This is a genomic window from Qipengyuania psychrotolerans (assembly GCF_019711355.1).
GTDB classification, from domain to species: Bacteria; Pseudomonadota; Alphaproteobacteria; order Sphingomonadales; family Sphingomonadaceae; genus Qipengyuania; species Qipengyuania psychrotolerans.
This window is the reverse complement of sequence record NZ_CP081297.1, coordinates 112286-342971: the sequence shown is the minus strand read 5'-3', so window position 1 is coordinate 342971 and position 230686 is coordinate 112286. Positions and strand designations below refer to the sequence as shown.

Here is a 230686-nt window from a genome sequence, read left to right as displayed (position 1 = left end):
ATGATGAAGGCACAGATGGCCGTGGGAATTGCCCAGACCGACAGTTGCAGGGGCGTGAGCGGATAGCCCGCGCTTTCAAACACCCCCTGAATGAGCAGGATCGAGGCAATGGCGAAGAAGATGTCCTCGCCGAAGAACAGGCCGACATTGTCGGTTGCAGCAGCCATCGCGAGGACTTTTTCCCGGTCACCCTCTGCCAAGGTGCCATGCGATTTCTCGGCTGCGGCCTCTGCCATGGGAGCGACCAATGGGCGCACTGCTTGGGGGTGGCCGCCAATGTCTTTCATGCCCAGCGCCGCCGTGATTTGGCGGAATCCAAGGTAGATGACGAGCAGTTTGCCCATCGTGGCACCTCGGACCCCTTCGATCACTGCGCGGGCGCGTTGCTGGAGGCCGTACCGTTCGAGCAAACCGATAACCGGGAGGATAATCCAGGTAACACTGATGTAGCGGTTGTCATTGAACGCCTTGCCCAGCGCCTCGATCACTGCGGTCAGGTCAAGCCCAGCGAGTACGCCGGTCGCCAATGCTGCGCTGACCACCACCAGTAATGGATTGAACCGCAGCGCAAAGCCCGCCACTACGATGGCGATGCCCAGCAGGGGCCAGTAGTTCATTCGCCTTTCTCCCCATTCCCGTCGCCGCCATAACCGCCCCCGCCAGGTGTCAGGATGACGAACGCGTCGCCCGGCTCCATCTGGGCCGATCCGGTCGCGCCCAAATCCTCGCGGCTGCCATCGGCGCGCTCCACCCAGTTGCGGCCTGGCAGTGCATCGCCGCCGCCGCAGATACCCTTGGGCGCAATTTTCCGGCGATTCGCCAGCATGTTGGCCCGCATTGGCTGGAGGAAGGTCAATTGCCGTTCCACCCCGTCCCCTCCGGCATGGCGCCCCTTGCCGCCCGATCCACGCCGAATGGCAAAACGGTCGAGCCTTACCGGCAGGCGCGTTTCAAGGATCTCGGGATCGGTCAGCCGTGAGTTTGTCATATGCGTTTGCACCGCGCTGGTGCCGTCATGATCATGCCCCGCCCCGGACCCACCTGCGATGGTTTCGTAATACTGGTGTTCGGAATTGCCGAAGGTGAAATTGTTCATCGTCCCCTGGCTCGGCGCGAGCTTGCCCGTCGCTGCAAACAGCGCATCAGTCACAACCTGGCTCGTTTCGACATTCCCTGCGACGACTGCCGCCCCCGGTTGCGGGTCCAACATGGAACCATGCGGCACGATCAATTCAACCGGCCTCAAGCAGCCATCATTCATGGGAATCGCATCGTCGATCAGCGTGCGCAGGACATAGAGAGCGGCAGCGCGCGTGATCGAGCGCGGAGCGTTGAAATTGTCCGGAAGCTGGTCGCTTGTGCCTGTGAAATCAAACACGGCAGAGCGCGCCTTGTGATCGATACGAATGGCGACACTCACGGCAGCGGCATTGTCCATCGCATAGGTAAACTCGCCATCCTCCAGCTGGCCCAGCAGGCGGCGAACGCTTTCTTCTGCATTGGCGAGTACGTGATCCATATAGCCAGTCACTACCGCTTCGCCCTGTTCGCGCGCGGACTGGACGAGCAACTCGGACCCGCGCGTGCAGGCCGCCAGCTGGGCGCGCAAATCCGACAGATTGCGATCCGGATTACGGGCAGGATAGCGCGCCGATGCAAGGACCGTGCGCATAGCGTCCTCGCGAAAATGTCCCTCGTCGACCATCAGGACATTGTCGATGAGGACCCCCTCCTCCTCGATCGTCCGGCTTTCGGGAGGCATCGATCCGGGCGCTATTCCGCCGATATCTGCATGGTGGCCGCGCGCTGCAACAAAAGCATCGGGTTCTGCGCCGTCTTCGCCATAAAAGACCGGCACGATCACGGTAATGTCGGGCAGATGCGTGCCGCCGCGATACGGATCGTTGAGGACATAGGCATCGCCTCGCCGGAAGCCGCGCCCGTCACGCGCCCCGCCACGCGCTTCGATCACCCGGGCGATGCTGTCGCCCATCGATCCCAGATGAACAGGGATATGCGGAGCATTCGCGATCAGGCTGCCCGATGCATCGAACAGTGCACAGGAGAAATCGAGGCGCTCCTTGATGTTGACCGAAGTGGCAGTCGATTGGAGGACCACGCCCATTTCTTCGGCAATCGCCATGAACAGATTGTTGAATATCTCGAGCCGGACGGGATCGACGCTGGTTCCTGCAGCACGGTCGCGCTGGATCGCCCGTGTGCGGGTCAGGACCAGACTGCCATCGTCTGCCAGCCTGCCTTGCCAGTCCTGTTCGATGACCGTGGTCGAGCCGGGATCGATGACCAGAGCCGGTCCCGGAACGATCTCACCAATTTGCAGCTTGCTGCGCTCGACCGTGTGCCAATGGCCGGTTGCCTTGCCCTTGGCCGATTGCGGTTCGGCCCCCGCCTCGCCCAGCCCGCCTGAAGAACCGCTGGCCTCGACGCTTAGAGCCTCGACCACGATGGGCGCGCTCTCATCGGAGTAGCCAAAGCGCTGGCGATGAAGCTTGCGGAACCTAGCGTCCATCTCCGCCGTATCGCCGCATGGAACCGATAGCATGGAATCGCTGCCTTCAAAGCGCAGTCTCGCGCTCGCGTCGATCTCGACTTCCTCGACGCCTTGGTCTTCCAGCACAGCGCGCGCTTCTGCTTCGAGATTATCCAATTCGTCAGAAAATGCCTCGCCCAATGGCCGCACAAGGCTGACCTCGCGAATGGTCTTTACCGGGGCCAAGCCAATCCCATAAGCTGAAAGCATGCCCGCTAGCGGATGCACCAGGACCGTCTCGATACCAAGTTCATCGGCCACCCTGCAGGCGTGTTGTCCGCCCGCCCCGCCAAAGCAGGCCAGTGCGTAGGCAGTGACGTCGTGGCCCCGTGCCACCGAGATTTTGCGGATCGCATTGGCCATGGAATCGACGGCGATGGCCAAGAAGCCATCGGCAATTTCCTCCAACGATTTTGCTAAAGGAAGGCTCGCCGCCACTTCTTCCAGGCGCATCTTGGCAGCCGCCGGATCGAGCGGCTCGTCACCCCCCGGTCCGAAAACGCTTGGGAAGTATGCCGGGTCGATGCGGCTTAGGTACAGGTTGCAATCGGTGACCGTAAGCGGGCCGCCCTTGCGATAGCATGCAGGCCCGGGGTTCGCCCCGGCGCTTTCCGGTCCGACGCGGAAACGCGAGCCGTCGAAGCGGCAGATTGACCCGCCTCCAGCAGCCACGGTGTGAATTTGCATCATCGGCGCGGCCACCCGCACGCCAGCGACCACGCTGTCGCCGGTCAATTCACACTCGCCTGCGTAATGCACGACATCGGTGCTGGTCCCGCCCATGTCGAAACCGATCAGCTTTGAATGGCCGAGCGGCTTTCCAGCAGCAACCATTCCTACCACACCGCCAGCAGGCCCGGACAGGATCGCGTCCTTCCCGCGAAACGCACCGACCTCGGCCAGTCCGCCATTAGATTGCATGAAGCGCAGCCTCCGCGCATCCGGTAGTTCTGCTTGCAAGCCGTCTGTGTAGCGCCGCAGAACCGGCGACAGATAGGCGTCCACCACGGTTGTATCGCCGCGGGGTACGAGCTTTATCAGCGGTGACACTTCGTGACTTACGCTGACCTGCGCAAATCCGGCATCGCGGGCAATGCGGGCCACCGTTTCTTCATGGTCGCGGAATTTCCATCCGTGCATGAGGACGATTGCGACCGCATCGAAACCCTCGGCACGCAGCGCTTCCAGATTGTTACGGGTCTTCGCCTCATCGAGAGGCTGGAGGATTTCACCCGAGGCACTGACGCGCTCGGCAATTTCGACCACTCGTGCGGGCAGCTGCTCGGGGAGAACGATGTGCCGGGCAAAGATTTCCGGCCGCGCCTGCGTGCCGATCCTCAGCGCATCGCCGAAGCCGCGCGTGATTAGCAGCGCAAGCCTTTCGCCCTTTCGTTCGAGCAAGGCATTGGTCGCCACCGTCGTCCCGATACGCAGCTCTGCAATCGGGCCTTCACCGTGCCGGGCCATCAGGCGGCGCACAGCCTCGCTCGCGGCATCGCCGTAATGACCGGGATTTTCTGACAAAAGCTTGTCGGTCACCAGCCGCCCCTGCGGCGTGGTGGCCACGACATCAGTGAATGTGCCTCCGCGATCAATCGCGAAGCGCCATGCGGCTTCCCGGTCCCTCATCGCGCGCACACTAGGCACGCGCGATGGAGAGGCAAGGTCTGATCAGACTGCAGCGTCGCGCTTGACGGTGATCACCTGGGGATTGGTGAATTCCTTCAGGCCATCGAGACCGTATTCCGCACCGATACCCGACTGCTTGTGACCGCCGAACGGAGTGAACGGGGAAAGCTGCATGAATTCGTTGATCCATACGGTCCCGGTTTCGAGCTGTTCGGCAATTTCGACACCCTTCTCGGTGTCCTTGGTCCATACCGCACCGGCAAGGCCGTAGTCCGAATTGTTCGCCCGCTCGATGGCTTCATCAACCGTCGCAAACTTCATCAGGGGCATGACCGGGCCGAACTGTTCCTCGGCAACGATCCGCGCGTCTTCCGGCGGGTTGTCGAGGATCGTGATCGGCACGTAATAACCGGTGCCCGAGGGATCATTGTCGCCGCCGGTCAGGAACTTGTAGCCATTGTCCTTGGCATCCTGGATCAGCTCGCAAACGCGCTCGAACTGCTTCTTGTTCTGGATCGGACCGACCCCCGTGCCCTGCTGCGAGCCATCGCCCACCACGACGGTCTTGGCATAATCGGCAATCGCCTTGCTCAGATCGTCATAGATGTCTTCGTGAATGTAGATGCGCTTGGCTGCGATGCAGACCTGTCCGGCATTGGAGAAGCTGGACCAGAACAGCTGTTCGGCAACTTTCTCGACATCGGCATCGGGCAGCACGATCGAGGCGTCGTTTCCGCCGAGTTCCAGCGTGATACGCTTGAGGTCGCGCGATGCGTCTTCCATGATCTTCTTGCCGGTCGCGGTCGATCCGGTGAAGGTGATCTTGTCGATATCGGGATGTTCGGTGATGAGCGGGCCGAGTTCGTCGGGCCCGGTAATGATGTTGACGGTACCGGCAGGCACCACGTCCTTGATCAGTTCGGCAATCCGCAACGTCGTCAGCGGCGTGAACGGAGAAGGCTTCAGCACGATCGTGCACCCTGCCACCAGTGCGGGGACGATCTTCTGGATCGCCATCATGATCGGGAAATTCCACGGCACGATGCCGCCGACCACACCCACCGGAACGCGGCGGGTGCGCGACAGGCGCTGCTCGTCGTCCTGATTGATCACATCATCCAGCGTCAAGGTGGACTGTGCAGCAGCAAGCCCTGCAGCGCCGTAGATTTCCTGCTGGGCCTGCGCGTGCGGCTTGCCCTGTTCGGATGTCAGCAGGCGGAACAGTTCATCGGCATTGTCCTTGATCGCGGCGGCGATGCCCTGAACGACTTTCTGGCGTTCTTCGGCGCTGGTTTTTTTCCAGGTTTTGAAGGCGCGGCGCGCGGCGGCAACGGCGCGGTCGAGCTCTTCCTTGCCGCACGACGGGACGGCGCCAATAACCTGTTCGTTGGCAGGGTTCAGCACTTCGATAGTATCGGAGGTGGTGACCATCTCCCCGTCGATCAGGTTCGCATATGCCTTGGTCATCTTCTCTCTCCTCAAACTCAAGAATCGGTTGCTTATCGAGACCCTATAGGCCCGAGGGCCGCGGGACAATCCGCATCAGACGAGTCGGACTTCGCCCGCGTTGTAATCGAACTCGAAAACGGCGGTGCCGCGTGTCCGGCGCCGGATGCCCTCGGGCAGCGGCTCGGAGCCAAAACCTGCATCGACAGCTGCATGCTGGATCAGTGCTTCGAGGAAACGGCCCTGAGGCCAGGCACAGCACAGCCTGACGCGTCCGTGGTGGTAGCCGGTGATCTCGCCCGACCTGGCGACGAATTCAGGCTTTGCGCTTCCCTCATAATGGTCCAGCCAGCCGCTGGTCTCCCATCCATCGCCTTCCATGACCAGCCTGTCGGACAGGCTTTCACTGCGCACGATCTTGCCGCCGATCAGCTCTTGCAATGCGGAGTGGTTCAGGCTGTCGGGTATCGCAAAATCATCGTCGCGGGTGCCGGTACGGGGACCGATCACGATTTGCGCATCGCTGGCCGCCAGCTCGTCCATCAGAGCATCGGTGACAATCGGCAGGCACGGCACGATAACGAGCATGTACCCATCAAGAGAGACGCCAGGGGCAACGATATCAACATTAAGGCCAAGCCTGCGCAGCGCTGAATAGCATGAAAATGCAGCCCAGAGGGCAGAACGCCCCTCACCCTGCGGCTGGATTTGCGTCATCCATTCGCTGTCATAGGAAAATATCAGCGCTGCATGTTTTGGCGCCTTGCCGGCATCGCCCAGCCGCGCCAGCTCCGCCGAAGCTTCCCGGGCTTCCGACAGGGCGGGCGCCGGTTCTCCGTCCGGACGCAGCAGTCCGGCGTGCATCTGTTCCTGCGCCTTGGGAAACTGCCGCCAGCGGAAATAGCTGACCAGTTCCGCGCCGTGGGCGAAAGCTTCCAGGGTCCACAGCTTGACCATGCCCGGAAGCGGCGCGGGATTATACCGCGCCCAGTTTACCGGTCCGGGCTGCTGTTCAAGGACAGACCACCTGCCACCGCGCGCACAGCCGCGATAAAGATCGTGATGAAACGCCGCGATATCGGGATGCCCTTGCCGGGCGTATCGGCGCTTCTCCCCTTCCGAGAAGCGGAACATCTCCAGGAACCCGAGCGGATAGCTATCCCAGCCCAGCACATCGAGATCGGCGGCGAGATCGTGATGGTCGTAGCCTGTATAAAAGCCCATCGCATTGTGCGTGATATCGCGCCCGGGCGAATGCTCGCGCAGGATTTCGACCTGTGCGCGGTTGAAGCTGACGACCTGGCCGGAGGAAAACCTCCGGAACGCCAACCAATGAGCCGGATTGGCCTCTGTCACTGTCAGGTTCGGCAATTCGATCTCGCCAAAGCTTCGGTATTCCATGCTCCAGAAGACATTGCCCCAGGCTTCGTTCAAAGCTTGCACGCTCTTATATCGGCGTTCCAGCCAGACCCGAAAGGCGTCGCGCGCCGATGCGGAGAAGCTCTGCACGGTATCATGACAGCCATATTCATTGTCGGTTTGCCACGCGGCAACACCGGGGTGCTCCCCATAGCGTTCAGCCACGGCGCGCGTGATCCGGGCCGCCTCTTCGCGGTATCCCTGGTGGCTGAAACAATAGTGGCGGCGCGATCCGAAACCGCGCGGCCTGCCATCGCGGGTCAGCGCGAACATGTCCGGCATCCGGTCGCTAAGCCACTTTGGCGGCGTGGCGGTGGGCGTGCCCATGATGACGCCAAGCCCCGCCCCGTGCAGCACGTCGAGAGCGCGGTCGAGCCAGCCCCAATCGAACACGCCCGGCTCGGGCTCGATGCGGCTCCAGGCAAATTCGCCGATGCGTACGCGGGTCAGACCGGTTTCGCGCATGAGGCGTGCATCTTCCGGCCAGCGATCTTCGGGCCAATGCTCGGGGTAATAGCAAACGCCAAGGTGCATGGCTGGCTCTGTGGTGCTCATCTGCCGCACATCCGCCAATTGTCTCGGGCGGTCAATCGCCTGAGAAGGCGTAAAACTTCGCCGCGCGCCCTATCCACGGCCAGAGGCGCGCGTTAAGCAGCCGACCAGGGAGGACTACTGGATGTACGGCGATACGGCGCAATTCGGGAGCGTGCTGCAGCTCGCAGTGTTCGTCGCGCTGCTTTCCTTGGTCGCCGCGCTGACCTGGTGGAAAGTCCGCAGCGCCAAACACGATGGGTCCGAAAAGGACGTCTTCCTTGCAGGCAAGGGCCTGAGCTGGATTTTCGTCGCCGGCGCGATCACGCTGACCAACCTGTCTACCGACCAGCTGGTCGGCATGAACGGCAATCAGATGCTGCTTCTCGCTTGGTGGGAGATTGCCGGCTTTGTCGGCTTGATGGCGCTCGCCTTCGTCTTCGTGCCGCTTTACTACAGGTACAATTGCACAACCGTGACCGAGCTGCTCGAGCGCCGCTATGACGGCCGCTCTATCCGGACGCTGATTTCTGCAATCTTCATTGCCGGCAATTTGCTGATCTATCTGCCCGCAGCGCTTTATTCGGGCGGCCTGTTCCTGCAATCCCTGTTCGGTGCAGCGATCCCGCTGATCGTGTTCTCGATCGGGCTCGCGCTGATCAGCGCGGCCTATACCGTGTTTGGCGGCCTGCGCGCCGTCGCCGTGATGGACACGTTTTCCGGCATTGGCATCCTCGCGCTGGCCTTGCTGATCGTGTTCCTCGCCCTGGCGGCAGTGGATTTCGACATCGTAACCGATGTTCCTGCCGAACGGCTGAGCATGGTCGGCGCTGCAGATAGCCCGATCCCGTTCCACACGCTGTTCACGGGCATGGCTTTCATCCAGATCTTTTACTGGTCGACCAACCAGAACATCACGCAAAAGGCGATGGCAGCCCCCACGGTCAAAGAGGCGCAGAAAGGCGTTTTCGCTGCGGCGGCAGTGCGCATTCTGGTGGTGCCCCCGATCGTGGTCATTCCGGGCGTGGTCGCCTTCAAGCTGTTCGGGGATGTTGGCGATGCGGCTTACGGGCGGCTCGTCGCAGAAGTCCTGCCAACATGGCTGTCAGGGGCATTTGCCGCGATGGTGGCGGCGGCAGTCATCACGACTTTCAGCGCGGTGCTGAACTCGACCGTCGCGCTCTATTCTGTCGATTTCCACGAGCAATTCGTGGGCGAAGTCAAGAACCACTGGAAACTGGGCGCAGTGATGAGCGTGGTTGCGACAATCACGGCAATTGCGCTGGTGCCGATGTATCAGAATGCGGAAAGCATCATCAACCTGCTGCAACAGCTCAATGGGCTGTCCTCTATGCCTATCTTGTCGGCCTTCATCGTCGGATTGTTGTTCAGGGATATCGCGGCGCGTTCGGCCATTGCAGGCGTTGTTTGCGGGATCGCCCTTTACGCCGCCTATACGTTTATCGAAGGTTTCTCGGCAGCAGTCGGCTTACATTACATCGACTTCATGGTCGTGACGCTGGCTGCCTCGATCCTGTCGGCATTGCTGTTCAATCGCTTCGTTCTGGGCCGGCGTGCCAAGTGGATTGGCCTCGAGCTGTTCCGCGGCAAAGGGCCGATCACAGGCCACGGCGAGAATGCTGCTTAGGAAGCGCCGATGAGCCGCGAAGTGACGCACGCACGGTTGATTGCCCTCCATTCCGATCAGGCGAGCCTGGTTTGGGAGGAAAGCGGTTCTTCGCCGCCGATCTGGCGTCACGCTGGCGCGCGGGTCGATCCGGCAAACCTTCCTCCGCTTTCAGATCTACGGGCGCCGGCCACTTACTCGATGGATCGGGACAATCCGGCAGATGTATTCCCGGTGGGCGATCTGGGGTCCTTTGCACCGCCTGCACTGCAACTACGCCAGTCTTCCGGCGAGAATATCGCGCTGCATTTTTCGGATTGCGATGTTCGCTCCAGCCAAGCCGGCACGCGTTTCGAACTGGTGGATCCATCTGCGAAGATCGCCGTCAGAATCGAAATGACTGCGGAATTATCAGGCACCTTCCTGATCGAGACGGCGATCGAGAACCGGTCCGGTTCACCGGTCGAGATAGTCCGGATAGCCAGCGCCGCGCTGCCGCTTCCCGCCGATGCAGACCGAGTCTTGTCGTGGCGGGGCAGGCACAATGCCGAGTTTTCCGAATGCGCCGAGCAGATGCCCCAGCACGGATGGTACCGCGAAACGCGCCGCGGCCTAACAGGCCATGGCGGACCGCCCGGAGCGTATGTTCTTACCAGGGACGCCTGCTTCGATGCCGGCCTCGTCTACGCACTACAACTGGCGTGGTCTGGCGATACCCGCCTGTCGATCGAGCGCGATGACGAGGGCTTCTGGACCATGCAGGCTGAAGCAGTGTTGCAGCCCGGCGAAGCTTTCGTAGAGCCCGGCGCAAGCTTCAAGGCGCCGCCAGCGCTGCTTGCTGTTTCCATGCACGGCCGGAACGGGGCGATGGCGCAGATGCATGGGGCGGCGCGTAGCCGGATCAATTGGCCGGACGGGGAAATGCGCCCTCGCCCGGTACATCTCAACAGCTGGGAAGCCTGCTATTTCGCCCATGACGAGGCGAGGATTGCGAAGCTGGCCGAGGATGCGGCCGCAATCGGTGTCGAGCGGTTCGTTCTCGATGACGGCTGGTTCAGGGGACGCGGCTCGGACAATGCCGGCCTTGGGGACTGGACCCCCGACCCGAAGAAGTATCCGCAAGGCCTTGCACCCATTGCCGAGAAAGTGCGCAGCCTGGGAATGGAGTTCGGTCTTTGGGTCGAGCCTGAAATGGTCAATCCGGACAGCGATCTTTACCGCGCCCACCCGGACTGGGCGCTCGCCCTGTCGGGACGCGACAATCCGACCGCCCGCAACCAGCTTGTGCTTGATATGCGGCAGCGCGAGGTTCGCGATTACCTGTTCGATTGCCTCGATACCCTGCTTACCAATGCTCCGATCTCTTACCTGAAATGGGACCACAATCGCGATCACTCGCCATCCGGCGGCGCGGCGCAGGTGCGCGGAAGCTACGACCTTTTCCACCGGGTCCGCGCAGCCCATCCCCATGTCGAGATCGAGAGCTGTGCGGGCGGCGGCGGCCGGATAGATGCAGGGATCTTGCCGTTCGTCCACCGCTTCTGGGCAAGCGACAATATCGATGCCCTTGCCCGTATTCCGGTGCAACGCAGCTTCCTTGCCTGGACCCCGCCCGAAACGATGGGTGCGCATGTTGGCGCAAGTCCCAGTCATGCGACCGGACGCACACAATCGCTGGGCTTTCGGGCGGCAATTGCCTGCCAAGGACATTTCGGGGTCGAACTCGATCCGGCGGCAATGGCCGAAACGGACCGCGGAGAACTGGCCGGATGGATCGAATTCTACAAACAATGGCGGCCAGTCATTCACGGCGGATCGACATGGCTGGGCGAAGCGAATGACGGAATTCTATGGCAGGCTCAGGGGAACGGCGAGGAAGCCATTTTATGGATCATTCGCAGCGACCACGCCCAAGATCGACGTGCGCAGCCAATACCGCTGCCTTTTGCCGCTGACCGAAACTGGAACATCCAATTGCTCAAGTCCGCTGTATCCAGCGGCGTGCTGACGCCCCGCAGTGCCCCGGCTTTCCGCGCAATGCGCGAGGCGCCCATGGAGTTTACGGGCAGCTGGCTCGCGAATGCCGGCCTGCCGATCCCGGCATTACCTGCCGAAAGCGCGCTGATCTTTCACCTTAAGGCTACGTCATGAGCCAGAACGAATTGCCCCATCGCCGGTTGAACCGCCTCACCGGAGAGTGGGTCCTCGTCAGTCCGCAGCGGATGAAACGTCCTTGGCAAGGCGAGCGCAAGCCCGCGCAGGTGTCCGCGCAGCAAAGCCATGATCCCGATTGCTACCTTTGCCCGGGTAACCAGCGGATGGGAGGCGCAGCCAACCCCCAATTTAACGGCACGCACATCTTCGCGAATGACTTCCCGGCTCTTCTGGAAACCGAAACAGGTGATCGGCGCGGCGGATTGCTGCGGGAAGAACCCGCCTGCGGTGAAGCGCAGGTGATTTGTTATTCGCCCGACCATTCCGCCACCCTTGCCCGGATGGATGATGCGGGACGCAGGCACGTGGTCGAAAGCTGGTGTGCCCTGTCAGCCCAGCTTGGCGCGCGCTGGGACCATGTCGAGATATTCGAGAACAAGGGCGCCATGATGGGCGCATCTTCGCCCCATCCGCACGGACAGGTCTGGGCAGGCGATTTCATTCCGACGATCGTGGAGACCGAGGACAGGAAACAGCGTTCCTATGCAGCTGAACACGGCAGTGCGCTGCTGAGCGATATCCTCGATGCAGAACTTGCCGCCAAGGAGCGGGTAGTCGCCCGCAACGACCACTGGCTCGCAATCGTCCCCCACTGGGCCGCCTGGCCGTTCGAAACGCTTCTGATAGCCCGCGACGATGTCCGGCGGCTCGAAGATCTGGAGGCAGCTGCCCGCGATGGGCTGGCACAAATTCTGGGCGAGTTGCTCGCCGCTTACGACGCGCTATTCGACACCGACTTTCCTTATTCGATGGGCTGGCATGGGGCGCCTCACGGCCTTGGCGATGATACCGCCCATTGGCGCCTTCACGCGCATTTCTATCCGCCGCTGCTACGCTCGGCAGAAATTCGCAAGCACATGGTCGGTTTCGAATTGCTCGCCGAAACGCAGCGGGATCTGACACCCGAAGCCGCTGCGCAGCGATTGCGGGAGTGTATGGGATGAGCGCTAATCTGAAAGCCCGCGCCGAGGCTCTCTTCACGGAACGCTTTGGTGCAAGACCCGATGGCACCGCCTTTGCTCCGGGAAGGGTCAATCTGATCGGCGAGCATGTCGACTACAACGATGGCCTTGTGCTGCCCATGCCGATTGCGCAAGGGACAGCGGTGGCCTGGGCCATCACGTCGGGGTCGCAGGTCGAGGCGTTTGCAGCCGACCTTGATAAATATGACGAGTTTCCGGCCTCCTCGCCCGAAGCACCAGCAGATCCGGACTGGCGATCCTATGTCCGCGGGATGGCCGCACAGTGGGAGGGGCGGCTTCCGGGACTGCGCATTGCAATCACGGGCGACTTGCCGCGCGGATCAGGACTGTCGTCGTCAGCCTCTCTTTGCGTCGCGCTTGGGCGCGCTTTTTCCGCCGCTTTGAGCGAAAGCATCGATCCCGTTACCTTGGCAAAAAAGGCCCAGCGCACGGAGCATGAATATGCCCACGTCGCCTGCGGCATCATGGACCAGATGGCGATTGCCGCTGGCGAGGCGGGCCATGCAATGTTGCTGGATTGCCGAACGCTCGACTACTCGCTCACCCCAATTCCCGGCGATTGGGCGGTGTTGGTCGTGAACTCCGGCGTAACGCGCGGCTTGGTCGATGGCGAATATAACGCCCGGCGGGAGCAGTGCGAGGCGGCGGCAAAGGCGCTCGGCGTCTCAACCCTTCGCGATGCCGATATCGCACAGCTGGAGGCTGCATCGCTGCCTCCGCTTGCCGAGCGCCGCGCCCGCCATGTCATCACGGAAATCAGCCGCGTATCTTCGGCATTGCGCGCATTGGCTGCGAACGATCTCGCCAGTTTCGGCGAAATCCTCAAGGCAGGACACGCATCCCTGCGCGACCTGTTCGAGGTGTCCGTGCCCCAGGTCGATCGGCTGACCGAAAGATTGCAGGAACTGATCGGCGAGGTTGGCGGCGCGAGAATGACTGGCGCAGGCTTCGGCGGTTCGGTCGTGGCTGTCATGCCCAGCGAACGTGCAGAAGCAATCGCCGCAGAGTTTGGCGATAGGGCCTTCCGTGTTGTCTAGAGGCTGAATGCCCTGAGCGACATCGAGACCGACCATTTCTCATCCGGGGCCAGCACCCGCAGCCCGCTCTCGGCAGGGTCGCGGTTGAATGCATCTGTCATGTGACTGACCGGCTCGGCGCAGAAGAAGTCTTCATGCTCGGGTACGTAGATGGTGGTGAAGGGCAAGCTGGGTGATGGCGTGATCTCGATGCCGAACCCGCGGTCCGGCCATTCGATCTTCAGCGGCCCAGCCCTATTGGTGTAAACAGTATCGACCAGCCGGGTCCCAACGGGACTTCCATCCCACCAATCCTTGGCGGCTTGGTGCTCAGTGAGGACGACCGGGATGCATCCGGTATCGTTGTGCCATTCGCCGGCATGCAGTCCGCGATAGACCGTCTGATCACTGCGCGGAAAATAGGGATGAAAGCCCAATCCCGCTGGCATCGGCCGTTTGTCGCGGTTTTCAAGCGATAGCTGCAACTCAAACCCGTCTCCGCTCAGGCTGATCGACTGCGCCGCTGTAAAGTGCCACGGCCAGTCTCCTGCCTCGTGATCGTAGACCAGCACTGCCGACGTGCCTGTTGCTTCGGCTACCCTCCAGGCCTCCAGCCAACCGAACCCGTGAATTACCGGACTTGAGGCATCCCCTGGATGGTTAGGCAGCAATTTCACAGATGCCCCGTCCCAATCGAACCTGGAGTGTGCGATGCGGTTGGAAAATGGGACCAGCGGGAAACAGGCGGAACCAAGCACACTGCTGCCTTGCTGCGGCCTCAGAATGTCGAGGCCCCGCCATTTGGCGGATCTGACCGATCCGCCGATCTCAGGGTCGAGGCAAATGCTGAGGTCGCGGTTTTCTAGATGGATCATCGGAATTTTCTGAAAGCACATTTCTGATGGTTCACGGGTCGCCAAACCTTCGCTCCATTCAGGAAAATCCACAAGGCGCTCTGCCAACCTTCCAGCTCCCCATACCGGAAGGACGAGACCGCCAGCAGGGCCGTACCTTTCCGCGGAGCCAGAGTTCCGGCATGCATCCAGTAACTAATTACGTAGCATGCTGAAATTCACGAGAGCGACCTTGCAAGTAAGAGGCTCAGACAATGGCGATCTTGAAAAACGGCAGTTTTAATGACAAAATCTGCCTTTTACTGCCGCCTCATGGGATAGTTTTAGCGATCGAAGGAAGTATTATGCGTAAGATTCGTAAGCCGGGACGCATTGCCATTGCGTTGGTAACTATTGCGACAGCCTTCGTTCCGGTCACAGCATTTGGTCAATCCAGTCCGGAGGCGCGATCGTCGGCTAATCCGAGTTATCACCTCAAGCAATTGTCGGTTGCAACAGCAGGAATTCCGTTGGAAGAATTCAAGACAAAGACTGAAGCGATCCGCTCGTGTCTTGACGCGAACAAGCTTGCAAAAGAGCTGGACGCGGACGTCAAGACTGACCGCTTCGTGCCTTCCTGGGATCTGTCCGACGACCTTCGAGATGCTCTCCGCGATGTGCCGACGGGACATGCAACCGAAGTGTTTAGCAACGATCCATCAGTCATGCGCGTTCTGGTGATCTGCCACCGTTTATGAGCCAATACGGCCGCAACCTTCTTAAAGGGCCAAGTGTGAAAGGTTCGGTGGGCCGCCCTCTGGTGGAAAGCGGCCCAAGGCTTCAAGTCAGAACCGCCAGGCCGCCCCTGCGCTCAGCACCCAGGGGTCAAGCTTGTGCTCGGTTTCGATCGCAAGCGTATCGCCTGCGAACCAGCGCGCCGTCGTGTCGACGAAATACCGCTTCGCATCAAGGCTGAGCCAAAGCCCGCGATCGCCGAGTGGGACGTCGACACCCGCCTGCAGCACGAAGCCAAGCTCATTCGACAGATCGGTGTCAGTGACGCCTAGCGGGAGAGTGGCTGCACCCGGATCGTCGGCCACCCACAGGAAGTAGGCGCCGCCGACGCCCACGTAGGGTTTCGCCGCTCCGGCATCGAAGTGATATTTGGCGGTCAGCGTGGCCGGGATCAGCTTGGCATTGGAAACCAGTTCAGCGTCAGGAAGGCCGGATACTGCGTCGACATCATGCTGGGTCACGCAGCAGATCGTCTCGAATGACACCTGCGGGGTCACGAAATACTCGATGGCCAGGGTCGGCACGAAATTGTCATTCGCCTCTGTCTGAGTGCCTGCGGGAAGACCCACGATGTCGGTATTGAAGCTCGTGATTTTGCCGTCGGGCAACACTGCGGTGCCCATCAGCTTGACCTGCACGGATCCGGTATCGTCCTGAGCCTGAGCGGGCGAGGCGAGCATTGCCGCGCCTGCGACTGCGCCAGCTAGCAACTTCTTCATCTTGCGTTCCTTCGACGCTGCAGCGGCCGTCCCATACAGCCCAGGTTCTTGCAGCGTTCGCTGGCCTGATGCGGGAAGCGGAATCGCATTTCCTTGATTTGCATCAATGCAGCAGGCGTCCGCATTGTTGATACGTTCGCCATGCTCAGCTGTATCGACACATTCGACAAATTCGCACTACGCGTTCTGCCCGCCAGCTTGCCTGAGGATATGCGATGCGCGGTGCGCGCGCTTTCGCGAAAAACGGTACTGGCTGCAGGAAAGCAGCTGGAATGCGGTCAGAAAAACGCCACGCTGGTCTATGTATGTGGGGGCGCGACGAAACTGGTCGCTCACGCCTCCGAGCACCGCGAACAGGTTGTCGCATTTCACTTCGCCGGCGATTTGCTGACCCTGCCTGCCTGCGGTCCGCACTCCTATTCCCTTGAAGCTCTGGTCGAAAGCGAACTCCTGACGCTCGAATACGAACCCTTCCTCGAGATTACAGGGGAAAGGGCCGACATCCTTGGTCAATTGCTCGAGCGTACGACGATCTCTCTTCAGCGAAGCCGGGAAAAGACGCTCGCGCTGGGCCGCAAGTCCGCCATCGAACGGGTTTGCAGTTTTCTCCTGATGATGGCCGAGCGGATTGGGAAGCCGGGCTGCGGCGGCGTCGAGCTCGATTTGCCCATGTCCCGCCGCGACATTGCGGACAGCCTGGGGCTGACCATAGAAACCATCAGTCGGCAATTTACCCATCTGCGCGAACAAGGCCTGATCACGACCCGCGGGCGATCGGCGGTCCTGCTTCTCCGCATGGACGAACTCGAGAAGCGATCGGGCCATCTATCGGCCGCCGCGTAAATTTTCATTCAAATTTGATCCACATCAATGCTGTCTCCCAGGGCGCGCGATAGGCGCCATGAGATTGCACGGGAGGTAGTATGCACGCAGAAACCGCACTGGGACGCACGATGTTGTGGTTCGTCCTGCTCTTGGTCTCACTGGGAGTAGTCGCCACGGCTGCGGACAGCGGCTTTGCCGCGCACGCGGGTATTGTCGCCGTGGTGTGTTTCGTCCTGATGTGGATGAGTGCCGCCCGTTTCGATCCCGGCACCAGGCTCAACAGCTTTTTCAAGATGCCGGACAGTCCATCGAAATATGATGACGATCCGGTGCGCTGGGGCGTGATCGCGACGATGTTCTGGGGTCTGGCAGGGCTAGCCGCCGGTCTTTTCATCGCCTTGCAGCTCGCATTCCCGCAGCTGAATTTCGAACCGCACTTCAACTTTGGCCGCATGCGTCCGCTGCATACCAGCGCCGTCATTTTCGCGTTCGGCGGCAACGCGCTGATCGCAACCAGCTTCTATGTCGTCCAGCGCACCTGCCGTACGCAGCTGGCATTCCCCGGCCTCGCCCGGTTTGTCTTCTGGGGCTACCAATTGTTCATTGTGCTGGCTGCAACCGGCTATTTGCTGGGGATCACCCAGTCGAAAGAATATGCCGAGCCGGAATGGTATGTCGACCTGTGGCTGACCGTGGTCTGGGTATCGTACCTGATCGTCTTCGTCGCCACGTTGGCCAAGCGCCGCGAACCGCACATCTACGTCGCCAACTGGTTCTACCTCGCCTTCATCATTACCGTGGCGATGCTGCACCTGGTCAACAATCTGGCCATGCCGGTGAGTCTGGTGGGTGCGAAAAGCTATTCCGCCTATGCGGGTGTGCAGGATGCGCTGATCCAGTGGTGGTACGGGCACAATGCCGTCGGTTTCTTCCTGACGGCGGGCTTCCTGGCGATGATGTATTACTTCGTGCCCAAGCAGGCCGAACGCCCGGTTTACAGTTACCGTCTTTCGATCATCCACTTCTGGTCGCTGATCTTCCTCTATATCTGGGCCGGACCCCACCACCTCCACTATACTGCCCTGCCCGACTGGGCGCAGACGCTGGGCATGGTCTTCTCGATCATGCTGTGGATGCCGAGCTGGGGCGGCATGATCAACGGCCTGATGACCCTCAACGGGGCATGGGACAAGATCCGCACCGACCCGATCATTCGCATGATGGTGATGGCGCTGGCCTTTTATGGCATGAGCACCTTCGAAGGGCCGATGCTGTCGATCAAGAGCGTCAACAGCCTGTCGCATTACACCGACTGGACCATCGGCCACGTCCATTCCGGCGCGCTGGGATGGAACGGCATGATCACCTTCGCTTGCGTGTATTTCCTCGTGCCCCGATTGTGGAAGCGGGAGCGGATGTATTCGCTGCGCATGATCAACTGGCACTTCTGGCTCGCGACGCTGGGCATCGTTTTCTACGCCGCGACCATGTGGGTGGCCGGCATCCAGCAGGGCCTGATGTGGCGCGAATACGGCCCCGATGGCTATCTCGTGTGGTCGTTTGCCGACAGCGTTGCAGCGATGTTCCCGATGTACGTGCTGCGCGCATTTGGCGGCCTGCTCTATCTCTCGGGCGCCCTCGTGATGTCCTACAACATCTGGATGACGCTGGCCGGCAAGCAGCGCGAAGAAGCGCCGATGCGCGGCGCCTCCTACGACCAAGATAAAGACCGTCCGATCGTCGATCCCACTCCCAGCGCCGTTCCGGCTGAATAGGGGCTGCCTGCCATGAGCATGACCGAACGCCACAAGAAACTCGAACGCAACATCACACTGCTGGCGGTGTGCACCTTCATCGCGGTCGCCATCGGCGGTCTGGTGCAGATCACTCCGCTCTTCTACCTCGATAACACGATCGAGAAAGTCGACGGAATGCGGCCCTATACGCCGCTGGAGCAGGCCGGACGCGACATTTACATCCGCGAAGGGTGTTACGTCTGCCACAGCCAGATGATCCGCCCCTTCCGCGACGAGGTTGAGCGCTACGGCGCCTACAGTCTCGCGGCCGAAAGTATGTATGACCACCCCTTCCAGTGGGGCTCCAAGCGGACGGGTCCCGACCTTGCGCGCGTCGGAGGCCGCTACTCCGACGAATGGCACGTACAACACTTGATCAATCCGCAAAGCGTGGTGCCGGAAAGCGTCATGCCGCAGTACGGGTTCCTCGCGGAAACCGAGCTTGCGATGGGTGATCCATCTGCAACGCTGACCGCACTTAGCCGGGTCGGGGTCCCCTATTCGGATGAGGACATCGACAAGGCCCTGATGGACATGTTCCTCCAGGCCGACCCCGATGCCAGCGGCGATCTCGAAGATTTCCAGCGCCGCTATCCCAAGGCACAGGTACGCGATTTCGACGGCGATCCCAGCCGGATTACCGAAATGGATGCGCTTGTCGCTTACCTCCAGATGCTCGGCACGCTGGTCGATGTGAACAGCGCCGCTGCCCAGCAGGAACTTGCACAGGAGAAAGGCCGGTGAGTTTCTACGAAAGCCTGCGCCACCTTGCCGACAGCTACGCTCTGATCGTTACCTTTGCGCTGTTCCTGCTCCTTTGCCTGTGGCCGTTCCGTCCGGGCGCCAAGGAGCGCAACCGCGATGCGGCCACCTCGATTTTTGAAGGACACGAAGATGGTGAATAAGCGCATCGACGAACCCACGGGCACCGAAACCGTCGGGCATGAGTGGGACGGGATCGAGGAGCTGGACACGCCGATGCCGCGCTGGTGGCTGTGGACTTTCTATCTCTGCATCCTGTTTTCTGCCGGCTATGTCATTGCCTATCCTGCATGGCCGATGATCGACCGGGCTACCGCCGGCATCCTGGGCTGGACCAGCCGGGGCGATCTGGCCGAAGACATGAGCGCCGCCGACATGGCGCGGCAAAGCTTCCGCGAGCAATTGGCGGCGATTGATGTCGTCAAACTGCGCGACAATCCGGATCTGATGCAGCGTGCCGTTGCCGGGGGTGCAGCGGCATTCAAGGTCAACTGTTCACAGTGTCACGGCTCGGGCGCGGGAGGCAGTCAGACGCTTGGCTATCCAAATCTCAACGACGATGATTGGCTGTGGGGCGGTGATCTGGCGGCGATCCATTATTCTATCGATCGCGGCATACGCAGGCCGGGCGGCAGCGAAGAGCGCCAAAGCGTGATGCCGCCATTCGACGGGGCCTTCGACAACGCTCAGCTCGATGCCCTGACGGCCCACGTCCTGTCGCTGAGCGGAAAAGCCAAATCCAATCCGGTGGGCGCGCAGCTTTATGCCGACAATTGCCTGGCTTGCCACGGGGCGAGCGGAGAAGGCGATCGTGCCCAGGGCGCGCCGCGTCTCAACGATGCGATCTGGCTGCGCGGAGGAACCGCGGCAGACATCAAGCGCCAGATCCTGAACCCGAAGATGGGTGCCATGCCCGCATGGGGAGAAAGGCTCGATCCGGTAACCGTGAAGATGCTCACGGGATATGTCTATTCGCTCGGGGGAGGCGAAGAAACGCAGCCGGAAACATCCGGCGATCCCGAACCCGAGGCGGACGGTGATGACGACGGGCAATCCTGACGCATCCGGCCATGACAGGCCCGGCAAGGCCAAGCGCGATTGGGCGGTGACCGTTCAGGACAACGCCGCCAAGCCGAACGAGCCGGTGTCCAGCGCGGTTGCCGATCCGCAAGCGGCGACAAGCCGCCACGAACCGCATGAACCACCGCACCAGCGGCTGCCCGAAAAGCTCTATGAAGCGCGCCAATCGGTGCACAACAAGCGCATCGATGGCCCCTTCCGGCGGTTCAAATGGCTGATCATGATCGTCACCCTGGCGATCTATTACGTCACGCCGTGGCTGCGCTGGGACCGCGGGCCCTACGCCCCGGACCAGGCCGTGCTGGTCGATCTGGCCAATCGGCGCTTCTACATGTTCGGCATCGAGATCTGGCCTCACGAATTCTACTTCGTGGCAGGCTTGCTGATCATGGCCGGCATCGGCCTGTTCGTGGTTACCAGCGCAGTTGGCCGCGCATGGTGCGGTTATGCCTGCCCACAGACCGTCTGGACCGACCTGTTCCAGCACATCGACCGTCTCGTGGACGGTGATCGCAATGCCCGCATTCGGCTGGAGAATGCACCGTGGACTTGGGGTAAGGTCATGCGGCGCGGTTTCAAATGGTCGATCTACGCCGCAATCGGTTTTCTGACCGGCGGCGCGTGGATCCTCTACTTCGCCGATGCGCCTACCCTGTTCCGGGATTTCTTCACCCTCGAGGCGGCCCCTGTTGCTTATATTACGGTTGCGATCCTATCGCTGACAACGGTCACACTGGGCGGCTTCATGCGCGAACAGGTGTGCATCTACATGTGCCCCTGGCCGCGCATCCAGACGGCCATGATGGACGAAAAATCGCTCATGGTGACGTACAAGGACTGGCGCGGCGAACCCCGCGGCAGCGTGAAGAAGCATGCCAGGAACCCTGACAAATTCGGCGATTGCATCGACTGTACCCAGTGCGTGCAGGTATGTCCGACCGGGATCGACATCCGCGAAGGTCCGCAAATCGGCTGCATCACTTGCGCGTTGTGCATCGATGCCTGCGACCGGGTGATGAAGGACATCGGTCGCCCGCGCGGACTGATCGATTATGCAACGCTCGAAGATTGCGAGCGCGAGGCCGCCGGAGAAACGCCGCGCTCGCCGTGGCGCTCTCTCGTGAGGCCGCGCACGATCATCTATTTCACGATCTGGGCAGGAATTGGCCTCGCTATGCTCTTCGCGCTCGGGGTGCGGTCACATACGGACCTATCCGTAGCGCCTGATCGCAACCCGCCCTTTATGCTGATGAGCGACGGCGCAGTGCGCAATTCCTTCACACTGAAGCTGCGCAACATGGAAAGCCGTCCGCGAGACATGGAGATCACGATGCAGGGTCTTCCCGGAGCGGTGTTCTGGACCGACGCGATCGGACGCAGTCTTGCCGCGCCTACCCAGACCGTCACCGTTGCTGCAGATCAGGTCCGCACTGTCAGGGCCTATGTGATGGCTCCGAGCGACACCGTGACACAGGAGTTTGCGTTCACTGTTACCTCGCTCGACGAGCAGCGCGAAAGTGACCGCGTCGAAACCCGCTTCGATGCACCGGAGGTATCGCGATGAGCAAGGAATTCACCGGCAGGAAAATGGCCGCCATTCTCGTGGCCGGATTTGGCGTGGTGATCGCCGTCAATTTCACCATGGCGGCCGTCGCATCCGGCAGCTTCAGCGGCGTGGTGGTCGAAAATTCCTATGTCGCCAGCCAGAAATTCAACGGATGGCTGGAGAAGGCTGAAAAGCAAAAGGCGCTGGGATGGACGGCCCAGCCGGCGCGTGACGGGGACCGGCTCACCCTGGCTACTGCAAATGTGCCTGAATACGCCAGAATATCCGCTGAAATCAGGCGGCCACTGGGCCAGCCCGACACTCGTACTCTCAGCTTTTTGAATGCCGCCGATGGCCGGCTCGTTTCGCAGGAAGAACTGCCCGCTGGCCGCTGGATCGTACGGGTCTTCATCGAGGCCGGACAAGACAGCTGGTCGACCGAGGACCGGATCGGGTGACCGCCCCAGTTCGCCTCGACGCTTCCACTGCATCCGCACTGGTCGATACCAGGCTGATTGCGCCCGGCATTCACTGCGCGGGGTGTATATCCAAGATCGAGCGCGGCCTTGCCGAAATCGAGGGTGTCGAGACGGTTCGCGTGAACTTTTCCACCAAGCATGTAGCCGTGCGCCATGTTGCTGAGCTTCCCGAAAGCACCTTGATAGATGCTCTGGAAAAGCTCGGTTTCGAGGCGCAAACATTAGCCGACAATCCGCTGGCCATCGACGACAAGGAAAGCCGGTCACTGCTGCGTGCGCTTGCAGTTGCCGGGTTCGGCATGATGAACATCATGCTGCTTTCGGTCAGCGTCTGGTCCGGCGCGGGCGGCGTCACGCGTGAGCTGTTCCACTGGCTATCCGCGCTGATCGCCATTCCCGTGATCGCTTATTCGGGCAGGCCATTCTTTTCTTCCGCGTGGATGGCGCTGAAATATCGGCGCACGAACATGGACGTGCCGATTTCCATCGGGGTCTTGTTGGCAACAGCGTTGAGCCTGTACGAGACCTTTGCTGGTAGCGGACATGCTTATTTCGACAGTGCAGTGATGTTGCTGTTCTTCCTGCTCGCTGGACGCGCACTGGACGCGATGATGCGCAAGAAGACCCGGTCCGGGATCGGAGCGCTTTTATCGCGAATGGGCAAGACTGCACAGGTCATCCAGAGCACCGGCGGCACGACCTCAGTCAATGCACAAGACCTGGAGCCGGGAATGCTGATGCTGGTGGCTGCCGGGGAATCGCTGGCAGCCGATGGAGTGATCGAGAAAGGCGAAGGGGCGGTCGATAACGCCATGCTGACAGGCGAAAGCGTGCCAGAGGCTGTCGGAACAGGATCCCAAGTCCACGCCGGAGCGGTGGCCCTGGAAGGCCCGTTCGAGGTTCGCATCACCGCCGCGGCCGCCGACACTGTGCTGGCCGAAATTGCGCGGTTGATGGACGATGCTGGCCAAGGCCGCAGCCGCTATGTGCGGATCGCCGACCGCGCGGCCCGGCTTTACGCTCCGGCAGTCCATTCGCTCGCCCTGCTGGCCTTTGCCGGGTGGATGCTGGCAGGGGCAGGCTGGCATCAATCGCTTGTCATCGCCATCGCAGTGCTGATCATCACATGCCCATGTGCGATGGGGCTAGCTGTCCCAGCCGCGCAAGTGGTCGCCTCAGGCGCGCTGATCAAACGCGGATTGCTGGTAAAGGACGGCAGCGCTCTAGAGCGTCTGGCCGAGGTGGACATTGCCCTGTTCGACAAGACTGGCACGCTGACACTTGGCGAACCCCGGGCCGATATCTCGGCTCTTGGCGAGCAGGAGCGCGCCATCGCGCTAGCCCTGGCCCAAAGCAGCCGCCATCCGCTGAGCCGCGGATTGGCCGCCACGCTTCGCGAAGGCAGAGTGACCCCGGCTGACGTGGTCTCGGTCGAGGAAATCGAAGGGCGCGGCCTGAGCGGTCTGTGGCAAGGCCAACCCGTAGCGCTGACCAAACCAAAACGGGACCAAAGCATGATGGCAACCAGCCTTTCGGTCGGCTCACGCGATTACGTAATCCATTTCACCGACGCCCTGAGAGCCGATGCGGCCGCAACTATCGGCGCGCTCGAGCAGCTTGGCATAGAAAGCCAGATCGTATCGGGAGACAAGGCCGGAGCCGTGGATGAGATAGCCTCAACCCTGGGGATCAAGGCGCGCGCCCAAGCAAGGCCCCAGGACAAACTCGAATTGCTGGATGACCTACGAAAGAGCGGACACAGGGCTCTGATGGTTGGCGACGGGATGAACGATGGCCCTGCCCTCGCCGCAGCCCATGCCTCGATTGCGCCGGGCACTGCCAGTGATGTGAGCCAGCAGGCAGCCGATGCTGTTTTCACCGGCCATAACCTGATGCCGGTCGCATTCGCCGTCCGTCATGCGCGCCGCTGCATGACAATCGTGCGGCAGAACTTTGGCTTTGCGGTGATTTACAATGCTTGCGCGGTGCCGCTTGCCTTGGCCGGACTGGTCACACCGCTGATCGCAGCCATTGCCATGTCGGGCAGTTCTCTCGTGGTCGTCGGAAATTCATTGAGGCTCGCAAGGCTTCAGGAATGAGCGGTCTTCTTCTCCTCATTCCTGTTGCGCTCGGTCTCGGACTGCTGGGACTGGCCACCTTCTTCTGGGCCATGCGCGATGGTCAGTTCGAAGATCTCGACGGGTCAGCACAGCGCATCCTGATCGACGAAGAGGACGATGAGCAATGAATGGGCCGGTGCTGGGCGTTTTGTCGCTGATCCCCGCAATTGTCGGGCCGCTGCCCGATGCGCCGCGTTCGCTCGCTGCGCAAATTTGCAGCGGAGCAGGCAACACGGTCCTCGAAATTCCGCTGCCGAAGCGAAAATCGCCCCTTACAGCCCCGTGTCATGCAAAAGGCTGCAATGGTTCACCGAAACGTCGGCAATTGATCTAACGCAAAGACTGGTCCGCGCAGGCAGGCGACAGGGGCCTCATGTGGCCATATCATCCAGAACTGCTCGCCTCGCCGGTCCCGCGTTACACCAGCTATCACAATGCCGCCGATTTCGGTGAATTGCCGGACAGCCTCTAGACCTTTACTAGTTATATTCGAAACCTGCCTCCCCTTTATTGCCACGGCATCTTCATTCGGTGGAGGTTCGAAGGCGGCCGGGTGCTTTCAGGTCAACCGCAGCGCGGCCCCCAATTTCCTTTGGACGGAAGGAAATAGGCTGTTAGGGGCGCGCGCATGCTTACCATCGACGGTGTCACAGTGCGGCTTGGCGGCCGAGCTATTCTCGAACGCGCCAGCGCGACAGTGCCGGTGGGCGCTCGCGTGGGCCTTATCGGGCGTAATGGCGCGGGCAAGTCGACTCTCATGAAGGCGTTGATCGGCGAGATCGAACCCGATGCGGGCGAGATCACCAAGCCGTCGCGCGCGCGGATCGGGTACATCGCACAGGAAGCGCCAAGCGGGACGAAGACGCCGGAGGAGGTCGTGCTGGCCTCTGCCACCGAGCGGGCGGAATTGCTCGAAGAACTGGAGACCTGCACCGACATGGACCGGCTGGGCGATGTCCACGACCGGTTGCTGGCAATTGATGCATACAGCGCTCCGGCGCGCGCGGCCAAGATCCTGAACGGCCTTGGCTTCGACGAAGAGATGCAGCAGCGCCCGGTGGAAAGCTTTTCTGGCGGCTGGAAGATGCGCATCGCCCTGGGCGCGCTATTGTTTTCCGAGCCCGATATCCTGCTGCTGGATGAGCCCTCGAACCACCTCGACCTGGAAGCGACTCTCTGGCTCGAGAACTTCCTCAAATCCTATCCCGCCACGCTACTGGTCATCAGCCACGAACGCGACCTTCTGAATAAGGTCGTCGATCACATCCTGCACCTGCAGGGGGGCCAGCTTACGCTGTATCCGGGCGGATACGACGCATTCGAGAAGCAGCGGGCCGAACGCGCATCGCAATTGGCAGCAGCGAAGGCTTCGCAGGATGCACAGCGTGCAAGGCTGCAAGACTATGTCGCCCGTAACAGCGCGCGGGCCTCAACGGCCAAGCAGGCGCAGTCGCGGGCCAAGATGCTCGCGCGGATGCAGCCCATCGCTGCGCTCATGGAAGATCCGACGCTCAGCTTCGATTTTCCCGATCCAGAAGAACTGCGCTCGCCGATGATCACCCTCGATCAGGCGGCTGTTGGCTATGGTGACGCGCCGCCGATCCTGCGCCGACTGAACTTCCGGATCGAAGCCGACGATCGGATCGCGCTGCTGGGCCGCAACGGCAACGGCAAGACGACCCTCGCGCGGCTTCTCGCCTCCCAGCTCGCCGCAGCGGAGGGCGAGGTAAACGCGCCCGGCCGGCTCAAAGTGGGCTATTTCACGCAGTACCAGGTTGAAGAACTGGCGGGTGAAGACACGCCGCTGGACCTGATGAACCGCGCGATGGATGGCGCGGCGCAAGGCGCGGTGCGCGCACAATTGGGGCGGTTCGGATTTTCAGGCTCACGTGCCCAGACGCGGGTGGACATGCTATCCGGAGGCGAGCGCGCGCGGCTGGCGTTGGCGCTGATCACGCGCGATGCCCCGCATCTGCTGATTCTCGACGAGCCGACCAACCATCTCGACGTCGACGTGCGCGAGGCGCTTATCCAGGCGCTGAACGATTATTCGGGCGCCGTCATACTCATCAGCCATGATCGCCACATGGTCGAGTTGACTGCGGATCGGCTGATCCTGGTCGATGGTGGAACGGCACGCGAGTACGCCGGGAGCATGCAGGATTACATCGATTTCATCCTTGGCCGGAAACAGCCAAAGGACGACCGTCGCGGCGGCGGCGGAAAGTCGCGGGGGTCTCGCGGGAAAACGAGCGAAAATCAGGCTCGCGCTGCAAAATCCGATGTGACTAACGCAGAAAAAGCGATTGAGCGCCTGACAGCCGACGTGGAAAAGCTCGACAAGTTGATCCTCGAACATGGCGGAATGAAAGCCGGGCAGACGGGCAGGTCAATGCAGGACCTCCTCAAGGAACGAGCCGAAGCCGCGAACACCCTGGCTGAGGCTGAGGAAACCTGGCTCGCCGCATGCACTGCGCTCGAAGCATTCGAGCAGGTCTAGAACGCTTTTCGCCGCCAATCCTCGACGATATTGCTCGGTACGCGCAGCCTTCCCTTTCGCGGGTTCAGCTCAGACCAAGGGGCTGGAAGTGCCTGCGTAGGTTTCCTGATGTCGGCCAGCTTGCCACAATTTTATGCATGATGTTCCCGACCGAAAGGCAGCCAACATGCACGACGCACCGGTTATTTTTGCTCTCAATGGCAGTCGCGAGCTTGGAAAGAGTATTGCGATCGACCTTGGCATCGCGTTGTCCGAGCATGAAGAGCGCGATTTCGAACACGGTGAACACAAGACACGCCCGCTTACCGAAGTCGGCAACCGCGACGTCTATGTGGTGCACAGCCTTCAAGGCGAAGAGGGGGCGAGTGCGAACGACAAGCTCGTCCGATTGCTGTTCTTTATCGGCGCGCTGAAAGATGCCGGCGCCCGACGGGTCACTGCGATCACGCCCTATCTCGCCTATAGCCGCAAGGACCGCCGAACCAAGCCGCGCGACCCGGTGAATTCACGCTATACCGCGTGCTTGTTCGAGGCTGTGCAGACCGATCGGCTCGTAACGATCGAAGTGCACAATATCAGTGCTTTCGAAAATGCTTTTCGCACTTGCCGACCCGAGCACGTTTCGCTCGTTCGCCTGTTTGCAGAGGCGCTCGTTTCCGACCTCAGCGAGGGTGCGGTTTCCGTGGTTTCGCCCGATGCGGGCGGCAACAAACGTGCGGAGTTGTTCCGCCATGAGCTGGAGCGCAGCCTGGGTCAGCCGGTCGGCAAGGCAATCATGGACAAACACCGCAGCGCGGGTGTGGTTTCGGGCGAGACATTCGCAGGAGGCGTGGCCGGCAGCACTTCAATAATTCTCGACGATCTGATCAGCAGTGGCGGAACCATAGTCAGGGCTTGCAAGGCCGCCCGGGAAGCAGGCGCAACCAGCGTGATCGCGGTCGCGGCACACGCGATGTTTGATGCAGACAGCCTGCTATTCGGGCCGGACGGACCGGACCAAATCGTCGTTTCCGACACGGTATCATTACCGGTCGATCTGCCTCCAGCTGCCCGAGAAAAAATAGGCGTCATAGAGGTCGGACCCCTGATCGCAGCCGTCGTCGCACGTCTGAACTCCGGCGAACCGGTAAGCGAGCTGCTGCCCTACGACTGATCCCCCGGTGACAACGCCTCAATTGCGAATTTCAGATAAAGCCGCGCTTTGCGGGGCCATTCTTCGGGCGTCCGCGGGGCTTCATCGCGCAGGTGTTCGATCATAAGCCGGGCGCGCATGCAGGCTCGATAGGTGCGGTAAAATCGCAGTAGCTCCTCGGGTGGCCGTTCTCCCAACAATTGGGCCATCTGGTCGACGAGGCGGGGGGCGATCCATGGTGCCCCCAACCGCCTGCACTCGAGGCCGAGAAAAACGATTTCATCGAAGGGATCCTCCCACCGCAGGCGCTCATCGAACTCAAGACAATCAATGATGAGCACTTGTTCGCCGATATAAACGTGCTCCGGTTTGAGATCTCCGTGACCATCGACAATCCGGCCTTGCGCAAGGCGCGTGGTCATAAGGCCGGACGAACGCGCCAGGAACTGCTCTATCGCCTGAAGAGGCGCTTGGTACTCATCTTCGGGCAGGCCGAAGGAAGGATCGGAAAGACTGGTCCGGACAATCGCGACCTTCTCCTTCCACAATGCAATCCAGCCAACTGGACTGGTCATGATCGGCGGCTGCGAAAGATAGAATTGCGCCAGAGTGCGGCACACCCGGTCGACATCGGAAATGCTGACCAAGCCTGCCGCGATCCTCTGGTCGAGCGCATTAGCCTGGTCGAGGCGGCGCATGACGACCAGCCAATCCACCGGTGTTCCCGAGCCGGAGATTGCAAGGGTTCCATCAGCCTCGCGCGTTACCGGGACGTTTCCGAGATATACCCCGGGGGCCAAGCGGTGATTGGCCGCGAATTCGCTCTGGCAATTGCGGCGCCGCGCCTCGAGCGAACGGCAGTCGAGAAAGTCGAGCGCAATTGGCCGCTTCAACTTGTAGACATACTCGCCCGCCATAAAGACGAGCGCCGTGTGCGTTTCGACAACCCTCACTTCGTCTGGATGATGCGGATAGGAGGCGGGGCAAGACAGGAACGCCGCGACTTCGGCGTGGGTTTCGGCCTCGGATTTCGATACCAACTCAGCTCGGTTCAGGAAGCTGTCTACGGGCTTCACGGTTCATAGGCTGAAACGAGCTTCGCGATTTCATCCGACGGCTGGTTCACCACGTCACGGTCGATCTGCGCCAGAATATGATCTTTCACGCGCTCGCTCAGATGCTTGCGCATCGTGCCCATTACAGTTGGCGCGGCGACGAGTATTACCTCCGCTGCGAGATCCTTCTGCACCGTGTCGAGAGTTTGGGCAGCCTCGATGACAAATCGCCCTTCGGCCTGGGTGTGCCAATCGGTATCCCCAAGTCCGCTTCGGCGTCCATCCGAACTGGAGAAGCTTCTGCCGGGCCGGTCCGATCCCTGTTCGGCCGTCTGAAGGTTGTGGACGCGCTCATGCGCAACAGCTTTGAGGACAGGTTTCCGAACATCGCCCTCGTTCCGCAAGATCAGCATCTTACTGCCGTCCACAGCCATGATCAGTGTTCCGTTTGCAATCTTCATCAGCGCTGGCTCCACGAGGTTGTTTGATGATTGCTCAGGCGAACCATCGGATCACCGATCACGCTAGTCTGTCGCCCTGCCCATCTCACTACGTGAACCTACGGATGAGGTCGCCACCAACGCCAATTTGCCCATGCTTACGGATGATTGCGTAGTTACAGCGCCGCCGCCAATCCCGGACAAGCTGACAGGACGTCTGCCCAACGACCGGGAGAAACTGCGTGGCTTTTGCCCCCATCAGCAAGTCTGCCGCGACCAGGCAGGGGGCAATCATGCACGATTACGATACGGCCAGCAGGACGCTGAGCTGGGAGACGTACAGAGCATGGCTCGACGCCGAACCCGGCGGTTGGATTAACATCGGCCACGAAGCGGTCGACCGGCACGTTCTGGAGGGTGCCGGCAGCAAGGAGGCGCTCAGGTGGCTCGGCAAGAATGGCGAGCGTCGAAGCTTCACCTACGCCGACCTGGAGCGTGAAAGCGATCGCTTTGCGCGCATGCTGGCAGATCGCGGTTTTGGACAGGGGTCGCGCGTTTTCTCGCTGCTTGGCCGCGTCCCTGAACTCTATTTTGCAATTCTGGGCACGCTGAAACTGGGCGGCGTCTTCTGCCCACTTTATTCAGCATTCGGACCGGAGCCGATCCGGTCACGCGTTGAGATCGGGCATGCGAACGTAGTTCTCGTCAGCGCCCGCGACTATCGAAAGAAGATCGCCGGTGTTCGCGAAGAATTGCCTGATCTGAAACTCGTCCTGCTTACGCCGCACAGTGAAACCCCACCCCCCGGCACGGTCGATCTGGGGCAGGCGCTCGAACGCACCACCGCCCGCTTCGAATGCCTGCAAACCTCCCCGGACGACATGGCATTGCTGCACTTTACCAGCGGGACGACAGGCAAGCCCAAGGGCGTCGTCCATGTCCACGAAGCGGTCGTGGCCCACAATGCAACCGGCCGGATCGCGCTGGATCTGCGAGACCGGGATATCTTCTGGTGTACGGCCGATCCGGGCTGGGTGACGGGCACATCTTATGGGATCATCGCCCCGCTTTGCGCCGGCGCAACTCTGATCGTTGACGAAGCAGAATTCGACGCCCGCCGCTGGTACTCCATTCTGGAGAGCGAGAAGGTCACGATCTGGTATACCGCACCGACGGCCATCCGCCTGCTGATGAAGGCGGGGGCCTACCTTGCGCGCGAATATGATCTTTCGCACCTGCACTTTCTCGCCAGCGTCGGCGAACCGCTCAATCCCGAAGCTGTCGTGTGGAGCAACGAGGTCTTTGGCCGTCCCTTCCACGATAATTGGTGGCAGAGCGAAACGGGCGGCATAATGATTGCCAATTACGCTTCAATGGACGTGAAACCGGGGTCGATGGGCAAGCCGCTGCCCGGTGTTGAGGCTGCCATCCTTGAAGTGACGGACGCTGGAGTGCGGCCCATCGATACTCCCATGACGCCTGGACACCTCGCCTTGCGGCCGGGTTGGGCATCGATGTTTCGCGGCTATCTCGATCAGCAGGAACGCTATGAAAAGTGCTTTCGGGATGGCTGGTATCTGAGCGGCGATCTGGCGATGCGCGATGCCGATGGATATTTCTGGTTTGTCGGGCGGGCGGACGATGTGATCAAATCCGCCGGGCACCTGATCGGGCCGTTCGAGGTGGAGAGCGCCCTGGTCGAGTATCCGGCGGTCGCTGAAGCTGCCGTCATCGGGGTGCCGGACGAACGCGCCGGTGAAATCGTAAAGGCCTTCGTCACGCTGCATCATGGTTTCGAGCCAAGCGAACAGCTCCGCAAAGAGTTGATGGCCCATGCCCGCAAACGACTGGGCGCAGCGATTGCGCCGCGGCAGATCCAGTTCTGCGAGGACCTGCCACGAACCCGGTCGGGCAAGATCATGCGCCGACTGCTTAAAGCGCGCGAACTCGGCCTTCCGGAAGGCGATATCTCGACGCTGGAAACCACAGCATGACAAGCGCACTGCCCAAGGTCCGGCTAACGCGCGAACATTGCCGTACATTGCTGCATCAGATGTTGCGCATCCGCCGGTTCGAGGAAAAATGCGCCGAGCTTTACACGCAAGAGAAAATCCGCGGGTTCCTCCATCTCTATATTGGCGAGGAAGCGGTGGCGGTTGGGGTTATGCAAGCGCTCGTCCCTGACGATGCTGTCGTGGCGACCTACCGCGAACATGGCCATGCCCTGCTCAAGGGTGTCTCTGCAAATAGCATAATGGCCGAGATGTACGGCAAGCAGGAAGGCTGCAGTCGCGGCCGCGGCGGTTCGATGCATCTGTTTGATGCCAAGGCGCGGTTCTATGGCGGCAATGCGATCGTTGCCGGCGGGCTGCCAATCGCAGTCGGCCTGGCGCTCGCCGACAAGCTCGCCGGGCGGAAGTGCATAACGGTCTGTTTCTTTGGAGAGGGTGCGGCTGCCGAGGGCGAGTTTCATGAAAGCCTCAATCTTGCCGCTCTATGGCAACTGCCTGTGCTCTTCGTGTGCGAGAATAACCGGTACGCCATGGGTACAGCGCTGGAACTGTCGGAATCGGAAACCGACATCAGCGTGAAAGCCTCCTGTTACAAGCTGGCATCAGAGTGGGCCGACGGGATGGACGTGGTCGCGGTGGAAGTCGCGGCTCGGCGCGCCGTTGCCGCGATCCGGGAAGATGGCGGGCCTCGTTTCCTCGAATGCCGCACATACAGGTTCCGCGCGCATTCGATGTACGACCCCCAGCTTTACCGGGCCAAGGAGGAAGTCGAGGAATGGAAAGAACGCGGACCGATCTTGCGGTTTCAAAAGTGGGCGCTTGAGGCTGGAGAACTTCGCGAAGACGACGTCAGAGAGATCGAAGCTGAAGTAGCGCGCGAGGTGTCAGGCGCGGTCGCATTTGCCGAAACGGGAACCTGGGAACCGGTCGAAGATCTGATGCGCGACGTCGGAGCGGAGCGCCGCACATGACCCAGCTCAGTTACCGCGAGGCAATGCGCTCGGCGATCCGCAAGGCAATGCTTGAGGACGAACGCGTTTTCCTGATGGGCGAGGATGTCGGCCGCTACGGAGGATGTTACGCGGTCTCGCAGGGGTTGCTTGAAGAGTTCGGGCCGGACCGTATCCGCGATACCCCGCTTTCCGAAAGCGCCTTTACCGGAGCCGGGTTCGGTGCAGCCATGAACGGTATGCGCCCGATCGTAGAGGTAATGACCTGCAATTTCTCACTGCTCTCGCTTGACCAGATCATGAATAATGCAGCCACTGTCAGGCACATGTCGGGCGGCCAGATCGCTGTGCCGGTGGTCATCCGCATGGCGACCGGAGGTGGACGCCAGCTTGCCGCGCAGCATTCGCACAGCCTCGAAGGATGGTATGCGCACATCCCCGGAATCCGCGTTCTGGCTCCGGCAACAGTCGAGGATGCAGGCGGGATGCTCGGGCCTGCTCTCGAGGACCCCGACCCGGTCCTGATCTTCGAAAACGCGCTGCTCTACAACGACACTGCCGGAGTTCACCAACCGATCGCAGTCGACATCGATCATGCTGCGATCCGGCGCGAGGGCCGCGACATAAGCCTCATCACTTACGGCGGATCGCTGGGCAAGACCCTCGCGGCAGCAGAGGAACTGGCCGGCGAAGGAGTTGATGCCGAAGTCCTTGATCTGCGAGTCCTTCGGCCGCTCGACGAAGATGCGATCCTTGCCACGCTGGCCAAGACCAGGCGCTGCGTGATCATCGACGAGGGCTGGCGTTCCGGCAGTATTTCGGCAGAAATCATGGCGCGGATCGTCGAAAAGGGATTCTGGACGCTTGATGCCCCTCCCGCGCGGGTATGCAGCGAAGAGGTGCCGATACCCTATGCCAAACACCTGGAAGAAGCTGCCCTGCCAAGCACCGCCAAGGTTGTAGCTGCAGCCCGCGCAGTACTTGGCCGCTGACGGTGGGCGTCTTTGTAATGCCATCGCTCGGCGCGGACATGGCGGCAGGAACGCTGGTCGAATGGTTGAAAACGCCGGGTGACCGCGTCGAGCACGGCGACATCATTGCGGTGGTCGAAACTGACAAGGGGGCGATCGAAGTCGAAGTCTTCGAAGACGGCATCATTGAACAGCTTCTGGTCAGTAAGGGACAAAGCGTGCCCGTAGGAACCGCGCTCGCAAGGATTGGCGGGACCGAAAACATCCCCTCCGCCGCACCTGCCCAAACGCAGGCCGCGCCTCTCAAGCCCGCAACCGAGCCCCCCCTTTCTCAGCCGCTCGCCACAGTGGCCCCGCCTCCAATCGAGGCGTCGAGTTTGCGCGCTTCCCCCGCCGCACGCAGGCTCGCCGCCGAACGCGGTGTCGACCTCGCCTCGATTGCCGGCAGTGGTCCGGATGGCGCCATCCAGCTTGCCGATGTCGAGACCGCCTCCATTGGCCCGGCCAAAACCGGCCCCGGCCTCGACTTAACCGCGATGCGCCGGGCAATTGCTGCTGCGATGGCACGTTCGAAGCGCGAGATTCCGCACTACTATCTAATGCATCGCATCGAGCTGTCGCGAGCGCTTGAGTGGCTCGATCGCTACAATGCAGACCGTCCGCCTCCTGACAGGCTGTTGCTGTCAGCCATCATCCTGAAGGCCTCGGCGCTCGCCCTCGGCGAATTTCACGAATTCAACGGGTTCTACGAAAGCGATCATTTCGTGCCCAGCAAGCCAGTCCACCTGGGCAACGCCATCGCAATCCGCGGCGGCGGGCTTGCTGCCCCATGCATCAGGGATGCCGCGAACCTGCCGCTTGCTGAACTGATGGCAAGGCTTCGCGACCTTGTTGCTCGCACGAAGCGGGGGCAATTTCGCTCGTCCGAGGTCGCTGACGCCACGGCGACCGTTTCCAGCCTCGGTGATCGCGGAGTGGAGGGCCTCTTGCCCGTGATTTACCCTCCGCAGGTTGCGATCATCGGTTTCGGAAGTGTCGAGCGGCGTCCATGGGCCGATGAAGAATCGCTGGTCGTCCGCCCGGTGATGACCGTCACCCTTGCCGGCGATCACCGCGCGAACGACGGGCATCGCGGATCGCTGCTCTTGAGACGGATCGAGCAATTGCTGATGCATCCGGAGGACCTATGAACCAGCCGGATGCCCGCACAATTGTAGTCGAGGAAATCGAGAATATTGCCCCCGACGTCGCGCCGGTTTCAATCCGCGATGATGAAGACATGCGCGAGGCGCTCGACCTCGATTCAATGGACATCTTCAATCTGATCGCCGCACTCCACCAGCGGCTCGGGATCGACATTCCGGACGCCGAAGCTGCGAGGTTCGTGACGATCGGCGGTGCGGCGCGATGGCTCGCCGCAAATTTACCGGCTGAACCGGGCTGATTTTTCCGGAGTATTGATGGGAAGGACGCAGTCTTTCGGGGCTCAGGCTTCCTCGTGCAAGGGCAGCACCTGGCCCGCCATTGCACCTCCATCCACCAGGAATTCGCTGCCAGTGGAGAAACTTGCTTCGCTGAACAGGAAGCCGACCATGCGAGCGACTTCGTCGGCTTCGCCAAATCGGGAAATGGGCTGAGCGGCAACCACATCGTCTCCCATCCCTTCGGTCATGGGCGTCCGGATTGGCCCCGGGTGGAGCGACACGACCCTGATCTTGTCTGCAGCAAGATCGAGAGCTGCGGCTTTCGTAAGGCCTCGGATACCCCACTTACTGGCCACATAGGCGGCCAGTCCACCATAGCCCTGCATTCCCGCAGTCGACGACGTGTTGACTATCACACCGCCTCCGGCGCGCTTCAAAGCCGGTGCGACAGCGCGGATTCCAAGGAATATTCCGGTCAGATTGATATCGATTACGCGGCGGAATTCATCCGGTTCGCAATCCGCCACCGTATCGAGTGAAAGAACGCCCGCGTTGTTGAACAGCGCGTTGACCTGGCCAAATGCGTCTTGCGCTTCGGCAACCGCTGCCTCCCAGTCATGTTCACTGGTCACATCGAGCCGTCTGTACTGCACATGCTGGCCAAGTTCCTCCGCGAGTGCCGCCCCCTCTTCGTCAAGAACGTCGGTCACCATGACCCTCGCCCCGGCAGCGGCTAGCAGACGAGCGGTGGAACCGCCGATACCCCGCGCGCCGCCGGTGATGATTACGCGCAATTCATTCTTTGGGATGGCAGTCATTGCAAGTCTCTCCGGCTCGGTGGATTGGACTTCACTACGCCCCGGAGAATGCCGAAAGGATACGTAAAGCTCCGGATTATGGAGCCGCGTACCCATGGAACGGTCTGCAAGTACTCATCCCCGGTAGCCCGATTGGTTCTAGGTCCCGGTCAAGCTGCGCAGCAAATATCCGGTGAAGTAAGCCAGGACTGCGGCGGCCCCGCCAATGACAAGGGTTCGCACCCCGGAACTAAAGCTGGGGGTGCCCAGAACTCTTCCCTTCCCCATTCCGAAGAGGAAGAAAGTGAGAACTCCGAGCAGCGAGCTGGCGAGAAACATCGATTTGAATTCGCCCACGCCGAGCAGGAATGGGATCAGGGGAACCAGACCGCAGATCGAGAAGGCGACATAGGTCGTGAACGCAGCTTTCATCGGACGGGCCGTCTCTTCCGTCAGGCGAAGCTCTTCGGCCATCATCGTGTCGACCCATACCCGTCGATCTGCCGTGATGACTTCGACAACCTTCTCCAGATCGCTTCCCGCCAAACCCTTGCGGGCAAATATTTCCTTTATCTCGCCCCGTTCACCCTCAGGGTAGAGGCTTATGTGCCTCTCCTCGTTTCGGCGGCCTTGCCTGACTTCGTCCTGGCGCGCCCGGGTGCCGAGGTAATTGCTGACAGACATACTGAAGCCGTCTGCGATGAGATTGGCTAAACCGAGAATGATCACGGTCGAGGAAGGCAATTGCCCCCCTGCACTCCCTGCGACAACGGCAAAAGTCGTGATCACGCCATCGACACCGCCAAGCATGAAGTCGCCAAGCGGACTGAGGCCGCGTGGATTGGCCAAACGGCTGCGTATTCGAGCGGGGGAATGGTCCTTGATATGGTCTTCAAGCTCGCGCGACATGAAAGCTACTCGCGCACGATCAGAACCGAGCATTTCGCATGACGCGCGACCCGGGCTGCATTTGCGCCCAACAGCCAGTCTTTCATTTCGGGCCGATGCGACGACAGGGCGATAAGATCGGCCCCCACGTCACCTGCGATCGCCAGGATACCGCCCGCTATATTGCCACACCCGACTTCTCTGCCAAAGCTTTCCACGCCGAGTTCTCGGGAAAGCGAATGGAGCCTCGTCGTCGTTTTATCCATCAGCGCCCCTAGCGAAACGCTTGTCCAAGGCGCTTCGACTACCGCAAGCTTGTCCGGCACGATTGTGCAAAGCGTTACGCCCGCGTCGAATGATTGCGCCAGCGCCTGTGCGACAGGCACGGCCTTGGCCCATGAGCTGGGCTCATCCAGGTCGACTGGCACCAATATGTGTGAAAACATTGCTGATCTCCGCTCCAATTTCCCGCGGATGGTTCAGCACTTGTCCCGGTCCAGCTATACGTAAGTTTCCGCCGGCACCGCGGCTGATCTCAAGCGACGAATTGAAACACCGAGATGGGCTTGCCGAATGCTTGTTGCGTGGCATCCAGCCGCCTCGACCGATAAACGCTCAGCAGAAGGTGCATTCGCCCAGAGGCGCCCCACAAACGGAGCCCATCTAACAGGGCTATTTCGGGGACAGCACGCTGAGTATCTGGTCGCGCAGCTCGTTTCCGGCAGTCGGCTTGAAAACAAGCGAAATGCCCCTGCTGCGCAGCGATGCAGCATCAAGCGCAGTGTCACCCGATATCAGGATCGCGGGAATTTCCTTGCCCAGGCGCTTTCGCGTTTCGGTGATAATATCCAGGCCGTTCTTCTTGTCGCCGAGGTGATAGTCAGTAACGATCACATCGGGTTCCTTCGGTGCCATTGAATCAAGAGCGTTCGCTACGTCCTTGGGCGATGAAGCGATGTGGATTTCGAGGCCCTTGTGCAGGGACAGCCGGAAGCGCGTGGAATTTAGCACAGCGGGATCATCATCCACCAAGAGGATGATGCCTTCCCCGTCAGGTTTGCTTTGAACTTCCGCTTTATCCGTCCGGGGCGGTGCAAGCAAAACTTCGCTCAGCGGAAGTTTGAAGGAGAACGTAGTGCCTTTTCCAACCTTGGATTTCACCTCGATCTCGAAGCCCAGCGTGGCAGCGATACGCTGGGAAATCGCAAGGCCAAGGCCCAACCCGGCATTGGCCTGCTGCGGATCGCGGCCGATCTGATAAAATTCGTCGAATATCTTGCCCAGTTGGTCCTTCGGTATCCCAACACCTGTATCCCGTACCTCTATGCCGAGATCAGAACCGACCAGCGAAGTGGCGACCGTTACGCTGCCCTCTTTCGTGAAATTGATCGCATTGCTGATCAGGTTCATCAGGATTTGACGGAGCAAGTCAGGGTCGGACCGGACGATTCGGTCATGGACCTCGACAATCAGTTCCAGACCTTTGGTCTTCGCATGCGGCTCGCAGCTCGCACACACTTCTTCGACTGCTTTGAGCAGGTCGACATCACCAATCTTCGGCTTCACTGCGTCAGCATCCAGCTTGGAGATATCAAGCAGGGAATTGAGCAGATTTCGCATATTCTCGAGAGAGGCACCTTGTTTGCCGATCAGATCGAGAAGCTCGGGATCGTCTGCTTTCAGCTCAAGTGCTTCGGTCAGCATGGCAAGCGATTGCAGCGGCTGGCGCAGATCGTGGCTCGCCGTGGCGAGAAATCTCGATTTCGCCGCGAGAGCAGATTCGGCCCTCTCCTGCGCTTCCTCAACAGCATGCATGGCACGCAGATGGTCGCGAATATCCCGGATCGAGGCGCAAATCATTTCGCCGCTTTCCAGCGACACCGGGCTCAGGCTGATTTCGATCGGCACTTCCTCGCCGTTCTTCAGCAATGCACGCAGTTCCAGGCCCGTACCCATCGGACGGACCTTGGCGTCTTTCATATATTCCTTGCGATGAGCCTGATGCCGCTTGCGAAGCGATTGAGGCAGCAATTGCTCCACATTCATGCCGACAAATTCGGCCCGATCATATCCGAAGAAGTGAAGCGCCTCTGAATTGGCTAGGAAGATTTCTCCAGCGCCATCCACCATGATCAGTGGATCAGGAGCGTTCTCGACCAGCATACGAAACCGGGTTTCACTTTCCCGCAGTTGCTGTTCGCCCAACAGGCGCTGGCTAATATCGACAAACGTCACCACCACGCCGCCGGACCGTTGTTTATCGGCCCTGTAGGGGGCTATTCGCATCAGGTAGATCGCGCCATCTTCTGCGCGGACTTCGCGTTCAATCGGCGTGAAGCTCTGGAAAACCTTGTCGACATCCTCCAGAAATTTGTCGTCATCGAATTTCTGCCTGATATCGCCGATAGGCCGGCCCAGATCAGAATCGATCAGATTGAACAGACGCTTTGCCGCTGGGGTAAAGCGGGCAATTGTGTGATGCGCATTGAGCAGCAGCGTCGCAATCCCAGTGCTCGAAACAAAATTGGCCAGGTCGTCACTCAGCTCGGCAAGCTGCTCTACCTTGTCCTTCAGCTGGTTGTTTACCGTCGAGAGCTCTTCATTCATCGCCTGGAGCTCTTCCTTGGAAGTTTCCAGCTCCTCATTGGCGGATTGAAGCTCTTCGTTGACGGACATCATCTCTTCATTGGATGCCTGAAGTTCCTCGTTCGTTGATTCCAGCTCCTCCAGGTTTATCTGGAGGTCTTCCTGTGCATCACGAAGCTTGTGTTCCAGCTCGCCGATTGTCGATTGTTCACTCGCAGGTTCGGTCGCCTCTGGGAGCTGGGCGGTGTCCGGTGGAGTTATGTCTTCAAAGGTTACGATCAGCAGCTTTTCAGTTTGGTCAGTGGCAGCGAGCGGCCGGATCGATATTTTTGTGTCCTGGCGCGGTGGCCCGCGCTTGATGGAAACTTCATTGATCGTCACCACTTCGTGCGATTCCGCCGCCTTTTTGATGCCGCTGCGCAGGCCTTTGCGAAGTTCGGGATGGGCCAGGGTGAGCAAGTCCTGCGTCGGCAATCCCGATGGCTGCTCGAGATAGCGCGCGGTCGGGCCCATGAAATAAAGCACCTGGTGCCTGGCATTGGTCAGGACTGCCGCAGGAGCGTAGCTGCGCAGCAATTGCTGCTGCATCAGTTCGCGCAAGCGAACGGTTTCTTTGGTCCGATGAGGGGGCAGCGGGCCAGTCACGGGGGCGCGTGCGAGTACGCCGGTGACGGGAAAACTCGCCACGTGGTTCGTGGTATTCTCAAGTCGGCGATAGAGGCGCGAATTCTTGTCGATCGTTTCGAACATGCCGTGAAGCTGGCCCATGCTTTCTGATCGTCCGAGGAACAGATAGCCGCCTTTGCGCAATGCGAAGTGAAAATAACCGAGTATCCGATCCTGCAGTTTAGCAGTCAGATAGATCAACAGATTTCGGCAACTGATCAGGTCGAGCCGCGAAAATGGCGGGTCGGAAATGACATTCTGCATTGCGAAGGTAACTGTTTCGCGCAGTTCCTTGCTAATCTGGTAATCCTTGCCGTGCTGGATGAAAAATCGCTGCAGTCTGTCCGGTGGGATATCGGCGACCAGGCTGGCTGAATAGATACCCTGCCGTCCCGCGGCGAGCGCGGCCTCGTCCAGGTCAGTAGCGAAAATCTGGATTGGACAGCTTTTCTTGGTCCGTTCGAGCTCTTCAATCAGCAACATTGCGATCGAATACGCTTCCTCGCCGGTTGCGCAGCCGGGGACCCAGACCCGGATCTCCTCATCAGATGCCTTGTCCCGGACAAGATTTACGATCGCGCTATCGCGCAGCGTGTCAAAAGCCTCCGGATCGCGAAAGAAAGAGGTCACGCTGATCAGCAGGTCTTTATAGAGTTTCTTTGCCTCGTCCGGCTGCTCGCGCAGATAGGTGAGATAGTCGGAAACCTTGGCGATATTGTGCAGGCCCATACGCCGCGCAATCCGGCGTCCCAATGTGCCTGTCTTGTAGCCGCGTAAATCATTCCCGAGCTGTGCCTGCAGGACCGCAATGACGGAATTGATCCCGCTCTCATCTCCGATAAGATCTGCTGCGTCCTCCGCGTCCTCAGAAATCCGAACATAATCATGGCTGAGATAATCGCGGATTTTCGGTAGCATGTCCGGAACCGGGCAAACCACATCTACCTGCCCGGTTGCGATTGCAGCGCGCGGCATCCCATCGAATTGGGCCGTTTCCGGAGATTGGGCGAGAACTATGCCCCCCGCTGCCTTCAGCTCGCGCAATCCTAGGCTTCCGTCGCTGCCGGTGCCTGAAAGGATAATGCCGACTGCACGGTGATGTTGCTGCGCAGCCAGCGAACAGAAGAAACGGTCGATCGGCAACCGCAAACCATGATGAGGCACTGCCTCGCCCAACTCGAACGACTGGTCGTTCAGTGCGGCATAGTAATTCGGCGGGATCACATAAACATGATCAGGCTCCACCCGCATACCATGCTCGATCTGCCTCACTGGCATATCGGTGTGGCGTGACAGGATTTCGGCAATCATGCTGGAATGTTTGGGGTCGAGATGCTGGATGACGACAAATGCCGCACCCAGATCGGGAACCGCCGTTTCGAAGAAAGCTTCGAGTGCAGCAAGCCCGCCAGCGGAAGCGCCAATGCCGATAATTGGGAAACTGCTTGTCATGGCAAAGAACTTTGCACCCCTTGGTGATTTTCGGCAATCCCCTGCTATCCCTCGGCCCACCCGATATGCTCGGCTCTGTCAGCCTGAATGCGGCTTTTGCAGGTCACACCAAGCTGGCGCCACCATTCCATTCGCGCAGAAGAGTTAGGCCCTGTAAACCCAGCTAGCTGACGGTGGCGACATCACCTCATTCTTGGCTCTAAAAGCGGGTATGCAGGTCTTCTTGCATATCGACGTCGAAGAGCATGACTGGATCATCAGGCTGGAGGATCGAAGCATTCTCAGGGATCGCTACGCGAGCGCCCTCATCTCCGGTCAGCCTGCGCAGAGCGGCGAAATTTTCTCGACCAAAGCCTGCGGGACAACCAGCCTTACCGTCCTGCTGGCGCGTAAAAACCGCGCCCGTGCCGTGCGCAAGCGCGCGCAAGTGATCCGAGGTTACCAGCGGCATGTCGGCCAAGGCGATGACCACGCGTTCATGGGCATCTGCTGCAGCCACCCCCGCGGCAATAGAAGTCCCCATGCCCTTAGCCGCGTCCGGATTGATAACTTTCCTCCACCTATCTGAAGCCGCAATCGAAGTGTGCTCTCCGGTCACGAGGTAGAGGTTCTGGAAGCCCGAATTTTCCGCCGCCTCGGCAGCCCATTCCCACAAGGGTTTCCCCCTGAATGGAGTGACCAGCTTTTCGCCGCCAAACCGCTCGCTGCGCCCGGCGGCGAGCAGTATTAAAGCGATTGCAGGATCAAACCTGGTCACGAAGTCGTTCGTAATGCGCTACGACTTCAGCGAGCGCGGACAAGGCCAGCGCAGCTGGCGTCTTGCAGGTCGGTATGAGCCCGACGGGACTGCGTACCCGCGCGATTTGCTCTTCGGGAAGGCCCTGCCTGGCAAGCTCGAGAGCGCGCGATATACGGGCATTCTCTCCGCCCTGCGCTCCTACGAAGAAAACCTCACTGGCAAGCACTTGGGCGATGAGTGGCATTTCCCACTCGTGATCGTGGAACAGGAACAGTGCCGCCGTCCACCGGTCGAGCGGACAATCTGCTGCCTGCTGGCCAAGCGACAACCGCGATTTGTCGTAAATCTCGACATCGATCCCCATTGCCTGCGCAAGGTCACCAAGAAAGCCGAGTTCAGGCCCTTCACCAAAAGCCGCAATGCGGAGGGCAGGTAGGTAAACACGCTCTGTCAGAATTGACCTGTGAGGCAATGCGAGGCGGGCAGGCTTGCGGTCCGCCAGCTCCCCGATAACCCGGCGGCAGGCCACGCGGTCGGGAGCGGGGTCGAGCAGGATGTCGAGCCCGCCACCGCATGGGAGCCGGAAATCGATTGTACTGGCTCCCGCGCCGTAACGGATGACTTCGGCTTCTGTCAGATTGCGGATATCCGACGCCAGTTGCGCCTCGAGGCAGCCGTCAGCCAAGCTGCCAACAGTTGACCCGTCAGCCAATACTGCCAACTGCGCGCCGATACGCCGCGAAAAGCTGCCTTCGATACCGACGATTGTGCATAGCCCGACACCGACCTCGCAGGCCGCTGCCAGCGCCTCGTGATCCTCGGTGTGGGCCGTTATATCGGCTACCCGCTGGAGCATCAGTCCGGCATCGCTTGAAGCACCCGATCAGGCGTCATGGGATAATCGAAGATGCGCGCACCGCAGGCATTGTAAATGGCATTGGCAATCGCCGCCGCCCCGCCGCACATGCCGAGTTCGCCGATACCCTTGGCCTGAATGGGGCTGGCCGCCGGATCGCGCTCCTCGACCAGGACCACTTCCAGATCGGGCACGTCACGATGCACGGGCACATGGTATTCGGCGAGATCGCTATTGACCAGATGCCCGTCGCGAGGGTCGAACTCCAGCGCCTCTGTGAGTGCGACGCCGATGCTCCACGTTATACCGCCCAGGCACTGCGAACGCGCAGTTTTGTGGTTCAGAACCCTGCCAAAACCAAACGCGCCGAGCATACGGTCGACGCGCGTTTCCCCGGTGAAGCGATTGACGCGCACCTGCGCGAAAAATGCCCCGAAGCCCGATGCCGTGTAATCATCTTCGATGTCGCCGGGCTCGTAATGCCCTTCGTGCGCGATGTTCTCGCCGCCGAGCAGGTCGACAAGTGTGTCACCCGACGAGGTCTTGCCATCAGACAATTCCAGAGCGGTTTCCTCCACCCCGATCCGAGTGGCAATATCTTCGCGGATGGCCTTGCAGGCGACATAGACCGCTGAACCGATTGAAGCTGCACCCCAGCTTCCTCCCGATCCGGGCCCGCGAGGATGGCTGGTATCGCCCAGTTCCACCAGTACCTTGTCCGTTGCGAGGCCGAGCATTTCACCGGCAAGCTGAGCAAGGATGGTGTAGGTGCCGGTGCCGATATCGGTCATGTCGGTTTCGACGAGCGCGCTTCCGTCAGCATTCAGCGTAACCCGCGCCCGCGCTTCGGAAACATTATGGACGCGAGCAGCGCTGGCCATGCCGGTGCCGACCCACCATTCGCCATCCTGAGACTGTCGGGGCTTGCGCGGACCACTGTCCCAGCCAAACGCCTCGGCGCCCTGCTTCAGGCATTCTGCCAGCTTGTGCGAGGAGAATGGCAGGCCCTCCTCGGGATCTTTCTCAGGGATATTCTTCAGGCGTAATTCGACGGGGTCGATGCCCACTTTTTCCGCCAGCACATCCATGGCACCTTCCAGCGCGGGCATGCCGACAGCTTCACCGGGTGCGCGCACCGAGCCTGCGGTCATGCGGTGTATGCGCGCCACTTCGAGCATCAGTTCGCGGTTTTCGCCTGCGTAGAGAAAGTGCGAGGATTGCAGGACCGGCTCGGCGAAGGTTTCGCCCGGCAGATTGGACACCAGCGCATGGTGACCAAATCCGGTGATCGCCCCGTTTTCATCGGCAGCAAGCCGCAGGCGCTGCGTCGTCTCGGAGCGGCGCATGATGCATTGGAAGACCTGCTGGCGCGTCAGGACGACCCTGACCGGCCTATTGAGTTCTTTCGCCGCAATCGCCGCCGCGACCACTTCTTCGCTGATGCCTAGCTTAGAGCCGAACCCGCCGCCCACGAAGCGCGAGATCAGGCGGATACTGTCTTCTTCCATATCCAGCGCATCGGCCAATTCGCTGATGTTGTAATTCAGCATCTGCAGCGATGCGTGGACAGTCAGCTTGTCGCCATCCCATTGCGCGATTGCAGCATGAGGCTCCATCGCAGCCGATGCGTGGCCCTTGGTCGTGTAAATCACATCGACCGAATGAGCCGCCTCGGCCATGGCCCGGGCAAGATCGCCCTGCCGGACCGTTTCGTCTTCCTGCTCTTCGCCCTGGACTGCCTGCGGGTCGATCGGTGCGCCCTCGTCCTCACGATATTCGACGGCAAGATGCTTTGCCGCATCGCGTGCCTGTTCGAAGGTTTCCGCCACGACCAGCGCGATTGGCTGGCCCCAATAGCAGACAGTTTTCGGGCCTTGCTTGGGCGCTTCGTCGGCCGTGCCTTGTGCCGCGCGGGTGGTGAGCTTGGGATCGTCGACCAGTGCAAGCACTCCGGGCATGGCGAGCACCGCGTCCCGGTCCATTCCCGTGACTTCACCGCGTGTGATCGTCGATGTCACCAGCACGCCTTCGGCGCAGCCCTCGATCGGATATTCGGCAGCATAGGGCGCGGTGCCAGTCACCTTCGCTAGGCCTTCGACGCGCGAGATGCCCTTGCCGAGCACGCCTTGCTTCATGCCATCGAGCCGATTGCTCTTGTCCGGCTCGTCCTGTTTGAAATGGACGGTCATGCTGCGTCCTCCGCTGCCTGTTCAAGCACCGCGTGTAACGTGCGCCGCGCGAGAGGGATCTTGAAATCGTTTTCGCCGTAGCCAATCGCGTTTTCGAGCAGGATGTCAGCCGCGCGGTCAAATGTTTCGGCCGTCGGCGGTTGGCCGATGATGGCTTCACCAATGCGCGGGTCGTGCCAGGGCTTGTGCGCCAGGCCTCCGAAAGCGAGATCCGCGCGCGAGAACAGGCCTTCGTCAAACTCGATGATTGCGGCGATCGATACCAAGGCGAACGCATAAGAGGATCGCTCGCGCACCTTGCGGTAAATCTGGGTGCCGCCCACAGGAGGCGGAAGAGTGACTGCGGTGATGATCTCGCCGTCTTCAAGGACGTTCTCTCGCCACGGCGTTTCGCCGGGCAGGCAATGGAAATCGCGCACCGGCACTGTCCGCTCGCCGCCAGCCGCTTTCGCAATGTGAACCTTCGCGTCCAGTGCGCTTAGCGCCACCGCCATGTCGCCGGGATAGGTCGCGATACACTGATCGCTGGTTCCGAGAACCGCATGCAGTTTCGCGATCCCATCGATCGCCCCGCACCCGCTGCCCGGCTCGCGTTTGTTGCAGGGCTGGTCGATGTTGGTGAAGTAAAAACACCGCGTTCGCTGGCACAGGTTGCCGCCGGTCGTCGCCTTGTTGCGCAGTTGCTGAGTGGCTCCTGCAAGGATTGCGCGGGCGAGCAAGGGATAATCCGAGCTGACCCGCGGGTGCACGGCTGCTGCGGTATTGGTCGCGAGCGCGCCGATCAGAAGCCCGCCATCGGGCGTATCCTCAATTTCGCCGAAACCGATGCGATTGATATCAGCAAGTTGCCCCGGGGTTTCGACCTGCAGCTTCATCAGGTCGAGCAAATTGGTGCCGCCGGCAATCACGATCGAGCCTTCATCTGCGGTGATCTTGCCCGCGTCTTCGATCGTGCGCGCTTTGGTATATTCAAAAGGCCTCATGCGCTTTTCTCCGCCACGTCGCGGATGGCGGCTACGATATTTGCGTAAGCCCCGCAGCGGCACAAATTGCCGCTCATGCGCTCGCGAATTTCTTCGCCAGTAATGGTCATTTGGCCGTCGAGGCTCTCGCTGGCATCGCTCGGCCAGTTATTGGCAATTTCCTGAAGCATGGCGGTGGCCGAACAGATCTGGCCGGGTGTGCAATATCCGCATTGGAAGCCATCATGCTCGAGAAAAGCTTTCTGCAGTTCGGACGGTTTATCGGGCGTTCCCAAACCCTCGATCGTGGTGACTTCATCGCCATCATGCATTGCCGCAAGCGTCAGGCAGCTGTTGATCCTGATGCCGTTGACGATGACGGTGCAGGCGCCGCACTGGCCATGGTCGCACCCCTTCTTGGTGCCGGTCAGACCAAGGTCATGCCGGAGGAAATCAAGCAAGGATGTGCGGGGATCTTCGGGCAGCGGTTGCTGGGTGCCGTTAACGGAAATGGTGTTGGACAAGAACGCCTCCTCTGCATCCTGAACCAACAGAACGCGGAAGGTGTCCGAAAATGGAAAATAATCGCAGCCGAGGCCGGCTTTAACTCAGCTCACGCGGTCAGGTTCGAGGCGTATCTGGACCGCGCCTCTCTGAATGTGACCAGCGTGCGTCGTTCCTCATCCCACAGGGCCAGCACGGTCGCTCGGAAGGTCTGGAGAGCGGTGAAGCGATTGAGATTGCGGATCTCCGGGAATGCATTGAGAACCTCGGTAAGCCGGTAAAATGGGATCCGGCTCGCCAGATGGTGCACATTGTGCACCCCGATGTTCCCGGTAAACCAGCGCAAGGGTTGCGGAAGGTCCAGGTGGGAACTTCCGAACAAAGCCGCTTCGTGGAAGGACCAGTTGGAAGCCTTGTCCCAGTGCGCTTCTTCAAACTGGTGCTGGATATAGAACAGCCAGACACCGGCGGAGGCAGCGATCAACAGCGGCGGCAACACGGCCCACAAGGTCGTGGCAATCCCGAAAAAATAGACCAGGACGGCCAGCACCGAGGCTGTGACCAGATTGGTGACCATCGCGCTTACCCAGTATTTCGGGCCTTGCTTCATCAGGCCAATCGGCAATCGGTGTCGTAAGAGAAAAAGATAGGCAGGACCGATACCGAACAGGACAACCGGGTGGCGATACAGCCGATAGAAGAAGCGCGTGACGAAACCGCGCGAGTGAAACTCTCCCACGGTCCAGGTGTCTATGTCGCCAAATCCCCGTGCATCCAGATTTCCCGTAGTTGCATGGTGCAAGGCGTGTGAGCGCTTCCAGCAATCATAGGGAGTGAAAGTCAGCGCACCCAGCCCCCTTCCGATCCAGTCATTGGCAGACCGAGAGCGAAGGAATGAGCCGTGACCGCAATCGTGCTGGATGATAAACAGCCTGAGCAACAGCAGCCCTGCAACCGGTGCCATGGCCAGCGCAAGGAAATAGCCGGCATCGATCGCAAACAACAAACCAAGGATCACGCAGAAAAATGGCACCAGCGTATTGCTGAGTTCCCACAGGCTGCGGCCAGTGCGCGGGGCCGCGAATGCCTTCAGATCGGCCGTCAGTTTACGCGCATCCAGCGAAGCCGAATATGCACGGGACGACCATCCCTGATCAGGCGAATGTCTGTTTTTCAAAATTCCGAACTCTCGATTTCAAATAATTTACGTCAGCGAAGCCGATGCTGCGTTGGCTTAAGGAGCCAATACAGAACTTCGTGGCAGGAGAAAGGGTGGGTGAACGTTTCACCACTAAGAAGGCAGGGATTAATCTTCCATGTAGGGAACCGCCCGCCGTCTACCATAAATCGGATGCGCGCAGGCAGCGTAGGGGAACCCAATCCCGCGCCGTACGCTTCGGCAAGATGAGCAGAAACAATCTTATGTGGCTCGTCATCAACAGCACCAGTGGAAGTTACGATGAAGCGGCCATAGCGGATCTTCGCGAAATACTGGCGCAGGGCGAGTTCGCTCCCGCGAAAGTGATTGATTGCCAGCAAGACCAATTGCCGGGCCGGAAAGAATTGGAAGCGGCAAAGGTCACGCAATTGGCGGTCTTCGCTGGAGACGGGACCTTGTCTGCATATCTTGGCCAGCTTGAACGTGAAGGTTGGCAAGGTGAGGCCTTGCCCCTGCCCGGCGGCACGCAGAATCTACTCTGCCGAGCCGTTTTCGGGGAGCGCGATGCCCCAACCATCGCGGAAATGTTGGCAAAGGGAAGGCTGCAGAAAACTCAACGAAGCTGCCTGCGGTGCGGCGAGCACACTGCTATCGCCGAAGTCCTGGTCGGGCCCGGCGCGCGGTGGGCACTGGCGCGTGAGGATCTGCGCGACCGCGAGATCGGCAAGCTCCTGAACAAGACGCTGGAAATCACCGAAGAAGCCGCGACTGGCCCCCTCGTGCGGCTTGTCGAACCATCAAGTGGCCGCGAAGAAGGATATCCAGGCTTGCATTTTTCCGTCCTGGACGGGGCGCTCGCCGCCCGGGGGTACCATATGGACACTGTGACCGAGTGGATAAAACAAGGGTTCGCAATCACCGCAGGCGATTTCCGTGAAGGCCCGTATGACGACTTGGGGAATATGAGCCATGCCCGTTGTCAGCCAACAAGTGGCGAGACGATTGATGTGATGATCGATGGCGAGCACGATACCGTGACGGGAGAGTTGAGCATCAGCTTGGACCAGTTTGCGCTCGCAATTCTGGGGTTGCCGGAGGAACTCCAGCAAAAATCGTAATTAACCCTGCTCAGGCGCGCTCACAAACATCCGAGAACTGTACGGCGCCAATCCCGTAATTTTCGTCACCGCTACGCCCGAAGCGTACATAGCTTACAATCCGCCAGAGAAAGGTTCCGCAAGCCGATGGACCGGCACGGGTCATCGGGTCTTCATTTCGCAGCATGGCCCTTAGCGATTGAGGTCCTACGGTTCGGCGGTCTCAAGCGGCATCGTGAAGGCAAAACGGGTCACGTTCTCGTCAGACGTCACTTCCAAGTTTCCCCCATGCGCCTTGGCAATTTCGGACGCAATGTGCAGCCCCAGCCCCAACCCGGATTGATTAGGGCGAATTTCCTCACGGAAGAACGGCTGGAATAGCTTGCGCCGTGCCGCTTCGTCGATCGGCTGACCGCCATTGGCGACCGATATCGTCAACTCGCCGTCTACCGCGGTGACGCGCACCGCAATGGGTTGATCCTTCGCTCCGTGGGTCACCGCGTTACCGAGCAGGTTCGACAGTAGCTGGCCAAGCCGCACCCCGTCGCAATCGACCGGTTCTTGGACTTCGAAATGGGTCTCGATGTCATGATCAGGATTGACCGAGACGATTTCGGCAACAACCTGCTCGAACACCGGGCCAAGCGGCGCGCTGGCATCGCGGCTTAGGGTCATCCCTCCACCTAGCCGCCCCCGCGCAAAATCAAGAACGTTATCGACCAGTTCCGACGCACGCAGAATGCTGCCCTGCATAAGCGACATGACCTGCAGTTCCTTTTCGTTCGACGTCTCGCGCCGCGCGAGCAGGCGGATACCGCTGCTGATCGAGGCGAGCGGACTGCGCAGATCATGCCCAAGTACGGCGATGAATTGTTCGCGAAGCCGGGAAGTTTCCTTTTCGGCGGCGATCGCGCGGTCCGCTTGCTAAGATGGGCGGTCCCCATTTTCTAGTAACGGTCAGGTACCGCCCCCGCCCTGCGCGTGCTCAACGTTCACGTTGGCGGGACAGCGCCGCCGTCTTGCAGCCACTGGGCATAGTCGGCTGGCAGTTGGTTCATCGCATTTTCGTAGAGCATCAGGTCGTCCTCATCGAAGACGTCGACCCAGCGGCCATTCGTACCCTTGTGGATGAATGTATCGGCACCGCCTTCAAACGCGAACGCGATGTTTTCGCCAACCACCTTGGATGGATCTTTCTTTACCTCCGCAAAGGTACAGCGCTTCACAACGTCGGGCCAAAGTGCTTCTGGAATCTCAATCTCCAGATATTCGGCAATGTCGCGCATTTGCCCATCCAGGTCAGCGATGAGATCGTTGAAATGGACGAGTTTGATATTGGGCAAATGCCTGAATTTCCAGAAGGTTAGTGCATAGCTGAGGTGTGACCAATAAGGGTAACCGCCAACTTCCCATTCGAACCAGCTCCGCGTCATCCAATCCCGCCAGATTTGCTTAACGTCGCCCCCAAATCTCGGAAACTCGTCTCCCACCCGGCCGGGGATGCCGTTCGCCATGAGATAAAATTCATCGGTGTGGCTGCCCCAGTGATTGAGTAGCGACATGAACACATCCCGCGGGTCGCGGCTCACACAGAGATATTTCGCCTGTGAATAATACGGCAAGCCATCGAGCGGAGTGTGGGTCTTGATATAACGGCGGTGCTCCTGCGCCTCCAATTGGCCGAGCACCATCTCAAGCGGTATCGGCCGGAAGTCCAGCCATGGCGAAATGAATGACGCCGGACCGGGCAGATCGCCGGCCGGGAATAACAAATTGCCTACGATGGTCTGCATCAGCGTGGTGCCAGCCTTGTAAGACGTGGCGATCACGATGTCGTCTTCGCGCGGCGCGAACCAATTCCACCGCGTCGAATCCAGATGATGGTTCTGATAGATGCGCGTTTGCGTCGGTAGTGCGGGCATAGGTCGTCCTCGTCAGTCCACGCTACCCTGCCAAAGATTGCTAAACTATCCGATGCCATCTCTCAATAAGAGGCAGCCAGGAAATTGATTTCGCCCCAACACAGCGGTGTGGTGTTCGCGTCCGAATCTTAGACTGGCGATGAAACCTCGTCGGTTCGCTTCTGCTTGCCGAAAGAGCAGCCACGCCTGCTGAGAAATTTTTTTCAACATAGAACCACCGCAGGGAGCCCCTATCGGTGAGCACGCTTTGAAGCATCGTATGGTGATACGGCCTTCAAGCTGCGCTGTTGCGTTAGTGACTGGCGGAGAGGGTGGGATTCGAACCCACGGTACTGTTGCCAGTACACCGCATTTCGAGTGCGGCGCATTCGACCTCTCTGCCACCTCTCCGCATGTCGGGTGCGCTTGCGGGTCGATGACCCTGGTCGAAGCGAGCGCGCCCGTTAGCCCACAGCAGACGTATTGCCAAGCCCTTTCGCACGCGAAATCGGGGGACTTTCCAGCGCTGCGCCTTGTGCTGCCCCGGTTCCTTCCCATATCCTTCGGTGACATGGACAGGGCATCGTTTTTCTCCGCGCAGGCCGGCCGCACTCTTGAGGCGCCCCGCCGCATCCGTACACGCTTTGCAATCGGAGACGTGGTCAAACACCGGGCCTTCGATTTTCGCGGCGTTATTTTTGATGTCGACCCAGTCTTCGCCAATAGCGAAGAATGGTACGCTTCGATCCCGGAAGAGATTCGGCCGGATCGCAACCAGCCCTTTTACCACCTCCTAGCCGAAAGCGACGAAAGCGATTACGTCGCTTACGTCAGCCAGCAGAACCTTATCGGTGATGCACTGTCGGGGCCCGTCTCACATCCAGACGTACACCAATATTTCGAGCAGTTTGAGCATGGACGCTACCGAATGCGCCGGAAGCTTACTCACTGACCATTGGGTCGCCATCTCCTGTATAATTTGAGGTGAAAGCCCGATTGCCGTGCGTCCGGCTTTCCCGGCCCGGTGTTTGGGATGACACGTAGCTTGCACAGCCCCGACAAGCCCGCTAGAGGCGCGCCCTTGCCTTAGCCGGCATGCGGAGCAGTGGCCGAGTGGTCGAAGGCGCACGCCTGGAAAGTGTGTATACGGTAACCCCGTATCGAGGGTTCGAATCCCTCCTGCTCCGCCACCTACCCTCATCTTCTGGCCGCGTGATCGCACAGTCTGATCCTTGCGATACTGCAAAGGCAGCAATTTGCGCCGCGCAGCGCTGGAATCGAGCCGGGAGGCCAATCGTAAAAAGCTGTAAAATCGGGGCGTTTTCAGCCTTCTAAGGATGGCGCTGCGGACATCATTCCTATAGTTATTTGCAACACACATTGCATCCTGTGCCCTTTGGGTCGCGCCGAGAGGGACGAACAAGCAGGATCGGACGTGCGCTTGGGGTGGGCGAGGCAGACTGGGGGCAAACGGCCAAAACCGTAACTCCTGCCTCGTCCTTCCAATCACGGAATACGCGATCGGCCCGGACCGGCGCGTCTTTCAATAGCCAACCCAAGATAAGATGGGGGACTAATGAGGATCGCTCTGGCCGACGACGAGAAAGATATTCTCGATCAGATTTCCCATATCGTGAAAGCCGCCGGTCATAACGTGGACTGTTTCACGAATGGTCTGGACGTGCTCAACGCCCTCCAGCGCGAAACCTTCGACGTCGTTCTCCTGGACTGGAACATGCCGGGCAAGACCGGTGTGGAGGTGCTCAAGTGGGCACGAGAAAATCTCGAGGCGCCCCCGCCCTTCATCCTGATCACCAGCCGCCAGGACAAGGGTGACGTCGTCATCGGACTTGAAACAGGCGCGGTGGATTACATCGTGAAGCCCGAATCCGACGAAGTCATCCGCGCGCGGATCGAGGCTGCCGGACGACGACTGGCAGGGCCTGAAACAAAGCGCCATGAGGAGTTTGGACCGTACCGGATCGACCGTCTCGAGAAAAACTTCAGCCGCGATGGCGAGAAGGTACAATTGACCGCGAAGGAATTTGCGCTCGCCGACCTGCTGTTCCAGAACTTGGATCGACCTTTGTCGCGCGGCTATCTGTTTTCGCGCGTATGGGGCGGCCAGTCGGAACTGGAAACCCGGACAATCGACATGCACGTTTCGCGGCTGCGCTCGAAGCTCAAGCTCACCCCGGAAAACGGCTTCGCTATCCGCACGGTATTCGGCTTCGGGTATCGCATGGATCAGTATAGTACGGTAGATCGCCAGATCCTCGATCCGGAAGGGTAGCATGCGTGATTAAGAAAAGAAGGCCGGGTGTGCTGCTCGGCGCTGCAGCCATGGCTCTATCAGCATGCGCAGTAGACCGCGCCCCGACGTTGAGCCACGCACAGCCTTATGACGGCGCGTTTGGCCAAGTCGAGCTGATCAGCGAAAAAGACGAAACGGCATTGCGGCAAGAGTTTTCATCAGCCTTGAACCGTGCCCTATTCGATCACTCTGTAGAAGTTGAAAGCGGTAGCAGCCTCGTCGCTGATTTTGCGGTGTCGGCCACCAGTATTGAAACCGGTCTTGATCCTGTATCGCGCGAGAGCGAAGCTACAAAGCCCAAGGCACCGGAAAATCGCCGCCCGCGCTGGTACAATCGGTGCGCACCCGACAGGGTAAGGGGAAGCCTCGCGATTTTCGACCGCGCATCAAATACGTTGGTCGCAAAGTCGGAAGGTCACTTCATCGCCTGCCCCGGCGACCGCGATCAGCTGAACGGACTGGCGAACCTGCTGGTAAAAAGCGTTATGAACCAGGGCGCACTAGCCAAGCGGGAATAATGCCGGTCAGGAGTAGGGCAGGACGAATTCGATGCGCGTGCCTGACGCTGCATCTGATCGAACTGCGATGCTGCCGCCGTGCTTGTCCACCACCTGCTTTACAAATGCGAGGCCAAGACCCGAACTGGGACCGCCTTCATCGGATTTGGCACCGAAGCGCGCGTAGGGATCATTCTGGCGCTCTGCGGGAAGGCCCGGCCCCTGATCAGCTACCGAGAATGCAAACTGCCCTTCCCGCGAGGTGTCCAGCGCGATCTCGACTTTGGCACCCTCGGGTGAAAACTTGATCGCATTGCTCAGCAGGTTGTCCAGCGCGCGGCCGATTGCAGAAGGGTCGACATCGGCAAAGACGGGCTCTTCGTTTTCTTGCGTCACGATCTGGATATTCTTGCGATGCGCGAGCGCGAATGCCCGGTCCGATGCTTCGTGGAGGATGGAATTCAGCTCAGCCTCTTGTTTCGTGACGCCCTCGGTCTCGAGGCGCGCAATCTGGACGAAATCGTCGGTCAATTTGAGTGTGCGCCGGGCCTGATCCTCGATCCGGCCAAGCCTTGCCGCAGGGTCGAGCGAACTGCCGGCGATGCCAGAGAGCCCGATAATCGCCACCTGCGGTGACCGCATATCGTGCGACAGGAATTCCAGGGTCTCGCGCCGTTGGCGCTCGTCGTCCTTGATCCTGGTGATATCGCGCAGGACCAGAACTTCGCTTCCGATAGAAGGATCAATCGGGGCCTTGGCCAGGAGGAAACTGCTGCCATCGGCGCACGAGAGTTCGTGCGAAATTTCATCGTATTCGGCGCCAATGTCGACAACCAGGCCGAGAAAATCTCGGCGCAGTTCCTCATCTGCAAAATCGAACAGAACCTCTGCGCGGGAATTCGCCATGACGATCTGCCCATCTCCGCCGGTGACCAGCATGGCATCGGGCGAAGCATCGAGAACGTCCTGTACCAATTGCAAATTGCGGCTCACTTCGCTGGTCAGGTTCTTGAGCAGCGAGACCTGACGCGCGACCACGTCGAAACCTTCGCCCGCCGGGCGCCGGGACGTGGCCCCGTCAACGCTGAGAGCGCGCGCTTCGGTTTCGAGGAAGCGGCTGACCGATGCCAGACGACGCCAACCCCAGAGGGGATAGGCAATCACAATGGCCAGAAGCGCAGGCCCGGTAGCGAACCAGACACACCCAATGCGCAGCATCATGAATGAAATTACGACCAGCGCGGCCATCAGGCCTATTGAAGCGATCAAGGCCGCGCGTGGGCGAAGCTTCCAGAACGCGATGAAAAGCAGCACCAGCGCACTGAACTGGATCGCGAGCGCCCAGAAGGCCGGCAGTTTGCGGATCAGTTTGTGGTCGTAAATCGCGCTGAGCAAATTTGCCTGGTTCTCGACCCCGCTCATCAGCCGGCCAGCATAGTCGGGGACTGAATAACGATCGCCAAGGCCCTGCGCCGTTGCACCGATCAACACGATCTTGTCGCGGAAAAACTCCCCTGGCACCTCGCCCGCAACAACGTCCGATGCGGAAGCCGAGGGGAAACTACCCGCACGGTTATAGGGAATAATTGCCGGGGCATTGGTCGGTAAAGGAAAGCTCGTTCCAGCCTCGCCGCCGATCTCGACGACAGAAGCCGCAAAGTGCGGGAATTTAGTGCCAGAGATATCGCGGGACAGATCGAACCGCCGGATCACGCCATCCGCATCCGGCTCAACAGCGACATGGCCCACACCTTGAGCGGCTTGCAGCAAGGGGTCGATCGGCATCACCGCGGTCACCGATGAGCTCGTACCGATTAGCGGACCGAAGGTATGCGGCAAGACAACATTGCCTGCTGATCGAATCGATTGCGCAAGCGCCTGATCATGGTTCGGATCGGCAGGATCGAGAAAGAGGATATCGGCTGCGATAACCCTCGGGCCTGCACGCGAGAGTTGGTCGATCAGTTCAGCGTGGGCATCGCGCTGCCACGGCCAATTGCCGATTCTGGCAAGACTTCGGTCGTCAATCTCGACAATGACGATGTCGGGATTTGGCTCTGCCGCCTTCCCCCATGACGCCATATCGAGCAGCCAAAGGTCGAGGCGTTCAACAAGGCCGCGCTGCTGGGCGGCGAATACCAGCGCCGCCGCAGCCAGCAAAAGCAGTGCCCATTCGGCGACAAGGCGAAGCTTGGTCATTTTCAGATCACTAGAAGGCCGTGCTTACTCGGTGACCTTGAATTCCTGCACCGGGCCCCAGACCTTGATAACCTCGCCCTCGTCGATCTGGAAAGTGGCGACGCGCCAGCGATAGTCTGCCGGTTCGACATTGCTGACATAAAAGCCTTGGAACTCGACCCCGATTTCGTCGACCAGCAGCGTATCCGGCTTTTTCGCATCCCACAGCTGAAAACCGGCGTAGGATTTCCCCTCACCTTCGGGCAGCCAGATGAACTTGTATGCGTCATCAAACGGCGATGCCTCGACACTTACAGCGGCGCCCAAGCGCTTGCGGCGAAACGAATAGACTTCTGTGAGACCTTCCAGCTCGCTCTCGGCGATAGCGCGTGACCGGACAAACAGACGGCCATCCGCAATGTCATCGAATGCAACGACTTCGTCCGACGAAATCTGCTCTGCGATAACTTCGACAAAACCGGCATCACGCGCCAGTTGCGTGCGATACCCTTCCGCTTTGCCAAGCTCCTCGACAGTGAACGTGACATCTTCGCCGGTTTGAATACTGCCGGCATCGACCAAGGCGGGGGCAGGCAAGAGCGGTTCCGCCGCGCCGATGGCCAATGCATTCGCCGCGACGCCCGATCCGGCTGCTGCCGCGACGCTTTCTTCGCCGACCACAACCTCGACATTTCCCTCGACAACTTCGGTCAGAGAACGTTCTGCGGCCTCCTTGTAGGCGACGCGGAATTTCGTCCCGCGAACGGCGGTCACAGCCTGAGGTGTGCCGACACGAAACCGCTCTTGGTCTTTAAGCTTGGGAGCAACGATTTCGCTCCTGCCCTTGAGGACGCGAATGTCGAAATCGATGGCATCGTTGATCAGGTAGCGGCGCGCTCCGTCGACCCTCACACGCGAATTGGACGGAAGCGAAAGCCGGGAATTCCCCGTTCCGCCAAGGGAGATGAAGCCTCTTGCTCCGGTTTCGACAATGGCCCCTTCCGCGACCTGAACGCCGAGCCTGGGCTCCAGCTTTGATCCGGAATGGGAAATCGTGACTGGTCCAGAAAATGTCAGAACTCGAAGCGGCTGCGGCTCGTACCGCAGCAGGCGGCGCGGCAGGCTGAGAACACCGCCGACAGGCAGACGGCGCGCGTTGCGAATGCGGTTGATGCGCATGACGTCTGCAATTGCGCCCTCATTGACGAAAAAGCTTTTCGACAGATCGTATAGCGTATCGCCCTGCTTGATACGGTATTCAACCGCTTGATCACTCTGCGCTGCGGCAGGAACCTGCCCGCCGAACAGCGCCGCTGTGGCAAGGATGATCCAAGCGGAAAGCTTCATCGTAGGTATTCCAATCGTATGCAGAGCTCATTCGATCAAATCCTAGGCCATGATGATGTGACCTCCAAGTTTTGCAGGCCATCCTCACACGAATTTACAAAATCGCTACTTCCCAAATGGCTGACGCCATTGAACTTTCGCCGACTTGATCGATTTTCGGCATTGAATTTGGTTGAATGGCGGGAACCCGGCGCGGGCAACCTCGTTTCAATTTCACCACCCCCCAAGTCGCGATGGTGCGCGGAATAGCATTCCCTGCGACCATCGCTTCAAAGCCCCTTTTCGCCCATTAAAACGTGCGAAAAGGGGCTTTTTGTTTGGGCCGTTCGGTGGCAGTCTCCGCATAATGATCAAACCACTGATTTCGCTCGCCGCGATGCTCGCCCTCGCCCTTCCCGCCGCCGCGCAGGAAGAGCCCCAAGGTGCGCCTTCCCCGAACGAGATCGTAGGGCAAGCCGCACCGGAAGAGTGGATCGCAATCGCGCCAGAAGATTTGCTGGTGATGACCTTGGCCCCGGCAGACGATGGGACGGAGCGCAAGGTCGTTATCCAGCTGATGCCCGCACCCTTCAGCCAAGGCTGGGTGGAGAACATCCGCACCCTCGCCCGCACCAGATGGTACGACGATATCACCGTCAACCGCGTGCAGGATAATTACGTCGTCCAGTGGGGCGACATCAATTACGACAATCCGGAAGCTGAGGGAGAGGCCAAGCTCTTGCCCGACGGTCTGCGGGTGATGGAAGTAAAGGACTATGCGCCCGATGTTCCGCTGCGTTCATTCTCAAGCACTGGCGGGCCGTTAAAATCTGACGACTATGCCGAGCGGGTAGGTTTTGTCGGCAGCATCCCGGTCGGCTATCGCATCTATTCGCCGCCGCCTGGTGCGAGATTAGCCGACTTTCTCACGCAGGCATGGCCGATCCACTGCTATGGCATGGTAGGCGTAGGCCGAGGCTACTCGCCCGATACCGGCTCCGGGGCCGAACTTTATACCGTGATCGGCCATGCACCGAGGCATCTTGACCGCAATATCGCTCTCGTGGGCCGGATTGTAGACGGGATGGAGCACCTCTCCAGCCTGCCTCGCGGCAACGGTGCGCTGGGCTTCTATACTGCCGACGAAGCAGATAAGCGCACCCCAATCCTTTCGGTCCGCATTGCCAGCGACCTGCCGGAAGGTGACCGACCTTCCTTTGAATATCTCTCAACTGGAGGAGAGACCTTCGCCCGCTATGCGGAAGCCCGCGCAAATCGCCGCGATCCTTTCTTCATCGTCCCTGCAGGCGGCGCGGATATCTGCAATATTCCCGTTCCCATCCGCCGCGCAGGCGAGTGAGCGAATCGGTCACTTGCACCCTCCCCCTGCGCCAATGGCGAGGGGAGCGTGGGACATATCATCTCGTTACCATTACCGGCGATGGTGCCGCACAGATTGCCATGCACGAACGCCTCACCCGGCTCGAGCTCGGCAGCAGGCGCGGCTTCGGTTCGGTCAAAGTGGTTGCCCAAATCGGCGATACGAGGTGGAAGTCTTCGGTCTTTCCGCAGAACGCCCGGTCGGAATGGGTGCTGCTGGTATCGAAGAAAGTAATGAAGGCAGAAGACCTCGCCGTGGACGATGAACTCGCCGTCGATATCGAGCTGCTCTAGAGCTTTTCCATCAATTCGATGCGGTTACCGAAGGGATCCTCAATGTCGCCGCGCCGGTAGCCCTCGAGCGCCTTGCCCGGTTTGAACTTGATGCCTGCTGCCTGAAGCTTGGCTGCCATTGCACCCAGGTTTTCGACGAGCAATGCAGGATGCGCACGCCTTGCGGGCATGAATGCTTCTTCCACCCCGCAATGGATTGCGATGCCCTCCCCCTCGAACCAGCAGCCGCCGTTGACCGCGAGATGCCCCGGCTTGGCCACTTCTTCGAGGCCCATCAGCTCGGACCAGAATTTGCGGGCATGAACCTCCCCGCCATGCGGCATGGCGAGTTGCACATGGTCGATGCCGGTAAGCAAGCTCATGCGCGTTCTGCCTGTGCAACAGAATCGCTGGCCCTCAACGCGCTGAGGATGCGTGTCACATGGGCAAGGTCCTGAACTTCGAGATCTACCTCGTAGGTCGTGAATGGATGGTCCAGCTGCACCTGCTCGAGGCTTTTCACATTGACCACGTTCTTCGCAAAGATCCCTGCCATGTCTGCCAGCGTACCCGGCCGGTCATATAGCGTGACCCGAAGCCGTCCGACTGCGCCGCGCGAACGCTTGCCCCAGCTCAGATCCAGCCAGTCGTGATCGATCCCGCTGGCAAGCTGGTGACAATCGATAGTGTGGACTTCCACGCCTTCGTTGGGTTTGCGCAATCCGACGATGCGGTCTCCCGGAACCGGGTGACAGCATTCGGCCAGCTGGAACCCTACCCCTGCAGTCAGGCCGCGGATCGAGATCGACTTCCCACTGCGCAGCCATTCGGCATCATCTTCACCCAGGCTTTCGGTACAGCCCGGAACCAGCGCCTCCATAACATCACGGTCACCGATGTTGGCCGAACCGATGGCATAGAAGAGCTCTTCGTCATCTTCCATTTCAAGCCGCTTCACCGCTTCGCGAAGGGCCTTCTTGCCTATCTTGGCGGGTACGCGGGTCGCGATTTCATCATACAGTTTCTGTCCGATTTCCGCGATTTCAGCGCGTTCTTTCAGACGCACGGCGCGCCGGATCGCGGCGCGCGCCTTACCGGTCACGACAAACCCCAGCCAGCTCATCTGCGGCTCGGTATTCTTGCCCTTCAAAATTTCGACCACGTCGCCATTATTGAGCTGGGTGCGAAGCGGCATATGCCGCCCGTTGATCTTTGCACCGACGGTCGCGCCGCCCAGATCGGTGTGAACAGCAAAAGCAAAGTCGACCGCAGTCGAGCCCTTGGGCAGCTGGAAGAGCGCGCCCTTGGGGGTGAACGCGAAGATACGATCCTGGTAGATCGCCATGCGCGTATGCTCGAGCAATTCCTCGGGATCATGACTGGCGTCGACAATTTCGATCAGGTCGCGCAGCCAGCCGACTTGCCCATCCGGCTTGTCTGCCTGCTTGTATGCCCAATGCGCAGCCAGCCCGAATTCGTTGGTCTGGTGCATATCGCGCGTGCGGATCTGCACCTCCACGCGCATCGATTTGCCGTAGATGAGCGAGGTGTGGAGGCTTCGGTACCCGTTGGTCTTGGGCGTCGAGATATAATCCTTGAACCGTCCGGGCAGGAATTGCCAAGTCGTGTGAAGGATACCCAGAGCGCGGTAACAATCGGCCTCGTTTTCGGTAATGATCCGGAACGCCATGATGTCGGTCACCTGCTCGAACGAGACGTGGCGTTCGGCCATCTTGCGCCAGATTGAATAGGGGTGCTTTTCGCGTCCCGATACCTCGACCTGCAATCCGGCCTCGGCCAGCGCGTGCTTCATATCCAGTGCGATGGCATCGACCTGGCCTCCGTCTTCTTGGCGGATATGGTCAAGGCGCTGATTGATCGTCTCGAAGGCCTCTGGCTCGAGCTGTTCAAAAGCCAGCATCTGCATTTCGCGCATGTATTCGTACATGCCGACCCGTTCTGCCAGCGGAGCGTAGATATCCATCGTTTCGCGCGCGATGCGCTGGCGCTTTTCGGGGTTCTTGATGAAGTTCAGCGTGCGCATGTTGTGCAAGCGGTCACCCAGCTTGACCAGCAACACGCGAATATCCTCGCTCATGGCGAGAAGGAACTTACGCAGATTTTCCGCCGCGCGCTCGTTTTCAGGCATCTGCTCGATCTTGGAGAGCTTGGTCACGCCGTCCACCAGGCGCGCAACATCGCTTCCGAAGTTCTTTTCGATATCCTCGATCGTCGCGAGAGTATCTTCGACGGTATCGTGCAGCAGGGCGGTTGCGATGGTTTCCTGATCGAGTTTCAGGTCGGTCATCAATCCGGCGACTTCGACCGGATGGCTGAAATAGGGATCCCCGCTAGCCCGGGTCTGTGTGCCGTGTTTCTGTACGGTATAAACGTAGGCGCGGTTAAGCATGGCCTCGTCGGCGTCAGGGTCGTATTCCTTGACCCGCTCTACAAGTTCGTACTGGCGCAGCATGCTTGAACACGATGTGGGCAAACCGTGCTGCAATGCAACGCAAAAATCCTACAATCGGGCTTCAAGTGCTTCGATAAAGGGCGCAGGCTGGTCGAGGCGAAAGGCGATACGCCCAATATTTCGCGTTTTTCCGAACAGGCCCGTGTGCGGGATGGGCGAGCGAAGGCGCAGGATCACATTGGGGTGGGACAGGATCGCGGCATTCAGGACCTCCGCCCGATCGGTCTCGGCCTTGGTGATGGACGGCTCCAGCGCCTCGATGGCATCGATCGGAACGCGCAGATTGATCAGGAGTCCGGCGCGCACTCGCACGAATTCCCGGCCGAGCAGGATGGGATAAAGCCGGAAGCCTTTCATCAGCGCGATCAGAAACAGCGCTCCCCAGATACCGAGGGCCAGAAGGACGATTGCCGCAGGCCGGCTCCAATGGCTGACAAGCAGGTCCACCACCACGATTTCGATCATCTGGAGGACGAGGAAGACCGCGATCATCGGGTTGATTACGCGGTGATAGGCGAAAGCCTGCGTGCCTGCGGGTACCAGCGGCTTCGCCCCCCACTTGAAGAGCGCCAAACGCATCATGCCGCTTTCGAATGCCGCAAAGCGCACCAATTTGGCAGGCAGCACCTCGCTTGCCGCCTTTTCGAAAGACCTGGTGCGGCGGTAGGTGTGCCATGCTTCGATAGCACTCCAGCCGGCATAGGCGATTACGGTCAGCGCCATTGCGATCACCACCGACCGCATGTCGAGCAGGGCTTCGCGCACCGGGCTCGCAGCGGCAAGCGTCGCCACGATACAGCCCGCTGCGATCGTGCCCAGCAGAACACGAAGGCCGGGGCGGTGCTTTGGGGCCTTGGCAATCGCGGCCAAGGTCAGGGCATCGGCGGCGATCCAGAGGAACAGCAGGGCTGCGGTGCGCGGGTGGCGCGCCGCAAGATCGCTATGCGTGGCAAGGCGGGCAGCGATAATGGCTAGCAGCGGGACCAGCAAGATCGCAGCCGGGGCAAAACGGGCGGAAAGGCTTGCTTTCAATGCATTTCTCCCTGCTCCTGCTGTCTAACCGACTCTCAGAAACCGTTCAATGGCAATGGGTGCACCAGCACGTGCAACCCACGCAATCATTCTGCCGCCAATATCCGATCCACTCCTGCACGTGTCACCGAATGATAGTTGTCACGGGTCTTGGCATAGATGCGCTGCGCGACAGGTCGGCCCCAGTCGCCCTGGTCCCACAGGACCTGGAATAGCGGACGGACGAATTTGGCCCGACCGACGCGGGCGAGGAACTCTTCGGCCTGGGGAACGGCGGGCTCGTACCGGTTTTCCAGCGCCATCTCGAGCCAGAGGAAAAGGATCTCGTTATTCCCAGTGTCCGAAAGGCCCAGTGCAGTATCGAGCGCGGCAAGCTGGCTGGCTGGAAGCTCGGCGGGCACGCTGTCGAGGAACCGCATCTGCTCAGCCGCAGTCCAGCCCGGATATGCGGCAGGGATAGTCTGCATTCGCGCATAATCGCTCACCGCTGCATCGACCTCGGAGAAAGCCGACGGATCTGGTTTCGCGACATTCGACGGGAGGCCCGGTTCAAAAATCCACTCGCGGAGCATCAGCGCCTTCGCCTCGCGTTCGGAGGCGACGAGGTTCTCCATCATGTCTTCGTAGAACATCTCGCTGGTGGCAGGTTCGAACGCGTGGTTGTCGAACCACTGGCGCAGCCACGCATCGAACCGCTCGCGGCCCACGATATTCTCGACCGTCAGGAGGAAGAATGCGCCCTTGTCATAGGCGATCGCGCTGCCAAGTTCATACTCACCCTCGGTGCTGAGCGCCGTGCCCGGAGCATCTGCACCGACCTCGCCCAACACCTCCTCGATATTGGCGAACATCAGCGCCGCTTCCTGCTGTGCACGCTTCTTTCCGTAGACCGCTTCGACGATGCGATTTTCGAAATAGGTCGTGACACCCTCGTTGAGCCAACTGTCGCCCCACACGGCGTTGGTGACCAGATTGCCCGACCAGCTATGGGCAAGTTCGTGCGCAACGAGGCCGTTATTCGAACGGTCGCCAGCGATGAAAGTTGGCGTGAGGAAGGTCATCACAGGGTTTTCCATGCCCCCGTACGGAAATGCCGGGGGCAGGACGATCATGTCATAGCGTCCCCAGCGATATTCGCCGTAGAGCGCTTCGGCTGCGACCACCATTTCCTCGGTATCGGCAACCTCCTGATAGGCATTCTCCAGTACGGAAGGCTCTGCCCAGACGCCGGTCCGCGGACCGATTGCCTTGAAGTCGATATCGCCTGCCGCGATCGCGATGAGATAAGGCGGAACCGGCTTGTCCATCAGGAACCGGAACGCGCGGCGGCCATCACCCAGATCTTCCGGTTCGCCCTGCTGAACCCCGCTCATGACCACGTCGAGCGGTTTGGGAGCCGTTATGCGCGCCTCCCATGTCTGGCGAATTCCGGGGCTGTCCTGAGTCGGTATCCACGTGCGGTTGAGGATCGCCTGACCTTGGCTGAACAGGTACGGATGCTCTCCGCCGGAAGTCTGCTGCGGTGTGAGCCATTGCAGAGCACTCGCATCCTGCGGTGCGCGGTAATCAATGCGGATGCTGCGAGCATCGCCGATGGCGATCGAAAGCGGTGCTCCCTTGCCGCCCTCGACTTCAGTTTCGCCCACGGTGAAGGCGAGATCGCGTCCGGCACTGTCGGTAATCCGTTCGATCAGCAGGCCGTTGGAATCGAGAATCAGCTCGTCCGCATCCTTGGCTGCGAGCACGCTCAGCTGCGCCGAACCGGCGACGCGCCTGGCCGCAAAATCGAGATCGAGATCGAGCGCGACGTGGGTTACCCGTGCGATTTGGGGTTTAGCATAGGTCAGCGTGTCGACTGCTTCCGGCGAGGTCAGGATCGGAGCAGCAAGAGTAGCGCCTTCCGCCGCCGAGGTGCCGGATTGAGGCATCGTCTGGCAGGCGGTGGTAGCCAGAAGGATGGTCAGGGTTGCGGCAATGCGGCGCATGATTGTCTCCGGAAAAGTCGGGTTCTTGATTGAAATATGGGGCACCTATTACGCATTCCCTGCCGCCAGACCAGAGCCAACCATGCAAACGTACCCGCGGCACTGGAAATGCTGCATAAATTAGGGCATGAGAACGTTAACAAACCGGAGGGCTACCCCATGAAGACGATCTTGCCGCTAATCGCCGCAACGCTTGCGCTCACTCCATTCAGCGCCGCGGCGCAGGAACCGGCCGAGCGCGAACTGCTGTTCGCAGATGAGTTTAATTCGGGCGAACTCGACCGCGAGAAGTGGATTACGATCGGTCTCGATTTCTGGGTCAATAACGAACAACAGATGTATGTCGACGACCCGGCCGTGATTGGCTTTATCGACGGCATTTCAGGTGCTGAAGGTGGCGTCTTGATGTTGCGCCCCGTTTTCAGCCCCGGCGTTGATCCGAACAAGGATCGCAATGCCCCGTTCGTATCCGGAAGGATCGAAACTCAGGGCAAGTTCGACTTCACTTATGGCCGCGCCGAAGCGCGCATCAAAATGCCTGCCAATGTCGGCGTGTGGCCCGCTTTTTGGCTGCTCGGCAACGGCAAATGGCCGGAAACCGGCGAAATCGACATCATGGAATACGTCGGAGAGAAAGACTGGATCGGCGTGGCACTTCACGGCCCCGGCTATTCCGGCGAAACCCCGCTGGTGAACAAGTTCTTCTTCCCTGAAGGCCTCGATGTGACCGAATGGCACAACTACGCCGTCGAGTGGAGCGAGGACAAGATCGAGTTCCTGGTGGATGACCATGTCACCTACCGCGTCACCCGTCCGATGGTAGAAAACTACGGCAAATGGCGGTTCGACAACGAGAAGTACCTGATCCTGAATTTCGCCATGGGCGGCGCTTATCCCTTCAAAACCAACCGGATTGAAGAACCTTATTCCGGCGTTCCCGCTGACACGGTAGAAGCCGTTCAGTCCGGTAAAGTTGCGATGCTGGTGGATTGGGTCCGCGTTTGGGGTCCGGCTGAGTGATCAGGGGAGCACGGTCCTAGCCGGGACTCGTGACCAAGAGCCTGCCGTCATCATCCTGCGCAAGCCTCGCAAGTTTGAGAGAGGGGCATCTCGCTTCGGCCTCGCGCCCGTCGCTCAGCGAAAAGCGATAGCCATGCCAGGGACAAACGAGACTGCCGCCCTCGACTTCAACGTTGTTTAGAGGACCCAGCATATGCGGACACTTCGCCTGATGAGCGATCCATCCGCCACCGTGCCAGCGAACAACGACGTCGCCGTTTTCACTCTTCACCAGGTTCGGCGCTTCGCGGTCCATCGTAATGGCGAGTCCGAGATCGCGGCCATGCTCAAGCAGACTTGTGGTCTTGCCGCGATGCATATCCAACGCGTTCTGACGCGCCGTCATTAGCGCCTCGTCTTCGTCATACAGCTTCGCATACTGCATTCGAAGTGCTGCGAGGATCATCAAGCCTTGCTGCTCGCTCTCCGGGGGGTGCGGCAGGTAGAAGCGCACTTCGATCGCGATGCCCGCCCGGCCTCGGTTGGCCGCCGCCTGCGTATGGATCTGCACACCCTCGCCAAAGCCGCGCACAACGGTTGTTGCCCAATAGTGCTTCTGCTTGTCGACCAGCAGTTCGACCGCCTGCTCGCCCCCGCCTCCCGGTAGGGCGGCCATGCAGCGCCAGCCCCATGCCCCCTGCTCCACCAATGCGATATCCGCGAAGGAAGACGGGTGGACGAAGGGCAGGTGTTCCCAGTCGTATGCATTTTCCATCATGCGCGTCAGGCTGACTGGCAAGTCGCGGCGATAGTCTCCCAGAAAGTGCAGTTGCGGCACTGCGGCATAGTTGATTTGCCTGGCACGCCCCTCAAAGGCGGTCAGATCGCCAGCGCCTAGCTCCACGTCGCCTCGGGCGGGAGGCTCATCAGGATGGCGTCGATATTGCCGCCGGTCTTGAGGCCGAACAATGTGCCCCGGTCGTATACGAGATTGAATTCGGCATAGCGTCCGCGCCATTCGAGCTGCTGCTGCTTGTCAGCTTCGGTGAATTCACTTTCCATCCGTCGGCGGACAAGCTTCGGGAAGATGTCGAGGAACGCCTCGCCAACGTCTTTCGTGAAGGCGAGATTGCGTTCGAACGCGGCCTCGTCCTCGCATTCGAGATGATCGTAGAAGATTCCCCCCACCCCGCGGTGCACACCCCGGTGCGGGATGTAGAAATATTCATCCGCCCACTTCTTGAACCGGTCGTAATAGGTCGGGTTATGACCTGCACAGGCAGCGCGGAAGCGTGCGTGGAAGTCAGCGGTGTCTTCCTCGTAAGGAATTGGCGGGTTGAGATCCGCCCCGCCTCCGAACCATGATTTGCTGGTGGTCAGGAACCGTGTGTTCATATGGACCGCTGGCACATGAGGGTTCGCCATGTGGGCCACCAGGCTGATGCCGGTCGCGGAAAAGCCGGGGTTTTCGGCAGTGGCACCGTTGATGGAACCAGCGAACTCGGGCGCGAACTTGCCGCGAACCGTCGATACATTGACGCCGACCTTCTCGAAAACCTTGCCTTTCATCAAGCCGCGTGTCCCGCCGCCGGGATCGGGATTGCCCTCTTCCTCGCGGTCCCATTTGTCGTACTGGAAACTGGCGTCCGATCCGGCTTCGCGCTCGATGCTTTCGAATTCGGCGCAGATACGGTCGCGAAGGGTTTCGAACCAGCTACGCGCCTCTTCGGTTTTCTGGGTCCAATCGGTCATGAAAGGAGCCTTGCCATTCACCGGCGGCTACGGCAATAGCGGCGCATGGTTCCCCTTTCGTTCGCTGGCGAGGAATGGCTCCTCACTGAAGGCCGCGCCCTTTACTGGCCGCGCGAACGCGCGTTGCTGGTCGCCGACCTGCATCTGGAAAAGGGCAGCTATTTCGCAGGTCATGGCCAGATGATCCCGCCATACGACAGCCGCGAAACGCTGGAGCGGGTTGCTCTCGCCATTCGTGAAACAGGCGCGAGGCGGGTCATCACACTGGGCGACAATTTTCACGATTCGGCTGGATCGACGCGGCTCGAACCCCATGCATGCGGAATGCTGGAAGCGCTCACCAAGGCGGTCGACTGGGTCTGGATCACCGGCAATCACGATCCCGACATGGATGCACGATGCGGCGGCACGCTGGCGGAAGAACTGGAAATTGGCGGCACGATCTTGAGACACCGCGCCAAGCCGGGGGAACTGCGCCCCGAACTGTCCGGCCACTACCATCCGCGCATTCAGCTGACCGTGCACCGCCGGCACATTCGCCGCCCCTGTGCGGTAGTGAGCGCGAACGACGGCGCCGACGGCAAGCCTTCCGGCCGCATGATCTTGCCCGCGTTCGGCGCTTATACCGGCGGGATGAACGCGGCAGACCCGGCCATCCTCAAAGCGCTCCAACCGGCAGACCGGATTGACGCAGTCGTGCCCGCGAAAGGCCAGCTGGCGCGGTTCAATTTGTGGAATAGCGCAGCCTGAATTGACTGCGTTGTCGGTTTTTAGGGCTACTCGGCGGCAAACCCCTTCCGAATCTGCGGAACTACGCCTACATGGACCGCATATTAGAGGCACACAAAGGAGATTGCCCCATAGCCCGTCCTCCCCGGCGCAGCATGCAAATGCCCGTGAAAAGCGGCCCGCGCTACGATAACATGATCAATGTCCCCAAGGTCCGCGTGATCGATCACGAAGGCGAAAACCTTGGGGTGATGTTCACCCGCGAAGCGACCGAACAGGCCAATGAGCTCGGCCTCAACCTCGTCGAGGTATCACCCAGCGCAGACCCGCCTGTGTGCAAGTTCCTCGACGTCGGCAAATATCGCTACGAGGCGCAGAAGAAGGCAAACCTCGCGCGGAAAACGCAGAAGACCCAGGATATCAAAGAGGTCAAGATGCGCCCGAACATCGACACCCACGACTATGACGTGAAGATGCGCAACGTCGTGAAGTTCATCGAAAACGGGGACAAGGTGAAGTGCACCCTGCGCTTCCGCGGCCGTGAAATGGCGCACCAGCAGCTGGGGATGGACCTCCTCAACCGCGTGCGTGACGACGTGGAAGAAATCGCCAAGGTCGAAAGCTTTCCGCGGCTCGAAGGCCGCCAGATGCTGATGGTACTTGCGCCGAAATAGGCGTGTGATCGTCTGACAACGAAATAATACGGGGCGGCGCCAAGGCGTGCGCCCCGTTTTCGTTTTCAGGTTTGAGACTGTTTGGGGCGACGAACGACATTTGTCGATTATATCAATCGACGAAATGCTTGGCTTCATCGTCGAGTCACGTTGCCTCGCTATGCAAATAGACAGTATTATAGAAAAATATTGGGGCGAAGTTCGTGAATGCCTCTGTACCGACAATGTTTGACAGGGACTGACCCGTGAAAAAGCACCTTATTGCATCCGCAGCCATTGCAGCCGTACTTGCGGGCACCTCAAACGCTTCCGCTCAGGAAACGCTGAACCCGATGCTTGCTCAGGCTAGTGTCAGTCAGGTCGATTTTGCTCGTTTCACTCCCCGCCCCGAGAAGCAGGCCGCGCTGGATTATTCGATCTGGGAAGATGCGCTCCAGTACATGGTCTTGCGCATGGGCCCCTCGACGCGAGATGGCGAGCGCCGGCCTGATGCCGGCTTGGGTACACGCCAGGTTTACGGACACGATTCGCGGGTGCGTTTGGAAGGCAACCGCATCCCGTTTTCGATCATGGACGACGTTGCGATCACCACGCTTACCGAATACCGGCAGGATTTGGAGGCGATTGGCAGCGATGTCGACATTGCAACCCTGCCCAGAAACGAGCAGCTCGCTTACTGGATCAATCTCCACAACGTGGCCGTGATCGAACAGATAGCGCTCAACTATCCCCTTATCTCGCCATCGCGGATGAAGCTGGGTGCGAACCAGACCCCCCTGGATGAAACACAATTCATCACGGTTGCTGGCGTTTCGATGAGCCCGAAGGATATCCGCACGCGGATCGTGTTCCCGAACTGGAAAGACGCCAAGGTTATCTACGGATTTTTCCGCGGCGAAGTGGGTGGACCTTCAGTCCTGCGTGAAGCGCACACCGGCAAGAACGTCGAACGGCTACTCCTGGAAGGCGGCAACGAATTTGTGAATTCGCTGCGCGGTGTAGAGGGATACGGGAAGACGTTGCTCGTATCTGCGATCTATGAAGAAGCAGCTCCATTTTATTTCCCGAGCTTGGGTGATGATTTTCGCGCCCATTTGAACTCTTTGGCGGAAGACGAGGTTAAGAACTTGATCGCCTCCAAGAGTGAAGTGAAATTCAACCAGTATGTTGACCGGGTCGCAGACCTTGCCGGCGGCGAACGAGCGCCCACCTACAACGAAATCGTCTCCGATGATCGCGTTCAGGGCTTCCGTATCTCACCGTCCGTTGCCCGCCTCCTGACCGAGCGCCAGAAGAAATATGAAAAGCTCCGCAAGGAAGGCCGCACCGGACGTGTAATCGTCCTCCCCAATCCAGGCGAAACTATTGGCGAGCCTCGAGCCGAGGTGGATTAACACGTCCACCGATATGGCGGCAGCCACGATTGGCTTGATCGATCCGGCTTGCTAACCCTCGCCCGATGGGTGGAGGGTAATCAGTGACGGCCAAGAATATCGGGCTTGCAGCGGGGCTTGCGGCCCTTGTCCTTTCCATCTTTGCGCCGCTTCCATCCGGGATGGACCGGCAGGCGCTTATCGTCGCCGGCCTCGTCATACTGATGGCCGCCTGGTGGATGACCGAAGCCCTTCCCCTTACGGCGACGGCGCTGATGCCATTTCTCGTGTTACCTTTCGCGGGCGTAATGGACGCCCGAACGACTGCGAGCGCATACTATTCTCCGATCCTCTTCCTGATCCTCGGCGGCGCTTTTATTGCCCTGGCGATCGAGCGGACAGGTCTGCACCGGCGACTTGCGCTCGCATTGCTGAGCATGGTCGGAGCCAAGGGCGGACAGACAGGTGTGCTGCTCGCCTTCATGATCACGGCAGCGGTTCTGTCCATGCTGATCTCGAACACGTCGACTGCGCTCATCATGATGCCCATGGCAATCGCGGTTTTGCGCGGCGGAGGGTCCCCCGATGCCGAACAGGATGGCCTTGCCGGCGCCCTGCCCATGGGAATTGCCTTTGCCGCCAGTATAGGCGGGCTCGGTACGCTTGTCGGCTCGCCGACAAACGCGATTGCTGTCGGGCTGCTCGACACCCTGACGGGCACCCGGATTACCTTTGCGCAGTGGGCCTATTACGGTCTTCCAGTAGTCATCATCGGCATTCCTATTGCCGCGTGGCTGATCGCCAAGGTCCAGCGCGTTTCGGATATCCCCTTCGACACCGCCACCGCACGCAAGGCTATCGACAGCCATACTGCCTGGTCCAGTGCGGAACGGCGATTGGTGCCGATCATTGCGGTGACCTTCATGCTCTGGATGGGTCAGCGATGGATTGCGCCGTTCCTGCCTGACGGATCGCTGACCGACGGTACTATCGCAATTGCGATGGGCCTTGCGCTCTTCCTTCTGCCAGACGGTACGGGCCGCCCACTCCTCGTCTGGGAAGAGGCTGACCGCGCGCCCTGGGGCGTGATCATGATGTTTGGCGGCGGGCTTGCGCTTGCAGCGGGCATGTCTGCCAGCGGGCTGGCCGACTGGCTTGGCAACGCCTTGTTGCCGCTCGAGACGTGGCCGCTGATCCTCGTCGCAATTGCTATTGTGGCCATGGTAGTTCTGATCACCGAGTTTGCCAGCAATGTGGCCACGGCCAGCGGGATTATCCCCGTGGTCGCCAGCCTGGTGGTTGCTCTTGGTGCCGATCCGATCCTCCTAGCCATGCCGGCCGCGCTGGCTGCGAGCTGGGGCTTCATGCTTCCAGCTGGAACCGGTCCCAATGCGATTGCATGGGCTACGGGCCGGATAAAGATCGATAGAATGGTAAAAGCGGGGTTCCTGCTCGATCTGGTCGGTATCGTAATGATCGTTCTGGTCGTTTGGGGAATGGCACAGATTACTGGTTGATCAGCCCCGGCATTGTCGGACTTCATCCTGCTCGGTAACGGCTCGAAGCAATCGCGATCAATTAGCTTCCTTCGCTTGATCTGACGGTCATGGGAGCTTATCCGCGCAAGCGTCATTGCTGTGCGCGGAGAAGCGTTCCTGCGGAGGTTAGGAACGGGTGCCGCGCGCCCGCCAACTAGCTCCCGCCTTCCTGGGAGCGTTCGACTACAGGAAGGATGCTCCTACTCATGAGCGACCACGATATCGACCCGACCAGCCCGCGAATGGCCCCGAAACCCGAAGCGACGAAAATCGCCGGGCGCGAGCTAAAGCCCAGCACACTGATGATGGGTCATGGCTATGATCCGGTGCTGTCCGAGGGCAGCCTGAAACCGCCGATCTTCCTGACATCGACCTTCGCATTCCCCAGCGCGGCAGAAGGCAAGCGTCACTTCGAAGGCATCACCGGCAAACGGCCCGGCGGCGCGGACGGCCTCGTCTATTCGCGTTTCAACGCTCCGAACCAGGAAATTCTCGAAGATCGCCTTTCGATCTGGGACGGCGCAGAAGACGCGCTCAGCTTCTCCAGCGGCATGACCGCGATTTGCGTGCTGCTGCTGGCCTATGCGAGCCAGGGCGACGTTATCGTCCACTCCGGGCCGCTCTATGCCGCATCCGAAGGCTTCATCGCCAAGGTGCTGGCGAAGTTCGGCGTCACCTACATCGATTTCCCGGCCGGTGCCACGCGCGAGGAAATCGACGCTGTGCTTGAAAAGGCCAAGGTCCAGGCAAGCGATCAGGGCGGCAAGGTCTGCATGATCTACCTCGAAAGCCCGGGCAATCCGACCAACGCACTGGTCGACATCGAAGCGGTCAAGGCAGCCCGCGATGCGGCGCTTGATTGGGACTGCCCCATCGCGATCGACAACACGTTTCTCGGCCCGCTGTGGCAGCGCCCGCTCGATCACGGAGCAGACATCGTGGTCTACTCGCTCACGAAGTATGTCGGCGGCCATTCGGACCTTGTTGCCGGCAGCATCGCAGGCGCGAAGAAATGGATGGATCCCGTCCGCGCCCTGCGCAACACCATGGGCGGTATTTGCGATCCGAACACGGCATGGATGCTGCTGCGTTCGCTCGAAACGGTCGAACTACGGATGCAGCGCGCCGGCGAGAATGCGATCAAGGTCTGCGATTACCTGTCTAAGCACCCCAAGGTCGAAGGCCTCGGCTACCTCGGCATGATCAAGGACGAGCGCCAGCAGGATATCTACGACCGCCATTGCCTGGGCGCAGGATCGACCTTCTCGCTCCTTCTCAAGGGCGGCGAGGCTGAATGCTTCCGGTTCCTCGACAGCCTGAAGATTGCCAAGCTCGCAGTCAGCCTGGGCGGCACGGAAACGCTTGCCAGCCATCCGGCCAGCATGACCCACCTTTCGGTGGCAGAAGGCCGCCGGGCGGAATTGGGTATATCCGATAATCTCGTGCGTATTTCGATCGGAATCGAGGATGCAGATGACCTTATCGCCGATTTCGAGCAGGCACTCGAGACCGTCTGAAGTGACGACCCGCATCGGCTTCCTTGCATGCAAGGATACCTTGCCCGGTGACGGGGAACGACGCGGCGACGCGTTCGAGCACGATCTGGAAGTCAAAGCATTGCGCCCGGCATTCGCCGATGCCGGGCTGGAACTGGTGGAGCTGGACTGGCGCTCACCACTGGATCAGTTTGCCGGCATGGCGATGGTGTTGCTGGGTACGGCCTGGGACTATCAGGACCATCCCCGCGAATTCATCGCCAAGCTGGCTGCCTTGCAAGAGCACGGCATCACGGTCCAGAATTCGCCAGACATCGTGCGGTGGAATTCCGACAAGAGCTATTTGAAGGATCTCGAGCAGCGCGGCGCTACCACCGTGCCGACGCTGTGGCTGGAGGACGCAGACAGGCAAGCTGTGACTGGGGCGATGGACCACTTCGGCACCGACCGCGTGGTGGTAAAGCGTCAGGTCGGCGCCGGAGGGATCGGGCAATACAGCTTCACCCGCGCCAGCTTGCCGGAAGCAGACTGGTCCATGGGGCGGCCCTGCATGATCCAGCCATTCCTCCCCAGTATTGTGGAGGAAGGTGAATACACCTTTGTCTTCATCGACGGCGAATATTCCCACGGCGTCCAGAAACGGGCGGCGCAGGACGAATACCGCATCCAGTCCCTCTATGGCGGATATGAATGCGACTATGCGCCCCCACCTGGTGACCTTGAGTGCGCCAGAACTATTGAACGCGCATTGCCATTCGCAGATGCGCTCTATTGCCGCATCGACATGGCGCGGCTGGCCACCGGCGAGCTTGCGGTCATGGAGGCAGAAATGATCGAGCCTTATCTCTACCCGCAGCAAGGCAGCCAATTGGGAATGCGGCTTGCCGAGGCGATCTGCAAACGGCTCGGTTAATCCAGATCCAGCGCGGTGAGTATTTTCGGCAGCAGCGGACGACTGAAGCGCACGCCGGCTTCAACGCCCCGCACCCACACGACCTCGCCAGCAAAGCCCAGCTTTTCATCGACCTCGAAGATGATGGTCGATCCCAGCTCTACGGCAGCGTCGAACAGCTCGATCCGGCAACCGGTTGGTGACACGTCACACAGGATCGCCTGCTCGCGCTGTTTGCGTACGATGCAGTCGAGGACGATGTTCGTCGACTTCCTGTCTGAGCTGCGTTGTTGCATTGTCATCTTGGGTTCCAAGACGCTTTTTTCGCAGAAAACCAGCAACAATTCGTAAATTCGCGCTTCACCATCGGAAGCCGCAGGAATTCAATATCTTGCGAAGATCAGCCCTTCCACTCGCGCCGCTCTTCGGCTGATTTGAGCACTTCATATGCGAGAGAATACTTCTGGAATTCGGCTGCCGCATCTGCATCGCCGGGCTTCACGTCCGGATGAACTTCCTTGGCCTTGCTCCGAAACGCCTTCTTCACCGCAGCGAATTCGGCATCCGCATCGAGCTCCAGCACTTCGAGCGCCCGCATCTCGTCGCCAGAGCGCGATCCGTCGCCGCTCCCGCCCCAACCGTAATGCTGGGCTTCTGCATAGCCCGCATTTTCGGTCTGCTCGGTCTTTGTGCGCGCTTCCTTCTCGGCCTTATCAAGGCCTTCGAAATAGTCCCACTTGCGGTTGTATTCTGCCGCATGGGTTTGACAGAACATCCACCTTTCCGGGCTGTTCGGAGCCTTTGGCGCAGGACAATTACCCACTTCTTCGCAGCCGTGGCGATCGCACAACCGGACCGTGGCGGCATCGCGCGTAGCCTCGTACCCGCGCCAGCGGGGGAAGCCCCAGTCGTTCGAACGACGCGGCTTAGGCATGAGAGGTCTGTGCTGAAGTCATTTGTCGGAAAATCATGGCGCTCAATCTAAGGCGGCTGGCATCAGAAGCAACCATGGTGGAACCCGTTTCAATTAGAAATGTTGCATTGCAACGTATGATTCATGTTTCCTGCCTAGAGGTTCGTCCATGAGCAAGCAGCTAACATTCTCGGCAATGACAGCCGTCCTGACAATGGCCCTGTTCGCTGCATCGGCAGATGCTGGCCAATTCGGCCCGCCCAAGAGCGGCCAGTTTGCCGGACACGCCCCACTTCTCGATCTCAACGCACGCTTCTGATCCGAGCGGGAGCGGGCCCCGGCAGCCTGCCGGAGCCCACCCTTCGTTATCAATTAATCGTTATGGTCGCTGCGCGTCGGTTCTGCGCCCATGCGGATTCGTTCGAACCCAGCGCGACCGGACGTTCCTTGCCATAGCTGACCGTGCGGATACGGTTGGTCGGAATGCCAATGCTGACGAGATAATTCTTCGCCGCGTTTGCACGGCGTTCGCCGAGCGCCAGGTTGTAATCACGCGTCCCGCGTTCATCGGTGTGTCCTTCAATGGTGAAGTTCACACTCGAATACTGGCTGAAGTACTGCGCCTGCGTCTGAAGCTTGGCCGCGTCTTCTGAATCGATATTATAACGATCGGTGTCGAAATAGACGACCGTGTTCGCTTGGCCGACAGCAGCAATGAAATGCTGCATGCTGCCAACCGCTGGGCCAGTCGGTGCAGTCGGCGTCGGTGCCGGCGTCGCGACATCCTGGGGCGGCGGCGGCAGTTCTTCGGGAGCTTTTTTCTGGCAGGCGGAAAGCGCCAAAACAGATGTCAGCATCGCGGTAGTAGCAATACGTGTATTCATTAGCTGTCCCCTTATATAAAACAGCGGTTGCAATCGGTTTGCCCCCGATTGATATTCGCCCCCACGACTATTCTAATGATCCTACGGCAGGATCGGTCCCCACGCCGGATCGGATGCGTCGACCGGAGTAGGCAGACGCCGCTCGTTTTCACCGGTCAGGTCAACCTGCCAGAGCGATGTGCGGCCACTATTTCGCTCGGTACGGAAGAACTGGATGATGCGGCCATTGGGTGCCCAAGTCGGCGCCTCGTCCTGCCAGCCCTTGGTCAGCTTGCGAAAGCCGCGGCCATTGGGGTTCATCACCGCCACGTTGAAATCGCCGGCGATATGCGTGAACGCGATCTGGTCGCCGCGCGGGCTCCACTCGGGCGTGGCCGACCGGCCGCCGAAAAACGACAGGCGGCGCTGGTTCGATCCATCGACGTTCATGACATAGACTTGCTGACTGCCGGACCGGTCGCTTTCGAACACGATCTTGCTGCCGTCTGGAGAGAACGAACCGCCGATATCGATGCCTGGCGCGTCTGTCAGGCGTTCGCTGCGGCCGCCGCGAGCCGAGACGCGGTAAATGTCGGTATTGCCGCCCACCGCCATCGAATAGAGAATGAACCGCCCGTCCGGGCTCCACCGAGGCGCAAAGGTCGGATTTTCGCTCTGCGTCACCAGGGTCTGCTGTCCGGTGCCGATGTCGTAAACATAGATGCGCGGATTGCCGTCGACATAGCTTAGGTAGACCAGCTGGCGGTAATCGGGCGAATAACGCGGCGTAAGCGCGGTAGAGCGGCCCGTCGTAATGAACCGGTGATTGGCGCCGTCGCTGTCCATGATGGCCAGCCGCTTGGTGCGGTTATCTTTCGGACCGGTTTCAGCGATATACGCGATGCGGCTGTCGAAGAACGGGCTTTCGCCGCTCAGCCGCGAATAGATGAGGTCGGCGCATTTGTGGGCAGCCCGGCGCCAGTCGGCCGGCGCGACGACCCAGCCTTCGGAAACCAGACGGTCCTGCAAGGCCATGTCGTAGAGGTAGCAGCCAACCGTCAGCCGGTCATCGCTGCGGGCGCGGACATAGCCGTGAACCAGCATTTCAGCACCGCGATTGGACCAGGTGGCCCAGCTGGGCGAATTGATGTTCGCGAATGTCGGCCTGGGCAACGCATCGGGTCCAGTCGGCTTGAACAAACCGTTGTTGCGCAGATCGGCTGTGATGACACGGGCGAGTTCGACCCCGAGCGCAGCGGTACCTTCGGCATTGGCCGGAGTGGCGACATTGCGGTCGGTCGCAAAGGCAGGGATGGCAATGCCGAGATCATCGAGATTGCCCTCGAACGAAACCGAGCCGGTCAGGCCGCCCTCTTCCTCGATCGTCTCGACCGCCTGACCTTCGGGCAGGGGTTCGCCGAGATCCTGATCCTGTGCAGCCAGCGGAGTGGCCACCAGCGCTAGCGATGCGATCAACAGATATTTCATTGGGCAAGTCTCCAATCGAAGCCGAAGGGTCCAACCACCTTCCAAGCCTCGTAATATTCTTCGGGCAAATCAAACGGGGCAGCCAGTTGCACGGCCCGGATGGCCTGTTCGCCGTGACGTCCGGCTTGCGCGCGGTTGGTATCGTTCACGCCGATCTGATTCACGATTGTGGGCCGGCCGTTCAAGCTGCCATCCGGGTTCAGGCGAAAGCGCAGGAAAGTCGTGATCTTTTCGACTTCTGGACCGCTCGGGGGCTGCCAATGCGGTTTGATCTCTCGCGATATGCGCTGCACCAGCGACGCCTTGGCGCTCGCGCCGATTTGGGAAGCGGGGACGCGGGTTTCCTCAGTAGCCGTGCTATCACCCGCTCCGGCCAGGAAATTGTCGCCCACGCGCGAGCCGCCGCTACGTTCGGAAGCGCGTGGCTGAGCTTGCTCACGCGGTTGTTCGCGGCGAGCCTGTGTGCGGGTTTCGCGGGCGGGTGCGGGAACAGGCTCGGCGCGCGCAATGGGCCGGTCCACCTGCGGCTGTGAAGGGGCTTCGAGTATCTCGGGTGACGGAGCCGCCGTGTCGGCAAGTTCCGGTGCAATTGCCGCCCGGCTTTCCGGCACCGGATCAGGCGCAGTAGCTTCCAGGCCGACATCCTCTGCCAGGCTTACGGTCATTCGCTCGGTCTGCGGGATTTGCGGAGCAGGCAGAAATGCCTGGATAACCATCGCGGCGACCAGAAACAGGTGCAGCGTCACCGCGACAATCAGTCCGGTGCGCTCCTCAGCCCTGATGCCAACTCTCTCCATTGCCTCTGGCTATTCCTCGTCCGATGAACCGGAATTGACCGGAGCAGCGGACTGACCGCCATTGGTCACCAGAGAAATACGATTGAGCCCTGCCCGGTTAAGCTCGCCCATGACTGCCATGACCCGCCCGTAATCGAGGCTGCGGTCGGCGCGCAGGGTGATATCCGGGCCGCCGCCCTCCCGCGGGATGCTTTCGAGCGCTGCAGGAAGACCGCACACTGCGACCTGCTGATCGTCGATATAGACATAACCCTGGCTATCAATGCTGAGCGATACCTGCTGCGCTTCCTGCGGCAGGGCATTTGCGCGGCTGTCGGGCAATTCAATCGGGACGCCCGCTGTCAGGAGCGGCGCGGTCACCATGAAAATGATGAGCAGCACCAGCATCACGTCGACGAATGGCGTAACGTTGATTTCGGACATTGGGCGCCGCGCACGCCCCCTGCCGCGCCGCCGTCCTTTTGAAGAAGCGAGGCTCATCGCCATGTCAGCGCTGCTCCAGCTGGCGGCTGAACGTGGCGTAGAGACGGTCGGAGAAGCGGTGCAATCCCGCCTCGTAACGCTCAACCGTGTGGCTGAAGCGGTTGTAGGCGATAACGGCCGGAATGGCAGCAAACAGGCCGATTGCCGTTGCAAACAGTGCCTCGGAGATACCGGGTGCGACCACGGCGAGTGACGAGCTTTCCTGCGCGCCAATCTGGAAGAAGCTGTTCATGATGCCCCAGACGGTACCGAACAGTCCCACGAACGGGGCGACGGCGCCAACGGTGGCAAGGAAGTTCAGTCGCTCGGCGATATCGTCTGCTTCCAACGCGACCTGGCTTTCCATTGCGGTCGCGATCCGGCTGCGCAGCCCTTCGCGGTCGCGTATTTCACCCTTGCTGGATTTGCGCCACTCGCTCACCGCGGCCTGTGCCACGCGGGCCGAAGGGATATCCTTGTTTCCGCGTTCGGACATGAAGCGGTCGAAATTTTCCGCCTGCCAGAACTCGCCCTCATAGGCACGGGTCCGCTTGCGCAATCCGTTCATGCGCAGCGAAAACGAAACGATGATCGTCCACACCCAGATACTGGCGAGGATAAGGCCCAGCATCACGAGCTGGACGACGATGTCCGCATCGAGGAATAGCTGAACGGGGTCGAGCCGGGTAGGTGCGCCTGCGGCGAGCATATCGAGTGTAATCATCGATCCTCTGTCGAGTTGACGAAGCGCGCGAAAGCCGCGCGCCATTTTTCGGGTTGCCGTTTCGGCCGCCCTTCAAGTGAAATGAACCCGACGCGCAATTGTGCCTCGGCAAGCAATTCGTCGCCCCGGAACGCCTTCTGACGCATCCGGCATGACGCGGCCTTCAGTTCTGTGCAGCGCGTCTCGATCAGGATGTCATCATCCAGCTTTGCCGGCCGCAGATACTTCAGATTGACCTCGGACAGCGCGTAGGCGCCCTCGCCGGATTCAATCGCGGCGCGCTGGTCGATTTCCAGTCGGCGCAGCAAATCCGAGCGTGCACGCTCGAACCAGCGCAGGTAATTCGCGTGATAGACAATGCCGGAAAGATCAGTGTCTTCGTAATAGGCGCGCACGGCATAAAGATGCCGGTCGCCATCGAGCACACCGTCGGGAAAGTTTGGCAGGACCATCAGTGCGGCGCTCTAGCGCAGCGGTGATTCGCTGCAAAGCTCCGTTTGGCTTCAAATAGATGAACGGCGGTGAAATGCCCTCAGCGCGCGATCATTGGTCCAAGGAATTGCCCGCCAAAGATATGGACGTGGAGATGCGGGACTTCTTGTCCGCCGTGCGCGCCGATATTGGCCATCATGCGGTATCCCGGCTCCACCAGCCCCTTGTCACGGGCTACCTTGCCCACGGCCCGGACGAAACCGGCGATTTCCTCTGCGCTCGCCTTGGTGCTGAAATCGTCCCAGCTGACGTAACGCCCCTTGGGGATCACGAGTGTATGGATTTCGGCCTGAGGATTGATGTCCTCGAAGGCGTAGGCCCAGTCGTCTTCATAGACCTTCGTGGACGGGATCTCGCCGCGCAAAATTTTCGCAAAGAGATTGTTGTCATCGTAAGGCAAAGTCGGATCGATCGGCATTATTCTGCCCTGCTCGCTTTTTCGTCCAGTCCCGAAATCCCCTCGCGCCGGTCGAGTTCGGCGAGGACCTCCGCCAGCGGAATCTCCTTTGCGCCCAGCAGGACAATGAGGTGGAACAGCACGTCAGCTGCCTCGCCTACCAGTTCTTCGCGGCTGCCCGCCAAGGCTGCCGTGATTGTTTCGACCGCTTCTTCGCCAAGCTTGCGCGCCATTACGGGCAGGCCGCGATGGTTGAGCTGTGCCACATAGCTGCTGGAGGGGTCGGCGCTGCGCCGGGCAGCAACTGTTTGTTCAAGGCGCGAGAGCGTATCCATGCGCGCGCTATGCACCGCAGAACCCAGCGGCGCAATCAGTCCTGTTTGCGATCGAGCACGAACCGCCCGATGACGATGCCGCCCAAGGCAACACCCATGAGCAGTATGCCGTGCGGTTCAGCCAAGAGGGTGCCGTGCATTTCCATGGCCCAGGCCCTAGACCCGATTCCGTCACAGCGATGTAAATAGCTGCAAAATTGGCGAACTGCGCGGGCTCAGCCGCGAGCGGGCAATCCGGCTGCGCGCAAGGCTGTATGGGCTTCGGCCACGGTGTGCTGTCCAAAGTGGAAGATGGATGCGGCAAGCACCGCACTCGCATGACCTTTGGTCACGCCTTCGACCAAATGATCGAGTGTGCCGACACCGCCGCTGGCGATCACGGGAATGGAGACGCTGTCGGCAATCGCTCGCGTCAACTCGAGGTCGTAGCCCTGTTTCGTGCCATCGCCATCCATTGAGGTCACGAGCAATTCGCCCGCTCCCAGTTCAGCAAGCCGATGGGCGTGTTCCACCGCATCGATGCCAGTGGGTTTTCGCCCGCCGTGGGTATAGATTTCCCAGCCGCGAAAGCCTTCGCCTTCGGTCTTCGCCCGCGCGTCCACGCTGGCAACGACGCACTGGCTGCCGAATTTCTCTGCAATCTCGCTGACCAGTTCGGGGCGCGAGACAGCGGCAGAGTTGATCGCCACCTTGTCGGCGCCGGCCAGCAGCAGTGCCCGTGCATCTTCAACGCTCCGCACCCCGCCTCCAACAGTCAGCGGCATAAAGCATACCGCGGCCGTTCGGCGCACAATATCGAGCAGCGTCCCGCGCCCTTCGTGCGTGGCGGAGATGTCGAGGAAACACAGCTCGTCAGCGCCCGCCCGGTCATAGGCCTGCGCCTGTTCGACTGGGTCGCCAGCATCCTTGAGGTCGACGAAATTGACACCCTTGACCACGCGCCCATCGGCAACGTCGAGACAGGGGATGACACGGATACGGACGGTCATAGCAGGGCAATATCCATCGCTGGTCCGGCGAAATAGCTGAGCCCGATCATGCTCGGGTCGCCATCGCCAATGCAGCGGCAAGATCCAGCCTTCCGTCATACAATGCGCGGCCTGTTATCACGCCTTCGATACCCTCATGCGCATGCAGTTTCAGCACATGGACATCATCGATCCCTTTCAAGCCGCCGCTCGCGATCACCGGGATATCGACCTGGCGCGCAAGTTCGACGGTCGCATCGATATTCACGCCTTTCAGCAGCCCGTCGCGGCCGATGTCGGTGAACAGGAGCGCAGCTACACCGGCATCTTCGAACCGCCGGGCGAGGTCCACGACCGCTACATCCGACACCTCGGCCCAGCCTTCAGTCGCGACCATGCCGTCCTTGGCATCTACCGCTACTACGATCCCGCCAATGAATTCGCGCGCCATATCCTTGACGAACTCCGGGTCCTTCAGCGCTGCAGAGCCCATAACGATGCGCGAGACACCGGCATCGAACCAGCCTTCAACGTCTTGGCGCGTGCGAATGCCGCCGCCAAGTTGAACATGGCCCGGAAAGGCTTCAACGATCCGCTCGACAGCCTCGCGGTTTTGCGCCGACCCTGCGAACGAGCCGTCCAGATCGACCACGTGGAGATGCTCTGCGCCCGCATCGGCAAACAATTGCGCCTGTGCTGCGGGATTGTCGCCGTAGACGGTTGCACGCTCCATATCGCCTTCGGCAAGCCGGACAACCTGGCCAGCCTTGAGGTCGATTGCGGGGAATACGATCATGGGTTCCACTCAAGAAAACGCGATAGAAGGCCAAGTCCGTAGGATTGGCTTTTCTCAGGATGAAATTGCACGCCTAACAGATTGTCGCGGCCCACGGCAGCGACAAGACCGCCGCCATGGTCGGTCATCGCCAGAACGTCGCGGCCCTTGGCAGCATGAAAGTGGTAGGAGTGAAGGAAGTACGCCTCGCCTTCGCTGATGACATCGTGATCTTCCGCATGATGGGTCAGCGCGACGTCGTTCCACCCCATGTGCGGGACCTTCACGGTTTCGTCACGCGGCTTGATCAACCGCACTTCACCCTCAATCCAGCCAAGACCGGGTGTCTCACCGTATTCCAGGCCCCGCGTGGCAAGCAGCTGCATCCCAACGCAAATGCCCAGGAATGGCGCGCCGCCGACGAACACACGCTCGTGCATCGCCTCGATCACGCCAGCTTCAGCGCGAAGGCCAGCGGCACATGCGCCGAAGCTGCCCACACCGGGCAGGACTATGCGATCAGCTGCACGCAGCACATCGGGATTGGCAGTAACCGTCACATCGGCGCCAACCTTGCGTAGCGCGTTCTCGACCGAATGAAGATTGCCCGCACCATAGTCGACGAGGGCGATAACCTCAGCCACCGAGCTGCCCCTTCGTGCTCGGAATGGCCCCGCCCTTGCGCGGATCTACTTCGACCGCAGCGCGCATTGCGCGGGCAAAACCCTTGTAGGCGGCTTCGCAGATGTGGTGGTTATTCGTGCCGTAGAGCAGCTCGACGTGCAGCGTCAGGCCGCAGGTCTGCGATACCGAATGGAACCAGTGTTCGATCAGTTCGGTGTCCCATTCGCCAAGCTTTTCTTGGCTGAAACCGGCCTTCCAGACGAAATAGGGCCGGCCCGAAATGTCGAGTGCGACGCGGACCAGCGTTTCGTCCATCGGCGAATAAGCGCTGCCGTAGCGCGCGATACCACCCTTGTCGCCCAGCGCCTGCGACAACGCCTGGCCCAGCGCCAGCGCGCTGTCTTCGGTAGTGTGATGCTGATCGACATGGAGGTCGCCTTCGACCTTCATCGTGACATCGATCAGCGAGTGCTTGGAAAACTGTTCGACCATGTGGTCGAGAAAGCCAATTCCCGTTGAGATGTCATAGGTGCCGGTCCCGTCGAGATTGACCTCGACCAGGATCTTGGTTTCAGCGGTGTTTCTTTCGATACGGCCTGTACGCATGGCTGCGCGCTATAGGCGAGCAGACGCCCTAAGCAAGAAAATGCGGCTATTGGCGCGGTAAAGACTGGCTTAAAGCGCTTGACCCGGGACACTTGGAGTATCACCTAGGGCCCCATGAGCGACGATACTCCCGACAGCCTTATTCCGTACGATTCAATCGTACAGGAAGCCCTGCGCGCCGTGGTTGGCCGAGTGCTGAGCGAAATCGAGGCCGGGGGCAGTGAACTGCCCGGAGCGCATCACTTCTACATCACCTTCAAAACCCATGCGCCGGGTGTATTGGTTCCCGACAGCCTGCGCGAACGTTTTCCTGACGAAATGACCATCGTCCTGCAGAACAAGTTCTGGGATTTGAACGTTCGCGAGGACGGTTTCAGCGTCGGCCTGTCCTTCAACCAGATCCCGGCCGCGCTCGATATTCCGTATTCCGCAATTACCCAATTCGTCGATCCGGCGGTAGATTTCGGCCTGCAATTCCAGGCAACTGTTGCCGACATGGCGCCTGCTGCAACCGATCCTGCCGGAAATGACGAGGAACAGGGCGGTGCAGAACCCGTTGAAGGTGCTGAAGACGGCTCAAACGTCGTCACGGTCGATTTCGGCCGAAAGAAATAACAGCGCGGCCATATTCCCGCGCCGACAAGGGGCAGGACATGGGCTTTTCCAGGAAAAACAAACCGAACCACATCACCGACCGCGCAGCAGACGCGCTCGAAACGATGACGGACAGCAACCCAGCGCATGACGATCCCGTGCCGGGGCCCAGCACGAATCCCGCGACCAATGTCATCATCCATGACATCCTCTTGCGCAGCGTGGGCCGCATGTCCCGTCTTACTGTCGAAAAACTAGTGTTGGGCCGCCAGTATGGCCCGCAATTTGCCAAGGACGCGGTGGAAAACCGATCGCTGGTGCAAACGCTCGCCGCTTACGGCGTAACCAAAGTCGCGACAAAGTCGGTGCCGGGCGCGCTTGTCGTGGGGACCGGCCTCGCGATTAAGGTCTTGTTCGACCGCAGTCAGTCACGCCGGAAATCTCGGCGGGCGGGCCAAAAGAGCCTTCGCAAGCAGGCCGATCCGGACAGCTAGGAAGGAATCGGGCCTCGCGGGCTTGATCAACTGCCACTTGATGCGCCAACAGCGCGCATGGCCGAATCCACTTCTTCACAAAACGCGCTGGCCCGTCGGGGCCTCATGTTCATCCTTTCCTCGCCCAGCGGAGCCGGAAAGACGACTATCTCGCGGATGCTCCTGGAAGCTGACAGCGAGATCAAACTTTCGGTCAGCGTAACCACTCGCCCACCGCGCCCGGGGGAAGTGGATGGTGTCCATTACTACTTCGTGGACGATGCCGATTTTGACCGTATGGTCGAAGAAGACGATTTTTATGAGTGGGCGCCTGTCTTCGGTTATCGTTACGGCACTCCAAAAGGCCGGATTCGTAGCGCGTTGAAAGAAGGGCAGGATTTCCTGTTCGACATCGACTGGCAGGGTACACAGCAGCTGTATCAGAAGGATCAGCAGGACGTGGTCCGGGTGTTCATCCTCCCGCCAAGCATCGCTGAACTGGAGCGCCGCCTGCGCAGCCGCGGCACCGATGCGCAGGACGTGGTCGATGCCCGGATGGAGCGTGCCCGCGCTGAAATCAGCCATTGGGACGCTTATGATTATGTGGTCATCAACGAGGATGTCGACGCGTGCTTTGCAAAAGTTCGCGAAATTCTCGATGCCGAGCGCATGAAGCGCCAGCGGCAGACCGGACTGATCCCTTTCGTTCGCGAATTGATGAGCTGACGCGAACCGGTTGGTCTGCTCGCAAGCAGATCGCCCAACACGTGGTCGCCTCGCGGCAGTCCTACGGGGAGTTTGCTGCGGCCCTTTCTTTCATAATACGCTTGTTGCGGGCTTCGACCAGCCGGAAGGCTTTCATGACCGAGAATTGATCGTCGGTCCTGCCTTCATGGCCTAGCAGCCAGAGCTGCTGATAGAACCAGTAGATCCCGGCAAACCCGCTCACGGCTTTCACCATCTGGAAGCGCTTCAAAAAGCCGAGCCATCCAGGCAATAGGTCGAGATCATCCTCATACCGCGGCACTTCCTGCGCGCCTTTCAACAAACGCGCCGGTGCGTCGGTCTGGACACACATCGGGCGGCCCAGACCGATAACATCAGCGGCGCCAATTTCGAGCGCCTGCTCCATTGCAGCGCGGGTGCGGAAACCGCCGGTGACCATCAGAGGGACCGAAACAGCGTCTTGCATCGCCTTGGCGAAATCGACGAAATATGCCTCGCGGGCGGCAGTCGAAGGGGCTACATTTTGCTGCTCCTCTTCTTCCATCCCTTCGATGCCCATCAACTTTGGCTGTTCATAGGTACCGCCTGATATCTCGATCAGGTCAACGCTGGCCGCTTCCAGCCATTGGACGACTTGCAGGCTGTCCTGAAAGTCGAAGCCGCCCTTCTGGAAATCGGCACTGTTGAGCTTCACCGAAATTGGGAAATCAGGCCCGACCGCCTCGCGCGTTGCCGCAACGATTTCCAGCAAAAAGCGGGCCCGGTTTTCGAGAGTGCCGCCATACCCATCCGTCCTGAGATTTACCCGGGGACTGAGAAATTGCGACACCAGATAGCCATGTGCAGCGTGGACCTGGACGCCGGTAAACCCGGCATCCTTGCAGGCCTTTGCGGCAACCGCCCAGCGCTTCGCCAGGTCGGCGATCTCGCTCGTAGTGAGCGGAACAGGCTTGCCAAACTGCCCGCCGGGAAGTGCCAGCGGCACGTCGGAGGACGACTTGGGTGCCGGATTGACCAGTTTCGGCGTCTGACGCCCACCGTGACTGATTTGCGCCCACAGATGAGTGCCGTTGCGCGTTCCGGCCTTTGCCCAGCTGGCCAGCCTCGACGCCATGTCGGCATCGGGCTCGCGCTCGATCACGACATTGCCGGGCCGTTCCAGATGGTCCCGGTCGACAATGATGTTCCCGGTCAGCAGCATCCCTGCACCGCCATCGGCCCAGATGCCGTAGAGCCGCTCCAGCTCGGGAGTTGGCCTCCCGTCAGGGGTAGCCAATCCTTCGGTCATCGCGCCCTTGGCGATACGGTTCGGCAATATGGCGCCGCAGGGAAGGACAAGGGGGTCGGACAATTCTTGCATGGCCATGATCCCCCCGCCCCTACTCTTTATCGTCCGCCTGCCGGGTCAGCGAAGTGCGTCGGCAGGTGCGCATTCACGATGCCGCCATCGACCGCAATGGTTTCGCCGACGGTGTAGTTTCCGGCCCGGCTGGCGAGATAGACGCAGCTTCCGCCCATATCGAACTTGTCGCCGACACGCCTGTTGGGAATGCCCGCAGCGCTGGCTTCGGCGTGGTCGCGGGCGACCTTGTTCATGCTGGACGGGAATGCGCCCGGCGCGATCCCGGTGACATAGACATGATCCTTCACCAACCGCGCAGCCATGCGGCGCGTGAGGTGAATAAGCGCCGCTTTGGATGCCTGATAGGAATACGTCTCCCACGGATTGATCCTGAGGCCGTCGATGCTGGCGATATTGATCACCTTGCCCGGCTTTTCCTGGCTGGCATTGGCGGTGAGCAAATGATGCAGCTTCTGTGTCAGGAAGAAGGGGGTCTTCACGTTGAGATCCATCACCTTGTCCCAGCCCTCTTCGGGAAAGTCGAGATAATCGGCTCCCCATGCGGCACCGGCATTGTTCACCAGGATATCGAGGTGGTCTTCACGGTCCGAAAGTTCGCGGACCAGTTCTTCAATGCCTTCCATGGTCGAGATGTCGCCCTGGATTGGTACGACGCGCTCGCCAAGTTCACTGGCGGTTTCGTGCAATTCTCCGCCCTTGCGCGCGGTGATGTAAACCCGCTCGCATCCAGCGGCGAGAAAGCCTTCCACGATCATTCGGCCAATTCCGCGGCTTCCGCCTGTGACGAGCGCATTGCAGCCCTTGAGGCTGAACATATCTTCGAGGTTCATGCTGTCTCTCCTGATCAGTAGCCGCTCATTTCGGCCACCCGGCCGGCGTGGTAATACATATCGCCAAGGAACTCCTGCAGCGCGCGGTCACGCTTCATGTAGAGCCCGATGTCGTATTCGTCGGTCATCCCGATGCCGCCGTGCATCTGCACGCCTTCCTTGACCGCCAGACCTGCCGCCTTGGCAACCTTTGCCTTGGCGACAGAAGCCATCAGATCGGCTTTCTCGCTTCCGCCGTCGAGCATCTGGGCAGCTTTCATCGTGACCGCGCGAGCGATCTCGACTTCGGAATAGAGATGCGCCGCACGGTGCTGGAGCGATTGAAACTCGCCGATCAGCTTGCCGAACTGCTTGCGCTGCTTGAGGTAATCGACGGTCATATCCATTGCGCCGCTGGCAACGCCGACACCCTCGGCAGCAGCGCCGATGCGACCAGCGATAAGCATGGCGTTAAGGACTTCGCGTCCGCCATCGACTTCGCCGATCACGGCATCGCCGTCCAGCTCGACGCCGTCGAACTTCGTATGGGTCGCCATCGAGCTGTCCACTAGGCGGACCGCGTCATGGCTCATGTTGCTGGCATCCTTGGGCACGGCAAACAGTGTGATGCCGTCATTGTCGTCATCGCTGCCCGAGGTGCGCGCTGCAACAACCAGCATATCGGCGCTGGCACCGTGGAGGACATAATCCTTCTGGCCGGTCAGCCTGAAGCCGTTGCCGGACTTTTCCGCCTTGGTGGTTATGCGTTCGGGGCGATGCTTGGCGCCCTCGTCAATCGCCACCGTATAGACATGTTCGCCGGAAATGAGGCCGGGCAGCCACCGCCCGCGCGCATTGCTGTCGGCATGCTTAAGTGCGGTAGCAGTCAGCACCGAACTGGCGAGGAATGGTGACGGAGTAAGATTGCGTCCGATTTCCTCGAGCACGATCCCGGCTTCATAGCTGCCCATTCCAAGGCCGCCATCGTCTTCATCCACCAGCATTCCGGTGAAACCCATTTCGGCAAACTGCTTCCACAGACCGTGGCCAAAGCCGTCCTTGCAATCGCGGTCACGCCAATGGCGCAGTTGTTTCGCGATCGAGCCTTCTTCGGCCATGAACTGACTTGCGGTTTCGGCCAGCATGGCCTGATCGTCATCGTGATAAAGAGGCATGGGTCAGGCTCCCGGCAGGTCGAGGATACGTTTGGCGACGACGTTGAGCATGACTTCGCTCGTGCCGCCTTCGATCGAATTGGCTTTTGTACGAAGCCAGTTGCGCGACGGCTTGCCGCGGCCGGTGTCTTCGCTCTCCCATTCCAAAGCTCGGCTGCCGCCAGCCGCCATCATCAGTTCGTGACGGGTCTTGTTCAGTTCCGTACCGACGTATTTCATCATGTTGGGCTGCGCAGGGTGGCCCTTGCCGGCCTTCATTTCGTCGAGAAACTTCTCGCCCATCGCGCCGTAAGCCAGCGCATCGACATCGAACATCGCGATTTCGGCGCGCAGGACGGCGTCGAGCTCGCCCGCCATACGGGTCATCGCAGCTCCGATCGCGCTAGTGCGGTCGCCGCCGCCAGCGCCCGAAATCATCTCGCGCTCATGGCCGAGCAGATATTTCGCAACGTCCCAGCCGCGGTTGATTTCACCGACATAGCCCGGCGTGTCTTCGCCGTAGCTCTTGGGCACCTTCACATCGTCCATGAAGGTTTCGCAGAACGGGCTGTTGCCGCTGATCAGCTTGATCGGCTTGGTCGAGACACCTTCGCTCGCCATGTCGAACAGCATGAAGGTGATGCCCTGGTATTTGTTTTCCTTGTCGGTGCGCACGAGGCAGAAAATCCAGTCGGCTTCATCGGCATAGGACGTCCAGATTTTCTGGCCGTTGACGATCCAGTGATCGCCCTTGTCTTCGCCGAACGTCTGCATCGATACGAGATCGCTGCCGCTGCCCGGTTCGGAATAACCCTGGCACCAGCGGATTTTTCCAGCCGCGATTTCGTTGAGGAACTTCTGTTTCTGACCTTCCGTGCCGAACTTGAGCAGCGCGGGGCCAAGCATCCAGATACCAAAGCTGGACAGCGGCGGGCGCGCGTTGATGCGGCTCATTTCCTGCCGCAAGATCTTGCCTTCAGCCGGAGAGAGGCCTGCGCCTCCATAGGCCTTGGGCCACTCCGCTACGGTGTATCCCTTGTCACGGCACGCTTCGAACCAGGCCTTCTGGGCATCGTTCTTGAACTGGGCGTTGCGGCCGCCCCAGTAAACATCACCTTCATCGCGCACGGGCTGGCGCATTTCGGGGGGACAATTGGCTTCCAGCCATTCGCGCACTTCGGCGCGGAACGCTTCATGATCGGACATCGGGGGCTCCTCTCTCTATCTCTCTCAAGCCTTGCAACTTGACGTTTACGTTAGGGTGATTCGGGCCCGAGCCGCAAGGGCGATCACGGCAAAGCGCCATGCCGTAGCGTCAGGCAGATTACGTTGACGACAGGCATGGCTGCCCTAAGCTTAAAGGCGAGGAAAACGTGGGAGAGTGAGCATGTCCGAGTCTGGCCGATTCTGCGGTAAAACCGTGGTTATCACCGGCGCCGCATCAGGCATTGGTGCCGAGGCTTCGCGCCTGTTCGCGTCCGAAGGCGCTGTGGTTTTCGCGTCTGATATCGATGCCGATGGCGGAGCCGACCTGGCGGCAAATGGTCCGGGCGACATACGCTTTCGTCGCTGCGATGTGTGTGATCCGGCCGACATCAAGGCGCTTATGGATCATGCCGCTTCCGAGACGGGCGGGATCGACGTGGTCTTCAACAATGCCGGCGCGGGCGGTGCGCGCGCACCGATCGACGAGATCGAGCCGGAGGAATGGGACCAGACGTTCAACCTCCTGATGCGCTCGGTCGCCATGGGCATCCGCTATGCCGTCCCCCACATGAAGGGGCGCAAGGGTGCAAGCATCGTCAATGTATCCAGCGTGGCAGCGGTCGGTCCCGGCTATTCGCCCACAGCCTATGCTGTCGCGAAAGCCGGCGTGCTCCATCTGACGAAATGTGCAGCCACCGATCTGGCGCAGTACGGTATTCGCGTAAATGCAGTGCAGCCGGGCTTCATCAACACCAATATCTTCACCTCCACCCTCGAATTTTCCGGCGAGGCAGAGCGCATGGCGAAGCAGGTCATCGCCCAGATGTCCTCGAACGCCCAGCCGGTTGCGCGCGGCGGACAGCCACGCGACATCGCCGAAGCGGTCGCCTATCTGGCCAGCGATGCAGCCAGCTTCGTTACAGGGACATCCATCATCGTCGACGGCGGCATCACTCTTGGCCCCCGGCATTCCTGGGATCCCGAGGAACCCGGAATGTTCGAAGCGCTCGAAGCCATGGAGAAAGCGGGCAAAACCAACTGATGGCTTTTGTCGAAGGCCCACTGCCCCAACGGCTGAAATTCATTCATGGCTTCGGAGCCGTAGCCTTTGGCGTGAAGGACAGCGGATTCAGCTTTTTCCTGCTCATTTTCTATAACCAGGTCCTCGGCATGGATGCAGGGCTGGTCAGCCTTGCGCTGGGCGCAGCGCTCATATTCGATGCCGTGATTGACCCTATTCTGGGCAATTTGTCCGACCGCACTTACACCCGCTGGGGCCGCCGCCTGCCGTGGCTTTACACCGCGGCATTGCCGCTTGCCCTGGCGTGGGCAGTCCTGTGGAATCCCGTAATCGACGGCACTCCAAGCTTCTGGGAATTACTTGGCATTGCGGTCGTTGTGCGCTTGCTATTGTCGGCCTGCGAAGTGCCGTCAGTCAGCCTCGTCCCGGAAATCACCGCAGACTATGACGAGCGGACGACGCTGTTCCGTTACCGTTACCTGTCGGGATGGGTTGGCGGGATCGCGATGATGCTTCTTGCCTATACCGTCTTCATGCCGGGTCAGGACGGAATGCTGCAGGCTGGCGGTTACAGCCTCTTCGGTATCTTTGGCGCAGGCCTGATGTTCGTTTCCGTCGTCGGCTCGGCCCTGGGACAGCACTATCTCGTCGCCAAGCTTCCCGAAAAGCGTCCCGGCCCGTTCAGCATCAAGGGCAGTTTCGACGAAATTCGCGATGCGTTCTCGGAGCGGGCCTTCCTGATTTTCGTCGCCGGCGGCCTTGCGGCCTATGTCAGCCAGGGCATGACGTTCTCCATCACGAATTACGTGAACCTGTTCGTCTGGCAGTTCGACCGTGCAGAACTGATCCTCTATCCGATCGTGCTGTTCGCCAGCGTGGTCATCATGTTTTTCCTGGTTGGCCCCATGCACCGAAACTGGGGGAAACCAAAAAGCGCAGTGATCGGATCGCTAGTCTCCGTGGCTTTCGGCCTGACCCCTTACGGGCTTTTCCTGGCCGGGATGTGGCCCGAACCGGGAAGCGCCCTGTCGACCACGCTGGTTTTTGCATTCCTGGTCTTCGCCAACCTCTTCGGAATTATCGTCATGATTTCCGGATCGTCCATGATCGCAGAGATCGTAGAGGCCTACGAAGAACGCACAGGCCGGCGGGCTGAAGGCAGCTTTTATTCTGGCAACTGGTTCGTCCAGAAATGCGCGACGGGCGTGGGCATTCTGTTCACTGGCCAGATAATCAAGTTTGCCGGAATGCCGGAAAATGCCCGCCCCGGCGAAGTGTCGTTCGACGTGCTGAGCAACATGCTGCTGCTTTATGGCGGCGCCATGATCGTGCTTGCAATCCTTGCCGCTTATTGGCTCGGCCGCTTCCCCATTGACCGCGAGCAGCACGAAGCGCGAATTGCCGCTCTCGACGCGATCGCACGCGGCGATATCGACGCGGGTACTTCGGTTCCCTGAGATTCCCACTTGGCGCAGCTGGCTTGCTCTGCCAGTTTCACCGCGCAACTTATTTTGAGAGAGAGGATTACACGATGGATTTCGAACCCACAGAGAGGCAAGTCTACTGGCGCGATCGGGTGAAAAACTTCATCGAAGATCACGTCCGACCTGCAGTTCCCACCTACAAGGCGCAGGACGCCGAAGGTGAACGGTGGAAAGTGATCCAGGTCGTCGAAGACCTGAAAGCCAAAGCCAAGGACCAGGGCATCTGGAACCTGTTCATGCCGCCGCGCAATGACAGCCATCACCATGTCGACGAGAGCTTCGATTTCGAAGGCCCGGGCCTGACCAATCTTGAATATGCCCTGTGCGCCGAAGAAATGGGCCGCATCGGTTTCGCATCGGAAGTTTTCAACTGCTCCGCGCCCGACACCGGCAACATGGAAGTTTTCTTCCGCTACGGTACGCGCGAACAGAAAGAGCAATGGCTCGATCCGCTGATGAACGGCAAGATCCGCTCTGCCTTCCTGATGACAGAGCCATTCACGGCCAGCTCCGATGCAACGAACATCGAGACGCGTATCGAACGCGACGGCGACGAATACGTCATCAACGGCCGCAAGTGGTGGTCTTCGGGCGTGGGCGATCCGCGCTGCAAGGTCGCCATCGTGATGGGCAAGACCGATCTCGAAGCCAAGCGCCACGCCCAGCAGTCGATGGTCTTGATGCCCATGGACGCCAAGGGCGTAACCATCCTGCGCCACCTGCCTGTCTTCGGCTATGACGATGCGCCGCACGGACACATGGAAGTCGAACTCAAGGACGTGCGCGTACCGGTCACGAACATGCTCCTGGGCGAAGGCCGCGGCTTCGAGATCGCTCAAGGTCGCCTCGGGCCGGGCCGTATCCACCACTGCATGCGCACCATCGGCGTTGCCGAAGAAGCGCTGTCCAAGATGTGCAGCCGTCTCCAGGAGCGCGAGGCGTTCGGCAAGCCGATCTACAAGCATTCGGTCTGGGAAGAACGGGTTGCGCGCGCACGTATCGACATCGATATGACGCGCCTGCTCTGCCTCAAGGCTGCCGACATGATGGACAAGGTCGGCAACAAGAGCGCCAAGCAGGAAATCGCCATGATCAAGGTGCAAGCGCCCAACATGGCGCTCAAGATCATCGACGATGCCATCCAGGCTCATGGCGGCGGCGGTGTTTCGGACGATTACGGTCTCGCCAATGCCTATGCTCACCAGCGTACCCTGCGTTTGGCAGACGGTCCCGACGAGGTGCACGCACGCTCGATCGCACGGATGGAATTTGCCAAGCACCTGCCCAAGGAAGGGCCGACCGCAAACGCATTGCGTGACGGTAGCGGTCCGGTGGGCGCAGACGAGCGCCTGAGTTCGGGCGACATGGGAGCGACGCGCTGATGGCAAAGGCTGCAATCCTCGAACAGGTTGGCGGGTTGACGATCGGCGAGGTCGAACTCGCCGATCCGGCCCCGCACGAAGTCCTGATCGACACCAAGGCCTGCGGCCTGTGCCATTCGGACTTGCACTTCATCGAAGGCACCTATCCGCACCCGCTTCCCGCCATTCCGGGCCATGAAGCGGCCGGCGTGGTGCGCGCCGTCGGCAGCGAAGTGAAAACGGTGAAGCCGGGAGATCACGTGGTCTCCTGCCTGTCCGCCTTTTGCGGTCACTGCGAATTCTGCGTGACCGGACGGATGGCGCTGTGCATGGGCGCCGACACCCGCCGTGCGCAGGGTGCTTCGCCAAGGATCATGCGCGCCGATGGCAGCGGACCCGTCGCGCAGATGCTGAACCTGTCGGCGTTCTGCGAACAGATGCTGATTCATGAAAACGCGTGCGTGGCCATCGACAAGGACATGCCGCTCGACCGTGCAGCCATCATCGGCTGCGCGGTAACAACGGGTGCCGGGGCGATTTTCAATGCGTGTTCGGTCGTACCCGGAGAGACAGTGGCAGTCGTGGGCTGCGGCGGCGTCGGCCTGGCCACCATCAATGCGGCCAAGATCGCAGGCGCCGGCAAGGTAATCGCTCTCGATCCAATTCCTGAAAAACGCGAGCTGGCCATGGTGCTTGGGGCAACCCATGCGATTGATGCCATGGCAGGTGATGCGGTCGACCAGGTGATGAAGCTGACCGGCGGCGGCGTGCATCATGCGATCGAAGCTGTCGGAAGGCAGGCATCGGCGGATCTCGCCGTGAAACTGCTTCGCCGCGGCGGGACGGCCACGATCCTCGGCATGATGCCGTTGGACTGCAAGGTCGGCCTCGGTGCGATGGACCTTCTGTCCGGCAAGAAGCTGCAAGGCGCGATCATGGGCATGAACCATTTCCCGGTCGACCTGCCGCGCCTCGTCGATTTCTACATGCGCGGCCTGCTTGATCTGGACACCATCATTGCCGAACGCATGCCGCTCGAGCAGATCAATGACGGGTTCGAGAAGATGAAACAGGGCACCTCGGCCCGCAGCGTGGTGGTGTTCGACTGATGTCAGAGGACGCGAAGACCGAACAGGCTATCGATTTCGACAAGGAAATGGTCGGCACCATCGAAGTGCCCGAGCGTGACCAGCTCGACATGGACAAGCTCACCGCTTGGTTCGAAGCCAATGTCGAAGGCTTCGAGGGGCCGATTTCCTATTCGAAATTCAAGGGTGGTCAATCGAACCCGACCTACCGGATCGACACGCCTTCGCGGTCCTATGTCCTGCGCCGCCAACCGTTCGGAAAACTGCTCCCGAGCGCCCACGCGGTCGACCGCGAATACAAGGCGATGCATGCCTTGGGGCCGACCGGTTTCCCGGTACCGACGACCTACGGCCTGTGCGAAGATCCCGAGGTTCTGGGCAGCAAGTTCTTCGTCATGGGCCTCGCCGATGGCCGCTCGCTCTGGAACGGTGCCCTTCCCGGCGTCGAACCTGCCGATCGCCGCGAAATATACAATGCTATGATCGACACCATGGCCGAACTTCACCTGCGCAAGCCGGATGAAATCGGCCTGGGTGACTACGGTAAGCCAACCGACTATTGCGCGCGCCAGATCGCGCGCTGGTCAAAGCAGTATAAGCTGTCCGAAACCGAACACATGCCCAAGATGGAACGGTTGATCGAATGGCTGCCGCAAACCATCCCGCCGCAGCACGAAAGCAGCGTGGTGCACGGCGACTACCGGCTCGATAATCTCATCTTCGAGAAGGACCAGAACAAGGTCCTGGCCGTGCTTGACTGGGAACTGTCGACACTGGGCGATCCGATTGCCGACTTCAGCTATCTGATGCTCAACTGGCACAACCCGGCAGACGGCCGGGCCGGCGTTCTCGGGCTGGATCTCGAAGCTCTCGGTATCCCAACCCAGGACGAGGCGGTTGAACGATATGTCGCGCGGACCGGATATCCGGTTCCCCCGATGGACTGGTATTTCGCCTATAACCTCTTCCGGCTCGCCGGGATCATGCAGGGGATCAAAAAGCGCGTGATCGACGGAACAGCGTCCTCTGCCCATGCCAAAGACATGAGCGAGCGGGTAGGACCGCTGGTCGACCGCGCCTATGATTTCGCTGTCGCCGCAGGGATGGACTAGTGCGCCAACGCTGCTAACGACCTCTCCGAAAGTTCTTACGGAGACCAGCATGAGCGCCGACCTCGAAAGCCGCATCGAAGCCGCGTGGGATGACCGCGCCAACGTCACCCCACAAAGCGCCGATGTACGCGAGGCGGTGGAGGCTGGCCTGGCCTTGCTCGACAGCGGCGAAGGCCGTGTCGCAGAGCCCGATGGCAAAGGCGGATGGACCGTCAACCAGTGGCTGAAGAAGGCGGTCCTTCTGTCCTTCCGGCTCAATGACAATGTATTGGTCGAAGGTGGCAGCGCTGGCCACCCAGCTTTCGACAAGGTGCCCAGCAAGTTTGCTGGCTGGACCGATGCCCGGTTCCGCGAGGCAGGCTTCCGCGTAGTGCCCGGCGCTATCGCACGCGAAGGTGCCTACATCGCGCCCGGCTGTGTGTTGATGCCCAGTTTCGTGAACATCGGTGCCTATGTCGGCAAGGGCACGATGGTCGATACCTGGGCCAGCATCGGCTCCTGCGCGCAGATCGGCGAAAACTGCCACATCTCCGCAGGTGCTGGGATCGGCGGCGTCCTTGAGCCCATGCAGGCCAATCCGACGATTATCGGTAACAACTGCTTCATCGGCGCTCGCAGCGAGATCGTTGAAGGCGTCATCGTCGGTGAAGGCAGTGTCGTGGCAATGGGCGTTTTCATTACCCAATCGACCAAGATCGTTTACCGCGACACCGGCGAGGTAATTCGCGGGCACATCCCGCCCTATTCCGTTGTCGTGCCCGGTTCGCTGCCGGGCAAGGACGGTGGCCCTGGCCTTGCTTGCGCCGTGATCGTGAAAACCGTTGATGCTCAAACGCGCGAAAAAACGGGCATCAACGACCTTTTGCGGGACTGATCTGAGCGGAACATAAGTTAGTTCTGACCGTAGAAAGCCCAGAAACGCGGGCCTGAGAAGCTGGCCTGACAGCGGGATCGTAATGAAAAGGGAATTCGACCATGCACAAGGAAGGTGACGAAGTTCACATCAGCGAAGAAGAAGTAAGCGGCGGATCCAAGGAAGGCGTTGTGCGCTGGGTCCTCGCCGGCGGACTGATTCTTGCCATCATCCTCATGTCGGTCGTCTGGATCATACCTGCCCTGATGCAGGGCGATGTCGAGGAAGAAGCCACCGTGAGCGGTGAAATATCCTCGATGGAAGAAGATGGCGACAGCACCGACAGCATCGTCGGGGTACCGAGCGCAACCGACCTTGGAGACGACCAGGTCGCATCGGAGCCGTACGATGACCAGGCCACCTCTGAGGATGGCATCGAAGTTATTGAAAACTAAGGCGCTAGGGTGATCCTATGAGCAGTTCGAACAGTTTCCAGACCAATCAGTACGTCAAGTGGGATTGGGGTAATGGCACCGGCAAGGGCCAGATCAAGGAACGCTTCGAACGCGAGGTCACCCGCACTCTCAAAGGCTCGAAAGTCACCCGCGACGGCAGCGAGGACAATCCGGCCTATCTCATCAAACAGGAAGACGGCGACGAAGTCCTGAAGCTGGGCTCCGAGCTCGAAGCTCAGGACTAGATGCGGCCCTCATAATCGCTTTGCGGCAGGGCGCCTTTGACCGCGCCCTGCCCACAATATCTAGCTTTCCTCATCACGCGATGCACCGGCCGGGTATTCTATCGGCGCCATATTCTTGCGGCTTTCGGCATAAGCTTCGGCAGCACGCATTGCGCGCATCATGTTGCGGCTTGAAATTTTTTCCAGGTCAGCTTGCGAGTAACCGCGTTTGGCCAACTCGACGAACAGGGCCGGATACCCCGTCACATCTTCCATGCCGACTGGGCCAGTAGGCATGCCGTCGTAGTCACCGCCGATCCCGATATGATCTATCCCAGCCACGTCACGGATGTGATCGATATGGTCGGCCATGTCCTCTATCGTCGAGACGGGCGGGCGATTTTCCGCATCCCACTTGGCCAGACCGGCGGCCACTTCATCGGGCAGTCCCGGCAATAAAGCCTCGAGCCGCGCTTGCTCCGCAGTTCGGTTAGCTGCGTGCTGCCGCAGATCTTCGGTAATGAACCAGGGCAGCGCTACCACCATCAGCACGCCGCCGTTTTCCGGAAGCCGTTTGAGGACGCTGTCCGGAACGTTGCGCAGATGCCCAGTCACCGCCCGCGCGCCCGAATGACTGAAGATTACGGGAGCGCCCGCGACATCGAGGGCATCATGCATGGCTTCTTCGCTAACGTGGCTCAGATCTACCATCATCCCGATGCGGTTCATCTCTCGCACGACATCCATGCCGAACGCGTTCAAACCGCCATGCCGCGGCTTGTCGGTGGCGCTGTCCGCCCAATCCAGCGTCCGGCCGTGCGTCAGGGTCATGTAGCGCGCACCCATTTCGTACATCTGGCGAAGAACTGCCAGGCTGTTGCCGATCGAATGGCCGCCTTCCATACCCATCAGCGAGGCGATCTTTCCGTTCTCCATCGCCGCTTCGACATCGTCTGCGGTAAGCGCCAACTGAAGTGCCCCCGGATTGGCGGCAATAAGCCGCTTGGTAACGTCGATCTGTTCGATCGTGGCCTGCACGGCTTCCGGCTCGGTCTGAGAGGGGCTGACATAGACCGACCACCACTGTGCCCCGACCTTGCCCTGCCTCAGGCGAACGATATCGCTGTGCATTGCGGCGCGCGTCGCGGTTTGGGTATCGAGCGTATCAACGAAGTCGAAGTCGTTGATCACATTGCCCATGCGGCTGCGCAGCTGGATCGGGACGTCGTTGTGACCATCCCAGACAGGTGCGCTCTCAAGCGCTGCTGCGGCAACTTCTTCGGCGTTGTCCTGCGCGACAAGCGGGCCGGCAAGAAGGGCGGTTGAAGCGAGGGCTGCTGCGGCGATCCGGATCATTGTATTTTCTCCCATCGGAACTCTATGCTCCTTTGGTGGCTCTTCTAGCGAAGAAACAGCAATTTGGAAGGAAGAGACAATGACGGTCAGCGCACGGTGGAACGGCGAAGAGATTGCGCGCAGCGATGACACGGTAGTGGTCGAAGGAAATCACTATTTCCCGCCCGCCTCAGTCGCGAGAAGCGCGCTGGTACCAAGCGAAAAGACAACCGTGTGTTCGTGGAAAGGTACTGCGCAGTACCACTCGGTTAATGCCGGGGGTGCGATCAATCAGGATGCAGCCTGGTATTACCCTGCGCCCAAGGAAAAAGCTGCCTCGATCAAAGACAGGATCGCGTTTGGCGGCGGTGTAGAGATCGTTGAGGAATGATCCGCGGCATCCTGCGCTGGGCGCTAGCGATATTTTACGCGGCTGCAGGGTATGCGCATATCGCGAATCCGGAGCCGTTCCTGTCGATCATGCCCGGTGCGATCCCGGCTGCCGAAGCAATAGTCTTCCTGACGGGTGTGGCAGAAATCCTCGGGGCCATAGCCCTGGTACAACCGTGGTCGGACAATATGCGCAAAGCCGGCGGGATCGGGCTTGCGCTTTACGCAGTTTGCGTTTTTCCGGCCAACATCAATCATTTCGTGATGGACATGGCGCGTGAGGATGCGGGCCTTGGTCTGTCGTACCATTTGCCTCGCATGGTTGCTCAGCCAGTAATCATCTGGCTGGCGCTGTGGGTCGGCGGCGTCACGGACTGGCCGCGCCGCCGCCGCTCCTCAGATTAGCTCATGTGCTTGGAAACAGCACCGGTCATCTTGAACATGGAGATCTGCTCCTTGCCGATTACCGCGCCAAGCTTGTCGTCGGGATTGATCATCCGGCGATCCTTCGAATCCTGAAGGTCGTTCGCCTTGATGTGATCCCAGACCTTCGACGTGACCTGTGCGCGAGTCATCGGACCTTTGCCAACCACGTTTTCGAGCTCCGGCGTGAGGTTTACCGGCTTCTGCAGTGCGTTGTTCTTGCCAGCCATTTAAAGTTCCTTTCACTTGGCTTTACTTGGTATTGTCAGATGTCGAATTCGTCTTCGGCATCCCATTCTTCGATCTCATGCCCTTCGAAGCGAGCAGTGAGGATCGCGAGAGCTGTGACATGATTTTTCAAATTCTTGAGCAGGTCGGCGTGCTTGGCGCCGGGCATCAAGGTCAACGGAAGGTCTACCGCGAATAATTGGAATGCATAGCGATGCTCCACCCCGACACCCGGATCGGGCAGGAGCCATTCGGAATTGCCCTTTGCATTCTTGCCAGTGCGCGGCGGCACTTCGCCTTCGAAGAGTGCACCCTTTTGCCCCTTGAGGCCCCACACCAGCCAGTGGACATCGCCGCTTTCAATTTCCTCGACCACCAGGACCAGTTCCTGTGTGCCGGGAGGCGGCGCGGTCCATTCAAGCGGCGGAGCAACAGCATCGTCTTCACAGGCCGTAAAACTGGGATCCAGCTCACCGCCATGCTTGAATGCCGGACTGGTCAGCGCGAAGCCACCTCGTCCAAGCGCTTTTTCGTCAGCAACAATTGCCGCAGTAAGCGAAGCCTTCACTTCAGCCTCACCGACCGCTTGCTGGATCCATGCGGGCACGCCCGTACTCACTAATCAAAACTCCGTCATCTATGCGTAAAACGCGCTTTACGGGGAAAGACTAGGCACAGCACGGAGGGAAAGGCCACTGCACCCACCTTAATTTGCACCGTTTTCGAGGCGAAATGCGGCTCTTTTCCACTGAAAGAGACCCGCGCCCCGCTTTGCTTTCGCCCTACGAGGGCTCGGCGCCCTATTTATAGGCTCGCCCGAGGGCTTCTACCGGAGGCAAAATTAGAGCTGAAAAGGGCTGAGGGCACCGTCACCGATATGCTTCAGCTGAGCGCGATTGCGATCGTAGCGGCCCCGAGCACTGCGGAGAGCGGTATGCGGAGCTGCATCCACCATAGGGGCGCATACCCCTTCAGCCGCGCGTCTACGCCGAGGCTGAGAAGCAAGGCCACGCCCAGCATGATGAGAGAAGGCGTCGGCCACGCCCAGCCGAATATCCACGGGAGAAAGCAGGCCAGCGCGATCAGGCTTGGAAGCACAGCGGCGATCCATAACCAACCCAATGTGCCAGGCCGCTCGGTTGCAGGATTTCCCGCGGCAATGCCCCACCACATCCCGCCCAGGAAACTCAGGATCAGCGCAGCATAGGCTGCCGCGATCAGCCTCGCCGGGACGAGCCATTCTTCTGGGCCGAACCAGACTGCCAACAGACACGCCATTTGCGGCAAGAGACCGGCAAGTCCAAGCATGCGCGGCAAATGCGGGACATTACCCATATCGCTCAATCCTCGATCATGGTGGAAGACAGGCCCGAAACGCCCTTAAGGTGCTGCGGGTCCGGTGAAAGACTGCGCGTCAGTCCACGCGCATCCTGCGCGCTGCTCTTCGCCAACCATCAGGGTTGCCGTAAAGGGATAGACACGGTCGCTCATCGCGTCGGAGCATTCTCCCGGAGTTACGGTCACGTCGAAGCGCGATGAGTTGAGCGATCCGGAGAAGCTCACTCCGTTTAGTCCGGCAAATCGCTCGACCGTGAACCGGCTGCCATCGATGTTTTCAGGAGTGGAGTAGACTGCGGTCCCACCGGCTATTTCGGCATTCCAGAAAGGTTCGGTACCCGTGAGATAGACAATTTCAGTCTCGGCAATGCCATCGAACGCTTCGCTCTGGGCGGCTTCGTCAGCGCTTCCCCCACATGAAACAAGCAGGGGAATCAAGGCAGCGAGGAGGAATTGTTTCATTTCTTATTTGCTCCATGTTGGGCGCGCAGGAACTGGGCCGTCTCGCTCAGGGCCGCCCTCCCTTCAGGGATAGGCAACAACATCCACACGTGCTGCATCCTGTCCGCTTCCCGGTAAAGTGCAGGCGGCTCGCCGATCTGTTCGAGCCGATCTTTTAACCGGCGCGCATCGACAAGCAGGATATCCGATGTGCCAACGAAAATCGCGGTCGGCGGTAGGCCAGTCAAATCTCCGAACAGCGGGCTCAGCCTGGGATCGTTCAGCGGCAGGGTTCCCGCATAACGCTGGCCGCAGGCCTCAAGCCCGACCGGGGCCAGGATCTTGTCTCGCGGCGCAATGGCGGCCATTCCTTCGCCGGATGCGGTGGCATCAACCCACGGCGAGAATAGGACCATGCTGCCTGGAAGAGGCTTGCCGCCGCGGATTAGATCCTGAACCAGTGCGAGCGCCATTCCTCCGCCCGCACTATCTCCTGCAATCGCGATATTCTGCGCGCCGTATCGGTCTGCCAATTCGTCATACAGCGCCCGCATGGCAGGGAGGGTCGTCTCGGCCGTGACCTCGGGCGCAAGGGGGTAGATCGGAACACTGGCGGCAGCGCCAAGTTCGTTGCACAGGGTCCCGATTGCGTCCCAATGAAGTGATGCAATATCCATGACGTATCCGCCGCCGTGGAAATATAGCAGGTGCGGTGCTTCCGGCCTCGCGCCTCCTTTGGGCGTAACGGTGACTAGCGGATAAGAGCGCTCGGTCTCTTCAGCGATATCGAACTTCTCGCGCCACTTCCTGCCCGGGCGAAGAGAAGCCTGTCGGCGCATCTTTGCGATCCGCTGGTCCATCTTGTGGGGCTGCGAGAAGAAGCGCTTGATCCCGAGAAGCGGTAGCGCGAATTCGACAAATCGCGCGCCTAGACTGACCATTGTAATTCCCCTCGCAAATTGCCTGCGAAGGCCTAGCGCAGGTCGGCGCCTCTTACCAATGTGATAGATCGGTGTTGCTCAGCGCCCGAAAAGCCGGGCCACAAAGCCTTTCTTTACGGGAGCGTCTTCCTGGCCGGTTTCAGCCACGCGGCGACGAAGGTCGGCACCGGAGAATTCCTTCTCCTCGTGGACCACGCGGCGCGACACGAAGTTTGCCGGGAGGATTTCTGCCACTCCTCTGGCCTGCTCGTTCTCGCGATCGGCTTCAGGGTTGCGCGCACCGATGCCGTGCACCGTGACTGCCTCGGGACGCATTTCGACCATCCCTGCAAGGACCGGGATGCCGCCCGGCAAGCCGTGAATGGCGCACTCGCTGGCAATTGCCTGATGAAACAGCAGTGCACGCCACCAACATGCCAGAACATACTCGACATAGCGGGTCGGCGCGCTGGCCGGGTTTCCGTCGCGGAAAAAGTGACGCTGCTTGTGAAAGATCAGGCGCGTGTTGATCTGTTCCAGCCCGTCGCATTCGAGATAGACCTCGATATCCTCATCATGGCCTGCCCACGCTGGGCCGTCCGGCGCCTTCGTCTGGGCGATAAGGTCTGAGGAATTTGCTCGGCTGAATGCATAACCTTCATCGGAATACAGGCCGAGCATCATGTAGGGACGGTGGATCTGCCCCTTTTCAAAGGCGTTGTCGGCTTCATTCGCAATGGCGAGAGTGACGCCGGTAATCGGGTCGCCTTCGTTAAGGGCAATCGCTTCGACCAGTTCCGACCAGCCAGATAGCGTAACGCTTTCAGGTGAAGTCGCGAGGCATTCGCGTGACAGGTCCGTGCCGAGAGCATCCAGAGCGGCCGCAAGCAATCCGTGGGCCGCGTCCAGATCGCCGGATTCGAAAAGCATGCGCAGCTCGGCTTCCCAGCGCGCTTCACCTTCGCCACTGGCGAACAGGCGTTCCAACTCGTGCATCGACGTTTCCAATCGGTCTCTATTCGGCTGCGGCAGGGCTTAGCCGTCAATTCTAACCATGCCGTTAACTCTAGGCCTGAACCTTTGAAGCCCGCTTACCGTAAGTCGTTAAGGTGGGGTGAAGCACCCAAAGCCTTAACCCGGCGAACAGGATCGGGAACCTCGACAAGCATGAGCCCGTTTGGGAGGCATGAAGTTCACACCGCACATCATTGGCGCCGTGGCGCTTGTCACTTTTGGCGGGGCGGTCAGCGGAGCGTATATCGGCACAAGTCCGGTGCTTGAACGCGAAGCGCGCGATAGCCTCCCCGAAGCGCCAATCATCATGGCATCCAACCCTTCAGCGGGCTCTTCCGAGCGTCCGCCGGACCATTATCCACTTGTCACGCCTGAGCGCACCGTTCCAGTAGCCGAGCTTGCGCTGCGTGGACGCCTTCGGGATAGCGCGCACGCCCACTGGATGCGTGGGGATGACGGGGAAGGCAATCAATTGGCCGCGTACAACGACATCGAATATAGCGATGACGATCTCTACCGCCTGGCGCGCGAGAAAGCGCTTATCGCGTATACCGCATCAGAGCCCAAGTTGCAGGATGCGAACGGTGACATCGCTTATTCGGACAGCCATGCAGCAGGACAATCGCCCAGCGCAGGATCTGCTCCGCTTGCACCGCCAGAACAGGTCGCAGCATCGCCTGTAACCGCCTCGCGTAAAGTCGGTAATGCCAAGGTAGTTGATGTTGCTGCCGCACTGGCGAGCCAGGGTAAGTAGAAACTTCGAACTTCGCTGACATACCAAGCTGACAAACAAAAAAGGCGGCCCCGAAAAGGGCCGCCTTTCTCGTATTGGAGGTCGATGCCTGTTACTGCGGCATCAGGACTGTATCGATGACGTGCACGACACCGTTCGATGCGGCGACATCGGTCGCAGTCACCATCGAAGTACCACCTGCGCCATCGGTCAGCACGACGTTACCGTCTACCACGCTGGCGTTCAGCGTGCCGCCGTTGACGGTAGTGATGGTATAGCCACCTTCACCGGCATCCGTGATCGCCTGGGTCAGCGTGGCTGCGTCAACATTGCCCGCCACCACGTGATACTTGAGGATGTTTCCAAGCGTTTCGGTGTCGTTGGTGGTCAGTTCCGTCAAGGTCGCTTCGGGAATCTTGGCAAATGCATCATTTGTCGGTGCAAAGACCGTGAACGGTCCCTCGCCCGAAAGCGTTTCACCGAGACCGGCTGCAGTGACAGCGCTCACGAGTGTCGAAAATCCTTCGTCAGCCTGAGCCACTTCGACGATTGTGCCGCGTGCGGCATCGTCATTGGCCATCTGATCGGCCATCGCCGCTTCGTCAGCAGCGCTTGTGTCAGCCGGCGCTTCGGCGCAGGCAGCAATCGCCAGCGATGCGGCGGATGCGAGCGCGATAGTCAGCTTGTTCATAATTATACCCTTTTATTCGAAAATTCAGCGTTCAAACAGCCAGCGTTTCCGGCTGCCGCTTCAAGTTACGAACGCAGGGCGAGTTTGGATTGTTCCGAGTTTGTCAAAATTGTGGCCAGCTGCATTTGAGCTGCGACGAATGACGCGAACCACGCGTCAGATCTTCATTTGAACAGCCCGCACCAAGTATCGCGGAATTCCCCAACTTGCCGTGACGCGCTCCCTAGGAGCGAAGTTAACACGGCGGGGTCCGGAGCCTCATACTCAAGCGGTCCGCAGTCTGGAGCTAATTGAGTGTGGCTGCGGCGGCTTCCCGCTCTGCTGCCTTTTCCAGCTCGAGTTTTTCACGTCGTTTGGCCACTGCCCGTGCCTGGTCGGCAAGTCCGCGCCAGGTCGCTTCGGAACGCAATGCGCGGTCGCGCACATTGTCGAGCGTTGCTGCCTTGGCTTCGGCCTTGGCTTCTTTTGCGCGGGCGGAGTAAAATTCGTAGGATTGGCTCATGGGCACTCCTCGTGCGGGCTAAACGGCGAAAACCCGCGCGCCGCCAGCCAGGAAAGGCGGCGGCACGCAGGATAGTTTCAAGCGCGGATCAGTCGGCAGCCGACAGATTCACGGCGCTTTCCTTGCCGTTACGGCCCTGCTCAACGTCAAAGTTGAGGCGCTGGTCCTTGTCGAGCGAGTGCATGCCGGCGGCCTGTACTGCGCTGATGTGGACGAAGCTGTCAGCCGAACCGTCGTCGGGCTGGATGAAGCCATAGCCCTTGTCGGTGTTGAAAAATTTGACTGTGCCAGTCTTGCTCATGGTGTGTTCCTTTCGAGAACGTAGTGTTGCCGCCGCGCGAATTACGCGCCGGTCGTGCATCAAATCGTCCGATGAAAGGAAGTCGTCGTCTGGTTAACGCCGGGGCCCGTTGGAATGGGCAAGCGGCGGTCGTCAAAATCCGAAGTCCGTCGCAAATTTCGACGTCAGCGCGGGCGCACTAGCACGGGTATGGCAGATCACCTAACCTATTCGGAGATCGGCGTTCTGCTCCGGCTCACAAAACCTTGTCGGGCCGGGCGTCATGGCTGTGGCGATCGGCCTTGCCGAAATGCCTCTCCAACCGCTGAACCAGCGTGCTTGCGGCCTTGCGTGCGGCATCATCCACCTTGTCAGCCTTGCCGGTCACACCGATGGGCTTGTCCCCGCGAATACGAGCCTCGATGGTGCAATGCTTGTCGTCTGCGCCGTGCTTGGAACCGTTGACGTCGCGTACGTGGACTTCAAGCCGCGTAAGCCGGTCCTCGAATCGTGCGAGACGTTCGCGCAGCTGCGCTTCGATCCTCTCGGCAACATTTTCCGTACCCATGACCGAACTGTCGGAATTGAACTGGAACTGCATTGTGAATGCTCCTCTCGATCGTTGTTTTCTCTCTCATCCAAGATGGGGAGTTTCCAGCCGGTTACCAGCGAAATCGGAGCTGCCTGCTGCGAAGCGAGACACCTTTGCGATTTCGCGCTACCCACCCGTATATGTCCGATCCCGTCACCATCCTCGTCGATGCCGACGCCTGCCCGGTGAAGGAGGAGATATACCGCGTTGCGCAGCGTCACCGCGCGCATGTCCGGGTCGTCAGCAACAGCCCTTTTCGCATTCCGGTCAGCGACAGGGTCAAGCGCGTGCTGGTCGATGACGACTTCGACGCCGCCGACAACTGGATTGCCGAAAATGCGGGGCAGCGCAGTGTGGTCATCACCGGCGACATCTTGCTGGCCGAGCGCTGCATCGCGGCGGGAGCGCAGGTTCTTGCCCACAATGGCAAACCGTTCGATGCGGCGAGCATCGGTAGCGCGGTGGCCGTCCGCGCAATCATGGAAGACCTGCGCGCCGGTATGGACGGCATAGGCGGCGGCCCGCCCCCGTTCAGCAAGGCTGACCGTTCCCGCTTCCTCCAGTCGCTCGACAGCGTGCTGGTGAAGCTGGGGCGCTAACATCGCCGCCATAACGGTAGATAAAGAGGCGGGCCCCAAAGAGCTCGCCAGCACAATCCGCCCATGCAAAGAGGGCAGCCGAAACGGCCGCCCTCAGTCGCCCGATCAAACGGGCGCTTGCACTATGCGAAGCCCTTAGTCGTTAACGACGAATGTGATCTTCAGCGTGCAGCGCCATTCGGTAATCTCGCCATTGCTGACGGTGGCCTTGGTATCCTTGACCCAGACACCCTGGATGTCCTTGATCGTCTTGGACGCGCGCTTCACGCCTTCGCGCACCGCGTCTTCAACACTGGTGGGCGACGATGCGATGATTTCTGTGACCTTAGCGACGGACATGATATCTTCCTAAAATAACTGATTGATATTTAACCAAGCGCTGCCTGAGGTGGTTGTTCCGAGGCTATTGGTCCCAAGCGCCGTGCAGGAACCGCAGATCGCTCGTGAAGTTCTGACGCCATGAACCGCAAAACCCTCGCCGCGCTCGCCCTTGCTCCTGCCATGCTGGCCATATCCGCCTGTGCCGGTTCGCCCGGCCCGGTCGGCAATGCATCTGTTCCGCAGCCTGCACAGGCGGTGGCGATCGATGCCTATCTCGGCAAATGGTACGAGTATGGCCGATACGAAGCGCCCTTCCAGGAGGGCTGCGAAGGCGTGACGGCACAGTATTCGCGCCGCGACGATGGCAAGATCAAGGTGGTCAACTCCTGCTTCAAGGACAGTCTGGATGGCGAATTCGATCAGTCCACCGGCAAGGCCAAGATTGTCGAGGACAGTGCCGGGGCAAAACTGAAGGTCAGCTTCTTCGGTCCGTTTTACGGCGATTACTGGGTTCTCGACCGGGGGCCGCAAGGCGCAGACGGGCTTTATGACTGGTCGATCGTCGGCGAACCGAGCGGACGCTACCTGTGGATGCTGACCCGCGATGCGCAGCCCGATGCGGCGACCCGCTCCCTGCTGGAACGCCGCGTAAAGGAATTGGGCTATGACTGGGGGCTGGTCCGCATGACGCAGCAGCCAGCCAACTAACGAGACTGCGCCCTCTCGACTTTTCGCCCGTGCCAGCGCACAGCGCGGCGATGAGCACTCCCGATGAAGACTATGTCTATGACGAAGACAGCGGCGAATGGCTGCCCGCTTCGGAACTCGCTGCCCTCCAGGCGAAAGCCGATCAGGTGGAGGTTCGCGATGCGGTGGGCAATCTGCTGGCCGATGGCGACCAGGTCACGCTGATTAAGGATCTTACCGTGAAGGGCGCGGGCAAGACGCTGAAGCAGGGCACGCTGATCCCCTCTATCCGTCTGACCGGCGACGCACAGGAAATCGACTGCAAATACCCCGGGATCAAGGGCCTGGTGCTGCGCGCGGAGTTCGTGAAGAAGCGCTAAGGCAGCGGATCCTTCGCCCATTCTGCCGAATTCATGCAGGGTAGCGCCATGATTGCGAGTATCGCTGGCGGCGGGGGCATACCGCCCCGATTGGAACCGATCATGGCCAAAGGCCAACAGAAGAAAACCCGTGAAGCGCGCAAACCCAAGAAAGAAAAGGTCAAGACCAACGCATCGAACCCCAGCCTGAAGGCCGGGACGATCAAGGGGCTTGAGAACATGAAGAACTCGTAAGAGCTGATCGACTGGCGCCTGCAGTGCAAGCGCCAGTCGGATCGTTACTTCTAGCTGGCCATGTGCTTAGCTTGCGTCGGCCGCTGCACCGCCTCGTTGCAGCACGCCCAATACTACTGCCACCAGCAAGAGCGCCGGCACATCGCCCAGAAGATGGCCCCCATGCATGGGTTGCTGGACAGCCTGTATCGCCATGACCGCCGCGTGGACCACGCTCGACCAGATGGTGAACCAGATCAGCGAGCGGTGGGCAGAAGGCTGGGCGGACGCGCGGATCAGGAAGATGCCCAGCGTCGCATATACGCCGACAATCATGGCGTAGTAATTATTGCTCAGCGGCGCACCTTCGTGCCACGCCCATCCCGCGGGCCAGACCAGCGCGAGCGGATATATCAGGCAGAAAATAACGCCGAATACGAACAGTGCGACCTGCAGATAGGTGTATTTGCCAAGCATGACATGGCCCTCCTTCCGGAGCGACCCTGCCGCATGAATACTGCGCGGCGCCTTCCAACGCAAATCCGGCAGGTCCGCAAGACGCCGCAGGATTTGCGCGAAGTCTCAATCCGGCTTGGACTGCTTGGCCTTGTGTTCCGCCAATAGCCGGTCGATTTCAACGATACGCAGGCGCTGCGGCGTGTCTTTCGCCAAACCCTTGAGCCGGCACGTGGCCCACAGCTGCCGGCGTTCGGATTCCAGGTTCTTGCGGTAAAGGTCGGCCATGATGTCTCCTGCGAGTAGGCGTGCGCCCTAGCGGCAGATGCGCTGCGGGGACAGCGCTTTGGTGGATACCCCGCGATCCGGGGAACGGCGACATGGCTCAACCGCTGTCGATGTAACACCAACTCAGGAGCGCACCATGACAGACAAGACCCCGCAACAGCATCTGGACCACATCGCCAAGGCGATGAAAGATATCGATTTTGCCATGCTCAACACGCACACGGCAGACGGCCAGATCGGCGCGCGCCCGATGAGCAATAACCGCCAGGTCGATTTCGATGGCGACAGCTATTATTTCACGTGGGAAGATTGCCGCATGGTGGACGATATCAAGTCCAACCCCAAAGTCGGCCTGTCCTTCCAGGGCGCACCTTCCCCGCAAGGCGCACCGGGCATCTTCATCTCGGTGGAAGGCAAGGCCGAGGTCGTCCGCAACAAGGATGCATTCAAACAGCACTGGGTCGAAGACCTCGAACGCTGGTTCGAAAACGGCGTGGACACCGAAGGCATGGTCATGCTGCACGTCCATTCGACCCGCGCCGCCTATTGGGACGGCGAGGACGAAGGCGATTTCGACATTCCGCAGTAATAGCGATCACGCCGACATAACCCGCCCGCCGGACGAAGGTGACACCGTGTCACTTTTCCCGGCGGGCGCTACCCTGCTGCAAAATCTCGATTAATTCCTCGTCGCCAAGGGCGGACGGACAGTGGATCGGGGCGCCGCTCTCACCCTCATCCTCGTCCTCGGCCCAATCATCCTCGCCATCGTGGTCCAGCGCGTCACGCAGCGCCCGTCCGCTCCCGAACTGGCGCAAGGCGGCCAGCTCGCCCGGATCGTCCGGCCCGGGTGCGCCGGTGCACACCGCATCCCCCGCTTCCAGCTGCGCCAGCAGTCCTTCGAAATCGCGCGCATGACATTCCGCCTGCGGGGCGAGCCGCCCCAGCGCCGGATTGCCGCCCAGTGTCATCTTGCCCAGCAGCGCCACCGTCAGCCGCTCGTCATATTTGCGATAGCTGCCGACCTGCTCGCCCTGGAAGAACACCGGCACTTCCACCCCGTTCAGCGCCCGGTCGAGCGCCGCATGGGCGAGCACATCGTAGGAATGATGAAACGCCACCTCCCACGCAAGATCGAACGCCTGCCCCTTCAGCTTGGAGCGCAAGCGATAGGCCGACTGGCGGCTCATCCCCACCGACTTCGCCGCCGCCGAGACCGAGTGCGTGGCGGAAAGCTGGCGCAAGAACGCCGCCTGCTTGGCGAGCGACCAGCCATCATGGCGGCGGCTGGCCGGAGTGATTGAGGGATCATGCTTGCTCATTGGCAAGGATAGGGCAGATTTTATTAGTGTAGGAAAGCTGGAGGTTCGCTACGGAAATTAAGTCAATAATTTCTAGGTCACATTATGCCTGAAGCGATCATAGTCGATTGGTACGGTCCGTACCATTCCAAGGATGAACTGAAACGCGAAGCAACCGATTTCGACGACGGGACTTGTTGTCTTTATATGTCAGTCCAGTCTCACAACCGGATCGGATACATAGGATTGACTGAGAGACCAAACTCACGATTTAACAATCACGAGAAACTCGCGCATCCCGACAACAAACGGTTTTACATCGGGGAGGTTAGGACACGCGGAGCAAGCGGGCGCCGAATCAAGCGGCATCGCACCGACCACGCTGCCGCTGAACACGCTCTAATCGCATATCTGCGGCCCCCACTGAACAAGAACCTGAGCAAGAAGGATCTTGCCGATTGCTGCGTTGTTTTTTCGAGATTCTTCAGCGCTGAAGATGGAGAGGAGCCGGTTGACGTTCTCCCCAAATTCCCGCGCCTTCTAGCCTATGACAGCTATCGAAAAGAATTTCTTGTTTGAGTACCTTTGTCCATACCGTGCTTTTGTAGGCTTAATTCGCAGTACCGGTTGGTGCACGCGTCAAAATAACAAGTAATCCATCCTCACGAAAGCAACACCGCCCGGAACGCGGTAAAGAAGGAAGCGCTGAGAAAAGCAGATTCCGGCTTTCGCGATGTAATCGCGGGGGGACACAATGACGGATGAGCTACGGCGTCAGTGGAGGGGTTGGCGGCGCAACCTTGACTATAGCAACTTCATCTCACTTTATAACTCAGTGCTAAAAAAGTGCAGCGGCTGCACTTTTACATCGAGGAATTCTAAAAATGTCTCACCCATATGTGCCAAGTGGCGGAATTCTTCAATCAGCCATCAGTCAATTTCGACAATCGTTCCCAGCTAAAATTGACTCGGACACATTGAAGAAGCTTGCGATTGCTTCTGGCAATGAAAACGGCGTCATAAATGTGCTAAAGTATCTCGAAGCGGTGAACCAAGAAAACAAACGCACTCAAATCGGGCAAGATCTATTTTCGCTGCATGACGATCAAGAATTTGGTGAAAAACTCTCAGAGTTAGTTGAATCTGCATATTCTGATCTATTCGAACTCAGGTCGAACGGAGCTTGGAACGCAAATCAAGATGATCTGATTTCTTTCTTCAGACGTTCCGACGGTACTAGCGCAGTTGTCGGGAAGAGGCAGGCTATTACTTTCCAGACTTTGGCCTCGCTGAGTGGGAAGCGCGAAGAGGAAATTCTCACGCGCGGACCGCGAGGGCCAAACAAAGTCTCAAAAAAGAAGGTAACTCTAGAACCGCGTGTGAATGAGGGAGCTCAAAAGCCGCCAAAACCTGCCGAAAAAGTCGTCGTTCCGCGAAGCGGATCGGACGTAGCGCTTACGGTTCGTGTTGAGGTCAACCTGCCGGCGAATGCTTCAAAAGATGCTTACGATCATATCTTCGCTAGTATTAAAAAGAATCTGATCGATGGCAATTCTTGAGCAATTCGAATGGGTTGTCAGAAATGTATCGTTCTTCACGGACGAGCCAGCCTCCCAAGAAGGAGACCAACACCCCTTCGTCATTAGGGACATTCACACCAAGCTACCAAAAAAAGTAACTAAGCTCTTCGATGACGCCCACTATGCTGAAGCCACGTTTCATGCCGCAAAGTTTGTAGACCGGCGCGTTGCGAAAATGTCAGGTCTAGAGTTGTCCGGTGCGGCCCTTATGCAGCAGGCATTTAACGACAAGAATCCAAAAATGGCGTTAAACGCCCTTTCGAACGAAACCGAGAAGACTGAGCAAAAAGGCTACATGTCACTGTTTGTAGGGCTCGTTTGGGCGATACGGAATCCGAGAGGTCACGACGCTTCCATTCGCGATGAGCAGTCACTCTGTCTAGAGCACCTGAGCTTCATCTCGATGCTAATGAGACGACTTGAGGAGGCAGGGCAAACCTTCTAGCGTCAATCCGCAACGCTATGCGAGGGGGCCCAATCCTAGTCCTCCGGTTAATACAACCGCTCGCCGATGTCTTTATAGACCTTGCTCATCTCGCATATTCCTTCCTCGGCGGCCTTGCGGCTCGCTTCGGCGTTGTCCCCGCTCCACTTCTCGCTTTTGAGGAAGCCGTCGGCGCTCTGGTTCTGCTTGGCGCCGAAGTCGCATGCTTCCTGCCTATCTCACCTTGCAGCAGGTGCGATCCCTACATCGGCGTTACCCGCGCGGTGATCTTGATTTCCACTTCGCCCTCGGCGGCATAGAGGCGGTCGACGTCGATCGCGGTCCAGGCCGGGAATGGCGCTTTGACATAGCGGTTTTTCACCGCCGCCAGCGCGGGCATCGAGGCGTCTATATCGACATGGTAGGTGGTGATGTCGATCACGTCGTCCCAGCTCGACCCGGCCCGTTCGAGCACGGTGCCGAGATACTGGAAGCTGCGCTCGTAAGCTTCTTCGCGGGTCATCCCTTCGGGCGCGGGGCCGAGGATCACGCCCGACAGATAAACGGTATCGCCGTGGATCACTGCTTCGGAAAAGCCGAATTGCTCCATGAAGGCGCGCGCGCCCTCGTCCTCGGGCATGATTGTGTGCTTGCTGCCCGCTTCGTGGCCATCGGCCAGCGCGGGTGCAGCAAGGCCGAGCGCAAGCGCGGCGGCGAGTAATTTGGGGCGCATCGTCATCATTCGGTTTCCTCTTCCGGCAAATACAGCTTGTCGCCCTTGGCTTTGTACAGCTCGCTCATCTCGCGCATGCCTTGCTCGGCGGCCTTGCGGCTCGCTTCGGCGGTGTCCGCGCCCCATTTCTCGCTTTCAAGGAAGCCGTCGGCGCTCTGGTTCTGCTTGCTGGCAAAATCGCGCACTTCCTGGCTGATCTTCATCGAGCAGAATTTCGGGCCGCACATGGAGCAGAAATGCGCGGTCTTGGCGCCTTCTGCGGGGAGCGTCTGGTCGTGAAATTCCTCGGCCGTGTCCGGGTCAAGGCTGAGGTTGAACTGGTCGCGCCAGCGAAACTCGAAGCGCGCTTTTGACAGGGCATCGTCGCGAACCTGTGCCGCGGGGTGGCCCTTGGCCAAATCGGCAGCGTGGGCGGCCAGCTTGTAGGTGACCACGCCCACCTTCACATCGTCGCGGTCGGGCAGGCCGAGGTGTTCCTTCGGCGTGACGTAGCAAAGCATCGCCGTGCCGTACCAGCCGATCTGCGCGGCGCCGATGCCGCTGGTGATGTGGTCGTATCCTGGCGCGATATCGGTGACGAGGGGCCCAAGCGTGTAGAACGGCGCTTCGCCGCACACTTCCAGCTGCTTGGTCATGTTCTCCTTGATCTTGTGCATGGGCACGTGGCCCGGGCCTTCGATCATCACCTGCACATCGGATTTCCACGCTCGGTGGGTCAGCTCGCCCAGCGTGTAGAGTTCCGCGAACTGCGCTTCGTCATTGGCGTCGGCGATGCTGCCGGGGCGCAGACCGTCGCCCAGCGAATAGGCGATGTCATAGGCTTTCATGATCTCGGTGATGTCGTCGAAGTGCTCGTAGAGGAAGCTCTCCTTGTGGTGCGCGAGGCACCATTTCGCCATGATCGAACCGCCGCGGCTGACGATGCCGGTAACGCGCTTGGCCGCCATCGGGACATAGGGCAGGCGCACGCCGGCATGGATGGTGAAATAGTCGACGCCCTGTTCGGCCTGTTCGATCAGCGTGTCGCGGAAGATTTCCCACGTCAGGTCTTCGGCCACGCCGCCGACCTTCTCCAGCGCCTGGTAAATCGGCACGGTGCCGATGGGGACGGGGCTGTTGCGGATGATCCATTCGCGGGTGTCGTGGATGTTGCGGCCCGTCGACAGGTCCATGACGGTGTCGGCGCCCCAGCGGATCGACCAGACCATCTTGTCGACCTCAGCCGCCACATCCGATGCGACGGCGGAGTTGCCGATATTGGCGTTGATCTTGACGAGGAAGTTGCGCCCGATCGCCATCGGTTCGCTTTCGGGGTGGTTGATATTGTTGGGAATGATCGCACGGCCGCGCGCCAGTTCGTCACGGACGAATTCCGGCGTGACATATTCCGGGATTTCCGCGCCCCAGCTGTTTCCTTCGATCTCGCGGCGAATGTATTCGCGGCCGAGATTTTCGCGCTCGGCGACATATTCCATCTCGGGCGTGATGATGCCCTGGCGCGCGTAATGCATCTGGCTGACATTGGCACCGGGCTTGGCGCGCAGTACGCGTTTGTGGACGTTGGGAAATGCAGGGACACCGCCCGAACGATCGGGGCCGAGCTGGCCATTGTCTTCCGGCTTTACTTCGCGGGCGTCATATTCCTCGACATCGCCGCGGGCCAGGATCCACTCGCGGCGCTTCTGTTCCAGGCCTGCACGGATGTCGATCGTGGCGTTGGCATCGGTATAGGGACCGGAGGTATCGTAGACGCGCACGCTGGGTTCGCCGCCTTCAAGGTCGATTTCGCGCATGGCAACCTGGATACCGGAGCCGCTTTTCGCGCCGATGTGGACCTTGCGGCTGCCGCGGATCGGGCCGGTGGTGACGCCAATGTCGAATTTGCTGTTGATGTCGGCCATGCGAAATGTCTCCAGTTGGCGAATGGAGAGCGGGCCGGAATCACGTGCCGCCCACTCCCTCCGCCGATGCTAATCGGTTCAGGTTCGACGGGTCGGGCGGCGCTTACCCCGCCCCTCTCAGCGCAAGCGCGCTCCCCGGGGATGCAGGCGGTCTAGCCGAGGCAGCGGCAGGAATCCAGCGCCGTCATCGGCAATCGCGGCCGCAAGATTAGCGCCGGCTGGGGTAACGCTCACAGGCGACGCCGTCACCGTCGCCGTCCATTTCGATCCGATAGCCTGGCTCGCCTCGGTGAAGCGGTGTCGCGCCCGCAGCCTGAGCTTGGCGGCAGCCAGAATAGTAGACTGTACGTGGAGCATTGCGCACCGCCTCCATCGCTTTGAGCTGGCGTTCACGCTCTGCCAGCATGGCCCGCATTTCCTGGGCGGCCAAAGGGTCGCTCTCCCTGAATTCAGCCGGGGCCTGAAACTCGGTGGACCAGATGCCTGCTGAGTTCAGGCGCGCGAGATCCTCCCACTCGCCATAATCGGGGTCGGTGCCCTCGAGCGCCACGGCAAGGCCCATACGGACCATCTCCTGGCCCAGATCGCGGCCGTCCACCGTGCAGGTCGCAATGACCTGCCCAAGCGCATCGGTTCCGCGCTGGGTGCATTTGACCCGCTTTCCGTCAACAAGCGCCTTAAGCGCAGCGCTCGCATATTCACCGCAGTTCCACACCTTGTCGCCGCGCAGGCAGGTCTGGCGCGCCTCCAGTGCATCGATGCCCGCCAGCGCAAAGGTGGCCCCCGTCATTTGCAGGGAATCGCCGTCGAGCGCTGTCGCCTGGCCGAAGTAGAGCTGCGCTGCAGCAGGCGATGAAAGTCCGACAAAGGCTGCGATTATCAGTCTGATATGCATTGCGGGCACTTTCTATCTACGGGCAATCGATTACGGGCAATCAATCGCCTTTCTGGTTAAACCGGCGAAGCAGCGCCGTCGCTGCCGCTCCAAGGGGCAAGAGACATCTCGTCGGGAGACGGCGAACAGATGCGATCCTTGGCCTCAACAAGTTACCAATTGCTAACCAAGCACGGGCTGCGTCTAGGAAATATCCGCCAAGATCGCGCGCACCTGCAAGCAGTTGATACAAAAGAACAACGCGCGTGAAGCGGCCCTGTCTATCGATCTGCCTTAAATGACGAAATTCGCAGGATCGATGCCATCGGGCCAGCCGCGTCTTTTCCAGACTTCGACGAGGCCGATTTCGCTTGCGAACTGGGGGAACTCATCGTGCTCGCGGACCAGTCTTGCATTCCGGGTGTCCGCCCAGATCTGCGCCAGTGCTCCTGGCAAATAAGTTGCCGAAACCTTGCGGCAGGCGTCCATGAAAAGTTTCGGCCGGGCGAGTATGACCGGCATGATAAGGGCGCCTGCATTGGGCTGGATCAGGCCCTTCTCCATCCGGCGGCGCATGGATGAGGCGAGAATTGTTCGCGCCCATTCCTTCCCGTGGACCACTGCTTTGATGATCAGGAACCGGCTCCCGATCACGCCGAACAGATTGGCGAAAAGCGGCGCAAGTTCATGGTATCGCGCGTGCAGCAGGGCTTCGGCTTCGGCGGTTTCGCCGCGCTCCACCAGCAACCAGATTGCCGTGATGCCGGATGGCAGGATTCCCAGATCGAAAGCGCGCAGATACGGCTCTTCCGATTGCTCCGTTTCGCCCAGCGTGAACCGGGCCGTGCTGACCAGCGACTGACCCGCGATAGAAAGCGGTTCGGAGCGCAACACCTGCTCGAGATGCCCCAATCCCTCTTTCATCAGCCCGCACGCAATCAACACGACGGCGAGGTAATAATGCGTCATCGGAGAATTCGGTGCGCGGTCAAACAGCGTTTGTGCCAGTTCGCAGTGCCTGTCGAACCGCACATCGTGAGCGGCCACGAAAAATCGCGGAACAGCCGTGACCGGCTCGTGAGGGGAAAGCCGGAAAGCATGCTCAGCTGCCTTGCGCCCTTCGGCCAGATGATGGCGCCATTCGGGCGTGCTTGAGTATTCAAGCATGAAGAAATGGGCGATCGACAGGAAGGCCCATGCCTGCGCGAATTCGGGATCGCGCTCGACCGCCTCACCCAGCAACGCAATCGCCTTGGGCAGGGTGTGCTTGCCGTCCTGCTGGTGAGTCGCATTGCGACCCTCCAGGAAGAGTTGATAGGCGTCCGTATCGCGGGTGAGCGCCTTGCCGCTTTCTACGGGCATATTCACTTGCAAGCCCATCATGTCGGCGAATGCGGACACCACTTCGGCAGCGACCTCATCGTAGAACGCAAACAAGTCGCTGGGCTGGCCGTTGAACTCGCGCGACCAACGGTGAAAACCATCCTCTGCCGAGACCAACTGGGCAGTGACGCGGAGCTGGTCGGCCTGCAGCCTGACCGATCCTTCCATTACAAAGGCAACGCCAAGTTTTCGGGAAATCTGGGTTGTGTCCATCCCGGCATCGCGGACCGCGAAAGACGACACGCGGCCCGTCACATGGGCGCCTTCGATCTGGGCAAGCCCGTTGATGATTTCCTCGGCGATCCCGTCACCCAGATAGCGCCGATCCCCCTGCCTGCTCATGTCATCGAAGGGCAGTACCGCCACGGAATTCGGCGGAGCGGGCACGTAGACCGAGGGTTCCGAGGGATCACCATATGAGGGGCCGGTCGCAGGACTTATCGGCTCCACTTCGGCAACCAGGCTATAACCTTCTTTCGGAATGGTCTTGATGACGCCCTGCTTGCCCCCGCTATCGCCGAGCGCGGTGCGCAGCAACGATATCGCGCGTGACAGGCGTTCGTCTCCGCCAAACCGAACTGACCAGATGGCTTCGACCAGCGTGTCCCGTGACACGACCTGCCCGCAGCGCTCGACCAGTATCGTGAGAACGGACATCACCTTGGGTTCGAGCGAATGGCTTTCGCCCTCACGCTCGATCGTTCGTGCAACAAAATCGATGCGCGCGTCCCCAACGCGAAAGCAAGCCAACCCAGTCCCCAACAGTGATTGTCCAGCGCCCTGAGGGCATTCCTAAACAAACCCTAAGAAATTGGGAAGGTATCATTTCTTCCGATCGCCCATCAATCAGGTCGCGGGATAACCCGGCAATCTTTTGGACTGAAAAATACCAACAAAAGGACATGACCATGATCAAGACAATTGCAAACGCACGGACATTGGCGCTCACCCTTGCAGGCGGCGCTCTGCTCGCCAGCGCACCGGCTGCCGCCGAGATCAGTATATACGAGGATTACGAGGTTTCGGATTCGGTCTACGAGATGGTCACCGTCGACATCGACGCGGGCGAGTGGGAAAACTATCTCGAAAACCTGCGGTCAACCTGGGTGGCCGGCAACGAAGTGGCCAAGCGCCTCGGCCACATCGAAGACTATGCGATCTATACCAATATGAACGGAGAGGGCGAAGCATTCGACCTCTTGCTGGTCATCAAGTTCGCCAAGACTGCAGACATGGGCCCCAGCAAGCAGCGTTATGCCGAATTCATGACGGCATACGGCGCCCAGCAGGAAGAGCGCAGCCAGCGCGTTGTCCGCGATGTCTATAACAAGATCCGCCGCCTGACGGGTTCTTACCACGTTCGCGAAGTCACCTTCGTGGACTGATAATTCGGCCCACGCGACCCGGGCCGAACCCCTGGCGCTGCTCTTTTAGGTGCAGTTGCCGACAAAGAACCGGCAGGTTGTCAGTCCCGACCTGCCGGTTTTTTGTGTGCGCAGCCCAGACGCGCCGCGCCATGCCTGCAGCCGGCGATGCTCTGTAATTGTGAGAAAATGGATGCCCCGTGAGGATTCGAACCTCAATTGACGGAGTCAGAGTCCGTAGTCTTACCATTAGACGACGGGGCATCACCAACGGCCGGGCTGTAGAATCGCAACCAAAGCCGGAAGAGGGGCGCACTTAGTTTCGCGCAGGGCGGCGGTCAACCCTTGTGCTTGCCCCAAAGCGCCTTCGCGGCTAGCGTTGCAGGCAAGTCCCCGTGCGCACTCGTTCGTGCGGGAGGATAGAAAGATGACACCCCATGGCGGATCAAACTCCGCCGGACAGTAAAAGGGGGCACGGAAAAAAGAGGGGCGGACCGTCCGGCAACGTAGCCGATTTCCGCTACAAGCGCCCCTCCCGGCCCGATGGCAAGACCGGCCGCAAACCGGCTCCGCGCGGTGGACAGCCGCGCGCTGCGGATCCGAGTGCATCCAAATTCACACCGAACATTGGCCGCCCCCAAAACCGGCGACAAGCTTATGCCGCGCTGGATCTGGGCACGAACAACTGCCGGCTCCTGATCGCCCGCCCTTCGGGCGAAAACTTCACCGTCATTGATGCTTTCAGCCGCGTCGTGCGCCTTGGCGAAGGCTTGGCAGCAAGCGGAAAGCTGTCCGATGACGCGATGGACAGAACGCTTGCCGCGCTCAATGTCTGCGCGGAAAAGCTGCGCCGCCGTCACGTCTATCTGGCGCGATCGGTTGCCACGGAAGCCTGCCGCCGCGCGTCCAATGGCGAAGCCTTCATCGAGCGCGTGCGCGAAGAAACCGGCATCGTACTGGACATTATCTCTGCCCAGGAAGAGGCCCGGCTTGCCGTGCTGGGATGTCATGTCCTGCTCGAAGAGGGTCCCGGCCCGGCGGTTATCTTCGACATTGGCGGCGGTTCGACCGAACTGGTGCTGGTCGAGCCGAGCGGCGCGGTCCCGCGGATCCTCGACTGGATGAGCGTCCCGTGGGGAGTGGTTTCGCTGACCGATACGGTCAGCGGGTCGGACGAGAGCATGGAAGCGCGGCTGGACCGATACGGGCGCATGCGCAAGACGGTTTCCGACAGCTTCAGGCCGTTCGCCGAACGGATCGCCTCCAACGCCCGCTGCGAGCATCCTATCCGGCTGCTGGGCACCAGCGGCACGGTGACTACACTTGCCAGCCTGCATCTTGAGCTACCGCAATATGATCGACGCGCGGTGGACGGGTTGATCCTGGAATCGCAGGCGATGCGCGACATCTCCACCAAGCTGTCGCATATGAGCGGGGCTGAACGACAGCTCTTGCCTTGCATCGGCGATGACCGCGCCAATCTGGTGGTGGCAGGCTGTGCCATCCTGGAATCGATTCTCGACATCTGGCCCTCGGAAACGCTGGGCGTGGCCGACCGCGGCATCCGCGAAGGGATTTTGCGCAGCTTGATGGCAGCAGATGTAGAGGCCGCGCGCAGCAAGGCCTCGCTCTACCCAATGCGGGAGCAGGACGTATGAGAGCTTTTAATCCCGGCTGTCTGTTGCCGCCGATCGCGGCAGCCAACAGAAAGATTCTTCCATGAGCAGGTCGGGTAAGGATCGCGACACGCGGGTGCGCACCGCCAAGAAACGCACGGCATCCTCCACGCGCTGGCTGCAGCGGCAGTTGAACGATCCCTATGTCAAGCAGGCAAAGGCGGACGGCTATCGCAGCCGTGCGGCCTACAAGCTGATCGAGCTGGACGAGAAATTCGGCCTGCTCAGGAACGCGACGCGTGTGGTCGATCTCGGCATTGCGCCCGGCGGCTGGAGCCAGGTCGTGCGCAAGGTGAAACCCAAGGCCAGCATCGTCGGGATCGATTTGCTCCCGACCGAGCCCATCGAAGGCGTCACCATTTTCGAAATGGATTTCATGGACGATGATGCGCCGCGCATCCTCGAAGAGGCGATGGGCGGAAAAGCCGATCTGGTGATGAGCGATATGGCCGCCAACACCGTGGGTCATAAACAGACTGACCATTTGCGCACCATGGGACTGGTTGAAGCCGGTGCATGGTTTGCGGTCGAGAATCTCGACAAGGACGGCACCTTCATCGCGAAGGTGCTGGCGGGCGGAACCGACAAGGACTTGCTCGACCTGCTCAAGAAGCACTTCAAGACGGTCAAGCATGCCAAGCCCCCCGCCAGCCGCAAGGATTCCAGCGAGTGGTACGTCATTGCCCAGGGCTTCAAGGGCGACTGATCGAAGACAAGAAAAACCCCGCGGGAAGCGGGGTCTTTCCATCATCTTTTCAGTAGCTGGGTCGTGCGACCCGGCTGCGTCCTAGTTTTCAGCAGCACTGTTTGCGGCAGCGACCGGCTGGTCGGCACTCATCGCGCCAGCAGCTTCTGCACCGTCGGCCGCGACACCTTCAACCGGACCGGGGCCGGCGCCGGGCGCATCTTCAGCCACAGCTTCTTCGACCGCCGCAGGTGCAGGCTTGGCCGGCGCACCGCCATAGGTCGCCATGAATTCCATCACATTGGCACGATCTTCGGGCTTGGAAAGACCCGCGAAGCTCATCTTGGTGCCGTTGGCAAAGCCGCGCGGGCTGGTCAGCCAGGCGTTCATGTTTTCCCAGCTCCACTCGCCGCCCTTGTCGGACAGGGCCGAACTGTAGGCGAAACCTGCTGCATGAGCGCCGATCGGCGTGCCCATCACACCGTAAAGGTTGGGGCCGATGCCATTGGCACCACCTTGATCGATGGTGTGGCAAGCGGTGCACTTGGCGAAAACCTTTTCACCTGCTGCCGCGTCGGCGCTGGCCAGAACGGTGCCAAGGTCGGGGCCGGACTCTTCCGCGCCTACTTCTTCACCCTTTACGAAATAGCCGTAATCCTGGCCTTCCGGGTAATCGTGTGAATCGGCGTGGAAAAACATGCCAGAGGCGATCGACGCCCCGAGAGCCACGATGCCAGCGAAGAGAACCCATCCGGCGGCGGTGTTGAAACGATCGTCCATTGCGTGAAAGCCTGTGAGAATCCGAGATATCTAAGGTTGGGCGTGGCTCTAGTGCCGTGAGCGCCGCTGTGCAAGTGCGCCTTGCGCAACAGTTAGTGCAAATGCGCTTGCGATGGGCAAACCTGCGCCCTAGCAGCGTCGGCCTATGCGTAATTTCGCCCAACCCGCGCTCGCCATGGTCGACTCCATGCGCCGTGCCGCCACCGCCCAGCCGGCAAGCGCCATCGCATTTGGCGGCGCGCCCGGTTCGAATTCGCACCAGGCTGCCATGCAGTTTGCGCCCGACGCGTTGCCGCTGCCGTTCCTCGGCTTCGAGGATGCGCTGGATGCAGTGAAAAACGGAACTGCGGGCTGCGCGATGATCCCGATCGAAAACAGCCAGCATGGCCGGGTCGCGGACATTCATTTCCTGCTTCCCGAAAGCGGTCTTTCGATTGTGGCCGAACATTTCATGCGCATCACTCATGCGCTGATGGCCACCGGACCCGGACCGTTCGAGGCTGCGTACAGCCACCCGCAGGCGCTGGGCCAGTCACGCGAATACCTTCGTCAGCGGGGCATCGTTCCGATGAGCCATGCAGACACGGCCGGCGCTGCGGCCTATGTCGCCGAGCAGCAGAACCCGACGATATCCGCCCTCGCCCCGCCGATGGCAGCCGAGCTCTACGGCCTCAGGATTGTCGAAGACGCGGTCGAGGATGCGCATGACAATACCACCCGCTTCGTGGTGCTGGCCAAGGACGCCCGCAACGCAGCGGAACTGGCGGGCGAGCAGGCGATGACTACATTCATCTTCGAGGTGAAGAACGTGTCTGCCGCCCTGTACAAGGCGCTGGGCTGCTTTGCCACGAACGGTGTCAACATGACCAAGCTGGAAAGCTACCAGAAGGGCGCGAGCTTTGCCGCGACCATGTTCTATGCCGATATCGAAGGCGCACCCGGCGATCCGCGTGTCGATGCAGCGCTGGAAGAACTGGCGTTCCAGTGCAATTCGGTCCGCCTGCTCGGCAGCTATGCCCAGGCACGCAAACGCGGCTGACAAGCGAGCCGGGGCGTACGCCTATTCGTCGCCGTAGATCGCCACTTCTTTGATGCCGCCGCTGGTCGCACGGCCGCGGTACATGCCCGCAGTGTTGAAGCTGTAGAGGGCATGACCTTCGGGCGTGACGAGAATGATCCCGCCGTCGCCGCCCAGTTCCTTTACATCGGCCATTACTTCGTCGCTGATTTTCTGCGCTTGCTCGGCCATTCCCGGGATTGCCCGCGCCTCGCCGTTCGAAATCTGCTTCCTCAGGAAATTCCCGATTTCCTCAACGACTCCATCAGCCGGCATTTTTGCGAAACGCAATTGCGCACAAATCTCGTGCGCCACGCCGACGCGAATGAAATATTCGCCCCAGCCGGTGGCCGAGACCGCGCAGCTGCGATTGTCGGCATAGGTGCCTGCCCCGATAATCGGCGCATCTCCGATCCGGCCCCAGCGTTTGCCGGTCATCCCGCCGGTGGAAGTTCCGGCTGCCAGATTGCCTTCCCCGTCCAGCGCCACCGCGCCGACTGTGCCGAACTTGATATCAACATCGAGCGCAGAGAGCTTGTCGGCCTTCATCCGTTCCAGCGCTTCGCGGCGGCGTTCGGTGTCGAAATAGCTGGACGGGACAATCTCGATACCCTGCTCGACTGCAAAATCCTGGGCCCCATCGCCTGAAAGCATCACGTGCGGGCTATCGGTCATGACCTTGCGCGCCAGCAGGATCGGATTGCGCACCGCCTTCACCCCGGCGACCGCCCCCGCATCGCGTGTACGCCCGTCCATGATCGAGGCGTCGAGTTCGTGACCCTCTTCCCAAGTATAAACCGCACCGCGGCCAGCATTGAAGCGGGCATCATCTTCAAGGATCAGGATGACCGCCTCGACCGCATCCATCGCCGTTCCGCCATCGTCCAGAACCTTGGCCCCGGCATCGAGCGCGGCTTGCAAGGATGCCCGGTGAGCCGCATCTTCTTCCGGGGTCATATTCTCCCGCGCAATGGTCCCGGCGCCGCCGTGGATGGCCAGCGACCAGCTAGTTTCGACGGGTGCCTGGGCGATTGCGGGAGCCGTGCCAGCGAGCGCGAGGCCCGTTAGCGACAGGGCGAATGCGGTAAGGAATCGTCTCATCAGCTTGTGATAGCAGGCAAAGTTATCCACTCCACCCCTTCCGCGTTTTTTGTAAGAAAGCGCCATCGTGCTAGGCCTCGACGTTACGGAAACCAATAGGGGAGAGGTTTCGTGATTTTCGACAGATACAGATTTGACCAGGAGGTCGCGATGCAGCTTGGAGAGAAGCTGATCTACGCGGTCGTCGCATTGGTCGTTACATGGCTGGTGGCACGCGCCGCCAAATGGGCATTTGCCAAGCTCGTAGACAACGTCGCCTTTTTCAAACGCGGCACCGGAAGCGGTGCCAGCCTGGGAGAATCCCTGGGCAAGATCGTTGGCCTGCTTATCTGGCTGTTCGGCCTTTTGATCGTACTCAACATACTCGAACTGGGCGGGGTCGCAGGACCGATCGACAGCTTGCTCGAGAATGTCGTCGACTTCGTGCCCAACTTGCTGTGGGCGGGCTTGATCTTCTTCATCGGCATGATGGTGGCGCGGATTGTCCGCGATCTGGTCGTCACCACATTGCAGACAGTCGATTTCGACAAATGGGCCAACAGGGGCGGCGTGGACAATGTCACTGGCAATACCGCCATCAGCAAGACGATCGGCACGATTGTCTATGTCCTGATCGCCATTCCGGTTGCCATCGCCGCGCTTGAACAGCTGGAAATCCAGTCGATCAGCGAACCTGCATCGGACATGCTGCGGATGATCTTTGCCGCCATCCCGAACATTATCGCAGCCGCGATCCTGCTCGGCATCGGCTACCTGATCAGCAAGTTCGTGGTCCAGATCGTGAAGGAAGTGCTTCCGGGCCTCGGCGTGGACCGGGCATTGGCCGAAAGCGGACTGGTTGCCGAAAACACCACGGCGAGCGGGATTATTGCCCGTGTCGCACAGGTGGCAATCATACTGTTCTTTGCCATCGCTGCCACGCGCATCCTCGGCTTCCCGGAGCTTACCGCAATCCTCGACCAGCTGCTTGAGCTGGGCGGGCGCGTGATCTTCGGTGCAGTTGTGATTGCCTTCGGTTTCCTGATTGCGAACATGCTGGCAAGGCTGATTGCCGGTGACGATGAAAACTCGACCGCAGCGACCATTGTGCGCTGGGCGACGATCATCCTGTTCGTGTTCATGGGCCTGCAGTTCACCGGCATCGGCGGAATGATCCCGGCCAATGCGCTGACGATCCTGATCGCCGGTGTTGCAGTGGCGGGCGCCCTGGCCTTCGGGCTTGGCGGACGTGACTGGGCCGCACGCAAGCTTGACCAGATGGACAATGATCTGGGCGGCGGCAGTGCATCGGCTCCGAAGCCGAAACCGCGCAAGGCCGCGGCTCCGAAAAGCAGTGATCCACTGCCCCCGGGCGCATAAGCAAAACTATAACGAGACCCCAAGGGGACGCAGGAAGGGGGTGCGAGGCGAAAGCTCTCGCGCCCCCTTTTCTTTGTGCTAGGCTGGTTGCGGTAAAGGGAGAGAATTGCGATGGGCGAGTTTGGTTTTGAAAGCACTGCAGACGATGTGCTGGCGGACAAGGACCTGTCGGGCCGAACGGCCTTGATCACAGGTGGCTACTCCGGGCTTGGCCGCGAAACTGCCCGTGCGATGGCCGCCAAGGGTGCGCATGTCATCCTGTCCGGACGCGATGAAACCAAGCTGGCCGAAGCCGCGGCGCAAATTGCTGAAGAAACCGGCGCGAAGGTCGAGACACTCGCCTGCGATCTCGCTTCGCTGGACAGCGTCCGCAAGGCGGCCGCAGAAGCGAACGAACGGTTCGACAAGATCGACCTGCTGATCAACAATGCGGGCGTTATGGCCTGCGATCAGGCGCAAACTGCCGATGGCTTCGAAATGCAGTTCGGGACCAACCACCTTGGCCATTTCGTCCTGGCCAATCACCTCGTCCCGCTGCTGGAGAAGGGTGAAGATGCGCGCATCGTGAACCTGTCGAGCCGCGGCCACCATATCGCGCCCGTCGACTTCGATGATCCGAACTTCGAAAGCCGCGATTACGACAAATGGGTCAGTTACGGCCAGTCGAAAACCGCCAACGTGCTGTTTGCGGTGGGCCTCGAAAACCGGCTCGCCGACAAGGGTATTCACGCATATTCGCTGCATCCCGGCGGGATCATGACCAATCTGAGTCGCCACATGAGCCAGCAGGACATGGCGGACCTGATGGAGCGTATCCGCAAGAATGCGGAGGCCGCCGGCCAGACGCCGGAACCGTTCAAGACCATACCGCAAGGCGCGGCGACCACTTGCTGGGCCGCGACGGCCGATGAATTGCAGGGCGCAGGCGGGCTGTACTGCGAAAACTGCCACGTCGCGGACCAGGACGATGAAAGTCCCAGCGGCGGGGTGCGCAGCTATGCGATCGATCCAGACAATGCGGAACGCTTGTGGTCCATTTCGGAGGAGATGGTCGGCGAAACTTTCGCCTATTAGGCGGCTCTGGTAACAAGCCCTTCGGATAGCCAGCGGCCCAGCATGGCGCCTGCAAGCGTGATTGCCTGCTCTTCGCCCATTCGGTCCACCAGCATTTCGCACGCCTCGCCGTAGGTGGCATCCTGCATCATGGCGGACAGCGCATCGCCCTCTTCCTCCTGTATCAGGATGAATACGGGCCGTTCGCCTTCGCGCCAGACGACCGCGCACATGGCACATGGCAGCCGCTGGATGTCGGGCTGAACGTCATTTGCGGCAAGTGAGGTCCACAAGGGCTTCAGGTCGTGATGCACGGTCCGCAACCCTGTCCCTGGTACGATTTCCAGCCGCAGACCTGCCCAATCCTGTTCGCTGAACGCGGCAGTGGCCGTGGCAAAGTCTGCCATCTCTAGCGGCGCTACATCGCGGGCAACAAAGGCGCAGTGCATGGCCCATTCGAGCCACGCGAGTTCGGCAACCTCGGGATCGCCAGCGAACAGTTGCACACAGGTTTCGTCAAAACCTGCACCGGCCATATCGAGCGTCCAGCTGGATGGGGGCTTGGCAATCAGGTGATGCGCTGCAGCGCGGGCGAAGCTTTCTTCGCCCACCAATCTCTCGGTGCGCTCGAAAGTGGATCTGAGCGCATCGATCAAGGCCGAGCGATAGTTGTTACGATAAATGGCAAGACCCGCCGCATGGCGCTTGTTCCAATGACCGGGCAACGGCAAATCCTCATCGAGGATGTTGGAAAGCATGGCCTCCTGCATCTGCGCAAGGGCGCTCATGCCGCTACTGCCTGATGGCTCGCCGAGAGGCTGCGGGCGCGTTCGAGTTCGCACAGGAGTTCGCCAACCGGCGGAATCTTGTCGTCGCGTTCGATCATCGTGGCGACAGGGCCGGTTTTGGCGATGGTATCAGCATATAGCGCCCAGACCTCGTCGCAGACTTCACGGTCATGCGTGTCGATCAAAATTTCTCCGGGCGTGTGTCCGGCTAGGTGAATCTGGCGCACTCTATCGAGCGGGAGACCGCCCACGTATTCGGCGGCTGAAAAGCCGTGGTTCTGCGCGCTGACATAAACGTTGTTCACGTCCAGCAGAAGGTAACATCCGGTCCGGCGCGCCATCGCGGACAGGAATTCCCATTCGGCCATCTCGTCTTCCGGGAAAGTGAGATAGCTGGAAGGGTTCTCGAACAGCATCGCCCGCCCCAGCGCTGTTTGCGCGCGGTCGATGTTCTCGCACACCGTATCCATCGCTTCCTGCGTCAGCGGCAGCGGGAGCAGGTCGTGCGAATTGTGCGCGCTGGTGCGGGTCCAGCACAGATGGTCGGAAACCCACAGTGGGTCGATCCGGTCGGCCAGCAGCTTGAGGCGCACAAGATGGTCCGCATCCAGCCCATGCGCCGAACCGATCGACATGGACACCCCGTGGAGAATGACGGGATGTTTCGCGCGGATCTGTTCCAGCAGGCGCAGCGGCATGCCGCCTTCGACCATGTAATTTTCCGAGATCACCTCGACAAAATCGACGGGCACATCGCCGTCCAGAAAGTCGGTGTAGTGGGTACGGCGAAGGCCGAGCCCGAAACCGGAAAATGGTGCGATATCGTGCATCTGTTGATGTCCGTTAAATGGCGGGAAATGGCGACCCGGTGAGGGTTTTCGGAGGCGGACGAAGGGGGGTGCTCGCCTCCTCACACCGGGCCGCCAAGCGCGGTGTTCGGATCAGCCGATGTCGCCGATGGTTCCGCCCCTGGTCAGGCATTCACCGGCCTTCATCGCCTTGAAGCCATGGCCCTTGCATTCGTTCTGGCCCTTGCAGGCGTTTTCGCTGGTGGCGCAGTCTGCCTGGCCCTTGCAGCTGTGGACGCCGTAACAATGGACAGTGTCTTCGGCAGCGATCGCCGAACCGCTGCTTCCGGCAGGGGCGGGCGCGGCGAATGCGCTCATCGAGCTGAGAGCGAAAGCTGCAGCGGCTGCTGCAGTGGCAGTTTTGCGGGCGGTAATCGTCATGGCATCCAGTTCCTTGTGATCTCGAATGTGCGTCGGTGCACACAAGACCGTTCGCCGCCCCGGACCCGGTGGTTACAGCGAGAAAAATTTTGGTGGCCGAGTAACCGGTTTCGAATTCCTCCCGAATGACAGGCCAGTCCCGGCGACAATCGTCGGGGCGCATCATTCGAGAGAGAATTGCCATGAACAGCCAATCTATCGCCCGTCTCGCGGGTCTTGCCCTGACTGCCGGCGTTGCAACCACGATGGTCGCCAGCCCGGCCGCCGCGCAAAAGCGTCCGCCAATGGAGAAGTGCTACGGCGTCGCCAAGGCAGGCGAGAACGACTGCGCCGCCGGACCCGGCACCAGCTGCGCAGGCACCTCCACCCGCGACTACCAGGGCGATGCGTGGAAGCTGGTCAAGAAGGGCACCTGCGAAAAGATCGAGACCCCCAAGGGCAAGGGTTCGCTCACCGCGATCAAGCGCTGAGACGACCTTTCCCGTCCCTCCCTCCGGCCAGCCCACGCTGATGAAGCAAGGTGACCTATGCAGAAACTGTTGACCCCCTACGACCGCCTGACCGCCTGGCTCGCCTCGCGCTTGCCCGAAGGTCTGGCTCTGCTGGTCACCCGCGCGGCGCTGGCCGGAATTTTCTGGCGCTCTGGCAGAACCAAGGTGGAGGAAGGCAGCGCACTGTCCATTAGTGAGAACGCCTATTTCCTGTTCGAATACGAATATACCGGCTTGCCAATTTCGCCCGATATCGCAGTCCCGATGGCCACCTATGCGGAGCATCTGTTTCCAATCTTGCTGGCCGCCGGTCTCTTTACCCGGTTTGCGGCGCTGTCGCTGCTGATCATGACGCTCGTGATCCAGATCTTCGTCTATCCGGAAGCCTGGTGGACCACGCATATCCTCTGGGTAGCGATGGCAGCGATTCTGGTTTCGCGCGGCGGCGGAATGCTGTCGCTCGACGCGCTCCTCGCCTCGCGCCGGGCCAAGTGATAGCAATGCACGTGGAGGACGCGCGATGATCGCCGATGAAGCCACCATGGCGCAGATGATGGCCGCCTCGCAAAAGGGCGACCGCGATATGTACCGCGCGCTACTCACTGAAATTCAGCTTTGGCTGGAACGCTATTTCAGGAGGCGTGTCGCCCCGGCCCAGCTCGACGACCTGGTGCAGGAAGTGATGATGGCAGTCCATTCCAAACGGGCAACCTGGGACCCCGCCCGTGCGTTTTACCCCTGGCTGGCCGCCATCGCACGCTATCGGTGGATCGACCACCTGCGCAAAGTCTATCGCTCTGCCGAAGACGAACTCGGTGATCACGACGCGGCCGAAGACAGCGAAGAAGAAGCCGTGATGGCGCGCATGAGCCTGGAACGCCTGTTCGTCCATCTGCCGGAAAAACAGGCCGAAGCCATCGAACTCGTAAAGATCGAGGGGCTGACCATTTCAGAAGCCTCCGCCAAGACCGGCCAGAGCGAAAGCCTGGTCAAAGTGAATATCCATCGCGGACTGAAAAAGCTGTCCGCGCTCGTAGAAAAGGCCGAATAGAATGAACCCCGAACGCGGCAGACTTCCCAACTCCCTCATCGACGAGCTTGCTGGCGATCTGGCACCCGTGGCGCCAATCCGCCTGTGGCACGGTGCGGCCCTGGTCGCTCTTTCCGCTGCAGTCACGGTGGTGCTCGTCGAACTGCTCGACGGCCTTTGGCGCGGCATCGCGGCGGGCGAGGCCTCTGGGGTGTTCTTCCTTGCGAACGGCATGCTGGGCCTGGCCGGAACGGCTTCGGCAATTGCCGTCCTGCGAATGGCCAGTCCGCGTGTAGGCAACACTCACGACGGCGCGCGCTGGTCCGCTATCATGCTTGGCCTATTGCCGCTGACGGCCTTGCTGGTGCTTGGCGCCAGCGGGCTGTTCGCCTCGGTTTCGAGCGATATGTACGGGTTCGAGTGCTTCCTTGCCGGATCAGCATTCGGATTGGTGACGGCTGGCGCGCTGGTCATGTGGCTGCGCCGCGGGGCGCCCGTATCGCTCGGCGCTGCAGGCACCTTCACCGGTATCGCGGCAGGTGCAATCGGAAGCTTTGCTTACGGCCTGGCATGCCCGATCGACACGATCGGCCACCTTGGCATCTGGCACGCCGCGCCGGTTGTGCTGATGGCACTCGTCGGCCGCTTTGCTGTGCCGCCATTGGTGCGCTGGTAGATCGTCAGAGCCAGCGCAGGCGGCGGAAGGTCACGATCAGCGCTACGAAGAGCACCAGGCACAGGCCAACCACCAGCCAGAATGCATCCGGGTCTTCCATGCCCGGCATTCCGCCGACATTGATACCCAGCAGACCGGTCAGGAAGCCCAGCGGCAGGAAGATCCCCGCCACGATGGTGAGCATGTAGGTCGCGTGTTCACTGCTGGCGAGGCTGCGAGCACGCAGTTCGTCCTGCAACACGACCGCGCTTTCCTTACTGATGTCGATATCGTCGAGATAGCGGCGCAGCCGCGCAATACTCTCAGCGATTTCGCGCCTGTCTTCTTCCTCGAACCAATCGGGGGAATCGCGGCTGATTTGCTCCAGCGCCTCGTGCTGCGGAGCCATGTGCCGTTTCAGACTGAGGCAGTTGCGGCGGATCGTGGAAATGCGGCCCAGCATGCCTTCTGGGTCTTTTTCGGGATCTTCATCTTCGAGATCGTCAAGCACGTGATTCATGTCCACGATGGACTGGCTCATCCGCGTAATAAGCAGCTCCGCCAGCAAGGTAATGGTGGCCCCAGCATCGGACGGGCCATGGCCGCGGTCGAGCATCGCCATGACCTCGCGCGGGGTCTGCATGGGGTGGCGGCGCAAGGTGATCAGCCGGTCACCGTCGCACCATAGCTGCATCGAAATCATGTCTTCGGGTTGTGCCCCGGGATTGAAATTGATCCCGCGCAAGGTCGCAACCAGCGTTTCACCGTCGCGAAAGGCACGCGGACGGTTGGCATCGCTGGTGAGTAGTTCCGCGGTCGGTTCAGGCATCTGAAGCTCTGCTTCGAGCCACTTTTGCACGCCTTCACGGTTGCGGCACAGGTGCAACCACAGGACCTCTCCCGGTGCCTGGGGTGCCCACCCTTGCGCTTCGTCCCACGTGATTTCACGCGCCCCGCCATTCCCATCGAGCACTCGCCCGAAAAGGAGAGGGGTTTCCGTACTTGTCTCTTCGGTCGCGTCGATCATGTTCCCTCCCAAGCGCCTGTCGCGGCGTAGTGCAAGAGAAACGGTTAGGATACGCGCAGGTTACGCCGTTTGCGGATTTCGCGGCTCATCCGGCACCTCGATCTGCCTTGACGGCACATTCACCAGCAACGTGATGGTAAGAGCCAGCGTGAACACGAGGGCAAGAAGCCCGATGACGAGTTCGATGCCGCCGACCCCGGAAACGAGCGCAAAGGTGAAACCTGCGAAGCTTGTCCCTTGATTGATACACGCCATGTAGATCGAAAATTGCGTCGCCCCGGTCTCGGGATCGCTGAAGGCGAGCGTGATGGCCTGCATGGGAACGCCGGTCAGGTAATACAGGATGGGCCATCCCAGAATAACCGCCCAGATCACCGCCTCACTGGACCAGAAGGGTTCGGTCAAGGCCAGCAATGCGGCCGCTCCGGCGAACAGGCCCAAGGTCAGGATCTGTGCCAATTTGCTGCCCAATTTGACACACAGAAAGCTGCCCAGGGTCATGGCTGCGATGGCCGCCACGAATTGGCCGGTCCCATTAGCTGCACCGATCTGGGCTTCGTTCCAGCCGCCATAATTGGCTGCAATGAAAGGGGCCGCCACTCCCATGGTGCCATAGCCCATGCCGCGCAGGAACAGCGGCGCAACCCAGACAAGGCTGTCCTTGCGAAACAGCTGGCGGAATGCATGGCTGAGCAGTCCTATCCAGCTGTGCGCCTGTACCGCCAGGCTGATCGCATGAGCCTCGCCCTTGCTCCACGGCAGACGGCGCTCTCCGGCCCGCTCGCGCACCCAGACCAGGTAGAGACTGGTGCAAGTCACGAGGATCGCACAGGTCGTGTAAGCCGTACCTGTTCCGAAATTGTAGATGATCAGCCCCGAAATCGCCGCCGAAATGGCAATGCCGAGGGCTTGTCCGCCTGCCATCAGGCCGGAGACTATCCCGTGTTCCTTTTCCTCGGCGATATCGACGGCCAGCGCATCGGCACCCACGTCCTGGAAAACCGTGGCCATGTTGACGGCAAACGCAATGCCGCCAATGATTGCGGCGTCTCGCGGGCCGGGATCGACGAGCGCGGCGAGCAACAGGGAAATGACCATCACCAGCTGCGCAGCCAGGATCCAGGCGCGGCGGCGGCCCATCGGCAAATAGGCATAACGGTCCATCAACGCCCCGTTGATGAACTTGAGACTCCATGGCGCAACGGCCATCCCGATGACATAACCAATCTCGCCGACTGTGGCGCCCTTGGCCGCCATCCACCCCGTCACGGCGAATTCGAGCAGGCCGATGGGTAGGCCCTGAGCAATATATAGTATGAGGATCGTGAACAGGCGCATCCCGCGCCCGTCGGTCATGTTAGGATTTGCAAACACCGTGCTCTCCCTGAGCAGGCCTGGGCCAGGTTTGCGACCCTGGCTATGCGAAATCCCGTTTTGTTGTGATGCAGGGATGCGGGCAGTGGCCCCCGGCTGTCAACCGCTGGAGGATCGAAGCCTGTCATTGCTCCTTCATCGAAGGCCCTCTATATCCCGCTCATGTCTTCAGTACGCCCCTGGCGCGATATCGAGCGCCGCAAGTCACGCCAGATCATGGTTGGTAACGTTCCGGTCGGCGGGGATGCGCCGATCACCGTGCAAACCATGACGAACACCCCGACCGAAGATGTCGCCGCGACGATCGACCAGATCCGCCGCTGCGAAGAAGTCGGCGCGGACATTATCCGCGTGTCCTGCCCGACCGAGGAATCGACCGCGAATTTCGACCAGATCACGCGCGCGGCCAATGTGCCGATCGTGGCGGACATTCATTTCCACTACAAACGCGCGCTCGAGGCGGCCGACAAGGGCGCAGCCTGCCTGCGCATCAATCCCGGCAATATCGGCTCGTCAGACCGCGTCGCCGAAGTGGTGCGCGCCGCCAAGGCGAACGGCTGCGCGATCCGCATCGGCGTGAATGCGGGCAGCCTGGAAAAGGACCTGCTGGAAAAATACGGCGAACCGTGTCCGGAAGCGCTGATCGAAAGCGCGCTCGACCATATCAAGCTGCTGCAGGATCATGACTTTCACGAATACAAAGTGGCAGTGAAGGCCAGCGATGTGTTCCTTGCCGTCGCCGCCTATCACGGGCTGGCGGAGGCGGTGGACTGCCCGTTGCACCTCGGCATCACGGAAGCAGGCGGCCTGATCGGCGGAACGGTCAAATCCTCCATCGGCATAGGCTCACTGCTGTGGGCAGGTATCGGCGATACGATCCGTGTTTCGCTGTCCGCCGAGCCCGAGCAGGAGGTCAAAGTAGGTTTCGAGATGCTCAAGGCGCTCGGCCTCAGAACCCGCGGCGTGCGCGTCGTGTCCTGCCCTTCGTGCTCGCGTCAGGGGTTCGATGTGATCCGGACGGTCGAGGCGCTGGAAAAGCGGCTCGAACACATCAAGACACCGATGAGCCTTTCAGTCCTTGGCTGCGTGGTCAACGGCCCCGGCGAAGCGCGCGAAACCGATATCGGCCTGACGGGCGGCGGCAATGGCAAGCACATGGTCTACCTGTCGGGCGTCAAGGACCACCACATCGAGAACGAGGACATGCTCGATCACATCGTTCGCCTGGTCGAAGAAAAGGCCGCCGCAATCGATGCTGGCAATGCGACAGCGTTCGATCCCCACGCGGTGGCTGCCGAGTAAAGCAAGCGATTTTACGCGCGATTAATGCCTGCGTACTAAGCTGCCTGTCATGATCAGGCCGCTTCTCGTCATTGTCGCCCTCGTGTCCGGCATTGCCGCCTATTCGGTGAAAGACCACCCCGGTCTCGAACCAGCGCCTGCGCAGGAGGTCAAACGCTTCCACTCCTCGCCCAATGCGTGGTCGAGCGACGAGGTGATTGCCGCTCAGCAGGGCGGCGATTGGTACGGCGAAGTCCGGCTCGATAGAGCTGGCGACGGTCACTATTATTCCGCTGCCAACATCGGCGGTGCGCGGGTAGACTTCATGGTCGATACCGGCGCGTCGGTAGTCGCTCTGACTGCAGCGGATGCCCGCGCCGCCGGACTTATCTGGGACCCGAGCGAAGTCAGCGTTGTCGGACGCGGAGCAAGCGGGGACGTGCACGGCGTAATCCGGCGCATTCCCCAGATCGATGTCGGCGGGATTGTCGCCCACAATGTCGACGCGATCGTCATCCCCCACGGCCTAGACGTGTCATTGCTCGGCCAGAGTTATCTGGGCCATGTCCGCAGTGTCGAAATTCGCGGCGGACAGATGATCCTCTCGAATATGTAATCTGCGCAGGGGCCTATCGGTCCGATGCAGCCCTCGCTATGTCTGCGCGATGATCCGCATCGCAATCGCAACATTTGCGCCGCTCGCCCTCGCCGCTTGTGCGACAGTTCCCGAAGCCGCTGAGCATGCTTATCCTGAAGCCCGGTCGTTCGCGGTCAGTCCCGATCCGATGGCACAGGTCGATGCCGCCTTGGCCCGCGCGGGCCAGCGCGAAACGCGCGTGCTGCTCGTCATGGGGGCTAACTGGTGCCACGATAGCCGCGCGCTTGCCGGATGGCTTGAAACACAGCGTTTCGCCGAGCTGGTCGAGGCAAACTACGAACTGGTTTTCGTAAACGTGGGCATGCCGCAGACCGGCGACGGACATAATCTGGATATTGCCCAGCGCTTCGGCCTGGCAACGCTGCCCGGCACGCCGAACCTGCTGGTGATCGACGCGGGCGGCAATCTTCTGAACGCTGACAGCGCGACCAGCTGGCGCAATGCCGCAAGCCGCAGCGAAGATGTAATCTATGCAGAATTGTCCGCTCTCAGCGGCAAAGCAGGTTAGAAGAAGCGAGTCGCACCGCGTCCGAAGGGAATGACCATGCCGATCGAAACTGACTATCTGGTTGTTGGAGCTGGCGCGACGGCGCTGTCCTTTGTCGACACGCTATTGTCACAGGACGACAAGGCCGAAGTCGTTTTCGTCGATCGTCATGCTTCACCGGGCGGCCACTGGAACGACGCATATTCCTTTGTCGCCCTGCACCAGCCCAGCGCGGTCTACGGCGTGGAAGGCGTGCCGCTGGGCCATGACCGCATCGACGAACACGGCCCCAACAAGGGCTATTTCGAGCTCGCCAGCGGCGCGGAAGTGTCCGCCTATTTCCAATCGGTCATGCGCGACCACCTGCTGCCGACCGGGCGCGTCCAGTATTTTGCGAACAGCGATTACCTTGGCGACAATCGTTTCCGGAACATCTTCTCCGGCGAGGAAACCGAAGTGACAGTCCGGCGCAAGCTGGTCGACACGACTTATTTCGAAACCTCCGTGCCATCGACCCACAAGCGCAAGTTCGACGTACAAGAAGGTGTTCGTGTAGTCGTGCCGGGCGCACTGCCCGACCTCTGGAAAAGCGGCGACCTACCAGACCACTATTGCATCCTCGGTGCTGGCAAGACAGCGATGGATGCCGGCGTCTGGCTGCTGGAGGCGGGTATTCCGGCAGAACAGATCACTTGGGTAAAGCCGCGCGAAAGCTGGCTGCTCAATCGCGCCTTCGTTCAGCCCGGCGAGCAATTCTTCGAAGAAACGCTCAAGGGTCAGATCGCGATCATGAAGGCTGCTGGCAGCGCCGAGACGGTTTCGGGCATCTTCGAGCAGCTCGAGCAGGACACGGTCATGCTGCGCATCGACACGGACGTGGAGCCGGAGATGTTCCATTATGCCACTATCTCGCAGGGCGAGGTCGAGCGGCTGCGGCATATCAGGAATGTCGTGCGCAAAGGCCGAGTGGTAAAGATCGAGGCAGGCCGCATGACCTTGCAGCACGGCGACGAGAAGATGGCGGAAAATACGCTCTACATCGATTGCACCGCCTCGGCTGTGCGTCCCAAACCAGTCGCCCCGCAATGGCAGGAAGATCGCATCGTATTGCAACTCCTCCATGTGCCGCTGGTCACTCTGAACGCGGCTGTGAGCGCCTTTATCGAAGCGAACTTCGATAGCGACGAGGAGAAGAACGCGCTGTGCAAGCCGGTGTCCTTCGTCGACCATATCGACGGTTATGCGGGAACGCTGGCAGGCACCGGAATGAACCGGTTCCTGTGGGCGCAAAATCCGCAAGTCTCCAAGTTCCTGTCAGCCTCCCGCCTCGATCCGGCAGCGCCGACCATCCGCTGGCTCCAGGCCAATGCGCCCGAGCGCCTCGCGATCCTCGGCGAAATGCAGGCAGCGAGCATGGCGGCGATGCCGAACCTCCAGCGGCTCGCCGCCAAGGCACAGGCCGACCACGGATAGGAAGCGCGAAATTCTCCACGTCGTCCACCACGTAGATTACATGGCACCCGCACCGACGCGGGGCACGTTTCGCTTCGACAAGTACCAGCTGGTCATGACGGAATTGCGCGAAAGCGGATACCCGGTGACAGAGCACGCCCCCGCCCCCTGTCCGCGCAAATGGCTGGAAGCGGTGCATTGTCCCGAATATGTCGAGCAGGTCTTCACCGCTTCAGTCCCGCAGGAAAAGGAACGCCGGATCGGCTTTCCGGTCACCTCGCATATCGCGCAGCGCGTTGCCCATACCAATGGCGGGACGTGGCTGGCCGCGCAGCTTGCGATGGAGCATGGCTATGCTGCCAATTCTGCTGCGGGAAGCCATCATGCATTGCACGATACCGGCGCGGGATATTGCGTGTTCAACGACCTTGCCGTGACTGCAAACCGGCTGATCGCCGAAGGAGACGCCGCGCGGGTATTGGTCGTCGACCTGGACGTGCATCAGGGCGACGGCACTGCCAGCCTCACTGCCGGAAGGGATGACATTTTCACGATGTCCTTCCACGCCGAGAAGAACTTCCCCGTGCGCAAGGCCCGCTCCAGCCTGGATGTCCCGCTGGCGGATGGAACAGACGACGATGGCTATCTCGAAGCGCTGGACCGGCATCTGCCTGGCGTGCTTGATCAGTTCGCACCCGACCTCGTGCTGTATCAGGCAGGCGTGGATCTGCACGGCGATGACCGGCTTGGCCGCCTGGCTTTGACCGATGACGGTATCGCGAGGCGCGACCGTTTCGTTGTGAGCGAGGTGCGCCGCCGCGCCCTTCCGATCGCGAGCGCGCTTGGCGGGGGATACGGCAAGGATCCGCGAGAAGTGGCCGCCCGTCACGCCCGGTCGATGATTAATTGCGCCGAGACGAATTCGCGCGCTGCGCGTTCATTTTCCCGAAGCACAACTTATGCTACAAGCGAGGGACGATGAATCGCCGCGATCTTATCAAGGGCACCCTAGCCGCAAGCGCAGCTGTCGCGCTGCCATCGCGCCTGTTCGCGCAGGTCAATCCGACTTCGGCACGCGACCGCAAGCTGATCGAGATCGCGCGCGATCAATTGGCCCGTGTCGGCTCGAATATCTGGAAGAAGGATATCGTCGGCATCGCCGATTTCGGCCTCCACTCGGGCAGCGAGCGCTTTCACTTTGTCGACCTCGACAATGAACGGGTGGAAAGCTTCTTCGTGACGCATGGAACCGGTTCGGACAGCGAGCATGACGGCTGGCTCAAGCGCTATTCCAACATCGAGGGGAGCGAGGCGACCAGCCGCGGCGCCTACATGACGCGCAGCTGGTATCGCGGGAAATATGGCACCTCGATCCGCCTCGACGGTCTGGATCCCACCAATTCCAACGCGCTGCCGCGCGCCATTGTCATGCATCCGGCGGAATACGCCCGGCCCGAACATATCTCTCGCTGGGGCAGGCTTGGTCGTTCGAACGGCTGCCTGGCACTTGGCCCGGACCAGTTTGCAAAGGTGCTACTTCAATTGAGCGGCGGCCGTTTGCTCTATGCCGAAAGCCTCGGCATTCAAGCGGATGGCAGCCACAGGACGCCGCCAATCGCCCAGACCGACCTGATCCGCGGCCTGGGCGGCGGAACCTTCGAACAAGTCAGCCCTAGCGCTTACTAGGTCTTACGAGATCTGCATGTCGTCGATAATCTCGACGGCTTCTTCACTAGTTTCCCGGGCGCGATCCGACTGGCGCGACGCATCGAGCGCTGCCAGCACTGGTGCATCGCGGTCGTAAATGTCCTTGAACGCCTTCATCTCACCGTCGACGTCGGTCGCCATGGTGAAATAAGTGATATACACCGGCCACTGCTTCTCCATAGCATAACGGGTATATTCGCCGCCGCCGGTGATCTCGGAGACTTCCTGGATGATGCTCGGGAAGTCTTCTTTAGAGCTGGCATTGCCAAGCAACGACATGGTCATAGCCAGTTCGCGCGCACCCTGAACGCGGATGCAACCATGGCTCAGGGCCCGGTTGTCCTGTGCGAACAGGTGCCTGCTCGGCGTATCGTGCAGGAAGATGGCATGCTCGTTGGGCATGTCGAGCTTCATCAGGCCGAGCGCGTTTTGCGGTCCCGGCTGCTGGACCACGGTGACCCAGCCATTGGAACCCTTGGTTGCCTTGTATCCGGCACTCTGTGCCCAACCCGGATTGTTGAGAACCTTCGCGCCGAGGCCTTCTCCCTTCACGATGGATTGGGGGACTGTCCACGTCGGATTGTAGATCACGGCTTCGACCATTTCGGCCAGTTGCGGGGTCGCAGTGCGGCCCGGCTTGCCAACAACGGTCCGATAGCTCTTGATGATCTTGCCGTTCACGGTCAGCCGCAGCATGAACTCGGGGACGTTGGTGACAAGATATTGCTTGCCCAGTTCCTGCGGGAGCCAGCGCCAGCGGTCCATATTGGCCCGAATCAGCTTGATCGCTTCGGGGTCGGTTTCGGTCGCCAGCGCATCGCGCAGTTCGGCGTAATCGGGGTGGACGGGATTGAGGCTGTCCAGCGTGCCGCCGATATCGCCGCTTGTCAGCGCATCTTCGAGCAGCTTCCATGTCGGCATACGGTCAGCATCGGGATCGACGACAAACCACTGGCGGCGCGATTCCATCGGAGTACGCCCGTCGCGCAGGTCCTCGACCAGCCACACGAAGGTTTCGCTGGCGAGCCGGTTCACATCCGCTCCCGGACCCATCCGGGTAAGCATAGCGCTGAGCTCGTCGGCGCGGTAATCGCCGGGATTGAGGCCCTCGGCTGCGACGCCGGGAATATAGGCGAGCAAGGCTTCGACCTGTTCGAGGCTCCATTCGCCTTCGAGCGAGGGGATTTCCTGCACGATCTCGCCGCTCTGCACCCGCATATCGCCGAACGCTTCATCGACGTTCTGCGCGCGCTTGGGTGCGGCAGTTGCTGGCGCATCCCGGTTCGAGCCGGGTATCGGTTGCTCGACCTTCTCCGACGAGGGAGGAAGAATGCTTTCGGGCGCCGACGTTTGCGCCTGCGCTGTGCCTGCGAAAATTCCGGCTACAGCCGCGCCACAAAGAAGAATCCGTTTGATAGTCATTCAGCCCACCAGTTGCAGTTCGCACCCTGTCGCGCGAACTTGCGATTATTACCAATTGTTTGTGGGAATATCCATGATGTCTGCTTGCCGGAGGCTGAACCGGCGTGACGGCGCTCACGCTCCGTCCTATGCCGAGTGCAAATGACCGCGCCCGACCATTCCAACCGGCCCGTTTTCGCGGCAATCCTTGGCATTGCGCTGTTTGCCGCCATGGATGCAGTGATGAAGGGGGGCGCCCTGGCCATCGGAGCCTACAGCGCATTCCTGCTGCGCTGTTTGATCGGGACAGCGCTCGTTGCACCGATCTGGTGGTGGAGGACACGCAAGTTCCCGCGCGGCCGGACGCTCCGCATTCACCTCGTGCGGGGCACTGTCATTTCCTTCATGGGGTGGAGCTTTTTTGCCGCGCTCATCCGCCTGCCGCTTGCCGAGGCGATTGCGATCAGCTTCATCGCCCCGCTTATCGCACTCTATCTCGCCCGGCTTCTCCTGAATGAGATCATCAAGCCGCGCGCCATTGTCGGCACCTTGATGGGACTCGCAGGCGTGCTGGTGATCGTCGGCGGACGCGTAGGGACGCAGCAACTCGACAGCGAGGCGGCGACCGGCATCGGCCTTGTCCTGATGTCGGCTGTATTGTTCGCCTGGAACCTCATCCTGCAACGCCAGCAAGCAATGGTATCTTCGCCGCTGGAGGCGAGCACCTTCCAGAACGGGGTTGTAACATTGGTGCTGGGCTTGGGATCGCCGTTCCTACTGGTCCTGCCCGACCGCGAGACATGGGGCTTGCTGGCCCTTGGATCTGTCTTGGCGATCCTTGCCGCGATGCTGTTCATCTGGGCCTATGCCCGCAGCGAAACGCAGAGACTGGTGCCGATCGAGTATACCGGGTTTCTGTGGGCAGCGCTGTTCGGCTGGATATACTTTGCCGAGCCGATCCAGCCGATCACCGTTGCCGGTGCCGGATTGATCGTGATTGGCTGCTGGACCGCGTCCCGGCGGCGAACGGAGCAGACCGCGCTCTAGCGCTGCGCGAGGACCTGGGTTTCGGCGGGAGCGCTGGCCTGCGCTTCGCTGCCGGAAAACGTGAATGCGGCTGTGAAACATCCCGCGACGCCGAGCGCGGCGGCAATGGTGGCAAATCGGACTGTACGGCGCGAAGCGCGGCGCATATTCTGGGTGGCACTCATCGAAAACTCCTTATCGGGCCGCGCTCCAGGCATTTTGGCCGTCCCGCGTTTTTGCCCCAATTTTGCCTTAATAAGGGATGAAGCGCCTAAAATGTTCCCGCCGAGAGGTGCCGAGGGAGCGGCGGGCCTTGATTTTCTGCCGTCTTCGGCGCAGATGCGCGGCACATTTAGCCCGCCCGTCCATTGGTCGGATAAGGCCCCAATTCTAGAACAAGGACGAATGCCCGCATGACCCAGGTCGGCAAGGACACGCTCGGAACCCGCTCAACCCTCACCGTTAACGGCAAGGATTACGCCTACTACTCATTCGAGAAGGCGGCAGAGAAGATCGGCGACGTTTCGCGGCTGCCGTTCAGCCTCAAGGTCCTGCTGGAAAACATGCTTCGCTTCGAAGACGGCGGCTTCACCGTATCGACCGACGATGCGCAGGCGCTTGCCGACTGGCAAAACAACCCCGCCACCGGCAAGGAAATCCAGTACCGCCCGGCGCGCGTCCTGCTGCAGGATTTCACCGGCGTACCTTGCGTGGTCGACCTTGCTGCGATGCGCGATGCGATCAGCAAGCTCGGCGGCGATACCGCCAAGATCAATCCTCAGGTGCCCGTAAACCTCGTGATCGACCATTCGGTCATGGTCGATGAATTCGGCCATCCCAAGGCATTTGAACACAATGTCGAGATGGAATACCAGCGCAATGCGGAGCGGTATGACTTCCTCAAGTGGGGCTCCAAGAGCTTTGAAAACTTCTCCGCCGTGCCTCCGGGAACAGGCATCTGCCACCAGGTGAACCTGGAATACATCGGCAAGGGCGTGTGGTCGTCGCAGGACGCTGACGGCGGCCTCGTGGCGTATCCCGACACCTGCGTCGGCACTGACAGTCACACCACCATGATCAACGGGCTGGGAGTCCTTGGCTGGGGTGTGGGCGGTATCGAAGCCGAAGCCGCCATGCTCGGCCAGCCGATTTCCATGCTGATCCCGCAGGTCGTCGGCTTCCGCCTCGACGGCGCGATGAGCGAAGGCATCACTGCAACCGACCTCGTGCTGACCTGCGTGCAAATGCTGCGCGAAGTCGGCGTCGTTGGCAGCTTCGTGGAGTTTTACGGCCCCGGCGTTTCCAACCTCAGCCTTGCCGATCGCGCCACCATCGCGAACATGGCTCCGGAATACGGCGCCACCTGCGGTTTCTTCGGCATCGACGACAAGACGCTGGAATACATGCGTCTTACCGGCCGTCCGGAAGAAACCATCGCCTTGGTCGAAGCCTATGCGAAAAAGCAGGGCATGTGGTTCACTCCGGAAAACGAGCCGGTCTTCACCAAGACCCTGCACCTCGACATTTCGAAGGTCGTGCCAAGCCTCGCCGGACCCAAGCGCCCGCAAGACCGCGTTGCGCTGCCCGACGTGGACGAACTGTTCAACACCGACCTGAAGACCGTCTACGGCAAGGACGCGCCAGTGCGCGTCGATGTCGCGGACACGCATCATGACATTGGCGACGGCGACGTTGTGATCGCGGCCATCACCAGCTGCACCAATACTTCCAACCCGGACGTGCTGATCGCTGCCGGCCTGGTAGCCAAGAAGGCGCGCGAAAAAGGCCTCAAGCCCAAGCCTTGGGTCAAGACCAGCCTCGCACCGGGATCGCAGGTCGTCACCGACTACCTCGTGAAGTCCGGCTTGCAAGATGATCTCGACGCGATGGGCTATGACCTCGTCGGTTACGGCTGCACCACCTGCATCGGCAACTCCGGCCCGCTGGCCCCGCCAATCAGCAAGGCGATCAATGGCAATGATATCGTTGCGGCATCGGTTCTTTCGGGCAACCGCAACTTCGAAGGCCGCGTGTCGCCTGACGTGCGCGCCAACTTCCTCGCCAGCCCGCCGCTCGTGGTCGCCTATTCGATCCTCGGCACGGTAACGAAAGACATCACCGAAACGCCGCTGGGCCAGGACCAGCACGGCAATGACGTGATGCTGGCCGACGTATGGCCGAGCAACGAAGAAGTACGCGAACACCGCGTGAAGAACATCGACCGCGAAATGTTCGAATCCCGCTATGCCGACGTCTACAAGGGCGACGAGCATTGGCAGGCAATCAACGTCGAAGCATCCGACACCTATCGCTGGAACCCGACCAGCACCTACGTTGCCAGCCCGCCCTATTTCGAGGGCATGAGCATGGAGCCCGATCCGGTCACCGATATTTCCGGCGCCAAGCCGCTGGCGATCCTCGGCGATTCGACCACGACCGACCACATTTCGCCCGCCGGTTCGATCAAGGAAGATTCGCCCGCTGGTGAATATCTCAAGAGCCACCAGGTCTCGAAGTCGGACTTCAACTCCTATGGCTCGCGTCGCGGCAACCATGATGTGATGATGCGCGGCACCTTCGCCAACATTCGCATCAAAAACGAAATGGTCCCTGGTATCGAAGGCGGCATCACCACCTACAACGGTGAACAGATGCCGATCTACGACGCTGCGATGAAGCACAAGGCAGACGGTACGCCACTGGTGGTCGTCGCCGGCAAGGAATACGGCACCGGCTCCAGCCGCGACTGGGCAGCCAAGGGCACGATCCTGCTGGGCGTGCGTGCCGTGATCGTCGAAAGCTTCGAGCGTATTCACCGTTCGAACCTGATCGGCATGGGCGTGCTGCCGCTGCAGTTCAAGGATGGCGACACCCGCCAGAGCCTTGGCCTGTCGGGCAGCGATACCTTCTCGATCAAGGGTCTCGGCGATCTTACGCCGAGCCAGGATGTCGAAGTCGAAGTTACGCGCGAAGACGGCTCGACCTTCAGCTTCACCGCTCTGTGCCGCATCGATACCGCCAACGAGATGGAATATTACCGCAACGGCGGCATCCTCCATTACGTCCTGCGCAAGCTGGCAGCCTCGTAAGGCAATTTCTGATTGGGAGTGGGGGGGCTAAATCCCCCCACCCTACACAAGATCCTGCGGCTGAAAATTCGGCCTTCAGCTTCTGTAAAGCCCGACCGGGTTAGTCATACTGCCAGCTGGTATCGACGAGCGACTTTGCTAATCGCGCGTGAATATGCATAAATGCAGCCATTCAACGGACCTGCATTTGAGACGCTCCGCAAAGATTTTCGGGGCAAAAAGGATAGATATGAAGAAAACCGCACTTTTGCTTGCCGCATCACTGGTCTTTGCGCCGATCGCTTCGATCGCGCAGGACGCCGAGCCTTCGGCTCAGGCATCTGACGAGGCATCTGAAGCTGAGGCAGAGGATGAAGATCGGATGATCTGCAAGCGCACGCAGATTATCGGATCGAAGTTCAAGAAAAAGATTTGCGGCACGAAAGACGATTGGGACCAGATGGCCCAGCGCGGGCAAGATGCCGCCAGTCTCATGCAGACCAAGCGCGGGTTTGAACCCGGCAACTGAGCCGGTCAATAGTTACGAAAAAGGGGCGCCTCCCGAAAGGGGGCGCCCTTTTTTTGTTCGTTTGCCGGTCTTAAGCCTTGGCGCCCTGTGCACCGCGGCGGAAACGGAAGCGGCGGCGTCCGAAGATAGCTGCGACTGCCATACCGAACAGCGCCATCATCGGCGGTGCGGGCACTTCGGTACCGCTACTGGTGCTGCTGCTCGTGCTGGACGAAGACGAGGAACTGCTCGAGCTGGAGCTGGAGGAGCTCGAGCTGGTCGACGTGCTGGTCGAACTGCTGGTGCTCGAAGTTATGTCACCGCTCGTCGAAGTGGATGTTGAGGTCGAGCTCGATACATCGCCGGATGTAGAAGTCGAGGTAGAGGTCGAACTCGATACGTCGCCGGATGTAGAGGTGGAGGTCGAACTTGAAACATCGCCCGATGTCGATGAGGTGCTGGTGACCGTGCCGCTCGAAGAAGTCGTGGTCGAACTGACTTCGCCCGTCGAGCTGGAAACCGCGCCCGTGCTGGTCGATGTCGAAGTCGAAGTCGAAACTTCGCCGGTTGAGCTGCTTACCGAGCCGGTCGTCGTGCTGACTTCACCTGTCGACGTGCTCGACGAGCTACCACCCGTGCTTGTGCTGGTGGAGCTACCGCCGCTGCTCGTGGAGGTAGAAACTTCGATATCGATATCGGGAATTTCGCCGCCAGTCGTCGTGGTCGAATTGACGATGACGCTGCCACCGCTCGATCCGCCGCCGAAGAAACCGCCGAAGAAGCCTCCGCCGTAACCGCCGCCATAACCGCCGCCGTAGCCGCCCGGGATCGAGCGGGAACCGCCGCCGCCCGAAGGCGGTGCTGCCGAAGGAAGCGGAGGCAGCGGCACAGGTGCCATCACCACACGCTGGATCGGCGGGCAGACATTTTCCGGATCATAGGCCGCTTCGGGCGAATCGGACGGAACGCATTCCAGCACCCGCTTCGGGATTACGCGTTCTGCGCGCACCGGAGGTTTGGGCTTGGGCCGCTTGATCGGTGTCGGCTTGATCTGCTTGACGCTCTGGCTCTTGTAGCTGGGAGAGTCGGTGATCGGGCGTTCCGCAACGTGAACCGCACCGCCTGCGACGAGCGCACCGCCTGCGGCGGTGGCTGACAGTTTTGCAAGCGCTGCTTTGACCGACATATCCTGCACTTCCTGTTACGCGGGCTTTCCCCGCATTGACCGGAAACGCTTACTTTTGCGAATCCCCCGGCCAGTGAAACTACACTTCCTTACCCTGCCATAAAACTAGATTATCGCCGCAAATGCGAGGCATGCAAAGGTCATGTCCCGCTATGGGACCCGATTTTACGCGAATGTTACTGAGCGATTCAGCCTATTTGTCGAACATGTTTGGTTGGCCCGTCGGACCCGGCGCCATCATGCCGAGGTGCGCCCATCCGCCATCGTTGAGCATTCGTCCGCGCGCTGTGCGGGCAATCAGGCCAAGCTGTATGAGGTAAGGTTCGATGACTTCTTCCACCGTATCGCGCGGTTCGGACAAGCCTGCGGCGAGCGTTTCGACGCCCACCGGACCGCCCTTGTAAGTGGTTGCAATCATGGTGAGATAGCGGCGATCCATCGCATCGAGGCCAAGCCTGTCGACCTCCAGCCGGGTCAGCGCTTCGTCGGCGACCTTCGTTGTGACGACCGCTTCGCCAAGCACGCTGGCGAAATCGCGCACGCGCCGCATCAACCGGCCAGCGACACGCGGCGTACCGCGTGACCGGCGAGCAATCTCGCGCGCGCCGCCCTCATTGATACCCATGCCCAGCAGGCCAGCGCCGCGCGTGACGACCTTGAGCAGTTCGTCCTCGGTATAGAAATTGAGGCGGACCGGAATGCCGAAGCGGTCGCGGAGCGGCGTTGTCAGCAATCCCTGGCGCGTCGTCGCACCGACCAGCGTAAACGGCGGCAAGTCGATCCGGACGCTGCGCGCCGAGGGCCCTTCGCCGATAATGATGTCGAGCGCGCGATCTTCCATCGCGGGATAGAGCACTTCCTCGACCACCGGATTAAGCCGGTGGATCTCGTCGATAAAGAGTACGTCGTTCGGTTCGAGATTGGTGAGCAGCGCGGCCAAATCGCCTGCCTTGGCGATGACCGGGCCGGACGTAGCGCGGAACCCGACACCCAGCTCCTTGGAAACAATCTGCGCCAGCGTGGTCTTGCCCAGCCCCGGCGGCCCGAAGAACAGCACGTGGTCCATCGCTTCGCCGCGTCCCTTGGCCGCCTGGATGAAGACGCGCAGATTTTCTCGCGCGCCCTTCTGCCCGACGAACTCATCGAGCGATTTGGGCCGCAGCGCCGCATCCGGATCTTCCGGCTGCCGGTCGGGCGAATGGAGGGGGACGGGTTCAGTCATGCGGGACAGTCTCTGACGCCTTCGTGATCACTGCACACACCAGCATCACTGGTGCCATTACGATAGCCGAAGCCAGCACCACGATGAAGTTTTCGAAAAACTGGGTGAGAAATCCGGCGCTTCCGTAATCTTGCCATGCCACCGCTGCCATCCAGATAAGGTAGATTATGCCAACCGCCGGGAAGATGTTCTGGCCGAGACTAGACTTTCTCCGACCACCGACCAAGATCGCGAAATAACCCCACAACCCGTAGAATGCTGCGCACACCGCCGTCCAGAGCCAGCTACCAAAATCGGCAAACTCTGCGAGCCACACTCCGCCACGCGCCTCAAACCTCGTCGCTTTTGCGTATTGCATCAGCACGGTCAGCGCGATCCACCCGAGAAGGCAAAGCATGACATTACCCTGCACATGGGGAGTCGGCGCGGCTCCGCTCAAAACGGGTTCACCGTATATCCGCGCTGTTGGAGCAGGGCGTGGGCGGTCATGGCGGAGAGCGCCATCTCGACACCGGGCAGCAGGTCCTCCTGCGTAACGCCGTAAGCCGCCGCGCTCTGGCCGCAGACGATAAAGCGCACGCCGTGGTCCAGCATCACCTGCACCATATCGGCGGACGTGTTGTCGGGCTTGGCCAGGAGGTCCATCACGGCCTTGCCGTGGACGACCACAGCGATGCGGATGTTGTCCTCGGGCACTCCGTGCGCGACGTGCATGTTGATGAAACGCGCGGCGCTTTCGAAGCCCTTGTTCGAGGCATCCGGATCAGCCGGCTTTGAGACATCGAAGGAATGCGAGAATTCGGTGTCGGCGTCCACTTGGCCGATACCTGCGACCGGCGCGTGCGGTCCGAACTGGGAAAAGACCGGGCCGGTTTCAAATGCGCTCAGATCTTGCGCGGCAAGAGCGCCGGGAAACAGCAGCAAGATGGCGCCAAGAGCAAATGGTTTCATGAGTTCGTGCCTTTCATGCAGGGCAGATTTTGCCGCACCGACGTTTCATGCTTTCCGGCCATACCAGCCTGTCAGCAGGACCAGCGGCCCCATGACAATGGTCGATACCACCGGGAACCACAGAAACATGAATACCCCCGAAGCAACACCGTCGTCATCGACGATGTCATGCGCGACCAATGCCGCGATTATCAGATAAACCAGCCCCAAACCAAAAAATAGCTTGCGGCCATAGTCCGACGGCATGGCAGTCCCCATGATGAAACTGACGAAGCTCCATGCACCTGCCAGCCCTGCGCCGATAAGCGCAAACACCCAGGCGGTCGTGTCGGCCAAGCGCGCCCAGTCATCGTAGCGATCCGCTGCCGTAAGCTGGATCAGTAGCGCCAACCCGGCCAGACTTGCCAGGCAAAGCCAGAAGCCTGTCGATCGCTGCGTCATCCAGCCGCCTTCTTCAGCGCCACGCGGATCAGATCACCTTCGCCCGCGCCTTCGCCCAGTTCGCCCTGTGCCAGCGCCACGGCGCGCGCGGCAGTGGCGGGTTTGAAGCCGAGATTTTCGAGCGCGCTGACTGCATCCGCGCTTGCTCCGCCCGCCGGTATGGCCGCCACGCCGATGCCCCCGCCCGATGACGGCAATGCGCCTGCCTTGTCCTTCAGTTCATTGACGATACGCCCCGCCAGTTTCGGGCCCACACCTTGCGCACGGGCCACCATGGCGGCGTCCCCATTGGAGCAGGCGGTCTGAACTTCGGAAGTGGAAAGAGCGGAAAGAATGGCCAGAGCGACCTTGCTGCCCACGCCCTGTACCTGGGTGAGCAAGCGGAACCAGTCGCGTTCGGACCCATCGGCAAAACCAAGCAGGCGCATGTCGTTTTCCGACACTTGCAGGTCTGTATAGACGGTGCACGCTTCGCCCTTTTCGCCCAGCGCGGCGAGGGTCTTGGACGAGCAATGCACAAGGTAACCCACGCCCGACACATCGATCACCGCCCAATCGGCGCCAGTTTCGTCGAGCAGCCCTTTCAACTTTGCAATCATTAGTCTCTTTCCGCGCTGGCGCTTCGCTGCTTGAGCGCCTTTTGTTCTTGCGGCACAAGAAGGATTTGGTCCAGCGCCGATGGACTTGCGCCCACAGTTGAGACAGACAGGGCGCATGAGCTGGAATACATTCGGACGCGTACTGCGCTTCACCACCTGGGGCGAAAGCCATGGTCCTGCGATTGGCGCAGTGGTGGACGGATGCCCTCCGGGCCTGACCTTGGCCGAAAGCGATATCCAGCCCTACCTCGACGCGCGCAAGCCGGGGCAGAACAAATTCACCACGCAGCGCAAGGAAGCGGACGAAGTGCGCATCCTGTCGGGCGTGTTCGAAGGCAAGACCACCGGAACCTCGCTCTCGCTCCTGATCGAGAACACCGACCAGCGGTCCAAGGATTATTCCGACATCGCCAACACCTACCGCCCTGGTCACGCCGACTATGCTTATGACGCGAAGTACGGCTTTCGCGATTACCGCGGCGGCGGGCGCAGCAGCGCGCGCGAAACGGCGATGCGCGTGGCGGCAGGCGGCGTGGCGCGCAAGGTGATTTCCGAGGTTTCCATCCTCGCCTATGTCGCGGAAATCGGCGGCGACCGGATCGACCCCGCCAATTTCGATGTCGAGGAAATCGGCCGCAACCCCTTCTGGTGTCCTGACGCACAGGCAGCTAGGCGCTGGGAAGCGCTGGTGGACAATGCCCGCAAGGCCGGATCATCGCTCGGCGCGGTGGTGGAATGCGTGGCCAGCGGTGTGCCTGCCGGATGGGGCGCACCGGTCTATGCCAAGCTTGACAGCGATCTGGCTGCCGGAATGATGAGCATCAATGCAGTCAAGGGCGTGGAAATCGGCGACGGTTTCGATGCTGCCCGGCTGACGGGCGAACAGAACGCCGACCCGATGCGCCCGGGTGAAAGCGGTGATGGGCCGCGCTTCGAGGCGAACCATGCGGGGGGCATTTCCGGCGGAATATCGACCGGCCAACCCGTCACGTGCCGCGTGGCGTTCAAGCCGACCAGCTCGATTCTGACGCCGGTGGAAAGCATCGACCGCGAAGGAAATGCAACCGAGGTCCGCACCAAGGGCCGCCATGATCCTTGTGTCGGCATTCGCGGAACGCCCGTGGTCGAAGCGATGATGGCGCTGGTGCTGGCGGATCACAAACTGCTCCACCGGGCGCAGTGCGGGTAAGCGATCAGCGCGGCGCCAGCTCTTTTTGATGTAGTCTGACAAGCTGCGGGAACACGCAAAAAGAGGCCCCGCGATCATCCGCAGGGCCTCCGTCCAAATTCTTGCACTAAAATACCGTCATCCAACGCGAAACGAGGGACGCGGCCAGAGCTTTTTACTCACCGTACCATTGGCCGGTGCCCCGCGAGTTCGTTGGGGAATACCATTCCATCGTGAGCGATCCCCGGCGGCCTGCCAGCGGACCTTCCTTGCCCTCGACACCGCCGACACAGCCCAAGGCGGTATTCGGTCCGGGTTCACCGAGGTAGTTGCAGCCGTAGACCAGAGCACCGCTGCCTTCGGCTTCCGAGGTTGAGCACGCCATATGAATTGCGAACATGCTGGCTTCTGGCTGGCGCATACCGACGCACTTTACCGTTCCGGTTGCGACACGGCCGTCGGCGTAGGTGGTGGTGTAGGAGCCCGTGACGGTCCCGCCGCCATATCGAGGCCCGTCCGGCCCGGTCATGCCGCCAACCGACTCGACAGGCTGCCAGACAACCTCATAGGTGAAACTCTGCGCGATTGCGGCGCTTCCCAGCAAAGCCGAGGCGCAAATAGCTGTTCCTAATGCAAATTTCTTCATGGAGCCCATCCTTCAAAAGAGATTGGCGCATCATGCATACGGCTTGGTGCCACCAATCTGACAAGCAACCCGGTGCGCGTCAGATACCATGTTCGGGCGCCCGTTGCAAAAAAGGCAACGCCCAGCACCAGGGCCACGAGACCAGTGGAAAGCATCATTCTCAGGACTTCCCGAAAGTTCCACGCCACTGATTGATAATTCCGATGCTCGCAATCGCACAAAGTCGCTTTTGTGCAGCGCAGCACACCCTATTTGGGCTTCACGAAATTCAACCCGAACAACGGAGAAAAACCATGGGTATCATCGGAAGCGAAATCAAACCGTTCAAAGCCACTGCATTTCAGGCTGGCAAGGACTTCTTCGACGTCACCGACGAAGACGTGAAGGGCAAGTGGGCCGTATTCTTCTTCTATCCTGCCGACTTCACCTTCGTCTGCCCCACCGAGCTGGAAGACCTGGGCGAGCAGTACGGCATGCTCCAGAAGATGGACGTCGAAGTGTACGGCGTTTCGACCGACACGCACTTCAGCCACAAGGCATGGCACGATACTTCGGACAAGATTAGCAAGCTGACCTTCCCGTTCCTCGGCGACCAGAACCACCAGCTCGCCACCAATTTCGACGTGCTGCGTGAAGGTGTCGGCCTTGCTGACCGCGCAACCTTCGTCGTCGATCCCGATGGCGTGATCCAGATCATGGAACAGACCTGCGAAGGCGTCGGCCGCAATGCCAACGAACTCGCCCGCAAGATCAAGGCCGCACAGTACGTCCGTGCGAACCCTGGCCAGGTCTGCCCGGCAGCATGGGAAGAAGGCAGCGACACGCTGGCTCCTTCGCTCGACCTCGTCGGCAAGATCTAAAAATACACTTCGGCAGCGCGCCCACCCTGGCGCGCTGCCTTGAAGCCCGAGCCAGCGGCTCGGGTCATTGAAGGCCCGGGGCACCCCCCTCCCCTCCGCCCCGGGCCTTTTCCTTTCCCCGCGCCACATTTCCGGAGACTTCCATGCTCGACACCGCGATGAAGCAGCAGCTTTCGACCTACCTCGCCAACCTGCGCGAGCCGATCGAACTGGTTGCCTCGCTGGGAGAAGATTCCAAGTCCGCCCAGACACGCGAACTGCTGGAAGAGATCGCGGACCTCCACGAAATGGTCGAAGCCAGTTTTGACGGTACCGACGACCGCAAGCCCAGCTTCGTGATCCGCCGCGCCAGCGATGCTGAAAAGTGGGTCCGGTTTGCCGGCCTGCCGATGGGACACGAATTCACCAGCCTCGTCCTCGCCCTGCTGTGGGCAGGCGGGCATCCGCCGAAAGTCGACGCAGACCTGCTGGAACAGGTTCGCGGGCTGGAAGGCGATTTCAATTTCGAGATGTATTTCTCGCTGTCGTGCCACAATTGCCCCGACGTGGTGCAGGCACTGACACTGATGGCGCTGGAAAATCCGCGCATCACTGCCACGCTGATCGAAGGCGGCACGTATCAGGAAGAAGTCGACGCGCGCGACATCATGGCTGTGCCTGCGACCTTCCTGAACGGTGACCCGTTTTACAACGGCAAGATGGAGCTGGCAGAGATTCTGGCCAAGCTCGACACCGGTTCCGACGCGAAGGCAGCAGAAAAGCTGTCCGCCAAGGACCCGTTCGAAGTGCTCATCGTTGGCGGCGGTCCCGCCGGGGCTGCGACCGGTATCTACACTGCACGCAAAGGTTTCAGCACCGGCATCGCGGCCGAACGTTTCGGCGGCCAGCTGCATGACACGCTTGGCATCGAGAACCTTCCCGGCACCATGTATACCGAAGGCCCGAAGCTGGCAGGTGAGCTGGAACGGCAGGTTGGCGAAAACGCCATCGACCTGATGAACCTCGCCAAAGCGGTCAAGCTTGTCCCGGCCACGGAAGAAGGCGGCCTTCACACGGTGGAACTGGGCAATGGCGCCAGCCTCAAGGCTCGCAGCCTCATCCTTGCTACCGGCGCGCGCTGGAGAAATCTTGGTGTCCCGGGCGAAGCGGAATACCGCAACAAGGGCGTAGCCTACTGCCCGCACTGTGACGGCCCCCTGTTCAAGGGCAAGCGCATCGCGGTCATCGGTGGCGGCAATTCGGGCGTCGAGGCTGCCATCGACCTGGCCAAGATCGTCGGCCACGTCACGCTGGTCGAATATGACGACAAGCTGCGTGCAGACGAAGTCCTGCAAAAGAAACTGCGTAGCATGGCGAACGTCGAGATCGTCACGAGCGGTCAGACGACCGAGATCACGGGACACAACGGTAAGGTTGACGGCCTTGTCCTGAAGGACCGGTCCTCGGGCGAAGAACGCCGGATCGAGCTGGAAGGCGTCTTCGTGCAGATCGGCCTCGTGCCCAACACCGAATGGCTGCAAGGTAGCGGTCTGGAGCTGACCAAGCACGGCGAAATCGCGACCGATGATGAAGGGCGCACCAATCTGCCCGGCATATTCGGCGCTGGCGACGTGACGGACGTTCCGTACAAGCAGATCGTCGTTGCGATGGGTGAAGGCTCCAAAGCAGGTCTCTCGGCCTTCGACTATCTTATCCGCACCGAACCAGTTGCCGAGATCGCCCAAGCGGCTTGATGTAAGTCAAATCGAACCCACGAAACGTCGCCATTCCAAGTGGATGGCGGCGTTTTTCGTATGGGAAGCACGGTTCGTCGCTCAATCGCTTTCGGCAATCTATTTGAACCGTTTAATCGATTGGACGAATTACCGGGCGAGGTTCATCCTCATTGCTTTCTCGGACGGGAGACCGAGTCTTTTTTTGAGGAGAGCTATTTCATGGACGCTAAAACCGGAGACATCAGCGGTTGTCCCTTTCACGGCGACGGGGGCATGCGCTCGCTGCTCGGCCGCCAGAACCGCGATTGGTGGCCTGATCAGCTGAACCTCGAAATCCTTACCGAAGGCGGACGCGCAGCCGATCCGATGGGTGAAGATTTCGATTATTGCGAGGCTTTCAACGCGCTCGATTACACCGCGCTGAAGAAAGATCTTCTCGACCTCATGACCGACAGCCAGGATTTCTGGCCTGCCGATTATGGTCATTACGGCCCCTTCTTCATCCGCATGGCATGGCACGCAGCCGGTACTTATCGGACCGGCGACGGACGCGGCGGCGGCGGCAGCGGCCAGCAGCGCTTTGCCCCGCTCAACAGCTGGCCGGACAACGGCAACCTCGACAAGGCGCGCCGCCTGTTGTGGCCGATCAAGCAGAAGTACGGCAAGCATATCAGCTGGGCCGATCTGTTCATCCTTACCGGCAATGTCGCGATCGAAAGCATGGGCGGTCCCGTCTTCGGCTTCGGCGGTGGTCGCAAGGACGTCTACGATCCCGAAACTGTGTATTGGGGAACGGAAGAGCAGTGGGTGGATACGGGCGCGGAAACGCGCATCCAGCCCGACGCTGGCAAGGCGCTGGAGAACCCGCTCGCGGCGATCCAGATGGGCCTCATTTACGTCAATCCCGAAGGCCCGGGCGGTAATCCCCACGATGCCGAAGGCATGGCCCGCGACATGCGCGAAACCTTCAGCCGCATGGCCATGAACGACGAAGAAACAGTCGCGCTGACCGCAGGCGGCCACGCGTTCGGCAAGGCGCACGGCGCCAAGCCGTCCGACACGTTCAGCGGAGCGCCCGAAGGCGAAGGCCTGCAATCAATGGGCTTCGGCTGGCTGACCGACCCCGAGGAAATCGGCAAGGGCCACATCACCACGTCAGGTATCGAAGGGGCCTGGACGCCCAATCCGACCCGGTGGGGCGGCGACTACTTCCGCTTGCTGTTCAAATACGACTTCGAGCTCGTGCAAAGCCCGGCAGGCGCGAACCAGTGGCAGCCGATCAATCCCGATCCGGAAGATATGGCACCTGATGCGCGGGACCCGAGCAAAAAGGTCCCGACCATGATGACCACCGCCGACATGGCGCTGAAGCGCGACCCGGAATATCGCAAGATTTCCGAACGCTTCCGCGACGATCAGGCGGCATTGGACGATGCTTTTGCACGCGCATGGTTCAAGCTATGCCACCGCGACATGGGCCCCAAAGTGCGTTACCTCGGCCCCGAAGTTCCAAGCGAAGACCTGATCTGGCAGGATCCGGTTCCGGCTGGAACGCAGGTGTCGGACAGTGATCTTTCCGCCTTCAAGTCGAAGGTGCTCGATAGTGGTCTGTCGGTTCGCGAGCTCGTGAAAGCGGCCTGGGCTTCGGCCTCGACCTATCGCAATTCGGACCACCGCGGCGGCGCCAATGGCGCGCACATCCGGTTCGACGAATTGCGTAATTGGGCGGTCAACGATCCCGAGGAACTGGGCAAGGTGCTGGACAAGCTCGACGAGCTTCGCGGCGGCATTTCGATGGCCGACGCGATTGTCATTGCCGGTTCGACTGCTGTCGAGAAGGCAGCAAGGGATGCCGGCTTCAACGTCAGCGTTCCGGTCACCACCGGCCGCGGCGATGCGACCAGTGACCAGTTCGATGCCGAAAGTTGGGAGCCGCTCGAGCCTTTCGCCGACGGTTTCCGCAACTACCTCAAGACCAAGGCATCGGTGAAAACCGAGGACATGATGATCGACCGGGCTCACTTGCTCGGCCTTTCGATCCCCGAAATGACCGCACTGGTCGGCGGGATGCGTGCGTTGGGCGCTGTTAGCAAACACGCCAAGCACGGCAACAAGATCGGCGTTCTGACCGAAACGCCCGGCAAGCTCGACAACAGCTTCTTCGTCAACCTGCTCGAAATGGGCACGGTCTGGGAAGTGGTTGACGAGAGCGGCGACGAGGAATTCGTCGGCAAATGCCGCAAGTCTGGTGAAGAGAAATGGCGCGCAACCCGCACCGACCTCGTTTTCGGCTCCAACTCGCGTCTGCGCGCTGTCGCCGAAGTCTATGCCGAGAACGGCAACGAGGAGAAGTTCGTGAACGACTTCATCAAGGCCTGGACGAAGGTCATGGACGCTGATCGTTTCGACCTCGAATACGCCAAATACCATAAGTAACGAAACTCCGATGCCCAATGGGCCGCAGAAGGAGCCCCCGGCAGGAATGTCGGGGGCTTTTTCGTGGTGGACTGGCAAGGTGAGCGCGCTAGGGCGCTGCGATGGCTACGACATTCTCACAAACTGCCCGCATTATCGCAGGCGTTATTTCGATCTCGGCGCTCGCCGCACTTGCAGTCCAGAGCACTCTGAACCTCGAACGCGATGGTAGCCCGCTGGTCGCCTTCGCCCTGCTGTTCCGGTATTTCACGATCTGGGGCAATCTTGCGGCAGGCCTCGTGCTGGGCTGGATAGCGATCAGGGGGTCTATCCAGCGCGCAGTGCCATTCGCGCTGGCGACAGCATTGGCCATAATCGCGGTCGTCTATCACCTGCTGCTGGCCGCCGATCATTTTCCCGTCGGCTGGGATTGGCACACCAATCAGATGCATCACACGATCATTCCGGCCACCGCCATCGTCTGGTGGATCGTGTTTACCGGACCGCAATCGGGTGGATGGAAGAGCCTGCCGGTGGTTACGATTGCTCCGGTAATCTACACAGTATTTGCACTGGGATACGGATACATGAGCGGATTCTATCCCTATTTCTTCCTCGACGTGCCGCAGTTCGGCATCGCACAGGTCATGCTGAATATCATCGGCCTGGCGATTGCCTTCATGCTGTTTGGCGCTGCGCTGTTGGGCGTGCGCCGGGCTGTCAGCGCTCTCGCCTGAGAACGATGTAGAGTGCACCGTCCCCGCCGTGCCGCTGGTGCGCGCGGCGTACTGCAGCGATCGCGGAATGGTGGCTCGAGGCGGCCAGCCAGTCGAGCACCTTCGCACGGATCGCGCCGCGCTTGGTCGCCCGGTCGGCCGGATCGACGGGACGGGACTTGCCAGTTACCAGCAAAATAGTGCGCGCGCCCATCGCGCGGGCTTGTCCCACGCCGCTCATCAGCCGGTCATAAGCCGCATCGAGACCGTGGTCATGCAGGTCGAGCGTGAAGTCCGGCTGGACCACCCCTGATTTGAGCCGCCGATCCCAATGCGAATCCAGGGAATTCCCGCCTGCTGCCGGCTTGGGCGGCGGAGCTAAAGGACGGGGCGCCGGGCTTACCTTGCGCGGCTTTGGAACAGGCTTGGGCGGGCGCGGAGCCGGTGGGGCCGTTGGCGCGTTGGCCTTCGGCGCTGTAGATGCTGGGTGCAGCCGTTTGACAGTCGCCGCGACTTTCTCCCACGCCTGCGCTTCTTCGTCTGAAAGGCCGCGCGGTGCGCTCATTGCCCCGTGCGCGCGAGCGTGCCCTTGGGCAGGAAGATATAGGCTTTCCCGCGTCCGCTCATGCCGCCCGCGATATCGCGCGCGTCCAGGCCATTGCCCCAAAACGTATCGAAGCGGTTCGCGCCCTTGATCGCGCCGCCGGTATCCTGAGCAACCCACAGGCCATCCGCCACATCCCGGTCCAGATCGAGCCAGACCGGCGCGCCATAAGGGACGAATTTCGGATCGACAGCCACGCTATCGCCGCGCTTTACCGGAACCTCCAGCGAACCGAGCGGTCCATCGGTCGTGAGCTCGCGGAAGAAAATCCAGCTTTTGTTGAGGCGCATCAGATCCGCGCCTTCTTCGGGATTTTCGCGAATATACTGGACGATACCCTGCATCGAGCCCGCATATTGGCCCGGACCGTCCCCGATCAGGCCGCGTTCGCGCATGACCGATCCGATGCCGACATACTCGCGGCCGTTCTGCCCCGCATAGCCGATCCGCATCACTTCGCCATCAGGCATACGCAGGAGCCCGGAACCCTGTATCTGGAGGAAGAAAAATTCGACCGGATCGGCGGCCCAGGCGATGACCGGCACCTTGCCTTCCAGCGCACCCGCCTCGATTTCCGCCCGCTCGAAATAGCTCACGAATTTGCCGTCTTCATTATACCTGCCCAGCGGCGGGCGGCCGGTTCGCTCGGCTTCCGGCATATCCGCAGGCCAGGCGCGTTCGAGGTCGGATGGCATGGCATAGACGGGGATGTCATATCCCGGTGCTCGCACCCGGCTACCGAGAATTTCAGGTTCGAAATACCCCGTGGCAAAGGCGCTGCCATCGCCCACGATCGCAGTTTCGAACTGGCTGGTGAAGAACTGTGCAGGATCGCTCGACCAGTTGGATGCTGCGAGACACGGAGACTGCCAGTCCAGCCGCGTTGTCAGGCCGCTCGTATCGTCCCGGAAAAGGATTTTGTCGCACGATGCGCGAAATGCGGTCAGCGCGCTGGCAGCATCGCTGCGCAGGAACGGGAAGGTTTCGATGGGTGGACCCGCTCTGACGCCAGCCGATGCGGCATTAGCGGCAACAAGAGCGGGAGGCTGTTCCACCACGCCCGTATCCATCGGCGGACGGGCATCCGGAATCGTGGAGCAACCGGCAAGCAGCAAAGCCGCCCCGCACATGAGCGCACTTCGCATCTCTTGCTTCTCCCGAAATTCTAACGATTAATCTTGGTCGGTCTCGTCGAGGACCCAGTTGGGATCCGGCGAATCGACATTGCGGCGGAACGTCCATATATCGCGGCTTTCGACCGCATCATCGAGCGATCCCGACACGACATTGCCGTCCTTGTCGCGGGTGACCGCAGCAATATCGGCAACGAAGCGAACGGCAATCCGCGCGTCGCGCCGATCGAGCTCGGCGGAGCTGACAATAGCGTCCTCGATCCGGATCAAGCGATTGTCGAGCGTTTCACCGGCAGCAACTCGTGCATCGATCGCGCCCGCGAAACTGGCATACACATCGTCATCGGCGAGTTCGCGGAGAGTTTCCTTGTCGCCCTTCCAGAATGCTTCGAGGATCATGGCATAGGCAGCCTTCGATCCTTCGAGGAAGGCAAGCAGGTCGAAACGCGGGTCCACGGCTGCAATCGAGCGGATAGCCGATTCGTTTGCATTGGTCGCATTATCGACTGTCCGCAGGGTTACCACAGGACGCGCAGCTTGTGCCCCGTCCGGCGTCCCGCCAACAGCTGTCTGAGCCGGTTCGCTCTGGTCGCGCGGACCGTAGCTGCGGCGGATCGGATCTTCCTCATGCTCCGACCGCTGGCCGAGCACCGAATAGAGGCGCATACCGAGAAAAGCGGCGATTGCGGCAAGGATGACGATCTCGGTGATCACTGGTATTTTTCCGTTCTTTATCGCTTCGGGCAGCAACAAGTGGCCATCGGCCCTGCCCAGTCCCATTAGTGCCCTAGATAGGTATCAATTACAAACGCACAATGACCGACTTCGGGTCCGTCCGGTCCCGCCTCGCGTCCGATTGCGGGCTGCCTGCCGCATTGCCCCGCACTGCGCACAGTGCTAGGCGCGCGCCCAGATTGCGGGTGCGCATTTGCGCACCTCTGCCCTATTTTCGATCTATGCACTAAAGAAAGCTTGCCCGATGGCCGATGAAAACGACGTACTGACAGACTTGAACGCGGACCCTGCAGCAGGTTCGAACGGCGCCGACAACCGGCCCACGTTTGGCGTGCTAAACCAGTATGTGAAGGATCTTTCGGTCGAAAACCCGAATGCTCCGACCAGTTATCAGTGGCAGGAACAGCCGCGCGTCGACATTCAGGTGAACATCGCTTCGAAAGCGATCACCGACGAAGTGCACGAAGTCGAACTGAAGATGACTGCACGTGCCGACGCCGAACAGGGTGCGATGTACATTGTCGAGCTGGCCTATTGCGGTCTCGTGGGGATCCGCAACGTACCCGACGAACATGCTCACGCGTTCCTGTTCGCAGAAACCCCGCGCCTCCTTTTCCCCTATGCTCGCTCGATCATTTCCAGCGCAGTGACAGAAGCAGGCTTCCCGCCGTTGATGCTCGAACCGATGGATTTCGGCGCGCTCTACCAGCAGCAGCTCGAAGCGCGTGCAGCGCAGCAGAACGAAGGCGCACCGGCACCGACCGGAAACGCCTGAGGCAGGCCGGACCAGTGCTGAGGCTCTGCCCATGAGCCTGCTCAAGAACGTCGGCACGATCGGCTCGCTCACCATGGTGAGCCGTATCGCAGGCATGGCGCGGGAGATGATTTTCTCGCGCGTGCTTGGTGCGAATGCAGTGACCGACGCCTGGTTTCAGGCCTTCATCATTCCGAACGTCTTCCGCCGCCTGTTCGCGGAAGGGGCGTTTTCGGCCGCCTTCGTGCCCATGTTCTCGAAGCGGCTGAACGGTGACGGCGGGCTGGAAGATGCGCGCAGCTTTTCTGCCGATGTGCTGAGCGTTTTCCTGCCGGTCCTGATTGCGCTGTGTATCGTGTTCGAACTGGCGATGCCGGGCGTGATCTGGCTGCTGGCGGAAAAGCCGGTGGACCCCGGCGAACTTGATCTTGCCGTCGATTTCGCGCGGATCATGTTCCCCTACATCGTGCTGGTGAGCCTGGTGACGCTGTTCACCGGAATGCTCAATTCAGTGTCACGGTTCGCGCCTGGAGCCAGTTTCCCGATCATTCTCAACCTGGTCTTGATCACCGCCTTGCTGACCGGCGAATATTTCATCACGACGGCCGGAGCCAGCGTCGAGCAGGTTGCTTACGGCGTGGCCTGGGCGGTCACCGCAGGCGGGGTAATCCAGCTCGGCTGGCTGTATTACTGGACCCGCGTCGAAGGTTTTCGCCCCAAGCTGCTGTGGCCGCGCATCACGCCAGAGGTGAAGCGGCTTTCGATCATTGCGCTGCCCGCTGCGATTGGCGGCGGCGCTTACCAGATCAATACACTGGTCCAGCTCTACTTCCTGAACCAGCTGGATAGCGGTTCGGTCAGCTATATGAATTACGCCGACCGGCTCAACCAGCTGCCGCTCGGCATTATCGGGATTGCCCTGTCGACAGCGATCCTGCCGACGCTGTCCAAATTCGTCGGCAGCGATAACAAGGAAGGTGCCGACCGGATCCAGTCCGATGCGATCGAACTTTCGATGCTGCTGACCATCCCCGCGGCGGTGGCCCTGGCGATATGCGCAACACCGTTCATCACGATGATTTTCGAAGGTGGGCGGTTCAGCATGGAAGATGCGGCAATAGCAGGAGGCGTGCTGGCCGTGCTGGTGCTGGGCCTTCCAGCCTATGTGCTGGTCAAGGTTCTGGTGCCGAATTTCTACGCCCGGTCCGACACAAAGACGCCGGTTTATGCGGCCTTCATCTCGCTCGGTGTGTTCGTCGCCTTCAACATCGCCTTCCTCCAGCGCTTCGGCGTAGAGGGTGTCGCGCTTGCCAGCGTGATCGGGGCATGGATCAATGTCGGCTTTCTCTACATCGTGCTGCTGAAGCGCGGATATTATTTGGTCCCGCTTGGGCTTGTCGGACGCATTGCGCGCCAGTTGATTGCAGCCGCCGCGATGGGCGCGGCCTTGTGGTTCGCGAGCGATTTGCTAACCGACTGGTATTCAGCTGGCCTGTTTGCGCGCTTGGCCGCGCTTCTCGTGCTCGTCCTGTGTTCGGGCATTGTCTATTTCGGCGTCGCCTTTGCAGTCGGTGCCATCGATCGGCAGCGCCTCGTTGCCCTCACCAAAAAGAAAGCTCCGTAACAGATCATGCGTGTTGTTTCCGGCATCCAGCCTACCGGCAATCTCCACCTCGGCAATTACCTGGGGGCGATCCGCAATTGGGTGCGGATGCAGGATGAAATGGAAGCGGCGAACCGCGCTCATGCAGCCGAAGGCGGTAGCGCAAATAACCAATGCCTGTTCTTCCTTGCTGACCTTCATGCAATCAGCCAGCCACACGATCCGGCAGAGCTGCGCAAGGCCACACTGGAAATGGCTGCCGCGCTGGTCGCTTGCGGGATCGACCCGCAGCGCAGCGTCCTGTTCAATCAGGCGCAGGTGCCGCAGCATGCGGAGCTGCAATGGCTGCTGTCCGGGACGGCGCGCATGGGCTGGCTCAACCGCATGACCCAGTGGAAGGACAAGGCAGGCAAGAACCGCGAAGGCCAGTCGGTTGCGCTGTTCACTTATCCTGTGCTGCAGGCTGCCGACGTGCTGCTCTATCAGGCGACGCACGTGCCTGTGGGCGAAGACCAGAAGCAGCATCTCGAGCTGGCCCGCGACATCGCGCAGAAGTTCAACAATGATTTCGCGGCCGAAGACGCGCCGGTCTTCACCCTGCCCGATCCGATCGTCCCCCCGCAGGCTGCGCGGATCATGTCCCTGCGGGACGGTATGGGGAAGATGAGCAAGTCAGACCCGTCCGAGATGAGCCGGATCAATCTTGTCGACGATGCCGACACCGTCATGAAAAAGGTCAAGAAGGCCAAGACCGACCCGGAACCCTTGCCGAGCGAAGAAGCTGGCTTGGCGGGCCGCCCGGAGGCGCTCAACCTGGTGACCATCTACGCTGCTTTGTCGAACAAGTCGGTCAAGGACGTCATGAGCGAATTTGGCGGCGAAGGCTTCGGCAAGTTCAAGCCCGCGCTGGGCGAACTGCTGGTCGAGACATTGCGCCCGATCTCGTCACGCTTGACCGAATTGCTCGAAGATCGCGAGGCACTGGACGCCATCCTCGCGCGCGGGGCAGCACAGGCGCGCGAGATCGCGGTTCCAACGTTGAATAAGACCTACGAGGCGCTCGGCCTGGTACGCGGTTGATCAGATCTTGACGGCGGTGCCGCTGGCGCTGACCATCAACATCGAGCCAGTATCGCCGATCACCTCGTAATCGAGGTCGATACCGACCACCGCATTGCCGCCGCGTGATGCGGCTTCAGCCTGTATTTCCTCGATCGCCTGTTCGCGGGCATCGCGCAGAATACGCTCGTAACTGCCAGATCGGCCGCCCACGATATCGCGGATATTGGCGAACAGATCGCGGAACAGGTTCGCTCCGACGATGACTTCACCGGTCACAATGCCGAGGTATTCCTGAATCGGCTTGCCCTCGATGGTGGGTGTCGTCGTCACGATGACACCGCGGGCGTCCTTCCATGGTCCTGCCATGTTGGTTCTCCTATTTGCGGTTGGGGATGGAAGCGCGCAGGAAGCCGGCCACAAAGCCAAGCATCGCACCGAACTGCCAAGCGGGGATCGCCTCGCCGAAGATCGCTCCGGTCAGGCGGCTGAAGACTTGCGGGAAAATCAACCCGCCGAGCCAGCCGGCCGCAGCGCCGAATAGCATGGCCAGAAGTGATACGATCGCAAACAGGATCGGGCCCGCCAAAACGAACCCGATCAACGCTGCACCCTTGCTTGCCTGTGCCATTCTTTCCTCCCGTTGAATTAGTGCATTACCACACTAACACGCAAGGAAAGTCAAGCAAATCAGCCCATTCCGAGCGCGGCCTTGTACGTATCGAGGATCGTTTCCTGCTCGCTGCGCTCGTCAGGCTTCATTTTACGCAGGCGGATGATCTGGCGCATGATCTTAGTGTCGTAACCGACAGCCTTGGATTCGGCATAGACGTCGCGGATGTCGTCGGCGATGCCCTTCTTCTCTTCTTCTAGGCGTTCGATACGCTCGATCAGAAGGCGCAGGCGGTCGTCGGTGGCTTCGGCCATGGAAATTCAGCTCCAGAAGATAAAGTGAGAATCGGTTGGCCAGTGCGAATAGCCACGCATGGCCTGCGGGTGAAGTCAGCGACTCGCCCTTCCCCGCGATTTTTGTTGGCTAGGCGTTTTTCGTCAGGCTCGTTTCCATGCGCCTCAATTGCTCCGGAGTCGGGGCCGGCTGGCGGGTCGCCTTCCATTCATCCTGTGGCATCCCGTGGATCAATTCCCGTGCTGCAGCCTTGTCGCCTTCATATCCTGCGTCGCGGATCCAGTCGGCCAGGCAGTTACGGCAGAAGCCCGCAAGCCCCATCAAATCGATGTTCTGCGCATCGTGCCGATGCTGGAGGTGGAGCACCAGGCGGCGAAACGCCGCTGCCGCAACATCATCGGGAAGCTCGTCGAGGGTTGCGGGTGCATTCGTAACCATGTCATCGTCCTTGAAATGTCGCACCGCCCTGCCATAGCGATAGGCCATGGCAAAGCCCCTCATTGAGCGCGACGGCGCACCCAAGCTCGATCCCCGCGGCCGCAAGGTCAAAATTCTTGCGACGGTCGGTCCCGCCAGCCGCTCTCCCGAAATGCTCGCGCGCCTGTTCAGGGCCGGTGTCGATGCCTTCCGCGTCAACATGAGCCACGGCGAGCACGAGACCCATGCCGAGACGATCAAGGCGATCCGCGCGCTGGAAAAGGACTTCCATCGCCCCATCGCCATCCTCGCCGATCTCCAGGGCCCGAAACTGCGCGTCGGCAAGTTCAAGGACGGCAAGGCAGTCATTCGCCACTCGGGTCACTTCACGCTCGATCGCAATCCGGAACCGGGTGATGAAACCCGTGTCGAACTGCCGCATCCCGAATTGTTCGGCCTGCTCAGCAAGGGCCAGCGCCTGCTGATCAATGACGGCAAGATCCGCCTCAAGGTCATCAGCGCCGACGACGACGAGATCAAATGCTCTGCCGAAGTCGGCGGGGTAATTTCCGACCGCAAGGGCGTGAACGTCCCCGATGCGGAGGTGCCGATCCCGGCGCTGACCGAGAAGGATCGCAAGGATCTGGCGTTCGCCGTCCAGCAGGGCGTCGACTGGATTGGCCTCTCCTTCGTTCAGCGACCGGAAGACCTTGCCGAAGCGCGCAAGCTGATGGGCGGATACGGCGCGCTATGCGCCAAGATCGAAAAGCCGATGGCCGTGCGCCGGCTCGACGAAATCATCGAACTGTCCGATGGCATCATGGTTGCCCGCGGCGACTTGGGCGTCGAACTGGAGCCGCAGGAAGTTCCCCCGCTCCAGAAGATGATCGTCAACAAGACGCGCACTGCAGGCAAGCCAGTCATCGTGGCGACGCAGATGCTGGAAAGCATGATCGAGAGCCCTGCCCCGACACGGGCCGAAGTGTCCGATGTCGCCAATGCGGTCTACGACGGTGCTGACTGTGTCATGCTGTCGGCCGAAACGGCAGCTGGCGACTGGCCGGAAGAAGCGGTCACGATCATGCACAAGATCGCCCGGCAAGTCGAAAGCGACGAAGGCTACCTGCCTCGCGTCCGCTTCCTCGATACTCCGCCGGACAAGACCACCGCCGATGCGCTGGCGCACGCCTGCATGACCGTGGCAGACACTGTCGCCATCTCGGCAATTACGGTTTTTACGGGCTCTGGCAGCACTGCGCGCCGCGTTGCCCGCGAGAGGCCAAGCGTGCCCATGTTGGTGCTGACCCCCAGCATGCGGACCGCCCGGAGACTGTGCCTTCTGTGGGGTGCCCACGCGGTCGCAACCAAGGACATCGGCAGTTTTGAAGAGATGATCGCCAAGGGAAAGCGCATGGCTCTGCGCCATCGCTTCGCAGAAGCAGGCAGCAAGCTGATTGCCCTGGCAGGCGTGCCATTCGGCACTCCGGGATCAACCAACCTGATGCACGTGGTGTCCGTAACCGGCAACGAACTCGAAAAGCACGAAAGCTAGGACGCAGCCTGCTCCAGCCGGGCACGCGCTTCAGCCTCGCCGATCAGCGGCAGCAATTCGCCCATGTCCGGGCCGTGATCCATGCCTGTCAGTGCCTGACGGAGCGGCAGGAACAACTGCTTGCCCTTCCGCCCAGTCGCGGCTTTCATTGCAGCCGTCAAACCGTGCCAGGGGTCTTCGCTCCACTCCAGGGCACTTGCGGCTTCCCCGACGTAGGCCTTGTCCTCGTCTGAAAACTCCGGCTGGTCGATCGGGCCAATAACAAGGCGCCACCAATCGACGGCTTCGGAAACGTGGCTCAGGTTTGGCCGGATTGCGTGCCACCCCGCCTCGTCCATACCTTCCGGAAGGCGCGGCGCGGCCATTGCGAAATCCATCTGGTGAACCAGCGCGGCATTGACGCGGTCGAGTTCTGCGTCGTCGAACCGCGCGGGTGCGCGGCCGAACTTTCCGAGATCGAAAGTGTCGATCAGCACGCTGCGGTCAGCGATCGGCTCGACCGGCAGGCTGGTGCCCAGCCGGGCAAGCATGGCGATGATCGCCTGCGGTTCGATGTCCCTTTCCCGAAATGCATCGCAGCCCAGTGAACCCAGACGCTTTGACAGCTTGCCCTCCTTTCCCACGAGCAAGGCCTCATGTGCGAAACGCGGCATTTTTGCTGCAGCATATTGTGCAGCAATAAGTGCGGTAAACATCTGAATTTGCACAGCAGTATTGCTAACGTGATCTTCACCGCGCAGCACGTCGGTGACACCCATATCAAGATCATCGACCGCGCTCGGCAACATATAGAGCCAGCTGCCGTCGGCGCGCCTGATCACCGGGTCGGAAAGCTGTGAGGCATCGAATTTCTGGACGCCGCGCACAGCATCGTCCCACGTGATTGCCTCGGAATGATCCAGCTTGAAACGCCAATGCGGCGCGATCCCCGCCGCTTCTTTTTCCGCACGCTCGGCATCGGTCATGTTCAATGCGCCGCGGTCGTAAATCGGCGGCAGTCCGCGGCCGAGCTGGATCTTGCGCTTGAGGTCAAGTTCCTGCGAAGTTTCATAGGCCGGATAGATTCGTCCAGCTTGCAGGAGCGCATCAAACGCCGCCTGATATTTCTCGAGCCGCAGAGATTGGCGCTCCTCACCGTCCACGTCGAGGCCAAGCCACGCGAGATCGGCGCGAATGGCATCAACATATTCCTCGCGGCTACGTTCAGCATCCGTGTCGTCAATCCGGAGCAGGAAGCGCCCGCCGTTTTTCTTCGCCAGCATCCAGTTGTGCAAGGCGGTGCGGATATTGCCGACGTGGAGACGCCCGGTGGGCGATGGTGCGAAACGCGTGATCGTAGTCATGCGCGCGCAGATAGCGCAGCCCGCGCGTTATGGCGAGAAAAGCATTAGCGGTTTTGTGCAGTTCGAGCCGGCATCATGCTACCTTGCCGCCGCGCCTGCGCAATGCGGCCTTGCGGGCTTGACGGTAGTCGATAACCGCTTTGTCGAGGCGCGGATCAGAAGCGTCGCCCGATATATCCCGGTCATCATTCGCAAGCGCTTCGGCCAGCATAGGCTTGCAGATGAGGAATCCCTGCGCTTCCTTCACGCCGAGTTTGCGCAGCAGGTCGAGCTGTTCGCGGTCTTCAATGCCCTCCGCGGTGGTTTCCATATTCATGGCCTCGGCCAGGCGAGTGATCGTAGAAATAATGGCCTGGCTGCCAATTTCGCCGCAAGCATCTTTTACGAATGCGCGGTCGATCTTGATCCGGTCGAACGGGAAGCGGCGAAGGTACGCAAGCGAGGAATAGCCTGTACCAAAATCATCCAGAGCGATCCTGACGCCCAATTTGCGCAATGCAAGCAGGGTGTTTTCGCTCGCATCGCTGGAATCCATCAGCACATGCTCGGTGATTTCCAGCTCCACGCGCTCGGGCGGGAAATCGGTGGCCCGCAAGGCCTGGGATACGGCCGACACGAGCTTGGCATCCATGACCTGCGTCGTGGACAGATTGATCGCGACCCGGAAATCGCCTTCCCACCCTGAGGTTTCTTGCAGCGCGCGGTTGATTACCCATTCGCCAAGCTGGACGATCAGGCCTGATTCTTCGGCAATCTGCAGGAAGTCGCCGGGTGCCATTACGCCGCGTGTCGGGTGATACCAACGCAGCAGAGCCTCATATCCGGTTGTCTGGCCCGTCTCCAATTCGATGATGGGCTGGTATTGAAGTCGCATTTCATCATTGGCGACCGCTTCGCGCAGGTCGGATTCAATAGCGCGCCGCTCGCGTGCGGCCTGGTCGAGATGCGGCTCGAACAGCGCCAGATTATCGCGTCCCTTGTTCTTTGCGGCATAGAGCGCAAGGTCGGCGCGGCGCATCAGCTCTTCGGCGTCGCAGTCCCCTTCCGTGCAACGCGCAACGCCAACGCTGGTCGAAACGCGGTATGATTGCCCGTCTATTTCGTACGGTTCACGCACAACCGACAGAAACCGGTGGGCGCGTTCGATCAGCATTCCGTCCCCGGCGCGGGTTTCGATCAGGATAGCGAATTCATCGCCGCCAAGGCGGGCGACAAGATCCATATCCCGCACCTCGCCAGCGAGGCGTTTGCCCACTTCTCGCAGCAGGCGGTCCCCAACCAGATGGCCGCGCGTGTCGTTGATGGCCTTGAAGTCGTCGAGGTCGAGGTAGAATAGCGCGATGTTCGCGCCGCGAGACTCGCTTTCACCGAGCAGTTCCCGCAGCCTCTCGTTGAACAGGTAACGGTTCGCAAGACTTGTGAGATCATCGTAATGCGCCATGAAAGTGACGCGCTGTTCGATGAGGCGGTCTGCTGTCACATCTCGGGCAATGCCGCCCATCAGGCCATCGCTGCGGGGCCTCGCGGAGAGCTGCCAATACCGCGTCTCTCCAGCGACTGTAACGGCCACTTGCACATCGCGAAACGGGCGGCCTTCAACGAGGCACCGGGACAAGGTGTCCCGCCCAGCTCCTGCCTCCACCAGATCTAGAATTGACGTGTTCTCGGCTGCTTCTGGCCGCATTCCGAGCGCCTGGCCAAACCGTTCGCTGACCTCTCGAAGCCTGCCGCCATCGTCGACGATCCACAGCCAGTCGGTCGATTGTTCCTCGTAATCATGGAGGAGCATCGCAACCGTTTCGGCAGCATCCGCCCGCTCGATATCACTGATGACGGCGGCTTCGAACGCAAGATCCATCCGTCCCACGGCGCGCCACAAGGTGAGCGCGTAGATGCCCAGGACAAGCGCAATGGGTGCAGCCTCCCGTCCGACGGTGATCCACGCTGCGGCACTCAGCGAGGCCAAGAGCAAGGCGATATGGGCATATCCCGCGAGGGGTGCGGCGCGGTGGATCAGCAGTACGCCCACCATCATCGCTGTGCCGACGACAGCGAGAATGGCGATCTCCAGGCCTTGGGCGACCAAGGAGAACAGGATGAAGCCTGCGGCCCAGAGCACGCTCGTCATGATCATGGCGGCAACCACGCGGCGGTAATCCCGTGCCAGCGTTGCGCCATCAAGATCATCCGGCTCGAGCGAACCGAAATAAAAGCCGCGCAAGGCGAACAGCAGGATCGCGGAACCTGACCACAAGACGAGCGGCACCCGCCATTCTGCTTCGTCAAATCCGATCAGGAGAACGAGCACCGAGGCGACAGCGGAGAAAGTCGCCAGCGGATTGCCGGCAATGATCGCGCGCAATCTGCGCACGAGCAAGAGTCGGCGCACCTCGTCGCTATTCGCGGTCGGTCTTCCCATGCTGCCCCCGGTCACCATGCAAATTGCGCTGGCTTGCTGCACAATAACCGAATTCACGGCCCGATGTATAGCGGCTTCGTTTTACATTTCGGCCAGACACGAAAAACCCCGCCGGATCGCTCCGGCGGGGTCTGTCGATTAAATGGAACCAAAGTCGGGCTTATTCGCCGTCCTTCGCCTCTTCGTTGAGGTAGTCACCCGCATCGGCATCGGTGCCGTGGGTTTCACCCTCTACTGCCGCCAGCGGATCGTCGCCGATTGCTGCTTCGGGGCCCTGGGCGAGTTCCGCCTCGTGCTCTTCTTCAGCTGTGTTGGCAGCGATGATCGCTTCCTGCGTTTTCTTCCACTGAGCGCGCAAGGCGGCATCGCGGCTGGAGGCGGTGACGCGCATCCGGTTCATGCCCGCGCCGGTACCGGCGGGGATGAGACGGCCCACGATCACGTTTTCCTTCAGTCCGACCAGCGTGTCCTTCTTGCCCTCGACCGAAGCCTGGGTAAGCACGCGAGTGGTTTCCTGAAACGATGCGGCCGAGATGAACGAACGCGTCTGGAGCGAGGCCTTGGTGATGCCGAGCAGGATCGGAGTGCCGGTGGCTTTCTCCTTGTTCCGGCCAAGCTTCGCGTTGGTCTCGTTCAGTTCTTCCAGATCGACCTGTTCGCCCGGCAGCAGCACGGTGTCGCCGCCATTGGTGATTTCAACCTTCTGCAGCATCTGACGAACGATCGTCTCGATGTGCTTGTCGTTGATCTTCACGCCCTGCAACCTGTAGACTTCCTGGATCTCGGTGCACAGGTATTCGGCCAGCGCTTCAATCCCGAGGACATCGAGGATGTCATGCGGGTTCGGCGAGCCCGAAATCAGCGTATCGCCCTTCTTGACGAAGTCGCCTTCCTGAACGTCGATGATCTTCGTCTTGGGGATCAGGTATTCTACCGCATCACCTTCCTCGGGAACGATCGCGATCTTGCGCTTGGCCTTGTATTCGCGGACGAATTCGATCTTGCCGGAAATCTTGGCGATGATCGCATTGTCCTTCGGCACGCGGGCCTCGAACAGTTCGGCGACGCGCGGCAGACCACCGGTGATGTCACGGGTCTTGGCGGCTTCACGCGAAGCACGGGCAAGGATGTCACCCGCTTCGACCTGCTGGCCGTCCTCGACCGAGATCGCGGTACCGGGTGCGAGCATGTAGCGCGCAGCTTCGGTCTCGTCGGTCTGGCCTTCACCCAGCAGCGTAAGACGCGGACGAAGATCTTCCTTCGCTGCACGTCCGCTGGTGCGGATTTCGGTGACAACACGCTGGGCGATACCGGTAGCATCGTCGACGCGTTCTTCCATCGAAGTGCCGTCGACCAGATCCTGGAAGCGAACAACACCCGAAGTTTCGGTGATGATCGGCAGTGAGAACGGATCCCATTCTGCCAGACGATCGCCTTCCTTCACCTTGCCGCCATCCTTGTGCATCAGCACGGTACCATAAGGCACCTTGTGGATTTCGCGTTCGCGGCCTTCGGCGTCGATCACGGCCAGCTCGCCGTTACGGGCGAGCGACAGGATCCGGCCCTTCTTGTCGACGATCGTCGGCATGTCGCGATAAACGACCTTACCGTCCGAAATCGATTCGAGATGGCTCGTTTCGTTGAGCTGCGCGGCACCGCCGATGTGGAAGGTACGCATGGTCAGCTGGGTGCCCGGCTCACCGATCGACTGTGCAGCGATAACGCCGACAGCTTCACCGATGTTGACCGGAGTACCGCGGGCAAGATCGCGGCCGTAACAGGTCGCACAGACGCCCATCTTGGCTTCACAGACCAGCGGGCTGCGGATCTTGGCAACCTGCGTTTCCGCTTCTTCGATTTCCTTGACCATGGGCTCGTCGAGCAGCGTACCGGCCTTGACGATCACTTCGCCTGTTGCGGCGTTGACGATGTCTTCTGCCAGCGTACGGCCGAGGATACGTTCACCGATCGAGGCGATAACACTACCGCCCTGGACGATGGCACGCATTTCCAGCGCGTTGTCGGTCTTGCAGTTCTCTTCAACGATGACGCAGTCCTGCGAAACGTCGACGAGACGGCGCGTCAGGTAACCCGAGTTCGCGGTCTTCAATGCCGTATCCGCGAGACCCTTACGGGCACCGTGAGTGGAGTTGAAGTATTCAAGGACGTTGAGGCCTTCCTTGAAGTTCGAGATGATCGGGTTCTCGATGATCTCGCCCGAAGGCTTGGCCATCAGGCCGCGCATACCGGCAAGCTGCTTCATCTGCGCGGGGCTACCACGCGCACCGGAGTGGCTCATCATGTAGATCGAATTGATCTGCGCTTCCTTGCCGTCCTTGTCGACCGGCTGCGACTTGATCTCTTCCATCATGGCATCGGCCACCTTGTCGCCGCACTGGCTCCAGGCGTCGATGACCTTGTTGTACTTTTCCTGCTGGGTGATCAGGCCGTCCTGGTACTGCTGCTCGTAATCGGCAACCAGTGCCTTGGTCGATTCCACCATGCCCACCTTGCTGTCGGGAATGATCATGTCGTCCTTGCCGAACGAGATGCCGGCCTTGAACGCGTGGCGGAAGCCCAGCGACATGATGGCGTCGGCGAACAGGACCGTGTCCTTCTGGCCGGTGTGACGATAAACTTCGTCGATCACGTCGGCGATGTCCTTCTTCGTCAGCAGGCGGTTGACGATGTCGAAAGGAACCTTGTGGTTCTTCGGCATGCATTCACCGATCAGCATACGACCAGGGGTCGTGACGAAACGCTTCATCGCGACCTTGCCCTTTTCATCCGCTTGCGGGACGCGGGCCATGATCTTCGAGTGCAGCGTGACCGACTTGGTTTCGAGCGCATGGTGCACTTCAGCCATGTCGGCGAACAGCGGCAGGATCTCGTGATCGTTGCCCTCGTCATCCTTGGTGAATTCGGGAGTCTTTTCCTGACGTTCCATCGACAGGTAATAGATCCCCAGCACCATGTCCTGCGAAGGAACGATGATCGGCTTGCCGTTTGCGGGCGAGAGGATGTTGTTGGTCGACATCATCAGGACGCGCGCTTCCAACTGGGCCTCGAGGCTCAGCGGAACGTGCACGGCCATCTGGTCACCGTCGAAGTCGGCGTTGAACGCGGCGCAGACCAGCGGGTGAAGCTGGATGGCCTTACCTTCGATCAGGACGGGTTCGAATGCCTGGATGCCAAGACGGTGAAGTGTCGGAGCACGGTTCAGGAGGACCGGGTGCTCGCGGATGACTTCATCCAGGATGTCCCAGACTTCCTTGCGTTCCTTTTCGACCCACTTTTTCGCCTGCTTCAGGGTCATGGAAAGACCCTTGGCGTCGAGACGGGCGTAGATGAACGGCTTGAACAGTTCGAGCGCCATCTTCTTGGGCAGGCCGCACTGGTGCAGCTTGAGTTCCGGACCGGTCACGATGACCGAACGACCCGAATAGTCGACGCGCTTGCCGAGCAGGTTCTGACGGAAGCGGCCCTGCTTGCCCTTGAGCATGTCGGACAGCGATTTCAGCGGACGCTTGTTGGCACCCGTGATGACGCGGCCGCGGCGGCCGTTGTCGAACAGTGCATCGACAGCTTCCTGCAGCATGCGCTTCTCGTTACGGACGATGATGTCCGGTGCGCGAAGCTCCATCAGGCGCTTGAGGCGGTTGTTACGGTTGATGACGCGGCGATAAAGATCGTTGAGATCGGACGTCGCGAAACGGCCACCGTCCAGCGGGACGAGCGGGCGCAGTTCCGGCGGAATGACCGGCACGACTTCAAGGATCATCCACTCGGGACGGTTGCCGCTTTCAATGAAGCTTTCGACGACCTTCAGGCGCTTGATGATCTTGGCGGGCTTCAGCTTCGACTTGGTCGTCGCGAGCTCTTCCAGCAGGTCCTCTTTCTCCTTTTCGAGATCGAGGTCCATCAGCATCATCTTGACGGCTTCGGCACCGATGGATGCCGAGAATGCGTCTTCGCCGTACTCGTCCTGGGCTTCGAGCAGTTCGTCTTCGGTCAGAAGCTGGAACTTCTCCATCGCGGTGAGACCCGGCTCGACCACGATGTAGCTTTCGAAATAGAGCACGCGCTCAAGCTGCTTGAGCTGCATGTCGAGCAGCAGGCCGATGCGCGATGGCAGCGACTTCAGGAACCAGATGTGCGCAACCGGCGCAGCCAGTTCGATATGGCCCATCCGCTCGCGGCGGACCTTGGTCACGGTGACTTCGACGCCGCACTTTTCGCAGACGACGCCCTTGTACTTCATGCGCTTGTACTTGCCGCACAGGCATTCGTAGTCCTTCACCGGACCAAAGATGCGGGCACAGAACAAGCCGTCACGTTCGGGCTTGAACGTACGGTAGTTGATGGTTTCCGGCTTCTTGATTTCGCCGAAGGACCACGAGCGAATACGCTCGGGGCTGGCGATGCCGATCTGGATCTCGTCGAAGGTTTCGGGCTTCGCGAGCTGGTTGGTGAATTTGGTCAGTTCGTTCATGACTTAAATCCCTGTCGGGTTAATTCTGTTCGGGCGGAAGCGGTGGGGAGCGCGAGGCTCCCCTATTCCGCCGCAATCGCGAGGCCGTCGTTGTCCTCATCGTCGGCAAGCGACTTGAGTTCGACGTTGAGACCCAGGCTGCGCATTTCCTTGACGAGCACGTTGAAGCTCTCGGGAATACCGGCTTCGAAGGTGTCGTCACCCTTGACGATAGCTTCGTAAACCTTGGTACGGCCGATCACGTCATCCGACTTCACGGTGAGGATTTCCTGCAGCGTGTATGCTGCACCGTAGGCCTGGAGTGCCCAGACCTCCATCTCACCGAAGCGCTGGCCGCCGAACTGCGCCTTACCGCCCAGCGGCTGCTGGGTGACGAGGCTGTAGGGGCCGATCGAACGGGCGTGGATCTTGTCGTCGACGAGGTGGTGCAGCTTGAGCATGTAGATGATGCCCACGGTGACCTTGCGGTCAAACGCTTCACCTGTGCGTCCGTCGAATAGTACCGACTGGCCATCTGCGTCGAGGCCCGCCTTTTGGAGTTCCACGGTCACATCGCCTTCGCGCGCACCGTCGAACACCGGCGTACCCATCGGGACACCCGTCTTGAGATTGGTGGCGAGTTCGACGATTTCCTCGGTCGAACGGCTATCGATCGCGTCGATATACTGTTCGCCGTAGGTTTCCTTCAGGCGTTCGATGACAGCTTCTGGCGGCTTGGCCTTGGCATAATCTTCGGACGCATTCGGGTTCGCCTGCTTCCACTCTTCGAGTGCATCGCCGATCTGGTGGCCAAGGTTGCGGGCCGCCATGCCGAGATGGGTTTCGAAGATCTGACCCACGTTCATGCGCGAAGGCACGCCGAGCGGGTTCAGAACGATATCGACGGGAGTGCCGTCTGCAAGGAACGGCATGTCTTCGGCCGGCAGAATGCGGCTGATGACACCCTTGTTACCGTGACGGCCAGCCATCTTGTCGCCCGGCTGAAGCTTGCGCTTCACGGCAACGAAGACCTTGACCATCTTGAGCACGCCCGGAGCCAGTTCATCACCGCGTTCGAGCTTTTCCTTACGGTCTTCGAACTTGTCGTCGATGACCTTCACGCTCTCGTCGTACTGGGTTTTCACAGCTTCGATCTGCTGCTGACGGTTGTCATCAGCGACAGCGAACTTGAACCATTCGTGCCGGTCGATCTCGTCCAGCATTTCTTCGGTGATTTCGCTGCCCTTCTTCACGCCCTTTGGCGCTGCAGAAGCGGTCTGGCCGACGAGCATGTCGCGCAGGCGGTTGTAGGTTGCGCGGTTAAGGATGGCGCGTTCATCAGCGGCGTCCTTGCGGAGGCGTTCGATTTCCTCGTTCTGGATCGCACGCGTACGGTCATCGATCTCGATACCGTGGCGGTTGAACACACGAACTTCCACGACCGTACCGGCAACGCCCGGCGGCAGGCGAAGCGAGGTGTCGCGCACGTCGCTGGCCTTTTCACCGAAGATGGCGCGCAGAAGCTTTTCTTCCGGCGTCATCGGGCTTTCGCCCTTGGGCGTGATCTTGCCCGCAAGGATATCGCCCGGATGCACTTCTGCACCGATGTAGACGATGCCCGCTTCGTCGAGGTTGCGCAGCGCTTCCTCGCCGACATTGGGAATGTCGCGGGTGATGTCTTCCGGCCCAAGCTTGGTGTCGCGGGCCATGACTTCGAATTCCTCGATGTGGATCGAGGTGAAGACATCGTCCTTCACGATACGCTCGGAGATGAGGATGCTGTCCTCGTAGTTATAGCCGTTCCAGGGCATGAACGCGACGAGGCTGTTACGGCCCAGCGCAAGTTCGCCCAGATCGGTCGAAGGACCGTCGGCAATAACGTCGCCCGGCGTAACCGTTTCGCCCACCTTCACCAGCGGACGCTGGTTGATGCAGGTGTTCTGGTTCGAACGCTGGAATTTTTGCAGCGTGTAAATGTCGACGCCGGACTGGCCGGGCTCAACATCGCCGATGGCGCGGATAACGATACGCGTTGCGTCGACCTGGTCGACGATACCGCCACGCTTGGCAGTGATCGCAGCGCCGGAATCGCGAGCAACGGTTTCTTCCATGCCGGTGCCGACCCAAGGCGCTTCGGCCTTGACCAGCGGCACGGCCTGACGCTGCATGTTCGAGCCCATCAGTGCGCGGTTGGCGTCATCGTTTTCCAGGAACGGAATGAGCGATGCGGCGACCGACACGAGCTGCTTGGGCGAAACGTCCATCAGCGTGATGCTTTCGCGCGGCGCCATCAGGTTATCGCCGTTCTGACGTGCAGAGACGAGCTCTTCGACGAAACCGCCCTTGGCATCGAGATCGGCCGAAGCCTGTGCCACAGTGTGCTTCTGCTCTTCCATTGCGGACAGGTAGATCACCTCATCGGTGACCTTGTTGTCCTTCACGGTGCGGTACGGCGTTTCGATGAAGCCGTACTTGTTGACGCGCGCGAAGGTCGAGAGCGAGTTGATCAGACCGATGTTCGGGCCTTCCGGCGTTTCAATCGGGCAGATGCGGCCATAGTGTGTCGGATGAACGTCGCGGACTTCGAAGCCTGCGCGCTCACGCGTGAGACCGCCAGGGCCGAGCGCTGAAACACGGCGCTTGTGGGTGACTTCCGACAGCGGGTTGGTCTGGTCCATGAACTGCGAAAGCTGGCTGGAGCCGAAGAATTCGCGCACGGCAGCAACCGCTGGCTTGGCGTTGATGAGGTCGTTCGGCATGACAGTCGAAACATCGACCGAGCTCATGCGCTCCTTCACTGCACGTTCCATGCGGAGCAGGCCGACACGGTACTGGTTTTCGAGCAGTTCGCCGACCGAACGGACACGGCGGTTGCCGAGGTTGTCGATGTCGTCGACTTCGCCCTTGCCGTCCTTCAGGTCGACAAGTTCCTTGACCACGGCGAGGATGTCTTCCTTGCGCAGCGTGGTGACGGTGTCTTCAGCGTCCAGTTCAAGACGCATGTTGAGCTTGACGCGGCCAACTGCCGAGAGGTCATAACGCTCGCCGTCGAAGAACAGGCCTTCAAACAGGGCTTCTGCGGTTTCCTTGGTCGGCGGCTCACCGGGACGCATGACCTTGTAGATCGCTTCCAGGCCTTCATCACGGTTTTCGGCCTTGTCGACCTTCATCGTGTTGCGGATCCAGGGACCGGTCGTGATGTGATCGACATCGAGCAGGACGAGGCTGTCCACACCCGCACCGTCGAGCACTTCGAGGTTCTCGGCGGAGACTTCGTCACCGGCTTCGATGTAAATGCGGCCAGTGCTTTCGTCGATCATGTCGACCGAAGCATAGCGACCGAAGATTTCCTCGGTCGGCAACAGCAGGGTTTCGAGACCGTCCTTGGCCGCCTTGTTGGCTGCACGGGGGCTGATCTTCTGGCCCGCAGCGAATACTTCTTCGCCGGTCTTTGCATCAACCAGCGGGAACGCAGGCTTCTGGCCGCGCCAGTTTTCGGCGACGAACGGGATTTCCCAGCCGTCTTTTGCGCGCTTCCAGGTGACCGTGTCGTAGAAGTGATCGAGGATGCCTTCGCTATCGAGGCCCAGCGCATACAGCAGCGCCGTGACCGGCAGCTTGCGCTTGCGGTCGATACGAACGTTGACCACGTCCTTGGCGTCGAATTCGAAATCGAGCCAGCTGCCGCGGTACGGAATGATGCGGGCAGCAAACAGCAGCTTGCCCGAGGAGTGCGTCTTGCCGCGGTCATGGTCGAACAGGACGCCCGGCGAACGGTGCATCTGCGAAACGATGACGCGCTCTGTACCGTTGATGATGAAGGTGCCGTTGTCCGTCATGAGCGGCATGTCGCCCATGTAAACGTCCTGCTCCTTGATATCGAGAACCGAGCGGGTTTCGGTTTCCTGGTCGACTTCAAAGACGATCAGGCGAAGCGTAACCTTCATCGGCGCAGCGTAGGTGATCCCGCGCTGGCGGCATTCGGTGGTGTCGTACTTCGGCTGTTCGAGTTCGTAATGCACGAAGTCGAGTTCGGCGGTGCCGGCGAAATCACGGATCGGGAAGACACTGCGCAGCGTCTTTTCGAGGCCGGAGATGTAATCGATCTCCTTGTTCGAGCGCAGGAACTGTTCGTAGCTCTCGCGCTGGACCTCGATGAGGTTGGGCATATCGACGACTTCGTGGATGTCGCCGAAGATCTTGCGGATGCGCCGCTTTGCGGTGCCCGACGATGTATTGCGGGGTGCCTTAGCCTTGGTAGCCATAAAGGAGCCGTGCCTCTTATCTGTGATGTCGCAGCCCGCGCAGGCGAGCCGGAATTTCAAGTCTCATGCGCGTGAGAACCATACCAAGACGCAAAAAAGGCCGCAGCGATGGCGCACCCATTTCGGGCGGCGGCTGCAGCAAATAAAAAGCGTCGCGATATGGAAAGCCGCTTCCATCCTGTGTCCGAAACCCGCGTATGAATCGGACTCGCTCGAAGCGTGCGGTCGACGGAGCATGTAGGAAGCACGCACCGCTTTGTCAAACACTCCGAAGGGCCGTAAATCAGAAGCGCCAAGTCATCGGATTTTGTGCTAGGTTCGGCGGGCAGATACCGGGAGGGGGAATGCGCAATCTTATCGCCTTGCTGGCCATGCTCTTCTGGAGCGCGGTGCCGCTTGCTGCGCAGGAAGTCCCAGCGCCCGCCGGTAACAGGATCGTGGCGGTTGGCGACCTGCACGGTGACTATGAGGCGTGGCGCGCGATCGCCTCAGCTGCCGGGCTTGCCGACGATGGCGGCAGATGGGTCGGCGGAGACACCGTGCTTGTCCAGCTGGGCGACATTACCGATCGCGGGCCGGATTCGCTCAAGATCATTCGACACCTCATCAACCTTGAACAGGAGGCTCAGGCTGCGGGCGGACAAGTGATCGTTCTCCTTGGCAATCATGAAGCCATGAATGTCACGGGCGATGTCCGCTATGTTCATGCCGGAGAGTATGAAGCATTTCGCGATCGCAAGTCGAAGCAGCGCCGCGAGGCGACCTGGCTTGCAAACCGCGACCTGATCGCAGCCATCTATCGCAAGGACCAGCCCCACATCTCGGTCGGCAAGATGAAGGAAAGGTGGTTTGCCGAAACCCCGCTGGGAATGCTGGAGCATCGGCGCGCCTGGGCGCCCGGCGGCGAGTTTGGCGAGTGGGCGTCGCAGCGCCCAGCCGCGCTAATGATCGGAACTACCTTGTTCGTGCACGGGGGGCTGAGCGCCGAAACCTCTGCCATGTCTATCGAGGCCATCAATGCGCGGACTAGGGCTGCGCTGCTTCCGGGCGAAGAAGTCGACCGCAGCGCACTGGACGACCCTTTCGGGCCGCTCTGGTACCGCGGAAACGTGATGCGCGGCGATGATGACGAAACCGATAAGGCCCGCCCCTCTCGGGAAGCCGAACTGGACATCGTCCTGTCGCGCTACGGGGCACAGCGCTTGGTGGTTGGCCACACCCCGTCGGTGCGCGGGATCGCGGCGAGCGATAATGGCAAACTGATCCGCGTCGATACGGGTATTTCAAGCTACTACGGGGGCGTGCCCAGCTTCCTCGTCATTCAGGGCGAAGAAGTCACTGCGCATCAGCGCGGGGCGGACGGAGAATGGACATCGCGCACTTTGGAAAGCCCAGCCAGCGGGAGCGACGAATGATCCGGTTCTGCCTGTCCCTCCTGATCTCACTCGCAGCAATCCCGGCATCTGCCCAAGAGGAAAGCGGCAAGGTCACGCCGCTGTTTGCCGAAGAGGCCATTCTCGAGATCACTCTTACCGGTCCGATCAATGATATTGTCCGTCAGGCTGAACGCTCGACCAAGCCTCATCCTGCAACCCTTGCAGGCTCGGGCGAAACGCATGCAATCACATTGGCGGCCCGCGGTGTCTCGCGCCGCAAGAAGGAAATCTGCCAGTTTCCCCCGCTGCGCATCACGTTCAATGACAAGCCCGGCGAGAGTTCGCTGTTTCACAAGCAGGGCCGCATCAAACTCGTGACGCATTGCCGCACGCGGGAACGAGCCCAGCAAACAGTCCTGCGCGAGTATGCTGCCTATCGGCTGTACAATGCACTTACTCCCGAGAGCCTGAAGGTCAGGCTGGCGCGCATCACCTATGTCGATGAAGGCCAAGTGGTCATCACGCGGCTCGGATTCCTCATAGAGGACGCAGACGATGCTGCACGCCGCCTTGGGATGAAGGAAATCGACGTCGGCAGCATTCCGGTCAGCGCGCTCAATCGCGAAGATGCCGCGCGTTACGCTCTTTTCCAATACATGATCGGCAATACCGATTGGGCTATGCGCGTGGGGCCCGACCCGGACGCCTGTTGCCACAACTCCAAATTGCTCGGCGCGGGGAAGGAGGCGCGGCGAGAGCTCACCCCGCTGCCCTATGATTTCGACAATGCCGGCCTCGTCGATGCAAGCTACGCGGTGCCCAACGAGGCACTGGGTCTGCGGTCCGTTACGACACGCGTCTACCGGGGGTTTTGCGGATTAAACTCCCTGATCCCGGCCGAAGCCGCACGACTGCGCGAGATGCGGTCAGTTCTCGAAGCAGAAATTGCCGCTACGCCGATGGCCGATCCCCGCACGGCGGAATCGATGACGCGCTACCTGAACGGGTTCTTCGAAGACATCGCCGACGATGACACTGTTCAGAAGAAGCTATTGAAGAAGTGCCGCTGACCACGGCGGCCAAGGGTCAGTTCGGCTCGCTGCCCTCTCCCGACTGAGAATGCGGGTCCTCGCCATCGGCATTCGGCTTCGCCGCGTCGGTTTCTGCCGCCCTCAGATACCGGTGGGTTCCATCCTTCGCGCCGTAATCTGCCATCCACAGCAGTCCGAATGCGTAATTGAACATCACCGTCATCACGAGCGCGATCTCCAATGCACCGATCCCGGCGGCAAGACCGATGGCGATTGCCAGCAGGATATAGATCGCATCGCCCGAACTCTTGAGTGTATTGCGAAACCGCACACCGCCAACGATGCCGGCAAGCGAGAAGGCCAGGGCCAGCGAGTTGTGCACCATCACCACGATGGCTGTCACTGCGATAGGCAGGACAATCATGGTTTCGACCAGCGCCTGATCGTATTCCGCCCGGTTGCGGCTGGCCATGTATGTCCAGGTTACAGGAATGGTTGTCAGGACTGCGCCTGCCACGGCAATGAACAACCACAGGATCGACCCGCCCAGATTGGACACTTTCTCGGCACCGATCTGGACGCCGCTGAATGGGTCGTCCGAAGGCGTGCTGAGCAGTGTCTGAGCACCGCCGATGGGCAGGAAGTCGCTGAGCACCGGGTTGAGGGCAACGATGCCAAGCACCGCGCTCGTCACCAGCACATAGAATACCGTCAACCTTACGAACAATGCGCGGAATATCATGGCGTCTCCCCTGTCCCTGCGCTGTCTATAGAGGAAGCGGGCCGACGACCAAACTCTTGAGTTGGGGCAGTTTGCCCTCCCCTTATCGAAGAGCAACACGGGACATATCGTTTTTCAATATTATTGATTGACAATATGAGCGACTCACCTTATTGCTTATCGATATTGACCATCAAGGAGTTCGATAAATGACCACTTTCACCCAGCGCGCCGCAGCCGCTCTCGCCGCGGTTCTGATCATGACCGGCAGCTTTGGCACCCTGATTACCGTTCCGCAGAGCAGCGGCCAGATTGTCATCGCCGCACCAGCGCTCGCCTAAGCTCGCACAACAGGGGTATATTCCATGTCCATCTCACCCAAAGATCCCTTGCTGACCGCAGGCAAAATCATGACCGTCCTGCTGATGGTCATAACCGGCCTGGTCTTCGCGGTACTGGTCCTGCTGGTGCCGTTCCTGCTTTATCACCATGCGGATTTTGCAAAGACCGTTGCCGAAGCCGGCGGGGAATTCGGTCCCGCACTCGCCCTCAGCCTGATATTGATTGCCTGTGTCGCTGTCATCGTGGCTCTCGCCTTCAATTTCTTTCGCCTGCTCGGCCAGATCATTGACACAGTAGGCAGCGGTAATCCCTTCTCCATAGAGAATGCGGACCGCCTCAGCCGGATGGGCGCAATCGCACTCATCTTCCAGCTCTCCGCAATCCCAATCGCGGCCATGGCAGTCTACCTGGAAAAATTCTTTCCGGCAGAGCAGCTCACCATCGACTTTGATTTCTCCCTGACCGGCATCCTCCTGGCTATCTTGCTGTTCATCCTTGCCCGCATCTTCCGCCTCGGCGCAGCGATGCGCGAAGACCTTGAAGGGACCGTGTGATGCCAGCCGAAGACGAAGGAGCAACGATCATGGTCAAACTCGATGACCTGCTGCACGAGCGCCGCATGACGCTTACGGAATTAGCCGAACGGGTCGGCCTCACCCTCGCCAACCTGTCGATCCTGAAAACGGGGAAGGCCAAGGCAATCCGGTTCTCCACTCTCGCAGCAATCTGCCGCGAGCTGGATTGCCAGCCCGGCGACTTGCTGGCCTACGACGCACAATAAAACTACCCTCGCGATGGTGCGGCGGAACATAATCCGCCGCGCCACGTAGTCCCTGCGTCGCGGCGCGGTTTTGCGCCGACGGAACAGGGGAAACACAATGAAAAAGATCATGCTTGTCGCAGCACCCGCGCTTTTCGCGCTCGCAGCCTGTGATGGACCAGCGGAAGAAGCCGGCGAAGAAATGGACGACGTTGCAGAAGCTCAGGCCGAAGTGATGGACGAAAAGGCCGAAGCGCTTGAAGCCCAGGCCGATATCGCAGAAGACGCTGGCAATGCCGGCGAAGCTGCCGAGCTGGAAGCGGAAGCCGAAACGCTCGAAGACACCGCCGACGACATCTGATCCGGCGCCAGCGATTCACACGATATCGCTTGACTCGCTGACCAATTTGCTTAGAGGCCCGCCACCGAACGGCGGGCCTTTTTGTGTCAGCCGCTCATCCGTCCGAGACAGTTGGTGACCGGAATATGCCGGTCTTAATTTCCAGCCTAGACGGGGACAGAGATTTTATGGCGAACCCTGCGTTCGTCGTTTCGCGTCAGATGGCGCACTCCTTCCCCATCAACGGACTCGCCCGTGCCGAACCTTCGGCATGGACAAACGTAGCCGGTCGTTCGGAAGTCATTCCGTGCGGCCATAGTGAAGGAGTATGGCATGGATCGTTCGCAAAAGACCGACGCGGTTGCCCAGCTCAACGAAGTCTTCAACCAGTCTGGCGTGGTCGTCGTGACCCGCAATCTGGGCCTGACGGTCGCTCAGTCGACCGAACTGCGTACGAAGATGCGTGAAGCCGGTGCAGCTTACCAGGTTGCGAAGAACAGTCTCGCCAAGCTTGCCCTCAAGGACACCGACTATGCAGGACTCGAAGAGTTCCTGACTGGTCCGACCGCTCTCGGATATTCCGAAGATCCGGTCGCTGCGGCGAAGGCCGTGGTGGAGTTCGCCAAGACCACCGACAAGATTGAAATCGTCGGTGGCTCGATGGGCGCGCAGAAGCTCGACGAAGCAGGCGTGAGGTCATTGGCCTCGATGCCCAGCCTCGACGAACTTCGTGGCACGATCGTGGGCCTCCTCAACGCGCCGGCAACCAAGGTTGTCCGCACGATCAAGGAACCTGCGGCCAAGCTCGCTCGCGTCTTCGGTGCCTATGGCGCCAAGGAAGCAGCGTAAGAGACCTCTCGCAAACGCGACTTATTCATCGGGGCAAACCAATCATCCGCCCCGGCCTATTTATTGGAGTGAAACATCATGGCTGATATCGCCAAGCTTGTTGAAGAACTGTCGAAGCTGACTGTCATGGAAGCCGCTGAGCTTGCCACGGCACTTGAAGAAGAGTGGGGCGTAAGCGCCGCTGCTGCTGTTGCTGTTGCAGGCCCCGCCGCTGGCGGCGCTGCTGAAGCAGCTGAAGAAAAGGATGAATTCGACGTCATCCTCACCGGCGACGGTGGCAAGAAGATCCAGGTCATCAAGGAAGTCCGTGCCATCACCGGTCTGGGCCTCACTGAAGCCAAGGCTCTCGTTGAAGGCGCTCCCAAGGCCGTCAAGGAAGGCGTCAACAAGGCTGAAGCCGAAGAAGTTAAGGGCAAGATCGAAGCAGCCGGCGGTACCGTCGAGCTCAAGTAATCTTGGCTTAAAGTTTTGCGAGTGTCTTGAAGCGCTCGTGAATGGGAGGGCGGTACCGCAAGGTGCCGCCCTTTTGCTGTGCTCTCGCATCGCAATGCTATTCTGTTGAGTAATCGTGCGATCACACTAGTCTGGTCGGCTTGTTGTAGTGAGCTTCAATCTGGCCGACGTATTCATCTCTTATGCGCGAGCGGATTACTCCAAGGCGCGCCGCGTAGCCGATGCGCTTGGAGACGCCGGCTACGATGTCTGGATCGACGACGACCTGCCCGCCCACGGGGCCTTCTCTGCCGAAATTGAAAAGCAGATCCAGGCGGCCAAGGCCGTGCTGGTCCTGTGGTCCGAAACCGCTCGGGCTTCGCGCTGGGTACCGGCCGAGGCGGACATGGCATTCAACAACGACACTCTCATCCAGATGAGCCTGGACGGTGTGCTCCCGCCTTTACCCTTCAACCGCCACCAGTGTGAAATGGCCACGGGATGGACCGGCGAGATCGATGGCAAAAGCTGGCACAAGATTGTCGCGAGCATTGCCGAACTTGCAGGCTCCCCGAAATCCGGGAAACGCGAGGCAGCTGGTCGCAGCAATGCTAAACCTGAGGCAGAGCACACCGATCCGATCATCGCAGTTCTCCCGTTCGACAATTTATCGTCCGACGCGGAACTGGTTTACTTCTGCGACGGTGTTTCGGAAGAAATCCAGCGCACAGTATCTGACGGGAGCCATCTCAAAGTCGTAGCGAGGTCATCCAGCTTCCAGTTCCGCGGCACAAACAAGGAGATCTCGAACGTTACCGCCGCCTTGGGCACGACGCACATTCTTGATGGATCTGTCCGCCGCGGAGGAAACAGGGTCCGCATCAGCGCGGAGCTGGTGAATTGCGCTTCCCGCAGTGCAATCTGGGGCGACCAGTTCGATGGCAACCTGGACGATATTTTCGAGCTTCAGGAAACCATTGCAAGCCATGTCGCCGCTGCCCTCAAGGTGGCATTGGCCCCTCCGACAGGTGCAGAAGCAAGCGCGCTGCCGGGCGAACTGTATGACACCTTCCTGCTGGCCCGCCGGTATCTCGCCGATGGGGACGCGACATTCGACAATTCGGCACTGCGCGCGATTCCGCTGCTGGAAGAAATCAGCGAGAAAGCACCTGAATTTGCCCCCGCCTGGGAACTCCTTGCCATAGCGCGGGCAAGCCACCTTCGTTCAGGCCACTTCGAAGGGGATTACGCCGCAGCGCGAGAAGCAGTGGTTTCTGCTGCGCACTGCGCGCTCAGAATTGATCCCAACCGCGGCGGCGCGCACCAGGCCCTGGCGATGCTCGAACCCTGGGGCGCCTATCTGGAGCGGGAGCGGCGGTTGATGAAGGCCCTTGAGGTCTCTCCGAATGATCCGGCCATACTCACCGATATGAGCAACTTCTGCTGGAGCGTGGGCCGCTTCCATGATGCTCAAGGCTATGCGCAAAGAGCGTGCGAGCTCAATCCCCTGATGCCCGCAGCGCAGCTGCATCTCACGCAGATGATGCTCTATGTGGGAGACTACGAGGCCGGGATCGAGCGGGCTCGCACGTTGCGCAAACGCTGGCCGGACAATCCGGGGATCATGCTGTGGGTGATCAACACGTCAGGCTTCCTGGGGTTCTGGGATGTTTACGACGAGCACATCGGCGACATCGAAATGTTCGATGGCTGGCCCGCCAAGGATATGCGGGCCGCCAAATCGTTCAACGAGGCGCTGCGCAGCAAGGACCAGGACCTAATCCGCAAGCGCGTAGATCGATATGCGGCGCTTATCGAGAAAACGGGCACGATGCCCCTCAACCTGGTGCTCTCGATTGCCGCGTTCGGGTTGCCCGACAAGGCGCTGGATCTGGCGGAGACCGCGTCATACGACTATATTTTCGACCCGAAAGGCGACCGGCCGAGCGTTTATTACCCCGGCACCATTCTTGGCGCGTGGAGCGATGTCATCAAGCAGCCTCGTTTCGTGAAGCTGTGCGAACGACTGGGGCTGAACACCTATTGGATCAGCACAGGTGCATGGCCGGACTGCGTCGACTGGACGCCTTATGACTTCAAGGAAGAAGTCAGGCGGGTGCACGGCGAAGTGATCAAATAGGCCGCCGCTCCACCCGCACTGTTACATACGGTAGTTCAGGCGCAGGCCCATCATATCAATTCCGGGGTTCTGTTCCGAATCGAACAACTGCGCGTTGCTGATGTGGACCCAGCTCGCCTCCACCGACCAGCGATCATCCAAGTCGACTCCCACGGCAATCTCGGGCTCGAACAGCACGCGGCTTCCCAGATCGGTGCGCTTGCGCGCAACGGGATCGATACGCAGTTCAGGCGCATCGTGAATTACCAGGCCTACGCCGGGACGCAGGTACACCTTCCCGATCTCGGCCTTCCAGCTCACCCCGAATCCTGCAAAACTGGTGTCGCCCTCCGTGTTCACCGAACCGAAAACATAAGGCTGCGGCCCACCCAGTTTTTCAGTGACAGGGTCAAGGCGATAGCCAAATTGAACGTCCGCTCCGCCCTCTCCGGTGTAAAGTGTGAACGGCGTATCGACCCCGTGCACATAGCTGCCACCGTAAATCTCGTCAGCCGCTGCGCTAGTCGGTAGCGCGGCTGCGATCAGGACAAGGGATAGGGCAGTTTGATGGAGACGCATCGCAAAAACCTCTAAATGACAGGGAAGTAACGGGGGTCTGGCAAAGTCTCTATTGCCGCAAGATGAAGCGGCAAACCTTTGCTTCCTGTTAACCGTATCAGGAAACCTCACCTTGACTGCGCGGGCTTAGCACGGATGCATGGTTCATGCGCCATCCTTCCTGCGCCGCGGCAAGCACCGCCTGCACTTCGCCCTGATCGGCGCGGCCGCAGCCGCCATGCTTCCCAGCAGCGCTGAGGCTGCCAGTGCCAAGGTCCTGTTTCAGGCTGCGCCCGGGATTGGCGCGGCACAAGACTGCGAAAGCCGCGAGATGCAAGGCGGGATGGCGACACAGATCAGCCCCGCGTCGCCCTCGGCATCGCAGAACAAATCGGCCGCTATCCTTGGCGGTGCCAGCGCGCTTGATGCCATTCGCGCCCAGCAGGAAGGCCGCGCGGACCATCCGCTGTTTGCCGGAACCGGAGCAAAACCGCTCGAACCCGCAGCGGCGCCCTCGCCGCGCGGCCAGGCAGGATGCAGTGTTTCCAGTCCGTTCGCTGCCCCAGCCGCCTTCGATCCGCTCAAACCGCTGTCATTCGTGCCGCGCCCCGCAGCTGCCCCGCAGCTTGCTGCTGGAACCGCCCTTCCTCGCGGGAATGCTGCGAACTTGGTCCTGGGCAGCAAAATGGTGCCGATTGCGCGGACAAGCTTCGATGGGGATTTCGCCCGGGTGAGCCGCGCTCGCTCCAATCTCGGTCCCACGCTCGCATCGATCGGCGGGGCCAAGGCAGACAAGTCGCACCTCGTGGCGACGGTCAATCGCTGGGTCAATCGCAGCATCCAGCACGCCGAAGACCGCGAACTTTACGGGCGCGCCGATTATTGGGCGGATGCGGCCACAACGCTGCGTCTCGGTAAGGGGGACTGCGAAGACTTCGCACTGCTCAAGATGGAGCTGCTGGCTGCCGCCGGTGTCGCGCGCGATGACATGGTGCTTACGCTGGCCCGCGACCTGATCCGCCGCCGCGATCACGCCGTTCTTCTGGTGAAGACCGATGCCGGTTTCGTGATGCTGGACAATGTCGGAGATGCACCGCTCGATGCGCGCAGTGACCACGGCTATCGCCCGGTCATGAGCCTGGGCGCAAAGCAAAGCTGGCTTCACGGCTATTGAAAGCTGCCCGGCGGCACGCGCCGGGATCAGCGTTCGGTCAAGGCCCTGTCGAAAGCACGATTTACCGGCTTGAAAAGATAGGACAGCACGCTCCGGCGCGCGGTCAGGATTTCGACATCGCAGATCATGCCCGGCACGATGGGCAGTTGGACCCCGCCCTTTTCGATATACGCCCGGTCCGTTTCGATGATCACCGCGTAATAGGCTTCGCGCTCGACCTCATCGAAGATGCTGTCCGCGCTGACCTGCGCTACCCGTCCTTTGAGACCGCCGTAGATCGAGAAATCATAGGCTGTAACCTTGACGTTGGCATTGTCGCCGACCTTGACGAAAGCCCGGTCTGCTGGAGATATCCGCGCCTCGATCAGCAGCTTGTCACCGACAGGCACGACTTGCATGATCAGCTCGCCCGCATTGACGAAACCGCCCTGCGTGGTGACCTGAAGATCGTTGACCACCCCGTCCGACGGAGCGCGCAGTTCATTGCGATCCCGCCGCGCCGATGCGCCGCGAATGCTCTCCTCATTGACTGCCATGCGGGTGGTAATTTCGCTGCGTTCGGCCAGCGCCTGCTGACGGAAGTCCGCTCGGGCCTGGCTTAGGTCAGCCTGAGCCTGCCGGATAGCCGCGGACGAGCGTCCAGCAGCTTGCCGCGCGGCAGCAAGGCGTCCCTGGATATCAACGACCTCGCGCTGGGCCTGCAGCAGGTCTGTCTGGGGCACGATGTTCTTTTCAGCGAGCGGGCGAAGCATGTCGACCTGCTCGCGGGCGAGGCGGAGCGTGCTTTCCAAGCTGCTTGCGGTCGCCTGCGCTTCCGATAGGTCGCGGCGGCGCTGCTCGACGGCGGAAGCCAGCGAGTTCTCGCGGGCCTGTGCGGTGGCGCGGCGGGCCTGCGCCAGCTGCGCTTCTTCGGAGCAGGCAGTGCCCGGTTCGCAGCCGATACGGCCGCCTGACGCTTCCGAACCAAGGCGCTGGGCCCGTGCTGCCAGTCGCTGGTTTTCGGTTTCGAGTTCGCCGAGTGCCGCGGAAGATTGCGTGTCGTCGAGGCGGACCAGCAGGTCGCCCTTCTTCACGCTCTGCCCATTCCGCACGAGGATTTCGGAAACCACCGCAGCTTCGGAGGGCTGAACCAGTTGCGCCTTGCTCGACGGGATTACCTTGCCAATGCCGCGCGTGATCTGATCGACCTGGGCAAATGCTGCCCAGGCAAACAGGATCGCTATGCCGGCAGCCGCGGTCACGATCAGGCGCTTTGCACCCGACATGCTGCGCCAATAAGCGGACGCGTTCATGGCTGTGTTTCCTCGTTCGGGATTTGATGAGGCTGGGTTTCGCCCTGCCCTTCCAGCGTTGAACGGTAGCCCGCGCTGAGTTGGACGGGGTCGGGGATCGAAAGGCGCCAAGTCTTGGTCGTATCGATTCGTCCGCCGACATCGGCCACGGCATGGCGGTCTTTCACATCAGGCTCGACCGTGAGGCCCGGAGTATAGGCGGGCTCGATCGATACGGCATCGTCCTGCTGGCTGGCAGCGAGGCGGAAACGGTCGAAATCGATGCTCGGCAGGATTTCACGTCCACTCCAGCCGCGATAGAAGCTGGCGGACCGACCGGGCGAACCGGGGAAGCGATAGAAGATATGGCGGCCGATCTTGGTGATCTTGCCGAGGGTATATGCCCATTTCGGCACGACGTAATCGGCATGGTAATGGGTGGCAGTGCCAACATCGGGCATCACCCGGCCGCTCAGCGCATCGTTGGCGACAGCTTGCGCCCGCTTCCATAGATTGGCCTGCGGCGTGCGCGTCAAAGCTCCGTCACAGGTGAAGCTGAACTGGCACACGCGCTGACTGTAGCCCTGGTACACCACACCGCACACGCTGTTCGGATAGGCTGGATGACGCACGCGGTTGAGCACGACCTGCGCCACTGCACGCTGGCCCGCTTCCGGCTCCAACGCGGCTTCGTAATAGACTGCCTGAGCGAGGCACTGGCTGGCGGTTCGGTAAGAGGCAGAAGCGAGCGGAATGCCCGAGAAGCGGCCTGCATTTTCAAGCCGTGCCTGCATCATGGGAATGGCAAGATTGCGGCTGCGGGCACTGTCGATATCTTCTGCAATCAACGCGTCCTCGGAAACGGCTGCGGTAGTCATGGTCGCAAGGCCCTGCTGCAATTCAGGGTCGAGCTTGGCCATGGCTTTCGCCGATTCAGCGGGCGCAAGGAACGAGGACGTCCCGACCAGCAAGCATGCGATGGCAAGCACGGCCAGCGCGCCCATGCGCCGCACATTGGTGACCTGTGCCTTGCTCATGACGCGACTCCCTTGGCTGCACCAGCCTTGGCGAGCACGTCTTTCACCGATCCATCGGCTGCAATCCGGCCGCGATCGAGCACGATCAGGCGGTCGCAGATGGAAAATAGCGCAGGACGATGCGTGGCGATCACAAGTGTCCTCTCAGGCTGGAGCGAGGCGGCAAGCCGCTCGACGAACATCTTCTCGGTCTCGCTATCCATCGCGCCGGTCGGCTCGTCCAGGAACAGGAGTTCACGCGGGCGCACCATGGCCCGGGCAAGCGACAGGAAGCTGCGCTGGCCGCCCGAAAGCTGGCGCCCGTCTTCGCCGACCGCACGGTCGAAACCGCCGCTATCGCGTGACAGGAAGGCGTCCGCACCGGTTGCGCGCATTGCGGCCAACAGTTCTTCCTCGGAAATGTCTGTCCGCCCGAGGATGAGGTTATCCCGGATCGAACCCGAGAACAGGGCTGCATCCTGACCCACGAAGCCAAGCGCATCGCGCAATTGCTGGGGCCGGTACTGATTCACATCGATGCCGTTTACCAGCATCGCTCCGGAGGTGGGGCGGTACAGACCGCAAAGCAGGCGGCCCAGCGTCGATTTGCCCGATGCCACCCGGCCGACAAGCGCAATACGCTCGCCCGGCTCGATAGTGAGGTTCAGTCCCGTCAAGGCAGGCTGGCCGCCTTCGGTGTACGCGAAGTCGGCGTCATGAAATTCGATACGCGGACGGGTAATCGCGGCTGGAGCAACACTGGCACCAAGCCGGCGTTCGTCTTCGCCTTCGAACAGACGTTCGATACTGCCCAGCGTTTCCTGGGCCTGGCGTCCGCGAGTAAGCAGGAAAGCGATCTGCCCAGCCGGAGCAAGCGAGCGTGAAGCCAACATGACGATGGCGATAATCGCGCCCATCGTGATCGCGCCCGAGGCAAACAGATAGTAGCCGCCAATAATCAGCGAAACGGTCGAAACCTGCTGGAACACCTGCGCCAATCCAACGGCCAGCGAATTGATCGAGCGCAGGCGCAGTTGGGAGTGGCCGCCGATCTCGGCAAGCTGGTGCCAGCGAGAGATCATGCCGCCCTCGCCGCCCATCGCCTTGAGCGTTTCCGCGCCGGTCAGCGATTCTACAAGAAGCGTTTGCTGCAATCCGTAGTCGGCCTGCGCGTCCTGAGAAGCTTCGACGACCTTCTTTTGCAGGATATAGCCCGCAATCATCATGGCCAGAATTATGGTCAGCGGTACCAGCGCTAGCCAGCCCCCTATGATGGCGATAACTCCGACGAAGATGACCAGGAAAACCACGTCGACCACCAGCACCACCGAGGTCGAGGCGAAGAAGTCGCGCACGATGGCATATTCGGCCACCCGCGCGGCGAGGGAACCGGTGTGGCCCTTGCGTTCGGAAAGCGGAACGGCAAGCAGGCGCGAAAAGATCTTCTGGCTGAGCTTGAGATCGAGCCGCTGGGCGATTTCATCGACGATGGAAGTCCGGGCGCGGCGCAGCGCAAATTCGAGGGTGAATGCCAGCACGACACCGATGCCCAGAACCCACAGGGTCTCCTGCGCCTGGTTCGGGATCACCCGGTCATAGACGTTCATCGTGAAGATCGGCAGCGAAATTGCGAGCAGGTTGATCAGCAGCGATGCGAGCAAGACCGGCATGAATGCGCGGCGCTCGCGGCGCAATTCGCCCCAGAACCAATGCTGGCGCGCCTTGGCATGCCATGGCGCTTCGTCGGCGCGCATCTTGTCGGGGTCGCCGTGGATCGGGATGAGCGTGCCGGCATAGCTTTCCGCCAGCTCGCTGCGCGGCTCCCATATCTCGGTGCCTGACTCTGGCCGCCAGACGAGCAGTTCATCGTCCTTGGTTTCCAGCAGCAACGCGAAACGGCGGTCACCAAGCGCTGCGATCGCGGGCAGGTGCTTGCCGGTCGCCGGAATGCGGCGCGGATGCTCTACGTCATAATTCAGGCCTGCCAGCTCGAGTGCTGCCGGGGCCTGGTGGACAGGGAGCTGGCCTTCCGCATTGCGCGGAAGCTGCGCGAGCAAATCGCGCGCAAACGGCAAGCCGTATCGACGTGCCCCTTCCGCAACGCACTCGACGAGCGGATCAAGGATCCGCCCGTCGATCTGTTCTCCAGCAGTCTGTTCCATGCTCCAGAAGAGCCTTTCTGCGTCCTACTCCCCGTCGACGCGCCGTTGCAATTCGGCTTCGACAGGAGGTCCAAAATCGAACCTGTCTCGTTCCTGCTCGCCCGAACCTGCACCTGGTGCGATGCTCAGTGCGTCGAGGAAGTTGTTCGTAGCAGCCAGCGTCTGGTACTGCGCGAACAATTGCGAGAAGCGTGCCGTTTCGAGACGAACCTGGGTGTTAAACCTAGTGTTTTGTGCATCGAGCACATCGAGCAATGAACGGCGCCCGATGTTGAACTGGCTACGGTAGGAAAGCAGCAGATCGTCGCTCACCTGGCTCTGGCGGGCCAGCTGTTCCGCAATGCGGCGCTGCGTGTCGAGGCGCTGCCATGCAAGACGGACATCTTCTTCCGCTTCGCGCTGGCGATCATGCAGGGCGTAGCGCGCGAGGCTGGCCTGACGCACATTTTCCTGCAGCTTGGCACGGTTGATGCCGCCATCGAATACATCCCAGCGCAGCACAACGCGTGCCTGGATGTCGGTAGTTTCACCGCGGAAACCGTCGATGTCTTCACCGGTACGGCCGCGTGCCTCGATACCAATCGTCGGCCACAGGTCACCTTCTGCGGAATCGACGAGGCCGTTGGCTGCATCCACATCCGCCTGTGCTTCGCGCACCAGCGGGTTGTTGAGGCGGGCCATGCCGATTGCCGAGGGAAGATCCGGCGGCATGGCACTGGCAAGGTTCGGCGGCACGGCCGCAGCCGAAACGTCGAGTCCGGTCAGGCGGCGCAGCGAAATATAGGCATTCTCGAGGTCGAGATTGGCTTCTTCACTGCGTACGAGAGCCGATTGCAGGCGCTCTTCAGCTTGCTGCCGGTCTGCAATCGAGATCGAACCTTCATCGACGCCGCGCGACAGATCGCCCACCAGAACCTGGTGGAATGCCGCATTGTCCTGCGCAGCCGCTACGACACGCTGCTGGAGCAGGATGTCGAGATACTGCCGCGCAATCTGCAGGGCGATAAACTCGGAGCGTTCCAGAACACGGAGCGAAGCTCCGTCGACGCGGGCAGCCTGGCGATGCAATTCGCCTTGGCGGCGGCCGAAGTCGAACACTGTCCACTCACCGGTAATGCCGGCTTCGAGCGGATAGAGTTCATTGTCGGAAATGCCGAGCTGGCGGCGCGTCTGGTTCTCCAGACGTCGAATCCCGGCACTGGCCTCGATGCTGACACGCGGCAGGAACAGGCCCTGCGCCTGGCGGCGCTCGAACTCGATCGCCTCCTTGTTGTACTGTGCCTGGAGGATTTCCGGGTTCGACTGCATGGCGATCGAAATCGCTTCCTGCATCGAGATAGCCTCAGCCGAGGCATCTTGCGCGATTGCCGACGGTGCGGCGCCTGCAAGCAGGAGCGCTGCGGTCATAGTCAGGGTCTTCTTATACATTTTTCGTCCCCCCTCTTATTCGCTGATCTGGATTTCGACGCGGCGGTTCTGCAACTCGCGCACGCCATCGGCGGTTGGCACACGGGGTGATGCTTCACCCAGTGCCTCGGTGGAAATGCTGGCAGCCGGAATGCCCCGACTCGCCATCAGATTGGCCACCGCCTCGGCACGCCGCAATGACAGGCCTTCGTTATAGGCATTGCTGCCCGCACGGTCGGTGTGGCCGACCACGGTAAACGCACGCCAGTTACAGGCAGGCGCGTTCTCGACGACATATTGGACTGTCTCAACTGCATCCTGCTGCGGTGTGGCGGAATCGAACTCGAAGAATATCAGTCCGGGCGCCTCGCGGTTGCAGACCTCTGGCTGAGGTGCCGGCTCAGGCGCGGCCTCGACACGCGGCTGCGGCATGCGCTGCATCATGTCATAGGCAAGCGCGCAGCGCGATATGCTGGTCTCGTCCTTGGTGTTCGACTTGAGGAAGCCGAGTGCAATTCCGCACTGGGCTTTGGCCTCGCTCGCCCAAGTGTACCGTGGGTCGTTGGCAGACACGGCAGAGCTGTCATTGGTCAATGACAGACCGGCATCGTAACGCCGCTGGACTTCGCTGCGAAGCTCGCCCCCTTCCATCGCCATCAGGTTATCCTGCGCGTAAACCGCAGTAGGCATAATGCCCGCTGCGGCTCCGGCCAGCGCGATAAACGCCGTTATATTTTTCATTGCAAGTTCCCCTGTTGCATATTTTTCTCTGGGTTATCACGCTGCACTGCCGACAAGCGCTGCGGCTTCGTCGAGCTGGTCGGTCGTAGTAAAACCGCCCATCATTCCCATTTCGGTGCCGGTGTGGAGCATAGTGTCCAGCAGGCCTTGGGCAGGCATCATCACGCCATCGCTTGAAGCAGCGGCCAATTCGTTGCCCGGTGCATAGTGCGATACAAGCGCATCGATGCCGGCCTCTGCGGCGATGTCCTGGATGGCTTCTGCGACAGTCGGCTTGCTGTCGACGGATGCGATATCCGCAGGGGCAGCCGAAGCTTCCATCAGCAGCAGCGCTTCCATCGCACCGCTCGCGCCAGCGAAGGAGGCATCAAGTCCGCCAAATGCACCTGGCTGCTCTGCTCCGCCAAATTCGGAAGCGGTCAGGGCGGAATAATCGATGCCGCTGTCAGCAGGATCCGCGGCGAAGAACGCCGGAGCGCCGTCGCTGACGGATCCGCTCGACAGGATGTTGGCTTCGAAGCCCGCATCCGCAATGTCACCGCCGACCGGCGAGGCGAAATCCATTCCGCTGTCGAGCTGCGGCATTTCACGTCCCAGATCGAGCGGGGCCGCCTGCACTTCGAAAACTGTCTCATGGCCTTCCAGACCGTTAGCAGCTTCGAACTGCATTGCCGCTGCACCCAATAGTTCGGGCATTGCGAAACCAGTCGCCATTGCAGCGACCGTAGCCATCTCGGCAGTCCGCACTTCGCTGCGCATCATGCCTGCACCAAGTGACCCGGTACCTGCGGCCGGCAGGAAGCCGAAGCTGCCAGCCGTGTCATTATCGTTGACGACGAGATCCAGGAGGTCGTCCTTGATCGCGATCTCTTCCATCACCGTGACCGGGCTTGCGTCCGGAGTGCTGGCGGTGATCGTGATATCGCCTGTGGTCGAGACATCCCCGTCGCCATCGACGACTTCTACCGGAATATCCCAAGTGACTGGATCGGTTGTAATCGTGCTGGCACCGAAGCCGCCCACCTGGAAGGTATCGCCTCCAGCGTGCGTGTATTCGACGCTGTTATAACCGTCGTCGGTGAACACTGCGATCTGTGTGCCGATCTGGCTTTGACCGGGATCACCTTCGAGATTGGCGACATCGACTGTGCCGTCATTGTTGAAGGTGACGGTGAAGCTGCGGCCGTTGATCAGGTAAGTGCCGCTGGTGGTGATCAGCGATTCACCGCCGGGTCCTTCGTAGGCAACGCCGCGATAGGTGATTGCCACGCCGGTGATCGTGTCGAGATTGCCGTCGCCAACGATATTGTTGCCGTCCAGATCGTCAAACGCGGCGATATTGACCGTGGAACCACTTGTCGATTTGAACAGGGCAGTTGCGCCGTTCACGGTGTAGTGACCGTCGAACACGTGGTCCCTGTTTGCCGCACCGGCATAGTCGTTCTGGGTCGAATCTGCAGGATTGCCCCGTAGATCGGTCACGAAGTCGACGCGGAATGTTTCTCCGCCCCCGACCGACGCGCCGCCGCCAACACCGCCAGAGTTGGCAGTGGAGTTGATGGTGCCGCCATCGGCACCATTGATTGCCGGCGTCAGCAAGAGATCCTGGCTGTCGTCGTCGATCGGATTGATCACGCTATCGCCGATGGGCACGAAGCCGGTCCAGCTGCCGTTCCCGCCAACGAACTGTGCAGTCAGCGGATTGAACGTGATATCGCTCGTGGAGTCGATCGAACCGTCCATGTCGACCGTATAGGTTCCGTCAGCCGGGTTCAGGGTGACCGTGAAGATCGTGTCACCGCCAGTTGTCACGCCGCGCAGTGTCTGATCATCGTCGAGCACGTAGGTGATCGTCTGGAAGCTGGAAGTCAGACCGCTGTCTGTGCCGTCAAGCGAAGGCGAGAAGCGGACTGTTCCGGCGCCATCGGCACCGTAGTTGTCGACCACGCTGCCATCGACATCGAGATCGTAGGGACCCGAAACTGCGGACGGACCATTTACGATGTCATCGGCAGCCTCCGGCACCACTGCGTAAGGTACGTCGTCAACGATATCGACTGTGATGTCGCCCGTTGTCGTGTTCCCGTTCGCGTCGGTCGCGGTGTAGGTAAAGGTTTCCGCTTCAAGCGCCGTGGTGACGCCATCGTTTGCGGCCGGATTGGTCGTGAACGGTGCGGTCAGCGTATAGGTGAACTCACCGCTCGTCTCATTGATGACCAGCGTGCCGTAAGTGCCCGCAATCGTGGTAAAGCCGCCTGCCGAGGTGCCGCCTGCGATGGAGTAACCCGTCGCTCCGGCCACACTCACCTGACCTGTCGAAGTTTCCGTTGTCTGCGAAGGGTCGGAACCCGTGACGCTGCCAGCAGCAACATCGCCCACATCGATTGTCGTATCGAGCGCTTCCTCGAACACGGTCACGCTTGCGTCGTCGCCGACCAGTGTGACGTTGTCGATCGAGAAAGTCAGGGTCGCAGTCGTGGTGTCACCATCTGCATCCTGGATCGTGTAGGTGAACGTATCGGTTTCGTTTTGCGTGATCGAATCGGTAGCAACCGCGTAGGAATAGCTACCGTCTTCGTTGATCGTGAGCGTTCCGAAATCGCCGGTCAGGACGTAATTGCCACCGCCGTCAGCTGCCGTATCGCTGGTGCCCAGGCCGCTGTGCGAAACACCCAGCACCGCAGGCGAACCGAAGCCGTCCGCACCCGGCTGATCGATGCCGGCTGCGCCCGAAGTCGTACCCGTACCGTCCAGCACATTGCCGGTGGCCGTGCCGCCTTCGGTTAGCGAGTCCGTATCCGAGTTTGCAATCGGCGTATCGTCATCGACATTGATCGTCAGCGTGCCGGTTGCAGTATCCGTGTCACCATCGGTTACCGTGTAGGTCAGCGAGAAGCTCTCGTTATTCTCGTCATTACCATCGGCATGCAGGATCGGCAGGTTCTGAGTAACGGTATAAGCGCCGGTTGCCGTGTTCAGCGTAACCGTGAGCACGGTCACGAAACCGCTGCCCTGGTCCTGCTGGATCAGGATGTCATCGCCGGAAGTCACATACTGGAAGCCTGCCGGGGCCCCTGTCGTTTCGAAAGCGATCGAACCGCCATCTTCGCCGAAATCATGCGCCAGAGTACCGCTGGTATTGGCTGCATCGGCGTCGTCCCCGGTGCCGCCGGCGTTGCCGCCCAGCGCGTCATCGTCGAGCAGGACCGTCGGGTTCGTATCCGTGGACGGACCATCGTCTTCGAACGTGATCGCATCGCCGATATTGATCGTTGCAGTATGGGTATCACCGTCGCCATCGGTGGCGGTAGCGGTCAGCGTGACGAGGCCAGCCGAGCCGAGGCCCGTAGCATCGTCCGGATCCGTGCCATCGGCATGAACTACAGCGCGCTGCTGGTCGAGCGTGACGGTGCCATCAGCATCCACGCTCAGTGTGAAGACCGTGTCGCCGGTTGCGGCATCAAGCGCATCCGTGCCTTCGCGGCCGACGACTACGCCAGCTTCGAGGAACAGGAAGACCGAATTGCCGGTCGCGGTATCGACAAGGCCGCTATCCGCGCCACTAGCCGAAATACCCAGGTCATAGCTTTCGCCCCCGCCGACCGAGCCGGGACCGTCTGCACCGAAATCGAAGGTGAAGACATCGCCAAACTCGCCGGTTGCGTCCGTGCCGAGATCCGTTTCGTCAACGATCAGGGCGGGTGCAACGCCGGTCACCGTCACATCGGGACCGTCATCGGCGAAGCGGATGTTGCCGCCAAGGTCGAGCAGGACAGTTTCGCTGGCAGTATCGCCGTCGCCATCTTCGATGGTCGCAGTACCGCGCAGCGTAACAAGGCCGGTTGCGAGGGTTTCCAGCTGGTTGTCGTAATCGGTCGCATCGCCGGGAAGATCGTGATCGATTTCCTCGAACTGCGTCAGAGTGACTACGCCGGTGCCGGCATCGACCGCGATGGTGAACACCAGCGTGCCGCCTGCGCGGCCTTCGACCACGCCGCCGACAAGGCTGAGCGAAATATCGACGCCGTCGCTGGTGAGGCCCGAAGCCGCTGCATCGACCACCAGGTCGTAAGCCCACGAAATGCTGCCTTCGCCGTCTGCGCCGTAGCTTGAGCTGGCAACGCTGAAGGCACCGCCGAAGTCGGCAGTCGACACGTCGGTATCGCTACCGCCGACCGTGTCCGCATCCTGCGTCGTGAGCAGCACGGTGTCGAGGTCGACGACTGTAGCGTCGATTGCCGGACCGTCATCGCGGAATGCGAATGCACCGCCGATATCGGCCGTTGCCGTGTCCGTATCGCCGTCACCGTCGGTGACAGTCGCGGTCAGCGTGACGAGATCATCAGCCAATCCGCCGGTTACATCATCCGGATCCGTATCATCGGCATGAACCACGGCACGAAGCTGGGTGAGCGTGACAGTCCCGTCGGCGGCCACTTCGATCGTGAATACCAGATCGCCAGTGCCATCCGTGCGGCCTTCGATCGTCGAACCGTTCATGGTCACGACTACGTCTTCGCCGGTTGCAGTGTCGACCAGCGAGGTCGCCGAACCAGTCAGGCCCAGGGTGTAGGCACCGACACTGCCCGCACCGTCTGCATTGTAATCGGGAGTGAAAAGGCCGGAGAGGTTGGCGCTGTCGGCAAGTCCGAGATTGGTTTCATCAACCTCGATCAAACCAGCTGTTGGGGCCACGGCCTCAATGGTCGGCCTGTCATCCGATACGCGCACCAGCACGCCGCCGATTGCAGTGTCGCCATCAACATCGGTTGCGACGACGTCGACTGAGCCAAGGACGCTTAGGTCATCAATCAAGGGATTGGGGTGACCCAGGTAGTTGTCTTCAAGCGTCGCGGTCACGGTGGCGTCATTGCCATTTACCGTGAGCTCGAGCGTTACAACCAGGCGGCCGCCATCCGAGCCTGTGATCGTGTTGTCATCGACACGGACCCAAGTAAGCCCGCCGAGAAGGCCAGAGGTGTCGCCAAAGACAATCGAAGTAAACGGATCGGAGCCTGGCACGAAGTTGATCGTATCAGCATCAAAATCAGGGCCTGCAGGAGTGCTTCCGTCCGCAAGGTTCTGGTCATCGAGATTAAGAATGATCGGTGCCGGATCAGCAGGATCGGTGCCGTCTTCGATGTTGATCGGCTGCGTGGCGGTGTCGGTATCACCGTCTCCATCGGTCAGCGTATAGGTGAAGTCGGCGGAGATTGCGCCGCCCGACTGATCGAGCCCCGGATTGGGATTGAACGACCAGTTGCCGTCCATATCGATGGTGTAGGTGCCGTTGGCCGTCACCAGTGTTGCATCGGTACCGTCCTGGGGCACGACGACTGTCTGGGCGCCCACGGTAATCGCAGTGACGGTTGCTCCGTCCGCGCCTTCGGTATCGGGCGTGCCGTCGGTCATGACGTTGCCAGTAATGTCGGCAGCGTCTTCGGCGACGGTGACCAGAGTCTGGTCGGTGGCATTCGGGACATCGTCCACGATTTCGACATTGATCGTGCCGGTGTCGATCAGGTTGCCCAGATCGTCGCGCACTTCGTATGTGAAGGCCTCTTCACCGGTGACAGTGTTCGTGCCGTTGTCGCCGCCCTGGTCAGGAAGAAGGCTGTCGCCATCAACCGGAGCGGTCAGCGTGTAAGTGTACTCGCCAGTGACACTGTCGAGTGTGAGCGTGCCGTAAGTGCCGGTCGCGCTGGATGTCAGCGTATAGGTCAGCGTACCTGCTGCACCGGTGACGGTGATCTGGCCGTCAGCGTCGATTTCGCTGTCGGTCGCGCCAGCGCTGCCGATCCCGTCGAGGCCGGCTTCGTTGACGGTCGCTTCGTCATCTTCGGCCCGGCCTGCGACATTGCTGATGTCGATCACCAGCGTCGCCTCGGCGATATCGCCGTCCGCATCGATGATCTGATAGATGAAGGTGTCCGTGGTGTCGGAGTTGGTCGAGTTGGCGAAGCTCTGGTAGGTATAGCTGCCATCTGCCAGCACGGTGAGCGTACCCAGCGCCGAGGAGACCGTGAACGGCCCAGTGTTGTCGCTGTCATTAGTACCAACGCTTGTCACCCCGATGATGCCTGCAAGACCGTCAGCCCCGCCAGCATCAATGCCTGCACCATCGTCATCGGTCAGGATATTGCCGGTGACAGTGGCACCTTCAGTGACCGAATTGGTGTTGTTGGTCGCGGTAGGCGCATCGTCATCGAAGGTAATGCCGAGGTTGGTCGTCGTGACATCGCCGTCGCTGTCGGTGACCGTAAAGTCGAGCGAAGCGAACGCATCGTTCTCGTCAGCGCCGTCAGCATGCAGGACATTATCGACCAGTGTTACCGTGTAAGCGCCCGTCGCCGTGTCCGTGATTTCCACGGTGAAAAGCACGCCGCGCGGCCCGGTGGCGGTAAGCGTGGTGCCGGTAACCGAATAGGTCACCATTTCCGTGCCGACCATTGCTGTCGAACCGTCGAGTGCCGGATCGAAGCCGATCACTGCGGGGCCGTCATTGCCGACACTGAAATCGAGCAGGCCGGTGAAGCTTGCTTCGCTGGTGTCGGCAGGATCGTCGTTCGCGTTGGCGTCGAGATCGCCTGTCGTGGAATCCGGGTTGCCGCCAACAAGGCCGTCGTCATCAACGGCAGCCGCGACCTGGCCGCCTTGCGGTTCGGAATCGGGCTGAAGGGTGACGGTCACTGTCGCCGTCGAACTGTCGCCGTCATTGTCGGTAATGGTGTAGGTGAAGCTGTCCGTCAGATCGCCGTTGCTGCCTGCGCCCGGTGCCGGGACGTAGGTGAAAAGGCCGGTTGCCGGGTCATAGGTTGCCGTACCCTGGCTACCCTGTGTCGCGACGACAACGCTGGCAATATCCGTGATGTCGACGCCGTCCGCCCCAAATACGTCATTGCCAAGCGCGTCGATCACGATCGGATCGTTTTCATTGACCTGGCCTGCGGCGTCATCATTGGCAGTCGGAACATCATCGATGACCTGAACGTCGAGCGAGGCGGTATCTTGCGAACCGTCAGTATCCGTCGCGACAACTTCGAAGCTGTCGACGAGGCTGTCTTCGCCCGAAACCGTGTGATCGAGCGTGTTGTCCGACAGTTCGTATTCGTAGGAAACGGTCGCCGAAACCACATCGCCATTGGCGTCCGTCGTGACAGTCACGCCAGTGATGCTGACTGTTCCGAAATCGCCAGTGACGGTGATCGGATAGGTCTGGCCAGCGCCCCAAACGGCGGTTCCGCCTACAGTGAGGTTGGTCAGTCCGTCAGGGCTATCGACCGTGAAGGTGCCGCCCTGGACCAGGGCGCCTGCATCTGGCGAAGAGCCGTCGGCAAGGTCGTCTTCGTCGACGATTTCTTCCGGGCCGCTCAGGTCGAGACCATTGATAGTCACGATGTCGTTCGCGCCGTTGATGGTGATCGTCAGCGTGGTGGTGCTGGTATCTCCGTCACCGTCAAGGACCGTATAGGTGAAGACTTCGGTCAGGCTCTCGGTCGAATCCAGGCCCTGAACAAGCGGGTTCTGGTTGTCGAGTTCGTAGGTGTAAGTGCCGTCATCTTCCAGAACCAGCGAACCATAGGCCCCTGCGAGCGCGACGCCCACCGTGCCAGAGGTTGCTCCGAAACCGACTGCAGAAACGAGGGCCCCGTCGGCGCCTTCGGTATCGGCACCATTATCGCCGTTGGCTTCTGCATCGGTGATGACATTGCCTGTTGCGATCAACGGTCCATCTTCGGTCACGCTGTCAGTGTCGGCAACGGCGGTCGGAACATCGTCCACGATGTCGATCTGCAATGTGCCGCCAGTCGTGTCCCCATCCTGGTCGGTCACGGTCACGGCGAATGCGTCGAATGTATCGTCGCCGCTGGTATTGGTGGTCAGCTCGTATGTGTAGCCAATCGCGCCATCGGCGATCGATGTGATCGTGAGCGTGCCGAAGCTGCCAGTGATCGTTTGCCCTACTGCAGTCACGGTATCGCCGCCGAGCGTGATCACAGCCGGACCATCGGGGGCGGTATAGGTGAAGGTTCCGCTGGTGAATTCGCCATCGGTCGCGGCTTCGGAACCGGCTGGAAGGCCAGCTTCGTCAACCAGCGTACCGGCGCCTCCTGCCACAGGCAGATCCAGCGTTACGGGGCTGTCAGCAATTGAAATGACGAGCGTCGCGGTTGCCGTATCGCCGTCACCATCAGTGATGACGTAATCGAAGCTGTCTTCGACGCCGCCCGGAGTATCCGCATCGCGGGTGTAGCTGTATGTGCCGTCGGCAGCGATCGTCAGGGTGCCGTAGAGGCCCTGGATCGTGGAGTCTGCCGCGCCAGAGCCGCCTGCGCCGGTGTACGAAGTAACGCTGGCGCCGTCGGCACCTTGCGTGTCGTTGCCAAGCACGTTGCCGCCGACCGGGCCATATTCGCCAGCGCCGATGGAATTGGCGTCGTCTTCTGCCGAAGGCGCATCATCGATGATCGCAATGACCAGCGTGGTCGACGCAGTATCGCCGTCGCTGTCGGTGACCGTCAGCGAGAAGCTCTCACTATCCGGATCGGACAGCGTGTTGTCGGTCAGTTCATAGGTATAGGTGTAGACGCCGCCCGTAAGGGTGACGGTCAAAACGCCGCTGGTGGTGGTGACCGAACCGCCGCCGGTTACATCGACGCCGTCGATAACCAGCGAGGCGATGGTGTCGCCGCCGGTTGCGATATTGATCGTGCCTTCCGCGATCTCGCCATCGCTGGCCGAGTTCGAACCTTCCGGTTCGCCATCGCGTGCACCAAGACCGGATTCCTCGACGTCATTGTCGCCTTGGACCGAGATTTCGGGCGTGGAATCGGGCTGCAGGGTGATCGTCACGGTTGCGGTCGATACATCGCCGTCGCCGTCCATGATCTGGTAGTCGAAAGTTACCGTGCCGGTCTCGCCAGCTGCGGGAGTGTAGGTGAAGGTGCCGTCGCCATTATAGGCCAGGCTGCCTGCACCGCTCAGCGTGCCGTCTACTGCGGCGATCGCATCGAGCTGAACAGAATCCGCCCCTTGGACATCATTGACGAAGACATCGACCGTCACAGGATCGTTCTCGCCGCCCTGCGCAGCACTGTCGTCGTTGGCGGTCGGGACATCGTCGATCACCCCGATGGTGAAAGTGCCGGTTGCGGTATCGCCGTCGAGGTCGGTTACCACCAGTTCGACTTCAAAGCCGGTGTCGTCGCCAGAGGTGTTGTCTTCGAGCGTATAGCTGTAGGTCAGCGTTCCGGCCGCTGCATCGAATGCGGTCACGGTCAGTGTGCCATTGCCGATGACGATAGTCTGACCTGCGCCAGTGATCACCGTGCCGTCCAGCGTTACGCTGGCCACGCCATCGGGCGATACGAAGTTGATCGTTCCGGTGGAAGTTTCGCTGTCGCTGCCAGCGTCCGAACCTTCGGATTCGCCAGAGCGTGCGGGCAGGCCTTCTTCGTCGACGATCGTTGCCGCTTCGCCTTCGGGAAGCAGTGTGATTTCGGGAGTGCTGTCGCCGATAGTGATCGTCAGCGTCGCGCTCGAGGTGCTGCCGTCGGCATCGGTCAGGACATAATCGAAAGCATCCGATACGCCGCCCGGCGCATCGGGGAAGCGGGTGTAGGTGTAGCTGCCATCCGCTTCGAGGACGAGCGTACCGTAATCGCCGTCGATGGTGAGCGATCCGTTGTCGCTGCCGCCGAATGAAACGCCGGTAACCGAAGCTCCGTCAGCGCCTTCTTCGTCAGCGCCAGCTGCGCCGCTATCGGTACCTTCACCGGTCATGACGTTGCCGGCAATCGGGCCGTAGGTGCCAGCGTCCATGCTATCGCTGTCGTCGAGTGCGATAGGCGCATCGTCGACTACGATGATCTGGAGGGTTGCGGTTGCGCTGTCGCCGTCCACATCGACGACCGTCATCACGAACGAACCGTCGACTGTCTCTCCGACCAAGTTGTCCGACAGCGTGTAGCTAAAGCCGATCTCGCCTGTGACGAGGTTGATGCTGGTAATGGTCAGCGTACCGCTATCGCCAACGAATACCTGGCCGATTTCCGTTATTTCGACGCCATTGATCAGGACTGCGGCGACGCCATCGGGCGCATTGAACACGATCGTGCCAGTAGCTGTCTCGGCATTGGTTTCGTCGCGGGTGCCCGGTGTCTCATCGTTGCCGTCAACATTGCGGGCGGGCAGGCCCGCCTCATCCACTCTGGCAATGGCGTTGATCACACCTGCCGGATTGTCCGGAGTTTCGATAACGATGTCGGGATCATTCTCTACGTTGTAGGGAATGACCTCCCGTTCCTTGTCCTCCGGGAAGGCCAGCTGGGTATAGGGAAGCAGGTCACCGATATCGAAAGCGGCCTGGATATTGCCGGGATCGACTTCGAAATTCCCGCCCGAGCTCTGCGGGTCGCCTGCGGCTGGCTGCGGCTCGTTGCCGGTCAGCAGCGCTGCAAGGTTGGCGGCGGGGATGGTAACGCCGTCGAATACGATCTGCGGGACGATGATCGCGCCTTCGGGGATGATGACGCGCGTGCCATCGTCAAGCACTAGGACCAGGTCGCGGCCTTGTGCGGTAAGGGTTTCGAGGGAAGCGCCTTCGGGCAGGACGACGACATTGTTCGCATCCGGCGTCAGCACTATTTCGGCGCGCGCGGCGCCGTCCGGACGGGTTGCGCGGGTGCGCCCTGTATCCGTGTCCTGGCTTTCCTGTGTGTCGGAAAAGTCGCCGTTTTGCTCGAAACTATCCATCATCTCGGTCCTTCTTACAGCCGGGCGGAAGAGCTAATTCCCCTCCAGGACGCGAAAGTGCGAGACTAGGTGCGAGCCAGAAATCCTACGGGAATCCACCCCCCGGAGATTTTCAAGCGAGAACCGGGCAGATGCCCGTCCAGCAATTTCGCGGCCCGACTTTTTGCCGTCTTCCTTCGCCGAATCGAGGCGAGGTGGAGACGAGTCGTTGCATTACGTGAAACAGTTTGCGGGCAATCTTTCAATGTTGTTAACTACTTGCGCCGTTGCGCATAGGGGCGTGTTTAGGGCCCAAAAGGCTCCAAATCGCCATTAACCTACTGATTTTCCGATAAACTATGGAATGTCCGGTTTTGGGACGTAACTAAAGGTAAATCGCGATCAGTTGGCAGTTGCCGCGACCCGGTGACGGAAAGTAACGTTCACACGGTCCGAAAGCATAAGATACGGTAACCATAGTATTGCGCTCAGGCCGACCGTTTCGATGTTTCCGGTCAGCACTACTGCCAATGGCCCGGCGACTTGTGCAGGAAGGCCCACATCGGACACGGCATTGGCGATCGCGACCTGGGAAATGACATCGACTGCCCAGACATAGATCAGCATGCGCGGAAATAGCGGCACGGCCTTCAGCGCCATGATGAAGCAGACCATGTAGAAGAAGTTCACCGCCGCCAGCTGGATGCTCATCGCCACAAACAGGGTGTAGCCCCAGTCGGGCGCGTTCATGTTGAGTGCGGGCACGGTGAAGACGAACTGGGCGGTACGCACCGCGACACCAACCAGCATTCCAACCATCAACGAGGTCACGAACCCCACCGGCCCATACAGGTGATGCGACTCGGCTTCTGCGCGGCCGATGGCGCGCCACCTCCCTGCCCATGCAAATCGGTAACCTGGCTGGTCGCGCAAATTCAGGAAAGCGGCGTGGCCGATCAGGATGCCAAAAATGGGGGCCAGAACCACCGCTATATAAGGAAGGGCAAGCTGGGCCACATCCTGCACACTGGAAAGGGGGACCGGGGATGCTGCGATTTTCAGGGACAGGATGGGCAGGATGATCACCAGCCACAGCGCAGCGAGCAATCTGAGATGATTGCCCAGCCACGATGTCAGCGCCACGCTCCTGTCGAAGATCCGGCGCGTCCGGGCGGTAACCCATTGTGCAACAGGGACAGTTCGAATCATTACCTTGCCGATTCGGTCAGGTAATTGTCGGATTTATACAAATATCGCGGCGAATCAGTGAGTTTCATTGCTCTGGCTATGGCAAGAATGTCGCAAATCGCCCATCCGTTAACTATCGATCTTTACTTTTGTTTAAAATAATATACTGAAAACCCTAGAAACAATCTTGGCGTTGCAGCAAAGTTGACCGCAGGCAGCGTTTAAGGGAACTTAATGGTGCTCCGAGAGAGCCAGCGTGTAACGAACTGGTGCAAGCCGGTTAATGAAAAAAACAGGTCGCGCCGGTTCAAACATGTTGCCCCCTCTCGGGCGGACCAATCCGGAAATAGATGCCGGTGGTCCTCTTTTGTAGATCGACAGATCGTCTCTCCTGGCGTCTGTCTTCAAGACTTGGGGTAATACTATGTTTAAAGCTTTTCTTCGTGACGAATCCGGTGCTTCGGCTGCTGAATACGCTCTGATCCTTGCTGTTGTCGGCGTCGGCATTGTTGTCGCTGCTGGCGCACTTGGCACCGCAATCGGCGGCGCGATGGACCAGGCAACCACCGACATCAACTCGGTCTAAGTGACTTGTTAAGGCCCCGGTGATCTACTCACCGGGGCTTTTTCATTCTTGAAGGGGGGTTAAGTGATGCAAGGCAGGAATCTGCTAATCATCGGCGCGGCCGTATTTCTCGGCCTGATCGCTGTCTATCTGGCCAATTCCTATTTTTCCGGACTGGAAGAACAACAGGAACAGGTGGCGCAGGAACAGCAACTCGCCCGCATCGTAGTGGCGGCCCAGCCCGTCGCTTTCGGTCAACCCCTGACCAGTACCAATATTCGCCTGGTGAACTGGCCTTCGGACTCAGTTCCGCAAGGTGCCTTCACCTCGCTCGATACAGCCATGATGGGCGGCCGCGTTGCGCTGCGCCCCATCGTCCCGGGCGAGCCCGTTCTCGCCTCCAAGGTCAGCGGCAATGATGGCCGCGCGACCCTGGCATCCATTCTTCCAGAAGACATGCGCGCCGTGTCGATCCCGATCAACGATGTCGCCGGTGTCGGCGGCTTTGTCCGTCCGGGCGACGTGGTCGACGTGATCCTCACCCGCCAGATCCCCGGCGAAGGCGCCCAGCAGTCCGACAAGATGACGACCGTAGCGCTCGAAAACGTCCTCGTGCTCGGCGTCGACCAGGTGGCCGATGAAAACAATACCGAGCCGGTCGTTTCCAAGACCGCCACCCTCCAGACAGATATCTACGGCGCACAGAAACTGGCCCTCGCCCGCGAAATCGGCGTGCTCAGCCTAGCGCTGCGCAATGTCGAAAACCAGGAAGTTGGTGCTACGGAAACCGTAGTTGCTAACGATTTGGGAGGGGGAGGACGCTATGTCTATCGCCGCACGGGTGGTGCGGCCCCCGCTCCGGCAATGGCGGCTCCGTCCTATTCACCTCCGGCGCGCGGCAGTAACACTGCGCCGCGTCAGGCAAGTGCCCCGGCCCGTCCGCGCGGACCCACCATGAGCGTGGTGCGCGGCACCGAGGCAGAAACCTATTCCGTGGAGACGCTTCGTGGGAATTAAGCAAGCAGCCCTTTCGGCACTCGCCCTGACCACTGCGCTTTCCGCAGTGGCCCTTCCGCAAACCGCCATGGCGCAGGCATCCTATGGCGGCGGCTCGATGCACGCGGGCACGGTAGAAATCCCCGTCAACAAGAGCCAGGTCGTCACCGCGGACGTTCCCATCGACCGCGCAATGATCGGCAACGAGGAGATTGCAGACATTCTCCCGGTGTCGGATCGTTCGGTCTATGTGCTGGGCAAGCAAATCGGCACCACGTCACTGACACTGTATGACCGGTCAAACCAGGTGATCGCGGTGATGGACATTGCGATAGGCCCGGACGTACTCAGCCTGCGCGAACAGATGTCCGACCTGATGCCCGGCGAGATGGTCGATGCCCGCATGTCAGCCGATGCGATCGTGCTTTCGGGTACCGTCAGCGATGCCGGCGTGGCCGACCGCGCGGTGCAGCTGGCCACGGCCTACGCCGGCACCGGCAATGTCGTGAACCTCATGACGCTCGGCGGAAGCCAGCAGGTCATGCTGGAAGTGCGCTTTGCGGAAGTGTCGCGCACAATCGGCAAGGAGCTCGGCGTCCGCTCTTTCTTCAACAGCACAGGCGGCCGCTTCAACGGCGTCACCGGACCGGGCTCCGGATTGAGACCGGGTGAAGCTCCGACCGGAATTTTCGGTAACGGCGTTCTCGAAGTGGACGAGATCACGGGATCGTTCGGGGTCGTAACACGCGCGTTCACCGACCTGCTTGGCCTCGACGTAGACGTTGCCATCGACGCACTTGAAGACAAGGGCCTTGCCAAAACCCTCGCAGAACCGACGCTGGTCGCACTCTCCGGTCAGCGCGCATCTTTCCTGGCGGGCGGTGAATTCCCGATCCCCGTCGTGCAGAACGGCGGCGGCGGAAACGGTGACGCCCAATCGGCGATCACGGTCGAATTCAAGTCGTTCGGCGTGAGCCTCGGCTTCACTCCAACCGTTTTGTCGAACCGGGTAATCAATCTGGTCGTCGAGCCGGAAGTCAGCTCCATCGACGAGAATGCGTCGATCCAGCTCAACGGAATTCGCATTCCGGGCCTCCAGACACGCAGGGCCAGTACGGTTCTGGAACTGCGCGATGGTGAAAGCTTCGCAATCGCAGGCCTCCTGCAGCGCGATTTCCAGACCACGGTCAGCCAGATTCCGTTGCTCGGGTCCCTCCCGATCATCGGATCGCTCTTCCGGTCGACCAGCTTCCAGAAGGGCGAGACCGAACTGCTTATCATCGTGACGCCGCGCCTGGTAGCGCCAATCCGTCCGGAACAGGTTCAATTGCCTACCGATCGGGTCAGGGATCCGATCCAAGCAGACGTCCTGCTCAACGGAAATGCACACCGTACACGGGAGCTGCCTCCGATTGCAGGCGATACGCCGGCGAACACGCAGCAGGGTACCGAAACCACAGCGCAGGAGACTGCAGATGACTATGAACTCTAAGCATCTCCGCACAGCGATACTCGCAGGAACCTGTCTGGCGACTGCCGCCTGCGCCACAGGCAGCGGCACCGATTTCATGGCAGACGAGAGCTGGGGCGAAGCCAATCGCCGCACCATGGCCGCCCAGGTGATCGATCCTAATCCGGTTTACGATACGGCTATCCCCCCGACCAGCGCGCAGAACGCTGTGACGGCGATCGAGCGTTATCGCGACGATAAAGTCGAACAACCCGAGCGAATTTCCACGACGGAAGAGCCCGACTGAACGGACATGAACCAATGGTCAGCATCAAACTCGGCATAAACCGGTTCTTCAGGGACCAAAGCGGCGCAGTCGCCGCGACGTACGCGCTGGCCCTTACTCCTTTGATCGCCGCCGCGGGGCTTGGGCTGGACTATGCCCGCATGGCCGGAATGGATTCCGAACTACAGAATGCTGCGGACCAGGCGGCCCTTGCCGCCGCGACCCAGCTCGACGGAAAAGCTGGCGCCTGCGCACGGGCGGGTAATGCAGCTATCGGATTGGTGCAGAATGACACGCTGATCGCGGATGGCGACAATGCAATTTCCATCGGCACGGCGACTGCAATTACTGCTAACCAGTGCGGTGTTTTCCCAGGCATTCGGTTCTTCTCGGAATATTCCGACAGGAGCACTTTCACGCTCGCCACCGGGGATAGCGACGCCAATTACGTCGAGGTGACCGTAGACAATCGCGAAGTGGTATTTTCGCTTGTTGCCGTGACCGGTGTACAGAATGCGGACGGTATCGCTCTCGCAGTTGCAGGTCTTGGCTCTGCCATCTGCAAAGTGCCGCCGGTCATGATGTGTAACCCGAACGAATCCAGCGACCCCGACTTCACCGTTGCCAATTACGTCGGCAAGGGCATCAGGCTCGTGGCGAATGTGAACGGTCAGAACGGTGCGGGCGAGGATCCGGACGAACCCACAGGCAGTTACGGTCCTGGCGTATTCGGATACTTGGAAACCGGCGCAGGCAACGGCGCCGTCGCCACCGCGCAGACCTTGGGCCGCTCCACGATACCGGGGGATTGTGTTTCCATCGACGGTGCAGACGTCAAGCCAGGCCAGCAGGTCAGCGTGCTGGACGCTTTGAATGTTCGTTTCGGCATCTATGCAAACGGCCTGAACAACGTGTGCAATGCCGACAACGGTCTGTGCCCGCCTTCCGCCAACAGCCGCATCGACCTCGTACGTGAAGTGGCACCCGGGGGTAGCGGCGGTTCGTGCGCGATCGGTCCCGGCGGCTGGGAGGTTGGACCACGACCTTACCGCGCAGCGGATGCAGTCAATAATATCGACCCGAGCTCCACGCAGCCCATGGGCTATCCACGTGACAAATGTCACGCGACCAGCCTCGCGGGGAGTTGCTCCGGCAATGGCAACGCTCGGATCGGCGACGGCAATTGGGATCGCAATGCATATTACGTGACCAACGGCCTCGGCACCATGCCGACGACCTGGTCATCTTATGGTTATACTGAACTGGCGGGGCGTACCTCGCCTACCCGGTATCAGCAGTACCGCTACGAATATGACAACCGGACGACGATGCTGACCCGAAAAACATTTCAGCACACGCGCACGTCCCCCCCAATTAAGACCGTCGATTACGAACAGCAGGGTTCTCCCTTGTGCGAGGGTCCCGGGGTAGCACCGGCAAGCACGCCAGACCGCCGCGTGCTCAGCATCGCGGTGATCAATTGCACCGCCGAAAATGTCGGATCCAATACGACGGACGCGGACATCGAGAAATTCGTCGACGTGTTCTTGGTTGAGCCGACTGCGCGCCGCGTGGCTCCCGATGGCACGAGATACACCAACAATTCAGACGTTTATGTCGAAGTCATCGGCTCGACGACGGTGGGTGGTGGTGGCTCCGCAGGGCAGGAGGTCCGCAAGGACGTCCCGTATCTGATCGAATGACGAAATTGCGCGCCTTTATTATCCGTAATGACGGGGCTGCAGCGGCCGAAATGGCCTTGGTGCTTCCGCTTCTCATGTTGCTGATGTTTGGCGGCTTCGAGGCTGCCCACTATTTCTATACGGAACAGAAGGTCATTCAGGCGGTGCGCGAGGGTGCGCGTTATGCCGGGAGACGACCTTTCGCGGATTTCCCTTGCGGCGGCACAGCCTCTGCTGGAGCGGTCACTGCAGTAAAATCAGTCACCCGGACGGGCACCTTGCAGGGCACTACCCCGCGCATCTCCAATTGGGACGAGACTCTCATTACGGTGACCCACACCTGCAATGCCAGCTTCGCGAATGCCGGTATTTTCAAGGGCAACTCCGCTGGCGCGCCGGTCGTGACGGTGAGCGCTGCGGCAGACTATCCGTCGCTCTTCGGGACGCTGGGTCTCATCGACGGGACCTACCAGGTGCGATCGACAGCCCAAGCTGTGGTGAATGGAATATGATGTCCAACCCTGCCTCTCTCGCTCGCTTTTTGCGCGATGATCGCGGAGCCAGTGCGGCCGAGTTCGCATTGGTCCTTCCGATCATGCTGCTCTTTCTCATCGGGATTCTCGACGTCGGGTTCTACGCGTGGCAGATCAATCGCGGTGAAAAGGCCGTCCAGATCGGCGCTCGGTGGGCGGTCGCGACAGACCTGGTTCCGACAACGCTAAGAACGTACAGTTTCGCCACTGACGGCGGAATCGAACAGGGCACTATCGTGCCGCAAAGCTCCTTCCCGAAAGTCACATGCGATTCAAATGGCTGTTCGCAGTGGGGATACGACGGCGCAGCGTTCAGCGCCATCGTCACCAGGATGCAGGATATCAAATCCGAAATCGAGCCTGCAGACGTTAGCATCGAATATGAGTGGTCCGGCCTTGGCTATGCCGGAGACCCCAATGGTCCCGATGTCGCCCCAATCGTGACTGTCAGGCTTGTCAACATGACCTACGAGCCCCTGACGAGCCTCATATTCGGTACGGTAAATTTGCCGAACTTCACTTATTCACTGACTGCCGAAGATGGCGTCGGATCTTTTGCGAACTGAGGGCCTGATGACCGATTTCTCAGACATCTATGAAACGGACAATGGTATGACCCTTCCCGACGGCGTGCACGTGTTCGCGCGTGATGCGGCACTGGGCAATGTGACAATCCTTGAAGACACGGTTGTAATGCACCGCATCGAGCCGACAGATGCCCTGCCCGAAACGGCTGTCAGACAAGCTTCAATCGCCGTGGTGGAAATCGATTCTGCAAACCCGGCGTCGCTAGCTCGGTTGGAAATGCTACGCTCGATGCGGCCTGATATGCCGGTAATCGCGGGCCTGGCGGCAGCCCCCGTTTCCATGGTCCGCTCGCTCCTTCGCAAAGGTGTGAGCGATGTCCTGGAACTGCCCTTTTCGAGCGAAGAGCTGGTTGCGGCGATTATTGACGTCGCGCGTTCATCAGCACCTGCTCCGTCACCTGTAAAACTTGCGCCGGTTGTCGCCGTGCTTGGGACTGCCGGAGGAACCGGTGCGACAACTGTCGCGACCCAGCTTGCGCCACTGCTCAGTGCTCATATGGAGCAAGGCGGGCGAACAGCGCTCATGGACCTATCCCTGCAAAGCGGTGATGCGGCAGCCTACCTCGACGTGCGCCCCCGGACGGCCATAAACCACCTGTTCGATGCGATCGGACGTATCGATGATGACATGATCCGCTCTGTCGCCATCCAATGCGAAGGCGATGTCGATCTGCTGGCTGCGCCGGAGGATATCGAACCGATTGAAAGCGTACCTGCGGAAACGATCAATCGGATCATCACTGAAACCCGCAAGCGTTACAGCTGTGTAGTACTCGACATGCCGTCCACACTTACGAACTGGGCGATGCCGATCCTGCTTTCCGCTGATGTCGTGGTTCTGGTCGGAGTTGGCCGGATTTCCGCATTGCGGCATGTGAAACGCAAGCTCTCGCTGCTCCAGATGCTGGGACGCGATCGCAATTCAATCTCTATTGTCCTGAACAAGACTGAAGGCGGCCTCTTCAAGCGGTCAGACGTTTCGCAGATGGAAGAAGTCCTGAATCACGAGGTTGAACAGATCCTCGACAGCGATCCAGCCTTGATCGATGAAGCTCAGTTGCAGGGCCGCCACGTATCGAGTTTGCAGAAGAGATCACGCCTCGCCAAGCAGTTTGCCGAACTGGCTAGCAGCGTTTCGCAAAAGATCGAGAAGGACGTCTGACATGTGGAAAATCAAGGTCGACGAACCCGCTCATCATAACACTGGATCTGAAAACGCCATCGATGCGATTTCGGCCGAGGAAGAAGAGCGCATACTTTTCGGGCGCAAGGATGAACGCACCGAAAAAATGCTCGCTCTCAAGCTTGCGATCCATCGCCGCCTGCTCGATCGCCTCAATCTTGCGATGCTTGATCAAGCTCCAGTCGAGCAGATCAAATCACAGATCTCTGCCATGCTTCCGGAACTGCTTGCCGATTTCGATGAACCGCTCAACCGCGAAGAGCGGGAGAAACTGGTTCAGGAACTCGTCGATGAATTGCTCGGGCTCGGACCGTTGGAGCCCCTCCTCGCGGACGATACGATCACCGATATTCTCGTAAACGGTCCGGACACGGTCTTCGTTGAGAAGCGCGGTATGCTGGAGCGTGTACCGACGCGTTTCCAGGACGAAAAACACCTGATGCGCGTGATCCAGAAGATCGTTAGCGCCGTTGGCCGCCGCGTTGATGAAAGCTCTCCTTTCGTGGATGCGCGCCTGGCCGACGGCTCGCGCGTAAACGCAATCGTGGCTCCGCTTGCGATTGACGGCTCACTCGTTTCGATCCGTAAGTTCGCCAAGAAGCCCATTAGCGTAGCCAAGATGATCGAGTTGGGCAGCGTGCCAGAGCAGATGGCCCCGGTCCTGGAAGCTATTGTTCGCTCCCGGCGAAACGTGCTGATCTCTGGTGGTACGGGCTCGGGTAAAACGACCCTGCTGAATGCCATGTCGTCCTACATCGACGAAGGCGAACGCATCGTCACGATCGAGGATTCCGCTGAACTTCAGCTCCAGCAGGATCACGTTGCGAGGCTCGAGACTCGCCCTCCGAACATTGAGGGTAAAGGTGAGGTAACGCAGCGCGACCTTGTGAAGAACGCCCTGCGTATGCGGCCAGACCGCATCATTGTCGGCGAAGTTCGTGCCGGTGAAGCATTCGATATGCTGCAAGCCATGAATACCGGCCATGACGGTTCAATGACCACTGTGCATGCCAATACCGCGCGTGATGCTCTCAGCCGTGTCGAACAAATGATCGGCATGAGCGGGATCGATATCACGTCGAAATCATCCCGCGCCCAGATTGCGGCAGCGATCAATGTGGTCGTGCAGGTCGGCCGGCTTTCTGACGGCCGCCGCAAGATCAAGAGCCTGTCCGAACTGACCGGCATGGAAGGCGAAACGGTTACGATGCAGGAAATCTTCCGCTACAAAATGACTGGCCGTGCGGACGATGGAGCAGTGCAGGGGCATTTTGAAGCCACCGGCATTCGACCGAAATTCCTCGATGAAGCGGAGGCCCATGGCATCAGCCTGCCCGCAGAATTGTTCCGTCCAGACGTGAAGCTGGGCTGATGACCACCGAGATCATCCGGATCGGTTTCTTGCTGGCGATCTTTGCAGCTGCCTTCCTGCTGTTTCAGACCGTCGGCCGGATCGCGGCTGCAAAACGAGCTCACATAGTAGCTACCAACCGTCGCATGTCGCTGATCCAAGGCGGAGCTTCGCGAGAAGAGCTCTACGGCGAACTGCTCAAAAACCGTCCGCGCGAACATTCCGGGATGCCTGGCTTCCTGCGCAACTTCGTGGTGACGTTCGAAGCCAGCGTCTATGCTTCGGGCATAAGCTGGAGCATTTCGCAGGTCGTGACTGCAATGGTCGTCGGCACGGCGCTTCTCTTTGTGATTGCAATCGGAATTGCTCTTGGTTCCGGATCCGACCTTGGCTTTGGCACCCTGCAATTGTGCCTCATCTTCGCTCTCGCTGCCGGTGTTATGCTGCCATATCTGGCACTACGCCGCCTTGCAGCCGGTCGGCGCAAAGCGATGGAAAAGCAGTTCCCCGTGGCGCTCGATATCTTCGTCCGCGCGCTACGTTCTGGCCACCCGGTCGCATCGGCGATCGATCTGCTCACCCAGGAAATGGAAGATCCGATCGGCTCCGAATTCGGATTGGTGAGCGACGAGATCACATACGGTGCCGATCTGAAAGATGCGCTGGAAGCAATGGCCGATCGGTGGCAACTCGAAGATATGCGAATGTTCGTCGTCTCACTCTCTGTCCAGGCGGAGACCGGCGGTAATCTCGCAGAAATCCTTGAAAATCTGTCATCTGTCATCCGTGATCGCGCATCACTCTACATGAAGGTGCGGGCGCTCAGCTCGGAAGGGCGCATGACTGGCTGGATGTTGACCTTGCTTCCTGTGCTGACTTTCGTCGGCGGGTTTCTCAGCTCGCCCAAATTTTATCTCAACGTGGCGGACGACCCCATGTTCATCGCCATCTCCATTTTTCTGCTGGTTCTCTACGTGATCGGCCTGATTTCCATCCGCAAACTGACGGACTTGAAAGTCTAGTATGATCGAACTCGCAGCATCCAGTCCGGTCATCAGATCTCTCGTTTTGATCTTCCTGTTCGCAGTCGTTGTGGGCGGGATCATAATCGTCGTGAATGGCCTGGAGGCCAGGCGCCGTGCTTCGCGTCAGATTGCGCGTTTCGAAAGCAAAGCTGTTACGCCAGGCGCCCGTGGGCTTGTCCGGGATGAGCAGCAAAGCAGATGGTCCCAGATTGCTCAAAGGATCGAGGATACCGGCCTAAATCTCTCCGACTCAAACAACCTGAAGCTTGAAAAAAGCCTCAGGATGGCAGGGTATCGAGGCAAGAGCGCAGCCCGGATATACACCCTGGTTCGGCTGACGTTGGTCTTCGTCCTGCCAGGTATCTACCTGGCAATGGTCTCCTTCAATCCCGACCCGCCTGAACCTCTGATGATATACCTGTACTGCTCAATCTTGGCGGTACTCGGCCTTTACTTCCCGAACCTTTATATTCGCGCCAAGGCGGATCGGCGGAAGACAGAGATTATCAATGGCTTCCCGGATGTGCTGGACTTGGTCCTGGTATGTGTAGAGGCCGGCTTGGGGCTTGAAGCCTCGCTTGACCGTGTGGGCCGCGAGATGCTGAACTCGCATCCGCTGATCGCGGAAATGTTGATCGAAACGGGCCTGATGACCCGTGCAGGTGCGTCGCGCGAAATGGCCTTGCGGAATCTAGCAGATCTGTCGGGCGTGGATGAAATTCGATCGTTTGCCACTTTGCTGATCCAGTCGGACAAGCTTGGCACGAGTATCTCCGACACGCTTCGCGTCTACGCCAACGAAATGCGCGAAGCGCGGCGAATGCGAGCAGAAGAGAAAGCCCACCGGATCCCGGTTTTGATATCGATTCCGCTGGTTGCCTGCATGTTGCCGACAATGATCGGGGTCTTGATACTGCCGGCCGCGATAGGATTCATTCGCGACGTAGCGCCAGGTTTGGCTGGAGGAGGATAAGATGAAGAAGGTACCTGCAACACTTGCCGCTTTGGCGGTCATGATGCCGCTTTCCGGTTGCCAGAGCTTCATCGGAGCGTTTGACTTCGGTAATCATTCACGCAGCGCGCAACCTGTTTTCGGGGAAGCGGATCTCGAAGAGGGTCGCCGCATGCTCGCCGATGGCAATATCGGCAATGCGATCCCGGCTTTCCAGCGGGCCGCGCTCAACCGCGAAACCGCCCCGCAGGCGGCGAACGGTCTTGCCGTGGCATTTGCGCGCCTTGGACGCGGTGATCTGGCAGAGCGGTATTTCAAGGCCGCTGTTACCTTGGACCCGCACGAGCCGAAATTCGCCGCCAACCTGGAGCGTTTTTACAATAGCCCGCTTGCTCAGGACATGCGCACCCTCAATGCCCAGCGCGAAGAAGCCAGCAAGGCCTTCGCGAAGTTCCAGCAATCGGAAGAGGCGATCCGGCCCGAGCCGGTGAGCGAACAGCGCGTTGTCACAAGTGGCGGACAGCAGCGCCGCATAACGCTTGAACGCGGTGCCCGTTCGCAGCGCGTCGCGCTAGGCTCGTCAACGCCAGCAACTCCGCAAACAAACTCACGTGTGACCATGGGCAAGGTAGACAAGGCGCCAACTTCCGCACCGATGCGTGTCAGGGTCGGCGGGACACAGCTGTTCACTAACCAATCAAAGCGCCCAGCAGAGTTGCACGTTCAGCAGTCGGCGAATTATCCGGTAAGGGTGCGCATCGGCAAGGATACCAAGCCTGAACGCGCAGCTTCCGCAGACTATCCAATGCGGGTAAGCTTGCGCGACCGTCCTGCGACCAAAGCTTCGGACTAAGCCCCAGTCATGCCGATAACGACGCTCACTTTTGGCGTATTGCTCGCGCTGTCTTCCATTGGCGCTGTTTCCGATATCGTGCGGCGCAAGCTGCCGAACCTGCTTTCGCTCGTGATGGCGATTGCGGGTCTGACGCTGGCATTCATGGTCGGCGGCTGGGAAGATTTGGGATGGCATGCCGCGCATGCGCTGGTTGCATTCGCAATCGGCTATCTCATGTTCATATTGGGCATCTTCGGAGCAGGAGATGGTAAATTCTATGCAGCCTCCGCAACGTTTTTCCCGCTTTCGCAAGCGCCATCTCTTGCCCTCGCGATCGTGCTGTCCGGCGGCATCCTCGCGATCTTCTGGATCATTCTGAAGCGCATGATCAAGGGCATGAAACGCCGCAAGGATGATTTCGCCAAACTGCCTTACGGAGTGGCCATTGCCGTTGGTGCAGTCGGCTTGGCATCACTCGGTGTATTATGAGCAGACTGCGTATCATAGGGGCGCAATCGCTCCCTACCAGGGCGCGACAGGGCCTTGTTCTGGCCTTCACCTTAGTAGCCATGGCGCTCACCGGATACTTTTTGGTGACAGCTGAAGTACACCGTGTTTCAAGCGAGGTGCTGCGCGTTGCGTTGAAGCCAACTCCGCTCGAGACGGTAACGGCGTTTGGCCACACCCGGCAGGCAGGCGCTGAAATCGTCGAGGGCACTCCTGCACAGGCTTTGCCGAATGATGGCGCATCCGAACAAGGCCCGATTGTTGCCATGTCGGAGCGCAGCACTTTCGCTGCGGCAAATGACAGCGGCATCATCCCACTGTCCTATTCGCTGGAACCCGCGTTCAACCCCGGGCCTGACGGTTTGCGGGTCAGCAAGCCGATCGCGCTACAGGGCGGTGACGAAACGCAGCTTGCGCTGTATCTGTTGAACGGAACCCGGATCGAGGTTGCACGAGAAGATTTGGCCTCGGCGCTGACAAGGCTTGGTGCTGCGGAAAAGGCAAAGAACTTGCCGGATCTTGAGCGAATGTCGCTCGAGCAGGTTCGGCGCGCGGGTCTTGACCTGCGTTATGATGCGATCCGTGACCGGTTGATGCTCGTCCAGTAACGAAGCAGGTTCAGTCAGCCTCGCCCCAGTCGATCCGAACATCGACGCTGCTTTCGTCCACTCCGGCAGCCTCGGCAATCATCTTGCGAGCCTGACGCACAATGTCTGCCAGCGAGCCTGGTTCACCCGTCTCCTCGACGCCGTCGCTCGGCGCGCCGTACACCAGCTCCAGTTCCGATACGCCAAGTTCCACCGCAAGGCGCTGCATCTTGGCATGGCGCGGCCTTACCTGATCGCTTTCCCATTTCCACAAGGTCGGCTTGCTCACCCCGATCACGTCTGCGAGCGCCCGCATCGGTAGGCCGCGCCGGGTGCGCAGCCTGCGGATACGTTCGCCAAGCGTTTCGCTGTCGACGCCGTGGCCTTCTTCCGAACCTTGGGCCACCGCATTCGCGGCTTCAATGTCCGCGTCGCTCAGCGGAGCCGCGAAACTGCATCCGTAAAGCAGTTCGTCAAACCACACGACCTTTGCCGCGACAGGGCCGGTGTTGGGTAAAACGACATGGAGCGGATCATCGAGCGACAGCCTGGCGGTGGTCTTGACCAGCATCCCACTGGGAGAAAGGTTGAGAATTTCAGCATCGAACGCCTTGCCGGACTGTCCTACCCCGGTTTGCAGACGCAGGACCAGCCGTTGCCCTCGCTGTCGCTGGGTGCCGTCAGATTCATCCGGTTGCCTGGGTTTCGTCCCGATCACGCGGTAATAAGCCTTTGCTTTGTTTGGGGGCGCTACAATGCAAGCGCTTCGCTTGAACGTTCATCCCGGTTGTATGCAGTGTGGCAAACCGGTGCCAGTTTGTCACCGCGTAATGCCTTGGTGTTTGCACAGCATTGGTTCGGCGTCGCTGCTAGCCTATCGGAACGCCCTTGCAAGACGCTCGATCCTTCGAGCCCACGCCTGCGGGCGGCGAAGGCTGGCGCGCGGAGTTTTTCGCGACGTTGCGGCTGAGTTGGCCGCTGGCAGCTGCGAACCTGCTCCAGATGCTGACCTATGCGGTGGATGTCATTTTCATCGCGCGGCTCGGAGATGCGCAGCTTGCCGCATCGGCTTTGGCGATTGCCCTGTTCGGACTGGTCTTGTGGGCACTGTCCGGCCTTACCGGAGCGGTCGCTCCGGTCGCATCTGCAGAGCTTGGCGAACGCGCCCCTGCCTTGCGGCCAGTTCGCCGCACCGTCCGCATGGCAATGTGGATGGCAGTGTTCGCCGGCATCGGCGGGATCGGCCTTTGCCTGCTGCTGGGTCCGCTGATGCGGGTGACGGGTCAGGATGCCGGGATCATTGGCATGGCCACTGAGTACAATACGATCCTGGTGCTGTCGCTCATCCCGATGCTGCTCAACAATGTCCTGAGGCACTTCGTGTCGACGCTGGACCGACCGATCCTGGCCACCGCGATCACGGCTGCCGGCATCTTCGTCAACGCATTGGCCAATTACGCTTTTATTTTCGGCAATTTTGGTGCGCCCGAGCTCGGCCTGCGCGGCGCGGCCGTCGCAACTATAATCACGACCTTCGTGACGCTGGCCGCCTATGTCGCCGTAATCCGCCTCGACCCCAAGCTCCACCGCTACCGGATCTTTGGCCGCTGGTGGGCACCCGACTGGCAGCGGTTCTGGCTGATCTTCCGCATCGGCTTGCCGATTGCGCTGACCATCACCGCGGAGGCGGGCATTTTCGGTGCTGCAGCGTTCCTAATGGGCAATATCGGCGCGACGCAGCTTGCGGCGCACACGGTGGCCTTGCAGATTGCGGCGCTGGCATTTCAGGTGCCATTCGGCGTAGGCCAAGCAGCTACCATAAGGGTGGGTTATTTTTACGGCGCACGCGACCCCGAAGGGGTTCGCAGAGCTGGCTGGATGTCGATCTGGGTCGGCACCGGCTTCATGGCGATCACGGCCCTTGCCATGATCCTGATCCCCAAGCTGCTAATCGCGATCTATGTCGATCCGTGGGATCCGAAGAACGCGGTCCTGGTCGGCTTTGCGCTCAAATACATCGTCATAGCTGCAGCCTTTCAGCTGTTCGACGGTTTGCAGGCAGTGGCCGCCGGGGCGCTTCGAGGCTTGCAGGACACGCGGGTCCCGATGTGGATTGCAGCCTTCGCATACTGGGTGCCCGGTATCGGCACGTCGCTGTGGCTGGGATTTTACACGCCCCTGGAAGGCGTGGGCGTCTGGCTTGGCCTTGCAGTCGGATTGTTCGTGGCAGCGATCCTCCTGACGTGGCGGTGGGCACAGCGCGAAAACCTCGGCCTGACGACGCGCCCGGCCCGCTCCGGCTAGGCTAAGGCACGGCCTGTCCGACTAGGCGGAAATTTTCTGCCGCCCGACCCGTTGACTCTGCAAGGCACCGCACCCAAATGCCCTTCGCTGGCACTCTCGACCCGGGAGTGCCAATCTAGACATTCACTCTCAGTAGAAAGGTCATCATTATGGCATTTCGTCCGTTGCACGACCGAGTCCTCGTGCGCCGCATCGAAGCAGAAGAAAAGACCGCCGGCGGGATCATCATTCCCGACAGCGCCAAGGAAAAGCCGAGCGAAGGCGAAGTCGTCTCCGTTGGTAACGGCTCCAAGGCTGAAGACGGCACCGTCACCCCGCTCGACGTCAAGGCTGGCGACCGCGTGCTGTTCGGCAAGTGGTCGGGCACCGAGGTCAAGCTGGACGGCGAAGACCTGCTGATCATGAAGGAAAGCGACATCATGGGGATCATCGGCTGAGCCGGATCTTCTAACGCTTTTTTCAACACCCAAGAATTTCAGGAGAAACACCAATGGCTGCCAAGGACGTAAAGTTCGGCCGTGACGCGCGCGAAGGCATTCTGCGCGGCGTCGACATCCTCGCCAACGCCGTAAAGGTCACGCTAGGCCCCAAGGGCCGCAATGTCGTGATCGACAAGAGCTTCGGCGCACCCCGCATCACCAAGGACGGCGTTACCGTCGCCAAGGAAATCGAACTCAAAGACAAGTACGAGAACATGGGCGCACAGATGCTGCGCGAAGTGGCCTCGAAGACCAACGATCTCGCCGGTGACGGCACCACCACGGCAACCGTGCTGGGTCAGGCCATCGTGCGCGAAGGCATGAAATCGGTCGCAGCGGGTATGAACCCAATGGACCTGAAGCGCGGCATCGACCTCGCTGTCAGCAAGGTCGTCGAAGACCTGAAGAACCGCTCCAAGGATGTTTCCGGAAGCCAGGAAATCGCCCAGGTCGGTATCATCTCAGCCAACGGCGACCGTGAAGTCGGTGAAAAGATTGCCGAAGCCATGGAGAAGGTCGGCAAAGAAGGTGTGATCACCGTCGACGAGAGCAAAGGTCTCGAATTCGAACTCGAAACCGTTGAAGGTATGCAGTTCGACCGCGGCTATCTCTCGCCCTACTTCATCACCAACCCCGACAAGATGACGGTTGAACTGGAGAATCCTTACATCCTGATCTTCGAAAAGAAGCTCAGCAATTTGCAAGCGATGCTCCCGATCCTCGAAGCAGCAGTCCAGTCGGGCCGTCCGCTTCTGATCATCGCTGAAGACATCGAAGGCGAAGCGCTAGCCACTCTCGTGGTCAACAAGCTGCGCGGCGGCCTCAAGGTTGCAGCGGTCAAGGCACCGGGTTTCGGCGATCGTCGCAAGGCCATGCTGCAGGACATCGCAATCCTGACCAAGGGCGAAATGATCAGCGAAGACCTCGGTATCAAGCTGGAAAACGTCACGCTGGGCATGCTCGGTGAAGCCAAGCGCGTCACCATCGACAAGGACAACACGACGATTGTCGATGGCGCCGGCGACGAAGCCGACATCAAGGCTCGCGTTTCGGAAATCCGCACTCAGATCGACAACACCAGCAGCGATTACGACAAGGAAAAGCTGCAGGAACGTCTCGCTAAGCTTGCTGGCGGTGTTGCCGTGATCAAGGTTGGCGGCGCATCCGAAGTCGAAGTGAAGGAACGCAAGGACCGTGTCGATGACGCGCTCCACGCAACCCGCGCTGCGGTTGAAGAAGGCATCGTCCCGGGCGGCGGTACGGCTCTGCTCTACGCCACCAAGGCTCTCGACGGCCTGAAGGGCGAGAACGACGACCAGACACGCGGTATCGACATCGTGCGTAAGGCGATCATTGCGCCAGTTCGCCAGATTGCAACCAACGCCGGACATGACGGCGCGGTCGTATCGGGCAACCTCTTGCGTGAAGGCGACGAGACGCAGGGCTTCAACGCTGCGACCGATACTTACGAAAATCTCGTGAATGCCGGTGTCATCGACCCGACCAAGGTCGTGCGCGTTGCGTTGCAGGATGCGGCCTCGGTTGCCGGTCTCCTGATCACCACCGAAGCAGCCATTTCGGAAATCCCGGAAGACAAATCGTCCGGCGGCGGCATGCCCGATATGGGCGGCATGGGCGGTATGGGCGGCATGGGCTTCTAAGCCAGCCAGCCTATCAGCTCTAAAGATCAGGCCCGGCGGAGCGATCCGCCGGGCCTTTTTGTTTGCGCACGCCATGTGAAGTCTTCAGGAATGGCCGGACAAGTTACCGGAGAGAACCATGAAAGCTGCAATCGCCCTTCTTCCGCTTCTGGCACTCAGCGCTGGGTGCACCACCTACGCAGAAGCGCCGACCGCCCCTGTCGCTCAGCCAGCCCCGATTGACCGCGAAGCCGTAACCGCGCGAATGAACGAGTGGTTCGATGCGAAGTTCGAAGAAGAGCTTGCGTTCAGCCCCATCACCCAGACTTACCTTGGTCGCCGGACGGACTACGACAAGATCGACGACATGAGCGTCGCGGCAGAAGACCGCTATCTTGATTGGCTGCGCGCCTCGACCGCAGAACTCGATGCCACTTTCGACCGCGCCAACCTGACTGACGAAGGCCAGATTTCATGGGACATCTGGCACTATAACCTGGAACGCGCGGAAGCCGGCGTTCCGTTCCGCAATCAAGACTACATCCTTCACCACTTCAACGGCACGCAGTCATTCCTGCCCTCGTTTCTTATCGGACAGCACACCGTCGAAAACGAGGCCGAGATGGAAGCCTTCGTCGCTCGCCTTGGCGGGATCGCGACCGCGCTCGACCAACTGCTCGTCAGAGCGCAGGCCAACGCCGCTGCTGGCACCCGCCCTCCGCGCTTCGGTTATGAAGGAGTGATCGAACAGTCGCGCAATCTCACAGCGGGCGTTCCATTCAGCGAAGGCGACGCATCGCCGCTGTGGGAAGCGACCTTGGCCAACACGGCAAAGCTCGTCGAGGCGGGTGAAATCACGCCAGCACGGGCGGACGAAATACAGGCCGATGCGCGTGCCAAACTCGTGAACGAAGTCGGCCCTGCCTACGCACGCATCATCAACTGGTTTGAAGCTGACCTGGCCAATACGAGTGCGGATGCCATGGGCGTGAGCGCTCTTGCCGATGGCGAGGCATTCTATGACTACCGGCTGGCCCAGATGACCGGGACCGAATTAACCGCAGACGAAATCCACCGGATTGGCCTTTCCGAAGTCGCCCGGATCCGCGGCGAAATGGTGGCGATCAAGGATCAGGTCGGGTTCGACGGCGACCTCGGCCAGTTCTTTACCTTCATGCGCGATGATGACCGCTTCTATTTCAGCGAAGATGACAAGGGCGCACAGGATTACATCGACGCGGCGGAAGAGCATCTCGCCTTCATCAACAAGCGTCTGCCCGACTTTTTCGGACGGCTTCCGCAGGCCGATCTCGTGGTGAAACGCGTGGAACCGTTCCGCGAACAACCCGGTGCAGCCCAGCACTATCGCTCGGGCACGCCCGACGGATCGCGGCCCGGCGTCTATTACGCTCACCTGTCCGACATGCGGGCCATGCCGATCCCGACGCTGGAGGTGATTGCCTATCACGAAGGCAATCCCGGCCATCACATGCAAATCTCGATCGCTCAGGAAACGCAGGGCATTCCGAAATTCCGCACACAGGGCCGCGGCGCAGGCACGACCGCCTTCACCGAAGGCTGGGCACTATATTCTGAAACGCTGGCCAAGGAGATGGGCGCTTACAAGGACCCCTTTTCCGACTTCGGCCGGCTGACGACCGAGATGTGGCGCGCCATCCGCCTGGTGGTCGACACGGGCATCCATTCCAAGGGGTGGAGCCAGGAACGCGCCGTGCAGTATTTCCTCGAGAACTCGCCGATCCCGGAAACTGCGGTTCGGTCGGAGGTGATGCGCTATTTCGTGATGCCCGGGCAGGCAACTGCCTATAAGATCGGCATGATCCGCATTCAGGAACTGCGCGCGAAAGCCGAAGCAGAACTGGGCGACGACTTCGATATTCGCGGCTTCCACGACACGGTCCTTGGCGGCGGCAGTGTGCCCCTGACTATCCTGGAAACCCGGATCGAAAACTGGATCGCAGAACAAAAATCCAACTGATGAAAAAAGGGCCCCGGCAGGACATTCTGCCGGGGCCCTGAATTTTCACTGGCCGCAAGGCTTACCCGCCTTTGCGGCTTTCCTCGACCGCCGCGATAACCTCTTCGGGCCACGTCACTTCGGTTTGCGTTTGCGGGTTGAACAAGCCGCCTTCGTACTGCGCGACTTCGGCTGCTGCGATCTCTTCGGCGGTGAGAAATTCGCTCGGCTCGAGCGCGAAAATGTCGAGCCCGCGCGCGATCTCGGTCGCGTATATGCGGCCATTGTACCAATATGCCGACCAGTATCCGCCAGTAACCAGCTGGTCCTTGTCGATCGGACCGCGGTCGAAGTACGCGATCTCGAACGGGTTCGCTGTATCCGTGAAGTCGATCACGGAAACGCCGCCCTGATACCAGGCCTGCACGAAGATATCGCGGCCCGGGACCGGGATAATCGATCCGTTATGAGCGACGCAATTTTCCTTGTCGCCCTGCGGTACGGGCAGCTTGTACATGCCGCGGAACTCAAGCTTGTCGCCGTTCAGGTCGTAGAATGCATCGGCACCCCAATTGGCGGGATCGCCTGCCTGGCAACGCGGTCGCCCGCCCCCGCCCCATTCGTCGGTGAAGAGCACCTTGGTGCCGTCATTGTTGAATGTGGCCGAATGCCAATAGGCGAATCCCTTGTCCGTAACGTCCGCGATGCGGGTCGGCTTCAGGGGGTTTGAGATGTCGAGCACGATGCCGTTGCCCGAACAGGCTCCTGCGGCGATCTTCTTGGACGGGAAAACCGTGATATCGTGGCACTGGTTCGTGTCGTTGGTTTCCTGCGTGCCCTCACCGTGATCGCCCCCGCGCCACAGACCGGCAATCTGGCCGTCTTTGGCGAACACCCGCGGGCTATCCACGATGCGTGCTGCGGCCGGATTGGCGACTGGAATTTCGATGACATCAATGCTGAACAGGGCCGTTTCATCGCCAGCGTTGGAGAAACATCCGGCCAATTCCTCGTTATCACGAACGTAGGATGTGCCGGAGTTGTAGAGCACGATGGTGTCGTCATCAGCCGTCACGATTGAATGCGTATGGCTGCCCCGGCACGTCTGGACGAGGCCAACCTGGCGCGGCCGGGTAATGTCCGAGATATCGAATATGCGCACGCCGCGAAAACGTTCGTCGCTGACGTTGCCGTTCACGCCCTGAAGGCCGCAATCGATGCGCGCGCGGCTGTCCTGCACGCTCATCACGAGCAAATCGCCGACGATCGAAACGTCGCCCTGGCCGCCGGGACACACGGTCGAGCTGAGCAAGGTCGGCACGCCATCTTCGCCAAGGCGGTAAGCATTAAAACCGTGATAGCTTCCGGCAATCAGCAGATCACCGGAGAATGCCATGTCGGTGTTGGCGAAGCTCAGCAGCGATCCGCGCTTGCCAAATTGGGGCTTTTCCTCCTCGCCGTCTTCGTCAGCCGGTTTCTTGTCTGCGCTGCCTTCGTCCTCATCCTTTTCGATGAGCGGGAGTAGTCCTGCCGGGTTCTGAGGATCGTAGAAGCCGATTGGTTTGGCCTGCGCAGCCACCAGTCGCAGGCCCGAGATGGCCTCGCCAGCATCGCGGAAACCCGCCGTCAACGTTGCGCGCGGATCTGACGAAAGACCAGCCAGGACAGCGTTCATCCGGTCAATTTCCGCCTGCTGGTCGCTCACCACTTCATTGGTGAATTCGAACATGACCGGCTCATAGGCACTGCCCGGTGCGCGGTGCAGTTCCTTGACCATGTCGAGCGCGCCCTGGTGATGGGCGATCATCAGCTGCAGGAACTGGTTGTCGAATTCCACGCTGTTCGATGCCGCCAGCGCCGCCATCTGCGCGGGGCTCGCCATGCCCTTCATCGTGTGGTGGCTTGCGTGAGCAGAATGCATCGAGTGGTCCATCGCAGCGGGCTCTTTGCGTTCCTTCAGCCATTCGCGCATGAATTTGATTTCGTCCTTCTGACCCGCTTCGATCCGGTCAGCAGTTTTCAGAATGGCATCATTGTTGGTGCGATCCTTGACCAGCTGCGCCATGGCGACAGCTTGCTGGTGGTGAACGATCATGCCCTGCATGAACGACACGTCGGCAGGCGAATAAGACGAGTCGGAAAGCGCAATCGCTTCTGTGCGGTCGATGACCCGCGGCGCTTCGCCGGGTGCACCAGGCAGAATGATCGGCACTTCCTGCGCCAGAGCAACGTGCGAAGTGGAAAGCAGCATGCCTACGGCAAGCGCGCGAAACGTCGTGGTCATAATTGTCCCCAGTGCAACCCATTTTATGGGGGAATATACGAACGACGCGGCTCCAAGCGTCAAGCATCAATCGCCTGCTCCAAGTTGTTCACCCAATCAGGATCGCACTTCGTCGAACCTTGGCTGGGACAAACACTTCGGCCGTTAATTCCCGGACCCGTAGGCGACCTCACCCGTTGGTTTCGAAACACCAACCTTTTCTGAGGAGATCCCCATGAAGCTGCCCCACAAGGCCCACGTTGCAATCGTCGATGGCGAACATTTCACCGTGATGCGGAATTCTGGCGCACCGCTCGACCCTAAGCTTGAGGGCGCCGAGAAGCCGGATCTCTCACCCAGCAATTTCAGCGCCGGCATCCGCCATCAGGACCAGGTGGGCCAGCAGCTCGGTCGCACCGATCTTGAAGAACTCGCACATGGTGCAGCGGCTGCCGAATGGCTCAACGCCAAGGCAATCGCCGGCGACATTACCGACGTGCTCGTAATCGCGGATCCAAAAACCCTCGGCGAGATGCGCAGGCATTATCATTCGGAACTGGAAAAGCGGATCGTCGGAGAAATAAACAAGACGATGACGGGCGAAAGCGTTGACCGGATCGAGAAGGTCATTGCCGCAGCATGACGGCCTAGGAACTATATACGGACTAGCCGGGCGTCCGTGCGACACATTCTGTCGCGCGGACGCTTGCGTGTTACAAGTGACAAGCGTTAAGGAAGCCCTAACCATAGACCTGATAAGAATGGTGACATGCAGATGAGGATAGTCGGAAAAGCCCTGATCGCAGCTGCCCTTGTTATGGGCGCGCCTGCGACTGTGAACGCGCAAGCCACGGATTACGCTGCGCAATTTGATAACACGCTCGGCACTGAAGTTCGCGCTCCGCGAAGCTTCGAGGCGCGGTACGAAACGCCTCTGGCAAAGCAGATTGCGATGCTTGCAGACGGTTCAAACGGCCGCATCGGAGTTTACGCGATCGACTTGTCGACCGGTCAGGAAGTCGGCGTTCTCGAAGACCAGTTTTTCCCGATGGCCAGCACCAGCAAGGTCGCGATTGCGGCAGCCTATCTTGCCGGTGTCGATGCGGGCCGCTGGAGCATGACAAGCGAGTTTCGCCTCCCCCGCCCCGGCGGAGCATATCTGTCTGCGCAGCAGCACCTCGACCTGATGATCAGCAAAAGCTGCAATGCCTGCACCGATGCGCTGCTCAACGCCGTTGGCGGCCCAAGCGCCGTGAACAAATGGATGCGCGGTGCAGGGATCGAGGATTTTCATCTCACTCGTGACATCGCAACACTTGTCCGCGAAGACGGCCGGATCGATCCGGCAACCGTCGTGGACGTGAAGGATAGCGCCACGCCGCGTGCCATGGGACAGCTGCTTGCCGGGATCTATCAAGGTCGCTGGCTCAGTGCGCAATCGCGCCAGGTACTGATGAACGCCATGGCCGAAACAACAACAGGCAAGAAGCGGATGCCGGCAGGCTTACCCCAAAGCGCAAGCCTGGCGCACAAGACCGGAACGCTTAGTCGGACTGCCAGCGATATCGGCATTTTCCATACGCCTGACGGGCGCGCGATTGCCGCTGCGATCTACGTGACAGGACAGAGCTCGTCGATGGCCTCCGAGAACGGCAACAGGAATCTCAAGCTCGAAGCAAGACGCCAGCGTGATTCCAGGATCTCGTCAATTACTGGCGCACTCTATCGCGGCTTCGGCGGCCAGGAGCAGAACCGCCGGGTCTGGACGAATGCCGACGTCGGCGGCGAATAAGCTTTTCCCTACCTTACCATACGGGTTGCCGCGCAGCTTACCGTAGGAAATTGCAAGCATAGAAAAAGGGCAGCGCCTTGCGGCACCGCCCTTCTTGTTTCGTCGGTATAACCGGCGAAGCGAGCTGAATTAGTCAGCCTGTGCTTCAGCTTCGGTTTCGCCTTCGACTTCAGCTTCGACTTCAGCAGCAGCTTCGTCAGCTTCAGCAGCAACTTCTTCACCGGTTGCTTCCATGGAGTCGCCAGCGGCTTCCATGTTGGCTTCGGTGTCAGCAGCAGCGTTTTCCATGGTAGCTTCAGCCGAATCTTCGGTAGCTTCCGAACAAGCGGCGAGCGAGAGAGCAGCGGCCGAAGCGGCGGCGACGAGTGCGATCTTACGCATAATGATAAATCCTTAAACAGCGAGTTTTGGTGCAGAAGAAGCGTCAGTCCGCCCTCCCACGCAAGTCCCGGAAACGGGCCTTACGAATCCCTAAATAATGGCGGGATTGTGGCACTGCAAGCCTTTTCGCCACATTGATGCCTTGTTTGCCCTCGAATTGCCGGATTTCCGCCATATCTTGGCCACATTTTTACAGCCGTTTCCGCTCCCCAAATGGTCGACTCGCTGCTAGTCACCCTGGCGATGGCCGATAAAAATCACCTCTACCTCGTCGATGGATCAGCATATATTTTCAGGGCCTATCACCGGCTGCCGCCGCTGACTGACCCTGAAGGGACGCCTGTTGGTGCGGTTTATGGCTATACCACCATGCTGTGGAAGCTGGCCGAGGACCTCGACAAGGCAGACGGTCCGACACACCTCGCGGTGGTATTGGACAAGTCGAGCCATTCCTTCCGGAACGAGATTTACGATCAGTACAAGGCCAACCGGCCCGATCCGCCAGAAGACCTCGTGCCGCAGTTCCCGCTTATCCGGCACGCGACCCGGGCGTTCTCCTTGCCCTGTATCGAGGAGCCGGACGTCGAAGCGGATGATATGATCGCATCCTATGCGCGCGAGGCGCAGTCCAAAGGCTGGGATGTGACCATCGTGTCCTCCGACAAGGATTTGATGCAGCTTGTCGGGGAACGCGATGGTGCGCGCATCGACATGCTCGACACAATGAAAAACGCGCGCATCTATATCGAGGAAGTCGAGGAGAAGTTCGGCGTTCCACCCGAGAAGGTCGGCGACGTCCTCGCGTTGATGGGCGATTCAGTCGATAACATTCCAGGCATCTTCGGCGTCGGGCCCAAGACCGCTAGCAAGCTGATCGCAGAACATGGCGATCTTACGGCCGCACTCGATTCTGCAGAGGACATGAAGAAGTCCAAGCTGAAAGAACGTCTGATCGAACACCGTGCCGATGCAGAACTCAGCCGCGTCCTGGTCACCCTCAAGGAGGATTGCGGACTGCCGGTCGACATAGACGACATGAAACTCGACGGCGTGCCCCCTGGACCCCTTGCGCAATTCCTTGAAAAGCATGGGTTCACCAGTCTGCTCCGCCGGCTCGATGCAGGGTCTGGCAGTCCTGACCGGCCCAACAACCTCAATCCCGCCAAGGCGGAAAACGCAGGCGCAGAAGCAAGCCCGCAGGGAAGCCGCCAGCCTCTGCCCGAAATGCCTGCTGTCGACCGTTCGTCCTATGAATGCGTCCAGACGATCGATCGGCTGAAGGCATGGGTATCGCGCGCCGAAGCATCGATGCTGGTCGCCGTGGACACCGAAACCAGCGCGCTCGACAGCATGGCGGCCGACCTCGTCGGCATCAGCCTTGCCTTGGGACCGAACGATGCGTGCTATATCCCGCTCGCACACGGCGGGACCGATATGTTCGCCGAAAAGCCGGACCAGATTGCGCTGGAAGACGCGCTTGCCGCCCTGCGGCCACTCTTGGCGTCGGATGCGGTCACGAAGATATTCCACAACGGAAAATACGATCTCAACGTGCTGGCTCGCTATGATGTGGAGGTCACACCGATCGACGACACCATGGTCATCAGCTTCGATCTCGACGCCGGGCGCGGCCTCGACGGGATTGGCGGCGGGCACGGCATGGACGAATTGGTCGACCGGCACCTAGGCCACACC

At 60.3% G+C, this 230686-nt stretch carries 220 protein-coding genes, 3 tRNA genes and 1 riboswitch (2 of these 224 cut by a window edge); of the genes, 117 read left to right on the top strand and 106 right to left on the bottom strand.

Features of this window, described 5'->3' with window-relative positions:
- The 4 genes from K3166_RS01690 to K3166_RS01675 form a co-directional block, all read right to left on the bottom strand.
- Window positions 1-617, bottom strand: partial view of a DUF969 domain-containing protein gene (locus K3166_RS01690; protein ID WP_221422989.1) — the 5' portion only. 55 nt of this gene lie to the left of the window's left edge; 617 of the gene's 672 nt are visible here — the first part of the coding sequence; the start codon lies at window positions 615-617; its stop codon lies off the left edge, out of view.
- A complete protein-coding gene (locus K3166_RS01685; RefSeq protein ID WP_221422988.1) occupies window positions 614-4180 on the bottom strand; it encodes a hydantoinase B/oxoprolinase family protein in 3567 nt (1188 codons plus the stop codon). Before K3166_RS01685 ends, K3166_RS01690 begins: the two co-directional genes overlap by 4 nt.
- A gap of 42 nt (window positions 4181-4222) precedes the next feature.
- Window positions 4223-5647, bottom strand: coding sequence for an aldehyde dehydrogenase family protein (locus K3166_RS01680; RefSeq protein ID WP_221422987.1), 1425 nt, complete (start codon window positions 5645-5647; stop codon window positions 4223-4225).
- A 75-nt stretch (window positions 5648-5722) separates the two neighbouring features.
- The gene (locus K3166_RS01675; RefSeq protein ID WP_247714683.1) at window positions 5723-7600 is read right to left on the bottom strand and encodes a beta-galactosidase; all 1878 of its coding nucleotides are present in this window, start codon (window positions 7598-7600) and stop codon (window positions 5723-5725) included.
- Between the two features lie 121 nt (window positions 7601-7721).
- Between K3166_RS01675 and K3166_RS01670 the strand changes: the two genes are divergently transcribed.
- From K3166_RS01670 to galK, 4 genes are read left to right on the top strand one after another with little or no spacing between them, the layout of a single operon-like run.
- The gene (locus K3166_RS01670; RefSeq protein WP_221422986.1) at window positions 7722-9224 is read left to right on the top strand and encodes a sodium:solute symporter family transporter; all 1503 of its coding nucleotides are present in this window, start codon (window positions 7722-7724) and stop codon (window positions 9222-9224) included.
- Between the two features lie 9 nt (window positions 9225-9233).
- Window positions 9234-11354 (top strand): alpha-galactosidase, encoded by a 2121-nt coding sequence (locus K3166_RS01665; RefSeq protein WP_221422985.1) that lies wholly within the window; start codon window positions 9234-9236, stop codon window positions 11352-11354.
- A complete protein-coding gene (locus K3166_RS01660; protein ID WP_221422984.1) occupies window positions 11351-12361 on the top strand; it encodes a UDP-glucose--hexose-1-phosphate uridylyltransferase in 1011 nt (336 codons plus the stop codon). The genes K3166_RS01665 and K3166_RS01660 overlap by 4 nt, the downstream gene beginning before the upstream one ends.
- Window positions 12358-13437 carry a galactokinase gene (gene galK / locus K3166_RS01655; protein ID WP_221422983.1) on the top strand — a complete coding sequence of 360 codons (1080 nt, stop codon included), beginning with the start codon at window positions 12358-12360 and terminating at the stop codon, window positions 13435-13437. Before K3166_RS01660 ends, galK begins: the two co-directional genes overlap by 4 nt.
- Here galK and K3166_RS01650 read toward each other — a convergent pair.
- Window positions 13434-14291 carry an aldose 1-epimerase gene (locus tag K3166_RS01650; RefSeq protein ID WP_221422982.1) on the bottom strand — a complete coding sequence of 286 codons (858 nt, stop codon included), beginning with the start codon at window positions 14289-14291 and terminating at the stop codon, window positions 13434-13436. The two genes, galK and K3166_RS01650, sit on opposite strands and share 4 nt — an antisense overlap.
- Window positions 14292-14524: 233 nt before the next feature.
- On the opposite strand from K3166_RS01650, the gene K3166_RS01645 reads away from it, so the two are divergent.
- A complete protein-coding gene (locus tag K3166_RS01645; RefSeq protein ID WP_221422981.1) occupies window positions 14525-15007 on the top strand; it encodes a hypothetical protein in 483 nt (160 codons plus the stop codon).
- Between the two features lie 87 nt (window positions 15008-15094).
- On the opposite strand, the gene K3166_RS01640 is transcribed toward K3166_RS01645, so the two are convergent.
- Complete coding sequence (locus tag K3166_RS01640; protein WP_221422980.1) at window positions 15095-15763, bottom strand: OmpW/AlkL family protein; 669 nt, start codon at window positions 15761-15763, stop codon at window positions 15095-15097.
- Between the two features lie 93 nt (window positions 15764-15856).
- On the opposite strand from K3166_RS01640, the gene K3166_RS01635 reads away from it, so the two are divergent.
- The 11 genes from K3166_RS01635 (at window position 15857) to K3166_RS01585 (ending at window position 28024) form a co-directional block, all read left to right on the top strand.
- Window positions 15857-16606: a helix-turn-helix domain-containing protein gene (locus K3166_RS01635; protein ID WP_221422979.1), complete on the top strand. Its 750-nt coding sequence runs from the start codon at window positions 15857-15859 to the stop codon at window positions 16604-16606.
- 80 nt (window positions 16607-16686) lie between these two features.
- A complete protein-coding gene (gene ccoN, locus K3166_RS01630; RefSeq protein WP_221422978.1) occupies window positions 16687-18363 on the top strand; it encodes a cytochrome-c oxidase, cbb3-type subunit I in 1677 nt (558 codons plus the stop codon).
- Window positions 18364-18375: 12 nt separating this feature from the next.
- Window positions 18376-19128, top strand: coding sequence for a cytochrome-c oxidase, cbb3-type subunit II (ccoO, locus tag K3166_RS01625; protein WP_221422977.1), 753 nt, complete (start codon window positions 18376-18378; stop codon window positions 19126-19128).
- Window positions 19125-19289 carry a cbb3-type cytochrome c oxidase subunit 3 gene (locus tag K3166_RS01620; protein ID WP_221422976.1) on the top strand — a complete coding sequence of 55 codons (165 nt, stop codon included), beginning with the start codon at window positions 19125-19127 and terminating at the stop codon, window positions 19287-19289. The genes ccoO and K3166_RS01620 overlap by 4 nt, the downstream gene beginning before the upstream one ends.
- Window positions 19279-20205, top strand: a complete 927-nt coding sequence (gene ccoP, locus K3166_RS01615; protein WP_221422975.1) for a cytochrome-c oxidase, cbb3-type subunit III — start codon at window positions 19279-19281, stop codon at window positions 20203-20205. Before K3166_RS01620 ends, ccoP begins: the two co-directional genes overlap by 11 nt.
- On the top strand, window positions 20186-21790 hold the full coding sequence (gene ccoG / locus K3166_RS01610) for a cytochrome c oxidase accessory protein CcoG (protein ID WP_221422974.1): 1605 nt from the start codon (window positions 20186-20188) through the stop codon (window positions 21788-21790). The genes ccoP and ccoG overlap by 20 nt, the downstream gene beginning before the upstream one ends.
- Window positions 21787-22230: a FixH family protein gene (locus K3166_RS01605; protein ID WP_221422973.1), complete on the top strand. Its 444-nt coding sequence runs from the start codon at window positions 21787-21789 to the stop codon at window positions 22228-22230. The genes ccoG and K3166_RS01605 overlap by 4 nt, the downstream gene beginning before the upstream one ends.
- Entirely contained in the window at window positions 22227-24350 is a 2124-nt protein-coding gene (locus K3166_RS01600) for a heavy metal translocating P-type ATPase (RefSeq protein ID WP_221422972.1), read from the top strand. The genes K3166_RS01605 and K3166_RS01600 overlap by 4 nt, the downstream gene beginning before the upstream one ends.
- Window positions 24347-24499 carry a cbb3-type cytochrome oxidase assembly protein CcoS gene (gene ccoS / locus K3166_RS01595; RefSeq protein ID WP_221422971.1) on the top strand — a complete coding sequence of 51 codons (153 nt, stop codon included), beginning with the start codon at window positions 24347-24349 and terminating at the stop codon, window positions 24497-24499. Before K3166_RS01600 ends, ccoS begins: the two co-directional genes overlap by 4 nt.
- 500 nt (window positions 24500-24999) lie before the next feature.
- Window positions 25000-26871: an ABC-F family ATP-binding cassette domain-containing protein gene (locus K3166_RS01590; RefSeq protein ID WP_221422970.1), complete on the top strand. Its 1872-nt coding sequence runs from the start codon at window positions 25000-25002 to the stop codon at window positions 26869-26871.
- A gap of 166 nt (window positions 26872-27037) precedes the next feature.
- Window positions 27038-28024, top strand: a complete 987-nt coding sequence (locus K3166_RS01585) for a ribose-phosphate diphosphokinase (RefSeq protein ID WP_221422969.1) — start codon at window positions 27038-27040, stop codon at window positions 28022-28024.
- Here the strand turns inward: K3166_RS01585 and K3166_RS01580 are convergent.
- Window positions 28015-29079, bottom strand: a complete 1065-nt coding sequence (locus tag K3166_RS01580) for a hypothetical protein (RefSeq protein WP_221422968.1) — start codon at window positions 29077-29079, stop codon at window positions 28015-28017. The genes K3166_RS01585 and K3166_RS01580 overlap by 10 nt on opposite strands.
- Window positions 29076-29519 (bottom strand): baeRF12 domain-containing protein, encoded by a 444-nt coding sequence (locus K3166_RS01575; protein ID WP_221422967.1) that lies wholly within the window; start codon window positions 29517-29519, stop codon window positions 29076-29078. The genes K3166_RS01580 and K3166_RS01575 overlap by 4 nt, the downstream gene beginning before the upstream one ends.
- A gap of 221 nt (window positions 29520-29740) precedes the next feature.
- Here K3166_RS01575 and acsA point away from each other — a divergent pair, with 221 nt between their 5' ends.
- The 5 genes from acsA to K3166_RS01550 are packed head-to-tail and all read left to right on the top strand — an operon-like array spanning window position 29741 to window position 34875.
- Entirely contained in the window at window positions 29741-31492 is a 1752-nt protein-coding gene (acsA, locus tag K3166_RS01570; RefSeq protein WP_247714682.1) for an acetate--CoA ligase, read from the top strand.
- Entirely contained in the window at window positions 31489-32481 is a 993-nt protein-coding gene (pdhA, locus tag K3166_RS01565; RefSeq protein ID WP_221422966.1) for a pyruvate dehydrogenase (acetyl-transferring) E1 component subunit alpha, read from the top strand. The genes acsA and pdhA overlap by 4 nt, the downstream gene beginning before the upstream one ends.
- Window positions 32478-33452, top strand: coding sequence for an alpha-ketoacid dehydrogenase subunit beta (locus tag K3166_RS01560; protein ID WP_221422965.1), 975 nt, complete (start codon window positions 32478-32480; stop codon window positions 33450-33452). The genes pdhA and K3166_RS01560 overlap by 4 nt, the downstream gene beginning before the upstream one ends.
- A 17-nt stretch (window positions 33453-33469) precedes the next feature.
- On the top strand, window positions 33470-34621 hold the full coding sequence (locus K3166_RS01555) for a dihydrolipoamide acetyltransferase family protein (RefSeq protein ID WP_247714681.1): 1152 nt from the start codon (window positions 33470-33472) through the stop codon (window positions 34619-34621).
- On the top strand, window positions 34618-34875 hold the full coding sequence (locus K3166_RS01550; RefSeq protein ID WP_221422963.1) for an acyl carrier protein: 258 nt from the start codon (window positions 34618-34620) through the stop codon (window positions 34873-34875). Before K3166_RS01555 ends, K3166_RS01550 begins: the two co-directional genes overlap by 4 nt.
- Before the next feature lie 42 nt (window positions 34876-34917).
- Here K3166_RS01550 and K3166_RS01545 read toward each other — a convergent pair whose 3' ends face one another.
- From K3166_RS01545 to K3166_RS01500, 10 genes are all read right to left on the bottom strand, one after another.
- Window positions 34918-35673 (bottom strand): SDR family oxidoreductase, encoded by a 756-nt coding sequence (locus K3166_RS01545; protein ID WP_221422962.1) that lies wholly within the window; start codon window positions 35671-35673, stop codon window positions 34918-34920.
- Window positions 35674-35811: 138 nt separating this feature from the next.
- Entirely contained in the window at window positions 35812-36561 is a 750-nt protein-coding gene (locus tag K3166_RS01540) for a VIT1/CCC1 transporter family protein (protein ID WP_221422961.1), read from the bottom strand.
- Window positions 36562-36566: 5 nt separating this feature from the next.
- A complete protein-coding gene (locus K3166_RS01535; RefSeq protein WP_221422960.1) occupies window positions 36567-36986 on the bottom strand; it encodes a universal stress protein in 420 nt (139 codons plus the stop codon).
- 226 nt (window positions 36987-37212) lie between these two features.
- Window positions 37213-41244, bottom strand: coding sequence for a chemotaxis protein CheB (locus tag K3166_RS01530; protein WP_221422959.1), 4032 nt, complete (start codon window positions 41242-41244; stop codon window positions 37213-37215).
- Window positions 41245-41443: 199 nt separating this feature from the next.
- Complete coding sequence (locus K3166_RS01525) at window positions 41444-42001, bottom strand: nucleotidyltransferase family protein (protein ID WP_221422958.1); 558 nt, start codon at window positions 41999-42001, stop codon at window positions 41444-41446.
- Complete coding sequence (locus K3166_RS01520; protein WP_221422957.1) at window positions 41988-42839, bottom strand: XdhC family protein; 852 nt, start codon at window positions 42837-42839, stop codon at window positions 41988-41990. The genes K3166_RS01525 and K3166_RS01520 overlap by 14 nt, the downstream gene beginning before the upstream one ends.
- The gene (locus K3166_RS01515) at window positions 42839-45028 is read right to left on the bottom strand and encodes a xanthine dehydrogenase family protein molybdopterin-binding subunit (protein WP_221422956.1); all 2190 of its coding nucleotides are present in this window, start codon (window positions 45026-45028) and stop codon (window positions 42839-42841) included. The genes K3166_RS01520 and K3166_RS01515 overlap by 1 nt, the downstream gene beginning before the upstream one ends.
- Window positions 45025-46011 carry an FAD binding domain-containing protein gene (locus K3166_RS01510; protein WP_221422955.1) on the bottom strand — a complete coding sequence of 329 codons (987 nt, stop codon included), beginning with the start codon at window positions 46009-46011 and terminating at the stop codon, window positions 45025-45027. The genes K3166_RS01515 and K3166_RS01510 overlap by 4 nt, the downstream gene beginning before the upstream one ends.
- On the bottom strand, window positions 46008-46514 hold the full coding sequence (locus K3166_RS01505) for a 2Fe-2S iron-sulfur cluster-binding protein (RefSeq protein ID WP_221422954.1): 507 nt from the start codon (window positions 46512-46514) through the stop codon (window positions 46008-46010). The genes K3166_RS01510 and K3166_RS01505 overlap by 4 nt, the downstream gene beginning before the upstream one ends.
- 89 nt (window positions 46515-46603) lie before the next feature.
- Window positions 46604-47671: a fatty acid desaturase gene (locus K3166_RS01500; protein ID WP_221422953.1), complete on the bottom strand. Its 1068-nt coding sequence runs from the start codon at window positions 47669-47671 to the stop codon at window positions 46604-46606.
- Window positions 47672-47766: 95 nt separating this feature from the next.
- Between K3166_RS01500 and K3166_RS01495 the strand changes: the two genes are divergently transcribed.
- Window positions 47767-48771: a diacylglycerol kinase family protein gene (locus tag K3166_RS01495; protein ID WP_221422952.1), complete on the top strand. Its 1005-nt coding sequence runs from the start codon at window positions 47767-47769 to the stop codon at window positions 48769-48771.
- A 186-nt stretch (window positions 48772-48957) separates the two neighbouring features.
- On the opposite strand, the gene K3166_RS01490 is transcribed toward K3166_RS01495, so the two are convergent.
- The 3 genes from K3166_RS01490 to K3166_RS01480 form a co-directional block, all read right to left on the bottom strand.
- Window positions 48958-49617: a sensor histidine kinase gene (locus K3166_RS01490; RefSeq protein ID WP_282098810.1), complete on the bottom strand. Its 660-nt coding sequence runs from the start codon at window positions 49615-49617 to the stop codon at window positions 48958-48960.
- Between the two features lie 125 nt (window positions 49618-49742).
- Window positions 49743-50672, bottom strand: a complete 930-nt coding sequence (locus tag K3166_RS01485) for a sulfotransferase domain-containing protein (protein WP_221422950.1) — start codon at window positions 50670-50672, stop codon at window positions 49743-49745.
- A 300-nt stretch (window positions 50673-50972) separates the two neighbouring features.
- Window positions 50973-51062: transfer RNA gene (locus tag K3166_RS01480), tRNA-Ser, on the bottom strand.
- A gap of 160 nt (window positions 51063-51222) precedes the next feature.
- Here K3166_RS01480 and hspQ point away from each other — a divergent pair.
- From hspQ to K3166_RS01460, 4 genes are all read left to right on the top strand, one after another.
- On the top strand, window positions 51223-51603 hold the full coding sequence (gene hspQ / locus K3166_RS01475) for a heat shock protein HspQ (protein ID WP_221422949.1): 381 nt from the start codon (window positions 51223-51225) through the stop codon (window positions 51601-51603).
- A 147-nt stretch (window positions 51604-51750) separates the two neighbouring features.
- Window positions 51751-51841, top strand: a tRNA-Ser gene (locus tag K3166_RS01470).
- A gap of 386 nt (window positions 51842-52227) precedes the next feature.
- Window positions 52228-52944: a response regulator transcription factor gene (locus tag K3166_RS01465; protein WP_221422948.1), complete on the top strand. Its 717-nt coding sequence runs from the start codon at window positions 52228-52230 to the stop codon at window positions 52942-52944.
- Between the two features lie 5 nt (window positions 52945-52949).
- On the top strand, window positions 52950-53483 hold the full coding sequence (locus K3166_RS01460; protein ID WP_221422947.1) for a hypothetical protein: 534 nt from the start codon (window positions 52950-52952) through the stop codon (window positions 53481-53483).
- Between the two features lie 6 nt (window positions 53484-53489).
- Here K3166_RS01460 and K3166_RS01455 read toward each other — a convergent pair whose 3' ends face one another.
- On the bottom strand, window positions 53490-55661 hold the full coding sequence (locus K3166_RS01455; protein WP_221422946.1) for a CHASE2 domain-containing protein: 2172 nt from the start codon (window positions 55659-55661) through the stop codon (window positions 53490-53492).
- A gap of 24 nt (window positions 55662-55685) precedes the next feature.
- On the bottom strand, window positions 55686-56987 hold the full coding sequence (locus K3166_RS01450) for a FecR family protein (RefSeq protein WP_221422945.1): 1302 nt from the start codon (window positions 56985-56987) through the stop codon (window positions 55686-55688).
- 346 nt (window positions 56988-57333) lie between these two features.
- Here K3166_RS01450 and K3166_RS01445 point away from each other — a divergent pair, with 346 nt between their 5' ends.
- Together K3166_RS01445 and K3166_RS01440 are read left to right on the top strand one after the other, a co-directional pair.
- A complete protein-coding gene (locus K3166_RS01445; RefSeq protein ID WP_221422944.1) occupies window positions 57334-58326 on the top strand; it encodes a peptidylprolyl isomerase in 993 nt (330 codons plus the stop codon).
- Window positions 58323-58640 carry a DUF1905 domain-containing protein gene (locus K3166_RS01440; protein ID WP_221422943.1) on the top strand — a complete coding sequence of 106 codons (318 nt, stop codon included), beginning with the start codon at window positions 58323-58325 and terminating at the stop codon, window positions 58638-58640. The genes K3166_RS01445 and K3166_RS01440 overlap by 4 nt, the downstream gene beginning before the upstream one ends.
- Here K3166_RS01440 and K3166_RS01435 read toward each other — a convergent pair.
- The 4 genes from K3166_RS01435 to K3166_RS01420 all read right to left on the bottom strand — a co-directional run bounded on the left by K3166_RS01435 (window position 58637) and on the right by K3166_RS01420 (window position 64109).
- The gene (locus tag K3166_RS01435; RefSeq protein WP_221422942.1) at window positions 58637-59002 is read right to left on the bottom strand and encodes a VOC family protein; all 366 of its coding nucleotides are present in this window, start codon (window positions 59000-59002) and stop codon (window positions 58637-58639) included. The two genes, K3166_RS01440 and K3166_RS01435, sit on opposite strands and share 4 nt — an antisense overlap.
- Entirely contained in the window at window positions 58999-61092 is a 2094-nt protein-coding gene (locus K3166_RS01430) for a RelA/SpoT family protein (RefSeq protein WP_221422941.1), read from the bottom strand. Before K3166_RS01430 ends, K3166_RS01435 begins: the two co-directional genes overlap by 4 nt.
- Before the next feature lie 48 nt (window positions 61093-61140).
- A complete protein-coding gene (locus K3166_RS01425; protein WP_221422940.1) occupies window positions 61141-62124 on the bottom strand; it encodes a hypothetical protein in 984 nt (327 codons plus the stop codon).
- Window positions 62125-62210: 86 nt separating this feature from the next.
- Window positions 62211-64109, bottom strand: coding sequence for a M1 family metallopeptidase (locus tag K3166_RS01420; RefSeq protein ID WP_221422939.1), 1899 nt, complete (start codon window positions 64107-64109; stop codon window positions 62211-62213).
- Between the two features lie 159 nt (window positions 64110-64268).
- On the opposite strand from K3166_RS01420, the gene K3166_RS01415 reads away from it, so the two are divergent.
- On the top strand, window positions 64269-65129 hold the full coding sequence (locus tag K3166_RS01415) for a glycoside hydrolase family 16 protein (RefSeq protein ID WP_221422938.1): 861 nt from the start codon (window positions 64269-64271) through the stop codon (window positions 65127-65129).
- A 16-nt stretch (window positions 65130-65145) separates the two neighbouring features.
- On the opposite strand, the gene K3166_RS01410 is transcribed toward K3166_RS01415, so the two are convergent.
- Together K3166_RS01410 and hemF are read right to left on the bottom strand one after the other, a co-directional pair.
- Complete coding sequence (locus K3166_RS01410) at window positions 65146-66012, bottom strand: Rieske (2Fe-2S) protein (protein WP_221422937.1); 867 nt, start codon at window positions 66010-66012, stop codon at window positions 65146-65148.
- A complete protein-coding gene (gene hemF / locus K3166_RS01405) occupies window positions 66003-66860 on the bottom strand; it encodes an oxygen-dependent coproporphyrinogen oxidase (protein WP_221422936.1) in 858 nt (285 codons plus the stop codon). The genes K3166_RS01410 and hemF overlap by 10 nt, the downstream gene beginning before the upstream one ends.
- A 45-nt stretch (window positions 66861-66905) precedes the next feature.
- Here hemF and pdeM point away from each other — a divergent pair, with 45 nt between their 5' ends.
- The 6 genes from pdeM (at window position 66906) to K3166_RS01375 (ending at window position 73583) form a co-directional block, all read left to right on the top strand.
- The gene (gene pdeM / locus K3166_RS01400; protein WP_221422935.1) at window positions 66906-67610 is read left to right on the top strand and encodes a ligase-associated DNA damage response endonuclease PdeM; all 705 of its coding nucleotides are present in this window, start codon (window positions 66906-66908) and stop codon (window positions 67608-67610) included.
- Window positions 67611-67744: 134 nt separating this feature from the next.
- Window positions 67745-68263 (top strand): translation initiation factor IF-3, encoded by a 519-nt coding sequence (gene infC / locus K3166_RS01395; protein WP_221422934.1) that lies wholly within the window; start codon window positions 67745-67747, stop codon window positions 68261-68263.
- 245 nt (window positions 68264-68508) lie between these two features.
- A complete protein-coding gene (locus K3166_RS01390; protein WP_221422933.1) occupies window positions 68509-69657 on the top strand; it encodes a DUF547 domain-containing protein in 1149 nt (382 codons plus the stop codon).
- Window positions 69658-69740: 83 nt separating this feature from the next.
- The gene (locus K3166_RS01385; RefSeq protein WP_221422932.1) at window positions 69741-71153 is read left to right on the top strand and encodes an SLC13 family permease; all 1413 of its coding nucleotides are present in this window, start codon (window positions 69741-69743) and stop codon (window positions 71151-71153) included.
- A 227-nt stretch (window positions 71154-71380) separates the two neighbouring features.
- Window positions 71381-72691 carry a cystathionine gamma-synthase family protein gene (locus K3166_RS01380; RefSeq protein WP_221422931.1) on the top strand — a complete coding sequence of 437 codons (1311 nt, stop codon included), beginning with the start codon at window positions 71381-71383 and terminating at the stop codon, window positions 72689-72691.
- Between the two features lies 1 nt (window position 72692).
- Window positions 72693-73583, top strand: a complete 891-nt coding sequence (locus tag K3166_RS01375; protein ID WP_247714680.1) for an ATP-grasp domain-containing protein — start codon at window positions 72693-72695, stop codon at window positions 73581-73583.
- On the opposite strand, the gene K3166_RS01370 is transcribed toward K3166_RS01375, so the two are convergent.
- Both K3166_RS01370 and K3166_RS01365 read right to left on the bottom strand, forming a co-directional pair.
- Entirely contained in the window at window positions 73580-73864 is a 285-nt protein-coding gene (locus tag K3166_RS01370; protein ID WP_221422930.1) for a PilZ domain-containing protein, read from the bottom strand. The genes K3166_RS01375 and K3166_RS01370 overlap by 4 nt on opposite strands.
- Before the next feature lie 98 nt (window positions 73865-73962).
- The gene (locus tag K3166_RS01365; RefSeq protein ID WP_221422929.1) at window positions 73963-74496 is read right to left on the bottom strand and encodes a J domain-containing protein; all 534 of its coding nucleotides are present in this window, start codon (window positions 74494-74496) and stop codon (window positions 73963-73965) included.
- 148 nt (window positions 74497-74644) lie between these two features.
- On the opposite strand from K3166_RS01365, the gene K3166_RS01360 reads away from it, so the two are divergent.
- Entirely contained in the window at window positions 74645-74794 is a 150-nt protein-coding gene (locus K3166_RS01360; protein ID WP_221422928.1) for a hypothetical protein, read from the top strand.
- Between the two features lie 49 nt (window positions 74795-74843).
- Here the strand turns inward: K3166_RS01360 and pal are convergent, their stop codons facing one another.
- From pal to hisB, 12 genes are all read right to left on the bottom strand, one after another.
- Window positions 74844-75359, bottom strand: coding sequence for a peptidoglycan-associated lipoprotein Pal (pal, locus tag K3166_RS01355; protein WP_221422927.1), 516 nt, complete (start codon window positions 75357-75359; stop codon window positions 74844-74846).
- An 81-nt stretch (window positions 75360-75440) separates the two neighbouring features.
- On the bottom strand, window positions 75441-76826 hold the full coding sequence (tolB, locus tag K3166_RS01350; RefSeq protein WP_221422926.1) for a Tol-Pal system beta propeller repeat protein TolB: 1386 nt from the start codon (window positions 76824-76826) through the stop codon (window positions 75441-75443).
- Window positions 76823-77623, bottom strand: coding sequence for an energy transducer TonB (locus K3166_RS01345; protein ID WP_221422925.1), 801 nt, complete (start codon window positions 77621-77623; stop codon window positions 76823-76825). The genes tolB and K3166_RS01345 overlap by 4 nt, the downstream gene beginning before the upstream one ends.
- A gap of 9 nt (window positions 77624-77632) precedes the next feature.
- Window positions 77633-78109: an ExbD/TolR family protein gene (locus K3166_RS01340; protein WP_221422924.1), complete on the bottom strand. Its 477-nt coding sequence runs from the start codon at window positions 78107-78109 to the stop codon at window positions 77633-77635.
- Window position 78110: 1 nt separating this feature from the next.
- A complete protein-coding gene (gene tolQ, locus K3166_RS01335) occupies window positions 78111-78806 on the bottom strand; it encodes a protein TolQ (RefSeq protein ID WP_425594575.1) in 696 nt (231 codons plus the stop codon).
- The gene (locus K3166_RS01330; protein WP_221422922.1) at window positions 78806-79261 is read right to left on the bottom strand and encodes a YbgC/FadM family acyl-CoA thioesterase; all 456 of its coding nucleotides are present in this window, start codon (window positions 79259-79261) and stop codon (window positions 78806-78808) included. Before K3166_RS01330 ends, tolQ begins: the two co-directional genes overlap by 1 nt.
- Window positions 79262-79341: 80 nt before the next feature.
- Window positions 79342-79719, bottom strand: a complete 378-nt coding sequence (locus K3166_RS01325) for a histidine triad nucleotide-binding protein (protein WP_221422921.1) — start codon at window positions 79717-79719, stop codon at window positions 79342-79344.
- Window positions 79719-80033: a phosphoribosyl-ATP diphosphatase gene (locus K3166_RS01320; protein WP_221422920.1), complete on the bottom strand. Its 315-nt coding sequence runs from the start codon at window positions 80031-80033 to the stop codon at window positions 79719-79721. Before K3166_RS01320 ends, K3166_RS01325 begins: the two co-directional genes overlap by 1 nt.
- Before the next feature lie 215 nt (window positions 80034-80248).
- On the bottom strand, window positions 80249-81022 hold the full coding sequence (gene hisF / locus K3166_RS01315) for an imidazole glycerol phosphate synthase subunit HisF (RefSeq protein ID WP_221422919.1): 774 nt from the start codon (window positions 81020-81022) through the stop codon (window positions 80249-80251).
- 46 nt (window positions 81023-81068) lie between these two features.
- A complete protein-coding gene (gene hisA, locus K3166_RS01310; RefSeq protein ID WP_221422918.1) occupies window positions 81069-81797 on the bottom strand; it encodes a 1-(5-phosphoribosyl)-5-[(5-phosphoribosylamino)methylideneamino]imidazole-4-carboxamide isomerase in 729 nt (242 codons plus the stop codon).
- The gene (gene hisH, locus K3166_RS01305; RefSeq protein ID WP_221422917.1) at window positions 81794-82420 is read right to left on the bottom strand and encodes an imidazole glycerol phosphate synthase subunit HisH; all 627 of its coding nucleotides are present in this window, start codon (window positions 82418-82420) and stop codon (window positions 81794-81796) included. The genes hisA and hisH overlap by 4 nt, the downstream gene beginning before the upstream one ends.
- Window positions 82413-83006 carry an imidazoleglycerol-phosphate dehydratase HisB gene (gene hisB, locus K3166_RS01300; RefSeq protein WP_221422916.1) on the bottom strand — a complete coding sequence of 198 codons (594 nt, stop codon included), beginning with the start codon at window positions 83004-83006 and terminating at the stop codon, window positions 82413-82415. Before hisB ends, hisH begins: the two co-directional genes overlap by 8 nt.
- A 114-nt stretch (window positions 83007-83120) precedes the next feature.
- Here hisB and K3166_RS01295 point away from each other — a divergent pair, with 114 nt between their 5' ends.
- The 3 genes from K3166_RS01295 to gmk are packed head-to-tail and all read left to right on the top strand — an operon-like array spanning window position 83121 to window position 84799.
- Window positions 83121-83621 carry an SspB family protein gene (locus K3166_RS01295; RefSeq protein WP_221422915.1) on the top strand — a complete coding sequence of 167 codons (501 nt, stop codon included), beginning with the start codon at window positions 83121-83123 and terminating at the stop codon, window positions 83619-83621.
- A gap of 38 nt (window positions 83622-83659) precedes the next feature.
- The gene (locus K3166_RS01290; protein WP_221422914.1) at window positions 83660-84094 is read left to right on the top strand and encodes a hypothetical protein; all 435 of its coding nucleotides are present in this window, start codon (window positions 83660-83662) and stop codon (window positions 84092-84094) included.
- A gap of 57 nt (window positions 84095-84151) precedes the next feature.
- A complete protein-coding gene (gene gmk / locus K3166_RS01285) occupies window positions 84152-84799 on the top strand; it encodes a guanylate kinase (protein ID WP_221422913.1) in 648 nt (215 codons plus the stop codon).
- Between the two features lie 61 nt (window positions 84800-84860).
- On the opposite strand, the gene K3166_RS01280 is transcribed toward gmk, so the two are convergent.
- Genes K3166_RS01280 through K3166_RS01265 form a run of 4 tightly spaced genes read right to left on the bottom strand, consistent with a single transcriptional unit; the run spans window position 84861 to window position 89331 of the window.
- A complete protein-coding gene (locus K3166_RS01280; protein ID WP_247714679.1) occupies window positions 84861-86165 on the bottom strand; it encodes an NADH:flavin oxidoreductase/NADH oxidase family protein in 1305 nt (434 codons plus the stop codon).
- Between the two features lie 20 nt (window positions 86166-86185).
- On the bottom strand, window positions 86186-86992 hold the full coding sequence (locus K3166_RS01275; protein ID WP_221422912.1) for an SDR family oxidoreductase: 807 nt from the start codon (window positions 86990-86992) through the stop codon (window positions 86186-86188).
- Window positions 86993-87006: 14 nt separating this feature from the next.
- Window positions 87007-88146: an acyl-CoA dehydrogenase family protein gene (locus tag K3166_RS01270; protein ID WP_221422911.1), complete on the bottom strand. Its 1140-nt coding sequence runs from the start codon at window positions 88144-88146 to the stop codon at window positions 87007-87009.
- 3 nt (window positions 88147-88149) lie between these two features.
- Entirely contained in the window at window positions 88150-89331 is a 1182-nt protein-coding gene (locus K3166_RS01265; protein WP_221422910.1) for an acyl-CoA dehydrogenase family protein, read from the bottom strand.
- 181 nt (window positions 89332-89512) lie between these two features.
- Here K3166_RS01265 and K3166_RS01260 point away from each other — a divergent pair, with 181 nt between their 5' ends.
- The 8 genes from K3166_RS01260 to K3166_RS01225 all read left to right on the top strand — a co-directional run bounded on the left by K3166_RS01260 (window position 89513) and on the right by K3166_RS01225 (window position 96950).
- Window positions 89513-90373: an SDR family NAD(P)-dependent oxidoreductase gene (locus tag K3166_RS01260; protein ID WP_221422909.1), complete on the top strand. Its 861-nt coding sequence runs from the start codon at window positions 89513-89515 to the stop codon at window positions 90371-90373.
- Window positions 90373-91809, top strand: coding sequence for an MFS transporter (locus tag K3166_RS01255; RefSeq protein ID WP_221422908.1), 1437 nt, complete (start codon window positions 90373-90375; stop codon window positions 91807-91809). The genes K3166_RS01260 and K3166_RS01255 overlap by 1 nt, the downstream gene beginning before the upstream one ends.
- 74 nt (window positions 91810-91883) lie before the next feature.
- The gene (locus K3166_RS01250; protein WP_221422907.1) at window positions 91884-93218 is read left to right on the top strand and encodes an acyl-CoA dehydrogenase family protein; all 1335 of its coding nucleotides are present in this window, start codon (window positions 91884-91886) and stop codon (window positions 93216-93218) included.
- Window positions 93218-94306 (top strand): Zn-dependent alcohol dehydrogenase, encoded by a 1089-nt coding sequence (locus K3166_RS01245; RefSeq protein ID WP_221422906.1) that lies wholly within the window; start codon window positions 93218-93220, stop codon window positions 94304-94306. The genes K3166_RS01250 and K3166_RS01245 overlap by 1 nt, the downstream gene beginning before the upstream one ends.
- Window positions 94306-95397: a phosphotransferase family protein gene (locus tag K3166_RS01240; RefSeq protein WP_221422905.1), complete on the top strand. Its 1092-nt coding sequence runs from the start codon at window positions 94306-94308 to the stop codon at window positions 95395-95397. The genes K3166_RS01245 and K3166_RS01240 overlap by 1 nt, the downstream gene beginning before the upstream one ends.
- 49 nt (window positions 95398-95446) lie before the next feature.
- Window positions 95447-96271 (top strand): 2,3,4,5-tetrahydropyridine-2,6-dicarboxylate N-succinyltransferase, encoded by an 825-nt coding sequence (gene dapD / locus K3166_RS01235; RefSeq protein ID WP_221422904.1) that lies wholly within the window; start codon window positions 95447-95449, stop codon window positions 96269-96271.
- A gap of 101 nt (window positions 96272-96372) precedes the next feature.
- Window positions 96373-96705, top strand: coding sequence for a hypothetical protein (locus K3166_RS01230; protein WP_221422903.1), 333 nt, complete (start codon window positions 96373-96375; stop codon window positions 96703-96705).
- Between the two features lie 17 nt (window positions 96706-96722).
- On the top strand, window positions 96723-96950 hold the full coding sequence (locus K3166_RS01225) for a hypervirulence associated TUDOR domain-containing protein (protein WP_221422902.1): 228 nt from the start codon (window positions 96723-96725) through the stop codon (window positions 96948-96950).
- Window positions 96951-97010: 60 nt separating this feature from the next.
- Here K3166_RS01225 and K3166_RS01220 read toward each other — a convergent pair whose 3' ends face one another.
- Window positions 97011-98300 (bottom strand): dipeptidase, encoded by a 1290-nt coding sequence (locus K3166_RS01220; protein ID WP_247714678.1) that lies wholly within the window; start codon window positions 98298-98300, stop codon window positions 97011-97013.
- 64 nt (window positions 98301-98364) lie between these two features.
- Here K3166_RS01220 and K3166_RS01215 point away from each other — a divergent pair, with 64 nt between their 5' ends.
- Both K3166_RS01215 and K3166_RS01210 read left to right on the top strand, forming a co-directional pair.
- A complete protein-coding gene (locus tag K3166_RS01215; protein WP_221422901.1) occupies window positions 98365-98655 on the top strand; it encodes a DUF427 domain-containing protein in 291 nt (96 codons plus the stop codon).
- A complete protein-coding gene (locus K3166_RS01210; RefSeq protein ID WP_221422900.1) occupies window positions 98652-99059 on the top strand; it encodes a DoxX family protein in 408 nt (135 codons plus the stop codon). The genes K3166_RS01215 and K3166_RS01210 overlap by 4 nt, the downstream gene beginning before the upstream one ends.
- On the opposite strand, the gene K3166_RS01205 is transcribed toward K3166_RS01210, so the two are convergent.
- The 6 genes from K3166_RS01205 to K3166_RS01180 all read right to left on the bottom strand — a co-directional run bounded on the left by K3166_RS01205 (window position 99056) and on the right by K3166_RS01180 (window position 103000).
- Complete coding sequence (locus K3166_RS01205; RefSeq protein ID WP_221422899.1) at window positions 99056-99307, bottom strand: SWIB/MDM2 domain-containing protein; 252 nt, start codon at window positions 99305-99307, stop codon at window positions 99056-99058. The two genes, K3166_RS01210 and K3166_RS01205, sit on opposite strands and share 4 nt — an antisense overlap.
- Window positions 99308-99342: 35 nt before the next feature.
- Window positions 99343-99924, bottom strand: coding sequence for a YbhB/YbcL family Raf kinase inhibitor-like protein (locus K3166_RS01200; protein ID WP_221422898.1), 582 nt, complete (start codon window positions 99922-99924; stop codon window positions 99343-99345).
- A 263-nt stretch (window positions 99925-100187) separates the two neighbouring features.
- A complete protein-coding gene (locus K3166_RS01195; protein ID WP_221422897.1) occupies window positions 100188-100640 on the bottom strand; it encodes a DUF3429 domain-containing protein in 453 nt (150 codons plus the stop codon).
- Between the two features lie 45 nt (window positions 100641-100685).
- Window positions 100686-101105, bottom strand: a complete 420-nt coding sequence (locus K3166_RS01190; RefSeq protein WP_221422896.1) for a COG3650 family protein — start codon at window positions 101103-101105, stop codon at window positions 100686-100688.
- Entirely contained in the window at window positions 101102-102025 is a 924-nt protein-coding gene (locus tag K3166_RS01185) for an alpha/beta hydrolase fold domain-containing protein (RefSeq protein ID WP_221422895.1), read from the bottom strand. The genes K3166_RS01190 and K3166_RS01185 overlap by 4 nt, the downstream gene beginning before the upstream one ends.
- Before the next feature lie 78 nt (window positions 102026-102103).
- Complete coding sequence (locus K3166_RS01180; protein WP_221422894.1) at window positions 102104-103000, bottom strand: hypothetical protein; 897 nt, start codon at window positions 102998-103000, stop codon at window positions 102104-102106.
- 190 nt (window positions 103001-103190) lie between these two features.
- On the opposite strand from K3166_RS01180, the gene K3166_RS01175 reads away from it, so the two are divergent.
- The gene (locus K3166_RS01175) at window positions 103191-103772 is read left to right on the top strand and encodes a hypothetical protein (protein ID WP_221422893.1); all 582 of its coding nucleotides are present in this window, start codon (window positions 103191-103193) and stop codon (window positions 103770-103772) included.
- A gap of 91 nt (window positions 103773-103863) precedes the next feature.
- Here the strand turns inward: K3166_RS01175 and K3166_RS01170 are convergent, their stop codons facing one another.
- From K3166_RS01170 to K3166_RS01155, 4 genes are all read right to left on the bottom strand, one after another.
- Window positions 103864-104442 carry a fasciclin domain-containing protein gene (locus tag K3166_RS01170; RefSeq protein WP_221422892.1) on the bottom strand — a complete coding sequence of 193 codons (579 nt, stop codon included), beginning with the start codon at window positions 104440-104442 and terminating at the stop codon, window positions 103864-103866.
- A 286-nt stretch (window positions 104443-104728) separates the two neighbouring features.
- On the bottom strand, window positions 104729-104944 hold the full coding sequence (locus tag K3166_RS01165; protein WP_221422891.1) for a hypothetical protein: 216 nt from the start codon (window positions 104942-104944) through the stop codon (window positions 104729-104731).
- Between the two features lie 88 nt (window positions 104945-105032).
- The gene (locus K3166_RS01160; RefSeq protein WP_221422890.1) at window positions 105033-105245 is read right to left on the bottom strand and encodes a cold-shock protein; all 213 of its coding nucleotides are present in this window, start codon (window positions 105243-105245) and stop codon (window positions 105033-105035) included.
- 235 nt (window positions 105246-105480) lie between these two features.
- Window positions 105481-105825 (bottom strand): HPF/RaiA family ribosome-associated protein, encoded by a 345-nt coding sequence (locus K3166_RS01155; protein ID WP_221422889.1) that lies wholly within the window; start codon window positions 105823-105825, stop codon window positions 105481-105483.
- Window positions 105826-105956: 131 nt separating this feature from the next.
- Between K3166_RS01155 and K3166_RS01150 the strand changes: the two genes are divergently transcribed.
- Window positions 105957-106415 carry a YaiI/YqxD family protein gene (locus tag K3166_RS01150; RefSeq protein ID WP_221422888.1) on the top strand — a complete coding sequence of 153 codons (459 nt, stop codon included), beginning with the start codon at window positions 105957-105959 and terminating at the stop codon, window positions 106413-106415.
- 135 nt (window positions 106416-106550) lie between these two features.
- Here the strand turns inward: K3166_RS01150 and K3166_RS01145 are convergent, their stop codons facing one another.
- Complete coding sequence (locus K3166_RS01145; RefSeq protein WP_221422887.1) at window positions 106551-106754, bottom strand: dodecin family protein; 204 nt, start codon at window positions 106752-106754, stop codon at window positions 106551-106553.
- Window positions 106755-106874: 120 nt separating this feature from the next.
- Here K3166_RS01145 and K3166_RS01140 point away from each other — a divergent pair, with 120 nt between their 5' ends.
- From K3166_RS01140 to K3166_RS13500, 3 genes are all read left to right on the top strand, one after another.
- Window positions 106875-107444 carry a lipocalin family protein gene (locus tag K3166_RS01140; RefSeq protein WP_221422886.1) on the top strand — a complete coding sequence of 190 codons (570 nt, stop codon included), beginning with the start codon at window positions 106875-106877 and terminating at the stop codon, window positions 107442-107444.
- A 50-nt stretch (window positions 107445-107494) separates the two neighbouring features.
- Window positions 107495-107803: an alkylphosphonate utilization protein gene (locus K3166_RS01135; protein WP_221422885.1), complete on the top strand. Its 309-nt coding sequence runs from the start codon at window positions 107495-107497 to the stop codon at window positions 107801-107803.
- Between the two features lie 102 nt (window positions 107804-107905).
- A complete protein-coding gene (locus K3166_RS13500; RefSeq protein ID WP_282098805.1) occupies window positions 107906-108037 on the top strand; it encodes a hypothetical protein in 132 nt (43 codons plus the stop codon).
- 66 nt (window positions 108038-108103) lie between these two features.
- On the opposite strand, the gene K3166_RS01130 is transcribed toward K3166_RS13500, so the two are convergent.
- Both K3166_RS01130 and K3166_RS01125 read right to left on the bottom strand, forming a co-directional pair.
- Window positions 108104-108493 carry a DUF6632 domain-containing protein gene (locus K3166_RS01130; RefSeq protein WP_221422884.1) on the bottom strand — a complete coding sequence of 130 codons (390 nt, stop codon included), beginning with the start codon at window positions 108491-108493 and terminating at the stop codon, window positions 108104-108106.
- Window positions 108494-108598: 105 nt separating this feature from the next.
- Window positions 108599-108760 (bottom strand): hypothetical protein, encoded by a 162-nt coding sequence (locus tag K3166_RS01125; RefSeq protein ID WP_221422883.1) that lies wholly within the window; start codon window positions 108758-108760, stop codon window positions 108599-108601.
- A 136-nt stretch (window positions 108761-108896) separates the two neighbouring features.
- Between K3166_RS01125 and K3166_RS01120 the strand changes: the two genes are divergently transcribed.
- Window positions 108897-109349, top strand: coding sequence for a pyridoxamine 5'-phosphate oxidase family protein (locus K3166_RS01120; protein WP_221422882.1), 453 nt, complete (start codon window positions 108897-108899; stop codon window positions 109347-109349).
- Between the two features lie 49 nt (window positions 109350-109398).
- On the opposite strand, the gene K3166_RS01115 is transcribed toward K3166_RS01120, so the two are convergent.
- Window positions 109399-110082 carry a hypothetical protein gene (locus tag K3166_RS01115; protein WP_221422881.1) on the bottom strand — a complete coding sequence of 228 codons (684 nt, stop codon included), beginning with the start codon at window positions 110080-110082 and terminating at the stop codon, window positions 109399-109401.
- A gap of 863 nt (window positions 110083-110945) precedes the next feature.
- Here K3166_RS01115 and K3166_RS01110 point away from each other — a divergent pair.
- Both K3166_RS01110 and K3166_RS01105 read left to right on the top strand, forming a co-directional pair.
- The gene (locus K3166_RS01110; protein ID WP_221422880.1) at window positions 110946-111620 is read left to right on the top strand and encodes a DUF5343 domain-containing protein; all 675 of its coding nucleotides are present in this window, start codon (window positions 110946-110948) and stop codon (window positions 111618-111620) included.
- Window positions 111607-112086: a TIGR02391 family protein gene (locus tag K3166_RS01105; protein WP_221422879.1), complete on the top strand. Its 480-nt coding sequence runs from the start codon at window positions 111607-111609 to the stop codon at window positions 112084-112086. Before K3166_RS01110 ends, K3166_RS01105 begins: the two co-directional genes overlap by 14 nt.
- A 241-nt stretch (window positions 112087-112327) precedes the next feature.
- On the opposite strand, the gene K3166_RS01100 is transcribed toward K3166_RS01105, so the two are convergent.
- From K3166_RS01100 to K3166_RS01085, 4 genes are all read right to left on the bottom strand, one after another.
- The gene (locus K3166_RS01100) at window positions 112328-112807 is read right to left on the bottom strand and encodes a RidA family protein (protein WP_221422878.1); all 480 of its coding nucleotides are present in this window, start codon (window positions 112805-112807) and stop codon (window positions 112328-112330) included.
- Window positions 112804-114699: a phosphomethylpyrimidine synthase ThiC gene (gene thiC / locus K3166_RS01095; protein WP_221422877.1), complete on the bottom strand. Its 1896-nt coding sequence runs from the start codon at window positions 114697-114699 to the stop codon at window positions 112804-112806. The genes K3166_RS01100 and thiC overlap by 4 nt, the downstream gene beginning before the upstream one ends.
- A 38-nt stretch (window positions 114700-114737) precedes the next feature.
- Window positions 114738-114847: riboswitch (TPP riboswitch) on the bottom strand.
- Between the two features lie 60 nt (window positions 114848-114907).
- Window positions 114908-115594, bottom strand: coding sequence for a thermonuclease family protein (locus tag K3166_RS01090; protein ID WP_221422876.1), 687 nt, complete (start codon window positions 115592-115594; stop codon window positions 114908-114910).
- 273 nt (window positions 115595-115867) lie between these two features.
- Window positions 115868-117706: a winged helix-turn-helix domain-containing protein gene (locus K3166_RS01085; protein ID WP_221422875.1), complete on the bottom strand. Its 1839-nt coding sequence runs from the start codon at window positions 117704-117706 to the stop codon at window positions 115868-115870.
- A 158-nt stretch (window positions 117707-117864) separates the two neighbouring features.
- On the opposite strand from K3166_RS01085, the gene K3166_RS01080 reads away from it, so the two are divergent.
- Entirely contained in the window at window positions 117865-118341 is a 477-nt protein-coding gene (locus K3166_RS01080) for a hypothetical protein (protein WP_221422874.1), read from the top strand.
- 169 nt (window positions 118342-118510) lie between these two features.
- On the opposite strand, the gene K3166_RS01075 is transcribed toward K3166_RS01080, so the two are convergent.
- A tRNA-Gln gene (locus K3166_RS01075) sits at window positions 118511-118584 on the bottom strand.
- A gap of 173 nt (window positions 118585-118757) precedes the next feature.
- On the opposite strand from K3166_RS01075, the gene K3166_RS01070 reads away from it, so the two are divergent.
- Both K3166_RS01070 and K3166_RS01065 read left to right on the top strand, forming a co-directional pair.
- Window positions 118758-119978 carry a Ppx/GppA phosphatase family protein gene (locus K3166_RS01070; protein ID WP_221422873.1) on the top strand — a complete coding sequence of 407 codons (1221 nt, stop codon included), beginning with the start codon at window positions 118758-118760 and terminating at the stop codon, window positions 119976-119978.
- A gap of 61 nt (window positions 119979-120039) precedes the next feature.
- Window positions 120040-120702: an RlmE family RNA methyltransferase gene (locus K3166_RS01065; protein WP_221422872.1), complete on the top strand. Its 663-nt coding sequence runs from the start codon at window positions 120040-120042 to the stop codon at window positions 120700-120702.
- Window positions 120703-120783: 81 nt separating this feature from the next.
- On the opposite strand, the gene K3166_RS01060 is transcribed toward K3166_RS01065, so the two are convergent.
- Window positions 120784-121461, bottom strand: coding sequence for a c-type cytochrome (locus K3166_RS01060; protein ID WP_221422871.1), 678 nt, complete (start codon window positions 121459-121461; stop codon window positions 120784-120786).
- Between the two features lie 145 nt (window positions 121462-121606).
- Here K3166_RS01060 and K3166_RS01055 point away from each other — a divergent pair, with 145 nt between their 5' ends.
- The gene (locus K3166_RS01055) at window positions 121607-122500 is read left to right on the top strand and encodes a prephenate dehydratase (protein ID WP_221422870.1); all 894 of its coding nucleotides are present in this window, start codon (window positions 121607-121609) and stop codon (window positions 122498-122500) included.
- A 21-nt stretch (window positions 122501-122521) separates the two neighbouring features.
- Here the strand turns inward: K3166_RS01055 and K3166_RS01050 are convergent, their stop codons facing one another.
- Window positions 122522-123619: an isoaspartyl peptidase/L-asparaginase family protein gene (locus K3166_RS01050; protein ID WP_221422869.1), complete on the bottom strand. Its 1098-nt coding sequence runs from the start codon at window positions 123617-123619 to the stop codon at window positions 122522-122524.
- A 111-nt stretch (window positions 123620-123730) separates the two neighbouring features.
- On the opposite strand from K3166_RS01050, the gene K3166_RS01045 reads away from it, so the two are divergent.
- Window positions 123731-124978 (top strand): mechanosensitive ion channel, encoded by a 1248-nt coding sequence (locus K3166_RS01045; RefSeq protein WP_247714677.1) that lies wholly within the window; start codon window positions 123731-123733, stop codon window positions 124976-124978.
- A 111-nt stretch (window positions 124979-125089) separates the two neighbouring features.
- Window positions 125090-126052, top strand: coding sequence for an SDR family NAD(P)-dependent oxidoreductase (locus K3166_RS01040; protein WP_221422868.1), 963 nt, complete (start codon window positions 125090-125092; stop codon window positions 126050-126052).
- Here K3166_RS01040 and K3166_RS01035 read toward each other — a convergent pair.
- From K3166_RS01035 to bufA2, 3 genes are all read right to left on the bottom strand, one after another.
- Window positions 126049-126819 carry an HvfC/BufC N-terminal domain-containing protein gene (locus K3166_RS01035; RefSeq protein ID WP_221422867.1) on the bottom strand — a complete coding sequence of 257 codons (771 nt, stop codon included), beginning with the start codon at window positions 126817-126819 and terminating at the stop codon, window positions 126049-126051. The two genes, K3166_RS01040 and K3166_RS01035, sit on opposite strands and share 4 nt — an antisense overlap.
- Window positions 126816-127649 (bottom strand): MNIO family bufferin maturase, encoded by an 834-nt coding sequence (bufB, locus tag K3166_RS01030; protein WP_221422866.1) that lies wholly within the window; start codon window positions 127647-127649, stop codon window positions 126816-126818. The genes K3166_RS01035 and bufB overlap by 4 nt, the downstream gene beginning before the upstream one ends.
- Window positions 127650-127760: 111 nt before the next feature.
- A complete protein-coding gene (gene bufA2, locus K3166_RS01025; RefSeq protein ID WP_221422865.1) occupies window positions 127761-128048 on the bottom strand; it encodes a BufA2 family periplasmic bufferin-type metallophore in 288 nt (95 codons plus the stop codon).
- Between the two features lie 182 nt (window positions 128049-128230).
- Between bufA2 and K3166_RS01020 the strand changes: the two genes are divergently transcribed.
- From K3166_RS01020 to K3166_RS01005, 4 genes are read left to right on the top strand one after another with little or no spacing between them, the layout of a single operon-like run.
- Complete coding sequence (locus tag K3166_RS01020; RefSeq protein ID WP_221422864.1) at window positions 128231-128518, top strand: BufA1 family periplasmic bufferin-type metallophore; 288 nt, start codon at window positions 128231-128233, stop codon at window positions 128516-128518.
- Between the two features lie 57 nt (window positions 128519-128575).
- Window positions 128576-129034 carry a DoxX family protein gene (locus K3166_RS01015; protein WP_221422863.1) on the top strand — a complete coding sequence of 153 codons (459 nt, stop codon included), beginning with the start codon at window positions 128576-128578 and terminating at the stop codon, window positions 129032-129034.
- Window positions 129035-129059: 25 nt separating this feature from the next.
- Window positions 129060-129590: a sigma-70 family RNA polymerase sigma factor gene (locus K3166_RS01010; protein WP_221422862.1), complete on the top strand. Its 531-nt coding sequence runs from the start codon at window positions 129060-129062 to the stop codon at window positions 129588-129590.
- 1 nt (window position 129591) lies between these two features.
- Window positions 129592-130245 carry a DUF1109 domain-containing protein gene (locus tag K3166_RS01005; protein ID WP_221422861.1) on the top strand — a complete coding sequence of 218 codons (654 nt, stop codon included), beginning with the start codon at window positions 129592-129594 and terminating at the stop codon, window positions 130243-130245.
- Window positions 130246-130249: 4 nt separating this feature from the next.
- Here K3166_RS01005 and K3166_RS01000 read toward each other — a convergent pair whose 3' ends face one another.
- Entirely contained in the window at window positions 130250-131251 is a 1002-nt protein-coding gene (locus K3166_RS01000) for a zinc transporter ZntB (protein ID WP_221422860.1), read from the bottom strand.
- A 60-nt stretch (window positions 131252-131311) separates the two neighbouring features.
- A complete protein-coding gene (locus tag K3166_RS00995) occupies window positions 131312-132625 on the bottom strand; it encodes an MFS transporter (RefSeq protein ID WP_221422859.1) in 1314 nt (437 codons plus the stop codon).
- 162 nt (window positions 132626-132787) lie between these two features.
- On the opposite strand from K3166_RS00995, the gene ispG reads away from it, so the two are divergent.
- The 6 genes from ispG to K3166_RS00965 are packed head-to-tail and all read left to right on the top strand — an operon-like array spanning window position 132788 to window position 138189.
- Entirely contained in the window at window positions 132788-133927 is a 1140-nt protein-coding gene (gene ispG / locus K3166_RS00990; protein WP_221422858.1) for a flavodoxin-dependent (E)-4-hydroxy-3-methylbut-2-enyl-diphosphate synthase, read from the top strand.
- A gap of 49 nt (window positions 133928-133976) precedes the next feature.
- Complete coding sequence (locus K3166_RS00985; protein ID WP_221422857.1) at window positions 133977-134522, top strand: retropepsin-like aspartic protease family protein; 546 nt, start codon at window positions 133977-133979, stop codon at window positions 134520-134522.
- Window positions 134523-134571: 49 nt separating this feature from the next.
- The gene (locus tag K3166_RS00980) at window positions 134572-135072 is read left to right on the top strand and encodes a thioredoxin family protein (RefSeq protein ID WP_221422856.1); all 501 of its coding nucleotides are present in this window, start codon (window positions 134572-134574) and stop codon (window positions 135070-135072) included.
- A gap of 36 nt (window positions 135073-135108) precedes the next feature.
- Window positions 135109-136524: a hypothetical protein gene (locus K3166_RS00975; protein WP_247714676.1), complete on the top strand. Its 1416-nt coding sequence runs from the start codon at window positions 135109-135111 to the stop codon at window positions 136522-136524.
- Window positions 136525-136564: 40 nt separating this feature from the next.
- Window positions 136565-137485, top strand: a complete 921-nt coding sequence (locus tag K3166_RS00970) for a histone deacetylase family protein (protein ID WP_221422854.1) — start codon at window positions 136565-136567, stop codon at window positions 137483-137485.
- Window positions 137482-138189: a murein L,D-transpeptidase catalytic domain-containing protein gene (locus K3166_RS00965; protein WP_221422853.1), complete on the top strand. Its 708-nt coding sequence runs from the start codon at window positions 137482-137484 to the stop codon at window positions 138187-138189. Before K3166_RS00970 ends, K3166_RS00965 begins: the two co-directional genes overlap by 4 nt.
- Before the next feature lie 3 nt (window positions 138190-138192).
- Here the strand turns inward: K3166_RS00965 and K3166_RS00960 are convergent, their stop codons facing one another.
- The gene (locus tag K3166_RS00960) at window positions 138193-139632 is read right to left on the bottom strand and encodes a L,D-transpeptidase family protein (RefSeq protein ID WP_221422852.1); all 1440 of its coding nucleotides are present in this window, start codon (window positions 139630-139632) and stop codon (window positions 138193-138195) included.
- 141 nt (window positions 139633-139773) lie between these two features.
- Between K3166_RS00960 and K3166_RS00955 the strand changes: the two genes are divergently transcribed.
- On the top strand, window positions 139774-140658 hold the full coding sequence (locus tag K3166_RS00955; protein WP_221422851.1) for a DMT family transporter: 885 nt from the start codon (window positions 139774-139776) through the stop codon (window positions 140656-140658).
- Here the strand turns inward: K3166_RS00955 and K3166_RS00950 are convergent.
- Complete coding sequence (locus K3166_RS00950) at window positions 140655-140822, bottom strand: hypothetical protein (RefSeq protein WP_221422850.1); 168 nt, start codon at window positions 140820-140822, stop codon at window positions 140655-140657. The genes K3166_RS00955 and K3166_RS00950 overlap by 4 nt on opposite strands.
- A 228-nt stretch (window positions 140823-141050) precedes the next feature.
- Here K3166_RS00950 and acnA point away from each other — a divergent pair, with 228 nt between their 5' ends.
- Window positions 141051-143726, top strand: a complete 2676-nt coding sequence (acnA, locus tag K3166_RS00945) for an aconitate hydratase AcnA (protein ID WP_221422849.1) — start codon at window positions 141051-141053, stop codon at window positions 143724-143726.
- Between the two features lie 229 nt (window positions 143727-143955).
- The gene (locus tag K3166_RS00940; RefSeq protein ID WP_221422848.1) at window positions 143956-144234 is read left to right on the top strand and encodes a hypothetical protein; all 279 of its coding nucleotides are present in this window, start codon (window positions 143956-143958) and stop codon (window positions 144232-144234) included.
- 70 nt (window positions 144235-144304) lie between these two features.
- On the opposite strand, the gene K3166_RS13495 is transcribed toward K3166_RS00940, so the two are convergent.
- A complete protein-coding gene (locus tag K3166_RS13495; protein ID WP_282098804.1) occupies window positions 144305-144409 on the bottom strand; it encodes an MYXO-CTERM sorting domain-containing protein in 105 nt (34 codons plus the stop codon).
- 16 nt (window positions 144410-144425) lie between these two features.
- Between K3166_RS13495 and K3166_RS13415 the strand changes: the two genes are divergently transcribed.
- Complete coding sequence (locus K3166_RS13415; RefSeq protein ID WP_247714675.1) at window positions 144426-145007, top strand: hypothetical protein; 582 nt, start codon at window positions 144426-144428, stop codon at window positions 145005-145007.
- A 585-nt stretch (window positions 145008-145592) separates the two neighbouring features.
- Here the strand turns inward: K3166_RS13415 and ruvB are convergent.
- From ruvB to ruvA, 5 genes are read right to left on the bottom strand one after another with little or no spacing between them, the layout of a single operon-like run.
- Entirely contained in the window at window positions 145593-146621 is a 1029-nt protein-coding gene (ruvB, locus tag K3166_RS00930; protein ID WP_221422846.1) for a Holliday junction branch migration DNA helicase RuvB, read from the bottom strand.
- The gene (locus K3166_RS00925; RefSeq protein ID WP_221422845.1) at window positions 146614-147018 is read right to left on the bottom strand and encodes a hypothetical protein; all 405 of its coding nucleotides are present in this window, start codon (window positions 147016-147018) and stop codon (window positions 146614-146616) included. The genes ruvB and K3166_RS00925 overlap by 8 nt, the downstream gene beginning before the upstream one ends.
- 38 nt (window positions 147019-147056) lie before the next feature.
- A complete protein-coding gene (locus K3166_RS00920; RefSeq protein WP_221422844.1) occupies window positions 147057-147572 on the bottom strand; it encodes a DsrE family protein in 516 nt (171 codons plus the stop codon).
- 45 nt (window positions 147573-147617) lie between these two features.
- Window positions 147618-148013, bottom strand: a complete 396-nt coding sequence (locus tag K3166_RS00915; RefSeq protein ID WP_221422843.1) for a hypothetical protein — start codon at window positions 148011-148013, stop codon at window positions 147618-147620.
- Window positions 148010-148612 (bottom strand): Holliday junction branch migration protein RuvA, encoded by a 603-nt coding sequence (gene ruvA, locus K3166_RS00910; protein WP_221422842.1) that lies wholly within the window; start codon window positions 148610-148612, stop codon window positions 148010-148012. Before ruvA ends, K3166_RS00915 begins: the two co-directional genes overlap by 4 nt.
- Window positions 148613-148727: 115 nt before the next feature.
- On the opposite strand from ruvA, the gene aroC reads away from it, so the two are divergent.
- The gene (aroC, locus tag K3166_RS00905; RefSeq protein WP_221422841.1) at window positions 148728-149801 is read left to right on the top strand and encodes a chorismate synthase; all 1074 of its coding nucleotides are present in this window, start codon (window positions 148728-148730) and stop codon (window positions 149799-149801) included.
- Window positions 149802-149955: 154 nt separating this feature from the next.
- On the opposite strand, the gene K3166_RS00900 is transcribed toward aroC, so the two are convergent.
- Window positions 149956-150426: a hypothetical protein gene (locus K3166_RS00900; RefSeq protein ID WP_221422840.1), complete on the bottom strand. Its 471-nt coding sequence runs from the start codon at window positions 150424-150426 to the stop codon at window positions 149956-149958.
- A 293-nt stretch (window positions 150427-150719) separates the two neighbouring features.
- Here K3166_RS00900 and ahpC point away from each other — a divergent pair, with 293 nt between their 5' ends.
- From ahpC to K3166_RS00880, 4 genes are all read left to right on the top strand, one after another.
- Window positions 150720-151286 carry an alkyl hydroperoxide reductase subunit C gene (gene ahpC / locus K3166_RS00895; RefSeq protein WP_221422839.1) on the top strand — a complete coding sequence of 189 codons (567 nt, stop codon included), beginning with the start codon at window positions 150720-150722 and terminating at the stop codon, window positions 151284-151286.
- Between the two features lie 143 nt (window positions 151287-151429).
- Entirely contained in the window at window positions 151430-153019 is a 1590-nt protein-coding gene (gene ahpF / locus K3166_RS00890; protein WP_221422838.1) for an alkyl hydroperoxide reductase subunit F, read from the top strand.
- A gap of 201 nt (window positions 153020-153220) precedes the next feature.
- On the top strand, window positions 153221-155437 hold the full coding sequence (gene katG, locus K3166_RS00885; protein WP_221422837.1) for a catalase/peroxidase HPI: 2217 nt from the start codon (window positions 153221-153223) through the stop codon (window positions 155435-155437).
- 101 nt (window positions 155438-155538) lie between these two features.
- Window positions 155539-156153, top strand: a complete 615-nt coding sequence (locus tag K3166_RS00880; RefSeq protein WP_221422836.1) for a Pr6Pr family membrane protein — start codon at window positions 155539-155541, stop codon at window positions 156151-156153.
- Here K3166_RS00880 and K3166_RS00875 read toward each other — a convergent pair.
- The 3 genes from K3166_RS00875 to K3166_RS00865 are packed head-to-tail and all read right to left on the bottom strand — an operon-like array spanning window position 156137 to window position 158583.
- Window positions 156137-156697 carry a Smr/MutS family protein gene (locus K3166_RS00875; protein ID WP_221422835.1) on the bottom strand — a complete coding sequence of 187 codons (561 nt, stop codon included), beginning with the start codon at window positions 156695-156697 and terminating at the stop codon, window positions 156137-156139. The genes K3166_RS00880 and K3166_RS00875 overlap by 17 nt on opposite strands.
- Window positions 156694-157881 carry a murein transglycosylase A gene (mltA, locus tag K3166_RS00870; protein ID WP_425594568.1) on the bottom strand — a complete coding sequence of 396 codons (1188 nt, stop codon included), beginning with the start codon at window positions 157879-157881 and terminating at the stop codon, window positions 156694-156696. The genes K3166_RS00875 and mltA overlap by 4 nt, the downstream gene beginning before the upstream one ends.
- A 27-nt stretch (window positions 157882-157908) precedes the next feature.
- Window positions 157909-158583 (bottom strand): Tim44/TimA family putative adaptor protein, encoded by a 675-nt coding sequence (locus tag K3166_RS00865; RefSeq protein WP_221422834.1) that lies wholly within the window; start codon window positions 158581-158583, stop codon window positions 157909-157911.
- A gap of 265 nt (window positions 158584-158848) precedes the next feature.
- Here K3166_RS00865 and secB point away from each other — a divergent pair, with 265 nt between their 5' ends.
- From secB to trpS, 3 genes are read left to right on the top strand one after another with little or no spacing between them, the layout of a single operon-like run.
- Window positions 158849-159379 carry a protein-export chaperone SecB gene (gene secB / locus K3166_RS00860; RefSeq protein ID WP_221422833.1) on the top strand — a complete coding sequence of 177 codons (531 nt, stop codon included), beginning with the start codon at window positions 158849-158851 and terminating at the stop codon, window positions 159377-159379.
- A 31-nt stretch (window positions 159380-159410) separates the two neighbouring features.
- On the top strand, window positions 159411-160982 hold the full coding sequence (gene murJ / locus K3166_RS00855) for a murein biosynthesis integral membrane protein MurJ (RefSeq protein ID WP_221422832.1): 1572 nt from the start codon (window positions 159411-159413) through the stop codon (window positions 160980-160982).
- 6 nt (window positions 160983-160988) lie between these two features.
- A complete protein-coding gene (gene trpS / locus K3166_RS00850) occupies window positions 160989-162041 on the top strand; it encodes a tryptophan--tRNA ligase (RefSeq protein WP_221422831.1) in 1053 nt (350 codons plus the stop codon).
- On the opposite strand, the gene K3166_RS00845 is transcribed toward trpS, so the two are convergent.
- From K3166_RS00845 to K3166_RS00830, 4 genes are all read right to left on the bottom strand, one after another.
- Entirely contained in the window at window positions 162042-162389 is a 348-nt protein-coding gene (locus K3166_RS00845; protein ID WP_221422830.1) for a heavy metal-binding domain-containing protein, read from the bottom strand.
- Between the two features lie 10 nt (window positions 162390-162399).
- The gene (locus K3166_RS00840) at window positions 162400-162651 is read right to left on the bottom strand and encodes a hypothetical protein (RefSeq protein ID WP_221422829.1); all 252 of its coding nucleotides are present in this window, start codon (window positions 162649-162651) and stop codon (window positions 162400-162402) included.
- A gap of 59 nt (window positions 162652-162710) precedes the next feature.
- Window positions 162711-162947, bottom strand: a complete 237-nt coding sequence (locus K3166_RS00835) for a DUF2312 domain-containing protein (RefSeq protein WP_050601763.1) — start codon at window positions 162945-162947, stop codon at window positions 162711-162713.
- 109 nt (window positions 162948-163056) lie between these two features.
- Window positions 163057-163365, bottom strand: coding sequence for a DUF1244 domain-containing protein (locus K3166_RS00830; RefSeq protein WP_221423902.1), 309 nt, complete (start codon window positions 163363-163365; stop codon window positions 163057-163059).
- A gap of 46 nt (window positions 163366-163411) precedes the next feature.
- Between K3166_RS00830 and pyk the strand changes: the two genes are divergently transcribed.
- Complete coding sequence (pyk, locus tag K3166_RS00825) at window positions 163412-164896, top strand: pyruvate kinase (RefSeq protein WP_221422828.1); 1485 nt, start codon at window positions 163412-163414, stop codon at window positions 164894-164896.
- Here the strand turns inward: pyk and gltX are convergent.
- From gltX to rpoB, 4 genes are all read right to left on the bottom strand, one after another.
- Window positions 164893-166239, bottom strand: a complete 1347-nt coding sequence (gene gltX / locus K3166_RS00820) for a glutamate--tRNA ligase (protein WP_221422827.1) — start codon at window positions 166237-166239, stop codon at window positions 164893-164895. The two genes, pyk and gltX, sit on opposite strands and share 4 nt — an antisense overlap.
- A gap of 73 nt (window positions 166240-166312) precedes the next feature.
- On the bottom strand, window positions 166313-168658 hold the full coding sequence (locus K3166_RS00815; RefSeq protein WP_221422826.1) for a putative bifunctional diguanylate cyclase/phosphodiesterase: 2346 nt from the start codon (window positions 168656-168658) through the stop codon (window positions 166313-166315).
- Between the two features lie 160 nt (window positions 168659-168818).
- Entirely contained in the window at window positions 168819-173150 is a 4332-nt protein-coding gene (gene rpoC, locus K3166_RS00810) for a DNA-directed RNA polymerase subunit beta' (protein ID WP_221422825.1), read from the bottom strand.
- Between the two features lie 62 nt (window positions 173151-173212).
- Complete coding sequence (gene rpoB, locus K3166_RS00805; protein ID WP_221422824.1) at window positions 173213-177394, bottom strand: DNA-directed RNA polymerase subunit beta; 4182 nt, start codon at window positions 177392-177394, stop codon at window positions 173213-173215.
- A gap of 344 nt (window positions 177395-177738) precedes the next feature.
- Between rpoB and K3166_RS00800 the strand changes: the two genes are divergently transcribed.
- Together K3166_RS00800 and K3166_RS00795 are read left to right on the top strand one after the other, a co-directional pair.
- Window positions 177739-178809 (top strand): metallophosphoesterase, encoded by a 1071-nt coding sequence (locus K3166_RS00800; protein ID WP_221422823.1) that lies wholly within the window; start codon window positions 177739-177741, stop codon window positions 178807-178809.
- Entirely contained in the window at window positions 178806-179840 is a 1035-nt protein-coding gene (locus K3166_RS00795) for a hypothetical protein (protein ID WP_221422822.1), read from the top strand. The genes K3166_RS00800 and K3166_RS00795 overlap by 4 nt, the downstream gene beginning before the upstream one ends.
- 16 nt (window positions 179841-179856) lie before the next feature.
- Here K3166_RS00795 and K3166_RS00790 read toward each other — a convergent pair whose 3' ends face one another.
- Window positions 179857-180543, bottom strand: a complete 687-nt coding sequence (locus K3166_RS00790; RefSeq protein ID WP_221422821.1) for a DUF4956 domain-containing protein — start codon at window positions 180541-180543, stop codon at window positions 179857-179859.
- Window positions 180544-180731: 188 nt separating this feature from the next.
- On the opposite strand from K3166_RS00790, the gene K3166_RS13490 reads away from it, so the two are divergent.
- The 7 genes from K3166_RS13490 (at window position 180732) to K3166_RS00760 (ending at window position 185385) form a co-directional block, all read left to right on the top strand.
- Window positions 180732-180863, top strand: a complete 132-nt coding sequence (locus tag K3166_RS13490) for a hypothetical protein (protein WP_282098803.1) — start codon at window positions 180732-180734, stop codon at window positions 180861-180863.
- Window positions 180864-180887: 24 nt separating this feature from the next.
- On the top strand, window positions 180888-181418 hold the full coding sequence (locus K3166_RS00785; protein ID WP_221422820.1) for a DUF2975 domain-containing protein: 531 nt from the start codon (window positions 180888-180890) through the stop codon (window positions 181416-181418).
- The gene (locus tag K3166_RS00780; protein ID WP_221422819.1) at window positions 181418-181645 is read left to right on the top strand and encodes a helix-turn-helix domain-containing protein; all 228 of its coding nucleotides are present in this window, start codon (window positions 181418-181420) and stop codon (window positions 181643-181645) included. Before K3166_RS00785 ends, K3166_RS00780 begins: the two co-directional genes overlap by 1 nt.
- A gap of 97 nt (window positions 181646-181742) precedes the next feature.
- Complete coding sequence (locus K3166_RS00775) at window positions 181743-181985, top strand: hypothetical protein (protein ID WP_221422818.1); 243 nt, start codon at window positions 181743-181745, stop codon at window positions 181983-181985.
- 312 nt (window positions 181986-182297) lie between these two features.
- Entirely contained in the window at window positions 182298-182813 is a 516-nt protein-coding gene (rplJ, locus tag K3166_RS00770; RefSeq protein ID WP_221422817.1) for a 50S ribosomal protein L10, read from the top strand.
- Between the two features lie 78 nt (window positions 182814-182891).
- On the top strand, window positions 182892-183266 hold the full coding sequence (gene rplL, locus K3166_RS00765) for a 50S ribosomal protein L7/L12 (protein WP_221422816.1): 375 nt from the start codon (window positions 182892-182894) through the stop codon (window positions 183264-183266).
- A 148-nt stretch (window positions 183267-183414) separates the two neighbouring features.
- Entirely contained in the window at window positions 183415-185385 is a 1971-nt protein-coding gene (locus K3166_RS00760; RefSeq protein WP_221422815.1) for a TIR domain-containing protein, read from the top strand.
- A gap of 21 nt (window positions 185386-185406) precedes the next feature.
- Here K3166_RS00760 and K3166_RS00755 read toward each other — a convergent pair whose 3' ends face one another.
- Window positions 185407-185943 (bottom strand): acyloxyacyl hydrolase, encoded by a 537-nt coding sequence (locus tag K3166_RS00755; RefSeq protein WP_221422814.1) that lies wholly within the window; start codon window positions 185941-185943, stop codon window positions 185407-185409.
- 139 nt (window positions 185944-186082) lie between these two features.
- On the opposite strand from K3166_RS00755, the gene K3166_RS00750 reads away from it, so the two are divergent.
- Complete coding sequence (locus tag K3166_RS00750; protein WP_221422813.1) at window positions 186083-187096, top strand: transglutaminase-like cysteine peptidase; 1014 nt, start codon at window positions 186083-186085, stop codon at window positions 187094-187096.
- A 26-nt stretch (window positions 187097-187122) separates the two neighbouring features.
- Here the strand turns inward: K3166_RS00750 and K3166_RS00745 are convergent, their stop codons facing one another.
- The 7 genes from K3166_RS00745 to K3166_RS00715 form a co-directional block, all read right to left on the bottom strand.
- The gene (locus K3166_RS00745) at window positions 187123-188388 is read right to left on the bottom strand and encodes an HlyD family type I secretion periplasmic adaptor subunit (RefSeq protein ID WP_221422812.1); all 1266 of its coding nucleotides are present in this window, start codon (window positions 188386-188388) and stop codon (window positions 187123-187125) included.
- Window positions 188385-189404, bottom strand: coding sequence for a cell wall hydrolase (locus tag K3166_RS00740; protein ID WP_247714674.1), 1020 nt, complete (start codon window positions 189402-189404; stop codon window positions 188385-188387). The genes K3166_RS00745 and K3166_RS00740 overlap by 4 nt, the downstream gene beginning before the upstream one ends.
- Window positions 189401-191545, bottom strand: a complete 2145-nt coding sequence (locus tag K3166_RS00735) for a type I secretion system permease/ATPase (protein ID WP_221422811.1) — start codon at window positions 191543-191545, stop codon at window positions 189401-189403. Before K3166_RS00735 ends, K3166_RS00740 begins: the two co-directional genes overlap by 4 nt.
- A gap of 24 nt (window positions 191546-191569) precedes the next feature.
- Complete coding sequence (locus K3166_RS00730; protein ID WP_247714673.1) at window positions 191570-192973, bottom strand: TolC family protein; 1404 nt, start codon at window positions 192971-192973, stop codon at window positions 191570-191572.
- A gap of 15 nt (window positions 192974-192988) precedes the next feature.
- Window positions 192989-193693 carry an OmpA family protein gene (locus K3166_RS00725; RefSeq protein WP_221422810.1) on the bottom strand — a complete coding sequence of 235 codons (705 nt, stop codon included), beginning with the start codon at window positions 193691-193693 and terminating at the stop codon, window positions 192989-192991.
- Between the two features lie 36 nt (window positions 193694-193729).
- A complete protein-coding gene (locus K3166_RS00720) occupies window positions 193730-204451 on the bottom strand; it encodes a beta strand repeat-containing protein (protein ID WP_221422809.1) in 10722 nt (3573 codons plus the stop codon).
- Between the two features lie 378 nt (window positions 204452-204829).
- Window positions 204830-205636 (bottom strand): DUF2569 domain-containing protein, encoded by an 807-nt coding sequence (locus K3166_RS00715; protein WP_221422808.1) that lies wholly within the window; start codon window positions 205634-205636, stop codon window positions 204830-204832.
- 403 nt (window positions 205637-206039) lie between these two features.
- On the opposite strand from K3166_RS00715, the gene K3166_RS00710 reads away from it, so the two are divergent.
- From K3166_RS00710 to K3166_RS00645, 14 genes are all read left to right on the top strand, one after another.
- Window positions 206040-206201, top strand: coding sequence for a Flp family type IVb pilin (locus K3166_RS00710; RefSeq protein WP_221422807.1), 162 nt, complete (start codon window positions 206040-206042; stop codon window positions 206199-206201).
- 66 nt (window positions 206202-206267) lie between these two features.
- Complete coding sequence (gene cpaB, locus K3166_RS00705) at window positions 206268-207197, top strand: Flp pilus assembly protein CpaB (RefSeq protein WP_221422806.1); 930 nt, start codon at window positions 206268-206270, stop codon at window positions 207195-207197.
- Window positions 207187-208668, top strand: a complete 1482-nt coding sequence (locus K3166_RS00700; protein WP_247714672.1) for a type II and III secretion system protein family protein — start codon at window positions 207187-207189, stop codon at window positions 208666-208668. Before cpaB ends, K3166_RS00700 begins: the two co-directional genes overlap by 11 nt.
- Window positions 208652-208933 carry a hypothetical protein gene (locus K3166_RS00695; protein WP_221422805.1) on the top strand — a complete coding sequence of 94 codons (282 nt, stop codon included), beginning with the start codon at window positions 208652-208654 and terminating at the stop codon, window positions 208931-208933. The genes K3166_RS00700 and K3166_RS00695 overlap by 17 nt, the downstream gene beginning before the upstream one ends.
- A gap of 14 nt (window positions 208934-208947) precedes the next feature.
- Window positions 208948-210615 carry a pilus assembly protein TadG-related protein gene (locus tag K3166_RS00690; RefSeq protein WP_221422804.1) on the top strand — a complete coding sequence of 556 codons (1668 nt, stop codon included), beginning with the start codon at window positions 208948-208950 and terminating at the stop codon, window positions 210613-210615.
- Window positions 210612-211106, top strand: coding sequence for a TadE/TadG family type IV pilus assembly protein (locus K3166_RS00685; RefSeq protein WP_221422803.1), 495 nt, complete (start codon window positions 210612-210614; stop codon window positions 211104-211106). Before K3166_RS00690 ends, K3166_RS00685 begins: the two co-directional genes overlap by 4 nt.
- Window positions 211103-211693 carry a TadE/TadG family type IV pilus assembly protein gene (locus K3166_RS00680; protein WP_247714671.1) on the top strand — a complete coding sequence of 197 codons (591 nt, stop codon included), beginning with the start codon at window positions 211103-211105 and terminating at the stop codon, window positions 211691-211693. The genes K3166_RS00685 and K3166_RS00680 overlap by 4 nt, the downstream gene beginning before the upstream one ends.
- A gap of 7 nt (window positions 211694-211700) precedes the next feature.
- A complete protein-coding gene (locus K3166_RS00675) occupies window positions 211701-212876 on the top strand; it encodes a CpaE/TadZ family protein (RefSeq protein WP_221422802.1) in 1176 nt (391 codons plus the stop codon).
- 1 nt (window position 212877) lies between these two features.
- Window positions 212878-214269, top strand: a complete 1392-nt coding sequence (locus K3166_RS00670; RefSeq protein WP_221422801.1) for a TadA family conjugal transfer-associated ATPase — start codon at window positions 212878-212880, stop codon at window positions 214267-214269.
- Window positions 214269-215270: a type II secretion system F family protein gene (locus tag K3166_RS00665; protein WP_221422800.1), complete on the top strand. Its 1002-nt coding sequence runs from the start codon at window positions 214269-214271 to the stop codon at window positions 215268-215270. Before K3166_RS00670 ends, K3166_RS00665 begins: the two co-directional genes overlap by 1 nt.
- 1 nt (window position 215271) lies before the next feature.
- The gene (locus K3166_RS00660; protein WP_221422799.1) at window positions 215272-216246 is read left to right on the top strand and encodes a type II secretion system F family protein; all 975 of its coding nucleotides are present in this window, start codon (window positions 215272-215274) and stop codon (window positions 216244-216246) included.
- Between the two features lies 1 nt (window position 216247).
- A complete protein-coding gene (locus K3166_RS00655) occupies window positions 216248-217078 on the top strand; it encodes a tetratricopeptide repeat protein (protein ID WP_221422798.1) in 831 nt (276 codons plus the stop codon).
- Between the two features lie 9 nt (window positions 217079-217087).
- Window positions 217088-217549 (top strand): A24 family peptidase, encoded by a 462-nt coding sequence (locus tag K3166_RS00650; RefSeq protein ID WP_221422797.1) that lies wholly within the window; start codon window positions 217088-217090, stop codon window positions 217547-217549.
- A gap of 104 nt (window positions 217550-217653) precedes the next feature.
- Window positions 217654-218175, top strand: coding sequence for a hypothetical protein (locus tag K3166_RS00645; protein ID WP_221422796.1), 522 nt, complete (start codon window positions 217654-217656; stop codon window positions 218173-218175).
- A 10-nt stretch (window positions 218176-218185) separates the two neighbouring features.
- Here K3166_RS00645 and K3166_RS00640 read toward each other — a convergent pair whose 3' ends face one another.
- Entirely contained in the window at window positions 218186-218872 is a 687-nt protein-coding gene (locus K3166_RS00640; RefSeq protein ID WP_221422795.1) for a helix-turn-helix domain-containing protein, read from the bottom strand.
- A gap of 170 nt (window positions 218873-219042) precedes the next feature.
- Here K3166_RS00640 and K3166_RS00635 point away from each other — a divergent pair, with 170 nt between their 5' ends.
- From K3166_RS00635 to K3166_RS00620, 4 genes are all read left to right on the top strand, one after another.
- Window positions 219043-220458 (top strand): MATE family efflux transporter, encoded by a 1416-nt coding sequence (locus K3166_RS00635; RefSeq protein WP_247714670.1) that lies wholly within the window; start codon window positions 219043-219045, stop codon window positions 220456-220458.
- Between the two features lie 149 nt (window positions 220459-220607).
- Window positions 220608-220895 carry a co-chaperone GroES gene (groES, locus tag K3166_RS00630; protein ID WP_221422794.1) on the top strand — a complete coding sequence of 96 codons (288 nt, stop codon included), beginning with the start codon at window positions 220608-220610 and terminating at the stop codon, window positions 220893-220895.
- Window positions 220896-220948: 53 nt separating this feature from the next.
- Window positions 220949-222598 (top strand): chaperonin GroEL, encoded by a 1650-nt coding sequence (groL, locus tag K3166_RS00625; RefSeq protein ID WP_221422793.1) that lies wholly within the window; start codon window positions 220949-220951, stop codon window positions 222596-222598.
- Window positions 222599-222716: 118 nt separating this feature from the next.
- On the top strand, window positions 222717-224576 hold the full coding sequence (locus K3166_RS00620; protein WP_221422792.1) for a DUF885 domain-containing protein: 1860 nt from the start codon (window positions 222717-222719) through the stop codon (window positions 224574-224576).
- Window positions 224577-224637: 61 nt separating this feature from the next.
- Here the strand turns inward: K3166_RS00620 and K3166_RS00615 are convergent, their stop codons facing one another.
- The gene (locus tag K3166_RS00615) at window positions 224638-226839 is read right to left on the bottom strand and encodes a DUF305 domain-containing protein (protein WP_221422791.1); all 2202 of its coding nucleotides are present in this window, start codon (window positions 226837-226839) and stop codon (window positions 224638-224640) included.
- A gap of 214 nt (window positions 226840-227053) precedes the next feature.
- Between K3166_RS00615 and K3166_RS00610 the strand changes: the two genes are divergently transcribed.
- Together K3166_RS00610 and K3166_RS00605 are read left to right on the top strand one after the other, a co-directional pair.
- Window positions 227054-227461: a baeRF12 domain-containing protein gene (locus K3166_RS00610; RefSeq protein ID WP_221422790.1), complete on the top strand. Its 408-nt coding sequence runs from the start codon at window positions 227054-227056 to the stop codon at window positions 227459-227461.
- Window positions 227462-227593: 132 nt separating this feature from the next.
- Window positions 227594-228610 carry a serine hydrolase gene (locus tag K3166_RS00605; protein ID WP_247714669.1) on the top strand — a complete coding sequence of 339 codons (1017 nt, stop codon included), beginning with the start codon at window positions 227594-227596 and terminating at the stop codon, window positions 228608-228610.
- Window positions 228611-228739: 129 nt separating this feature from the next.
- Here K3166_RS00605 and K3166_RS00600 read toward each other — a convergent pair whose 3' ends face one another.
- A complete protein-coding gene (locus K3166_RS00600) occupies window positions 228740-228991 on the bottom strand; it encodes a hypothetical protein (protein ID WP_221422788.1) in 252 nt (83 codons plus the stop codon).
- Window positions 228992-229234: 243 nt separating this feature from the next.
- On the opposite strand from K3166_RS00600, the gene polA reads away from it, so the two are divergent.
- On the top strand, window positions 229235-230686 hold the 5' portion of the coding sequence (polA, locus tag K3166_RS00595) for a DNA polymerase I (RefSeq protein WP_221422787.1). The gene runs 1383 nt beyond the window's last position; only the first 1452 of its 2835 coding nucleotides appear in the window; the start codon lies at window positions 229235-229237; its stop codon lies beyond the right edge, outside the window.

Coding starts and splice junctions, on each gene's coding strand:
- K3166_RS01360 (WP_221422928.1), top strand. CDS start 74,645: ATGAGCAAGCAGCTAACATTCTCGGCAATGACAGCCGTCCTGACAATG.
- K3166_RS01345 (WP_221422925.1), bottom strand. CDS start 77,623: ATGGAGAGAGTTGGCATCAGGGCTGAGGAGCGCACCGGACTGATTGTC.
- K3166_RS01230 (WP_221422903.1), top strand. CDS start 96,373: ATGCACAAGGAAGGTGACGAAGTTCACATCAGCGAAGAAGAAGTAAGC.
- groL (WP_221422793.1), top strand. CDS start 220,949: ATGGCTGCCAAGGACGTAAAGTTCGGCCGTGACGCGCGCGAAGGCATT.
- K3166_RS01255 (WP_221422908.1), top strand. CDS start 90,373: ATGGCTTTTGTCGAAGGCCCACTGCCCCAACGGCTGAAATTCATTCAT.
- K3166_RS01530 (WP_221422959.1), bottom strand. CDS start 41,244: ATGACAAGCAGTTTCCCAATTATCGGCATTGGCGCTTCCGCTGGCGGG.
- K3166_RS01020 (WP_221422864.1), top strand. CDS start 128,231: ATGAACAGCCAATCTATCGCCCGTCTCGCGGGTCTTGCCCTGACTGCC.
- K3166_RS00615 (WP_221422791.1), bottom strand. CDS start 226,839: ATGACCACGACGTTTCGCGCGCTTGCCGTAGGCATGCTGCTTTCCACT.
- K3166_RS00900 (WP_221422840.1), bottom strand. CDS start 150,426: ATGAAGAAATTTGCATTAGGAACAGCTATTTGCGCCTCGGCTTTGCTG.
- K3166_RS00970 (WP_221422854.1), top strand. CDS start 136,565: ATGGCACCCGCACCGACGCGGGGCACGTTTCGCTTCGACAAGTACCAG.
- K3166_RS01685 (WP_221422988.1), bottom strand. CDS start 4,180: ATGAGGGACCGGGAAGCCGCATGGCGCTTCGCGATTGATCGCGGAGGC.
- rpoC (WP_221422825.1), bottom strand. CDS start 173,150: ATGAACGAACTGACCAAATTCACCAACCAGCTCGCGAAGCCCGAAACC.
- rplJ (WP_221422817.1), top strand. CDS start 182,298: ATGGATCGTTCGCAAAAGACCGACGCGGTTGCCCAGCTCAACGAAGTC.
- K3166_RS00685 (WP_221422803.1), top strand. CDS start 210,612: ATGACGAAATTGCGCGCCTTTATTATCCGTAATGACGGGGCTGCAGCG.
- K3166_RS01380 (WP_221422931.1), top strand. CDS start 71,381: ATGAGCGACCACGATATCGACCCGACCAGCCCGCGAATGGCCCCGAAA.
- K3166_RS00940 (WP_221422848.1), top strand. CDS start 143,956: ATGAAGAAAACCGCACTTTTGCTTGCCGCATCACTGGTCTTTGCGCCG.
- K3166_RS00960 (WP_221422852.1), bottom strand. CDS start 139,632: ATGACTATCAAACGGATTCTTCTTTGTGGCGCGGCTGTAGCCGGAATT.
- K3166_RS00920 (WP_221422844.1), bottom strand. CDS start 147,572: ATGAAACCATTTGCTCTTGGCGCCATCTTGCTGCTGTTTCCCGGCGCT.
- ccoN (WP_221422978.1), top strand. CDS start 16,687: ATGCACGCAGAAACCGCACTGGGACGCACGATGTTGTGGTTCGTCCTG.
- K3166_RS00965 (WP_221422853.1), top strand. CDS start 137,482: ATGAATCGCCGCGATCTTATCAAGGGCACCCTAGCCGCAAGCGCAGCT.
- K3166_RS00775 (WP_221422818.1), top strand. CDS start 181,743: ATGAAAAAGATCATGCTTGTCGCAGCACCCGCGCTTTTCGCGCTCGCA.
- K3166_RS01365 (WP_221422929.1), bottom strand. CDS start 74,496: ATGCCTAAGCCGCGTCGTTCGAACGACTGGGGCTTCCCCCGCTGGCGC.
- ahpF (WP_221422838.1), top strand. CDS start 151,430: ATGCTCGACACCGCGATGAAGCAGCAGCTTTCGACCTACCTCGCCAAC.
- K3166_RS01670 (WP_221422986.1), top strand. CDS start 7,722: ATGTACGGCGATACGGCGCAATTCGGGAGCGTGCTGCAGCTCGCAGTG.
- K3166_RS01005 (WP_221422861.1), top strand. CDS start 129,592: ATGAACCCCGAACGCGGCAGACTTCCCAACTCCCTCATCGACGAGCTT.
- K3166_RS01370 (WP_221422930.1), bottom strand. CDS start 73,864: ATGACAATGCAACAACGCAGCTCAGACAGGAAGTCGACGAACATCGTC.
- K3166_RS01575 (WP_221422967.1), bottom strand. CDS start 29,519: ATGAAGATTGCAAACGGAACACTGATCATGGCTGTGGACGGCAGTAAG.
- K3166_RS00800 (WP_221422823.1), top strand. CDS start 177,739: ATGCGCAATCTTATCGCCTTGCTGGCCATGCTCTTCTGGAGCGCGGTG.
- K3166_RS01060 (WP_221422871.1), bottom strand. CDS start 121,461: ATGGACGATCGTTTCAACACCGCCGCCGGATGGGTTCTCTTCGCTGGC.
- mltA (WP_425594568.1), bottom strand. CDS start 157,881: ATGCGAAGTGCGCTCATGTGCGGGGCGGCTTTGCTGCTTGCCGGTTGC.
- K3166_RS01250 (WP_221422907.1), top strand. CDS start 91,884: ATGGATTTCGAACCCACAGAGAGGCAAGTCTACTGGCGCGATCGGGTG.
- K3166_RS01090 (WP_221422876.1), bottom strand. CDS start 115,594: ATGCATATCAGACTGATAATCGCAGCCTTTGTCGGACTTTCATCGCCT.
- K3166_RS01100 (WP_221422878.1), bottom strand. CDS start 112,807: ATGATGACGATGCGCCCCAAATTACTCGCCGCCGCGCTTGCGCTCGGC.
- ruvA (WP_221422842.1), bottom strand. CDS start 148,612: ATGATTGCAAAGTTGAAAGGGCTGCTCGACGAAACTGGCGCCGATTGG.
- K3166_RS00975 (WP_247714676.1), top strand. CDS start 135,109: ATGCCGATCGAAACTGACTATCTGGTTGTTGGAGCTGGCGCGACGGCG.
- K3166_RS00950 (WP_221422850.1), bottom strand. CDS start 140,822: ATGAGTGCCACCCAGAATATGCGCCGCGCTTCGCGCCGTACAGTCCGA.
- K3166_RS01660 (WP_221422984.1), top strand. CDS start 11,351: ATGAGCCAGAACGAATTGCCCCATCGCCGGTTGAACCGCCTCACCGGA.
- K3166_RS01145 (WP_221422887.1), bottom strand. CDS start 106,754: ATGTCCGTCGCTAAGGTCACAGAAATCATCGCATCGTCGCCCACCAGT.
- ccoS (WP_221422971.1), top strand. CDS start 24,347: ATGAGCGGTCTTCTTCTCCTCATTCCTGTTGCGCTCGGTCTCGGACTG.
- K3166_RS00955 (WP_221422851.1), top strand. CDS start 139,774: ATGACCGCGCCCGACCATTCCAACCGGCCCGTTTTCGCGGCAATCCTT.
- K3166_RS00715 (WP_221422808.1), bottom strand. CDS start 205,636: ATGATTCGAACTGTCCCTGTTGCACAATGGGTTACCGCCCGGACGCGC.
- K3166_RS00785 (WP_221422820.1), top strand. CDS start 180,888: ATGTCCATCTCACCCAAAGATCCCTTGCTGACCGCAGGCAAAATCATG.
- K3166_RS01550 (WP_221422963.1), top strand. CDS start 34,618: ATGAACCAGCCGGATGCCCGCACAATTGTAGTCGAGGAAATCGAGAAT.
- K3166_RS01275 (WP_221422912.1), bottom strand. CDS start 86,992: ATGAACCTCGAAGATATGTTCAGCCTCAAGGGCTGCAATGCGCTCGTC.
- K3166_RS13490 (WP_282098803.1), top strand. CDS start 180,732: ATGACCACTTTCACCCAGCGCGCCGCAGCCGCTCTCGCCGCGGTTCTG.
- K3166_RS01220 (WP_247714678.1), bottom strand. CDS start 98,300: ATGGGAGAAAATACAATGATCCGGATCGCCGCAGCAGCCCTCGCTTCA.
- K3166_RS01645 (WP_221422981.1), top strand. CDS start 14,525: ATGGCGATCTTGAAAAACGGCAGTTTTAATGACAAAATCTGCCTTTTA.
- K3166_RS00660 (WP_221422799.1), top strand. CDS start 215,272: ATGATCGAACTCGCAGCATCCAGTCCGGTCATCAGATCTCTCGTTTTG.
- K3166_RS01430 (WP_221422941.1), bottom strand. CDS start 61,092: ATGCTGCGCCAGTACGAACTTGTAGAGCGGGTCAAGGAATACGACCCT.
- K3166_RS01210 (WP_221422900.1), top strand. CDS start 98,652: ATGATCCGCGGCATCCTGCGCTGGGCGCTAGCGATATTTTACGCGGCT.
- hspQ (WP_221422949.1), top strand. CDS start 51,223: ATGGACAGGGCATCGTTTTTCTCCGCGCAGGCCGGCCGCACTCTTGAG.
- K3166_RS01070 (WP_221422873.1), top strand. CDS start 118,758: ATGGCGGATCAAACTCCGCCGGACAGTAAAAGGGGGCACGGAAAAAAG.
- tolB (WP_221422926.1), bottom strand. CDS start 76,826: ATGAAATATCTGTTGATCGCATCGCTAGCGCTGGTGGCCACTCCGCTG.
- ispG (WP_221422858.1), top strand. CDS start 132,788: ATGTCTTCAGTACGCCCCTGGCGCGATATCGAGCGCCGCAAGTCACGC.
- K3166_RS01035 (WP_221422867.1), bottom strand. CDS start 126,819: ATGAGCGCCCTTGCGCAGATGCAGGAGGCCATGCTTTCCAACATCCTC.
- K3166_RS01540 (WP_221422961.1), bottom strand. CDS start 36,561: ATGTCGCGCGAGCTTGAAGACCATATCAAGGACCATTCCCCCGCTCGA.
- K3166_RS00720 (WP_221422809.1), bottom strand. CDS start 204,451: ATGATGGATAGTTTCGAGCAAAACGGCGACTTTTCCGACACACAGGAA.
- K3166_RS01420 (WP_221422939.1), bottom strand. CDS start 64,109: ATGCGCCGCATTGCCGCAACCCTGACCATCCTTCTGGCTACCACCGCC.
- infC (WP_221422934.1), top strand. CDS start 67,745: ATGCAAATGCCCGTGAAAAGCGGCCCGCGCTACGATAACATGATCAAT.
- K3166_RS01195 (WP_221422897.1), bottom strand. CDS start 100,640: ATGGGTAATGTCCCGCATTTGCCGCGCATGCTTGGACTTGCCGGTCTC.
- K3166_RS01280 (WP_247714679.1), bottom strand. CDS start 86,165: ATGGCCATGCAAGAATTGTCCGACCCCCTTGTCCTTCCCTGCGGCGCC.
- K3166_RS00690 (WP_221422804.1), top strand. CDS start 208,948: ATGGTCAGCATCAAACTCGGCATAAACCGGTTCTTCAGGGACCAAAGC.
- K3166_RS01435 (WP_221422942.1), bottom strand. CDS start 59,002: ATGAGCTTGCTTACCGGCATCGACCATGTGCAACTCGCCATGCCGCAT.
- ccoO (WP_221422977.1), top strand. CDS start 18,376: ATGAGCATGACCGAACGCCACAAGAAACTCGAACGCAACATCACACTG.
- ccoP (WP_221422975.1), top strand. CDS start 19,279: ATGGTGAATAAGCGCATCGACGAACCCACGGGCACCGAAACCGTCGGG.
- K3166_RS01455 (WP_221422946.1), bottom strand. CDS start 55,661: ATGACCAAGCTTCGCCTTGTCGCCGAATGGGCACTGCTTTTGCTGGCT.
- K3166_RS01520 (WP_221422957.1), bottom strand. CDS start 42,839: ATGCTCCAGCGGGTAGCCGATATAACGGCCCACACCGAGGATCACGAG.
- K3166_RS01150 (WP_221422888.1), top strand. CDS start 105,957: ATGTCCGATCCCGTCACCATCCTCGTCGATGCCGACGCCTGCCCGGTG.
- K3166_RS13500 (WP_282098805.1), top strand. CDS start 107,906: ATGGCCAAAGGCCAACAGAAGAAAACCCGTGAAGCGCGCAAACCCAAG.
- bufB (WP_221422866.1), bottom strand. CDS start 127,649: ATGCACGATATCGCACCATTTTCCGGTTTCGGGCTCGGCCTTCGCCGT.
- trpS (WP_221422831.1), top strand. CDS start 160,989: ATGCGTGTTGTTTCCGGCATCCAGCCTACCGGCAATCTCCACCTCGGC.
- K3166_RS01000 (WP_221422860.1), bottom strand. CDS start 131,251: ATGATCGACGCGACCGAAGAGACAAGTACGGAAACCCCTCTCCTTTTC.
- K3166_RS00740 (WP_247714674.1), bottom strand. CDS start 189,404: ATGAGCAAGGCACAGGTCACCAATGTGCGGCGCATGGGCGCGCTGGCC.
- K3166_RS01680 (WP_221422987.1), bottom strand. CDS start 5,647: ATGACCAAGGCATATGCGAACCTGATCGACGGGGAGATGGTCACCACC.
- K3166_RS01605 (WP_221422973.1), top strand. CDS start 21,787: ATGAGCAAGGAATTCACCGGCAGGAAAATGGCCGCCATTCTCGTGGCC.
- K3166_RS01185 (WP_221422895.1), bottom strand. CDS start 102,025: ATGGTCAGTCTAGGCGCGCGATTTGTCGAATTCGCGCTACCGCTTCTC.
- K3166_RS01170 (WP_221422892.1), bottom strand. CDS start 104,442: ATGAACAAGCTGACTATCGCGCTCGCATCCGCCGCATCGCTGGCGATT.
- K3166_RS01190 (WP_221422896.1), bottom strand. CDS start 101,105: ATGAAACAATTCCTCCTCGCTGCCTTGATTCCCCTGCTTGTTTCATGT.
- K3166_RS00880 (WP_221422836.1), top strand. CDS start 155,539: ATGGCTACGACATTCTCACAAACTGCCCGCATTATCGCAGGCGTTATT.
- K3166_RS00780 (WP_221422819.1), top strand. CDS start 181,418: ATGCCAGCCGAAGACGAAGGAGCAACGATCATGGTCAAACTCGATGAC.
- hisF (WP_221422919.1), bottom strand. CDS start 81,022: ATGACCGTCCGTATCCGTGTCATCCCCTGTCTCGACGTTGCCGATGGG.
- pdhA (WP_221422966.1), top strand. CDS start 31,489: ATGACAAGCGCACTGCCCAAGGTCCGGCTAACGCGCGAACATTGCCGT.
- K3166_RS01180 (WP_221422894.1), bottom strand. CDS start 103,000: ATGCACGAGTTGGAACGCCTGTTCGCCAGTGGCGAAGGTGAAGCGCGC.
- K3166_RS00875 (WP_221422835.1), bottom strand. CDS start 156,697: ATGAGCGCACCGCGCGGCCTTTCAGACGAAGAAGCGCAGGCGTGGGAG.
- aroC (WP_221422841.1), top strand. CDS start 148,728: ATGAGCTGGAATACATTCGGACGCGTACTGCGCTTCACCACCTGGGGC.
- K3166_RS01065 (WP_221422872.1), top strand. CDS start 120,040: ATGAGCAGGTCGGGTAAGGATCGCGACACGCGGGTGCGCACCGCCAAG.
- K3166_RS01560 (WP_221422965.1), top strand. CDS start 32,478: ATGACCCAGCTCAGTTACCGCGAGGCAATGCGCTCGGCGATCCGCAAG.
- K3166_RS00835 (WP_050601763.1), bottom strand. CDS start 162,947: ATGGCCGAAGCCACCGACGACCGCCTGCGCCTTCTGATCGAGCGTATC.
- K3166_RS01535 (WP_221422960.1), bottom strand. CDS start 36,986: ATGTTTTCACACATATTGGTGCCAGTCGACCTGGATGAGCCCAGCTCA.
- K3166_RS01010 (WP_221422862.1), top strand. CDS start 129,060: ATGATCGCCGATGAAGCCACCATGGCGCAGATGATGGCCGCCTCGCAA.
- K3166_RS00675 (WP_221422802.1), top strand. CDS start 211,701: ATGACCGATTTCTCAGACATCTATGAAACGGACAATGGTATGACCCTT.
- K3166_RS01240 (WP_221422905.1), top strand. CDS start 94,306: ATGTCAGAGGACGCGAAGACCGAACAGGCTATCGATTTCGACAAGGAA.
- K3166_RS01040 (WP_221422868.1), top strand. CDS start 125,090: ATGGGCGAGTTTGGTTTTGAAAGCACTGCAGACGATGTGCTGGCGGAC.
- K3166_RS01295 (WP_221422915.1), top strand. CDS start 83,121: ATGAGCGACGATACTCCCGACAGCCTTATTCCGTACGATTCAATCGTA.
- K3166_RS01105 (WP_221422879.1), top strand. CDS start 111,607: ATGGCAATTCTTGAGCAATTCGAATGGGTTGTCAGAAATGTATCGTTC.
- K3166_RS00745 (WP_221422812.1), bottom strand. CDS start 188,388: ATGAACGCGTCCGCTTATTGGCGCAGCATGTCGGGTGCAAAGCGCCTG.
- K3166_RS00695 (WP_221422805.1), top strand. CDS start 208,652: ATGACTATGAACTCTAAGCATCTCCGCACAGCGATACTCGCAGGAACC.
- K3166_RS00735 (WP_221422811.1), bottom strand. CDS start 191,545: ATGGAACAGACTGCTGGAGAACAGATCGACGGGCGGATCCTTGATCCG.
- K3166_RS01515 (WP_221422956.1), bottom strand. CDS start 45,028: ATGACCGTCCATTTCAAACAGGACGAGCCGGACAAGAGCAATCGGCTC.
- K3166_RS01205 (WP_221422899.1), bottom strand. CDS start 99,307: ATGGCTGGCAAGAACAACGCACTGCAGAAGCCGGTAAACCTCACGCCG.
- K3166_RS01120 (WP_221422882.1), top strand. CDS start 108,897: ATGACAGACAAGACCCCGCAACAGCATCTGGACCACATCGCCAAGGCG.
- K3166_RS00730 (WP_247714673.1), bottom strand. CDS start 192,973: ATGTATAAGAAGACCCTGACTATGACCGCAGCGCTCCTGCTTGCAGGC.
- thiC (WP_221422877.1), bottom strand. CDS start 114,699: ATGGCCGACATCAACAGCAAATTCGACATTGGCGTCACCACCGGCCCG.
- K3166_RS01445 (WP_221422944.1), top strand. CDS start 57,334: ATGATCAAACCACTGATTTCGCTCGCCGCGATGCTCGCCCTCGCCCTT.
- K3166_RS01650 (WP_221422982.1), bottom strand. CDS start 14,291: ATGATCCATCTAGAAAACCGCGACCTCAGCATTTGCCTCGACCCTGAG.
- K3166_RS00605 (WP_247714669.1), top strand. CDS start 227,594: ATGAGGATAGTCGGAAAAGCCCTGATCGCAGCTGCCCTTGTTATGGGC.
- K3166_RS00915 (WP_221422843.1), bottom strand. CDS start 148,013: ATGACGCAGCGATCGACAGGCTTCTGGCTTTGCCTGGCAAGTCTGGCC.
- K3166_RS01115 (WP_221422881.1), bottom strand. CDS start 110,082: ATGAGCAAGCATGATCCCTCAATCACTCCGGCCAGCCGCCGCCATGAT.
- K3166_RS01160 (WP_221422890.1), bottom strand. CDS start 105,245: ATGAGCAAGACTGGCACAGTCAAATTTTTCAACACCGACAAGGGCTAT.
- K3166_RS00710 (WP_221422807.1), top strand. CDS start 206,040: ATGTTTAAAGCTTTTCTTCGTGACGAATCCGGTGCTTCGGCTGCTGAA.
- galK (WP_221422983.1), top strand. CDS start 12,358: ATGAGCGCTAATCTGAAAGCCCGCGCCGAGGCTCTCTTCACGGAACGC.
- K3166_RS00755 (WP_221422814.1), bottom strand. CDS start 185,943: ATGCGTCTCCATCAAACTGCCCTATCCCTTGTCCTGATCGCAGCCGCG.
- bufA2 (WP_221422865.1), bottom strand. CDS start 128,048: ATGACGATTACCGCCCGCAAAACTGCCACTGCAGCAGCCGCTGCAGCT.
- K3166_RS01140 (WP_221422886.1), top strand. CDS start 106,875: ATGAACCGCAAAACCCTCGCCGCGCTCGCCCTTGCTCCTGCCATGCTG.
- K3166_RS01465 (WP_221422948.1), top strand. CDS start 52,228: ATGAGGATCGCTCTGGCCGACGACGAGAAAGATATTCTCGATCAGATT.
- dapD (WP_221422904.1), top strand. CDS start 95,447: ATGAGCGCCGACCTCGAAAGCCGCATCGAAGCCGCGTGGGATGACCGC.
- rpoB (WP_221422824.1), bottom strand. CDS start 177,394: ATGGCTACCAAGGCTAAGGCACCCCGCAATACATCGTCGGGCACCGCA.
- K3166_RS01450 (WP_221422945.1), bottom strand. CDS start 56,987: ATGAAGCTTTCCGCTTGGATCATCCTTGCCACAGCGGCGCTGTTCGGC.
- K3166_RS00815 (WP_221422826.1), bottom strand. CDS start 168,658: ATGGGAAGACCGACCGCGAATAGCGACGAGGTGCGCCGACTCTTGCTC.
- pal (WP_221422927.1), bottom strand. CDS start 75,359: ATGAATACACGTATTGCTACTACCGCGATGCTGACATCTGTTTTGGCG.
- K3166_RS01050 (WP_221422869.1), bottom strand. CDS start 123,619: ATGAGACGATTCCTTACCGCATTCGCCCTGTCGCTAACGGGCCTCGCG.
- ahpC (WP_221422839.1), top strand. CDS start 150,720: ATGGGTATCATCGGAAGCGAAATCAAACCGTTCAAAGCCACTGCATTT.
- K3166_RS01330 (WP_221422922.1), bottom strand. CDS start 79,261: ATGGTCCTGCCAAACTTTCCCGACGGTGTGCTCGATGGCGACCGGCAT.
- katG (WP_221422837.1), top strand. CDS start 153,221: ATGGACGCTAAAACCGGAGACATCAGCGGTTGTCCCTTTCACGGCGAC.
- K3166_RS00680 (WP_247714671.1), top strand. CDS start 211,103: ATGATGTCCAACCCTGCCTCTCTCGCTCGCTTTTTGCGCGATGATCGC.
- K3166_RS00840 (WP_221422829.1), bottom strand. CDS start 162,651: ATGGCACAGGCAAGCAAGGGTGCAGCGTTGATCGGGTTCGTTTTGGCG.
- K3166_RS00985 (WP_221422857.1), top strand. CDS start 133,977: ATGATCAGGCCGCTTCTCGTCATTGTCGCCCTCGTGTCCGGCATTGCC.
- K3166_RS01320 (WP_221422920.1), bottom strand. CDS start 80,033: ATGGATACGCTCTCGCGCCTTGAACAAACAGTTGCTGCCCGGCGCAGC.
- K3166_RS00655 (WP_221422798.1), top strand. CDS start 216,248: ATGAAGAAGGTACCTGCAACACTTGCCGCTTTGGCGGTCATGATGCCG.
- K3166_RS01485 (WP_221422950.1), bottom strand. CDS start 50,672: ATGCCCGCACTACCGACGCAAACGCGCATCTATCAGAACCATCATCTG.
- pdeM (WP_221422935.1), top strand. CDS start 66,906: ATGGTTCCCCTTTCGTTCGCTGGCGAGGAATGGCTCCTCACTGAAGGC.
- K3166_RS01340 (WP_221422924.1), bottom strand. CDS start 78,109: ATGGCGATGAGCCTCGCTTCTTCAAAAGGACGGCGGCGCGGCAGGGGG.
- K3166_RS01125 (WP_221422883.1), bottom strand. CDS start 108,760: ATGGCCGACCTTTACCGCAAGAACCTGGAATCCGAACGCCGGCAGCTG.
- K3166_RS00830 (WP_221423902.1), bottom strand. CDS start 163,365: ATGGTTACGAATGCACCCGCAACCCTCGACGAGCTTCCCGATGATGTT.
- K3166_RS01165 (WP_221422891.1), bottom strand. CDS start 104,944: ATGAGCCAATCCTACGAATTTTACTCCGCCCGCGCAAAAGAAGCCAAG.
- K3166_RS00665 (WP_221422800.1), top strand. CDS start 214,269: ATGACCACCGAGATCATCCGGATCGGTTTCTTGCTGGCGATCTTTGCA.
- K3166_RS01135 (WP_221422885.1), top strand. CDS start 107,495: ATGAGCACTCCCGATGAAGACTATGTCTATGACGAAGACAGCGGCGAA.
- rplL (WP_221422816.1), top strand. CDS start 182,892: ATGGCTGATATCGCCAAGCTTGTTGAAGAACTGTCGAAGCTGACTGTC.
- K3166_RS01015 (WP_221422863.1), top strand. CDS start 128,576: ATGCAGAAACTGTTGACCCCCTACGACCGCCTGACCGCCTGGCTCGCC.
- groES (WP_221422794.1), top strand. CDS start 220,608: ATGGCATTTCGTCCGTTGCACGACCGAGTCCTCGTGCGCCGCATCGAA.
- ruvB (WP_221422846.1), bottom strand. CDS start 146,621: ATGACTGAACCCGTCCCCCTCCATTCGCCCGACCGGCAGCCGGAAGAT.
- K3166_RS01260 (WP_221422909.1), top strand. CDS start 89,513: ATGTCCGAGTCTGGCCGATTCTGCGGTAAAACCGTGGTTATCACCGGC.
- acnA (WP_221422849.1), top strand. CDS start 141,051: ATGACCCAGGTCGGCAAGGACACGCTCGGAACCCGCTCAACCCTCACC.
- cpaB (WP_221422806.1), top strand. CDS start 206,268: ATGCAAGGCAGGAATCTGCTAATCATCGGCGCGGCCGTATTTCTCGGC.
- K3166_RS00790 (WP_221422821.1), bottom strand. CDS start 180,543: ATGATATTCCGCGCATTGTTCGTAAGGTTGACGGTATTCTATGTGCTG.
- K3166_RS01155 (WP_221422889.1), bottom strand. CDS start 105,825: ATGCAGTTCCAGTTCAATTCCGACAGTTCGGTCATGGGTACGGAAAAT.
- K3166_RS01675 (WP_247714683.1), bottom strand. CDS start 7,600: ATGAGCACCACAGAGCCAGCCATGCACCTTGGCGTTTGCTATTACCCC.
- K3166_RS01265 (WP_221422910.1), bottom strand. CDS start 89,331: ATGTCCGATCATGAAGCGTTCCGCGCCGAAGTGCGCGAATGGCTGGAA.
- hisA (WP_221422918.1), bottom strand. CDS start 81,797: ATGATCGTATTCCCCGCAATCGACCTCAAGGCTGGCCAGGTTGTCCGG.
- ccoG (WP_221422974.1), top strand. CDS start 20,186: ATGACGACGGGCAATCCTGACGCATCCGGCCATGACAGGCCCGGCAAG.
- K3166_RS01245 (WP_221422906.1), top strand. CDS start 93,218: ATGGCAAAGGCTGCAATCCTCGAACAGGTTGGCGGGTTGACGATCGGC.
- hisB (WP_221422916.1), bottom strand. CDS start 83,006: ATGCGTACAGGCCGTATCGAAAGAAACACCGCTGAAACCAAGATCCTG.
- K3166_RS00925 (WP_221422845.1), bottom strand. CDS start 147,018: ATGCTTTGCCTTCTCGGGTGGATCGCGCTGACCGTGCTGATGCAATAC.
- gmk (WP_221422913.1), top strand. CDS start 84,152: ATGGCCGAATCCACTTCTTCACAAAACGCGCTGGCCCGTCGGGGCCTC.
- K3166_RS00600 (WP_221422788.1), bottom strand. CDS start 228,991: ATGCGTAAGATCGCACTCGTCGCCGCCGCTTCGGCCGCTGCTCTCTCG.
- K3166_RS01080 (WP_221422874.1), top strand. CDS start 117,865: ATGATCAAGACAATTGCAAACGCACGGACATTGGCGCTCACCCTTGCA.
- K3166_RS01055 (WP_221422870.1), top strand. CDS start 121,607: ATGCGTAATTTCGCCCAACCCGCGCTCGCCATGGTCGACTCCATGCGC.
- K3166_RS00845 (WP_221422830.1), bottom strand. CDS start 162,389: ATGGCAGGACCATGGAAGGACGCCCGCGGTGTCATCGTGACGACGACA.
- K3166_RS01555 (WP_247714681.1), top strand. CDS start 33,470: ATGCCATCGCTCGGCGCGGACATGGCGGCAGGAACGCTGGTCGAATGG.
- K3166_RS00620 (WP_221422792.1), top strand. CDS start 222,717: ATGAAAGCTGCAATCGCCCTTCTTCCGCTTCTGGCACTCAGCGCTGGG.
- K3166_RS01510 (WP_221422955.1), bottom strand. CDS start 46,011: ATGAGGCCTTTTGAATATACCAAAGCGCGCACGATCGAAGACGCGGGC.
- K3166_RS01545 (WP_221422962.1), bottom strand. CDS start 35,673: ATGACTGCCATCCCAAAGAATGAATTGCGCGTAATCATCACCGGCGGC.
- K3166_RS01110 (WP_221422880.1), top strand. CDS start 110,946: ATGTCTCACCCATATGTGCCAAGTGGCGGAATTCTTCAATCAGCCATC.
- gltX (WP_221422827.1), bottom strand. CDS start 166,239: ATGACTACGATCACGCGTTTCGCACCATCGCCCACCGGGCGTCTCCAC.
- K3166_RS00610 (WP_221422790.1), top strand. CDS start 227,054: ATGAAGCTGCCCCACAAGGCCCACGTTGCAATCGTCGATGGCGAACAT.
- K3166_RS01130 (WP_221422884.1), bottom strand. CDS start 108,493: ATGCTTGGCAAATACACCTATCTGCAGGTCGCACTGTTCGTATTCGGC.
- K3166_RS01590 (WP_221422970.1), top strand. CDS start 25,000: ATGCTTACCATCGACGGTGTCACAGTGCGGCTTGGCGGCCGAGCTATT.
- K3166_RS00980 (WP_221422856.1), top strand. CDS start 134,572: ATGATCCGCATCGCAATCGCAACATTTGCGCCGCTCGCCCTCGCCGCT.
- K3166_RS00725 (WP_221422810.1), bottom strand. CDS start 193,693: ATGAAAAATATAACGGCGTTTATCGCGCTGGCCGGAGCCGCAGCGGGC.
- secB (WP_221422833.1), top strand. CDS start 158,849: ATGGCCGATGAAAACGACGTACTGACAGACTTGAACGCGGACCCTGCA.
- K3166_RS00750 (WP_221422813.1), top strand. CDS start 186,083: ATGGTTCATGCGCCATCCTTCCTGCGCCGCGGCAAGCACCGCCTGCAC.
- pyk (WP_221422828.1), top strand. CDS start 163,412: ATGGCAAAGCCCCTCATTGAGCGCGACGGCGCACCCAAGCTCGATCCC.
- K3166_RS00670 (WP_221422801.1), top strand. CDS start 212,878: ATGTGGAAAATCAAGGTCGACGAACCCGCTCATCATAACACTGGATCT.
- K3166_RS01215 (WP_221422901.1), top strand. CDS start 98,365: ATGACGGTCAGCGCACGGTGGAACGGCGAAGAGATTGCGCGCAGCGAT.
- hemF (WP_221422936.1), bottom strand. CDS start 66,860: ATGACCGATTGGACCCAGAAAACCGAAGAGGCGCGTAGCTGGTTCGAA.
- K3166_RS01325 (WP_221422921.1), bottom strand. CDS start 79,719: ATGCCGATCGATCCGACTTTGCCTTACGATGACAACAATCTCTTTGCG.
- K3166_RS01175 (WP_221422893.1), top strand. CDS start 103,191: ATGAAGTTCACACCGCACATCATTGGCGCCGTGGCGCTTGTCACTTTT.
- K3166_RS00650 (WP_221422797.1), top strand. CDS start 217,088: ATGCCGATAACGACGCTCACTTTTGGCGTATTGCTCGCGCTGTCTTCC.
- K3166_RS01225 (WP_221422902.1), top strand. CDS start 96,723: ATGAGCAGTTCGAACAGTTTCCAGACCAATCAGTACGTCAAGTGGGAT.
- K3166_RS01290 (WP_221422914.1), top strand. CDS start 83,660: ATGGGCTTTTCCAGGAAAAACAAACCGAACCACATCACCGACCGCGCA.
- K3166_RS01665 (WP_221422985.1), top strand. CDS start 9,234: ATGAGCCGCGAAGTGACGCACGCACGGTTGATTGCCCTCCATTCCGAT.
- K3166_RS01585 (WP_221422969.1), top strand. CDS start 27,038: ATGCACGACGCACCGGTTATTTTTGCTCTCAATGGCAGTCGCGAGCTT.
- K3166_RS01415 (WP_221422938.1), top strand. CDS start 64,269: ATGAAGACGATCTTGCCGCTAATCGCCGCAACGCTTGCGCTCACTCCA.
- murJ (WP_221422832.1), top strand. CDS start 159,411: ATGAGCCTGCTCAAGAACGTCGGCACGATCGGCTCGCTCACCATGGTG.
- K3166_RS01270 (WP_221422911.1), bottom strand. CDS start 88,146: ATGCCTCTTTATCACGATGACGATCAGGCCATGCTGGCCGAAACCGCA.
- K3166_RS00795 (WP_221422822.1), top strand. CDS start 178,806: ATGATCCGGTTCTGCCTGTCCCTCCTGATCTCACTCGCAGCAATCCCG.
- K3166_RS01640 (WP_221422980.1), bottom strand. CDS start 15,763: ATGAAGAAGTTGCTAGCTGGCGCAGTCGCAGGCGCGGCAATGCTCGCC.